This is a genomic window from Delftia sp. DT-2 (genome assembly GCF_028401915.1).
Taxonomy (GTDB): domain Bacteria; phylum Pseudomonadota; class Gammaproteobacteria; order Burkholderiales; family Burkholderiaceae_C; genus Comamonas; species Comamonas tsuruhatensis.
The window spans coordinates 260,085-484,926 of record NZ_JAQOTI010000003.1 but is presented as its reverse complement, the minus strand read 5'-3'; the positions used below and the strand labels follow the sequence as shown (position 1 = coordinate 484,926).

Here is a 224,842-nt window from a genome sequence, read left to right as displayed (position 1 = left end):
CCAGGTTGTCGGGGCTGGCCGCATGCAGGTTGGTGTTCAGGGCCAGCTGCGGCTTGACGCCGAACAATGTGGGACCGCTGCCCGCCTCATGGCAGACCGCGCAGGCGTTCTGGTAGATGCGCTCGCCATTGGCGTGGCGGTCCAGGGCCCTGGCAGGTGGCGCCGCAGGCGCCGCCGCCTGCACGGCGGCCGGCGCCGGTGCCGGCATGGCCGGGGCGGCCTGGGTGGCCTGTGGTGCCTGTGGGGCCTGGCCCGGCAGTTCCATCAGGTAGGTGGCCATGGCGCGCACATCGGCTTCGGGCAACTGGGCCAGGCCGTGGATGACGGGCGCCATGGGGCCGGCCGCCACGCCATGGCGGGCCGAGAAGCCGGTGCGCAGGTATTGGTACAGCTCTTCGCGGCTCCAGGGCAGCTTGCCGCCGGCCAGTTGATTGAGCGCGGGCGCCGTCCAGCCTTCGGCCTCGCCGCCGCCCAGGTAGTGGATGCCGGTCTTTTCGGCACCCAGCGCATTGCGCGGCGAGTGGCAGGCCGCGCAGTGGCCCGCGCCTTCGACCAGGTAGGCGCCCCGGTTCCATTCGGCGCTGCGCGCGGGGTCGGCCTTGAACGGCGTGGCGTCGTGGAACAGCAGGTTCCAGCCCGCCATGGCCGGGCGCAGGTTGTAGGGGAAGGCCAGCTGCGTCTCGGGCGCCTTGGCCTTCACGGCGGGCTGGGACATCAGGTAGCCGTAGAGGGCCTGCAGGTCGCCATCGCTGAGCTTGGCGAAGGCCGTGTACGGGAAGGCCGGGTACAGCTGGCGCCCATCCTGGTGGATGCCGTGGCGCATGGCCCGCTCGAAGGCCGCGTAGGACCAGCGGCCGATGCCGGTTTCGTTGTCGGGCGTGATGTTGGTGGAGTAGATGGTGCCGAACGGCGTCTCCAGCCCGAAGCCGCCGGCATTGGCCGCGCCGCCCGGGGCCGTGTGGCAGACCACGCAGTCGCCCGCAGCCGCCACCAGGCGGCCGCGCTCCAGGGCCTGCGGCGAGTACAGGGACACATCGGGCCCGTCGGTCAGCGGCAGGGCCGGCTTCAGCGGCCAGGCCATGGCCGCCATGCCGGCAAGGCCTGCGGCGCCTGCGGCCAGCCAGCCCCAGCCACGGCCGGGCCGCGCCGCACCGGGCTTGCCGACACCCTCGCCCGCCAGGGCCAGGCGCAGCTGCTCGGGCTGGAAGGGCACTTCGCGCAGGCGCACGCCTGTCGCATGGTGAATGGCGTTGGCAATGGCGGCGGCGGCGGGCAGCGTGGCCACGCCATCCAGCGCCAGATTGCCCTGGCGGACGACCGCGATATCGCCGGGCGCACGCTGCGCCAGGTCGGAGCCGGGCTTGGCGATCACATCGAAAGAAGCAGCGGAAGCTGTGGACCCTGCCCAGTCGTCAAAAGCGGGGGCCGCGCCCAGCAGCCGGCGCGCGTCGGCCAGCAGTTGCGGGTCCTGCTGGACGATCTCGGGCCGCGTGCTGGCGGCCTGCGCCGCCTGCATGCTGCGGTTGTCATGGCCGGCCACGACGCGGGTCACTTCGATCTCGCCCGTTTGCGGGTGCACGGCCACCTCGGCCACCCAGGCGCTCCAGGCATGGAGGTCGGCGCCCTGCGCATCCAGGGTCTGCAGCTGGGCGGTGGCAAAGCCCCGGCCCAGCAGGCGGCCGTCGGCCCCCTGGTGGGATGGCGCCTGCTGCGATGCCTGCGCACGCTCGGCCACCTGCCGGGCCAGATCGCGCACCGGGCCTTCGGGCAGGTGCTGCAGCCGCCATTGCAGCGGGTCACGGCCCTGGTCCAGCGCCTGCTCATGCCAGTGGCTTTCGCGGGCAAAGACCTGGGCGGCATTCAGATCATCGACGCCGGCATGCCGCAGGCTGGCGGCCAGCCTGCGTTCATGCACTTCGCCGGCATCGAGCACGGTGGCCAGGGCCGCGGCGCGCGCCAGCTCGGGCTGGCTCAACAGGCGCGCCATGCTGGGGCGCACGGCCCAGGGCGTGTCGGACAGCAGCAGGTCTGGCTGCGGCGATGCATTGCCCGGCTGAGGCTGCACCACCGTGTCGGCTTCAAGCCCTTGCGAAGGCCGCGCATGCACGCTCAGCACCAGCTCCCGGCTGTCTGCGCTGCCCGCAGCAGTCCAGGCCTCGCAGGCCACGCTGACAGGCCGGCCCACGGCCTGGGACAGCAGGGCCGCATCGGCCGCTGCGTCCATGAGATCCAGCACATGCGGGGTGCCGGCCGCCGTGGCCGGCAGGCTGAACAGCCGCAGCGCGGACTCGGGGCATTGCAGCAATGCGGCCAGTTCGCGGCCGATCATCTGCCGCACGCCGGCGTCGCAGGGCGGCAGCCAGACGCTGGCATGGCCGTCCAGGCACCACACGGCTGCGCGTGCGGCACCCTCGCAAGACACGGGCGCCGCCATGCGCCAGACATAGCGGCCGGCATCGGGCAGGTCGGCCTTGCCAGCCTTGTCGGCTCTGTCGGCTCTGTCGGCAGCACGGGGCGCGCTGGCGGCCCTGGCTTCCTGCCGGTCGTCCCAGGCAGGGGCCAGGCTGGCAGCGGCCTGCCGGGCATGGACAGGCGCCACGGCCACCACGCCCAGAAAATGCCCGCGCTGCACCGCGGCCACCACGCCAGCCATGGCCTGGGCGTCCTGCAACCGTGCATGCAGGGGCACGCTGCCCCGGTAGCGCAGACCGTCCCAGGCCGCGACGGGCGGGCGCAGCGCCAGGCCGTGCAGCAGGTCGGAAGGCAGGGCGGGAGTGTTGCCGGCCGGGCTCATGGCTGGACCTCGCCCGCGCTGGAAGATGGAAAACCGGAGGGTGCCTGCAGCGCGGCGCGTTGCGCACGCAGCTGCACGGCGCGCAGGGCGGCCTGCATGATTTCCACATGCGTGCCGCAGCGGCACAGGTTGTGGTGCAGCTCGTTGCGCAGCTCCTGCTCGGTGGGATTGGGGTTGCGGCGCAGCAGGGCCTCCACGGTCATGATCATGCCGTTGAGGCAGTAGCCGCACTGGGCCGCCTGGCAGTCGATGAAGGCCTGCTGCGTGGGGCCGGGGCACTGGCGCGAGCCCAGGCCTTCCAGCGTGGTGACCTCGCGGCCCACGGCCGCCCGCACGGGGATCACGCAGGAACGCGCGGCCACGCCATCGATCAGCACCGTGCAGGCGCCGCATTCGCCCAGGCCGCAGCCGTACTTGGGCCCGTTCAGCTCCAGGTCATTGCGCAGCACATGCAGCAGCGCCGTCCCGGGCGCTGCCGGCACCTCGCATGCGCGTGCATTGACCTGCAGGCGGATGGGGTGGGGGGTACTGCTTGGATGGACTGGGGTTCCCATGGGACGAGGCTCTTGCAACTTGGCTGCGGTTCAGGATGTCGGCGTTCTGCGGCCGGACAGGAGTGGGGGGATTCCCTCCCCTCCCCTCGTCCGGCAAGGCAGCGAGTATCAGGCCGCTGCCTTGACCTTGGGCTCGACCAGGGGCACGTTGAACACGTCGTAGCCGAAGCACCAGGACGGATCTTCGTTGGTGCGCAGCCAGGTGTTGTCGTGCGAGATGCGCTGCACCTTGCTGGCGCGCTCGGCACGGTTGGCTTCGTACAGGGCGAAGGCCAGCTCATGGTTGTGCGCGCCGACTTCCTTGAGGCAGCGCGCCAGCATGGCGCCGTCCTCGATGGCCATGGCGGCGCCCTGGGCCATGTGGGGCTTCATGGGGTGGCAGGCATCGCCCAGCAGCACCAGGCGGCCACGGCTCCACAGCGGCAGCGGATCGCGCTCGAGCAGCGACCACTTGGTCACTTCCACGGTGGCGTCGATCAGTGCCTGCACGGTGGGATGCCAGCCCGAGAAGGCCTCGCGCATCTCTTCCTTGCTGCTGGGCAGCCAGCGGTCGTTGAGGTCCCACTTCTCGACGGGCACGCCGGTCACGTAGTACAGCTCGTCGGCCTTGCCGGTGACGAAGTAGGTCATCATGTGGCGGTCATCGCTCCACCACTTCACGCAGGCGTCGAAGGGCAGCATGCCGGCCTTGACTTCGGGCGTGGGAAACACGGCGCGGTGGGCCAGGTAGCCCGCGTACTTGGGCAGCTCGGGGCCCAGCAGTTCCTCGCGGATGCGGGAGTTCACGCCATCGGCGCCGATGACGATGTCCGCCTCCTCGGTCGTGCCGTCGGCAAAGTGCATGACGACCACATTGCCGCGATCCTCCACCTTGGTCAGGAACTTGCCGTAGGCCATCACGCTGTCGGGCAGGGCCTCGACCAGCAGCGCATGGAAGTCGCCACGGTGCACGGTCAGGTAGCTGGCGCCGTATTCCTTGACGGCGTAGTCGCCCAGCGGAATCTGGGCCAGCACGTCGCCCGTCTGCCAGTGGCGGCTGTACCAGTAGTCGGGATGCGAGCCCTGCTCGTTGAGCGCGTCCTCGATGCCGATGCGGCGCAGGATCTTCATCACATTGGGCCCGACATGGATGCCGGCTCCCAGGCGCGAGAAGCTGGGCGCCTGCTCATAGACGCGGACATTGAAGCCTTCCTGGAGCAGCAGCTTGGCAGCTGCAGCCCCGCCGAGACCGGCGCCGACAACGGCGATTCGAGGGGATTGAGACACAGTTTTCTCCTTGCAGGAATGTTGAAAGCCAGACGGGGCAACCGTTGCTTCGGCGCGTCCTTGCAGGGTGTACAGCAGGAAGCGTGCCAGGCAACAAAACACTTAATTCAGGTGTATGCGCTTGAATTTTTCAAATCGATGCATGCACCATAGGGCGGCAGAATAAATTGAAGTTCGCCATTTTTGGTGCAATTTCTGCACCAAATCAGTACAAACCCCGAGAAAATTCTCATTTGCAAGGCGGCACGTCTTTTGCAAGAATAAAGCGTACACACTCAGTTGATTCTGATCAGAAACCCTCGAAACTTCGCAAAGGCAAGTCCATGACCAAAACGTTCCGCATCGGCCAGATCGTCCCCAGCTCCAACACCACCATGGAGACCGAGGTGCCGGCCATGCTGCAGGCCCACTCCACGCTGCGCCCGCAGGACCGCTTCACCTTCCACTCCAGCCGCATGCGCATGAAGAAGGTCCAGAAGGAGGAACTGGCCGCCATGGACGCCGAAAGCGACCGCTGCGCGCTGGAGCTGAGCGACGCGCGCGTGGACGTGCTGGGCTATGCCTGCCTGGTGGCCATCATGGCCATGGGCAAGGGCTACCACCGCGTCTCGCAGCAGCGCCTGACCGAGCGCACGGCCAGCAATGGCGCCACCGCCCCGGTGATCACCAGCGCCGGCGCGCTGGTGGAAGCGCTCAAGGTCATGGGCGCCAAGAAGATCGCCCTGGTGGCGCCCTACATGATTCCGCTGACCCAGCTGGTCATGGACTACGTGGCCGCCGAAGGCTTCGAGATCGTGGACTGGCGCGCGCTGGAGATCCCCGACAACCTGGACGTGGGCCGCCACGACCCCGCCAAGCTGCCCGGCATCGTGGCCGGCATGAACTACGCCGACGCCGACGTGATCGTGCTGTCGGCCTGCGTGCAGATGCCCTCGCTGCCGGCCGTGGCCCAGGTCGAGGCCCAGACCGGCAAGCCCGTGCTGACCGCCTCCATCGCCACCACCTATGCCATCCTCAAGGAACTGGGGCTGGACCCCGTGGTGCCGGGCGCGGGTGCGCTGCTGTCGGGCGCCTACCCCTACGACACCGGCACCAGCGCAGCCAAGGCCTGAGGAACACACGCATGACCAGCCATTCCAGCTCCCCCACCCCCAGCACATTCCGCTACGGCGGCAACGTCCACGCCAACGGCATCCGCCAGCACTACCTGCGCTACGGCGGCGCCGAGGGCGAACGCGCGCAGCGCGACGCCGTCATCCTGATCCCCGGCATCACCAGCCCGGCCGTGACCTGGGGCTTCGTGGCCGAGCACCTGGGCCGCCAGTTCGACACCTATGTGCTGGACGTGCGCGGGCGCGGCCTGTCGTCCTCCGGCCCGGGCCTGGACTACAGCCTCGATGCACAGGCCGCCGACGTGGCCGCCTTCGCCCAGGCCCTGGGCCTGCAGCGCTGGGCGCTGGTCGGCCACTCCATGGGCGGGCGCATCGCCGTGCGCGCCGCGCGCAGCCAGCCGGTGGGGCTCACGCGCCTGGTCATCGTCGATCCGCCGGTCTCCGGCCCCGGCCGCCGCGCCTACCCGGCCGCCCTGCCCTGGTATGTGGACTCCATCCGCCAGGCCACGCTGGGCATGGATGCCGAGGCCATGCGCGCCTTCTGCCCCACCTGGACCGAAGAGCAGCGCCAGCTGCGCGCCCAGTGGCTGCACACCTGCCACGAGCCGGCCATCGTGCAGAGCTTCGAGGACTTCGGCCGTGACGACATCCATGCCGACCTGCCCCGCATCCAGCACCCGCTGCTGCTGGTCACGGCCGAGCGCGGCGACGTGGTGCGCAGCGAGGACGTGGCCGAGTGGCAAGGCCTGGCACCCCAGACCGAGCATGTGCGCGTGCCCAATGCCGGCCACATGATTCCCTGGGACAACGAGGCCGGGTTCTACGTGGCCTTGGGCGATTTCCTCGGCGCGCGGGTGGACTGAATGTCCAACCGCAGCCCACTCCCATCCATCGCGACACCAAGGAGCCGACCATGTCCGTCAGCGATATCGATCTGATCCACGCCTGGAAGCAGGTGCTCACGCTGTCCCGGCTCGAAGCCGGCCAGACCGTCACCGTGCTCACGGGCGCCGACACGCACCCGCAGACGCTGCGCTGCGCCATTGCCGCCTCCAGCGAAATGGGGGCGCGCGTCAACCGCCTGGACCTGCCGCCCGTCAACGCCGAAAAATCACTGAGCCGCGACTCGCTGGCCTACCTGGGCACGACGCCGCTGACCGGCAACCCCGCCGCCATCGCCGCGCTCAAGGCCAGCGACCTGGTGCTGGACCTGATGACGCTGCTGTTCTCGCCCGAGCAGCACGAGATCCTGCAGACCGGCACCAAGATCCTGCTGGCCGTGGAGCCGCCCGAGGTGCTGTGCCGCCTGGTGCCCACCGAGGGCGACCGCGCACGCGTGCAGGCCGCATCCAAGCTGATCGAGGCGGCCGGGCAGATGCACATCACCTCGGCCGCGGGCACCGACCTGCGCTGCCGCCTGGGCAGCTTCCCGGCCATCTGCGAATACGGCTTCGTGGACCAGCCCGGCCGCTGGGACCACTGGCCCAGCGGCTTCGTGCTGACCTGGCCCGACGAGGGCGAGAGCAACGGCCGCGTGGTGCTGGACCGGGGCGACATCCTGCTGCCCATGAAGGACTACGTGACCGAGCCCATCGAACTCGTCATCGAAAAGGGCTACGTCACGCGCATCAGCGGCGGCCTGCAGGCCGACATCCTCAAGGAGTACATGGCCTCCTACGAGGACCCCGAGGCCTATGCCGTCTCCCACATCGGCTGGGGGCTGCAGCCGCGCGCCCACTGGTCCATGCTGGCCCACTACAACAAGGAAACCCACATCGGCATGGACGCCCGCGCCTTCGAGGGCAACTTCCTGTGGTCCATGGGCCCCAACAACGAGGCCGGGGGCAGCCGCACCACGGCCTGCCACATCGACATCCCCATGCGCCACTGCTCGGTGGCGCTGGATGGCAAGCCCACGGTCATCGACGGCGTGGTGCAGGACGAGGAAGGACTGGCGCGCGCCGCCAAAAGGTCCAAGCAAGGAAAGGACATCGCATGACAACCGCCACCACCAGCACGCAGAGCGTTCCCACCGAGGGCGTGCAGGGCGACATCTCTGCCTACGCACGCCAGGGCTTCGGCACACCGCTGCCGCTCAAGGCCCCGTTCGGCCTGCTCATCATCGACTTCGTCAACGGCTTTGCCGACCCGGCCGTCTTCGGCGGCGGCAACATCCCCGAAGCCATCGCGCAGACGCAGCACCTGCTGGCCCATGCGCGCGAGCGCGGCTGGCCCGTGGCGCACAGCCGCATCGTGTTCTCGGACGACGATGCCGACCACAACATCTTCTGCCTGAAGGTGCCCGGCATGCTGACCCTGAAGGAAGACAGCCCCCACAGCGCCATCGTGCCCCAGCTGGCCCCGGCCGCTGGCGAATACGTGGTGCGCAAGAGCACGCCCTCGGCCTTCTTCGGCACCATGCTCGCACCCTGGCTGGCCCAGCGCGGCGTGCAGACCCTGCTGGTGGCCGGCTGCGTGACCAGCGGCTGCGTGCGCGCCAGCGTGGTCGATGCCATGCAGTCGGGCTTTCGCCCGCTGGTCGTGGCCGACTGCTGCGGCGACCGCGCCCTGGGCCCGCACGAGGCCAACCTGTTCGACATGGCCCAGAAGTACGCGGCCGTGATGCCGCTGGGCCAGGCCATCGCCGACACCGACGCCCTCGCCGCAGGTTGATCCCACCGCGCCAACGCGCCTATGGGGCCGGCCCTGCGCAGCCGGCCCCGGAGTGCATAACATGCACAGGGCACGCCTGAAGGCGTGCCCGCGAAGAACACCGCCCCATGAACCTGCCCCAGCCCCAAGCCCTGCACGCACAGCTGCTCACGCGCGCCGACACCCTGCTCGTGGTGCGCCAGCCCGTGGCGCCGCCGCGCCCTGCGCCCGGCCAGCCCGGCACGGCCTCCGACTATGTGCAATCCACGCCCGAGGTCTTCGTGGCCGTGCTGGCCGACGAAGCCGCGCCCCAGGGTTGGCGCGCCCTGGCCTTCAACGGCCATGTGGACCTGGGCACGGGCATACGCACGGCCCTGGCGCAGATCGTGGCGGAAGAACTCGAAGTGCCTCTGGAGCGCCTGGACATGGTGCTGGGCCACACGGCCGCCGCACCCAACCAGGGCCCGACCATTGCCAGCGCCAGCATCCAGATCTCGGCCGTGCCGCTGCGCCGCGCCGCCGCCCAGGCGCGCGAGCAGCTGCTGGCGCTGGCCGCGCAGCAATGGAGCGTGGCAGCGGACCGGCTCCAGGCGCGCGAAGGCCTGGTGCGCTTTGCCGATGGCAGCGATGCCCGCGAACTCGGCTATGGCGATCTGCTGCGCGGCCAGCAGCTGCAGCTGACGCTGGCCCCGCCCGATCAGGAGGTGAAGCTCAAGCCCGCCAGCGAATACCGGCTCGTCGGCCGTGGCGCGGCGCGCGTGGACATCCCCGCCAAGGCCACGGGCGAGCTGAGCTTTGTCCATGATGTGCGCGTGCCCGGCATGCGCCATGGCCGCGTCATCCGCCCTCCGCACCCGGGCCGCGACGGCGGCAGCTTCATCGGCCGCTGCCTGGTGGCGGTGGGGCGCGACTCCGTGGCCCACCTGCCCGGCAACGTGCAGGTGGTCACCGAAGGCGACTTCGTCGGCGTGGTCGCCGACCGCGAGGAACAGGCCATTGCCGCCATGCGCGCACTGCGCGTGCAATGGCAGGCCGTGCCGCCGGCGCCTGACTTATCCGATCTGGCTGCGGCGATACGCGCCAATCCCGCCCAGCACCGCTCGCTGGTGGACCAGGGCACTGTGGACGATGCCTTCGCGGGCGTCGGCTCGGGTGCGGCCACCGAACTGCGCCGCAGCTACGTCTGGCCCTACCAGATGCATGCCTCCATCGGCCCGTCCTGCGCCGTGGCCGATTTCAGCGAGGGCCGTCTCAAGCTCTGGGCCGGCACGCAGAACCCCCACATGCTGCGCACCGACCTGGACCGCCTGCTGCAACTGGGCGAGGACCGCATCGAGATCGTGCGCCTGGAGGCGGCCGGCTGCTACGGCCGCAACTGCGCCGACGATGTCTGCGCCGACGCCGCCCTGCTGTCCATGGCCGTGGGCGCGCCCGTGCGCGTACAGCTCACGCGCGAGCAGGAACACCAGTGGGAGCCCAAGGGCACGGCCCAGCTCATGGACGTGAGCGCGGCCATCGATGCGCGGGGCGAACTGCTGGCCTACGACTTTGCCGTGCGCTACCCCTCCAACGACGCGCCGCTGCTGGCCCTGCTGCTCACGGGCCGCATCCCGGGCGAGCCGCGCACGCTGGAGATGGGCGACCGCACCGCCGTGCCGCCCTACCGCTATGCCAGCCAGCGCATCACCTGCCATGACATGGCGCCCATCGTTCGCTCATCCTGGCTGCGCGGCGTCTCGGCCCTGCCCAATTCCTTTGCCCACGATTGCATGATCGACGAGCTGGCCCATGCGGCCGGCGCCGACCCCGTGGACTACCGTGTTCGTCACCTTGATGACCCGCGCGCCGTCGAGCTGATCAAGGCCACGGCCCGCCACGCAGGCTGGCAGCAAAGCCAGCCGGGAAGCCGGGGCCGCCCCGGCGCCGACGGCCTGCTGCACGGGCGCGGCGTGGCCTATGCGCGCTACATCCACAGCCGCTTTCCCGGCTTCGGCGCGGCCTGGGCCGCCTGGGTCATCGACATCGACGTAGACCCCGCCAGCGGCCGCATCGCCGTGCGGCGCCTGGTCGTGGGCCAGGACACGGGAATGATGGTCAACCCCGACGGCGTGCGCCATCAGATCCACGGCAACGTCATCCAGACCCTGAGCCGCAGCCTGATGGAGAAGGTCGCCTTCAATGCGCAAGGCGTGGCCAGCCGCGAGTGGGGCAGCTACCCCATCATCGGCTTCCGCGACCTGCCTCCCATCGAAGTGGTGCTGATGCCGCGCCAGGACGAGCCCCCCATGGGCGCTGGCGAATCGGCCTCGGTCCCCGGCCCGGCCGCGCTGGCAAATGCGCTGTTCGACGCCACCGGCCGGCGCTTCTACGCCGCGCCCTTCACGCCCGACGTGGTGCGCGCCGCACTGAATGCCGCGCTGAACGCCACGCCAGAGACTGCACAGCCCGCCTAGTCTTTCAGCGCCCCCGCATGCCGCAGGCACTGCGCACGCCAACCGGCGTCGTCCTGCAGTTGCAGCGCCGCCTGCAGCGCGCGCGTGGGCGCCACGCCCTGCTGGGCCATGAAGCCTATGGGCGTGACCAGCTCGGGCGAGCGCAGTGGCCGGGCCACCAGGCCCGGCATGTGGCGCACCGTGGCCACCATGGCGCCGGGCAGCACGGTGGTCATGCCATCCGTTCCTTGCGCCACGGCCATCACCAGGGTCAGCACGGAGTTGGTTTCCATGGCGGGCTGCACGGCCATGTCCACGGTGGCGAAGGCCTCGTCGATCACCGTGCGGTTGTGCATGTCGGGCGTGAGAAGGCACAGCGGCATGCCGGCCACGTCGCGCCAGGCGATGTCGGCGCCAAAGGCAAAGGGCCGGCCCTCGCCCTGCCCATCGCGGCACTCGGGGCACTCGCGGCACAGCAGGTAGTAGTGCTCCTCGTACTGGGGCCAGGACTGCAGGCGCGGTCCGCGCGGCGGCATGCGCGCGCTGTAGCCCAGGGCCAGGTCCAGGGACAGGTCTTCGAGCCCGCTCTCGATCTCGGCCGAGCTCATGGACAGCACCACGGGCGTGATGCCCGGATGGTGCTCGCGCAGCAGGGCCGCAAAGCGCGTGAGCATGGGCATGGCCGTGGGCACGGCCGCCATGCGCAGCTGCCCGCGCAGCGCGCCGGCGGCGGCGCTCAGTTCCTGGCGCAGGCCTTCCTCGGCCCGCAGCATGGCCAGGGCCGTGGCCAGCACCTGATCGCCCTCGGGCGTGAAGCCCGCGAACGAGCGGCCCCGGCGCACGATGACCGTGCCGAACTCCTCCTCCAGCGCGCGCAGCGCATTGGACAGCGCCGGCTGGGTGATGTGGCATGCCAGCGCCGCGCGGCCGAAATGGCGGTGCTCGTTGAGCGCCGCCAGATACCGCATCGAGGTCAGCAGGTTCATGCGCAATAACCTGAGTCGATTACCATGCCACCGATTTCGGCACAAATCAGATCGACATGGACAGTGCGAGAAAAACTGGCGTAATCCAACCCAGGGACGCCGAGGAAGGGCCGCCCCGCCCCGAGGGCGTCGTCCCCCTCCCGCGCAGCGAGAGAGGGGGAAGCGGCGCAGCCGCTCAGGGGGCGCAGCATTTCAGGTTCCCTGGCTCACCGTGATGGTGGGGAACTTGCTCGTGAAATCGCGCGCCTTGAGCGCCACCTTCACGGCCAGGTCGCGCGCCACCTTCTTGTAGATCTGCGCGGCCTCGCTGTCGGGCTCGGCCACCACGGTGGGCTTGCCGCTGTCGGCCTGCAGGCGGATCTGCAGCGACAGGGGCAGGGCGCCCAGGTAGTCGATGCCGTACTCGGCCGCCATCTGCTTGCCGCCCTCGGCGCCGAAGATGTGCTCCACATGGCCGCAGTTGGTGCAGACGTGGGCCGCCATGTTCTCCACCAGGCCCAGGATGGGCACGCCCACCTTCTCGAACATCTTCACGCCCTTCTTGGCGTCGATCAGGGCGATGTCCTGGGGCGTGGTGACGACCACGGCGCCCGTCATGGGCACGCGCTGGGCCAGCGTCAGCTGGATGTCGCCGGTGCCGGGCGGCATGTCCACCAGCAGGTAGTCCAGATCCTTCCAGTTGGTCTGGCGCAGCATCTGCTCCAGCGCCTGCGTGGCCATGGGGCCGCGCCAGATCATGGCCTGGTCGTTGTTGACCAGGAAGCCGATGGACATGACCTGCACGCCGTGGCTTTCCATGGGCTCCATGGTCTTGCCGTCGGGGCTTTCGGGGCGGCCCGAGATGCCCATCATCATGGGCTGGCTGGGGCCGTAGATGTCGGCGTCCAGGATGCCCACGCGCGCGCCCTCGGCGGCCAGCGCCAGCGCCAGGTTGGCCGTGGTCGTGCTCTTGCCCACGCCGCCCTTGCCGGACGAGATGGCGATGATGTTCTTGACGCCCGGCAGCAACTGCACGCCGCGCTGCACCGCATGCGCGGCGACCTTGGACGTGATGTTGACCGAGACATTGCCCACGCCCTCGACGGTCTTGGCCGCCGCGACGAACTGGCCGCGCAGCGCCGGCACCAGGCTTTGCGCCGGATAGCCCATCTCCACGTCGAAGGCCACGTCGGCCCCAGTGACCTGCAGGTTGCGCAGGGCGCGGGTGCTCACATAGTCCTTGCCGGTGTGGGGGTCGAGCACGCTGGAGAGCGCGGCCAAGAGCGCTTGTTCTGTGACTGCCATTGCTTTGATTACTCCTAGAGCCGGATAGTCTATCCAAGGCACCATCCCCTCGCTCACGCGAGACAATGCGGGCCTTGCTGCCTTTGCGGCCCCTGTTCCCGCCTTTTTCCGCGAAAGATCCGCCCCGTGAAATTCAAGATGGCCCACAACTCCCTGTTCGCGATCCTGCTGCGCTCGCGCTGGTGGATCAGCATCGCGCTGGCCGCGCTGGTGACCCTGGTGTCCACGGCGCTGCTGCCCAAGGACATCGCGCCGTTCGCCGCCATCACCGCCCTGCCCTTCTTCGGCATAGGCTGCGTTGCCGCCTGGCGCCAGCTGCGCGCGCCCAGCCCCGCCAAGGTGGAGCAGGCCCTGGAGATCGCCGCCCAGCAAAGCTGGCGCGAGTTCGCCGATCGGCTCGATCGCGCCTGGCAGGCCGAGGGCTACACCGTCACCCGCCTGTCCGACAAGGACGGCGCCGACTTCGTGCTGGAACGCGAAGGCCGCACCACCGTGGCCAGCGCCAGGCGCTGGAAGGCCGGCGTGCACGGCATGGAGCCGCTGCGCGCCCTGCTGGCCGCAGGCCAGGCGCGCGATGCGGCCACGGTCTGCTACCTGTCGCTGCAGCCGCCGGCCGAGAATGCAGCCGCCTGGGCCAAGCAGCAGGGCATCGCCCTGATCTCCGGCAAGGACCTGGGCTCCCTGCTGGCCAAGGCCTGATCCCTTCGGGGTCATCCCCTGATCTGATGACGGCCGGCGCGCGGCACACTCCAGGCATGCCCGATGCCGCGCCCTCACCCGACTCCAGCCTCCCTCCCCCCAGCACCGGACTGCTGCTCAGCGGCGGCGGCGCCCGCGCCGCCTACCAGGCCGGCGTGCTGGAGGCCATTGCCGAGATACGCCGCGCCTGCGGCCAGCAGCATGGCCCCAATCCCTTCCCCATCCTGGTCGGCACTTCGGCCGGCGCCATCAACGCGGCCGCCCTGGCCTGCGGCAGCGACCATTTCGACCGGGCCGTGCGCCGCATGTCGCGCATCTGGCGCAACTTGCGGCCCGAGGACATCTACCTGTCCGACTCGCTGAGCGTGCTGCGCAGCGGCGCGCGCTGGCTGACCCTGCTGTCCCTGGGCTGGGCCCTGGCGCGCTGGGGCCGCATGCGCCCGCGCTCGCTGCTGGACAACCAGCCGCTGGGCCGCCTGCTGTCGTGTGGCCTGGTTCCGCTGGAACGCCTGCCGCAATTGATCGCGGACGGCCACCTGCGCGCGCTGGCGGTCTCGGCCTCCAGCTACACCACCAGCGAGCACGTGACCTTCTGCCAGGCGCAGGACCAGCTCCAGCCCTGGGTGCGCAACCAGCGCAAGGCCGCCGCCGCCCAGATCACGCACGCGCACCTGCTGGCCTCCTCGGCCATTCCCTTCATCTTTCCGGCCACGCCGCTGCCGCTGGACGGCGCCACCGAATACTTCGGCGACGGCTCCATGCGCCAGACCGCGCCGCTGGCGCCCGCCATCCACCTGGGCGCAGAGCGCATCCTCGTCGTGGGCGCGGGCCGGCGCACCGAGCCGCCGGCCAGGCCGCCGCCAGAAGGCGCAAGCTACCCGTCGCTGGCCCACATCGCGGGCCACACGCTGTCGAGCATCTTCCTGGACGCCCTGTCCCTGGATGTGGAGCGCGCCGAGCGCATCAACCAGACCCTGGCCCTGATCCCGCCCGCCGACCGCGAACGCAGCCGGCTGCGCCCGCTGCAGTTGCTGGTCATCTCGCCGTCCGAACGCATAGACGCCATCGCCGCGCGCCATGTGGGCCAGCTGCCGCTGCCCATGCGCACCCTGCTGGGCGCCCTGGGCGTGCGCCAGGACGCCAGCGACCCGCGCGGCGCCGCCCTGGCCAGCTACCTGCTGTTCGAGCGCAGCTTCACCCGCGAACTCATGGCCCTGGGCCGGCGCGACGCGCTGGCGCGGCGCAGCGACATAGAGCAGTTCCTGGGCTGGCAGCGCGTGCCGGCTGCGGACTGACACATCCAACCCAACCTGCACCCAGCTCTCTGCGCCGCCGACGGTATGGCCATACCCGTCGATGACCTGCGACCGTCCAGAGACGTGGCAGGAAGGTTTCGACGACCGCCTGCAGGAAGTCATCAAAATTTCAATCGAAAAATTTAGTCAATAGGTTTTTCAGCAATTTGATCCATCAACAGACGGATCAAAAATCGACTCCATGGTTTTCATGCGACTCATTGATTCACATATGAATCAATGCGATGAATCGCGTGGACCTCTTGCCGATGCGCTGACCATCGGGTGCTCTGGAGGAGTTGTATGGCCCATATTCCCTCTCAACAATCCCCGCAACTGTCCAGTGCGCCATGGCGCTGGACTGCGGTGGAAATGGCGGCTGCAGTGCGCAGGCGGGAGATCTCAGCCAAAGAGCTGGTGCAAAGCTGCCTGGACCGGATAGAGCAGGTCAACCCCTTGGTCAATGCACTGTCTGGCGTGTCCGCTGCCGATGCCTTGGAGGCAGCGGCCCAGGCGGACCAGCAGATGGCCCGGGGCGCAGACATCGGGCCGCTGCACGGGGTGCCAGTTCCCATCAAGATCAATACCGACCAGAAAGGCCAGGCCACCAGCAGCGGAATCGTTGCCTTCAAGGACATGGTCGCCACCGAGGATGCGCCGCCGGTCGCCAATCTGCGCAAGGCCGGCGCGATTTTCGTGGGCCGCAGCAACAGTCCGCCGTTCGCTTTGCGCTGGGCCACGACCAACGATCTCCACGGCCGCACGCTCAATCCGTGGGACGCCGGCAAGACGCCTGGCGGCTCCAGTGGAGGAGCGGCAGCGGCAATCGCCACGGGCATGGTGGCGCTCGCACATGGCAACGACATAGGCGGCTCCATACGCCAGCCGGCCTTTTGCTGCGGCGTCGTCGGCCTGCGGCCGACAGTCGGCCGCATCCCGAGCTGGACTGCGCCCCCCAACGGCCACCAACCCCTGTCCGTCCAGAATTTCATGACCCAGGGCCCGCTGGCCCGCTGCGTCGCGGACCTGAGGCTGGCCCTGAGCGTCATGAGCGCACCGGATCCACGCGATTGCCTGCAGGCGCCGGCCCCCCTCTCGGGACCGGCGCTGAACGGCCTGCCACGTGTCGGCCTGCTGCGGGACGTGGGCATTGCCCAGCCCAGCCCCGCCGTCAATGCGGCGCTGGACGAAGCCGCCGCCATGCTGCGGGAGGCGGGCCATGTGGTGGAAGAAGTGGAGCTTCCCTTGATGGAGCAAGCCTACCGGCTGTGGTGGCTGCTGGCCATGGGCGAATTCAGGAACGTGATGCCTCTGCTTGAACAGACGGGTGACGATGGCATCCGCCGCGCCGCCGCCTGCTACTACGAGGTGATCCAGCAATGGTGCGGCCCGCATCTCACGCTGGAGGCCTACATCGACGGCTATGCCCGTCGCGGCACCTTGATCGCCCAGCTGCAGCAGTTCATGGAGCGATGGCCGCTGATCTTGCTGCCGACCTGTACCGAGCAGGCCTTCGAGCAGGAATTCGATATCCGCAGCGTGGACACCATGCGCGGCATCATGGCCTCCAACTGGTCAATGATGGCGATTTCTCTTCTGGGCTTTCCCGCACTCGCCGTGCCCACCGGCATTGCCGATGGATTGCCGGTCGGCGTTCAGATAGTGGGACCCCGTTTCCGCGAGGACCTGGTTCTCGATGCAGCCCAGGAAATCGAAAGAAGGGCGGGACGCTTCTCGCCCATCACCCCCCTCTGACCCTCTATTCACCCCATGGAATCTGCCTGCCCGCAGGCAGACAGGCATTGCTCGTCCCAAAACTACGCCCCAGGGAGACATCATGAAGAAATTCCGCCTGCACACGCAATGCGTGATCGCTGCAGTCTGCGCTCAGTTTTTCGGGCATGCCATGGCCACCGAAGGCGGAGGGCTCGCAATCCTTCCAGATGGGCTGGAGAATTTCATGGTTTCGGCGCTTCCGCCTCCTGGCCTGTACTTCATGCTTTACGGTGGCAACGCAAACTACGACACATTGCGCAACCGGTCCGGCGACCGCTTGCCGGTCCCGGGCTTCAAAGTGGATGTCAACGCGATCACCCCCCGTGTGGTCTGGGTCACCGAGCAAAAAGTCCTGGGCGGACAACTGCTGTTCCATGCCGTAGCACCTTTGGTGGATGTGAAATTCCGGGCCGCCGGCGCACACTTCCAAAACCGGGGGCTGGCGGACATCTCCTTCGGAGCGGGCGTGGGCTTTCGCTCCGGGGACAAGCTCTACTACGGAGCCGGGGTCGATCTGTATGTGCCGACAGGCAAATATGACAAGAACGACCCCTCCAGCCTGGGCAAAAACTACTGGGCAATCCAGCCAGTCTTCGTCATGAGCTATGTGCAGCACTGGGGCATCAACGCCGACATCAAGCTCATGTACGACTTCAACGGACGCAACTCCGATACGCAGACCCGCTCGGGGCAGGCGATTCATGCGGACTACTCGGCAGGATGGGGTATCGGCAATGGATGGGTATTGGGGGTTGGAGGGTATATCTTCCAGCAGACGACGTCGGACAAAGGCCCCAACAGCGCCGACGGCAAGGCACGCGCAATCGGCTTCGGTCCTTCGGTCCGGTTCGCAGACGGCAAGGGCTGGCTTTTCACGGCCAAATTGCAAAAGGAGTTCGACGTGAGAAGCCGGCCCCAGGGAACCCAGTTCTATGTAAAGGCAACGCTGCCATTCTGAATCAGGCACCCGCCGTCATGTACCACGACACGGCGGCGTCATGACTCAGCCAGTCCTGCGCGACCATGCCTGCAACGCGGCGGCGCGCCACGCCGCAAGCTCAGAGAGCCTGGCCAGTGCATTCCAAAGCCCGTCCTTGCACCACGACCGTCCCGGGCTTCTAGAATGTCAGGCTCCCCCGAGAAAGCCGCCATCCATGACCGCACGCAAACTCTTCGTCACCACCGCCCTGCCGTACGCCAACGGCAACTTCCACATCGGCCACATCATGGAATACATCCAGGCCGACACCTGGGTGCGTGCGCAGCGAATGCAGGGCAACGCGGTCAACTTCGTGGGTGCCGATGACGCCCACGGCGCGCCCATCATGATTGCGGCCGAGAAGGCCGGCAAGACGCCCCAGCAGTTCGTGGCCGACATCGCCGCAGGCCGCAAGCAGTACCTGGACGGCTTCCACATCGCCTTCGACAACTGGCACAACACCGACGCGCCCGAGAACCACGCGCTGGCCCAGCAGATCTACAGGGACCTGAAGGCTGCCGGCTTCATCGAGACGCGCACCATCGAGCAGTTCTTCGACCCCGAGAAGAACATGTTCCTGCCCGACCGCTTCATCAAGGGCGAATGCCCGCGCTGCCACGCCAAGGACCAGTACGGCGACAACTGCGAGGTCTGCAGCGCCGTTTACGCGCCCACCGACCTGATCAACCCCTACTCGGCGCTGTCCGGCGCCAAGCCTGTGCTCAAGAGCTCGGAGCATTTCTTCTTCAAGCTGTCGGACCCGCGCTGCGTGGAATTCCTGACCGAATGGACCCAGGACGGCCAGCACGTGCAGCCCGAGGTGGCCAACAAGATCAAGGAATGGTTCAGCGTGCGCACCAACCCGGACGGCACGACCAGCGAGGGCCTGGGCGACTGGGACATCTCGCGCGACGCGCCCTACTTCGGCATCGAGATCCCCGATGCGCCGGGCAAGTACTTCTACGTCTGGCTGGACGCGCCCGTGGGCTACCTGGCCTCGCTCAAGAACCTGCTGGACCGCCGTGGCGAGGACTACGAGGCCTACATGGCCGACCCCGCGCTGGAGCAGTACCACTTCATCGGCAAGGACATCATCACCTTCCACACGCTGTTCTGGCCCGCCATGCTCAAGTTCAGCGGCCGCAAGACGCCCACCAAGATCTGCGTGCACGGCTTCATGACCGTGAACAACGGCGAGAAGATGAGCAAGAGCCGCGGCACCGGCCTGGACCCGCTCAAGTACCTGGGCCTGCAGATGAACCCCGAGTGGCTGCGCTACTACCTGGGCGCCAAGCTCAACGGCAAGAATGAAGACATCGACTTCAACCCCGATGACTTCATGGCCCGCGTCAACTCCGACCTGATCGGCAAGTACGTGAACATCGCCTCGCGCGCGGCCGGCTTCATCGCCAAACGCTTCGACGGCAAGCTGGGCACGGTCAGCGAAGACGGCCAGGCCCTGCTGGCCCAGCTGCGCGGCCAGAGCGAGGCCGTCGTCCAGGCCTTCGAGAACCGCGACACGGCCCGCGCCGTGCGCGAGATCATGCAGCTGTGCGACCGCGTCAACGAATACGTGGACGCCAACAAGCCCTGGGAGCTGGCCAAGCAGGAAGGCATGGACGCCCGCCTGCAGGACGTGTGCACCACCTGCATCGAGGCCTTCCGCCTGCTGACCATCTACCTGAAGCCCATCCTGCCGGCCGTGGCCGAACAGGTGGAAGGCTTCCTGAACGTGGCGCCGCTGCAGTTCGCCGACGCACAGAACCTGCTGGGCGCCGGCCATGCCATCGGCCTGTACAAGCACCTGATGCAGCGCGTGGACGTCAAGCAGCTGGAGGCCCTGTTCGAGGCCCCCGAGCCCGTGGTCGAGAAGGTCCTGCCCGGCGGCGAGGAAATTGCCGAAACCATCAGCATCGACGACTTCGCCAAGGTGGACCTGCGCATCGCCAAGATCGTGGAATGCAAGCCCGTGGAAGGCTCGACCAAGCTGCTGCAGCTCACGCTGGACGTGGGCGAAGGCAAGACACGCAACGTGTTCTCCGGCATCTCCAGCATGTACCAGCCCGAGCAGCTGCAGGGCAAGCTCACCGTGATGGTGGCCAACCTGGCGCCGCGCAAGATGAAGTTCGGCATCTCCGAAGGCATGGTGCTGGCCGCCAGCCACGCCGATGAGAAGGCCAACCCCGGCATCTACGTGCTGGAGCCCTTCCCCGGTGCCACACCTGGCATGCGTATACATTGAAATGCCCCCTGAGTCGCTTCGCGCCTTCCCCCTGAAGGGGGGCATACGGGCACCCGGCGACACCCTCGGTGCGGGGCGGCCCTTCCTCGGCGTCCCTGACTTGGGCTCTGCCGGTTTCAAAGATTGCGCACAGTGTGTTGGACGACAATCATGAAGTCTGCAAAGTCCCGCAAGCCCTCACGGTCCCCGGCCCTGGGGGCTTTTCTTTGCCTGTGCGCCGCGGCCCTGCTGTCCGGCTGCACCGTGGTGGCCGTGACGGCCACGGCGGTCAGCGTCACGGCCTCGGCCGTGGGGCTGGCCGCGGATGCGGCCGTGGGCACGGCAAAAATCGTCGGCAAGGGAGTGGGCAAGGCCGTCGATGCGATGAGCGATGACGGGGCAGCCGCAGACAACAGCGGCATCACGGTCCGCTACCGCACGCCCGATGGGCAGCCCCTGACGCCCTGAGGCTACTGCCCGGCGTAGCGCCCGGGCCGGTGGCTCACGGCCAGGAACACGCCCATGATCACGGCCGCCAGCACCGACCAGGCCACGCGCTCGAGGGGCACCACCCACAGCGCCAGCAGCACCACGCAGCAGTCGATGGCCATCTGCACTTTGCCGGCGCGGATGCCGTAGCGGTCCTGCAGGTAGAGCGAGGCGATGGTGGCGCCGCCCAGGCTGGAGCGGTGGCGCGCCAGGAACAGCAGGCCCGAGCCCATGAGCAGGCCGCCCGCAATGGCGGCAAAGGCCGGGTGCAGGTAGTCGATGTGGATGAGGCGCGGCCCCATTTCGGTGATCAGCGACAGCGCGCCCACGCAGATGAAGGTCTTGACCGTGAAGGTGCGGCCCACGCGCGTCCAGGCAAACCAGTAGAACGGGATGTTGATCGCGAAGAAGATGAGGCCGAACGGCCAGCCCGTGGCGTAGTGCAGCACGAAGGCCAGGCCCGCCGTGCTGCCCGTCAAAAGCCCCGCCTGGGCGAACATCATCATGGCGATGCCCACGAACAGGGTTCCGGTGAAGAGGGCCTGGACATCCTCGAAGAGGCCATGGCGCAGCGAAGCGGTGGCCGAAACAGGCGCAGCGGGCGCGGCAGCGGGTAGGGAGGGCGTGGACATTGTCGGGGTGATGACAGATCTATCGTCGCAAAGGCCCCGGTTCGGGGCCTTAACCGTACCCATGGGGTGTCATAGGTACAAACCCGGATTCTAGAGACTGTTGCCCCGGCGCGCTGTGGCGTGCAGGGTACAGCGCGCCGCAGGGGCTTGCAGGGACCTGTTGTCAGGCTCCGCCGTGCAGTTTCTCGCGGCCGGCGCTGCGCAGCACGCGGCCGTCGGGGCCGAAGGTCACGGTGAACTCCATGTCGCGCGTGGGGGGATCGATGTAGTTCCAGTCCCAGTCGGTTTCCTGCTTGAGCTGGTAGGTGGTGACCTTGGCAGGCTTGCCCAGCATGCGGCGCACCTGCTCCTCGTCCATGCCGGGGCGGATTTTCTCGAAGTTGTGCGGCGCCAGCACCTGGCGCAGCGCGCTCATGCGGCCATCGGTGCCGATGGTGATCATGTAGTTGCGGCTGCCGGCGGGCTGGCGATTGTACTCGAAGGTACGCGAGCCGTCGGGCTCGGTCCAGATGCGTTCGGGCTCGCCAAAGCGGGCGCGGACGTCGGCCTCGGTGGACAGGCCTTCTTCGAGTTCCTTGATGTTTTGGGGATCGCAGCCGGGCAGCCCAAGCATGCCCATCACGGCCACGGCAACGCCCAGAAGACGGGAGACTAGGTTCATCGGCGGTGTCCCGGTAAAATCACGCGATTCAAGAGGTTATCAGTCTATGTCATTCTTTCGCCGCCCCGATTACCGTTCCGACGCCACGAACTTCATCAACGAGCTGAAGAAGCAAAAGCCCGAGCTGCCCAGCCAGCAGTTGGCCGGCCGCTCGCTGCTGTGGGACAAGGACGTGAACCACGAAGTCTGGGAAGACCTGCGCGCCGGCCGCGTGGACCAGAAACCCTACGTCTACCAGACGAACTCCTGATTTCGGCTGCAATGACACATCAGCCTGTTTCGCTGTGGCACCGTGCGCATGCAGCTGATGCCTGCGCAGCAAGGCATGGCCGAGGCTGAGTCCGCACTGGCGCCTGCGGGCGCCGGCGCCGCATCCCCCGCTCCTGGCGACGATTCACCGGTCGTGATCGACCAGGTGGCTTTGGCGCGCCTGTACGGCGAGCCGCTGTTCGCCCTGCCGCAGGACCTGTACATCCCGCCCGATGCGCTGGAGGTCTTCCTCGAAGCCTTCGAAGGGCCGCTGGACCTGTTGCTGTACCTGATCCGCAAGCAGAACTTCAACATCCTCGACATTCCCATGCTGGACGTGACGCGCCAGTACATGCGCTATGTCGACGAAATCCGCAGCCGCAACCTCGAGCTGGCGGCCGAGTACCTGCTGATGGCGGCCATGCTCATCGAGATCAAGTCGCGCATGCTGCTGCCGCCCAAGAAGCAGGACGATGGCGAGGAAGCCGAGGACCCGCGCGCCGAACTGGTGCGCCGCCTGCTGGAATACGAGCAGATCAAGCTGGCCGCCCAACAGCTGGGCCAGGTGCCGCACTACGGGCGCGACTTCCTCCGGGCCCAGGTCCATATCGAGCAGAACCTGCAGCCGCGTTTCCCCGATGTGGACGTGGCCGAGCTGCAATCGGCCTGGCGCGACATTCTCAAGCGTGCCAAGCTTGTGCAAAGCCACAAGATCACGCGCGAGGAACTCTCGGTGCGCGAATACATGAGTCAGGTGCTCAAGGCCCTGCAGGGCCGGCGCTTCGTCGAGTTCGAGACCCTGTTCCAGCCAGAGAAGGGATCGACCGTGCTGGTCGTGACCTTCATCGCCCTGCTGGAGCTGGCCAAGGAAACGCTGATCGAGATCACCCAGGCCGAAGCCTTTGCGCCCATCTACGTGCGCCTGGCCTATACGCCCGTCTAGCGGGCACGGATACAGGCACGCGCACACCGACAGGCCGGCACCACCGGCCTCCATGCACCATGACTTACAGCGTCAAAGAAATCTTCTACACCCTGCAGGGCGAGGGCGGCCAGGCCGGCACGCCGGCCGTGTTCTGCCGCTTTGCAGGCTGCAACCTCTGGACCGGCCGCGAGCAGGACCGCGCCAGCGCCATCTGCCAGTTCTGCGACACCGACTTCGTGGGCACCGACGGCACGCTGGGCGGCAAGTTCGCCACGGCCGACGCCCTGGCAGAACGCATCCTGTCCCAGTGGCCGGCCGGCGACAGCCGGCACCGCATGGTGGTGCTGACCGGGGGGGAGCCCCTGCTGCAGGTGGACGAGCCCCTGATCGCGGCCCTGCATGCGCGCGGCTTTCGCATTTCCGTGGAAAGCAATGGCACCGTGGCCGCGCCCGAGGGCATCGACTGGCTGTGCATCAGCCCCAAGGCGGGCGCCGACTGGGTGCAGCGCAGCGGCCAGGAGCTCAAGCTGGTCTGGCCGCAGCCCGGCTTCGATCTGCAGGCCATCGAGGCCGGCACCCGTTTCGACCACTATTTCCTGCAGCCCATGGACAACGTCCTGCAGGCCGACAACACGGCCGCCTGCATAGCGCAATGCCTGCAGCACCCGGCCTGGCGCCTGAGCCTGCAGACCCACAAGCTCACCGGCATCCGCTGATTTTTGCCATGCAGTTCACCGTTCACCAGCGCTTTTTCTTCGACGCCGCCCACACGCTGGAGCGCGCCATCGAGACCGAGAGCAGCCGCCGCATCCACGGCCACACCTACTATGCCGAAGTCAGCGTCACCGGCCCGCGCAATCCGGACAACGGCATGGTGATCGACCTGGGCTACCTGCGCTCGCGCCTGAAGACCCTGGGCGACGCGCTGGACCACCGCTTCCTCGACGAAATCCCCGGCCTGGGCAAGCCCACGCTGGAAAACCTGTGCCTGTTCATTGCCGATTCCCTGGCCGACCTGCAGCCCGCTCCCAGCCGCATCCGCGTATGGCGCGACAGCATCGGCGATGGCTGCGTGCTGGATCTGGGCTGACCTCAAGCCAGGCCTGCCAGAGAGCCGCCCCCGAAGAGCAACTCCACGGCCATCATGGGTTTGGCGGTTCGCAGATAGACTTGATGGCTTTTTTTGCCAGTCCCCGCCACCGTCAAGATCGCGCCCAAGCGCCCCCTCGAGAGACAAAACATGTTCCGCACCCTGCTCAAATCCAAGATCCACCGCGTCAAGACCACGCAATGCGAGCTGCACTATGAAGGCTCCTGCGCGATCGACGAGGACCTGCTGGACGCCGCCAACATCGTCGAGAACGAGCAGGTGCACATCTGGAACATCGACAACGGCGAGCGCTTCGTCACCTATGCCATCAAGGGCCAGCGCGGCAGCGGCATGATCTCGGTCAACGGCTCGGCCGCGCGCCGTGCTGCCGTGGGTGATCTGCTGATCATTGCGTCCTTTGCCCAGGTGCATGAGACCGACGTGGCCGAGCACCGGCCCCAGCTGGTTTTCGTGGACGATGCCAACCGCCAGGTCGAGCTGCGCCACCACGTGCCCACGCAGCAGCTGTGAGCTGCGCTGCGGTGTGACAATCGCGCGATGACTCAATCGCTTGCCGCCCGCAGCCTTGCGGCTGTGTGGCACCCCTGCACCCAGATGAAGCGGCACGAGGCCGCGCCCCCCATCGCCATCGCGCGTGCCCAGGGCCCCTGGCTCCACGACACCGAAGGACGCCGCTACCTGGATGGCGTCAGCTCCTGGTGGGTCAACCTCTTCGGCCACAGCCATCCGCACATCCAGGCCGCGCTCACCGACCAGCTCGCCCGGCTGGACCATGTGATGCTGGCCGGCTTCACGCACGCGCCCGTGGTGGAGCTGTCCGAACGGCTGGCCACGCTCACCGGCCTGGGCCATGCCTTCTACGGCAGCGACGGCGCATCGGCCACCGAGATCGCCCTCAAGATGAGCGCGCACTACTGGCGCAACCTTGGCCGCCCCGCCAAGAGCCGTTTTGCCGGCCTGGCCGGCGGCTACCACGGCGAAACCGTCGGCGCGCTGGCCGTGACCGACATCCCCCTCTTCCGCGAAGCCTATGCCCCCCTGGTGCGCCTGGCCGACACCGTGCCCAGCCCCGATGCACGCGGCGCGCAAGGCGGCGAAAGCCCGGTCGATGTGGCACGGCGCGCCGCCGAAGGCCTGCGCCAGTGGCTGGAGCAGCACCACGAGACCACGGCCGCACTCATCGTCGAGCCGCTGGTGCAGTGCGCGGCCGGCATGGCCATGCACGACCCCGAATACCTGCGCCTGGCGCGCGCCCTGTGCGACCGCTACGAGGTGCACCTGGTGGTGGACGAGATCGCCGTGGGCTTCGGCCGCACGGGCAGCATGTTCGCCCACCAGCAGGCCGGCATACGGCCGGACTTCATCTGCCTGTCCAAGGGCCTGACGGGCGGCACGCTGGCCCTGTCGGCCGTGCTGACCACCGAGGCCGTCTACGCCGCCTTCTACGACGATTCCGTGGCGCGCGGCTTCCTGCACTCGCACTCGTACACCGGCAACCCGCTGGCCTGCCGCGCGGCCCTGGCCACGCTGGAGCTGTTCGAGCAGACCGATGCCATCAACGCCAACCTCGCGCTGGCGCAAACGCTGGACGGCGCCTTCGCCCCTTTGAACCAGCACGCCCGCGTGCGCCACGCACGGCGCCAGGGAATGATCTGGGCCTGGGATGTGCAGACCTCGCTGCCCGACTTCTCGCGCCGCTACAGCGCAGCCGCGCTGGAGCGCGGGCTGCTGCTGCGCCCTATCAGCAACACCCTCTACGCCATGCCTCCCTATTTGCTGGACGAAGAAGCCGTGCAGCACCTGGCGGCCAGCGCGCTGGCCGCCCTTGAAGACACCCTGGCCCAGGAGAACCATTCGTGAACGCCCACCGCACCATTGGCTGCTTTGTCACCGGCACCGACACGGGCGTGGGCAAGACCCTGGCCTCCTGCGGGCTGCTGCATGCGCTGGCCCGCCACCATGCCCGCGTGGTGGGCATGAAGGCCGTGGCCGCAGGCGCCGAGCCCGACGGCCAGGGCGGCTGGGCCAACGAGGACACGCTGGCGCTGCGCGCCGCCTCCACCCTGGCCGTACCGCCCGAACTCGACAACCCCGTGCTGCTGCCCGATCCCATGTCGCCGCACATCGCCGCGCAGCGCGCGGGCCGCTCCATAGAGATCGCACACATCGTGGACAGCTACCGGCGCCTGGCCGAACAGGCCGACGCCGTGGTGGTGGAAGGCGCGGGCGGCTTTCTCGTGCCGCTGTCCGACCAGCTCTCGGGCGCCGACCTGGCCTGCGCGCTGGACCTGCCCGTGGTCATGGTCGTGGGCCTTCGGCTGGGCTGCCTGAACCACGCCGCCCTCACGGCCGAGGCCATCCGCGCGCGCGGCCTGCGCCTGGCCGGCTGGATTGCCAGCCGCGTGGACCCCGCCATGCTGGTGCCCGAGGAAAACATGGCCTGGCTGCGCCAGCACCTGGACCGGCAACTGCAGGCGCCGCTGCTGGCCGACATCCCCTTCCAGCAGTACCCCGACCCGCGCGCCACCACCTATACCCTGCCGGAGCAATGGCAATGAGCGGCTCCTGGCTGGACGACATCCCCGCGCGCATCGCCGAGCTCGACGCGGCCCACCTGCGCCGCCGCCGCCGCGCCACGGCGCCGCTGCAGGGCGCTGCCAGCGGCGCCCACATGGAGGTGGACGGCCACCCCATGCTGGCCTTTTGCAGCAACGACTACCTGGGCCTGGCCGGCCACCCCACCCTGGTGCGCGCCGCCTGCGCGGGCGCCCAGGCCTTTGGCGTGGGCTCGGGCGGCTCGCCCCTGGTCAGCGGGCACAGCACGGCCAACGCCGCGCTGGAGGAACAGCTGGCGCACTTCGTGCAGCTGCCGCGCGCGCTCTACTTCTATGCGGGCTACGCCACCAATGCCGGCATCGTGCCGGCCCTGGTGGGCGCGGGCGATGCCCTGTTCTCCGATGCGCTCAACCACGCCTGCCTGATCGACGGCGCACGCCTGTCGCGCGCCCAGGTCCACCGCTATGCCCATGCCGACCTGGGCGACCTGGCCGCGCAACTGGCCGCCAGCACGGCCCGGCGCAAGCTGGTCATCAGCGATGCCGTGTTCAGCATGGATGGCAATGTGGCCGACATCCGCGGCCTGCTGGCGCTGTGCGAGCAGTACGACGCGCTGCTGCTGCTTGACGACGCGCATGGCTTCGGCGTGCTCGGCCCACAAGGCCGGGGCAGCCTGGCCGAGGCGGGACTGACGGGCGCAAACGCCTCGCCGCGCGTGCTCTACATGGCCACCCTGGGCAAGGCCGCTGGCGTGGCCGGCGCCTTTGTCGCGGGCAGCGACATGCTGGTCGAGTGGCTGCTGCAAAAGACGCGCAGCTACATCTTCGCCACGGCCGCGCCGCCCATGCTGGCCAGCGCGCTGCAGGCCAGCGTGGCCCTGATCGAGGCCGAGGACGAGCGCCGCGAGGCCCTGGCCGAACGCATTGCCGAGCTGCGCGCCGGCCTCACGCCGCTGCTGGCGCGCACGGGCTGGCAGTTGCTGCCTTCGCGCACCGCCGTGCAGGCCCTGGTCATAGGCTCCAACGCCACGGCCCTGGCCGTGATGGAAGGCCTGCGCGAGCGCGGCCTGTGGGTGCCCGCCATCCGCCCGCCCACCGTGCCCGAAGGCACGGCGCGGCTGCGCATCGCGCTGTCGGCCTCCCACACGCGCATCGACGTGCAGCTGCTGCTGACGGCGCTGGACGAGGTCTCGCGCCTGGCCCCACCCCTGCCCTGAATCCCTCTTCACCACCGGAACGGAGACATCCATGCCCCATCTCTACGTCGAATACACCGACAACCTCGCCGGTCTGCCCGGCCAGCAACTGCTGACCGAACTCAACGCCTTCGTCTGCGGCCACCCCAGCATCCTGGACGAGGCTGACGTCAAGGCCCGCCTGCTGCCGGTCAGCCAGTTCGAGATCGGCTCGGCACCAGCCAATCGCGGCTTCGTCCATGTGCAGCTGCGCCTGCTGGCGGGCCGTACCGACACGGCCAAGAAAGAACTGTCCGAAGGCATTGCCGCGGTGCTGCGCCGCCTCACGCCCCAGCCGGCCGGCATGATGGTCCAGCTCAGCGTGGAAATCGCCGACATGGACAAGCCCAGCTACTACAAGGGTCGCCTGTAAGGCAGGCGCCGGGCCTTGTCCGCCGTGAGCACCCGCGCACGCTGCGCGCAATGCCTGCGCCCTGAGCGCACCTGCCTGTGCCCCCTGGTGCAGCCGGTGCCGCATGCGGTGCAGTTGCTGGTGCTCCAGCATCCCGAGGAGGAACTGCAGGCCAAGGGCACGGGCCGGCTGCTGCACCTGTGCCTGCCCGCCAGCCGCCTGGCGGTGGGCGAGGCCTTCGAGCCAGCGCAGTTGCAGGCACTGCTGCACGCGCCCTGGCAGTCGGGCGACGCCCCGCGACAGGCCGTACTGCTCTATCCGGAAACACCGCACGGCGACCAGCTGGGCCTGGCCAGGCAAGCGCCCTGGCCGCAGCCCGCGCCATGCCCGGAGGACCTGCGCCTGGTGGTGCTGGACGCCACCTGGCGCAAGAGCCGCAAGATGCTCTACCTCAACCCCGGTCTGCAGTGCCTGCCGCGCCTGGCACTGCAGGGCGACCTGCCCGCCTCGCGCTACGGCGCCCTGCGCAAGGCCCATGCGCCGGGCCAGCTGTCCACGCTGGAGGCAGCGGCCTGCGCGCTGCAACGGCTGGCGCCTGCCGGCCCGTCTCTGCAGCCGCTGCGCGATGCGCTCGAGGGGCTGCTGGCCCTGCATGCCCGGCACAGGCCCGAATGAAAAAACGCCTCGGGGAACGAGGCGTTTTTCATGGCAGCAGGCCGTGCTTCAGTTTTCCGGCGTGATCCTGGCGAACTTGACCAGTTCGGCGTACTTGCCCATGTCGGTACGGATGATCTGGGCCAGGTTTTCGTCGCCCGTGGGGGCAATGATGCCCGCTCCTTCCAGGCGCGCGCGCATCGCCGGATCGGCCAGGCCCGCCTTCAAGGCCTTCTGCAGGCTGGCCACCACATCGGCAGGCAGGTCCTTGGGACCCGCCAGCCCGAACCAGCCGCTCAGCGCGTAGCCCTTGAGCGCCGCGTTCTCGCCCAGTGCGGGCACGTCCTTCATCATGGCGATGCGGTGGGCCGTGGTCACGCCCAGGGCCTTGATCTTGCCGCTCTGGATGAAAGGAGCCGCCACCGAGGGAGAGACGATGGCGAAGTCCAGGTTGCCGCCCGCCAGGTCGCTGGTCATCGCGGCCGAGCCCTTGTAGGGCACATGGACGATGTCCACCCCGGCCATCTTCTTGATCAGCTCGCCCGAGAAATGCGGCGTGGACCCGATGCCCGGGCTGCCGTAGCTGTACTTGCCGGGATGGGCCTTGGCCAGGGCGATGAACTCGTCGATGGTCTTGGCCGGCATCTTGGTGCCGGCCACCCACAGGTTGGGCAGCACGCCGGTCAGCGCGATGCCGGTCAGGTCCGTGGCCGGGTCGTACTTCTGCGCGGCGTTGACGAACTTCGTGCCCGCCAATTCGTTGCTGGAGCCTGCGAGCAGGGTATAGCCATCGGCCTTGGCACCGACCACGCGCTGCGCGGCCACCACGCCGGCGGCACCGGGCACGTTGTCGACCACGACGGTCGCATTGAGGTGCTTGGCCAGGATGTCACCCACCACGCGCCCCACCAGGTCGACCGAGCCGCCTGCCGCGTAGCCGACGACGACGCGAATGGGCTTGTTGGGATAGGTGGTCTGGGCGCACAGCGGACCCGCCGCCAGGACAGCCGCGGCGCTGATCAGCGCGCGGCGGGAAAAACGGAATTCATGCATGGATCGATCTCAGGGGAGACAGGCATCAGCCGACAATCAAAATGATATTGCTCAACAATATTCACCGATTGTCTGACATTGCCTTGTGGAATCCATCCCTGAAAACCATGAGTTCCACCCGTCGCCCTAGCCTGCTATTCAGCGCAGAACCGCCGGCAGCCAGCCGCGCAGGCTGTTGACGAAGGCCCAGGCCTGCACGCGCGGCAGGTCGTCCAGCCGTACCGGGTGCTCCACCACGCGGCCCTCGTCCAGCGCCACCGCGCGGCCCACGCCGGGCAGCAGGCCGCTGGACAGCGGCGGAGTCACCCAGCGGCCCGCCAGCAGCACGGCGATGTTGCCGCGCGTGCCCTCGGTGATCTCGCCGTCCTCGTTGTGGAGCACGGTGTCGAACACCGAGGCATCGGTGGGCTGCAGGCTGTCGTAGTGCGCGCGGCGCGAGGTCTTGAAACGCACCCAGTCGCCACGCGCCACCGCATTGGCGATGGGCCGGTCGGCCAGCGCCAGCCGAACAGGCGTGGCGGAAGGTGGCAGCGGCGCCGCCTGGGTCTGTATCCGCCCCGTGGCATCCAGCGCCAGGCGCACGCGCCAGTGGCCGCTGGCGTGCGCCTGGCGCAGTTGCTGCAATGCCTGCTCCAGCACGGCATCCGTGCAGGGCCGGCCGAAATGCCGCGCCGCGTCCTGCATGCGCGTCACATGGCGCTGCAGGTGGATGAAACCGCCATCCCGCAGGGCCAGGGTTTCCAGAATGTCGAAATCGAAGTCCGTATCCGCCATGGCTGCACGCCCTTTCACACCTTGTCCAGAAAAGCCCTCTTGTGGCGCCATTCCTGCCATTCGGCAGGCGCCTCGGCGCCCGAAGTGATGCCGCTGCCGATGCCGCAGCGCAGTTCCGTGCCACGCGCCACCACCGTGCGTATGGGCACATTGAAGGTGGCGTGCACGCGCCCTGCAGTGGTGCCGGGCCGCACCACGCCCACGGCGCCGCAGTAGACGCCGCGCGGACCCGATTCCAGTTCGTGGATGAGCCGCATGGCCTGGCGCTTGGGCGCGCCCGTGATGGAGCCGCAGGGAAACAGCGCCGCAAACACGTCCGCCAGGCCGGTGCCGGGCCGCGTGCGCGCCTGCACGTCGGACGTCATCTGCCACACGGTGGGCAGGGGTTCGGCATGGAACAGGCGCGGCACCTGGACGCTGAAAGGCTCGGCAATGCGCGAGACATCGTTGCGCAGCAGGTCCACGATCATCACGTTCTCGGCCCGCTCCTTGGGCGAGGACCGCATGGCCTGGACATTCGCCTCGTCCTGTGCAGGCGTGGCGCCACGCGGCGCCGTGCCCTTCATGGGGCGCGTGAGGATGCGCTCGCCATCCCAGTCGAAGAACAGCTCGGGCGAGACGGACAGCACCTGCTCGTCGCCGCTGTCCATGCAGGCCACGTAGCCGCCGGGCTGGGCACGTCGCAGCGCGGCGAACAGCGATGGGATGTCGCCCAGCAGCCGGCCCATGAACTGGGCCGTGTAATTGATCTGATAGCAGTCACCGGCCGCAATCGCCTCGTGGATGCGCGCAATGGCGGCATCGAAATCCGCGCGCTCCAGGCCGGGCTGCCATTGCGCCTGAGATTGCACCTGAGATTGCACCTGAGGGCCGGTCTCGACCGCGTCCGCGTCTTCAGGCCAGGGCCGGGGGCCGTCGAAGACGGCAAACCAGGCCAGCGGCTCGCCTGGCGGCGTGGCATGCAGGGCGCCGGCGTAGGCCGCGTCAAACGCCGCCGCCGCCTCGTAGCGCACCCAGCCCAGGCACCACAGGCCGGCCTGGGCAGCCTGCTGCACGGCGTCAAGCACACCGCGCACCTGCTCGGGCGCATGGGCTGCCAGGCTGCGCAGCGGCGGCCCGAAGCCATGGCGCAGCCGGGCGGCCGAGCCGTCATGAGGGTTGGGAAAATCGATCAGAAACTTCACAAAACGGCCGTCAACGCATGCTGTACTTGCATCAGCAGCTTCGCTATCGATAGCAGCCACTGACACGGGGCCGCCCAGTGTAGAGCGCGGGGAACAAAAAAGCGCCCCGAAGGGCGCCAAACCAAGCGTCCCGAAAGGACGCTTTCCACCAACAGGCCCGGCACCATGCCGGACCCATATCCATTCACATCACTTCTGCGTGACGGTGTGCTGGCCTTCCAGGCGGGCCACGGCCTCGCGGTAGGCAGGGCCGCTGCGCAGTTGCTGGTAGCGGGCCAGGCCGCGCTGGTATTCGGCCGAGTTGTAGCCGATTTCGCGGTCAGCCGAGGGCGAGGGCAGGTAGGTCATGCCTGCCTGGTGCCACATCTCGAGGTCGGCCAGCACTTCGGCGCGGCTCAGGCCTGCGGTGGCGGAGGACGAGGGGGAAACGGCTTCTTGGGCCATTGCAGTGCCGGCGAGGCCCAGGGTCAGGGCGGCCAGTGCAGCGGAGAGGGTACGCATGTCAGATCCTTTCAAAAGGCCGCTCGGCATTCATTTCCTCACGGCATGGACGTACTATGCGGCGCTGCAGCATTCTTCGTCTGGGCGTTTTCTCACGTGTTTTGGCATCCGGCCCGGGCGGCCCGCTGCCTTTTCACCCGTGCTCCCCTCGACAGAAGGCCGATTCACGCGTTCTAGAAACAGTGTTTTTCGCGGCTTGAAACAGCCGCGGCAGACAAGGCTCAGCGCGCTTCCTCGAGCAGCACGCGCAGGCCTTCGACATGGCAGATGCGCAGGTTGCGGCCTTCGCGCCGCAGCAGGCCCAGGCGCACCAGGCGCGACATCTCGCGCGCCACTTCCTCGCGGCTGGAGCCCAGCAGCAGCGCCAGATCGGTCTGCCGGGGTGCGGGCGCCAGCAGGGCCTGCCCCTGGTCGATGCCCGCGCGCTCGGCACGTTCCAGCAACTGGGTATGCAGGCGGCTGCGCACCGACAGCGTTCCCAGATCCACCATGCGGCGCGCCAGCGCCACGGCCAGGTCGCTGAGCCGGCCGATGAAGGCGCGCAGGACCTGGGGCTCGTTCATGAGCAGGGCTTCCACATCCTCATGGGCCAGCGAGGCAATCAGGCTGGGGACGCCTGCCTCGACCACCAGGGGCATGGCCGTGCAGCCCGCCTGCTGCTGCGGCAGACCGCCGAAGAACACGCCCTGTGCAATCTCGCCCAGCGTGAGCCCGCGCCCGTTGGGGGCATAGCTGCTGACGCGCAAGCCGCCCTGCACGAGCATGTAGAGACGCTGATCGGTGTATGCGCCCTCCAGCGTCTGGTGCAGCGCCAGATGCTGCCAGCGGCATTGCGCGGCCAGTTCGGCCAGGCGCTCGTCGGACAGGCTTTGCAGCACATGGACCTGGCGCAGGCCCTGCCAGGCCACGGCGGGAAGAAGCGGAGATGTCTGTAAGGAACCGGACATGGTGCAACACCGTTGAAGCGCATCCGCAGGGCCTGTGCGGGCCCTGTCGTCCGTCGCGGGAATCACAGCATAGCGGGATCGCATAGACTCGTCGCGCGCCGGGAATCGCACTGTCCGGCTCCCCGGATGGCCGCACCGCGCAGCACAGAAAAAAGGGAGGGCTTCATGGAATCGAGCATCGAATCGGCACGACCACCCGCGCGCCCGCAGGCCACCGTGGCGGCCTGGGCGCAATCCGTGGAACAGGCGATCGCCAGCCAGCAATGGCATGGGGCCTGGCGTGCACTCATAGACGCCGCCCTGCCCGCCGAAACCGCCGTGCAGCAGAGCCTGCTGACTGCGCTGGATGCCTGGGATGGCCTTGCTGCCGATTCCGGCGCAGAGCCCCGCCGCGCGCTGGTGCAGCAGGTTTTCGACGCCCTGCATGCCGCCCATGCCCCGGGCCAGGCGCTGCAGGCCGATTCCGCACCTTCCCGTGCGCACCGTGCATACCGTGCGCACTGCATACTGGGACGGCAACTGGTCAAGCGCTACCGGCGCGGCGGCTTTGCGCTGGGGCCGGTGGATGTGGCCGTGGAGCCCGGCACCATCCTCGGACTGGTGGGCGAGAACGGCAACGGCAAGACCACCTTGCTGCGCCTGCTGGCCGCCGATCTGGCGCCCGACGCGGGGCAGCTGGACTGGGGCGTTCCCGCCGCCGATGCCTACCTGCTGCGCACCCAGCTCGCCTATATCCCCCAGCGCCCGGCCGTCTGGAGCGGGCGCCTGATGGACCATCTGCAATTCGCCGCGCGCAGCCATGGCGCCGTGGGCCCACGCAACATCTGCCTGGTACAGCTGGTCATCGCGCAGCTGGGGCTGCGCGCCTTCCGGGGCCACCAGTGGAAACAGCTGTCCTCGGGCTACAAGATGCGCTTCGAGCTGGCGCGCGCCCTGCTCTGCCGGCCGCGCGTGCTGCTGCTGGACGAGCCGCTGGCCAACCTGGACATCAACGCCCAGCAGACCCTGCTGACCGATCTGCAGTCGCTGGCGCGCTCGCCCTGGCAACCCATGGCCCTGGTGCTGAGTTCACAGCAGCTGTACGAGGTGGAAAAGGTGGCCGACCAGGTGCTGTTCCTGGAGCAAGGCCAGCCGCGCAGCGTTCAGCAGAGCTTTGCCGCCATGCAAGGCTGCGCCATCGAGTTCGAGACCGGCTGGGCCATGGCGCAACTGAAACCCTGGCTGGACCGGCTGCCATCCCATACGCACCAGCTCAGCGGCCAGACCCACATCGTGAGCTTTCATGTGCCGTTCACGGCAGCGCAGTTCCTGGCGCAGGCCGTGCAGGCACAGATGCCCGTGCGCTATTTCCGCGACATCACCGCATCCACCCGCCGCCTGTTCGTGAGGGACTGAGCCATGCCACGTTTTTCCGATATGACGAACCGCTGGGACCAATGGGTGCTGATGCGCTGCCCCCTGCTGTGGCAGCTGCGGCTGCACTGGTATCTGCCGCTGGCGCTGCTGTGGTGCGTGCTGGTGCTGGGCATCTGGATGCAATGGATGGCCGAACCGGCGCGCTGGATGGGCTCCCTGCCCGGCGTTGCGTCCACAGCCCAGCAAACGCCCGAGCAATTGGCACTGGACATCGGCTCCGTCGTGGCCTGCATCGTGGCGATCGGCCTGGCGCTGTGGTGGTTGCTGCGCGTGCGCATCCACAACCGCTGGCGCGAACACGCCCCCGTGGGCCGCTGGGGCCTGTGCTGGGAGTACCTGTGGGGAGCCTTGTTCCTATCGCTATTGTTCGCGCCTGCGATCGCCTTTTCGCCCATCTATGAAATGCGGATGCAGCGCCAATGGTCGGACACGGATGTCAGTGCACAGATCCAGACTGTCGAGCAAGTCGCCGCCCTGGAGGCGCTTGTCGCGCCACGCCAGGCGGCCATGCTCGTGGAATGGATACGTGTGCTGCGCGAGGAAGAGGTCGATCCGGCGAAGTACCCGGGCATCCAGGCCCTGGTCTGGTTGATGCGCGGAGACCAGGCCGCGATTGCCGCGACGCTGGAGCGCTACGGCCAGCCATTGCAGGCCAGAGGCTATGTGCGCCAGTCTGCCAGCTCCGCCCAGGACCAGGCGGAGCACCTGCTGGCCAGCTACCGCAGCGCGCTGCAATCCCCCCTGGCCCAGGAATGGCGCGCCTACCTGGCCGCGAACCCGCAACCAGGGAATGGCGAGAAGGCATCCAGGGCACAGGATTCCAACTGCAAACCAACCCTGGGTCGCAGCAGGCCTTCGGATCTGGAGCCGGATCCGCGCAAATGCTTTGATGTCTATCTGGCCCAGAACAACCGCAAGTGGCTCATCCCGCTGGAGAGGTTCGACATCCGGCGGAGCCCGCTGCAGCATGTGCAATGGAAGCACGCGCGCTACGGCCTCGCCCTGCATGCCTACCAGGAAAGCCATCTGCAGCGCGCTGAAAGATCCAGCGACGAAGGCTGGCAAAGGATGGCCCAGTTGCTGGCAACCGCCAGCGCTGGCTTTTTCCTTGCCTTGGCCCTGGTGCTGGTGCGCCTGATGCCTGTCATGCAGCTGGTGGCCTGGGGCGCATGCCTGGTCCTGACCTTGCTTGGCAGCGTGCTGGCCGGGATGCTGGGAATCACCAACCTCTATGTGCTGGGGCTGTTTCCAGCCGCGCTGATATCGGTCGCCTGGCTGCGCATCCGTGTGCTCAAGCGCCCCTGGGCCGGCGCGGTGCTGCTGGCCCTGGGCATGTCGCTGGCCCTGATATGGCTCGCCGCCGCCTGGTCTGAGTGGTCCAGACTGCTGTTGCCACACCCCACCGGCAGCGCAGGCCCCTGGACGGATACCCAGCACTGGCTGGACCTGCTGATGGGCGCGCCTGCCGTGGCAGCCAGCACGGCCATGCTCGTGGCCCTGCTGTCTCCGCTGTGGCGCCGATGGCGTGGCCTGCCCGAAAGGTGACGGAACAGCAAAGGACAGCTCAGGGACAGGTGCCCCCGGCGCGCATCGCATAGACTCGCGGCAATTCCATCCCCCTCCGAGCGCCCCATGACCCAAGCCCCCGTCACCGCCGGCACGCCCTACGGCACCATCCCGCCCGCCTCGCCGCTGCCCCAGCGCCGCCCCGTGAGCCTTCCGCGCCTGGCGCAGATGCGCGAGGCCGGCGAGAAGATCACCATGGTCACCGCCTATGACGCCACCTTCGCGGCCGTGGCCGATGCGGCCGGCGTGGAGTGCATCCTGGTCGGCGATTCGCTGGGCATGGTCTGCCAGGGCCTGCACAGCACCGTGGGCGTGTCGCTGCAGGACATGTGCTACCACACGGCCAGCGTGGCGCGCGGGCTGCACCGCGTGCAGGGCACGGCCTGGCTGATCGCCGACATGCCCTATGGCAGCTATGCCGAAAGCCGCGAGCAGGCCATGCGCAGCGCCTGCGAGCTGATGCAGGCCGGCGCCCACATGGTCAAGCTCGAAGGCGGCGGCTGGACCGCGCCCACCGTGCAGTTCCTGGTCGAGCGCGGCGTGCCCGTCTGCGCCCACCTGGGCCTGACGCCGCAGACCGTGCATGCGCTGGGCGGCTACCGCGTCCAGGGCAAGAGCGACGAGGGCGCGGCCACGCTGCGCCGCCATGCGCTGGAACTGCAGGATGCAGGCGCCTCCATGCTGGTGCTGGAGATGGTGCCGGCACAGCTGTCGCGCGAACTCACGGCCGAGCTGCCGCACTGCCACACCATCGGCATCGGCGCGGGCAGCGGCACGGCCGGACAGGTCCTGGTGCTGCACGACATGCTGGGCGTGAACCTGGGCAAGATGGCCCGCTTCGTGCACAACTTCATGGCCGATGCGGGCAGCGTCAAGGGCGCCTTCGAGGCCTATGTGCATGCCGTGAAGAACGGCAGCTTCCCCGACGACAGCAAGCACGCCTGGTAGTCCGGCAGGCTGCACGGTCCGTTTTTCCGCTTCCCGCTTCCCGTTCCCCCGCTTCCCCGCTTTCCCATGCAAATCGTCCACTCCATCGCCGACCTGCGCGCCATCCTGGCCAGCAAGGGCCGCCCTGCCTTCGTGCCCACCATGGGCAACCTGCACGATGGCCACCTGTCCCTGGTGCGCGCCGCGCGCCAGCACGGCGACATCGTCGTGGCCAGCATCTTCGTGAACCGCCTGCAGTTCCTGCCGCACGAGGATTTCGACAGCTATCCGCGCACCTGGGCGCAGGACTGCGCCAAGCTGGAGAGCGAAGGCTGCGACCTGCTGTTCGCCCCGCGCGAAGCCGATCTCTACCCCGAGCCGCAGACCTTCAAGATCCAGCCCGACGCGCAGCTGGCCGACATCCTCGAAGGCCATTTCCGCCCCGGCTTCTTCACGGGCGTGTGCACCGTGGTGATGAAGCTGTTCTCGGCCGTGTTCTTCGCCAGCGGCGGCGGCACGGCCGTGTTCGGCAAGAAGGACTACCAGCAGCTGCTGGTGATCCGCCGCATGGTCGAGCAGTTCGCCCTGCCCGTGAACATCGTGGCCGGCGACACGGCGCGCGCCGACGACGGCCTGGCGCTGAGTTCGCGCAACGGCTACCTGAGCCCCGATGAACGCCAGCAGGCCATGGCGCTGTCGCAGGCACTCAAGCAACTGGCCGACGCCACGCGCGCAGGCCAGGCGCCGCTGGCCGAACTGGAGGCATGGGCCATGCAGTCCCTGGCCGCACAGGGCTGGGAGCCCGATTACCTGACCGTGCGCCTGCGCCGTGACCTGCAGCCGCCGGCCGAGGGCGCGCAACTGGCCGGTGCACCACTGGTGGCCCTGGGCGCCGCGCGCCTGGGCAAGACGCGCCTGATCGACAACCTGGAGTTCTGATCCAGCGCAAGGCGCCTGCGGCCATGGCGGTCCAAGCTGGATGCCATGGCCAGGAAATTCCCCATCCACCCCGCCCATCCCGAGCGCACCTGCTGGGGTTGCGACCGCTACTGCGCCCGCGACGAGCTGGCCTGCGGCAACGGATCGGACCGCACACAGCACCCGGTGGAGGTCTTTGGCGACGACTGGATGGAGTGGGGCCTGCCGCCCGAGCCGGCGGCAGACAACGCAGCCAGCCTGAAGGACGCGGCGCGCTGAAGTCGCCCACCCCACTTCAAGCGACCGCGGCCACCTCGGCGGCGAGCGCGTCCACCAGCCACTGCACCTCGGCCACGGCCGGCCGGTGCAGCGGCAGCAGCGCATGGACCTGGAAGGGAATGGAAAACGCCAGCGGCCGCACCACCAGCTGCGGCCCGGCGCAGACTCGCGCCGTCAGCGGATTGACGATGGCCACGCCCAGGCCATGCTGGACCATGGCACAGACCGCCACAGCGCTGTGGGTCTCCAGGTGCAGCTGGCGCTGCACGCCGGCCTGCTCGAACACGGCATCGATCTGCTGGCGATAGGGATCGTCGCGCGCCAGGCTGACAAAGCTTTCCCCGGCAAAGTCAGCCACCTCCAGCACCGGCCTTACGGCCAGCGCATGGCCTGCGGGCAGCACGGCCACCTCGTCCATGGCGGGCAGCGCAAGGGCGCGCGTGCCCGGAGGCGCCTCGGCCAGCTCGGCCAGGCCCAGGTCGTAGCGCTGGGCGGCCATCCACTCCTGCAGCAGCGGCGCCTCCTGCGTGGCCACGCTGACGGCCACGGGGCCGTGCTCCGCATGCAGGCGCGCCAGCGCTGCTGGCAGCAGCGCATGGCTGAGGGCGGGCAGGCACAGCACGTTGATGCGCGCCTGGTGCGGCCGGCCCAGGGCCAGCGCATGTTCCACCACCCGGTCCAGCCCCTGCCAGCTGCGCTGCACCTCGGCCCACAGCGACAGGGCGCGTGCCGTGGGCCGCAGCCGGCCTTGGGCGCGCTCGAACAGCGCATAGCCCAGCAGGCTTTCCAGGCGCGCCAGTTCGCGGCTGACGGTGGGCTGGGAGCTGTACAGCATCTGCGCCGCCGCCGTGGCGCTGCCGCTGAGCATGAGCGCGCGAAACACCTCCAGGTGGCGATGGGAGATGCGGGGCTCGGGGGACGTGTGCGGCAGCTCGGGGTCTTGCATGGCAAGAGCATATCCAAATCAAATAGACACCATAAGAACAAGCATTGGACTGAATGCCCTCCATCCGCCATCATGCGCGGCAGTTCCCCTGAAAGAGACACCATGTCCAATCCCTTCTCGTCCGCCCAGCTCTGGGCCCTGGCCGACCAGCACGGCACGCCGCTGTGGGTCTATGACGCCGCCACCATCCGCGCGCGCATCGCCCAGCTCAAGGCCTTCGACACCATCCGCTTTGCGCAGAAGGCCTGCTCCAACATCCACATCCTGCGGCTGATGCGCGAGCAGGGCGTGAAGGTGGACGCCGTCTCGCGCGGCGAAATCCTGCGCGCGCTGGCCGCCGGCTACGCGGCCGGCCATGGCGACGACCTGCACAGCGACATCGTGTTCACCGCCGACGTGATGGACGAGGCCACGCTGGCCTGCGTGGCCGAGCACAAGGTGCCCGTGAACGCCGGCTCCATCGACATGCTGCACCAGCTGGCCCAGGCCTCGCCCGGCCATCCCGTGTGGCTGCGCATCAACCCCGGCTTCGGCCACGGCCACAGCAACAAGACCAACACGGGCGGCGAGCACAGCAAGCACGGCATCTGGCACAGCGACCTGCTGGCGGCGCTGCAGGCCATCCGCGACGGCGGCCTGAAGCTGGCCGGCCTGCACATGCACATCGGCTCGGGCGTGGACTACGGCCACCTGCAGCAGGTCTGCGGCGCCATGGTCGAGCTGGTGCGCGCCACCCGCCAGGCAGGCCATGACCTGCAGGCCATCTCGGCCGGCGGCGGCCTGTCCATTCCCTACCGCGATGGCGACGCCACCATCGACACCGCCCACTACCACGGCCTGTGGGATGCGGCACGCAAGGACGCCGAGGCCATCGTGGGCCATGCGCTGGGCCTGGAGATCGAGCCGGGCCGCTTCCTGGTGGCCGAGTCGGGCGTGCTGCTGGGCCAGGTGCGCGCCACCAAGAACGCGGGCAGCAACCATTTCGTGCTGGTCGATACGGGCTTCAACGAACTGATGCGCCCCTCCATGTACGGCAGCTGGCACGGCATGGAAGTGCTGCGCCGCGACGGCCAGGCCATGCCCCTGCGCGATGCCGTGGTCGCCGGCCCGCTGTGCGAATCGGGCGACGTGTTCACCCAGGGCGACGGCGGCGTGGTGCTGCCGCGCGCGCTGGCAGGCGCCTCGGTGGGCGACCTGCTGGTCATCCATGACACGGGCGCCTATGGCAGCTCCATGTCCAGCAACTACAACACGCGCCCGCTGGCCGCCGAAGTGCTGGTCGATGGCGACAGCACCCGCCTCATCCGCCGCCGCCAGACGGTGGAGGAACTGCTGGGTCTGGAGCTGGGCCTGTAACTGGGCATGTAGCGCGCCAGGCGCCAGGATTTCTGACGCAAAAAAGCCCCGGGGCCTTCCAGCTCCGGGGCTTTTTCATCGCCGGGCCGCCCCAAGATGAAAAGCGGCCCCCTCGGGGGGCAGTGGACCTTGCGCAGCAAGGGGAGCGTGCGGGCCATTTTTCATGGACACCGAAGAATCACTCGCCGCGTGGATCGCGCGCCATCAGGTGCTGCACGGCTTCGGCCGCCTGCAGCCGGCCGTCCAGCAGCTCGACCACGGTTTCGGTGATCGGCATCTCCACATTCAACAGCCGCGCGCGCGCCAGCACGGTGCGTGCGCTGTACACGCCCTCGGCCACATGGCCCAGCGAGGCCACGGCCTGTTCCAGCGTGCGGCCCTGGGCCAGCAGCAGGCCCACCTTGCGATTGCGCGACAGATCGCCCGTGGCCGTCAGCACCAGATCGCCCAGGCCGGACAGGCCCATGAAGGTCTCCACCCGTGCGCCCAGGGCCAGGCCCAGTCGCGTCATCTCGGCCAGGCCGCGCGTGATCAGCGCGGCGCGGGCGTTCAGGCCCAGCTGCAGGCCGTCGCACAGGCCGGTGGCAATGGCCAGCACGTTCTTCACGGCGCCGCCCACTTCCACGCCCACGATGTCGGCGTTGGCGTAGACGCGCATGGCATCGCCATGGAAGGCCGCGACCAGGGCGTCATTGACCTCGGCATGCCGGCTGGCCGCCACCAGGGCCGTGGGCTGGTGGCGCGCCACCTCGGCCGCAAAGCTGGGGCCGCTGAGCACGCCGCACAGCAGATCGGGCGCCACCTCGGCGCAGACCTCGTGCGCCATCAGTCCATGGGCGGCGGCCGACGCGCCTGCGGGCACGGCCTCGAAGCCCTTGCACAGCCACACCACGGGCGCCCGCACATTGCGCAGGCGGCCCAGCCATTCGCGCAAGGCCGCCATGGGCGTGCCGATCACGATCAGGTCTGCCGCAGCCAGATGGCCGTCGATCTCGCCATGCACCACCTGCAGCGCGGCAGGCAGCGCCACGCCCGGCAGGTAGCGCGCGTTCTCGCCGCTGTCCCGCATGGCCTGCGCCTGGGCAGCGTCGCGCGCCCACAGCGTCACGACACGTCCGTCATCGCGCGAGGCCGCGCTCATTGCCAGCGCCGTGCCCCAGGCGCCTGCACCAATCACCACAATGTTCATATCTGCCCGACGTTGAAGAAGCGACGTTGATGAAAAAAAGAGGCCCTCGGGCCTCTTTTCTTGTACCACAGCGATGCGACGCGCCTGGGCGCAAATCTCATCGGCCGGGATGGGACCGGCTTACTGCGGCAGCGAGTTGCCGTCCGCCTGGGCGGCTGCCTGCTGCTGCTCGTACATGGCCTGGAAGTTGATTTCGGCCAGGTGCACGGGCGGGAAGCCGGCGCGTGTGACCACGTCGGCCACGTTGCCGCGCAGGTAGGGATAGATGATCTGGGGGCAGGCAATGCCGATCACGCCACCCATCTGGTCTTCGGGCACGTTGCGGATCTCGAAGATGCCGGCCTGCTTGGCCTCGACCAGGAACACGGTCTTGTCCTGGATCTTGGTCTGCACGGTGGCCGTCACGGCCACTTCGTAGATGCCTTCGGCCACGGGAGTCGCCTCGACGCCGAGCTGGATGTCCACGCTGGGCTGCTCCTGCTCCAGCAGGATGGCGGGCGAATTGGGCTGCTCCAGCGACAGGTCCTTGAGGTAGACGCGCTGGATCTGGAAGACGGGAGTGTCCTGTTCGGCCATGGAATCAGTCTTTCTGGGCAAAAAACCCTGGCACGGCGGCCAGGGCATCAAAAAAATCACCAACAAAATGCCCGCTGCCAATAGGTTGCGCAGCGGGCACCTGGGCCTGCATTATGCAGTGCCCGTGTTTCAGCTTTGCAGCATGGGCACCAGGCCACCGTCGGCGTCCAGCGCCATCAGGTCGTCGCAGCCGCCCACATGGTGGTCGCCGATGAAGATCTGGGGCACCGTACGGCGGCCCGTGCTCTGCATCATCACGTCACGCGCGGCAGGGTCGGTATCGATGCGGATCTCTTCGATCTGCTCCACGCCCTTGGACTTGAGGATCTGCTTGGCCCGGATGCAATAGGGGCAGACAGCGGTGGTGTACATCTTCACGGCTTGCATATGCGACTTTCTTCGAGTGGGCGGCTTGCCGGCTGCAGGCGCCGGGGACGCGGCGCAGCGGCTTCCATCGTGATCAACTGGAGGCGCTTCAGGCCTTTTCAACCGGCATGCCGGCATCGCGCCAAGCCTTCAGGCCACCGGCCAGGGCCTGGGCCTTTTCGTAGCCCAGCTTCTTCGCAATGCCTTCGGCACGCGAGGCGCGGTTGCCCTTGGTGCAGATCAGCACCAGCGGCAGGGCCTTGTTCTTCACGGTGGCAGGCAGCTTTTCCTCGAACTGGCCCAGCGGCACATTCTTGGCGCCATTGGCATGGGCGGCCGCGTACTCCTCGGGCTCGGAGACATCGATGACCACGGCCTTTTGGCGGTTGATCAGTTGCACGGCCTGCGCCGCCGTCAGCGAGCCGCCGCCTGCGCCGCGCACCAGGGGCAGCAGCAACATCACGCCGGAAGCCAGCGCGATCAGGATCAAATACCAGTTATCGATGATGAATTTCACGTCATTCCTTGGGTTGGCAAACCTGTCAATTCTAGAATGCTGGCTTTTGCCCCCGCGACAGCCCAGCTTTGTCGCATCGAGAGACTTAGAAAGCCGCCATGTACAAGCTCGTGCTGATCCGCCACGGTGAATCCACCTGGAACCTCGAAAACCGCTTCACCGGCTGGACCGATGTGGACCTGACCGCCACCGGCGTAGAACAGGCCAAGAACGCCGGCCGCCTGCTCAAGGCCGAAGGCTACGACTTCGACCTGGCATTCACCAGCGTGCTCAAGCGCGCCACGCGCACGCTGTGGCACACGCTGGACGAAATGGACCGCACCTGGCTGCCCGTGCAGCACAGCTGGCGCCTGAACGAGCGCCACTACGGCGGCCTGCAGGGCCTGAACAAGGCCGACATGGCCAAGCAGTACGGCGACGCCCAGGTGCTGGTCTGGCGCCGCAGCTACGACACGCCCCCGCCGGCCCTGGAGCCCCAGGACCCGCGCAGCGAGCGCAGCGACGTACGCTATGCCCAGCTGGACCCCAGCCAGGTGCCGCTGACCGAATGCCTGAAGGACACGGTCGCCCGCGTGCTGCCGTTCTGGAACGAGTCCATCGCGCCCGCCATCCTGTCCGGCAAGCGCGTCGTGGTTGCCGCGCATGGCAACTCCATCCGCGCGCTGATCAAGTACCTGGACGGCATCTCGGATGACGCCATCGTCGGCGTCAACGTGCCCAACGGCATTCCGCTCGTCTATGAGCTGGATGCCGATCTCAAGCCCATTCGCCACTACTACCTAGGCGATGCCGAGGCTGCCGCCAAGGCGGCAGCCGCCGTGGCTGCACAGGGCAAGGCTTGAGCCTGACCCGCCTGAGGTGAGCGCCTGCTACGGAAATTGCGCTTGCTGCGCCGTTTTTAGGGAACCACGCGGGCGCTTGCCTTTCCAAGCGGGTGTATATTGACGCGGTTAAAGGGGTGATATGGGCCAGAAAATCAAAATTGCCGGCTGGGTTTCCGTAGGCGTAATCGCCGGAGCACTGACCACGGTTTCCTTGCAGACCGTGGCCCGCGGTGCCATGACCCCGCTGCCGCTGGAGGAAATCCAGCAGCTGTCCGCCGTCTTCGGCCTGATCAAGACCGATTATGTCGAGTCGGTCGATGACAAGAAGCTGATCACCGATGCCATCTCCGGCATGGTGTCCAGCCTCGATCCGCATTCGCAGTACTTCGACAAGAAGTCCTACAAGGAATTCCGCGAGGGCACCTCGGGCCGTTTCGTCGGCGTAGGCATCGAGATCACGCAGGAAGACGGCCTGATCAAGGTTGTCTCGCCCATCGAAGGCTCCCCCGCCTTCCGCGCGGGCCTGAAGACCGGCGACCTGATCACCAAGATCGACGACACGGCCGTCAAGGGGCTGTCGCTCAACGACGCCGTCAAGCGCATGCGCGGCGAGCCCAACACCAAGGTGCAGCTGACCATCCTGCGCAAGGATGAAAGCCGCAGCTTCCCCGTGACCATCACGCGTGAGGAAATCAAGACGCAATCCGTCAAGGGCAAGGTCATCGAGCCCGGCTACGGCTGGATCCGTCTGAGCCAGTTCCAGGAACGCACGGTGGACGACTTCGTGCGCAAGGTCGAAGAGCTGTACAAGCAGGAACCCAACATGAAGGGCCTGGTTCTGGACCTGCGCAACGACCCGGGCGGCCTGCTGGACGCGGCCGTCGCCATCTCGGCAGCCTTCCTGCCGCCCGATGTGACCGTGGTGTCCACCAACGGCCAGCTGGCCGAGAGCAAGGAAACCTACAAGGCCTCGCCCAGCTTCTATGCCCGCCGCGGCATGGGAGACCCGCTGCAGCGCCTGCCCGCCTCGCTCAAGAAGCTGCCGCTGGTGGTTCTGGTCAACGAAGGCTCGGCCTCGGCCAGCGAAATCGTGGCCGGCGCCCTGCAGGACCACAAGCGTGCGGTCATCATGGGCAGCCAGACCTTCGGCAAGGGCTCGGTGCAGACCGTTCGCCCGCTGGGTCCTGACACGGGCCTGAAGCTGACCACGGCCCGCTACTACACGCCCAGCGGCAAATCCATCCAGGCCAAGGGCATCGTTCCTGACGTGATGGTGGACGAGACCCCTGAAGGCGATCTGTTCGCTGCCCTGCGCATGCGCGAGGCCGACCTGGAAAAGCACCTGTCCAGCGGACAGGGCGCCGAAGTCAAGGACGAAGTGCGCGAGAAGGCCCGCGAGGAAGCCCGCAAGCGCCTGGAGGAAGAGGCCAAGAAGCCCCTGGCCGAGCGCCGCCTGCCCGAATTCGGCACCGAAAAGGACTTCCAGCTGCAGCAGGCGCTCAACCGCCTCAAGGGCCAGCCCGTCATGGTCAGCAAGACCCTGACCGAGCGCGAGCCCGAAAAGAAGGAAAACTGAAGAGCGCGGACCGTGTCCGCGCTCCCACCAAGCCGGGCCCGCGCCCGGCTTTTTCACGTCTGGAGACGCGAATGAACGACGATCAACTGCTGCGCTACTCGCGCCACATCCTGCTGGACGAGATCGGCATCGAAGGCCAGGAGCGCATCCTGGCAGCGCATGTGCTCATCATCGGCGCAGGCGGCCTGGGCGCGCCTGCCTCGCTGTACCTGGGCTCGGCCGGCATCGGCCGCATCACCCTGGTGGACGACGATGCCGTGGAAATGACCAACCTGCAGCGCCAGATTGCCCACACCACCGATCGCGTGGGCCAGCCCAAGGTGCAATCCATACGCACGGCCGTGCATGCCATCAACCCCGGCATCCGCATTGATTGCCGCCAGCAGCGCGCAGACGATGCCCTGCTCGACGAGCTCGTGCCCCAAGCCACGGTGGTGCTGGACTGCACGGACAACTACCGCACGCGCCACATGATCAACGCAGCCTGCGTGCGACACAAGGTGCCCCTGGTGGCGGGGGCGGCCATCCGCCTGGATGGCCAGCTCATGGTGATGGACCCACGCGACGAGAACTGCGCCTGCTATGCCTGCGTATTCCCGCCGGAGGCGCAGTTCGAGGAAGTGCAGTGCTCGACCATGGGCGTCTTCGCCCCCGTGGTCGGCGTCATGGGCACGCTGCAGGCGGCCGAAGCCCTCAAGCTGATCGCGGGTTTTGGCACGCCTGCAACAAACCGCCTGACCATGTTCGACAGCCGCAGCCTCGATTGGAGTAGCATGCAAACCACCCGTGTGCCGGACTGTCCCGTTTGCGGCAACAAGGCGTAGGAATCGGCTGACTTCCAGGCCGATCCCCCACTGGCACAATCGCCCGCTGTCGCGCAGGACAATGAAGGCCGGGTTCCGCCGGACTCCGATTGCCATCCGCGTCCCTATTGGATACAGCCGTGAAATTGCGCACCTATCTTGTTGAAGACAACCCTACGATCCGCGAGAACCTGATCGCCACGCTCGAGGAACTCGCCGATGTCGAGGCCGTGGGCATCGCCGAGACGGAAAGCGCGGGGACGGACTGGCTTCAGCAGAACCCCGACGCATGGGATCTGGCCATCGTCGATCTGTTCCTGCGCCAGGGCAGCGGCCTGGGTGTGCTCACCGCCTGCCGCGAGCGCCAGCCGCACCAGAAGATCGTGGTGCTCAGCAACTACGCCACCCCTGACATCCGCAGCCGCTGCGCCCAGCTCGGCGTGGATGCGGTCTTCGACAAGTCCAATGAGATCGATGCACTCATGGACTATTGCATGAATATCGACGCCGCATCGCTCAATCAACTCAAAACAGCCTGAACCCAAAACACGGCATTTTTACTCTTCATCAAAGAAAAAGGCTGCACGACTTGATAATCGTGCAGCCCGTATTTTCTATTGACTGGAAATCAGTCGATCAGCCGGTTTTTCAGCGCGTAATACGTGAGATCGCTGTTGGATGACAATCCCATTTTCTCCATAAGCCGCGTGCGATAGGTACTGACCGTCTTCACGCTCAGCGAGAGCGATTTCGCAATATCACCTGCCGTTTCGCCGCGCGCCAGTTTGAGGAAGACCTGGAACTCACGCTCGGACAGCTGTTCATGCGCTGGCGCGTCATCCTTGCGGTTGAGCTGCTGGGCCAGCAGGTCGGCCACGGCCGGCGTCAGGTAGCGGCGGCCCAGGGCCACGGTGCGGATCGCTTCGGCAATCTCCTGGGGATCGCATTCCTTGTTCAGGTAGCCGCTGGCGCCTTGGCGGATCAGGTTGATCGCGTAGTGCTCCTCGGGATATCCGCTCAGGATCAGGATGCCCATGTCCGGGGCCTTGGCCCGCAGCATGGCCAGCGCATCGATGCCGCTTTGCCCGGGCATGGACAGGTCCATCAGCAGCACGTCGATCTCGTGGGCTCGGACCAGGTCGATGGCCTCACGGCCATTGGCGGCCTCACCGACTACACGCAGGTCCACATGTTCCGAGAGAAACTGACGCAGACCCGAGCGCACAATTGCATGGTCGTCCACAATGCCGATTCTGATCATGAATACCTCTTTTTCGGGGGACCAGCAGGAACGCCGGTCGTGCAAACAATATATGGTAACGGCCGGGGCAGGAACTGCTCCGGCTGCCGATAACACGAATTATGCAGAATATCGGCGAAGATCTTGTAGGTGAGAGGATGCTTATGCGTTGGATAAATTTCCGAAGAATTGCGATCAGCCTGGCATTTGCCATCGTTGCGGCCGTGCTGCTTGTCAGCATTAACGAGGCCAGCTACAAGCGCTCGACCAAGGCGCTGGAGGCCATGACCCAGACCCAGGCGACCCGCTCGGAAATCAGCCAACTGCTGCGGTTGATGCTCGATGCCGAGACCGGCCTGCGCGGCTACCTGCTCACGGGGGAGGAACGCTACCTGGAGCCCTACAGCAAGGCGATCACGGCCATCAACTACAACATGGACGAGTTGCGCCAGATCTTCATCTACGACCCCCAGGAACTGGCCATCTTCACGCCGCTGGCCCGCCAGGTCGAGCGCAAGATGAGCGAGATGGAGTTGAGCCTGCGCCTGTACCGCCAGGGCAACGAGGAAGCCTGGCGCTTCGTCATGTTCACGGACGTGGGCATGGAGAACATGGATGCCATCCGGGACTACACAGGCAAGCTGCTGTCAGGCATAGACGAGCGCTCGGCCAAGAACCTGCAGGATATCGAGCACACGCTGTCGCTGTCGCGCATAGGCATTGCCACGGTGACCGCGCTGGGCGTGCTGGGCTTTTTCATGTACCTGCGCCAGGCCCACGCGCTGCAGCAGGCCCATCAGCGCGAGCAGGAAATCCAGCGTGACGAGCGCAACCGCCTTGAAGCCCTGGTGCGCGAACGCACGGCCACGCTGACGGAGCTGGCCAACCACTTGCAGCAGGTGCGCGAGGATGAGCGCGGCCACCTGGCGCGCGAGCTGCACGATGAACTGGGCTCGCTGCTGACGGCGGCCAAGCTCGATGTGGCCCGGCTCAAATCCAAGATCGACCTCAGCGCCCCCGACGTGGGAGAGCGCGTCAGCCATCTGGTGGAGACGCTCAACAGCGGCATTGCCCTCAAGCGCCGCATCATCGAGGACCTGCGTCCTTCGTCACTGTCCAACCTGGGCTTGACCACGGCGCTGGAAATCCTGGCACGCGAATTCGGCGAACGCAGCGGCATCGAGGTCACAGCGAACCTGGAGCAGGTGGAGCTGCCGGAATCGACCCAGCTCACGGTCTACCGCATCGTGCAGGAGTCGCTGACCAATATCGGCAAATACGCCAAGGCCAGCCACGTACTGGTCTCCGTGCACAACTACCCGACCTATGTGACGGTGCAGATCCAGGACGATGGCGAGGGCTTCGAGACCTCGGCCATGCGCCCCAACTCCCACGGGCTGGCCGGCATGCGCCATCGCGTGGAGGCGGCAGGCGGGCGGCTGACCGTCTCCTCCGAGCTGGGCAAGGGCACGGCCATCTCCGCCGTCATTCCGCTGAGCCCGGCATCCGCCTGACCACGACGCCTTGCCTGCACGCACAACCCCTGCCCGGCACCGCCCTGGCAGGGGTTTTTCTTGATGGGCACTGCGGGCCGGCGCTTTTCCTACACCCACCCCCTGCCTAACCCTGACGCCATGCCACGCCGGGCACCGTCAATCCGGCCTCGGGCGGCTCGGTACAGTCAATCGCATGGGAACAGCACTCGGCTCCTGACAGCCAGATGCCGTTTCTTGGCAACGAACAACCAAGGAGTTCTACATGCTGCACTACGCCATCGTGTTTTTCGTGATCGCTCTCGTCGCCGCCATCTTCGGCTTTGGCGGAATTGCGGCAGGTGCTGTAGGCATCGCCAAGATCCTGTTCTATATTTTCGTGATCATGGCTGTAGTCACCTTTGTGATGAGCCTGATCAAGAAGTAGCGGCGGCGCCGCCTTCAGCCACCTGCCAGCCCAAGCCCGCCTCCGGCGGGCAGCCAGCCCGGCAGCCCGACCGCCTTTCCCATTCATGCAAGTTTTGAGGAGATAGAACCAATGAGCCAAGCCGAGAAAGCCGTGAACAAAGCCGCCGATACCGCCAAGGACGTTGCCCAGGACGTAGCAGACACTGCCAAGGAAGCCGTCAACACCACGCGCCGCACTGCAGCAAATGCTCTGGACAAGGCCGAGGAAGGCGTGAAGTCCATCGAGCGTGAACTGAATCCCGTCATCGACGACCTCGCGGCACGTGCCCAGGAACTGGCCACGCGCGGAATCAACTTCTGCGCCGACAGCTCCGACCGCGCCCGCCGCCAGCTGCAATCTGCCACGGAAGCCACTACGCGCTACGTCATCGAGCAGCCTGGCCGCTCCATGCTGCTGGCAGCAGCCACGGGCGCAGCCCTGGCCACCGCGTTCTTCATGAGTTCCCGCTCGCGCAAGTGAGCTGCAGCCCAGCCCCCGAGTTCCCTCGACTACCGTTTCCCTCAATTTCTTGTCCAAGAAAGAACTGACCATGCAAAAGTACACCCGTGCCATCGCTTTCGCTCTCGTCGCCGGCGCCACCGTGCTCGGCACCACCGCCTGCTCCGTGGCCCGCGACCAGCAGACCGTGGGTTCGTATGTGGATGACGCCGGCATCACCACTGCCGTGAAGGCCAAGATGGCAGAGGACAAGAGCGTCTCGGCCACTTCCATCAGCGTCGAGACCCTGAACGGCACGGTGCAGCTGTCGGGCTTTGCCAAGTCCGAATCGGAAAAGGCTCGCGCCGCCGAGATCGCACGCACCACCAAGAACGTGCGCGAAGTGCGCAACAGCATCGTGGTTCGCCCCTGATGCAGGCCCCCATGGGGCCATCGAAAGGCCGGTGTCATCCGGCCTTTTTTCATTGCAGGGCCACCCCGTTGAAAACCACCCTTGGGGGAATCTGACCTTGCAGCGCCAGGGCGACATGGGAATCATTTTTCATGGCGCCAGGGCATACGGCGTAAAGTGACCGACATGCGAGTTTTCAACTGCGATGCCTGCGGCCACCCGGTTTTCTTCGACAGCGTTCAATGCGTGCACTGCGGCGCCACCCTGGCCTTCCTGCCAGAGCGACTGCATGTGGCCTGCCTGCGACCGGTTTCCGGCGCGCGGGACAGCGCGCTGTGGGAGAGCCTGTCCTCCCTGGGCGCAGGCAAGCCGCCAGGCCGCCTCTACAAGATGTGCAGCCACCGGGGACCTGTGGGCCAGTGCAACTTCGCCCTGCCCGCCGACGACCCCCACGCGCTGTGCGAATCCTGCCGCCAGACACGCTGGCTGCCCGATCTGTCAGACCCGGCCAATGCCTTGCGCTGGACCAAGATCGAGGCGGCCAAGCGCCAGCTGTTCTATACGCTGGCCCGCCTGGGCCTGGGCCCCAGGCCTGGAGAGGACGGGCCGCGCTTCGAACTGCTGGCCGACCTGCCCGGGCAGGCGCCGGTGATGACCGGCCATGCCAACGGCACCATCACGCTGAACGTGGTGGAGGCCGACGATGCCGAGCGTGCCCGGCGCCGCCAGGCGCTGCACGAGCCCTACCGGACGCTGGTGGGCCATCTGCGCCATGAGTCCGGCCACTTCTTCTGGGACAGGCTGGTGGTGGGCGCGGGCCGTCTCGAGGAATTCCGCCGCCTGTTCGGCGACGAGCGCCAGGACTATGCCCAGGCCCTGCAGAACTACTACGCACGCAGCCCGCTGGATGGGCAGTGGCGCGACAACTTCGTCAGCGCCTATGCCACCTCCCACCCGTGGGAAGACTGGGCCGAAAGCTGGGCCCACTACCTGCACATGGTGGATCTGCTGGAGACTGCGGCCAGCTATGGCACCTGCATCACCTTGCCAGGAGGCGCAGGCACGGCGGCGGGCATGGGAACGCCGGCCGCGCTGTGCGTGCAGGACCCGTTCGCGGTCCCTGCCCGGCCGGACTTCGGCACCATGCTGGACCAGTGGGTGCCGCTGACGCTGCTGACCAACAGCCTCAACCGCAGCCTGGGCCACGGGGATGCCTATCCGTTCGCTCTTTCAATGGGCGCGCGGCGCAAGCTGGAATTCGTGCATGCGGCCGTGAATGCAAGTGCCGCCACGCAGAGCGCCTGATATCGTGAACTCGTCATGGGGGCGGGCCAAGGCGCCTGGCCGGCCTCCCTCTCTCAAGGAGCGCGATTGGCCTGCACCTTCTCAAGCAGTCGCGTGCGCACGTTGGGCGAGACGAACTTGTCGATCTCGCCATCCAGCGTGGCGATCTCGCGCACGAAGGTGCTGCTGATGAACTGGTAGCGGTCGCTGGGCGTGAGGAAGACGGTCTCCACCTCGGGCATCAGCGTGCGGTTCATGCCGGCAAGCTGAAACTCGTAGTCGAAGTCGGTGACCGCGCGCAGGCCGCGCACCATGGCCTTGCCGCCGCGCTCTACCACGAAGTCGCGCAGCAGGCCATGAAAGCTCTCGACCTGGACATGGGGATAGATGGACACGGCCTCGCGCACCATCTCCATGCGTTCCTCGAGATTGAACATGGTCTTCTTGTGGTGGCCGGCCGCCACGGCCACGATGACGTGGCTGAACAGCTGGGTCGCACGGCGCACCACGTCTTCGTGGCCCAGCGTGATTGGATCGAAGGTTCCGGGGTAGACGGCAATCACGTCGTGGCTCATGGCGTTCACTTTCCTTGGCTGCGCGTGCCCTGGTCCGGCACGGATGGCGCATTATGCATTGCACTGCAGCATGGCCCGTCGGCTGCGCGACAGCCGCATTCCTGCGCTGGAACACGGCTGCGGCGCCAGCCTACTCGTCCTGCGCGGCCTTGCGCAGCAGATGGGCGTGGACGGCACCCGCCTTGAGATGGCGGAACAGCTGCAGGCCGCCAGCCTCGGCCAGTTGCTCCTCGGTCCAGGCCTGGGGCGCCTCCAGATAGACATAGCCCTGGGCGGAGACGGCCAGCGCAGCGGCCTTCAGCGCAGGCTCGAACAGCTCGGCATGGTCGAAGGGCGGATCGATCAGCACCAGGTCCAGCGTGCCCGGCGCCACCTGGCGCAGGCAGCCCAGGCCATCGCCGCGCAGCACGCGCACGGACTGGGCGTCCAGGCGCTCGCGCAGGCGCTGCAGCTGCAGCACCAGGGCGGCGTCCTGCTCGTTCATCAGCACGCTGGTCGCGCCGCGCGATGCGGCCTCGAAGCCCAGCGCACCCGTGCCCGCGAAGGCGTCCAGGCAGTGCCAGCCCGTCAGGTCCTGGCCCAGCCAGTTGAACAGGGTCTCGCGCACGCGGTCCGGCGTGGGGCGCAGGCCCGGGCGCTGCGCCACGGGCAGACGCGTGCGGCGCCACTGGCCGCCGATGATGCGGACCTCGCCCGCACCCGAGGGTGCCGGCTTGCCCGCCTTTGCCTTTGCGGCCGGTGCTGCGGCAGGCGCCTTGGGCGCCGCGGCCTCGGCCGTGGCCTTTTCCAGCCAGCGCTTTCCGGCAGGGGTATGCAGTTTGATGCTGTTGCGGCTCATTGCTTTCCTCCCACGACGACGGTCACCATGCGATCGGGCTGCAGCATGCGCTGCATGGCCTCGCGCACATCACGCACGGTCAGCGCCTGCACGCGCTCGGTCCAGTGCTCCAGATAGTCCAGCGGCAGGCCGTTCCAGGCGATGTTGGCCACATTGCCCAGCAGCTTGCGGTTGCTGTCGATGCGCAGCGCAAAGCCGCCGATCAGATTGTCCTTGGCGGCCTTGAGCTCCTTCTCGGTCGGGCCTTCGGCCACGAAGCGGCGCAGCGTGTCCTGCGACACCTTCAGGGCCTCGGCTGCCTGGTCGGGGCGCGTCTGCAGGGCGATCGTGAAGGCGCCTGCGTCCAGGCCTGGCGAGAAGTCGCTGTAGACGCTGTAGCTCAGGCCGCGCTTTTCGCGCACTTCCTCGGTCAGCCGCGAGGTGAAGCCGCCGCCGCCCAGGATGTGGTTGCCCACGAGCACGGCCATGAAGTCCGGGCTGTTGCGTGCAATGCCGGGCTGGGCGATCAGCACCTGCGCCTGGGCCGAGGCGAAGGGGATGTTCTCGTTGACCGGCGCCTTGAGCGCCTGCACCTTGGGCACGTCGGGCAGCGGAGCGCAGGCACTGGCGTCCTGGCCCTGGGCCGCCTGCAGCGGAGCCAGCAATTGCTGCACCAGCTGGTCGGCCTGCTCGCGGCTGACGGCGCCGACGATGCTGACCTTGGCACGGCAGGCGGCGATCAGCCGGCGGTGGAAGGACTGCATGTCCGACAGGTCGATGCGCGACAGGCTCTCGGCCGTGGCACGCGCACCGTAGGGGTGGGTGCCGAACACGCCCTGGCTCAGGGCCTTGCCGGCCACCGTTCCGGGGCGCGTGTCCGATTCCTTGATGGCCGCAGTCCAGCGCTCGCGCTCGCGCAGCCACACGTCCTGCGGCCAGCTGGGGCTGGCGATCTGGCGCGCGGCCAGGGCCACGGCGCGCTGCAGCAGCGCGGGCTCGGTCAGGGAGCGCAGCCCGTAGCTGAAGCTGTCGCGGCCCGCCTGGGCGCCAAAGCTGGCCCCCAGATCGGCCCAGGCCTGGCCCAGGCCGTTTTCATCGAGAGCAGGCGCGCTGCCCTGGGCCGTGACGCCCTTGGACGCCATCAGCGCCACGGCGCTGGCCAGGCCGACCTGATTGGCGGGATCGCGCCGGCTGCCGGCGTCGAAATCCATCTGCACATCGACCATGGGAATGCCCGGGCTGTCCACCAGCCAGACCTGCGCCCCGCTGGGCTGGGTCCAGTGCTGGATGGGCAGCAAGGCCCATGCGGACGTGGCGCCAAAGCCCAGGCCCACGCTTGCCAGCACGGAGCTGGCCACCATCTTTTTCATGTTCTTCATCTTCACTCCAGCGTGCTTCGGGGGCATCAATGCAGGGGTCCGCCAATGCCGGCACCCGCGTCGGTGCGGCGGGGCTTGCCGCCTTCAGGCAGGGGCTGCGGCACCAGGGTGCCCACCGTGAGCTGGTCATCGCCAAAGTACTTGGCCGCCACGCGCTTGACGTCATCGGGCGTGATGGTGCGAAGCTGGGCCAGCAACTGGTCTTCCGCATCCAGCGGCATGCCCTGTATCCAGTAATTGCCCAGGCTCTGGGCCTGGCCCATGACCGAATCGCGCTCATAGACATTGGAGGCCATCCATTGCGTCTTCACGCGCTCCAGCTCGGCGGGCTCCACACCATCCCTGGCGACCTTGGCCACTTCGGCGCGCAGCGCGGCCTCGACCTCGGCCGCAGTCTTGCCGGTGGCGGGCACGCCCGTCAGCATGAACAGGCCGGGGCCGCGGCTCATGAGCGACATGGAGCTGCCCGCGCCGTCGGCCACGCGGCCTTCGCCCTGGACCAGGGCCCGCTCCAGGCGGGCGCCGTCATAGCCGTCGAGCACGGCCGAGAGCACCAGCAGCGCCAGCGCATCGCGGTCATCGGCCTGCAGATCGCTGACACGCGTCAGCGAGGGCGCACGGAAGGCCAGGGCCACCAGGGCCTGCTCGGCCGGCTGCTTGACCTCGATGCGGCGGATGCCGATCTGCGCAGGCTCGGTGCGCGGCTTGCGCACCGGCACGGCGCGTGCGGGAATGCTGCCGTAGTACTTCTCGGCCCAGGCGCGGACCTTGGCAACGTCCACATCACCGGCAATGACGACGGTGGCATTGCCGGGCACATACCAGCGGCTGTGGAAATCGCGCACGTCGCCGGGCGTCAGGGCGTCCAGATCGCTCATCCAGCCGATCACGGGCCGGTGGTAGGGCGAGGCCATGAAGGTCGCCGCCATCAGTTGCTCCATGAGCACGGCGCGCGGCTGGTCCTCGGTGCGCATGCGGCGCTCTTCCTTGATGACCTCGATCTCCTTCTTGAACTCGCTGTCGGGCCAGTGGTTGTTGGCGAAGCGGTCGGATTCGAGCTTCATCACTTCCTCCAGCCGGCTGGACGGGATCTGCTGGTAGTAGCCCGTGTAGTCGCGGCTGGTGAAGGCGTTCTCCTGCCCGCCCAGCGCGGCCACGCGGCGCGAGAACTCGCCGGGAGCCACCTTGCGCGAGCCCTTGAACATCATGTGCTCGAGCGCGTGGGCCACGCCCGAGGTGCCGTCCACCTCGTCGATGGCGCCCACGCGCACCCAGACCATGTGCACGGCCGTGGGCGCGCGCCGGTCGGGCTGCACGATGAGCTGCATGCCGTTCTTCAGGGTGAATTGCTGCGCTGCTGTGGCGGACCGCTGGCCGCCTGCGGCCTGGCTGGCCACCGTCTGCAGCAGTGACGAAGGGGAGGAAGAGGATGCATCCGGGGCTGCCAAAGCAGCCCCGGTGCCCATGCAGGCCATTAAGCCCAGGAGGGTGAGTGCATGTTTCATAGAATGCTGTGATTCTAAGAACCTGCCGATGTTCAGTTTTTTCAAGAAAAAGCCCACCCCCTCCTCCGCCGAGATTTCCCCGGCGGACAGCAGCGCCGCGCCTGAAGAGGCCGGCATTCCCGCAACCCCGCCGCAGGACCGCGCCCCAGACCTGCCCCCTGGCACGCCTGCCCCACCGGCCGCAGCCGACACCGGCAGCGCCTGGTGGCGCAAGCCCTTCGGCGGCGGCAAGGGCGATGCCGCCCCGCCTGCCGCACCCACTGCACCCACTGCTGCTGCTTCCACGCTCGCGCCTGCCGACTTCATTGCCGCACCCGAGCCCATGGCCAAGCCCGAAGCCGAAGGCGCCAGCCGCCAGAACTGGATGCAGCGCCTCAAGGCCGGACTGCGCAAGACCGGCAGCAGCATCGCCACGGTCTTCACCGGCACGCAGATCAACGATGCGCTGTACGAAGAGCTGGAAGACGCCCTGCTGATGGCCGACACCGGCGTCAAGGCCACCGAGCACCTGCTCACCGACCTGCGCCGCCGCGTCAAGGAAGCCAAGGCCACCGACCCCGCCGCCGTCAAGGCGTTGCTGGCCGATGCACTGGCCGACCTGCTGCGCCCGCTGGAAAAGCCGCTGATCATCGGCGAGCACCAGCCTACCGTGGTCATGGTCGCTGGCGTCAACGGCGCAGGCAAGACCACCTCCATCGGCAAGCTGACCAAGCATCTGGCCGACGAAGGTCAGAGCGTGCTGCTGGCTGCCGCCGACACCTTCCGCGCCGCCGCGCGCGAGCAGCTCGGCGTCTGGGCCAACCGCAACACGGTGGAGATCGTCAGCCAGGAAGGCGGTGATCCTGCAGCCGTGAGCTTTGATGCCGTCACCGCCGGCCGCGCCCGCAAGAAGGATGTGGTGCTGGTGGACACGGCGGGCCGCCTGCCCACCCAGCTGCACCTGATGGAAGAGCTGCGCAAGATCCGCCGCGTGGTCACCAAGGCCGATGCCACGGCACCGCACGAGGTGCTGCTGGTCATCGACGGCAACACCGGCCAGAACGCGCTGGCCCAGGTGCGCGCCTTTGACGATGCACTGCAGCTCACGGGCCTGATCGTCACCAAGCTCGACGGCACGGCCAAGGGCGGCGTGCTGGCCGCCATTGCCCAGGAACGGCCGATCCCCGTGTACTTCATCGGCGTGGGCGAAAAGGTCGAGGACCTGGAGACCTTCAACGCCAGGGAATTCGCGCAGGCGCTGCTGTCCTGAGGCCACCCGGCACACCACCACCCAAAGGAGCGCGCTGCGCTCCTTTTTTCATGGGTATGCGAGCGCAGCGAAGGCCCAGGCATGCAGGCAAGGGTTTTCCCTTGATTCGAATCAAGCCGCAGGTTTTATGCTTTGCATTGATTTATAAGAAGAACGTTGTTTTATACAAGAAACAATCGATAGCCCTCAGGCATTTCTTTTGCTTGTACCTGCCTTGCCTTGTTTCCCGGAGTTCCCCATGAAAGCCCCCACCTTGCTCGGCGCTGCCGCCCTGCTGGCAGCATCCGCATGCCAGAGCGCCCTGGCCCAGGATGCCGCCGCGCAGCAGCAACTGGCCGCCAAGCCTTTCACCATCGTCGCGCCCTTCCCGCCCGGTGGCCCGGTCGATGCGCTGGCCCGCCTGCTGTCCACGGGATTGGCCGAGCGCTACAGGCAGACTTCGGTGGTGGAGAACAAGCCCGGGGCCAACGGCAATATCGGCATCGACATGGTCAAGCGTGCCGCGGCGGACGGCCATACGCTGCTGGTCGTGCCCCAGGGCAACCTGACCATCAATCCCACGCTGCTGGCCAGGCCCGGCTACAGCGTGGAGACGGACTTCGCGCCCGTGGCCTCGCTGGCCAAGGCGGCCAATGTGATCGCCGTGCACCCTGGCGTGCCCGCCAAAACGGTGCAGGAGCTGGTGGCCCTGTCCAAGGCCAGGCCGGCCACCATCAGCTATGCCTCGCCCGGCGTGGGCTCCAGCCTGCATCTGGCCGGTGAGCTGTTCAAGCAGCAGACCGGCGCCGACATCCTGCACGTGGCCTACAAGGGCACGGCGCCCGGCCTCAACGATGTGCTGGGCGGCACGGTGCCGATGATCGTGGGCAATGTGCCCGCGCTGCTGCCGCATGTGCAGTCGGGCAAGCTGCGTGCGCTGGCCGTGACCGACCCGGCCCGCAGCAAGTACCTGCCTGATGTGCCCACGCTGGCCCAGGCGGGCGTGCCGGGCATTGCCATCTCGTCCTGGTACGGCGTGATGGCGCCAAAGAAGACACCGCCGGCCGTGCTCAGGCAGCTGGAAAAGGATATTCAGGAGCTCTTCAACACGCCGGCCGTGGTCAGGCAGCTGGATCTGCAGGGGATCGAGCCCTGGGTGGTCACGGGCAGCGCCTTCGGCGAGCTGATCCGCAAGGAGACAGCGACCTGGGTGCCCGTGATCAAGGCCGCCAACGTCACGCCGCAGTGATGCGGGGCGCGGCGGCCCTTTCTGCAGTGTCCACCACGTCCCGGGTCGAGACCTGGGAGCGCAGCCACTGCGCATAGTCGGCCATGCAGCGCTCGGTGCGCATGGTGATCTGCGGCACGCTGTAGCTGTGCTCGGCGCGCAGCAGCCGGGCCAGGCGCTCCAGCACGTCGGGCAGGGTCTTGCAGACCAGCCGCCACTCGGGCGTGGCGTGCATCTCGCCGTCCCACACGTAGTGCGAGGTGATGGGCTCCACCTGCACGCAGGCCGCGGCCTGCTGCTGCACCAGGCTGCGCGCCAGATGGGCGGCCTCCTCGGCGCTGGGGACGGTGGTGGCCACCACGCACAGCGTGGACCAGGGCGAGGCGGGGTTCTTGGCGGAAGTCATGGAGGCGTAGTCTACGGTTGCGTGCTGCAGGCCGGTACTGGCCCTTGCGGCGTCAGGCCATCAGCCCCTTTTGCCGCGCCTGCAGCCGCGCCAAGCCCAGCAGCGCATCGGTGAACGGGGTGTCCACGCCGCACAGCTGGCCCATTTCGCGCACCGCGCCCACCAGGGCGTCGAGTTCCACGGGCTTGCCCGCTTCCACGTCCTGCAGCATGGAGGTCTTGAAGGCGCCCAGCTTGAGCGTGACCGCATGGCGGTCTTCGGGCGATTCGTTGATGGGCAGGCCGATGCGCGCGCCGATCTCCTTGGCCTCCAGCATCACGCGCGTGATCAGGCCGCGCACCAGGTCGTCGCCCAGGATGCGGTCCGAGGTGGCACCCGTCAGCGCGCTGACGGGGTTGACGGTCATGTTGCCCCAGAGCTTGTACCAGGCGTCGCGCTGGATGTTGTCGGAGACCTTGGCCTCGATGCCGCCGCGCTGCAGCAGTTGGGCCAGTGCCGCCAGGCGCGGCGTGGGCGGCTGGCCGGGCCCTGTGGCCAGGGGCTCGCCCAGGATGAGGCTGTTGCCGAAGTGGCGGCGCACCACGCCGGGCGCATCGTTGGAGCAGCTGGCATGGACCACCGAGCCCAGCACCTGACCCAGCGGGATGGCTTGCGCAATGCGGCCTTCAGGGTCCACGGCTTTCAGCTGCTTGCCGCGCACGCTGGCATCGACACCGCCGTGCAGGAACCACCAGGGCACGCCGTTCATGGCCGTGAGCACCACGGTCTGCGGGCCGATCAGCGGGGCGATGCGCTCGGCCACATCGGGCATGCCCGGCGCCTTGACGGAGATGATGACCAGGTCCTGCACGCCCAGGGCGGCCGGGTCCTGTTCGGCACGCAGCGCGAAGTGCTCGCGCTGCTCGCCGTGCACCAGGGTCAGGCCCTGGGTGCGCAGGGCCTGCAGCGCGGCGCCGCGCGCCACGGCGCTGAGCTGGCAACCGGCGCGGGCCAGGGCCGCGCCCATCCAGCCGCCGATGGCACCGGCGCCGAAGATGCAGGCCTTGTCGAATGAAATGCTTGTCTGTTCCATGGTCATGCGCGGGAAGCTCCGGGTTCAAAGATCGAGATAGCTGCTGTCGCGCCGGTTCACACGGCGCACCAGGTGGTCGAACACATCGCGGGCACCGCCGTGGCTGGCGTTGAAGGTCAGCGAGTCCTCATTGCAGCGCTGGGCCATGGCGTCGGAGACCATGCGCGGCGCACCCATGGACAGGGTGGCCATCTGCACGTCGCAGGCGCGCTGCAGCGTCCACAGCACCACAAAGGCCTGGGGCAGATCGCTGCCCCAGCTGAGCAGGCCATGGTTGCGCAGGATCACGGCCTTGCGGTGGCCGATGCTGGCCAGCAGGCGCGGCCCTTCGTCGGCATGGATGGTGATGCCCTCGAAGTCATGGTAGGCCACCATGCCGTGCAGTTGGGCGCTGTAGAAGTTGCTTTGCGACAGGCCCTGCTCCAGGCAGGCCACGCCCATGCCCGAGGTGGTGTGCGTGTGCATCACGCAGTGCGCGCCCGGCAGTCCGTCGTGGATGGCCGCATGCACCACGAAGCCGGCCGGATTCACCGGATGCCGCGAGCCGTCCAGCACCTCGCCGCGCACATTGATGCGTACCAGGTTGCTGGCCGTGACCTCTTCGTAATGCAGGCCGAAGGGATTGATCAGGAACTGCTTTTCACCGCCCGTCACGCTGTTGGGCAGGCGCACCGTGATGTGGTTGTAGATCAGCTCGTCCCAGCCCAGCATGGCAAAGACGCGGTAGCAGGCGGCCAGTTCGATGCGGGCGGCGCGTTCATCAGGGTGCATGGAGCAATTCATGGTGTGGCTCGTGGGGTGGGTTCTGAGGTGGGTCTTGAGGTGAGTTGTGCAGTGGCTTGTGGGGAAATCAGGCATCCAGCCCCTGGTCGAGCGCCTGGGAGGCACGGCCCAGCTTGTCCAGGATGCGGTCCAGCATGGCGCGCTCATCGGCCGTCAGGGCATTTAGCAGGGCCGCCTGGTAGGGGCGTGCGCGGGACAGCACCTCGTCGAAGAGCGCCTGCCCTGCTTCGCTCAGCTGCAGCAGGTGGCGCCGCGCGTGCTGCGGGTCGGCGCGGCGCAGCACCCAGCCCCGGTCGATCAGCGGCTGCAGCGCGCGGCTGATCTGGGCCTTGTCCATCAGGCTCAGGCGCGACAGCGCGCTGGCATGCAGCTCGCCATGGCGCTGGATCTGGCCCATGAGCCGCCACTCGGTCAGCCCCACGGGCGATGCCGGCGCGATGTAGTGGCGCGTCACCTGGGTCTGCAGCGCATTGGACAGCGCGCCCAGGCGGAAGGTGATGAAGTCCTCCAGTGCCAGCGTCTGGCTGCAGACCTGCGTGTCCGGTGCAGGGCCGGTGGCGGCATCGGCGGCAGGGATCGTGGATGTGCGTGGGCAGGGCATTGGGCGGAGGGAACCGGGCGGCGACGGCGATTGCGATGGCCGCATGATCCACCAATGTTGACATATCAACATTGGTGGCAACCCTGAGAGCCCTGGCGGCCTGCAGGCCGCCATCGGGCGCAGGGTGAAACCCGTGCGCCCGCGCCGCGCTCAGCGCTTGAGCAGTTCGTTGGAAGGCAGTGTCTCGTCCATCAGCTTGCGGGCCGTCTCCACGCCCGCCACGGGCAGCAGCGCCGGGTCCAGCAGGCCCACCTGCACCAGCACGCTGGCCTGGTCCCAGTAGATGTGCTCGTGGTAGAGCTTGTCGCCCCGGAACTTGACCACGGCCAGCAGCGGGATCTCCACGCGCCGCCCCGTGGGCCGCACGCCGGGCAGCATCCACGGGATCTCGGTGGTGTGCGTGAAGCAGAACAGCATCTCGTCCACCACCTGCGAGGCCCCCACGGTGCGTGAAATCGGGGTCAGCGATGTATCGGGCGGATTGCTGTTGACGAAGTGGTTCGTATAGAAGGCGTGCAGGTTGCTGAAGCCCACGCCGCCGGTCATGGTGGGGATGTGGTTCACATAGGGCTCGGCCACCATGGTGGCCATGGTGTCGTCCACGTTGCGCGTGGCGAACTCGTACTCGCAGTGCTTGTCCCACAGCGCGGCCAGGTCGAAATGCGGGCCGATGGCGGACTTGAGCGTCGCAATGCTGCGTTCATGCGCCATCAGGGCCGAGGCGCGGTGGAAATGGTCGCCGCCCTTGCGCGCAAAGGCATGGTCCACGCCGGGATAGACATGCACGGCCACGCCGGGACGCCCGCCCAGCGCCTGGACGATGCGCTGGCGCGCCTCGGGCGGGCAGAAGGCGTCGAGCTCGGCCACATGCAGGGTGAGCGGGCAGCGGATGCGCTCGGCCTCGTCCAGCGCCGCCTCGATGCCCACGCCGTAGTAGCCGACCACCGCATCGGCATCGGTGCGGCAGGCGGCCAGGTAGGCCAGCTTGCCGCCCAGGCAAAAGCCCAGCACGCCGGCCTTGCCGTCCGTGACCTCGGGGCGCTGGCGCAGGGCGTTCAGGCAGGCCTGGATGTCCTGCACGCCCAGGGCCTCGTCGAATCCCTTGTAGAGGCCGAAGGCGCGCTCCCAGTCCGCCGGCGTGTAGCCCAGTTCCACATCGGGCTGCTGGCGCCAGAACAGGTCGGGCACCAGCACCACGTAGCCTTCTTCGGCGTAGTAGTCGGCCACCTCGCGCATGGTGGCGTTGACGCCGAAGATCTCCTGCGCCAGCACCAGGCCGGGGCCGCTGCCCGAGGCCGGCACGGCCAGGTAGGCGTTGAAGCTGCCGCTGCCGTCCAGCGCGTTGATGCGCACATGGCGGCTGGCCGGGGGTTCTTTCTGCTGCATGGGGTTGTCTCCGTTGCAAAGGGTGGGGAAAGCTGCGGTGCCGCTTTTTTCATGACCCGTCATACGCATTCGGGGTGCCGCACCGTCACCTGATAGTAGCCCGCGTGAAAGGCCAGGGGCTCGCCGTCGAAGCGTTCGCAGCGCTCGACCTGGCCGATGAAGATGAGGTGGTCGCCGCCATCGTATTGCCGGACGTTGCGGCAGACGAAGCGGGCCAGCACGCCATCGATCAGGGGCACGCCGGCCGGGCCTTCCGCGCAGTCCAGGCCGACGAACTTGTCTTGCTGCGGCGTGGAAAAGCGCCGCGACAGAAGGTGCTGGCCCGCAGCCAGCACGTGGATGGCGAAGTGGCTGGCGCCCTGGAAATCGCAGACGCTGGGCGCCTGGCGCGCTAGGCTCCACAGCACCAGCGGCGGGTCCAGCGAGACCGAGGAGAACGAGTTGGCCGTCATGCCCACGCGCCGCCCGTCCGGCGCGCGCGTGGTGATGACGGTCACGCCCGTGGTGAACTGGCCGAAGGCCTTGCGCAGCTCGCGCGGATCGAAGGAGCAGGCCGTGGCGGGGGCCGGGGTGTCGCATGTGCTCATGGCGGCCTCTGCGGCTAGGCGGGGACGGCTGCCATGGCGGCGATGGCCGCGCAGCTGTCGATGTAGTGGTCTGCCTCGCCCGCGTCCGCGAACCAGGGGAAGAAGGTGCGCGGGTCGTCGAAGCCGTTGGCAAAGGCGCTGGCCAGCGGTGCCAGCGTGCCCGCGCTGGCCAGCAGCTTGAGCACATGGGGCGGCGGTGGCGCCAGCAGCATGTTGGTCCACTGCGTGACCCATTGCGCATAGCCGAACCAGTAGCGGTCGAAGGTCTGCTGCATCCAGGCGGCGTCGAAGGCGCCATATCCGTCACCATTACTGTCGCCATTGCCGCGCGCCAGGATGCTGCGCAGATAGGTGTCGGCGCACTTGGCCGCGTTGTTGGAGCCCTGGCCCGTAATGGGGTCGTTGAGCACCACCACGTCGCCCATGCCCAGCACCTTGCGCCCCGACGGCAGCGTGGCCACGGGCTTGCGCACCGTGGGGGCGAAGCAGCCCGCGAGGATGCCGTTGTCATCGGTCAGCGCAATGTCGCGGCAGCGTTCGGCCTCCCAGGGCACGAAGGTGTCGAGGATCCAGCGGCTGCGCTCCAGGTGCTGCTCCGGTGTCTTCACATCGCCCCAGCAGTCCATGGGGCCGCCGGGCACGCCTTCGAACACCATGATCTCGCAGGGGCCCGTGGTCGTCAGCGCCGGGAACACGAAATACTCGCCCACGCCCGGCAGCAGGTTGAAGGACACGGCGGAGAACGGCTCGCGCGGCTTCATGCCCGTCACATAGGTCAGCGCCAGCGCACGCTGGGGCTGGTCGAAGCGCGAGCGGTGGGCATCGCGCTCGAACAGCCTCGATATCTCGCCCTTGCCGCTGGCGACCAGGGTCAGGTCATGGCTGCGCGTGCATTCCTCCAGCTCGGCGATGCCCGCGTCCTTGAGCACCAGCTCGCCGCCCTGGCGGCGGAAGTCGTCCATCCATGCGGGGATCTTCAGGCGCTGGTCCACGGACTGCGCGCCCGCGTTCAGACGCGCGGCCCAGTCGATGGCCTTGCCGGCCGCTTTCCCGCCGTGCTGCCCAGGGTGCGGCACGCACAGGCCGATGCCCTCGACCACCGGGCATTCGCGCGACCAGTGATCCAGGCCCAGGCCGCGCTCTATCTGCAGCGCGCTGTCGAACATGCACTGGCTGGACATGACCCGGCCCTGGGCGATGTCCTGCGCCGTGCGGTTGCTCAGTATCGTGACCTGATGGCCTGCAGCCAGCAGGCCCAGGCCGAGTTGCAGGCCCGACTGGCCGGCTCCGACGATGGCGATTTTCTTCATGGCTGTCTCCTTGCGGCTCCGTGTCCGTACTGCGTACTAGTCCATCAATTGGGGAATGGCGGCCACGGCGCGCTCGGGCCCCATGGCGCCGTAGCCGCCGTCCACCGCGTAGTCGGCGCCGGTCACGAAGCTGGCATGGTCCGAGCACAGGAACAGCACCACCTGGGCCACCTCATGCGGATCGCCCACGCGGCCCAGCAGGTGAAAGGGTGCGGCCACGCGGTCGGTCTTGGCGCGGTCGCCGCCACTGAGCCGGTCCATCACCGCCGACCAGGTCCAGCCCGGGCATACGCTGTTGACGCGGATGCCATCGGCCGCCAGGTCCATGGCCATGCTGCGCGTGAGCTGCTTCATGGCCGCCTTGCTGGCCGGGTAGAGCCAGCGCCCCGTCTGCGCCGCTTCCGAAGAGATGCTGGTGAAATTCACCACGGCCCCGCCACCGGCGGCCACCATGCGCGGGTGCACGGCCTGCAGCATGGCCACGGCGCTGGCCACGTTCACGTTGAACGAGGCCAGCCAGTCAGCGCGCGGCGACTGCAGGCCCTCATCCACATAGGAGCAGGCCAGGTTGACCAGGATGTGCACGCCGCCGTGCCGGCTGCATGCCTGCTGAACGCAGGCAGCGACCTGGGCGTCGTCGGTGATGTCGGTGCGCACGAAAAGCGCGCCCTCGCCCAGCGCATCGGCCAGCACCTGGCCGTTGTCGGCATCGATGTCGGCAATGACCACCTTCACGCCGGCCGCGTGCAGCGCACGCACCACGCCGGCGCCTATCAGGGTGGAGCCGCCGGTGACGATGGCGCTTTTGCCTTCGAGTCCCTTGAACATGACGCTTGTTCTCCCGTGTGGATGCCAGGCCGGGCTGGCCTGTGCAGCACACGTTACGGGGGGCCGGGCCGCGCAGGCATCCGGCAAGCGCAGGCGCTGTCCCTGGCGCGCAGAAATTGGCTCCCGGGGAATGGTCCGAATTGTGGGAGCGGGTGGTTTTTGCTACGTTCTGCCCAGCCTATGGAACACGCCATGCACACACCGCTGCCGCTGCAGCGCTACCGGCTTTTCGAGAGCCACGACATGGACGAGGCCCGCGAAAGCGTGGCGCGCGTCTTCTGTCCGCATGGCCTGGGCATGCTGCGCCCGCGCGCCGAGCTGGACGCCTGCCACCACAGCGCGCCGCTTTCCCGCAACGTCAGCCTGAACTATGTGCAATACGGCCCCGGCGTGCACATCGAGCCCGGCTATCTGCGGGACTTCTTCCTGCTGCAGATTCCCCTGCGCGGCAGTGCCGAGATCCGCTGCGGCGCGCAGCAGGTGGATGCCACGCCGCGCCTGGCCTCCCTGCCCTCGCCGACCGAGCCGTTGTCCATGCGCTGGGCCGACGACAGCCCGCACCTGATCGTGCGCATGGCCCGCCCGGCCCTGGTAGCGCGGCTGGAGGCGCTGCTGCAGGCGCCCGCAGGCCGGCCCCTGGTGTTCGATCTGGGCGTGCCGCTGGACCAGCCGGCGCTGGCACCGCTGGTGCATTTCATCGACTGCCTGCGGCACACGCTGGATGCGGGCAACGCCCTGCAGGCCACGCAGGCGCTGGCCCGGCATGCGGAGGAATACCTGCTGACCAGCCTGCTGATGTCGGCCACGCACAGCCACAGCCGCGCACTGGCCGGGGACAGCCGGCGCAGTCTGCTGCCGCGCGGCGTGCGCAAGGCCCAGGAGTACATGCAGGCCCATGCCGACCAGCCCCTGTCGCTGGCCGATGTCTGCCGCGAGGCCGGCTGCAGCGCGCGCACGCTGCAGGCCGCCTTCCGCCAGCACGCAGGCATGGGGCCCATGGATTTCCTGCGCCAGCTGCGGCTGGACCGGGTGCGCGCCGAACTCCAGGCAGCCAAGGGCCCGGGCGCCGCAGCCGGCTCCGGCGTGCGCGACGTGGCGCAGAAATACGGCTTCCTGCACCTGGGCCACTTCGCGGCCCAGTACCGCAGCCGCTTCGGCGAGCTCCCGTCCGAGACGGCGAGCCGCCGCGTGCAGGCCTGAGGGCCTGCCTTTGCCGTTTCAGCCCCGGCCCACGAAGGGCATCTTGGTGGCCATCACCGTGTGGAACAGCACATTGGCCTCCAGCGGCAGGCTGGCCATGTAGAGCACGGACTGGCCCACCACATCCGCGTCGATCAGCGGCTCCACCGCGATCTCGCCATTGGCCTGGGGCACGCCCTTGGCCATGCGCGATGCCAGCTCGGTCATGGCATTGCCGATGTCGATCTGGCCCACGGCGATGTCGTAGGCACGGCCGTCCAGCGCAGCCGTCTTGGTCAGGCCCATGACGGCATGCTTGGTGGCCGTGTAGGCGCTGGAATTGGGGCGCGGCGCATGCGCGGAGATGGAGCCGTTGTTGATGATGCGGCCGCCGCGCGGCGACTGGTCGCGCATGGTGCGAAACGCCTGCTGCAGGCAATAGAACATGCCGTTGAGGTTGACATCGACCACCTCGCGCCACTGCTCGGGCGTCCAGTCCAGGAAGGAGCCGGGCGGATTGCCCCGGCCGGCGTTGTTGAACAGCAGGTCCACGCGCCCGAAGCGCTGCACCGTGCGCGCGAACAGCTGCTCCACGGCAGCCGGGTCGCTGACATCGGTGGCAATGCCCAGCATGCGCTCGCCTGCGCCGTACTTTGCCTGGGCCTCGGCGCAGGTCTCATCCAGCGGCGCCTGGCGGCGGCCCGCCACCACCACCTGGTAGCCCGCGCCCGCCAGGGCCAGCGCCACGGCCTTGCCCACGCCGGTTCCTCCGCCCGTGACCACGGCCGTCTTTGCGTTCTTCATCTCCATTGCTTGTCCATCCTGTAGTGCATGTATTGCAGCCGCCGCCCGCGCACCGGTGGCGGGCGGCGCCGCTGCATTGTCCCCCACGGCGATGGCGCAGTCCGTGCGTGGACTGTCGCCCACGGCGATTGCTGCACCGCCGCGCAACCGGCAGCGATCCATAGCTCTTGCGGCAATAAGCTCAAGCGCAGGCGGCAGGGAAAGTCTTGCAAAACAAGGCCTTGCAGCGCTTTACCGTCGCTATAAGGAAATGTGAATTCCGTCGTGGTGCGCGCCGGGGCCGGGTGTTGCAATGCCTTCAGAGGCCATGCCGGCAGGCGCCATGTGGGCGCCGGCGCCGGGCCTGGCCGAGCTGGAGGAACCACGCCTTGCCCACGCGCAGAAACACATTGCTCTGGTCGCTCGCCGCCACGCTGGCGCTGCCCGGCCTTGCGGCGGCCGCCGCGCTGAAGATAGGCGTCACGCCCGGCTCGCTGGCCGACTCCGTGGAGGTCGCCGCCAAGGAGGCGCGCGCCCAGGGGCTGGACGTGCAGGTCATCGAGTTCACCGACTGGACCACGCCCAACACGGCGCTGGCGGCCGGCGACATCGACCTCAACTACTTCCAGCACCAGGCCTTCCTGGACAACGCCATCCGCGAGCGCGGCTATACCTTCACCAGCGTGGCCACGGGCCTGCTGCCCAACATCGGCCTGTACTCGCTCAAGACCCAGCGCTTTGCCGACCTGAAGGAGGGAGCGCGCGTCGGCGTGGCCAACGACCCCGTCAACCAGGGGCGCGGCCTGCTGCTGCTGGAGAAGGCCGGCCTGATCCAGCTGCGCGAAGGCAAGGGCCCGCGCGCGGGGCTGGACGACATCGTGTCCAACCCGCGCAGGCTGCGCTTTGTCGAGATCGAGGGGCCGCAGCTGGTGCGCGCGCTGGACGATGTGGACCTGGCCCAGGGCTACCCGGCCCACTTCGTCAACGCCGGGCGGCCGCAGGTGGCCGGCAATGCGCTGCTGTATTCGGGCATTGACGACCTGTACTACGCCATCCGCTTCGTCTCGCGCCAGGACAACGCCCGGGACCCGCGCATTGCGCAGTTCGTGCGCATCTACCAGACCTCGGGCGCCGTGCAGGCGCAGATCCACAAGTCATTCGCTGCCAACGGCAGGTTGTACAGCCTGCCGTGGCGCAAGCCGTGACGCAGCCCCTTCCTGCCTTTTTCGAACCCTTTTTTCCGGAGATCCCGATGAAGCTTTCCCGTGCCCTGATCGCCCCGCTGGCCGCCCTGGCCCTGTTCTCCGCCCATGCTGCCGACAAGCTGCGCATCGGCGTGGTGCCCGGCGCCTACGCCGACTCGGTGGCCGTGGCCGCCAGGGAGGCCAAGGCCCAGGGCATCGATGTGCAGGTGGTGGAGTTCACCGACTGGACCACGCCCAACGTGGCCGTGGACTCGGGCGACCTGGACATCAACTACTTCCAGCACCAGCCCTTCCTGGACAACGCCATCCAGAAGAACGGCTACAAGCTGGCCAGCGCGGGCACGGGCATCCTGGCCAACGTGGGCCTGTACTCGCTCAAGCACAAGGCCATCGCCCAGGTGCCGCAGGGCGGCAAGGTGGGCATTGCCAACGACCCCGTGAACCAGGGGCGCGGCCTGCTCTTGCTGCAGAAGGTGGGGCTGATCAAGCTCAAGCCCGGCGTGGGCTACCTGGGCAGCCTGGACGACATCGTCGAGAACCCCAAGAAGCTCAGCTTCGTCGAGGTCGAGGGGCCGCAGCTGGTGCGCATCACGGGCGACGTGGATATTGCCCAGGGCTACCCGCACTTCATCGTGGCGGCCAAGGCCTTCGATCCGTCCAGCGGGCTTGCGTATTCGGGCATCGAGGATGCGCGCTTTTCCATCCAGTTCGTGGTCAAGGCCAACCGCACGCAGGACCCCGTGGTGCAGAAGTTCATCCGCATCTACCAGAACTCCGATGCGGTGAAGGCCGAGGCCCAGCGCGCCTTCTCCAACGACAAGCGCCTGTACAACCTGGCCTGGGTCAAGCCCTGAGCGGCACGGGGAGGACTTCAGCCATGTCAACCAGCATTGCAGCCAGGCAGCCCCTGGCGGACAGGCCGGCCCACGAGGCGGACAGGCCGGCCCATGAGGCGGGCAGGCGCTCATCGGCAGCGGCCGGCAGCACGCGGGAATCCATCCGCGGACCCGGCGCCGTGGCCTTCAGCGGCGTGGCCAAGACCTACCAGTCTTCGGCCGGGCCCGTACAGGCGCTGGACGCGATCAGCCTGGAGATCGCGCCGGGCAGCATCTTCGGCATCATCGGGCGCAGCGGCGCGGGCAAGTCCAGCCTGCTGCGCACCATCAACCGGCTGGAGCAGCCCAGCAGCGGCCAGGTGCGGGTCGACGGCGTGGACATCGGCACGCTGGACGAATCGCAGCTGGTGCAGCTGCGCCGGCGCATCGGCATGATCTTCCAGCACTTCAACCTGCTGTCGGCCAAGACGGTGCATGACAACGTGGCCCTGCCCCTGCAGGTGGCGGGCCTTCCGCGCGCACGCATCAATGCGCGGGTCAATGAGCTGCTGGCCCTGGTGGGCCTGCAGGAGAAGGCAGACACCTATCCGAGCCGGCTGTCGGGCGGGCAAAAGCAGCGCGTGGGTATTGCCCGCGCCCTGGCCACCGACCCCGAGATCCTGCTGTGCGACGAGGCCACCTCGGCCCTGGACCCCGAGACCACGCAGTCCATCCTGGAGCTGCTGCGCACCATCAACCGCAAGCTGGGCATCACCATCGTCCTGATCACGCATGAGATGAGCGTGATCCGCGAGATCGCCGACCGCGTGCTGGTGCTGGAGCAGGGCCGCATCGCCGAGCTGGGCGAAGTCTGGAAGGTCTTCGGCAACCCGCAGCACCCGGCCACGCGCGCCCTGCTGGCACCGCTGCAGCACGGCCTGCCCGACGACCTGCGCCAGCGCCTGCTGAGCACCGCGCCCGCAGGCCGCCACGAACGCATCCTGCAGCTGGCCTACCGCGGCGAGGACGGGCTGGAGCCCGACTTCCCGCGCATCGCCCAGGCCCTGGGCGGCCGGGTGCGCCTGCTGCATGGCGGCGTGGACCGCATCCAGGGCCATGCCCAGGGGCAGCTGCTGATCGCGCTGGGCGGCGGCACGGCCGCGCATGACTGGCACACATTGACGCAGGGCCCGGCGGCCATTGCGCATGACATCAAGGATCTCGGATATGTCGCTGAATCTGTCCATTCCCATTGAGCGCTACGGCAACGCGCTGGCCGACACGCTGATGATGGTCGGCGTCTCGGGCGGCATCGCGCTGGCGGCGGGCATTCCGCTGGCGGTGCTGCTCATCGTCACCGCGCCCGGCGGCTTCCTGGCCTCGCCGCGCACGCACCGCGCGCTGGGCAGCGTGATCAACGGCTTCCGTGCCACGCCCTTCATCGTGCTGCTGGTGGCGCTGATCCCGTTCACGCGGCTGGTGACGGGCACCACCATCGGCGTGTGGGCGGCCATCGTGCCGCTGGCCATCAGCGCCACGCCGTTCTTCGCGCGCATCGTCGAGGTCAGCCTGCGCGAGGTCGATCCCGGCCTCATCGAAGCCGCCCAGGCCATGGGCTGCCGCAAGTGGGACATCGTGCGCCACGTCTACCTGCCCGAGGCCCTGCCCGGCATCGTGGGCGGCTTCACCATCACCCTGGTGGCGCTGATCAGCTCCTCGGCCATGGCCGGCGCCGTGGGCGCGGGCGGCCTGGGCGACCTGGCCATCCGCTACGGCTACCAGCGCTTCGACACCCAGGTGATGCTGCTGGTGATTGCCGTGCTGATCGCGCTGGTCACCGTGGTCCAGGTGCTGGGCGACCGCTACGTGCGCCGGCTGCGCAGCCGCTGACGCTGAAAACAGGCACCAAGCCTTTCCCTCCGGGGCCGCCGCCTGGCGGCCCTCTCCCCACCGACTCAGCAACGAGGCACGGAATGACCACACCGGATGCCCTGGGCGCAGCCTTGCCCGGCAACACACACCACACCCCGGGCGGGGCGCTGCGGCGCCTGCCCCTGCCGCCCTCCACTCCGCACCGCATCGCCAGCGAGGCCGAGGCCCTGCAGGCCGCCCAGGCCCTGGCCGATGAATGGCGCGTGGACGCAGCCGCCCGCGACCATGAGCGGCGCCTGCCCTGGCAGGAAATCGAGCGCTACACGGCCAGCGGGCTGGGCGCCATCACCGTGCCCCGCGCCTACGGCGGCCTGGGCGCTTCCTACGAGACGCTGGCCCAGGTCTTCGTCACGCTGTGCGCGGCCGACCCTTCGCTGGGCCAGATTCCGCAGAACCATTTCGCCGTGCTGCAGAACCTGCGGGACATGGGCAGCGAGCCCCAGAAGCGCCGCTGGTTCGCCGACGTGCTGGCCGGCCACCGCCTGGGCAATGCCGGGCCGGAGCGCAAGGGGCGCGCGGCCCATGTGCTGGAGGCCACGGCGCGCCTGTCGCGCGATGCGGCAGGCGGCCTGCGCGTCAGCGGCACGCGCTTTTACTCCACGGGCTCGGCCTTCGCGCACTGGGTGCCCTTCCGTGCCCAGGACGAGGAGGGCCGCATCGTGCAGGTCTGGGTGCGGCGCGATGCGCCGGGCGTGACCGTGTTCGACGACTGGGATTCCTTCGGCCAGCGCACCACGGCCAGCGGCAGCGTGCAGCTGGACCAGGTGCAGGTACATCCCGAGGACGTGGTGCCTGCCTGGCAGTTCGAGGCCACGCCCTCGCTGTCCGGCCCGGTGTCGCAGCTGATCCAGGCCTCCATCGACGCGGGCATTGCCCAGGGCGCGCTGCGCGACGCGGTGGACTTCGTGCGCGACAAGAGCCGGCCCTGGATGGACTCGGGCGTGGCGCGCGCCAGCGACGATCCCCACCTCATCCACGAGGTCGGCCAGCTGCAGATCGAGGTGGATGCGGCCCATGCCGTGCTGCTGGAGGCCGCGCGCACGCTGGATGCGCTTGCTGCAGCGGCGGGTGGCGCGGCGGACGAGCAGGCCAGCGCCCAGGCCTCGGTGGCCGTGGCCGAGGCCAAGATCCTCACCACCGAGGCCGCGCTGCAGGCCGGCGAGCACCTGTTCGCGCTGGCCGGCTCCTCGGCCAGCCGCGCTGCCCACCGCCTGGACCGCCACTGGCGCAACGCCCGCGTGCACACGCTGCACGACCCCGTGCGCTGGAAATACCACCTGCTGGGCAACTACCTGCTCAACGGCGCCCTGCCGCGCCGCCACCAGTGGAACTGACGGCCATGACACAGACATCGACCCAAGAGCTGCAGGCCCTGGCCTCCACACCGGGCAGCCAGCCCGCTCCCGCAGCGCCTCCGGCCCGGCCCGCCCACATCATCGGCAGCGAGGCCGAGGCGCTGGAAGCGGCCCGCAGTTTTGCCGCCCTCATCGCCCCCGGCGCACTGGCACGCGACCGCGACCGCCTGCTGCCCTGGCAGGAGGTGGAGCAGTTCAGCCAGAGCGGCCTGTGGGGCATCACCATTCCCCAGGAGTACGGCGGCGCGGGCGTGTCCACGGCCACGCTGACGCGGGCCATTGCCCTGATTGCGGCGGCCGATGGCAACTTCGGCCACATTCCGCAGAACCACTACTACTCGCTGGAAGTGCTGCGCGTGGGCGGATCGCCCGCGCAAAAGGCCTTCTTCTATGACTGTGTGCTGCGCGGCGAGCGCCTGGGCAATGCACTGGCCGAGATCGGCCACCGCGACTTCCAGCGCCGCACCCGGCTGCTGCGCGAGAGCGGCAGCTGGTTCGTGCAGGGGCGCAAGTTCTATTGCACGGGCGCCCTGTTCGCGCACTGGATTCCCACCCTGGTCAGCGCGCAGGAAGAGGCGCCGGGGCAAGGCGAGCGCATGTATCTGGTCTTCATCCCGCGCGATGCGGCCGGCGTCACCGTCACCGACGACTGGGATGGCTTCGGCCAGCGCGTGACGGGCAGCGGCTCCGTGCAGTTCGACCGCGTGCGCGTGGAGCCCGAATGGGTGGTGCCCTTCACCAGTTCCTTCGAGCGGCCCACCACCATCGGCCCCTTTGCCCAGATCATCCATGCCGCCCTGGACGCGGGCATTGGCCACGGCGCGCTGCAGGCCGCCCTGCCCTTCATCCGCGAGCATGCGCGGCCCTGGGTGGACGCGGGCGTGGCCAGCGCCACGCAGGACCCGCTGCTGCTGCAGCAACTGGGCAATGTCCACGTGCGCCTGCGCGCCGCCGATGCCCTGGTGGCCCGCGCGGCCCTGGCCGTGGACGCCGCCCAGCGTGCGCCCACGGACGACAGCGTGGCCGCCGCCTCGGTGGCCGTGGCCCAGGCCAAGGCGCTGAGCACCAGCGCCAGCCTGCTGGCCGGCAGCAAGCTGTTCGAGCTGGCAGGCACGGCCTCCACCCTGGCGGGACAGGGCCTGGACCGCTTCTGGCGCAACGCGCGCACCCACACCCTGCACGACCCCGTGCGCTGGAAATACCACGCCGTGGGCAACTACGTGCTCAACGGCATACGCCCGCCGCGCCATGGCGCGCTCTGACCTTTACCAACGACACAGGAATGCAATGATGACAACGACCTCCCCCACCCTCTGGCCCCGGCTGGCCGCCTTCCTGGGCGCTGCCCTGCTCGCAGGCAGCGCCCTGGCCGCGCCCCTGAAGATCGGCGTGGTGCCGGGCATCTTCGCGGACTCGGTGGAAGCCGCCGCCAAGGAGGCCAAGAAGCAGGGCCTGGACGTGCAGGTGGTGGAATTCACCGACTGGGCCACGCCCAACGTGGCGCTGGACGCGGGCGATATCGACCTCAACTACTACCAGAACAGCAACTACCTGGCCCATGCCGCGCGCAGCAAGGGCTTCAAGTTCACCAGCGTGCAGGCGGGCATCCTGTCCTATCTGGGCCTGTACTCCACGCGCCACAAATCCCTGGCCGACCTGCCCACGGGCGCCAAGGTGGCCATTGCCAGCGACCCCGTCAACGTGGGCCGCGGCCTGCGCCTGCTGCAGCACGCGGGCCTGATCACGCTGCGCCCCGACACCGGGCTGCTGGGCACCCAGGCGGACATCGTCTCCAACCCCAGGAAGCTGCAGTTCGTGGAGATCGAGGGCCCGCAGCTGGCCCGCACCACGCCCGACGTGGACCTGGCCCAGGGATTTCCGTACTTCATCATCGCCTCCAAGGCCTTCGATGCCAGCAAGGGCCTGGCCTACACCAGCTACGAGGACGACTCCTGGGCCATCCAGTTCGTGGCCCGCAGCGACCGCGCGGCCGACCCGCGCATCGCCCGCTTCCTTGACATCTACAAAAACTCCGACGTGGTGCGCAAGACCATCCACGCCTTCTACCTGAACGACCAGAAGCTCTACCGCCTGGCCTGGTTGAAGAACTGACGCAACGGACTGCAGGACCCGCCCCATGACGCAAGCCAAGCGCCACATCCACGTCAACGCCTTCAACATGAACTGCGTGGGCCACATACACCACGGCCTGTGGACCCATCCGCGCGACCGCTCCACCGAGTACGGCACGCTGGCCTACTGGACCCACATCGCCAGGGTGCTGGAGGAAGGACTGTTCGACGGCATCTTCATCGCCGACGTGGTCGGCTACTACGACGTCTACCAGGGCGGCGTGGACCTGACCCTGCGCGAAGGCATACAGCTGCCCGTCAACAACCCCTGGCTGCTGGTCTCGGCCATGGCGGCGGTGACGCGGCACATCGGCTTCGGCCTCACGGCCACCGTGGGCGCGCACCAGCCCTATACCTTTGCGCGCGACGTGACCACGCTGGACCAGCTGACCAACGGCCGCATCGGCTGGAACATCGTCACCGGCTATGTGGACAGCGGCGCGCGCGGACTGGGCCAGAACGGCCTGGCCGAGCACGACAGCCGCTACGACCGCGCCGACGACTTCCTGGAGCTTTCCTACAAGCTCTGGGAAGGCAGCTGGGAAGAGGGTGCCGTGATCGCCGACAAGGCGCGGCGCATCCACGCCCTGCCCGGCAAGGTGCACCCGGTGGTGCATGAGGGGCCGTTCTACCGCGCCAACGCCATCCACATGAGCGCGCCCTCGCCCCAGCGCACGCCCGTGCTGTTCCAGGCCGGCACCTCGCCGCGCGGGCTGCGCTTTGCAGGCCGGCATGCCGAGGGCATCTTCATCGGCGCGCGCACGCCCGAGGCCGCGCGCGAGGCCTCTCGCCAGCTGCGCCAGGCCGCCGTGGACGCGGGCCGGCGCCCCGAGGACATCAAGATCTACGCCGGCGTGGCCGTGGTGCCCGGCCGCACCGAGGCCGAGGCCCGTGAGAAATACGCCGACTACCTGGCCCACGCCAGCGCGGAAAGCGGGCTGGCCCACTTTGCCGCCAGCACCGGCGTGGACTTTGCGCAGTACGGGCTGGACGACCCCATCTCCTTCGGCAACACCAACGCCATCCAGTCGGCGGCCCAGGCCGCCCAAAAGCAGGGCTGGACCACGCGGCGCAAGCTGCTGGAGCAGTTCACGCTGGGCAGCCGCTACGCCACCATCGTGGGTGACCCGTCCCAGGTGGCCGACGAGCTGGAGCGCTGGATCGACGTGGGCGAGATCGACGGCTTCAACCTGACGCGCATCGTCGCGCCCGAGACCTGGGAAGACTTCGCCCGCCTGGTCGTGCCCGAGCTGCAGAACCGGGGCCGCTACCGCACCAGCTACGGCGACGACGCCACGCTGCGCCAGCGCCTGTTCGGCCAGGGCGACCGCCTGCCCGCCAGCCACGCCGCCGCGCGCTGGCGGCGTTGAAGGCACCGCGCAGGCCGCGCTGCGCAGGGACGGGCGCAGCGGCCGTGCCCATATCGCCAGAACGCATTAGCACATGCCATGCGCCACAAAATCCCCTTCAGAAACAAGCACTTGCCAAGGCACCCAAACCGATAAGCAAATGCGTTAAGTTTCTTTCGCCATACCGGCGTTCGGCCCTGTAATGAAGGCATCCATCCCACCTCATCCGGGCTGGCAGTCTTCGCAAACCGCATGCCGCGCTGCCTCCTGGAACCCACGCCAAGGAGTTTCCATGAGCCGATCGCTGAAGACTGTCATCGTCAATGGCAGCCTGAGCCGCCCCTCCCGCACCCGTGTCCTGCTGGACGCCCTGCATGCCCGCCTGGGCCAGGAGCTGCCGCTGCAGGCACAGGTCATCGACCTGCTGGACCTGCAGCCCCATCTGGGCGCGGCCCTGTCCAAGAACGACCTGCCGCCGGCCACGCTGCAGGCCATCGAAGCCATCGAGCAGGCCGACTTCCTGATCGTCGGCGCGCCGGTCTTCCGCGCCAGCCTGCCGGGCCTGCTCAAGCACCTGTTCGACCTCATCGACCTGGACGCGCTGCAGGGCACGCCCGTGCTGCTGGCCGCCACCGGCGGCAGCCCGCGCCACGCCCTCATCCTGGACCACCAGCTGCGCCCGCTGTTCGGCTTTTTCTCGGCCCTCACCCTGCCCATTGGCGTGTACTCCACGCCCGAGGACATCCAGGACGGCCAGGTCCACAGCGAATCGCTGCGCCAGCGCATCGAGCTGACCGTGCAGCTGTCGGCCCCGGTGCTGCGGGGTGCGCTGCAGCAGTTGGTGCAGGCCCAGGCCGAGGTACAGCAGCCCGTTCCCGAAGCCGCCGACCTGGCCCTGGCCGGGCAGCCCGCGTGAGCCAGTCAGAGGCCGTCCCTGCGGACCCGATAGCCACTGCGCAGGATCTGGCGCAGCGCCTTGCCGCCACGGCGGCCCTGCGCGATGCCGCAGGCGGCACGCCCAAGGCCGAGCGCGATGCGCTGCGCGCCAGCGGCCTGCTGGCACTGAGCATTCCGCGCGCGCTGGGCGGCCTGGGCGCGGACTGGGTGCAGACGCTGGAGACGGTGCGCATCCTGGCCACGGCAGACGGCTCGCTGGCCCATGTCTACGGCTTCCAGCACCTGCACCTGGCCACCGTGCAGCTGTTCGGCCAGCCCGCCCAGTGGCGGCCCTGGCTGCTGCAGACGGCACGCCACCGCTGGTTCTGGGGCAATACGCTGAACCCTCTGGACCGCCGCACCACGGCCACGCGCCAGCCCGGCCACTGGGAGTTCTCGGGCAAGAAGAGCTTTACCTCGGGCGCGTTGGACTCGCAGATGCTGGTGGCCTCGGCCATCGATGCCGACAGCGGCCAGCTGCTGATCGGCGTGGTGCCCACCGAGCGCACGGGCATCACCTTGCTGCGCGACTGGGACAACATGGGCCAGCGCCAGACCGACAGCGGCTCAGCCCTGTTCGAGCGCGTGCGCGTGGAGGAGGCCGAGCTGCTGCTGAACCCCGGCCCGCTGTCCACGCCGCATGCCGCGCTGCGCCCGCTGCTGGCCCAGCTCATCCTGGCCCATCTGTTCCTGGGCATTGCCCAGGGCGCGCTGGAGCAGGCGCGCGGCTACACGCTGAACGAGGCGCGGCCCTGGTTCAAGTCCCCGGCCGATGCAGCCGGCGCAGACCCCCACATCCAGGCGCTGTATGGCGAGCTGTGGGCCGCGCTGGAAGGCGCGCGCCTGCTGACCCTGCAGGCCGCGCAGCGCTTTGACGCCGCCTGGCGCCGAGGCCCGGCGCTGACCGCCCACGAGCGCGGCGAAGTCGCCGTGGCCGTGACGGCCGCCAAGATTGCCACCACGCGCTCGGGGCTGGACCTGTCCAGCCGCATCTTCGAGGCCACGGGCGCGCGCGCCACGCACGCGGCGCTGCGCTTTGACCGCTTCTGGCGCAACCTGCGCACGCAGACGCTGCACGACCCGCTGCACTACAAGCTGCAGGAGCTGGGCGACTGGGTGCTCAACGGAACCCATCCGCAGCCCAGCTTCTATTCGTGACGCCGCGCCATGAACACCCGTCTGCCCACCTGGCCGCCCGGCAAGTCCTCGGCAACACCTGCGCCCGTACCTGCAACCGTGCATGCGCACGATGACGGCGCCGCGCCCGCGCCGTGGATACTGCAAGACCCGGCCTCGCAGGCCCTGCTCAAGACCATGGGACAGGTGGCCGCCAGCGAGGCCGGCGTCCTCATCCTGGGCGACAGCGGCGCCGACAAGGAAATGGTGGCCCGCCACATCCACCGCCTGAGCCCGCGCCGCCACGGCCCCTTTGTCGCCGTCAACTGCGGCGCGCTGTCCGAGGCCCTGATCAACGCCGAGCTCTTCGGCCATGAAAGCGGTGCGCTGACGGGTGCCTTCGGCAACCTGCCCGGCCGCTTCGAGGACGCCCACGGCGGCACCCTGCTGCTGGACGAGATCGACGACCTGCCCCTGCACATCCAGAGCAAGCTGGTGCGCGTGCTGCAGGACAAGGCGGTCACCCGCATCGGCGCCAGCCAGCGCACGCCGGCCGATGTGCGCGTGCTCGCGGCCAGCACCGCGCCGCTGCACACCAAGGTGGCGGCGCGGCGCTTTCGCGAAGACCTGTACTACCTGCTTGATGTCGTCACCCTCAACGTGCTGCCGCTGCGCCAGCGCCCGGCCGACATCCTGCCGCTGGCGCGCCACTTCATCGCAAGCTACTGCCAGCGCATGCGCTACGCGCCCATGGCACTCAGCCAGGACGCGCAGCGCAAGCTGCTGGAGCACGACTGGCCCGGCAACAGCCGCGAGCTGGAGAACGTCATCCACCGCAGCCTGCTGCTGACCCAGGGCATGCACATCGGCGCGGGCGACCTGCACATCGCCAGCAGCCAGGGCGAGCCCGATCCCGTCCCCACACGCGAGGCCGAACACGGCGCCCAGGCCGCCGCCGCCGAACTGGCCCTGGGTGAAGCGCTGGACAGCCTGTGCGACGTGCATGCCGAAGGCCTGGAGCAGCACGTGCTGGGCGCCCTGCTGCTCAAGGCCTGGCAGCGCAACCGCGGCAACCAGGTGCAGACCGCGCGCCAGCTGGGCATCAGCCGCAGCGTGGTGCGCGCGCGGCTGCAGCGCCTGGGCCAGGTGCCGGGCGAGGCCGCGCCACCGTCTTTTCCATCGTCCCCGGAGATCCCATGAGCCAAGACCCCCACGCATCGCCAGACATCTTCTGGTTCCTGCCCACCTCGGGCGACACGCGCTACCTCGGCACCTCCGACTTCGGCCGCGCCCCCACCAACGCCTACATGCGCCAGATCGCCGTCACGGCCGAGGAGCTGGGCTACGACGGCCTGCTGATCCCCACCGGCAGCTCCTGCCTGGACCCCTGGGTGGTTGCCTCCAGCCTGGTGCCCGTCACGCAGCGCATCAAGCTGCTGGTGGCCCTGCGCACCTCGCTGGGAGCGCCGGTCTCCAGCGCGCGCCAGGCCGCCACGCTGGACCAGGCCCTGGGCGGGCGCCTGCTGCTCAACGTGGTGCCCGGGGGCGATGCCACCGAGCTGGAGGCCGACGGCATCTTCCTGGCCCACGACGAACGCTATGCCTATGCCGATGAATTCCTGACCATCTGGCGCCGCCTGCTGGCCGGCGAGGCCGTGGATTTCGACGGCAAATACTTCAAGGTCAAGCAGGGCCGCAACTTCTTTCCCCCGGTGCAAAAGCCGCATCCGCCGCTGTACTTCGGCGGCTCCTCGGACGCCGCCCATGACCTGGCCGCGCGCCAGGTGGACGCCTACCTCACCTGGGGCGAGCCCCCCGCCGCAGTGGCCGAAAAGTTCGCCGACATCCGCCGCCGCGCCGCGCAGCAGGGCCGCCAGGTCCGCCTGGGCGTGCGGCTGCACGTCATCGTGCGCGAGACCAACGAAGAGGCCTGGGCCGATGCCGAGCGCCTGATCAGCAAGCTCACCGACGAGGACATCGCCCGCGCCCAGGCCGGCTATGCGCGCATGGACTCCGTGGGCCAGTCGCGCATGGCCGCGCTGCACGGCGGGCGGCGCGACCGGCTGGAGGTGGCGCCCAACCTCTGGGCCGGCGTGGGCCTGGTGCGCGGCGGCGCGGGCACGGCCCTGGTCGGCGATGCCGCCACCGTGGCCGAGCGCCTGCGCGAGTACGCCGCGCTGGGTGCGGACAGCTTCGTGCTTTCGGGCTACCCGCACCTGGAGGAGTCCATCCGCTTTGCCGAACTGGTCTTCCCCCTGCTCGGCAAGCGGGCCGTCACCACCAGCGACCAGGCGCAGACCGGCGGCGCCTTCGACATCCGCAGCATCCAGCGCCGGCAGTCTGCATCGTGAGCCGCCCCCGGGCTTGCGCCTTGTCAGACCGCAAGACCCCGCAGGCAGCTCGCCCGCTCAAGCCCCCAGATGTTTGACAGCAGCTGCCGGGCACGTCCCGCGCCGGCGACGGGAGCGGCAAGCTCCATGAACTTGTCCTCCAGCTCCCCATCCGACAACGGCAGTTCGGGATCGCCCTTGCGATCGGGCTGCAACCAGACATGGCGGCGTCCATCCCTGGCAACGATTTCCAGGCGCGCCGATCTCTTTCCCGGGAAGGCCCTATCGATTTGCGGGTCCACCGAGACCTGGACGCGCTCGAGCATCGCGCGCAAGGCGGGATCGGCCAGGCGCTCGGGGGTGTACGCGGACATTCGCACGCTGCCATGGACCAAGGCCGTCGCCACCACGAACCGGAGACTGAAGCGCGCTTCGTTTTCGGTCACGGGATCGGTGTAGCAGGCGATATCCAGGGCCGGGCCATAGGTGGCCACGGCCACGCTGCAGATGTCGTCCGCCCGCAGGGCATGCTGGCTGCGCAGAGCCAGCGCGGCGTCGATGGCCGCAAAGGTATGGCCGCAGCCGACATGGTTCTTGAAGGTGAGCCGGGTGATGTGGAAGTCCCTGCCCAGCGTGTCCCCGATGCCTGACCAGTCCGGTCCGTCGCTGACAGCGCGGCCCAGGCCCGACTCCCCCTCCAGCACATCCAGCGATCCCGTCACCCCCCTGTGCGCGAGTTGCGCAGCCAGCAGGCCGGCCTCCGCTGCGCGCCCGGCATGCAGGGGCTTGGACATCGAATCCATGCGGAATGCCTGCTGCAGACCCGCAGAGAAGGTGGCCGCCGTGGCCAGTGCATGGGCGAATGGCCCTGCATCCAGCCGCAGCGCATACCCTGCGGCTGCCGCTGCCCCGAAGACACCCACGGTGCCGGTGTTGTGCCAGAAGCGGTAGTGGGCCCGGCCCAGGGTCACGCCGATGCGGGTGGAGACCTCATAGCCCAGCACCACGGCACGCAGGAAGTACAGGCCACTGGCCCCTGCCTGCTGGCTTGCCGCCAACGCCGCTGCAATGGTTGCGGCCCCGGGGTGGTACATGGCATCGCGGAAGCTGTCGTCCACCTCGGCGGCATGGGCCGCCGAGCCGTTGAAAAGTGCCGCCGCCCGCGCCGTGGCCATGCGGCCGTTTCCAAGCCGGCAGGACCCGCGATCCAGATCCTCGGCAAGCACCTGTTCCAACTGTGCAAGAGGGGCGCAGCCCAGGCCCGGAAACAGGGAGGCATACCAGTCGATCACGGCCCGCTTGGCGTGGTGGATGACGGTGTCGGGAAGCTCGGTGCGTTGGTATCGAGAGGCAAATTGTCCGAACACTTCGGTCGCATGCATGCGTGGTCTCCTGGATGAACACTGGCGGGGGCAGTCTCACTTTTTTTGGCACAAATGTGCAGTGGCCGGCCCCTCAGGCCAGAACCAGCACACCATCCGCAGCGCACACGCCCTGGCCCTGCGGCAGCACGAACACCGGGTTGATCTCCGCCTCGATCACGCGGTCGCCCAGTTGGGCGGCCATCGCAGAGAACGCGACGATGGCATCGGCCAGGGCATCGACATCCGCCTTGGGGCGGCCGCGAAATCCGTCCAGCAGCGGCCAGGTCTTGAGCTCCCTGGCCATGTCCAGCGCTTCTGAGCGGCTCAGCACACCCAGTTGTGTCCCATCGTCGGGCAGCAGGCGCAGCGTGGTGTCCTGGAACAATTCGGCCGCAACGCCCCCCATGCCCAGCATCACGGCGGTGCCCAGCGCATCCTTGTGCAGGCCCAGGATCAGCTCGGTGCCACCGGTCACCATCTGCTGCACCAGGAACCGGTCCGGACGCACACCCGCCCTGGCCTGCACGTCGGCCACCATCGCTGCCAGCCGCGCACCGATGGTCTGCGCCGTCAGGCCGACGGCGACACCGCCCACATCGCTCTTGTGCGTGATCCGGGACGAAAGGATCTTGAGCACCACCCGGCCGCCCAGTTCGCGCGCGGCGGCTTCGGCCTCTTCGGCGGTGCGCACCACGCGCTCGGCCGCGCATGGCACGCCGAAACGGCGGAAAACGGCCTTGGCCTGCGCTTCATCGAGGCAGCCGACGGGCAGGTCCAGTTCCTGCAGGGTGTGCTTGCCGACGACCAGCTCGGAAGGCGCACCCTGGAAGCCGTTGACTCGCAGCATGCCCGCCAGCGCGGCCGTGCAGCTTTCCGCCGCAGCGAAGGCCGGCACGCCGCGTTGCGTGAGCAGCGCGCCGATTTCCGGTGCATGCGGGCTGACGTAGGCCAGCACCGGCTTGTCGGAGTGGGGCAGGCACTCCTGGATGGCGCCGGCCAGCAGCTCGGGCATGGCCAGGCTGGAGGAGCCGACGATGATCACCAGCGCGTCGTAGCTGGGGCTGGCCAGCAGGGCATTGATGGCGCCGCGCAGCAGGTCGGGACGCAGGCCCGCCAGGGTCACGTCGATGGGGTTGCGGTCCAGCACGGCCTCGCTGCCGGTCTGCAGCGCGCGCAGTGCATCGGCCGTCGCCTCGTCCGGCGCAGGCGTGTCGAATCCGGCCACGCCCAGATCGTCCGACACCAGGGTGCCCGCACCGCCGGTGGAAGTCAGGATGGCGATGCGCCTGCCGCGCAGCCTGCGGCCCGTGGCCAGCGCAGCGGGCACGTCCAGCAGGTCGGCAAAGCTGTGCGCACGGATCACGCCGACCTGGCGGAACAGCGCGTCGTACATGCGATCCGCACCGGCCATGGCGCCCGTGTGCGATACAGCGGCCTTGGCGCCGGCCTCGGAGCGGCCGATCTTGAAGGCCACCACGGGCTTGCCGGCACGCGCGGCCTTCAGGCAGGCGGCACGGAACCTGGCGGGATGGCGCACCGTTTCCACATACAGCGCGATCACCTTGGTGGCCGGGTCATCGGCCAGGTGGTCTATGAAGTCGGCCAGTTCCAGATCCACTTCATTGCTGGTGGAAATGAGCTTGGACAGCCCGATGCCACGCGCGGCGGCGCGCGACAGCAGCGAGCCCAGGATGCCGCCGCTTTGCGAGACGACGCCAATGCCGCCCGCGGGGAACTCATCCATCTCCAGCGCCCCAGAAGGCGACAGCACGATCCGGTCGGTCAGGTTGACCAGCCCGATGGTGTTGGGTCCCAGCAGGCGCATGCTGCCGGCCGCCTCGATCAGCTGCCGCTGGCGGTGCGCCCCGTCCTCGCCCGTTTCCGTATAGCCGCTGGCCAGCACGATGGCTGCCGCGCAGCCCAGCGCCGACAGTTCCCTGACGGCCTGGTGCGCACGCTCGGCGCCCAGCAGCACCACCGCCACATCGGGCACTTCAGGCAACGAGGCCACATCGGGATAGCAGGCCAGATCGCCGATGCGCTCCACGCGCGGATTGACGGGAAGAATGCGGCCGGCAAACCCGTGCTTTTGCAGGTAGGCCACCGGGCGGCCCGTGGTCTTTTTCAGGTCGGCAGAGGCGCCTATGACGGCGACGCTGCGCGGCGACAGCAGCTTGGCAATGGCTTCGCTCATGGCATCACTCCTTGGCGGCCGTCTTGGCCAGGAAGGCCTCCACCGATGCGCGGTGTTCACTGCTGGTGTAGCAGATGCCCTGGGCCTGGCTTCCCTGTGCGAAGACATCGTGCGAAGACAGCTCGAAGCTCTGGTTCAGGATGGTCTTGGTCAACGCCAGCGCGGTGGAAGAAGCCGAGGACAGCTCGCGCGCCCAGGCCTGGGCGTCTGCCACCAAGGTCTCGGCGCTGGCCTGGCGGTCCACGATGCCCAGCGCCAGGGCTTCCGGCAGCTTGACCTGGCGGCCCGTGAAGATCAGCTCCTTGGCCTTGGCCAGGCCCACGCGGCGCGGCAGGAAGTACATGCCGCCGCCGTCGGGGATGATGCCGCGCAGCACATAGCTCCACGCGAAGCTGGCCCATTCGCTGGCGATGACGAAATCACAGGCCAGCGCCGTGTCCGCGCCCAGGCCCGACGCTGCGCCGTTGACGGCGGCGATCACGGGCTTGGGCATGGTGTGCAACAGGGCCTGGACGTGGTGCACGCGCTGCTGGCGCTGCCAGCCGTTGAAGCCCACCTCGCCCGCAGGCGCGTTCATGCGCCTTTGCATTCCGGCAATGTCCCCGCCTGCGCAAAAGCCCTTGCCCGCGCCCGTCAGCACCAGGGCCTTGATGGCCTTGTCCACCGCCACGCGCTCCAGGGCATCGATGAACTCGGTGCGCATGTCATCGCTCATGGCGTTGCGCTTGTCGGGGCGGTTCAGGGTCACGGTCGCCACCGCATCGGCGACATTCAGTTGGATCAGTTCGTAGTTCATGGCGTGCTCTCAAGGCGATCGCGGGCAATGCGATCAATCGGGATGGATGTTGTTTTGCCTGACGATCTGGGCCCAGCGCTTTTCCTCGGCCTGCACATAGATGTCCAGTTCCGCCGCCGGCCCGGCATTGACCACCAGGCCTTCGTGTTCCAGCTTGCGAACAAAGTCCGGCGAACGGGCCGCCTTGCGGGCCGCAGTGTTCAGGCGCTCGATCACGGCAGCGGGCGTGGCGGCCGGCACGTACAGGCCGTACCAGCTCTCGACGCGGTAGCCCGGGACGGTGACGGCGATGGGCGGCGCATCCTTGAAGGCCGCAGACGGCTCGGCCGTGGTCACACCCAGCACGCGCAGCTTGCCGTTGTCGATGAAGGTGGATACCGCCGCCGCGGTGGCAAACATCATGTCCACCTGGCCACCCATCAGATCGGTGAGTGCCGGGCCTGCGCCACGGTAGGGCACATGGGTGATCCTGACCTTGGCCAGGTTGGCAAACAGCTCCCCGGCCAGATGCGCCGACGTCCCGGCGCCCTGCGAGGCATAGGTCAGCTTGTCGGGACTGGCCTTGGCGGCGGCCATCACGTCCGCCACCGTCTTGTACGGGCTGGCGGCGGGCACCACCAGCACGTTGGGGCCGCGGCCGATCAGGATCACCGGCGCGAAGGCCTTGTTGCTCCCGTACGGCAGCTTGGCCTGCAGCGCCGGATTGACGGCGTGCGCGAAGGAAGCCACGACCACGGAGTAGCCGTCCGGCGCGCTCTTGGCAACGTTGTCGGTGCCGATGATCGTGCCGGCACCGGGCTTGTTGTCCACGATGACGGGCTGGCCCAGGTCCTTGGCCATCTCGGCCCCCAGCGTGCGTGCGATCAGGTCGGTTCCGCCACCGGGCGCGAAGGGCACGACGAGGCGCACGGGCTTTTCCGGGAAGGCTGCAAAGACTGCGTTGCAGGCAGTCGCGAGCACGGCAATGAGCGCAATGGCCCTGGCGCAACGGCGGGCGGCGAAACGAAGCATGGTGTGTCTCCTGGTTCTATGGGCAGAGGTCCGTTCCATGCGCAAGCGTTGCGATGACGCTGGCGACGGATTGGTGAAAGCTTAGGGAAACGCACCGCAGTTGTGATCCCCCATGTTCCAACCAATGAAACCGCACAGCGAGCGCGCCAGGACTTGCGTTTTCATCTGCCATCCTTTCGGTGGAATACTCCACGCCATCAGGCGCCCGCGCCTGTGCAGCAAGAACCAGGCTTTCAACCGAGGATGAACCGGTCCTCCCGCAGGCGGCAGCAACATGACCCACAGGCGATCCCCCATACTCCATGACAAGCCCGGTCAGTCCCCGAGCAACCGCTCCCTGGAAAGAGGCATCGAAATACTCCGTGCGTTCAGGCCCGGGTCGGAACTGCTGGGCAACGGCGACCTGGTGGAACGCACCGGACTGTCCAAGGCCACCGTGAGCCGGCTGACGCAGACCCTGGTGGGCTGCGGCATGCTGCAGGCCGAACACCAAAGCCGCGCCTTTCGCCTGGCTCCCGCTGTCCTGAGCCTGGCGCACGCCATGCGTACCGGATCGACGGTGCTGTCGATGGCGGCCCCCCTGATGCGCACCCTCGCCGAGACACGCAGGATCAACGTGGGCCTGGCCTGTCCCGACAGGGACGAGATGGTCTATCTGGAATCGATCCGCTACAACCGCCGGATTGTGCTCAGGCATGTGGTGTCGGGTCAGCGCGTGCCCATGGAGCTGACGTCGCTGGGCCGTGCCTACCTTGCCGTGGCGCCGCCTGCCAGGCGCAAGGCACTGTTCGACAGCTTCAGGCTCAAGAGAGGCGCCCAATGGCGCGACCTGGAAAAACAGATCCAGGCGGCCATCAGGTCCGTGAAAAGCCAAGGCTTCTGCGCTGCATCGTGGCAGCCGGAAGTGGTTGCACTGGCCACGCCACTGGTGACACCCGATGCCATCTATGTCCTGAACTGCAGCGTGTCCACGACGGAGCCTGTGCCAGCCATCGTGCAGGAGCTGAACCCGGCGTTGCTGCAGCTGGGCCGCCAGATTCAGAGCCTGCTGGAGAAACGGTGAGGTTTGGCCGCCGTTCCGCGCACCTGCGGGCGGCCCGCTTTGCATAGGGAAAAAACATAGCTGATATAGGCTGCATTGCCTTATCGCAATGGCGCCCGAAACCCAGACTGGCGGCATGACAAACACCCATCTGGAGACAACCGGCGTCACTCGCCGGCTCGTGCGCTACCGCCCGCAGGCTGCGAAGGACGAGATTCAAATCGAGTATGCGGACCAGGGCGCAGGGCCGGTCGTCTGCATGCTGCCATCGCTGGCCCGTTCCGGCCGGGACTACGACGTCGTTGCCCGCCATCTGCAGGCGCAAGGGCTGCGGGTACTGCGCCCCGAGCCTCGGGGCATAGGCCAAAGCCGTGGCCCCATGCAGGGGCTGACGCTGCATGACTTCGCAGCCGACGTCGCGGCCGTCATCGACCACGAAGCCACCGGCCCTGTCGTGGTCGTGGGTCATGCCTGGGGCAGCCAGCCGGCGCGCATGCTGGCGGCCGACAGGCCGGACCTGGTGCGCGGCGTCGTCATGGCCGCCGCCTCGGCAGGCAAGCTGCCGCCGGGATCGGACGAAATGCCGTATGGCCGCCTGCGGGACGCAATCGACGGCGCGGGCGATGCACGGCTGTCCAGGGAGCAGCGCCTGGACTGCCTGCGCCGCGCCTTCTTTGCCCCGGGACATGACCCCAGCGCCTGGCTGGACGGGTGGAACGCCCAGGCCCATGAAGCGCAAGGCCATGCACGGCGCGTCACGCCCGTCGATGACTACTTCAGCGCAGGAACGACCGTTCCCATACTGGACCTTCGGGCCGAGCATGACGCGGTCGTGATCCCCCATGTGATGAAGTCCTGCCTGGGCGAGCGGGTGACGGAACAGGTGATTGCCGACGCGGGCCACGCCCTGGCGCCCGAGCAGCCCCTTGCCATGGCAGACGCCATTGCGGCATTCACGCGCCGCGTGTACGCCGCCTAGGCCAGCCCTTGCCCGCAAGACACCCGCCCCCTTCGGGGATGCGCCGGACAGAAACAGTGCTCAGGAGACAAAGATGACCATCCACACGCCCGCAGCTGCCATCAGGAAAACCTGGAAGATCGCCATGACCTGTGCGGCCTGGGCCACCTGCACCCTGGTGGGCGCGCAAGACTATCCGGGCAAGCCGATCCGCATGGTGATTCCGTACACGCCGGGTGGATCGATCGACACCGTGGGCCGCCTGGTGGCCGACCAACTGCAAAGGCAGCTGGGCCAGGCCATCGTGATCGAGAACGTTCCGGGGGCTTCCGGCCTGTTGGGAACCCTGCAGGTCAAGAAGGCCAAGCCTGACGGATACACGCTCATCTTCAATGCCTCCAGCCATGCCTACCTGCCGCTGGTCAGTTCCAAGAAAACCTATGACGCCGAGCGTGACTTCACGCCCGTGGGGCAAATCGGGTACGTGCCGCTGATCGTGGCGGTCACCAACGAGTTGCCCGTCAGGACCGTGGCAGAGTTCGTGCAACTGGCCAGGGCCCATCCAGGCAAGTACACCTGGGCGACTTCCGGCCTGGGTACCACCAGCCACCTGAGCGAAGAGATGCTGAACCGGGCCCTTGGCCTGCAGATGGACATCGTCGCCTACAAGGGCGCCGTTCCCCAATTGACGGACGTGATCGGCGGCCATGTCTCCGCGGCCATCTCGCCCATGCCGGGTGTCATGCCCTTCGTGCAGGCCGGCCGTCTGCGGCCCCTTGCCGTCACCAGCAAGACCCGCGTCCCGTCGCTGCCCGATGTGCCGACGCTGGCGGAGGGCACCATTGCCGGGTTCGAGCTCCTGTCCTGGTACGGAATCTGGGGCCCGGCCGGCCTGCCCGCAGACATCACCCACAGGTTGAACACCGAAATTTCAAAGGCCGTGGAGGCGCCGTCGCTGAAATCCAGGTTCGCCGAACTGTCCTTTGTCCCCGCGAAGTCCAGTCCTGCGCAGTTCCGGAAATTGATCGCTGACGACCTGAACAAGATCGGCAAGGCCGTCAGGGAAGCGGGCATCCGCATCGACTGACCTGCCGCTTCCGATCCGTGAGGCATGCCCTACACGGCGCGGGCGCCCTTGCGAAAGTCAAGCTCGCGCAGCAACCTGGCGGTTTCCGCTATCAGCCGGTTCGCGGGACGCGCCCTGGGCATGGCCAGCACGAGCTGGTTGCGTATGGCCGGCGGGCCGATGGGCGCAGACTGTATGCCAGTGCGGGCACCGGCCAGATTCAACGCACTGTCCGGAAGAATGGAGCAAGCCAGTCCCTCCTCCACCACGGACAGCGCCGTGTGCACGGCCCCCACCTCGGCCACCACGTTCAGCCGGATCTTGCGCGGCAGCAGGACGGCGTCCACGAGGCTGCGTATCGGGTTATGGGTGCCCGGCAGCACCAGCGGAAAGTCCGCCAGGGCCGAAAGGCCGATGCGCGAAGGCAACCGGTAGCCCTTGGGAGCCACCAGCAGCATGGACTCGCGCATCAGGGGTTCGTAGGACAGCAGGGGCGTCGGAGCGGGGTCGAACATCAGACCCAGGTCGATGCGGCCCGCAATCATTCCCTCACGCAAGGACAGGCTCAGCCCCTCCACCACCGAAAGCAGTGCATGCGGCAGCCGGCGCCGGAACTCCCGTATCAACGGCACGGCCAGGCTTGCCGCCACCCGGTGGGGCAGGCCCACGACCACGCTGCCGACGGGCTCGGCATGCATTTCCTTGAGATCGGACAGCGCCTGGCTGGCCGAGTTGAGCATCGTGCGTGCATGCGACAGCAGTGTCTCCCCGGCCGCGGTTGCTGCCACGCCGCGCCCTGTCCTGTCCAGCAGCCGCTGCCCCAGCTCCTCTTCCAGCAGTGCGATCTGGCGGCTCACGCTCGGCTGCGCCAAATTCAGCGCCACGGCCGCGCGGCTGATGCTGCCGTGCTCCACCACGGCGACGAAGTACTCCAGTTGGCGCAGATCCATAGGTATTCAACATAGCTGGTATAGGCGCCATCCAGTTTAACTTTGCCGGCATCGATCGCAAACTGGCCTGCATCGCCGCTTGCCACAGCGGCTCCACCGTGTCACATGAGGAAAGCCAATGAGCAGGTTCAAGTCCAAGATAGCCATCGTTACGGGGGCCGGATGCGTGGCAGCAGGCTGGGGCAACGGCAGGGCCATGGCCGTGCGCCTGGCGGAGGAAGGCGCGAAGGTGCTGGCGGTGGACCGTGACCAGGCGCGGCTTGACGAAACGCTGTCCCTGGCCGGCGAGGCGGCAGCGTCCATCACGACCTGCATCTGCGATGTCACCGACTCGTCCAGCGTCAAGGCCATGGTCCAGGCCTGCCTGCAGGCCTGGGGCGTCCCGGACATCCTGATCAACAACGTGGGCGGCTCCGCAGCCGGCGGCCCCATTGAGCTGAGCGAGCAGGACTGGGACAGCCAGATCGACATCAACCTCAAGAGCGTCTTTCTGACCTGCAAGCATGTGCTCCCGCACATGGTCGAACGCGGCAGCGGCGCCATCGTCAACGTGGCGTCCACCTCGGGCCTGCGCTGGACCGGCAGCGCGCAGGTCGCCTATGCGGCCAGCAAGGCCGGCGTGATCCACCTGTCCCGCGTGGTGGCCGTGCAGCATGCGCCTGACGGCATTCGCGTGAACACGGTGGTGCCGGGCCAGCTGCACACCCCCATGGTGCAAGCGCGGCTGGCCAGGCAGCGCACAGGCGGCGATGTGGAGACGCTGCTGGCCTCGCGGGTCAGGCGCATCCCGCTGGGCTTCATGGGCGATGGCCGCGATACCGCCAGTGCCGCCCTGTACCTGGCCAGCGACGAGGCCCGCTTCGTGACGGGAACCGAGCTTGTCGTGGACGGCGGCATGACCGCACGCTGCGACTGAACTTGCACTGCGACTGACCTGGCGCTGAGACCGACGGGCCGATCGCCGCGGCCAGCCGCCATGGACATCGCATGGGCCCTGGGGCGAAGGCCGTGCTATGTCCCGCGCCAATGGGCATGCCGCACGCCCAGCTGCAGTTGCTGGATGCGCCGGTGGATGGTGGAGCGGCTGACGCCGAGCTGGCGCGCCGCCTCGGAGACATTGCCCTGGCATTGCGCAAGCAGCTGTTCCAGCGCCTGTGCGGCGGGCTCGCCGGCATTGCCAGCCAAGGCGGTGCGCGCTGGTGCGCGGTGCAGCGCATCGTGCAGGTGGTCAGGCAGGTGGTCGGGCTCGATGGTGCCGTCGCCATCGTGGCCGCACAGGGCTGCGGCGTAGCGCAGCGCGTTGTGCAGCTCGCGCAGGTTGCCGGGCCAGGCGTGCGCGGCCAGCACGGCGCGGGCTGCGTCGCCCAGGTGCAGGTGGCTGCCCAGGGTGGCCAGCATCTGGTCGGCAATGGTCTGCAGGTCGCTGCGCTGGCGCAGCGCAGGCAGGCGAAGCTCGGCCGCGTTGAGGCGGTACAGCAGGTCTTCCCGGAAGTTGCCACGCCGCACCAGCTCGGCCAGCGGCTGGTGCGAGGCCGAGATGAAGCGCACCGCCACCGCCCGTGGCACGCGCGCCCCCAAGGGAGTGATTTCGGATTCGGACAGCACCCGCAGCAGCTTGGCCTGCAGGGCCAGGGGCATGTCGCCGATCTCGTCAAGGAACAGCGTGCCCTCGTGTGCCGCAGCAATCAGCCCTTCGCGGCCCTTGCTGGCGCCGCCGGTCCAGGTGCCGGGCAGGTAGCCGAACAGCTCGCTCTCCAACAGTGCCTCGGGAATGGCTGCGCAGTTGATGGCAATGAAGGAGCCGCTGCGGCCGCTGGATGCATGCAGCGCGCGGGCCAGGTATTCCTTGCCTGCGCCGGTCTCTCCCTGCACCAGCACGGGCAGCTCTTGCGGTGCGAGCCGCGCGGCCTTGCGCAGCAGCGTCTGCAGTGCGGCATCACCCGTGTCCAGCGCCTGCAGCGCAGCAGGCAGCGGGGGCTGCGCCGGCCTTGCCTGCGCTTGCAGGCGGCGTGTCCGGCGCTGCGGCTCCATGGCATGGGCGAAGAGGATGCTGCCGTCGCGGGCGCGGATGATGCGCTCCTGCGCCGGGCGATTGCGGCGCAGCTCGGACAGGTGGCGCAGGTCCACGTCGAAGAAACGCTCCAGCGGCTGGCCGATGAGGCTCTTGCGCTGGCGCCAGTCCAGTTGCGCGGCCGCTGCCAACAACCGCGCGCCCGCGTGGGTCATGGCGCGGATGCGGCCACGTGCATCGACGCTGATGGAGGCGTCGGGATCGACGTCGAGGAAATCGGGCGACTGGGCCAGGCGCACCACCCAGTCCTGGCCGGACTGCGCCATCAGGTTGGCCTGCTCCACGCGCCGCGCCGCGGCCATGACGAGGTTGAGCGCCAGGTTCTGGCTGGCCCGCTCGGCAGGTGAGCGCAGCAGCGACAGGTCCAGCACCGCCGCGAGTTCGCCGCGCATGTCGTAGATGGGCGCGGCCGTGCAGGACAGGCCGGTGTGGGTGAAGTCGAAATGGTCGCTCTGGTGCACCGTCAGCGCCTCGCCCGTCTCAAGGCAGGCACCCACGGCCGAGGTGCCCGAGTGGTCCTCGCGCCATTGCGCGCCCAGATACAGGCCCGCGCGGCGCAGGTCGCCCTTGTCGGCCTCATGCCCCAGAAAGTCCACGGCCACGCCGTGCCGGTCCGCCAGCAGCAGCACGTAGTCCAGTCCCTTGAGCTGCTGGTACAGCCGCTCCAGCGCATGGCGGGCGATGTGGATCAGCGGCTCGGACTCCTCGCGGTGCGCGCGCAGCTGGCCTTCGGTGACGATGTGGGCTTCGCTGGTATGCGCCGGGTCGAGCCGGTGGGAGTCGATGCAGCGGCGCCAGCTGCGCAGCACGGCGCGGTCGCGCTCCTGCCCGCGGTGGGAGTAGCCCAGGCCGAAGGCTTCGATTTCCTGGATGTGCGAGGCGTAGGACTGCAGGGGCATGGCGTGGAGTCGATGCGGGCTTTGAACGTGCCGCAGACAATTCTGTGCCCTGTGCGGCGCAGCGCCAATCAAGACTTACCCACTGCCCCTGCTGCGCTGCAGCACGCCTGGTGCGACAGGTGTCGCAGGGCTGCCCCACCTGTCGCGGGCGGCAACGCCGGGCAGCGGGGTGCAAGGCGCAGGGTTTGTACCGGAGGCGCGCAGGCAACCCCTTGATTTGCCTGGCGCATCCTGCCGCCGGGCCTGCCTGGCATGGTGATTGCGTAAGAGCGCCTGCCCGAAGAAAAACCAGCGGGCATGACCGCATCAAGGAGACAACCATGACCGATACGACGCCCAACGCCCGCGCCAAGGCGATGCTTGACCAACTCAACCATGCCCTGGGAGACCGCGACTTCGCGGCCGCCAGCCGCCTGTTCGCCGACGAATGCTACTGGCGCGACCTGGTGCTGCTGACCTGGAACATCAAGACCATGGAAGGGCGCAGCCAGATCGCCGACATGCTGGCCGCGCAGCTGGACGCCGCGGCGCCCGTGCGCTTTTCGCTGGACGAGCGCGAGACGGTGGAGGAGGCCGATGGCGTGGTATCCGCCTGGATCGTGATCGACACGCGCCATGCGCGCGGCGGCGGCCATGTCCGCATCAGGGACGGGCGCATCTGGACGCTGCTGACGGCCGCCCAGGAGCTCAAGGGGCATGAGGAACCCATGGGCACGCGCCGCCCGATGGGGGCCGAGCACGGCATCCGGCGTGGCCGCCAGACCTGGCTGGAGCGCCGCCAGCAGGAGGCCCAGGAACTGGGCCGCGACAGGCAGCCTTTCGTGCTCGTCATCGGCGGCGGCCAGGGCGGCATTGCGCTGGGCGCGCGGCTGCGCCAGCTGGGGGTATCGCACATCGTCATCGACCGCCAGGCGCGCCCTGGCGACCAGTGGCGCAACCGCTATAAATCGCTGTGCCTGCACGACCCGGTCTGGTACGACCACCTGCCGTACATGCCTTTCCCGGACAACTGGCCCGTGTTCGCGCCCAAGGACAAGATCGGCGACTGGCTGGAGATGTACACCAAGGTGATGGAGGTCAACTACTGGCCGTCCACCAACTGCCTGAACGCCCGCTTCGATGAGGGCCGGCAGGAATGGGAAGTCACCGTGGAGCGCAATGGCGAGACGCAGGTGCTGCGCCCCAGGCATGTGGTGTTCGCCACCGGCATGTCGGGCAAGGCGAATGTGCCCAAGATCAAGGGCCAGGACATCTTCAAGGGCGAGCAGCAGCACTCGTCCCAGCACCATGGCCCGGACGCCTACGCGGGCAAGAAGGTGGTGGTGATCGGCGCCAATAATTCCGCCCACGACATCTGCGCGGCCCTGTGGGAGCACGGCGCCGATGTGACCATGGTGCAGCGCTCGTCCACGCACATCGTGCGCTCCGATTCGCTGATGGACATCGGCCTGGGCGACCTGTACTCGGAGCGCGCCGTGGCCAGCGGCGTGACGACCAGGAAGGCGGACCTGATCTTTGCCTCGCTGCCCTACCGCATCATGGCCGACTTCCAGGTGCCGGTGTACAACCGCATCCGCGAGCGCGACGCTCAGTTCTACCGCCAGCTGGAGGCGACCGGCTTCATGCTGGACTTCGGGGATGACGACTCGGGCCTTTTCATGAAGTACCTGCGCCGCGCCTCGGGCTACTACATCGACGTGGGGGCCTGCGATCTGGTGATCGACGGCAGCATCAAGCTGCAGGCGGGCAAGCAGATCAGCCACCTGTCGGAAAACGCGGTGGTGCTGGCCGATGGCACCGAGCTGCCGGCGGACCTGGTGGTCTACGCGACCGGCTATGGCTCCATGAACGGCTGGGTGGCCGACCTGATCAGCCAGGAGGTGGCGGACAAGGTAGGCAAGGTCTGGGGCCTGGGCTCGGACACCACCAAGGACCCGGGACCGTGGGAAGGCGAGCAGCGCAACATGTGGAAGCCCACGCAGCAAGAGGCGCTGTGGTTCCACGGCGGCAACCTGCACCAGTCGCGCCACTACTCGCTGTACCTGGCGCTGCAGCTCAAGGCGCGGCAGGAAGGCCTGCCGGTGCGTGTCTATGACCTGCAGCAAGTTCATCACCTGCGGTAAGGCCGAATAATCGCCATGGGGCGGCTGTGCCGCCCGCCAACCCAGCCTTGCAAAACAGAAAGTTCAATCATGAAAGCAGCACGTTTCCACGACCGGGGCGACATCCGCATCGAGGACATCCCCGAACCCGTGGTGGAGCCCGGCACCGTGGGCATCGAAGTGGCCTGGTGCGGCATCTGCGGCACGGATCTGCATGAGTTCATGGAAGGGCCGATCTTCATCCCGCCCTGCGGCCACCCGCATCCCATCTCGGGCGAGTCCGCACCCATCACCATGGGGCATGAGTTCTCGGGCGTGGTGTACGCCGTGGGCGCAGGGGTGGACGATATCCAGGTCGGCCAGCATGTGGTGGTGGAGCCCTACATCGTGGCCGACGATGTGCCCACGGGGCCGGGCGACAACTACCACCTGTCCAAGGACATGAACTTCATCGGCCTGGGCGGGCGCGGTGGCGGGCTGTCCGAGCGGATTGCCGTCAAGCGCCGCTGGGTGCATCCCATCTCCGATGCCATTCCACTGGACCAGGCCGCGCTGATCGAGCCGCTGTCCGTGGGCCACCATGCCTACACCCGCAGCGGAGCGAAGGCCGGCGATGTGGCACTGGTGGGCGGCGCCGGCCCCATCGGCCTGCTGCTGTCGGCCATCCTCAAGGCCAAGGGCCTGACCGTCGTCATCACCGAGCTCAGTGCCAAGCGCAAGCAAAAGGCGCGTGAATCGGGCGTGGCCGATCACATCCTGGACCCCTCCGAGGTGGACGTGGTGGCCGAGGTGATGAAGCTCACCGGCGGCAAGGGCGTGGATGTGTCGTTCGAATGCACCAGCGTGAACAAGGTGCTGGACACGCTGGTGGCCGCGACGAAGGCCACGGGCGTGGTGGTGATCGTGTCCATCTGGAGCCATCCGGCCACCATCAACGTGCACAGCGTGGTCATGAAGGAGCTGGACGTGCGCGGCACCATCGCCTACTGCAACGACCACCAGGAAACCATCAAGCTGGTCGAGGAGGGCTCGATCAACCTCGAGCCCTTCATCACCCAGCGCATCCAGCTCGATGACCTGGTGGCCCAGGGCTTTGACACGCTGATCCACAACAACGAGTCGGCGGTGAAGATCATCGTGCAGCCACGGTTCAAATAGCCGCTGGGCACCGCGACTGCACGAACCTGCATCTTTCGTGCCGGTCGCCGGCGGAGCCGGGCGCAAAGGGGTCAAAACCCGGCGGGGGCCGACACATGCCTCCCGCTGGCAAGCAGGTGTCGAGTCTCTTCGAGGCTTGAACCTTGAATCAAGGTAGATCAACCACTTGGCTTACCTCGAGCAGCATAGTTTTGAACTCCCGGATCGCTCAGTTTTGAACTTCACCAGAAGTTTTTCACTAAGTTTTGAATTCTTCCTTCACCGAATACTGACGTCAGTCTTTTCGTTCTCGTCGATAGCGCTTGGCTTTACCTGGTAGTGGTGCGGCAGCTCTACGCTCGCAAGTCATGGCGCAGAGCGCAGCCGGCGGCATGTATGTATGCGAGCCCGAAGACATAGAAACGTTGCCATTGACATTGCAGCAATGTTGCAGGATGATTTCCAAACAATTTCGGAGGGCATCCATGACACGCGACATCGCCGTTGGAAAATACATCGCCACCCTGCGCGAGCAGGCGAGACTGAAGCAAGCCGAACTCGCACGCAAGCTCACCTGGAGCCCCGCCGTACTGTCCCGCGTCGAGAGCGGTGAGCGCACGCTCGGCGGCGACGAGCTGGCTACGATCCTCAACGGCATCGGCACTCCCGAAGCTCTCAAACTACAGGAAATGCTCGCCCGTGAATGGAAGATCCTTTCTGAACCTCCGCTCGGCGACCCGGATGCCGACCTCCTATGGAGCGCTGAGCAGACGGCCCAACAGGTTCATGACCTGGCCGAGCGGCCGGACGTCAAGCAGTTCTTCGAGCGCCGCCTGGTACGTTATCAGGACGAGCTGAAAACAGCCGCCGCGCGCGTGGCCGACAAACGCTTCCGCGCCGCCTTCATCGGCACCATCGCCGTCGGCAAGTCGACAGCAATCTGCAGTGCGCAGGGCCTCGAGATTTCGACGGGAAAGGGCTTGCCAAAAGCGGTGCTTGAGACCGGCACCGGGCGCATCACGCTTTGCGAGGTTCACGTCCGGCAGGGTCCAGGCTACGGCCTGATGGTCGAGCCCTGCAGCGATGACGAAATCCGCCGCCACGTTTCTGACTTTGCGAGTTTCCTGCTCCGACCGACGCAACCGGTGCCGCAGGATGACGACGAAAGTGAATCCGCTTCACCTGGCGTGTCCGGCGAGATTGAGCGCGCCATCCGCAATATGGCAGGCCTGCGCCGCCGCCGAGCGGAGCGGAAGCAGGACGGCACGGTCGTGCCCGCCAGCGACGAAGCCCGGGCGCTGGCAGCAACGCTGACAGACTCGAAGGCGCTCGCGGTCGAAATCCTCTCGCGCATGGAGCTGCACCGGCGCGCAGAGCGCGATATGTGGCACAGCGCCGACAGCGGCACAAACCCGCTGGAGTGGCTACAGGACGCGTTCGAGCGCATCAACAACGGCCGCCACTCGGATTTCACGCTGCCCCGGCGCATTGAACTATTCGTACCGCAGACCATCCTGCAGGAGAGTGAGGTCGATCTCACTCTGATCGACACGCGCGGCATCGATGAGTTGGCGGAGCGTCGCGACCTTGAGCAGCACTTTGACGACCCGCATACAGTCGTCGTGCTGTGCAGCCGGTTCGATGAAACCCCAGCTCTGCCGGTCCGGCAGCTGCTGACGCGCGCTAGGGAGGCCGGGGTACGCACCCTGGAGAGCCACGCAGCGATCCTGGCGCTGCCGCGGCCGGGCGAGGCGACGATGGTCAAGGAAAACGGCGTCTTGGTCCAGGACGCGGCGGAAGGTCGCGAGGTCAAGGGCTTCGAGGCTGCAGATCGTCTCCAGCAACTCGGCGTTGGCACAATACCGATCGAGTTCTTCAACGCATCGGAGGATGACCCGGAGGATCTACGCAGCTTCGTCTGCAGGCGTATCCGCGTAGTCCGGCAGTGGCAGCGCGACGCCTTGGAGGAGATCATTTCGGGAGCGCAGGCGCTGCTAGAAAACCATGAACGGGCCCAGGCCCGCGAGGCGATGCAGGCCGCAGCGCGCAGACTGCAAACTTGGCTCGAAAACAATGCCGCGCTGCCCAAGAGCACAACGCGGCACGTGCATGACAGCCTCGTCAAGGCGGTCGAGGCCGCCCATCCGCGGACGGTCTACGCTGCCATCGTGCGCGACGGGGATTGGTTGAACCTGCACTACGGGCATCAATTGAGTCACGGCGCACGCCGGCTCGCCGCAATTCTCACAGAGCCGAAGCTAAACGAGTTTCGGGCGATTGCGAACAACCTGCTCCAGGACGATCAGTTCGCCGACGCACACGGCCTCGTGCATCAGACCATCAGGTCCGTGGAGGCCGGCTTTGACGCAGTGATCCGCAAGGCCCAACTGGTCGGCGAAAGTGTGCACGCCGACGAGATGCGAGGGGACTCCGACTTCTGGCGCGATTGCAGCAGCCAGTGGGGTCTGGGGAAAGGCTATCGGGAGCGAATCAATGTGCGCAATCATGACTGGTTTTGCGTCAAGCACGATGGCGAGGCGGATGCGCGAGTGCTGGCCGCGGTTACAGAGGCCTGGGACGACGCGATGGCATCGGTGCGCCATCTGCTGATCCAAGGCTGAACCCGGGCGGCCGTTGCCGTTCGCCTAGTTGGCAGCAGTCCCTCGCGCCAAACAAATCTTCAGTCCGCACTGTAATCCGCAGCAGTCGTTGAAGCCTTAGGCTGAGTGTCCGAAATCAGTTCTGGGGCCGCCGGTAGCGGCTTTGGGGCGAAAGACTGCTGACGGCGGTGGATTCAACCGGTCAACGCAACACACTCATCAAACATTTCAGCAGGTGTGCTGAACCCCAGTGTCTTCCTGGGACGTTGGTTCAATTGCCTTGCAATCGCATCCAGTCCTTCCTGCGAGTAGCCTGACAGATCAAGCCCTTTGGGGAGGTACTGCCTGAGCAACCCGTTCGTGTTCTCGTTGGTACCCCGCTGCCATGGATGGTGCGGGTCACAGAAGTAGACCTGGATGTCGGTCGCCAACGTGAAGCGCTTGTGCCCTGCCATTTCCGAGCCGCGATCCCAAGTCAAGGAGCGGTAGAGCTCATGCGGCAGGCTCCTGGCATGCCTGGCCAGGGCCGCAGCCACGGTGTACGAGTCTTTGTCCACCAGCTTGATCAGCATCACATAACGCGTGTGTCGCTCCACCAAGGTCGCGATCTGGCTATGGGCATCGCCGAACAGCAAGTCTCCCTCCCAATGCCCCGGCACGGCTCGGTCCTCAATGCAGGCTGGGCGTTCAGCGATGGGAACGGCATCGACGATTCGGCCATGAATGCTGGTCTTCTGCGTGTAGTGCCGTGAACGACGCATGCCTCTGGTGCGCCGCAGATGCTCGAGAAGTTCCTTCTTCAAGGCACCCCGCGTCTGGACAAAGAGCGTGCGATAGATGGCTTCATGCGACAGCTGCAAGTCCCTTTCCCCCGGGTAAGTCTGTTTAAGCCATCCTGCGATCTGTTCCGGCGACCATTGATGCTGCAGTTTGCCCGCTACGATCTGTGCCAGGGCTGGATTGCTCGCCAGCTTGCAAGGCTTGTGGCGGTGTGCACGCTCCCAGGCAGCTTCGTCGGCCCGAGCAGCCCTGTAGCAAGTCTTGCCACCGTTGCGGTGAAGCTCACGGCTGACGGTGGATGCGGCTCGACCCAAGCGTGCAGCCACGCAGTGAATGGATTCGCCCACTGCCAGAGCTCGCGAGATCTCCTCGCGCTGAGTGAGGGTCAGTGCCAATCGGGACCGATGGCGCGCTGGCGAGCGGATTCCGCCGGTTGCGGCCAGGATGTTCTGAATGGAGGTATGTGGTCGATCGAACAGCTTGCCGATCTGGTGCAGGGTATCGCCCTTGCTCCAGCGATCCCACATCATCGCTTTCTGTACTTCGGTGTAGTAGATCCGAGGTCTTTGCTGCATGGCCAGCACTCCTTGCGCCAGGTGCAGTCATTGTGTTGCATCGACCGGTTGAATTCGCAGCCAGGAGCGGCCGATTGATTCCACCGCTAACTGGTCATCCAGGCGGCGGCTTCACGACGGGAAGCGGACACTGAGGGGCTAATGCACGCCTGGACGGTACCTGTGGTCATCATGCATAGCCACGCGTCGATCCGGACGTTATGATCGATCATGCGATATTGCGCCTGCGTTCGCAGCATGGGCATCATTCATTAAAATTGCTGTACAACGATATAACAAATATGGGCCATCTAGACGCAGTTTCGGCAGACAAAACCTCACTCGGCTTTGAATTCCAGGATCTAGTGTTTATCGAAAAACTCCTGGAACTCAAGCCTGGCGAATCACTGGGGCTCGAAGTCTTAGATGACATCCACCTCGAGACGATATCCAGCAAGTTCCTCCTGTATCAGGTCAAGCATAGCCTGTCCGGAGGCAACATCACTGATCGTGACTGCGACCTGTGGAAAACGCTCGCCAACTGGCTTAAAGCGTTACCCGAACTGCCGCAGCACGGCGAGGTCGGTTTTCGAATATATACGAATAAGGCGTTGAACAGCCAGACACTTATCAGTCTGCTCAAGGCACCCAAAAAAGACATCGAAGCGATCATCACGCATATTCGTGAGACACACCATGACATCGCTGCTACAGACGCGCAGAAAGCCCCCGAGGCATCTCCCAATCCAATCGCGGGCTACGCCAGGGCACTGGCGCAAGCATCCGATGTCGACCTGTGCTTTCTTTTCGAACGCTTCGAGTTCCATGCGGACAACAGCGGGATCCTCGCACGAATCGACTCGCTCCTGACCTACCTCTCAGTGCCGGATAGCCGGCTCCTAGCGACCCGCCAAGCCTTGATCGGGGCTTTCAAGGAGTACAAGTTCAAGACCATCTGTGCCAACGAGAAGGTTAGCATTTCCTTCGATGATTTCCGAAAACGGATGGGATTCAGGCTGATTCTGACGGCCGCGAGGACTGACGAAGCAAATTTTGAGGAGTTTGTGGATCGCCATTATTCTTATCGCCGTCCGCAAGAACTGTCCTTCTTGAACAGTAAGTTCCAGGCGCAGCTTGCCGCGCTCAATATCGCATCCGAAGAAATCATCGATCGCGGCATTGAGATGAAGGTCGCCGAAGACTTCATCGAGGAACTGTGCGACCGCGGACTTTTTGGGCAAGTTGAAAATCTTCGGCTGGAAAACAGCGCGCACGGTATCTGGACAGAGATCCATCGGGATACTCACCGCGATGCGCATGCCGACGAGGCAGCACACCGCCAAGCGGCTTATGCCTGCTACAAGCAAACCATCAAGGAGTCGCTGACTGCCAATAAAAATTCGCTGCCGATCGCCATGAGCCGTGGCAAGTTCATTAGCCTGTCGGATCAGCCGAGAATCGGCTGGACGAAGGACTGGGAGGCGAAATTCAAATCATGAGTACCCTGTCCACCAACGAATTGCTCGGTGCAGTTGCACTGCAGACAGCTCTGCAGTACGCACCAGACAGGCGACTCCCGCTCTCCAAAGCGTTCCTCGTCTTGCCTCTCCTGTTCGACCGCAGCATTCGCAAAATACTCAAGGATCAGCGCAGCGCCATCGTGAGTTGCAAGGATCTAATCCTGTCGCACCCCGAAGCTTTCACCACCGTCAGCGCACGCTTCAGCGATCTGTCTCTGACCTCACTCAACACTATATTGCTTGCCTGCGAGATGGGCATGACCCAGCTGGTTAACAGTGAAATTGTGCTTGAGAAAGTCTTTTTCGACGATAACAAGCCGGCACGCGTCGGCAAGACTGCCAGTGACATCATGGGCGCCGGTCCGCACCTGGCCACACTATTGCGGGAGCCAGCCGTTGATCTGTATCAAACCTTTCGGATAGCGCTGTGAGCAACATTCAGATATCGAACATTCTCCTTTGGCAGAAAGACCAGCAGTTCAGAAATCTGGAATTTCGACACAACCACGTCAACGTAATTACCGGTGATGCGGGCAAGGGAAAATCGTCCATCCTGTTCATCATCGATTATTGCCTGCTGGCCAGTGAAACCAAGGGTATATCCAAGACCAATATCGATTCCAAGGTCGACTGGTATGGCATCAGGCTTACCATCGACGGCAAGGAACTGGTCATCGCCCGCCCTTCGGAGGCGCAACAGGACAGAGATCGCGCCTACTTCAGTGAGGATGGAATCATCCCAGAGCGGCCGACACCGAATATCCGTATCGATAACCTCAAGCGGGTCCTCAACAAGGCTTTCGGGATCGATCCCGAGTTGAAGGTTCCTTACGGCGGCAAGTTCATACAGGCTGGTCAGAAGGTCTCGTTTCGCAACTTCCTGGCGCATTGTTATCAGGATCAGACGACCATCATCGCCCCAGATTATCTGTACATTCGTCCAAGTGATGGCCGATACCAGGAAGGGATCGAACGGACTTTTCGCATGGCCATCGGTGCAGAGAACGTCAAGACAGCGCTCGCGCGCAGTCAACTGGCTGACCTCGAACGCAAGAAGGCCGCGCAAGCGAGAAAGCAGGGGATTTATGACAAGGCGGTCCACGCGTTCTCCGACGAGCTTGAGCAGCTCGGCCGCGAAGCCATGTCTTTTGGCCTAGTCGACAACTTCCCGGATACGCCTACGGAACAGATCAATGCACTCCGGCTAGCGCTCGACATGGCCGATATCTTGCCAGCACAACTCTATGAAGAAGATCGAATTGAGGCCGAGATTTTTGAGCTACGCACGAAGAACCGCCGGTTGGTGGCTTTCGTCGAAAACGGAGACCACCATAAAGGTGCGCTCCGGAACATGGCCGATGCGCTTAAACCGGCCAGCATATTCGACGCCGATTTAGAGCAGGTGTTTCCGTCGTTCCTGGCCCATCAGGTGGTTTCGCGCCTTCAGAGGGAACTGAACGATATTCAGCGAACTATCCGCAGCCGCGACACCTTCCCCTTTCTCAAGGAGGTGCAAACGCTGATCGATGATAACGAAAGGCGCATCGTCGATCTACGTGCTAGACAGGCGGAATTACAGCAAAGTCAGGCGATGCGCCGGAGTCCGCAGACCTACCATCGGTATCTTGGCCGGCTCGAGTCGAAGCTTGAGCTCTACGCCAGACGCGACGACTTGCGCCAACCAGTTATCAACGACGACCTCGATGCGCCGATCCGAGAACTGCAGGAAGCAGTCGACGCTAACCTGCAGAAGACTGCCCACACCAAGGAAGAACTCAACCGACGCATCAACGCACGTTTGACGCGGCTGAAACTCAAGGGTTACGAGGGCTTTTTCGCGCATCTTGCCGAGCGGGAACGCCTGATCACCCTGTACTCCCCGGATCTCTCGCAGACAGAGAAAATGCCGGACATTGGCAGTGCGTCGAACTACCTCTACCTACATGTCGCCTATTTTCTTGCACTGCACGAGATCGCCAAGCTTCAGCGCGTACCCTGGATGCCATCGTTCTTGGTGCTGGACCAACCCAGTACGCCGTATTGGACCGACGGAAAGCCGACCGACGATATCGTCAGCCTTGACGTCGTGCTAAGCGAACTCAACGGCTTCGTCAAGGAAATGGACGCGCATGGAGGCTTTCAAATCATCGTGCTGGAACATATCGAAGAGACTCATTGGACAGGCCTGGGGTTGGAACGATTCCACCTAGTTGATCGTGAACTGCGCGAGGATTATGGATTGATCCTACGCAGACCCGCCTCTCCAGCGAAGGAATAGTTGTCTTGGTCAAGCCGGTGAGCGGCACCAAACCGCTCACTACGAATACGACCGACCTCTTCGTGGCGCAACATCCCGAAGCGAGCTGAACATGGTTAGTCGCGCGCTCAACTAAGAGTGGCTAACACCACTGCCCCAGAGGGTCCGTCAGAGTGGTTATGCTCAATGCCCTCATAGCACGACGACCGGTAAGCAAAGAACTGAACCGCCCCGGTTTTCGCAGATGCTCAACACTCTGAGAGGATTGAGCCACGAGCAAATCGAACAAGTTCTCGCCCGAGGTCCGTGAGCGTCCGGGGAGGATGGTTCGGGAGCACCGTGGGGAATACCCGTCGCTGTGAGCGACCATCGAGTCCATCGCTCTCAAGATTGGCTGCGTGCCGCAGACCCTGAACGAATGGGTCAAGCGCGCCGAGGTCGATGCCGGCGCGCGTGAAGGCATCACGACCGGCGAGACGCAGCGGATGAGGGAACTGGAGCGTGAGAACAAGGAACTACGCGGGGCCAACGAGATATTGAACGTTTTTCGCCCAGGCGGAGCTCGACTGGCAAGCCCCCTACGCCGACTGAAGTCGTAAAGGCTTTCATCGACCAGCACCGCCACGCCTTCGGGGTCAAGCCGCTCTGCAAGGTTCTGCAGGTTGCTCCGTCGGCATATCGGCGGCATGCCGCGCTGCTGCGCGAGCCCCACAGGCGCTGTGCCCGAGCCAAACGCGAAGAACTACTGCTGATGCCGCAAATTCAGCGCGTCTGGCGGGCCAACATGCAGGTCTAAGGTGCCGATAAGGTGTGGCGACAGATGGCACGCGAAGGCGTCGTCGTGGCCCGCTGCACAGTCGAGCGGTTGATGCGCAGCATGGGACTGCGCGGCGTGACGCGCGGCAAGGTCGTGCGTACCACCATCGGCGATGCCAAGGCCCCATGCCCACTGGGCCGGATGAACCGGCAGTTTCTTGTCGAGCGGCCCAACCAGCTATGGGTCAGCGACTTCACGTACGTCTCTACTTGGCAGGGCTGGTTGTCCACGAAGCACTGCTGAAATTGGCGGCAGCGATCATCTGCACACGCTTCGTGGATCGGTGGTGTTAGCCAGTCTTAATGGAAGGACAAGGTGCCCGTGCCACGCCGCTCAATGTGCCCCGCCTACTTCTTTTGAATTGCACGTTGTGTCAGTGCCGAACCCGCAGCAGTCTTTGTCGACTTGCTTGATCCCGCGCTACGCAACGCGGCAGATGCGGCAGTCGCTGCCTTTGTGGATGTGACCTTTGGTGGTGCTTTGTGCTGAGACAAGGCAGATCCGGCAGCGGATTTCGCAGATTTACTTGAATCGCTGCTTCGTAGCACTTTGGAAGCGGCCGTAGCGGCACGCTTGCCGGTGACTTCGGGCCTAATTGCCATGTTCCACTCCTACGGAAGATTGATTTGACTTCTTCACCATTTCGACTGGAGATGTGTCATTGAACACCAGGAATGCGACCACGGTGAGGATGGCTGCAAACAATAGTGCGCTAGTAAGACCGCCCGCCACGTTTACTCCGAACTGCGGCCAGAACTGCTTCAGCTCTTTGATCTCGCCGACCACGATTCCGTTTTCGATTTCTTTCCGATACTCCGCATCTAACTCGGCGGAAACCTGTTCTGAGTATGCAAGCAAGGCATTCTCTGCAGTACCCTTTGCACGCAACAGGGCGCCCGGTGGTTGCTGCTCGTACCAGCCATGAACCTGATCCGCAGTCGGCAGAGCGCCGTGGCTCTTCTCGTAGTGTCGCATCCATTCAACGCGCTGCTCTTCAACGACAGCAAAAGCTACGAGACCCAAAAGCCAACTCTCATTTGATTCTTCGACGAGTTCGCGATAAGTGTCTTGCGCGCCTGCATATTTGGTCATCTTGCATCCACCTCCTGTTTGCGGTGTCGCCGATCTGATCTCGAGTACCTAACGCTTGAGTGAAGCCGCTTCAACGACGAGCCTCAAGATTTGCCCTCAAGGCATCAAGCGCAGCCACCTGGTGGGCTGGCATTGCTGCGCTGTTATACAACAAATTCGTATCTAGGTAACCCACTACATTCTCGACCTGGTCATCCGGAATGCCTGATGAGCAAACTTCCGAGAGGGCTGAATCGATGATCCTTGCATCGTCTGCCGTGATTGAGCCGCCATCTTTTGAGGCGAAGAGAATGCTTAGGCCAGTCATGAATTTATCCTGCGGCATAACGGATTATGGATCGCAAAAAACGCAGATCATATCTGATGCTTGCGATCTAAATCGGCACTTAAAAGAAGCAGCAAGGGGCTTGTAGCCTGGCCTTGTTGCAGGTGTGCTGAATGAAAATACAGTACCAAACGCAGCCATAAAACCCACCGCATCTCCTATGTTACGCACCACGTAGTTGTTGAATAAGATCTGCGAGCGAATTCGTAACAAGCACTATAGCCTACGCACGGAGCAGGTCTATGGTAACAGCGCGGCAATCCCATGTTGACCGTCGCAGGCAACACAGGCATTGATCAGGCGGCGCCCTCAGCCTGCCAGCGATACAGCAGCAATTCTTCGGTCCGGCTGGCACGTGTGTGGGCAGGCGCGTGAGCACGTCCTTCAGGTAGAGGCATAGGGGCCATGCCCGTTCAACCCCGCTCCCGCTCCGCAGAAGAACGCCTTCGTAGCGGCAGAGTCTAGGGGCTGGGTTTGGTGTGCATCGCTCCATCGGCAACCAAGCTCGAGAGCTCGCCGTCCTGATGAAGCTCCCGCAACACAGCAATGAGGTCTTCGGCTTGGCGATGGGGCGCCCCTGTCCCGGTCGCGCCGCCTTTAAGCGGGAGCTCTGCACCAGCTTGATGCTCTTCGGACTTGACCAATGTACTGTATTTATATACAGTTACCTCTATGGAAGCATCACCCATACCAAAACCCTCTCCGGGATCTGTATGCGTGACAGGCCGCCAGCGCGGTCTCAATCAGGCGTTGGAGGTACCCACATGCAAGCATAAGGTGAGAGCTTCTAAAGGCAAGCGCATCTATCGCCTCCCGACTTTGATTCATTGCAGCTTAGCGCCCCTTGCTCTACTGGCGGCTTTCATACGTAACAGCTTTGATACAGTCCTGCCCATCGACTTAAAAAGGTGGAGCGTTGACTGCATGGAAACCCAAAAGCTCACGATCGACTTACTTTCGAAACGCCAAGATGTCCTGCCATATGTTGCTCAGGTGGTTGAGGCCGCTGAAACTGTCCGTGATGCGTTGGGTTGGTTCCCGTTCAAGGTCTACAACGAAGCTGCAACCGGTGAACGGCTTATCGTGGCGGTTGCTCGCCAAGCTAATGAGGCACGTTATGCGGGGCACCTTCTGTTTGCTACGCGGTTTCCGCGGGGCTACGTCATGCAGATCCATGTCGATTCGAGGTGCCGCCGCCACAACGTCGCAAAGACAATGCTCGACTCGCTCAAGGCACATTTGAGCGCGTTGAACTACATCGCCATTGATGCTCGGGTCGCTGAAGACCTTCGCTCCTCCCAGGAGTTTTGGCAAAGCCAGGAGTTCTATGCATATCGCACCACGCCAGGAGGGAAGACAAGGGGCCGGACGCTGGTGGTGCGCAGCCACGAACTACCGACCCAGCAGCTTTTTGCGCCCAGTGGACTGAACCATCGAGATCCTCTGGGCCTTGCTGTCGAGCCCTCTGCAGCCACCAAACTCTATCTGCTGGACCTTAACGTCATGTTCGACCTGGGTCCGCGCAGAGCACGGCATCAGGATGTTGTCGACCTGTTTGCGCTAGAGCGCTTGGGCGTGTGCCGCCTCGCATTGAGCACCGAGTTTGATACAGAGCTCAAGCGGTCGGCAACAAGCGGAAAGACCGACCCCATGCAGGGTCTAGGACAAGTTTTCCCGAAGTTCGCAGTGCCCCCTGGCGATGTCATGACGCAGCTCACCAACGAACTTGCTCCCGTTATTTTTGCGGAGCGTTTCGCAGCAGGTGCCCTGACAGCAAACGACCTCTCTGACCTGCGGCACCTTGGCACAGTGATACATCACAAGTTAGCAGGGTTGGTGACCAGCGATGGTTCCATTCGCGATGCATCGGCCATGCTTCGCCTGCGGTATGGAATCGAAGTGCTCTCCCCATCTGCGTTTCAGATTTTGGGGGAGATTGACCCGGAGCTTGGCGCCATCACAGCCAGCACACGTGACACGCTGGAGCTGAAGGAGCTCACCTGTGGCAACGAGGTTGCGGTCCGCGAACTCCTTGCGCGCCTGGGCGTAGCTCTGGTTGATCAGTCCACTGCCTGGGCTGCAGATGATGGCAACAGCCGGGCCCGCCATCGCTACATCGTTGTGCAAGAGGATCAAACTATTGGGTATCTGATGTGGCCCAGTGGTCTCAGAGGAGGCACTTGCGATGCCTACCTCGCGGTCGATGAACGGGTTACGTGCGCACATGACGCAGCACGCCTGATGCTCGTTCACTTGATGGGAAGGGCTGAAAAAGAGGTTCAACGCATTCGGCTGAACCTCGCTCCCCAGCAGGCGTCTGTCAGGGAGGTTGCACTTGAGATCGGCTTCACCGGCACGAACAAGGCGCAGGAGCTGCACAAGGTATCGCTCTACAGCGTGGTCCTTGCCCAGAACTGGTCTACACACCGCTCGAAACTTCAAAGCGCGAGCGAAATCGGCCTGCCAACGTCGATGCCGATTTTCCGAGATCCAGACCAATACATCGAACTCACTCGGCCCGATGGTCAACGCACCCAGCTGACAGCTTTCGCTTTGGAAACTTTGCTCTCGCCAGCGCTGATTTGCATGCCTGGCCGACCTGGGGTGCTCGTGCCTATCCTGCGAGACTATGCAGAACATTTGCTGGATCACCTAGATCAGATGCAGCTGCTGCCGAGCGCCAAAGCTCTGCTCTACCAGCAACGCCACTATTTGAGTTCGCCGCAGACCCTAAAGGCGTTCCGACGTGGGAGCTTGATGTTCTTCTACGAATCTGGGCGCCACAAAGGACTCAAAGCCGTGGTGGCTGTTGCACGGGTGACAAACGCTTACCTGAGTGCTGAGGGGATGGTCGACAAAGGGGACTTGGACCGATCGGCGCTTGAGGAAGTCGATCTATCAACCATCGGCAAGTCAAAAATCAAGGCCGTCGTGGCCTTCAGCAACCTTAGAAAACTGCCAAACCCTGTGCCGCTGGCGCGCCTTAAGAGGCTCGGTTGTGGCGAGCCTACCCAACTGCTGACAAGTCGATCGCTCACATCCGAGCAGATCGAAAACATTCTCCTCGAAGGATTTCCGCATGAACGCCCCGCATAACTTCCTGATCTCTCTTGAAGAACGGCATGCGAACAGGATTCTGCAGGGCACCAAAACCGTTGAGCTCCGTCGTCGGCCTATGCACGTAGCCCTTGGATCAACGGTCTGGTTCTACGTAAAGATGCCGGTCGGCAGCATCGTCGGCTGCGCCACTGTCACAGGCCTGCACACGCTCGCCCCCAGCACACTGTGGAGGCGATTTGGCACCGTATCGGGCCTCAAGCGCCAAGAATTTTTCGAATACTTTTCAGGTATTTCGAAAGCCTTTGCATTGGGCCTGAGTGAGCCTACTGAGCTCACGTCCCCCATCCCGCTGAGCAAGCTGCGCGACGTGTCGGGAGGCTTTCACCCACCACAGTTCTTCGCCAATGTCGCAAATGATGGACCTTTACTGCACGTGATGAGCCAAGCTCTTCACGGCAGGCCCGCGACGTCGCAAAATCTGCAGACTGAGCTGGAACTGGCCTGAGGCGCCCCATGGAAACAAACGCCTCAAACACCCTCAGGCTCTGCTACGGCCTGAGCGAGCTTGCGTTTGCAGTATGGAACCATCTGCGCGATGAGATCTTTACAAACCTCGAAAGCATTCAACACCTCAGAGGGTGAGGTGCCGGGTGTATAGAACTTCCCGCCTTCCTCGATCAGGCCTAGCTTGGGGCGAGCACCGGCAACTGCGGAAGTCATCTCGCTGATGGGAAATTCTGGCGGTATGCCTGGATAGTTGGCTCGCTCAATGGTCTTGTCCGCTCCTTGCAAGACTCCCCTAGAAACGCATCTGGCACAGAAGTGCAAAAAAACTGATTTCGGGCTGTGGACTTCTGCCCCGATGCGCCCAGCTTACTTGGCTTTGAATCGGACCGTGATGACCTTGCCTTCAGCCGTGGTCACCGTCGCAACGACGCGAGCACCAGACACCAACTTCGTCGTAGCCTCGAGCTTGTTGCCCCCGACCGGTTTGAGTTCGACCTCGCTCTTCTCGGTGCCATTCAGAATGGCCAGCTTGCCACTCATTTTGCTGGCGTCTGCAGGCGCATCGTGGTCCACGATGTACAGCGCAGCCTTATCGCCTTCGTTCGCAAGCTCAAACGACAGGTCGCTAGCGGTCTGAACCACGCCTCCATATTGGGCCTTGCTAGGGCCATGGGCGGAAGCATTGAAGGCCAACGCAGACAAGCCGAGCATGACGGCCAGGGCAGTTTTACGATTCATCATTTCCATCTCCAAGTTTCAAGTTGACCGCAAGTTGAGGCTGCGGTGTCGCCTATCTGAGTGCACGCGTCAGTACGCGTGTTGAACGTCGTGAGATTCTTCCGGTTGGTCGGTGATGAGACGCTCTGTCGCCTTGCGACCGAACCGCAGGTACATCAGCGGTGTCATCAATGTGTCGAGTAGCGTTGAACTCACCAAACCGCCGAAGATGACGACAGCCACTGGGTGCAGAATTTCCTTGCCGGGTGCGTCGGCAGACAGCAGCAAAGGAGTCAGAGCAAACGCGGCAACGAGCGCAGTCATCAGGACTGGAGTCAATCGTTCCAGTGAGCCGCGTACAACCATGGCCTGGTCAAACGTCTCCCCCTCGAACTTGCAGAGGTTGATGTAATGGCTGACCTTGAGGATGCCGTTGCGCGTCGCGATGCCGGCCAGCGTGATGAAGCCCACCATTGAGGCAACAGAGAGGCTGATGTCTCCAATCCACATGGCGACCACACTGCCTATCAAGGCGAGGGGGATGTTCGCCATGATGATGGCCGCCAGCGTGACAGACTTGTACCGGGAGTACAGGACCAGGAACACCAGCAACAGGGACAGCACGGATAGACTGGCAATCAGTTGCGCGGCCTGCTCCTGAGCTTGGAACTGTCCCTCAAGGCTGATGAACGCGCCAGCCGGCAGCGTCACCCCGCCAATCACGCTCCGGATATTGCTCACGATGGAGCTCATATCGTTGCCATCCGTGTTCGCGTAGACAACAATGCGGCGCCTCCCGTTCTCCCTGCCAATCTGGTTTGGGCCGTCGTTCTGCTCGACCGTCGCGATGGAAGACACAGGGATACGTCCCGACGGAGTATCGATGAGGGTACGCTCCAGGTCCTGGGGCGTTCGAGCCCCATCTGGCAAACGCAGCACCAACTCGTACCGCTTTACGCCATCGACAATTTGCGCGCTGTGTGCTCCATCTGTCAGGGCTTGGAGGATACGGACGGCTTCCCCGGGAGAGATGCCTGCCTGCGCTGCCTTGCGCTGGTCGATGCGCACCGTGATTTGGGGAATAAGCACCTGTTTCTCAACAGACAAGTCCACCACGCCAGGAATGGTCGACATCCCCAGGCGTAGTTGCTCCGCCAAACCACGTAGGGTGTCAGTGTCGTCACCGAAAACTTTGACTGCAATCTGCGCGCGAACGCCCGACAAGAGATGGTCCAACCGGTGTGAGATGGGCTGGCCAACGGCAACTTGCGCGGGCAAGACGGAAAGCTTGCCGCGGATGTCAGCCATGATGGCTTCTCGGTCCCGCTGACTACGGCGAAGGTCGACATCGATTTCTGCAGAGTGCACACCCTCCGCATGCTCGTCCAGCTCCGCACGTCCGGTACGACGCCCCACCTGCGTTACCTCTGGAACCTCCTTGATGAGTGTTTCAGCCAGTGAGCCCATCCGGTTAGCCTCTGCCAGTGATGTCCCGGGGTTGAAGACCATTCCGAGAACCAGGGAGCCTTCGTTGAAAGCCGGCAGAAACGCCCTCGGGAAGAATGGCACGCTCGCTGCTGCACCGGCAACGGCCAAAGCTGCCGCGCAAAGCAGTATCTTGGTGCGCGGAAAGGACCAGCTCAGCAGCGCCTCATCCCAGCGCTTCAAATGCGTGACCAATGTGCTGTCACCATGGTCAATACGGCGCATCTTTGGCAGCAGGTAGGAGCTCATCACCGGCGTGACGGTCATGGACACCAGCATCGATGCCAGGATGGAGACGATGTAGGCAATGCCCAGCGGTGTGAAGAGCCGCCCTTCGATGCCGGGAAGAGCGAACAGAGGAACGAACACCAGACACACGATGATGGTGGCGTAAACGATGCCTGAGCGCACTTCGATACTGGCGTGGCGTACCACCTCCATGGTCGACAGTGGCCTGGGCAACTGGCGGTTCTGCTTCAGCCGTCGCAGGATGTTTTCCACGTCCACGACAGCATCGTCGACCAGCTCGCCAATGGCGATGGCCAGGCCTCCCAATGTCATCACATTGATGGACTGTCCGAGCAGCTTGAAGACTACCGCCGTCACCGCCAGCGAGAGCGGGATGGCGACGAGGGAGATAAGTGTGGTCCGCGCTGATAGCAGGAACGCAAAGAGCACGATGGCTACCATGATGGCGCCGTCACGGAGCGCTTCACTGACGTTCCCCACGGACGCCTTGATGAAATCCGCCTGCTTGAACAACACACGCGGCTCTTGCAGGCCAGCTGGGCGGCCTTGCTTGAGCTCTTCCAAAGCCGACTCGATGGCTTGCGTCAGAACGACTGTGTCGCCCGCAGGTTGCTTTTGCACACTGACGACCACAGCAGGCGCGCCGTTGTAGCCGCCATCACCACGTTTCATACCAGCGGCAAAGGAGACCTGTGCAACCTGCTCCAAGAGAATGGAGCGACCGTTTCTCCATGCAACAGCAATGCCCTGCAAGTCTTCAACACGGTTCGTTCGTCCTACATGCCGAATGAGGAACTCACGACTGTTCAGGTCGATAAAGCCGCCCCCCGCATTGGACGAGAACCCGCGCAAGGCGTCCTCGACCTCCGTGAGCGACACTCCAAACTGCGCCATCCTTGCGGTGTCGGGCTCGACCCGGAGCTGACGTACATCGCCCCCGATGGGGATCACCTGTGAGATGCCAGGAATCGACAACAGCCGTGGTCGCAGCACAAAGTCGGCGTACTCCCGTGCCTCCATCGGCGTGGCCGTTCCTCCCTCAGTGCCCTGCAGCGGAAGCGCGAGCAGCATGATTTCGCCCATGATGGATGAGACTGGCCCCATCATCGGATTGACGTCGGCAGGGAGTCGCTCGCGAGCGAGTGAAAGTCTCTCCGATACCAACTGTCGGTTGCGGTATACGTCGGTGCCCCAGTCGAACTCTGCGTAGACGATGGACAGACCCACTCCGGACATGGAGCGAACCCGTGTCACGCCGGGCATCCCGTTGAGCGCCGTCTCCAACGGAAAGGTGACGAGTTGCTCCACTTCTTCAGGGGCCATGCCGCCGGCCTCGGTGAGGACGGTGACAAGCGGCTTATTGAGGTCCGGGAACACATCCACCGGCGTGCGCCAAGCGGTAATGGCTCCATAGACCAGCAAAATGGCCGCAAAGACCAGTACGAACAGCCGGTTGTGGAGGCTATTTCTAACGACCCAGTTGAACATGAGTGTGTCTCCTGGGCTCAGCGGATTTGTGCAATCAGCGGTGCACCCTGGACCACGACCCGGTTGTCGCTGCCCAGACCTTGCGTGACCACCACGCGCTGGGCATCCAAGGGGCGAAACTGCACTGGCTGCGGTATGTACCGCTCGGCTCCGGACTTAATCCAAACGACGGGCTCATTCGCAGCGTTCCGGGTAACAGCTTGCGCCGGCAGGACATAGCCCTTGGTCGTGTCTTTGCGGGTGGCCAGCACTGTGACCGGCTGACCCACAGCCACGGCAAGCGCCTGCTTGGAGCTCAATCGGAACGTGAGTGGCAACACGCCATCGCGCAAGGCGCGCGCGGCTCCAATGAGTTGGAGTTCGGCATCTGGAATGCCTGACAAGGAGGCGGAGGACAGCTTGCCCGCCAGCGCTGCATCGGCTGTCGATGCCTCCACCAGTACACGGCCCGGGTCAACAATCTCATACACCACATCGCGTGGCTCAATGAACTGTCCTGCCACGGCATCCGCGCGGGAGATCACTCCGGTTATCGGAGCCACCAACCTCTCCCGTGTGCTCAGGCTGGCCCCCACTGCGGATGACCGAGCTTCCAGACCTGAGCGTTCCGCTCGAGCTGCGTCAATGTCTTTGCGAGGTACAGACCCTTCGAGGCCTTCAAGCCGTTTGACTCGTTGGCGAGCCAATTCCAGGCCGCTGCGGAGCTCTGCCAAGGCTGCATGCTGGTTCGCCAGTGCGATGGGGTCTGGCTGGTGCGCGACAACGGCGAGGACATCTCCTTTGCGTACCGCTTGCCCCGCGACAGGCAACCCTCTGGGACCTGCCTCAATGCGGCCGCCCAGCGCCGTCTGCACTCGACCACCTGCATTGGGGTCCATGACAATGCGAGCAGGCAGTTGCACCGTCACGCCGGCATCCTGCTCGGTGATGAACGTGGTCCGAATCGCCAATCGTCGTTGGGCGAGCATCGGTACGTTGACGCTACCGTCAGGCAATCGGCTCAGGCTATTGGACGTTGTGGGGACGGAGGGGCCGTCAAGGTGCTCGCCATTGGGGCCATGCGCACCAGGAGCGGCGTGAACGGAGGCGCACAGTGCGACCATGAGAGCTGAAAGGAAGTACTTCATTGGGAAACTCCAGCCTTCTTGGCGGTAGCTTTCCGACGCATGACTGCCCAGCCAATCAAGAACAAAAGTGCCAGGCCTGCAACGATGGCAGCCTTGATGGCGTTTGACATGTGGTGACCGTGGCCGTGTTCGGCACTTTCTGACAGAACAACCAGCGTTCCGTCGAGCAGGTCTGCCTCATTGCCTGCCGTGACCATGATGACCATCGCGTGCTCACCAGGGGCGGCAAGCGCTTTGAGGAAGGCCTCGTCAGCGACTGCATAGTCCCCTTGGTCTGCATGGAATGGCGCGGTGGCCTTGAGGTTGCCCAGCTCCAGTTCCACCTGCGCATTCAGCACGGGCTCGTTGGTCTCATACCGATTGATGAACATAGAGAATTCGCTAACGCTGAGACGCCCAACCATTTCGAACGACTCGGAGCGTGTCTCCAGGCGCGGAGCGCTGCTGCCCTGGACCTGAGTAGCGGGCCCGTCAAGATGCTCGCCATTGGGACCATGGGCACCAGGGGCCGCGAGACTGACATCGGCGAATGCAAACAGGGCTGCAGCAACGTACCCCATGCAGTGTTTTTTGAAATTCATGGGGTAACTCCTAGCGCTTGCAATACCTTGGCACGGGCAAGACCAACCGCCGCCTCCTGGCGCTTGGCTGCTGCGGCAGCGTCCTGCGCTGCGGACAGGGCCCTCAGCGTCTCAGGCAGCGCGCCTTCACCAGCCGCGAATGCCCGCTCCATCAGTTGGGCCCGCTCAGACAACAGGGCCGCCCGCTTGCGGTCGTCTTTCAGTTGTCGTTGTGCGTTGGCCTCGGTCAACCTTGCCGTTGTCAGTGCCGCCTGTTGCCGGTCCTTGAACTGGCGCTCGGCCGCCTCAGCGACATTGAGCGCTGTCATTGCCGCTTCGACCAATGGCGCGTTGCGTTTGGATGCTCCGAGGGGAATGCGCACGGCCAGTCCAAACGAATGGCTGCTGGCCTCGGCTCGGCCGGAGGTGTCTTGACGGACTCGGGCAATGAGCTCCGGTGATGCCGTCGACGACGCAGACACTGCCTTCAGGCGGCGTTGCGCCGCTTCGACATGCAACCGGGCGAAGCGCAAGGCTGGATGCTCTTCCGGACCGATGACATCAGGCTCAAGCGTCGGTTCCGGTATTGCGGTCAAGCCTGTTAGCACTGACCACTCCTGGGTTGCAGCCTGGAGTTGCTGCTCTGCGGCCAGAACAGCAGCTTGCGCTCCTAGCATCTCTGCTCGCGCCGCCAAGCCATCGGCCCGAGCCAACTCTCCTGCGTCGACTCTTCTCCCAACGTCCGCACTGAGGGACCGCAAGGCTGACTGCCGTGCCTTGGATACCTCTAGCTCGGCTCGCTGGATTGCGATGTTCCATGCTGCCTCGCGTACGGCGCCTGCCGTACGCAATCGGCCCGCTGCTATGGATGCTTCTGCGGCATCTCGGTCTGCCTGCGCTGCGTCCAGGCGGGCGCCGCGCTGTCCAGGCCTCCACAACGGAAGCGCTATGCCGAGTTCGGTCTCCTTCGCTCCGCGGTTCGATTGCAGCCGGTCGTCTCGGTGGCCAATCTCAAGTGTGGGAGCGGCTGACCAGAAGGACCTGGCGACCTCCAGCTCAGCACCTGCACGACGGACCTGGCCAGATGACTCCTGTGAGTCGGTGGTGCGCTGCCAAGCCGCATCAACAGCTTGCGACAACGTCACATATTGGGCGTTGGCAAAGGGCATGCCAGCGCCCAGGCCGATGGCGATGCCAAAGGCCAATAAAACGGATTTCAAGGTACACCTCGTGACTTAAAGCAGTGACGAGCACGCGTTCAAACGCGCACGCCACGGGCTCGGCAAGCCATCAGGCATGCCGACCAATAAGTTCAGAGGAGGAGACGGGGAGGTCTTCGCAATCGGTGCGGAGACGGGCTGGGGAACGCAGCGTCGTGCAGCGTCAGCACCTGCCCAGCATCTGCAGGAGGAAGACTGAGAGACATGGAGGGCAGCAGGGCCGAGAGGCTCAACACTGCGTCCAGAGCGACGTGCTGGCTGGCGTCGTCCGAATCAGCTTCGTGGAAGGACCCATCATCGTGATGATGGTGTCCTGCCTCAGACCAGTGCATGAGCGTGTGCTCGAAATCCTCTCCATAGACAGCCGAGCCTGCTATGGCAAGACTTTGCCAGAGCATCCCGAAGAGCACTGCTACGAGGATGAGTGATTTACGCACGGGGAGGGAGTCTACCTGTTCGTGTGCAAAAAGCTGTATGCCAATGACTCGCTAGGGCCATTTTGGCAAACGGGGTATGCCGAACATCGGGCAGGCCCTTCGGTGGGGGACCCTTAGGATTGAGAGCAATCAGCTCCAAAGTTCATCCCATGTCCGTCCGCTCAGCATCTCCTGCCCTGGCTGCGGCCCTCCTTTTCGGTGCCAGCACACCTTTCGCTAAGCTCCTCGTTGGAGATGTGCCGCCATTGTTGTTGGCGGGACTGCTGTACCTCGGAAGCGGCATCGGTCTTGGTGCATTGCTCGCCATCCGGCAACTTTGGGACAGGCCCGACCAAGCGCCGGCGGTTGGTATCTCGAAGAAGGACATCCCATGGCTCCTTGGCGCAGTACTGTTCGGCGGGATGCTGGGCCCGGCGCTTCTGATGTGGGGCCTTACCGAGACATCGGGTGCGACAGCATCTTTGCTTCTTAATGTCGAAGGGGTGCTTACCGCCGTGATTGCATGGGTCGTTTTCAAGGAAAACGCTGACCGGCACATCGTGCTCGGCATGGTCGCCATCGTCGTGGGTGGTGTGCTCCTTTCCTGGCAACCCGGTGGCGCTTCACTTTCGCCCCATGCATTGCTCGTCGTGGCTGCTTGCCTTTGCTGGGGCATCGACAACAACCTCACGCGCCAAGTGTCTTCGAATGATGCAATGGTCATTGCGTGCTGCAAAGGTCTGTTGGCCGGAGTCTGCAACACTGCGTTGGCTGTCTACATGGGAGCTCAGCAACCCGAGCCCGCAGCTGTCATATCAAGCATGGCTGTGGGGTTCCTGGGCTATGGACTCAGCTTGACTCTCTTCGTTGTCGGACTCCGAACCCTTGGCACCGCTCGTACCGGCGCGTACTTCTCCGTCGCACCGCTGTTCGGTGTGGCACTGTCGTTCGCCATTTTGCAAGAAGCGCCCTCCACGCTGTTCTGGGCGGCGGCAGTGTTCATGGGCATCGGCGTTTGGCTTCACCTGCGAGAGCGTCATGAGCATGAGCACTCGCATGAGCCGATCGTGCATACGCACAGCCACCGACATGATGAGCACCATCAACATGGCCATGGCGCTGAATGGGGCGGCAAAGAACCTCATGTCCATGCCCATACGCACGAGGTGCTGACTCACAGGCATCCGCACTACCCGGACATTCATCATCGGCATGTGCATTGAGCAATGCCTGCTCGACGTTGCGCAAGATTCTCGCATCGTGATTGCAGCCTCCTGTCCCGCAGGGGTAGAGGGTGTCACGCTCCAGCGCTGGAGATGCTCAATGGAGTTTCCAGCGCGCTCAAACGGTTGCTTTAGCCGCAAGCCGACGCTATGCCCGCGCCGGCTGTTCTTGGGTTAATTGGAAACTGGGATCCAGCATTCATGCGGCCTTCGTACGTCCGCGACGATCGATGGGCCTAGCTAATGTCGGAAACACAGGCAGACATCCGCCGCACGCAGCATCACCTGCTGTGCCGAGAGCAAATCGCACAGAGGATGGATGATTTAAAAAACGCAACCATCGGCGAAGCTCCCCGCCACTGCTACCTCTGACCGGCGCTAGATCTGAGACGCTTGAACGCGCCTCGGCTTGAGGCTGGGGTTTGTCTACTAGACCGGGACCACTCCATATGGCAGCGCTGCAGCTGTTCTTTGAGCTCCCGCTGAACGTCGGTATCGGACAGACCCGCCGTTCCGTCGCAGGCGATCGGGTGGTGCCGATACACCGCAGGCCAGTCTCCCCTATCAGGGACAGTCCAAACTGTTAGCCTATGGCTTGAGGCAAGTCTGCAGGAAGTCTGTGTGTGCAATCAGCGCTCGGTAGAGCGAGATGCGCCAGTTCAACGGTCCCAAAGTCTGCTCCCAATTCTTGACAAATTCTCCCAAAAACCGACGCAGCACCACTACAGTCTTCGCCTCTCTGGAAAGCGCAGCATTTCGAATGGCAAGGAACTCAGTGTGCGCCTGGTCCTTGTACCTTGCGAGCAAACCCAGCTTCTGGAAGTGATTCGAGACGAGCTGGAACTCAGCTGCTCCAAACCCAGCTGGACAGACTAACTGAAATATCGACACCGGGACGAGCTTGCCGTTCTTCACTGACCATTGAACCGTGACGTCGAGCATCGGCACTGCAGGCAAAGAGTCGAGATAAAAATTGATGAATGTCCGGGTGTTGTTGGGCTGCAGCCAGATATCGGCCTTCTTGCCATTGCAGACGCCACAGCACGGCACCAAGTTGTACGAGTGGACGCTGTACTCGGGGAACTTCTCTTTTGGCAAATAGTGGTCAAACTGCCTGGGGCCACCGATGCCGCAGTAAGGGCAAACCTCTCGAATGCCTTCCGGCTGGCTGTCTAAAATCAGCGTCTTCAGTTGCTGCAGAGCCTTGGCCGTGGTCTCATAGCAGTGCAGCAGGTCTTCACGTTCAGTCTTCGTCCAAGTGCCCTGAGCCACACCACTGATGTCCGCCACTGTATAGGCAGCCTCAAAGACTCCATAGTGAGCTTGGACTACCGGTAGCATGTCCGTCAATCGGGCGCCTCGGTCACCGCTTTTCCCATCGACGATACCGGAAAAATGCTCTCTCGGGAGACCGGCTGCAAGGGTAAGCTTATGCATCCCCGTCCTCGTACAGCGAGGCAAGGTACGCCGTTGCGTGCAGGCTTAGCTGTTCGTCGAACATCTTGGCGACCGTGTCGAAATCGTGTTTCTTGGCCAGCGCCTGTAATGTCTTCTTATAGAAATTTGGAATCTCGACAGTCTCAAACACCAGGCGGGTCAGCTCGGCGATATTCTCCCCAAATGACTCATGGCCGAGGGGACTGCCAGTGGTGATGTTGCCTTCACGCTCAAACCGAATGACCCGCTTGCGGGGAACCTCCTGGATCACCACCGGTGAATGGGTCGCGATGATTGCGTACGAGTCGAACTCCTTCAGCAGTGCCTGCAAGGTCTGCATCAGCAGCGCAACTGCATTGGGATGCAGGTGAATTTCGGGCTCGTCGAAGATGACCAGCGACCCTTCCTTGAGGTAAGCCAGTGCAGCCGAAATGAAGTAGGCCAGGATGGACTGCCCGGAGCTCATGGTGGGCGGCAGGCTCTTCTCAAGCTCCTCGATGTGCTCCGTAATGGAGATAATTTTCTTCGGAACGCCCATTACGTTCGCAACGTGCTGCTCCCAATGGTCCTCACGGTCTTGTTCAACGATGCGCTTTAGGTACTCAAGGTGCTTCGCTTCAAGTGCTCGCCTAGAAATTCCGCCGCTGTCATCACGCACCCCGCAGTAGATATAGCTGAAGTACTTCTCCGGCTCGGGGCGCTGGAACTTGTCGAATGCGCTGAAGGACAACGCGATGACTCGTGAGAAAAGAGGTCTGGCAGGCTCAAAAGCAGACTCTACTTGGCTGGCTGTCTCTATCGACACCCGCTTTGTCGTCGCAAGGTCTCGTGCAAGCTGGGCTAAAAATTGAGTCTTCCCCACTCCGTTGCGACCAATGATCGCGAGGATTCGGCCTGGCACAGGGTCATCTGGCTGAAGGTCCACGTCTATGGACACTCCCTCTTCAGCGCCTGGAATCTTGCCCGAGTACATGAACCTATAGCCCTTCTCCAAGGGCCGCTCCTCAAGCGTTGCCAGTCCGTCGCGCAAAGCTAGCTTAGCATCATTGAATCGAATCAGCGAATTGCGGAAGCCACTCGACGTTTCGATTTCATCGAGCAACTGCGGCTTCACGACGACGTCGTTCAAAGCATCCAATACCTTGCGATGGGTTTTCGGGAGATGCTTGCGCATGTTCTCGTAGTACTCCAAGTCCTGACCAAGGCTAAAGAACTCAGGACCAAGAGAAGGGAACGAATCGGGGATCTTGGTGTTCCGACTGTTGGTCTGGAGAATCTTCACATCCCCAAGAACTTCTTTGCCCCCGCTCTTTTTGAACAGACAGAGGTGGTACAACGTCTCGAAGTTGTAGTCGTCCCAGTTGTCTACGATGTAAACGACACACGGGAGTTCTGCTCCCTGCGGCAGGACGTAGTCGCGGTTTTTAGTACTCTTGTAGAAATTCATCTCTCCTCCCTAAATTTTATTATATCTGGGCTTAAGACTGGCGAACACCACCGATCCACGAAGCGCGCGCAGATGACCGCTGCCGCCAATTTCAGCAGCGCTTCGTGGATATCCAGCCGTCGTTCAAAGCGGATTCGCAGCTTGCCAAAGCCTGCAAACCAGCTGTGCATCCACTCCACCACCCACTGGTGTTTGCCCAGGCGCTCGCTGCTCTCAATGCCTCGTCTGGCAATGCGGCCAATGATGCCCCGCTGCCTCAGGTGGGCTCGGCATCGCTTGAAGTCGTAGCCTTTGTCGGCGTGCAGCTTTGCCGGTCTTCTACGGGGACGTCCTGGCAGGCCAGCAATCGCAGGAGTCGCGTCCACGCACTTCTCGAATATCGTGGAGTCGTGCCGGTTCGCGCCGCTGACCAAGATCACCAGCGGGATGCCTCTGGCATCTACGACGATATGCCGCTTGGAGCCGAGCTTGCCTCTGTCAGTGGGGTTTGGGCCCGTTTCCTGCCCCTGGGGCTTGGTACCGAGGAGTCATCAATGCTGGCCCGGCTCCAATCGATTTGGTCATGTTCACGCAAGCAAGTCTGCATGGCTTAGTGCAGCGGCTCCCAGACACCAGCGGCGTTCCAGTCGCGCAAGCGCCCCCAGCAAGTCATGCCGCTGCCGTAGCCCAGCGATTGGGGAAGGTCTTCCCATGGAATGCCTGTTTGCGGCACGAACAAGATGCCGTTGAGGACGGCTTCATCGCTGACTGCGAGTTTGCGCGCATCGCCTTTGGCAGAAGGCACGAAGGCTGGGATCAGGGGTTGTAGCTGTAGCCACAGTTCTTTGCTTACGGGTCGTCATGCCATGAGGGCAGCGAGCGTAACTGCTCTGCGGGGGCCTGTGACGAAGTGGTGTTAGCCACTCTTTAGCATGTTTACGACTTTAATAAATCAAAACACCGGCCATCTCGCGGCGCGTACTGCACAGCATCCATGCTTTTTCCTATAATGCAGCGCAAAGAGATGGCGTGCCTCTAAAACCGCCGCACTAGTGCGGCTGATGACGCCTACAGAACCTGGCTTGTTCAGGGCTGTAGGCGCTCGCGCATGCAACTCGTCGTTGGTCAGGCCGATTAATTCGAGCTACCTGACCAATGCGCAAATTCCCCCATTTCGAACAGCTTGAACTGCTTCCCTATCTGGGCAAGTGGTTCATCTTCGCCACCCTCGTGGCGGCCCTGGCCGGCACCGCTTCCGCGTTCTTCTTGCTGTCCCTGGACCTGGCGACGGCCTGGCGTGAGGCCCATCCCTGGATCATCTGGCTGCTGCCCTTCGCAGGCATGGCAGTGGGCCTCGTTTACTTCCTGTTGGGCAAGCGGGTGGACGGCGGCAACAACCTGTTGATCGAAGAGATTCACGACCCCAAGCAGGTGGTGCCGTTACGCATGGTGCCGCTGGTACTGGGCGGCACCGTCATATCCCATCTGTTCGGCGCATCAGTCGGGCGCGAGGGCACCGCCGTGCAGATGGGGGGCGCTCTGGCCGACCAGCTGACGCATGTTTTCCGACTCCACCAAGACGATCGCCGCGTGCTGCTGATGAGCGGAATCAGCGCCGGCTTCGCTTCGGTCTTCGGCACGCCGCTGGCCGGGGCAGTCTTCGGTCTGGAGGTGCTGGCCATCGGCCGTATGCGCTACGACGCGCTGTTTCCCTGCATCGTGGCAGCCTTCGTAGCCGATCAGGTCTGCACCGCCTGGGGAGTCCACCACACCCACTACGCCATGAGCGCCGTGAACAATATCGATGCTTGGAGTGTGGTCGCCGTCATCATCGCCGGCATTCTCTTTGGCCTGGTCGGAATGCTCTTTGCCACCGCCGTGCACAAGATCGGCGCGCTGGTCAAACACCTGATCGCATACCCGCCACTGCGGCCTTTCTTCGGCGGCCTCGTCATCGCCACGGCGGTTTGGGCGCTCGACGCCTACCGCTACATCGGCCTGGGTATTCCGGACATCGCTCGCTCCTTCCAAGAGCCCATGCTGCCATGGGACTTCTTGGGCAAGCTGGTGTTCACGGTCGCCTCGCTGGGGACGGGCTTCAAGGGCGGCGAGGTGACACCGCTGTTTTACATCGGTGCGACCATGGGCAACGTCCTGGCGCCTTTGCTGCATATGCCGTTCGCGCTCATGGCCGCCATCGGCTTTGTTGCAGTATTCGCGGGGGCGGCGAACACGCCCATTGCTACTACCTTGATGGCGATGGAGCTGTTCGGCGCTGGCATCGGACCACTGGCGGCTATCGGCTGCGTCACCGCCTACCTGTTCTCCGGGCATGCAGGCATCTACCACGCCCAGCGCATTGGCCACAGCAAGCACCACAGGCGCAGCCTGACCGGGGCCGAAGTTCCACGCCGCGATGTGGAGGCAACCAAGACCAAGGATCCAGCATGATGAGCACCAAACCGGCCACGCTGGCAGCTCTGCGTCTGTACTTCCCGGGCGCTAGCACGGCCAAGGCCACGCGCTTCTGGCACCGCCTGAGCGCGCCTGCGCTGGCTCATCACCTGCTGGTTGCAGCAAAGAACGCGCACATCCGCCAGGCCATGCTGCATCGGGTCAGCTCGGGCTACCTGCCGGGCGAACGTCTCTCGCACAGCCATGCCGAAGTGCTCGACATGCGACATCCTCAATGCCTGGAACTGCTGGACTCTGAGCAGCGCTTGCGCGCCTTTATGCATGAGCACGCAGGCGAGCTGAACAAGGTGCACGCGGTCTTGCTTCTGGCCGAGCTTCCGCTTGGGCCGTTCCGGTTTCCGGGGGAGGCGCGCCGGGGTACCAAGCCGCCGCCGGATGAACAATGACGGCGAGGTGAGCGGCAATTGTTCGTTGTGAACCTGTTGTTGGTGCACAGATTCTGAGCGGCTGCAGCGGCTCGCATGCAGACCTTCACGAGCCCTTGACGGCCGCGGCGCATCAGCCCAGAGCCCCGTGCTTTCGCCGATCGCTCACTCCTCCCCCGTTCGGGAGGGGGCACAAACTAAAGTGCAGTGGCGCACCGAGTGCTCAGAGCCATTACGCACGTGCGCTTTCGGGTGAAGATTGGCTTCATCAGCGTTGGAGGTCCTGCTGGCCAGATTTCCACATGCAGGAGGAACTGGTGGGCTGCCGCCGCTGGATTTCCAAGAAGCGGTTCCTGCATGCGCTGAACTACAGCATGTTGCTGACCGGTCCGGACGCGCACCAGCTGGAGATCTACATCGGTTGGCTGTTGCACCGCACCTGGGGCGTAATCTTGGCGGGCGCGCATTGGAAACATCGAGTCTCTACAGTTGCGAAATAAGAGCTGGGCTAGTTCTGTTGGCGAGGTTTGATTTAAGCGAGTGTGTGGGATCTGCGTCGATTTAATTGACTCAACTCTCTGCGAGGCAGCACAGTTACACCCAATATACGAAACGGCGCACCACTTTTTCGTTCAAGGCGCTTGTGTCTCTGAATCTCGAGTGGATGATTCCGGCTCCAATTCTTTGGCTGCGGGGACTTCTAAAATATATCCCACACCCCTTCGAGTATGGAGTAGCTTCAACTCATGATTGTCGTCTAGCTTCTTTCGTAGTCTGCGTACTGCAACATCAACCATATTTTTCGTAAATTCGCCTTCTTTCTTCCAAACATGTACCGCCAGATACTCTCGGGATAAAACCCGTCCTGATCGACGCATGAATTCCAATAGCAACGAAAACTCACCTTTGGTTAGGTCAAGTCTCTTACCACCACGTTCTGCTCTTTGTTTCGACAAATCAAGCACGAGATCTTCTAAATTATAAAACTCTCTGTTTCTCAAGTCGCGCAGCAAGCCGGCTTTGATTTTTTCAACAATTTTTATGATCTCTTCGTTGTTTTTGATACGCGACATTGATAATGTCTTTTTATCTCTTAAAAATAGCTGGTGGCCAGTGTTATGTGTGATTTTTGTGATGGCCGAAACTGGGAGATATTTATCAGGGCCTTGCCTGCAGAATAACTCTACCTTCTCCAAATATGACTGTTTCTCATAAACCAGTATGATGGCAATATTATTGCTTATGGCGAACTTCATACCTGAGTCATAGTCGATAAATTCTTCTATTGTGAGCTCGAAATTATGCAAAGTCTCTCTGAGATATTGTGGAAAATCTTCATAAGATCTAATTACAACTATTCGCATTTATACATTTGCACCTAGAAGGATTCTTTTAGGATTTCTTTTTGCACCTTTGCCCATTTAGCCCCCACTCTGGTGCTTTCTCTTTCTTGGGAAGACGCTGAAGAAAAGAAAATTTTCTCCTGTACATGCAACTTCTGGAGCAACCTCCTCAGTTGCAGCGATCTCGCTCTAAGCGATCCTTCAAATATCGTGCTCTCCAACGAATTAGATGTAAAAAGAGCTGATGCGATATCAAGGCAGTTCATCGCATAAGTGCTAGTTGCAGGAATAACTCTTGGTTCGGAGAGCTTTCCCTTCGCAACGAGGGTGTTCTTTTCTAAAACCAAACCCCATGGCCGAATGGTGGTTGTAATATTCATGGACAGGGCTTCGAGCTTTGTCAGTCCAAAAGCTCTTGCCAGTCGCAGTCGCATCGCCAGCATGGGAGTAACGCTTTGGATTTCTAATATTGCTGCTTCGGCATCTTCTTCTAAGCCAGAAACAGGAAGTACGAAGGAGCAAAGCAAAGTCTTAGCCAGTGAATCCCCTTTGTGGGCAGAAGAATGAAGTAACTTCATTCCGGTTGCCATTGAATCTATATCCAAGGATTCTCTGAGAATAATTATTCCGAGGCAGCGTTCTGCTTCTACAATTCCATGTTTTGCCGCCTTTTCGAGGCAAAATTTTGCCATTGTTGGATTTGCTACAGAGCTGCGGTAATCGGAGCAAATTCTAAATAGATGCAGCCAAGCGATAGACATGCCAGCATCGGCGCATCGCAAGAGGAGTGCAACGGATTTCCTGAGATTTTGTGAGCGCACAAGTCGATCCGCCGGTAAATGACCGCATGGATATCCGGCTAGTGATCTTCCCAAAATATGGCACGCATTGAGATCGCCATTTGCAGAGCATCGCTCTAAGCTCTGCTCGATCATACTCTTGGATAGACAACCCAAATCGCGCCTAAATTTCTCTGCATACGCAACAATGTCGCATATCAGCTGATGAAAAACTGGGTCAAGCGCAACAGATCGGCAGCTCATTGAGAGCATTGATATCATCTGTATGCTCTTGTCGAGGCGATTTTCATCTAGTGCGGATCGAGCCTCGCTTTCGATGACATAAGAGACATCTTTCGGATTAATAACACGTAGTGCATATAAGGATTCCAATATCTTGGAAACAGATGGAATTTGACTATCGATAGCATTGCTCTCAATAAGTCTGGTCTGGCATCGGCGTAGCCAGGAAATTCCCATATCTGGCTCGCAACGAAGAAAGTGCCAGGCTGACAACTTTAATCTAGCGATCTCATCCACTTCAGCAGCTTGCCTAAGAGCGAAAGCCAGGTCCTCGCTGATGAGCTCTCGGAGCGATAGATTTTTTGCTAAGCAGGAAGCAACTCTTTGTTCGGCTTTTGGGATCGCCAATCTGAGATAAGAAATCCCGATGGAAGTATTTTTGGCTATCCCAGGTGAGCCTGTTAAATATGCTTCACCAAGCTTTAAGCATGCCTCTGTATCCCCAGTCTTCGCAAGCTGCCTGAGCTGTAAATCCTCTCTCCGCATCACATCTCCCGGAATCACTATAAGTTGAGCAAAAAATCCGAATCCTAGTTTTTCAAAGACACTAACAAATTTGTGATGGCATATTCCACTCAAAAAAATGACATATTTGCAATTTTCATGAAACGCTATGCCTCGGAACTATCAGAAATCAGATCTGCAGCTTGAGATGTTGGAAAGAGGGTTCATGAACGATGGAAATGCGCAGTTTTGGCTTGCGCAAACATGCTCATTCCTTTTCACTGAGCGATATTTTTTTGTGTGACGTTTAGGATTCCGTTTGATGGCCTAAGCAGGCATCAACCTACCGCTTTCTTAAGGAAACTGATCATGAACCTCAAACATATAGTTGCGTTGTCGCTGGCAGGCATTGCTGCAAGTGCAAGTGCTCAATCCTCCGTCACCCTGTTTGGTATCGTTGACGTGAACACGCGTTACGTGAACAACAGCAATCTTCCAAGCAACCTGACGATGAACAACAGCGGTCTGTCGTCCGGCCGCTTCGGTTTTCGTGGCGTAGAAGATCTTGGCGGAGGCCTGAAAGCTGGTTTCTGGCTTGAGTCTGACGTTAATGCCGATACCGGCACCTTCAGCTCGACGGGAAAATTCTTCCAGCGTCGCTCGACGATCAGCCTGATGGGCAATTTTGGTGAAGTTCGCCTGGGTCGCGATTTCTCGCCTGCTTCCATCAATGCAACCAAGTTCGATCCCTTCAATGTGATCGGCCTGGCCGGCTCCAACGTCACCAGCCGCTTGCCTGGCACAATCGCGTCGTACTATCGTTACGACAATGCCATTCAGTACTTCTCTCCGAAGTTCGCGGGTTTCCAAGCGGAAGCAATGTACGCTATGGACGAAGATCCGCTGACCAAAGTTGGTCGACACATGGCTGGGCGTTTGGCCTATGACAACGGTCCTCTGAGCCTCTCGCTTTCGTACGGTGCAACCGATGTCACGACTGCTGGTGCCAAGCTCAAGCAATATGGTGCAGCAGCGTCGTACAACTTCGGTGTAGCGACTCTGATGGGTTATTTCCAGCGTGACGATCTGCCCTTTGGAACTTATGGCTCTCGTGCTGCGGGCTCAGAAGATCGCTGGCAAGTTGGTGTGACGGTGCCTGTGGGCAAGGACTACATCCGAGCTTCTTATGTGCGCACCGATTCGCGTAAGGGCCCCGTTGGGTACAACCAGAGCGATGCTAACAAGTACGCAATCGGCTACGTCCACAACATGTCGACTCGTACGGCTGTCTACGGCACTATCGCCCGTATCACGAACAAGGGTGGTGCGAACTTCAGCTTGGTCGGCGGGGCGTCTGGTCTGGCTGGAGGCGGTAGTTCTACTGGCGCAGAAGTCGGTATTCGTCATTCCTTCTAAAGAGCCAGGTTTTCAGTCTGCAATGTGACAGGAAAGTAACTGTCCAGCTTGCAAATTTAAATGTTGGCTCGGTTACAGTGAATGCCATGGAGTTAGCGCTCCATGGCATTTTTTTATAGGAAAGGAGTCTCCAATGAAGTCCACTCTGTCGCTTGCCGCTGTTGCCATGATGCTCGTTACGAGCCAAGCATGGGCGGATACTTTCCCTACCGGAAAGTCTTACTACGGCTCTGAGGTTCAGTCTCCGAATTTTCGAACGATAGACCTTTCTCAGAAAAAACCAATAAACATAAATTGTGGAGAAATTATTCAGTTTTCGAGCAACGGAAAGACGTTCATCTGGAAGGCTGATTCAATTTACCATTCTGAAGTACCGATTGCAAAATTTGCTCCCAAGGGTTTTGATGCCCAAGGCAGGTCGATGTTTGTTGCCCCCAATGAATATGAGTATGGTGGGTAATCTGTCTGCCATCTAAAAAATAGCCCACCGTAGGTGGGCTATTTTTAATTGAAAAGTCGGATGTTGTTGTATATGGTAGCCGTCCATAGCGCCAAGCATAGCAGTATGCCCATCAGCACTGCCGCACTACCTAGGTCCTTTGCTCTTCTAGAGAGTTCGTGCTCTTCGGAGCCTACCCTGTCTATTGCAGATTCGATAGCAGAATTGAGAACTTCTATTAACATCAAGACCCAGATGCTTGCGATAAGTAGAAACTTCTCCAGCCAACCGTTTCCAATCAACAATGCCAAAGGTGTGGATATGACAAATATCTTGCACTCTAGCCTGAATGCTTTTTCATGCCAAGCATCTAGGATGCCTCGCCAGGAGTAACGCGTTGCGTGAATTAGTCGGTTTAGTCCTTTTCGGCTCTTCTGCTGATTGACGAAAATATTAGGCTTGGTAGAGTTGTTTTTCACAATAGTGGCTGCGGGGGTGAGATTCAAATTTTGAGAAGAAGGTGTACATCAGTGCTGATATGTACCAGCAGATTGCTAAAGACCAGAGGTCATGGGATGCAAAATGAGCGCCTCGAAACTGCTGCGTCAGGCCAAAGATCAATCCGGACAATATTCCAATGGCGAGGCCCAGCCATCGGTACGATGGTTTAACCATTAGGTAGAAAAAATAGAGACTAATCCATGCATATCCAGCACTAGCATGCCCGGCAGGAAAGCATTTTCCTCGCCCGAGGCCTGAGGGCCTGGTCTCAAATAGCCCTACAAATGGGCGATCCCCTCCGTAGTCCACCAGGCTCCAAGGGCAGTCCATGTTAGTTAGTGATTTTAATAAGCTTATTGCTACCACACTCGCTATTATGGTAAGCAGCAAATAGCACAATGGCGTTCTCCACAACCGAATGTATGGCGCACATTTAAGAAAAGATATAGTGTAGAGGCAGAAAACTGTTATTGCTGCAAGGATGCTTGCAATCTTTCCACCTCGATGAAGTATTGTTGACGCGAGCCAGTTATCGACAAACCTCCATTCATGGCCTTGCATTCCGTATATAGAATCAGCAAGCCATTGATCACCTCCTCCTGCCATGAGCACATATGACATAGCAATTATTGGGAGGAATGGTGTGAAGATATGGGTGATCAGAAACTGGTGTCGCTGGGAATCTATATAATTTCCCAATTGTTCTTGAAACATATTTTTTATTCTGAGGCCGCACTGCAGGGCCGATGCCCCAATTAGAACTGGCCCGTATCGAAGGGCCAGTTTTTCAGACTATGTGGTCAGCACCGATCAAACCTGCTGCTTCTTGTAGGCTAGCAAACGTAGTGCATTGAAAACCACTAATAGGGTTGATCCTTCATGGACCGCAACCGCAGCACCAATACTGAGTCCCATAATAGTAGCCGGAACTAGAACCGCGACTATGCCTAAGCTCACGAAGACATTCTGTCGTATGACTGATCTGGTGTGTCGACTCAGGCCTACCGCAAAAGGCAAGTGCTTTAGATCATCTGCCATTAATGCGACATCTGCTGTTTCTAGAGCCACGTCGGAACCGGCAGCTCCCATTGCAATTCCTACAGTGGAGTTCGCCATGGCGGGGGCATCGTTAACACCATCTCCAACCATGGCGACTTTAGTATTTTTCTTTAGATCCCGTATTGCCTTAACTTTGTCTTCTGGCATGAGGTCACCCCAAGCCTCGTCTAGGCCCACCTCTTTAGCAATCGCATCCGCAACCTTTTGATGGTCACCAGAGATCATTATCATTCTGGAAATACCTAGACGACGCAGTTCTTGCAGTGCTTCCTTCGCTCCAGGCCTCGGAGTATCTAGTAGACCGATAGCTCCTAGCTCTTTATCATCAAACCGAACAAACATTGTTGTTCGGCCATCTTCTCGGAGTTTGTCTATTATGAATTTTGACTGACTGCTTAGACTGGGAATTCCCTCAGTGCCGAACATCTCGGCCTTACCGATCCAAACCGGTTTGGAGTCGATGGTCGCCTTCACTCCACGGCCAATCAAATTGTTGAGATCGACGGCATTCAGGCGGACCGGCACGGTGATGCGGGCGCCTGCATCTTTCACAATTGCTACAGCAAGAGGGTGATCGCTGAGAGACTCAACTGCTATGGCCACTTCTAGCAGTTCTTCCTGCGTAACTCCTTCCAGCGGTACTACATCGGTAATCCTTGGCTGACCTTCGGTCAATGTTCCGGTTTTATCAAAGGCAATTGCGTTCAGCGATCCAAGTTCTTCTAGAGGAGCTCCACCTTTGATCAGTACGCCTCCTCGAGCTGCGCGGGCTATACCGGACAGCACAGCGCTTGGTGTGGCTATTGCGAGCGCACATGGGCTGGCGGCGACCAGTACAGCCATCGATCTGTAGAAGCTCTCTCGGAATGACTCGTCAACAACAACCCACGCAAAAAGCAGTAAAAATGCGAGCAGCAGAACCGCTGGGACAAATACCTTCTCGAATTTCTCGGTGAAGCGCTGAGTCGGTGACTTCAAGGTCTCGGCTTCGCTAACCATTTTCACGACTCTGGCCAGTGCTGAGTCTGAGGATTTTTTGGTTACCTCAATTTCGATACCACTAGCTCCATTAATCGTTCCGGCAAAAACCTTTGATTCCGATCCGACAATATCGGGCTTTGCTCTGGCTCTATCAATATCAGCAACAGCTCGTTTGTCAACTGGAATGCTTTCGCCGGTAACTGGAGCTTGGTTGATGGCAGAGTTGCCGCGTACGATGAAGCCATCGGCCGCAATGCGCTCATTTGGCTTAATGAGGACAGTGTCGCCTACGACCAGTTCTTCGACAGGAATTTCGCGGGCCTCGCCGTCTCTCCGAACTGTTGCTTTATCAGGTGCTAGCTCTGCGAGTGCTTCAATTGCACGCTTGGCGCGGCCCATCGCGTAGTGTTCGAGGGCATGACCAATGCTGAAAAGAAAAAGTAATAATGCACCTTCTGCCCAAGAGCCCAGAGCAGCAGCGCCCGCTGCAGCTACAAGCATGAGGGTATCTATTTCAAACCTCTTAAGTTTGAGGTTCTCTATTGCTTCTCTTAAGGTGAAGAATCCACCAAAAAAGTATGCTAATACGAAGCAGCTAATTGGTAGCCAAGATGGTGCATTGGCTACAAATTTTTCAATGACCACCCCCAATCCTAGTAGCGCGCCGCAGGTGATCGCGAAAATCATCTCGGCATTTTCTCCCAAAATGCCATTCCCATGATCATGCTTATGATCCGATTCGGATTTTGAATGCTCGTGACCCTTTGGGGCAGAAGGATTAGCAGCCTTCGACCGAACTGGCGTAACGTTCAACTCTTTTAGTGCCTCCAAAATATCAGCTTCTTTTATTTTTGACTTGTCGAAGTCGATATGAACTTGTCCAGTTGCGCTTACTTGCACTTCCAGAACACCACTCAATTCGCTGAGTTTGGCCTCAACGGTTTGGGCCTTGCGCGCGTGCTTGATTCCATCTAACTCGAGCAGAAAATGGCCCCATCGGTCGGTGATCCTGGAGCCAGCTGCTTGAACTAGTTCGCGTATCCGAACTAATGACAGCTTATCTGAATCATAGTGTATGCAAAGCTTAGGCCATTCACCATCCTGTCCAGGCTCAAGATGTACTTTCTCAACCCCATCCCTTCCTTCAATATCATTTAACAATCTTCTTACTAGAAGATCCTCGCTCGAGGAAATCGATGGCAGCACTACTGGTATGTCTAGACGCAGTTTTTTTGTCATGATGTTTAGGCGAAGACAGGAAGAAATCGATACTTGCTTCGCAGCGTACTAGTTGGCGCAGGCAACGTCAACTTAGGAAGCCGCGCGTCCGCATTGAGGGCAAAATTTTGCGCCAGGCGTGATAGTTGCATCGCAACCTTGGCAAACTAATGAAAGTCCGCATTGTCGGCAGAAGCGGCTCGTCGCTGAATTGATCGTTCTACAGGTTGGACATGCATATCCGACTTCTCCATAACTCCCCCTTTGTGCGGGCTGATTGTATTGATTGTGATGACCGCCATTTTTTTGGTGATGGCCACCATTATTGTTATGTTGAATTTTTCCAAATAGCCATTTACTGATACCCATGATTCAATTTCCTTGAAGCGAGATTTAATTATTTAATCATTTTGGCTAGCATATCGCCAATTTCAGAATACTCTTCTACCGCTTGTTTCATTGCAAGCTCTGTCCGAATTGCATTGTCAATAAAGCTGGCTCTTTCTTGGTCTAAGTCGACAGTATTTCTGTCGAGAGAATTTTGTGATGCCGGACGGAAGGCGACTTGTGTGTCATAAATAGATTTCATCTCAGAGCTGGGAATGTGACCCTTGCTGGTGCTACTAACGGACAGCATTGTTGCGTTGCTCCGTTCAAGTGCTTCTTTGAAATCAAGGTCCTTTGCCTGGTACCCAGGTGTATCTGCGTTGGCTATATTACTTGCAATAATCGCAAGTCTTTGAGTTCTTATCTTTAGAGCTATATCTTCAAAACGAACTTCACTCATTTCATGCCTCCAGTAAAATCCTCTTTCGAGGTGATTGCCATTTCATCGTTGACGGTCAAAGACTGGTTAAATATGATAGTGGACTGGCTAATTTGATTGGGTTACATATTTGTTATGTTGGCGACCGACTCTTTCTTCATGCATGGTGCAGTGATGTCTAGAGATTTCTCATAAACATCTGTTTGAACGTTCATTAATCCAAGTACAGTATGAAAGTAGTTATCATGACTAATGGCTCTGTCGTTGTTTTTCTCTGCAATGCAGGATAGGTTTTTTTGTCTGGATGCCATCATGGATTCGGAGAGCCAAACTATCCACGGTATATTTTTCTGTACGTTGGGCGCTATTGAGTATGGGAGGCCGTGAAGATATATGTTATTTTCACCCAGTGATTCTCCATGGTCAGAGACGTAAATCAATGCAGTGGGGGTTGATGGGAATTTGTTTTTCAGCCACTCGATAGAGCTATTTATGAAGTGATCCGTTTCGACAATACTGTTGTCGTAGGCGTTTATAACCTCTTGCTGTGTACATTGCTGCAGAGATGCTGATTTGCATTCGGGCTGGAAAGGCTTTCTCTGCATGCTTGATCTCTTGTAATAGGCGGGTCCATGGCTACCCATCTGGTGAAGCACGATCACCTTGCCTTTATCTCCTGTATTTGTTGGAGGCCATTTAATACGCTCTTCAAGAGAGTCCAGCATGGCTGCATCTTGGCAAACACCTTCTTTGTCACATAGAGGGTTGTTTGGTTGATGCTTGAATTGTTCGTTTGCGACCCTTGCGCAAATGCCCTTGCACCCGGACTGGTTGTCGAGCCAGAAGACGGATAGCCCGGCGCGACTCAAGACATCGAGCATGTTTTCGTAATTTTGCTTTCTGGAGAAATATTTTTCTCTACTCATGTGAGAGAACATGCAGGGAAGCGACTCAGCTGTACTCGTCCCGCAAGACCAAGCATTTTTCGATGAGAAGATATCTGTACGTTGGGACAACTGCGGAGTTGTATTCCTTTCGTACCCGTTTAATCCAAAGCTTTCTGATCGTGCAGTTTCACCGACTACTAGTAGTAGGATGGGCGCGGCTGTAGTTTCTGCAGGGGGTGTAATTATTTTGGCGTCTTGGCCTATTTTAGAAAGCTCAGCATTTGTCCGTTCTAATGGATTTGTGGCAACCTTAATTGTTGAGTAAAAGGTATTTAGTGGGTTTATCAGATATCTCATCTTTGTATGATTTCTCATCGTCGAGGAGAATGGCTGATAAATTAAAAATATGCACAAAATTGAAAATACTAAGCCCGTTGCTGACAAAGCAATGGAGGTGGCTAACGACCCAACTGCAGTAGTCTTCTTTACATTCGCAAGACATATGAACGCGATCGGTACTGCAGAAAGCATAACTACGGTAAGCAGCATTTGTACGCTTACGAGATCGCTCGCCTCAGCCACATCCGTTTGTATTGTGTTCCTCACCATGCCGGGATCAATGACTATCCCGTAGTTCAGCATGAAGTAGCTTGTGATAGACGCTGTAAGTATCGAAAAAATCAACACTGGCTTTAGCAGCCGTCCCCAGGCGAAGATTGCGATGAGTGATATATTTAATGCAGCGACTGCCGTTAGAAACCCTGTAAAGAACTTGGCATCGACACCTTCAGGCAGTTGGCTCAGAGCTTTCCACAATGGAATATTTCCAATGGTCGCGATCCACAGTCCTGTCGCAATGATTAAAAGAGCTGGGCCAACTGTCAGGTGCGCTGATATTTTCTGTAGAAAGCTTTGATTATTATTTTTCATGACTAGCTCTTTTGCTTGAGCCAAACGCAGAAAGCCTTCCTCAAGAGAACGTTGTTCTAAAGAGGAAGGCATAATCTGCTTTTCTATGCGCGACTATTTTGTCATTGCTGATGACAGATAGCCACGTCTTTTTTGATGGTATACGGCTGTCGTGTTAAGCGATTTCGTGCTTAACCGCCCATCGAACGCTGACGGGCGTCGCGCTCAGCAGGAGTTTCCCTCAGCAGCTCGTTAATTACTTCTTCGCGTGTCTTGCCTGTAGTAGGTTGCTTCGAGGCCGCCGGGTAAACTCCCGTATTAAAACGATTGGTACCACCCTCACGGACAGCCGCTGCAGCTTCAGCTTGAACTTGTTCACGGGTTTTTTCGCCCTTGAAATGCTCCGGGTAAGTCTTCACCCCCGCTTCGTTGTTGGCAGGGTGCTGGTAGCTTTCTGCCGAGGCGGTACCAGGGAGAACGAACGCCGCCGAAGCGACCAATGCTGCAATAAAAGATGCAGAGTAAAAACGACGGTGCTTCATTGGATTTCCTTTCAACAGAGTTTTGATTCTCTTCTCGAGATTTGGATCTATCTCAAGTCGATGGCTCTACTGTAGAAAAATGCCCCCCACAGGACGCACACATTGCAGTGACAAAGCTGTAATCTTGTTGACACAAAAAAAGGCCATGGCATTAAGCCATGACCTGTAAAAGGCGATCGCTGTCCCAGTTACACGATCGCCACCTCGCCAGAGGACGATGCTCCACTCTCGGGGTTCCCTTGACCTTCACTTTCTGAAGGGTCGTTCCTGTGTATGAGTCGGTACAGCAAAGGCAGCACTAAGAGCGTGAGGATCGTTGAGGACAGAATCCCTCCGATCACCACGGTGGCCAGGGGACGCTGCACTTCAGCTCCAGTACCCGTGGCGATGGCCATGGGGACGAACCCAAGTGAGGCGACCAGGGCGGTCATCAAGACCGGCCGCAGCCGGGTCAGGGCTCCCTCAGTCACGGCGTCAGCTACGTTTCGACCCTCTTCACGCAATGTACGGAAGTAGGAGATCATCACCAGGCCGTTGAGCACTGCCACACCGGATAGCGCGATAAAACCCACAGCTGCCGTAATCGACAACGGGATGTCGCGCAGCCATAGCGCCAAGATGCCTCCCGTTAGCGCAAACGGAATACCCGTGAAGACGATGAGGCCGTCACGAACGTTGCCGAACATTGCGAAGAGCAGCACGAACACCATCAAAAGTGCAACGGGTACGACGATCAGAAGTCTCTGTCGAGCGGACTCCAGGTTCTCAAACGTACCTCCCCAACGGGTCCAGTAGCCAGCCGGCAGTTGCAAGCTCTCCAGGCGCTGCTCTGCTTCGCCCACAAAGGACCCGATGTCACGTCCGCGCACGTTTGCGCTGACGACGATGCGTCGTTTCCCATCCTCTCGGCTGACTTGGTTGGGACCAGGCGCCGTCTCAAAGGTCGCAACGGAAGACAAAGGGACGAAGCCAACTCGGCCATCTGCTCCCTTTGGCAAGGCGATGGGAAGGCGGCTCAGCGCTTCCACGTCATTGCGGATGTTCTCCGGCAGGCGCACTTGAATGTCGAAGCGCTTATCGCCTTCGAACACGATCCCCGCTTCTCCTCCGCCCAACGCAACGCTGATGGTGTCCTGTACGTCACCCATGTTCAGCCCATAGCGTGAAGCCTTCTCACGGTCAATTTGAACGGTGAGCATGGGCAGGCCTGTCGTCTGTTCAACCTTAACCTCAGAGGCGCCTTGGATCTGCTGAAGCATCCCTGCCACTGTTTGGGCGTTCTTCTCCAGGACGGCCATGTCGTCACCAAAGATCTTGACGGCGACGTCGCTGCGCACGCCCGAGATCAGTTCGTTGAAGCGAAGCTGAATCGGCTGCGAAAACTCATAGTTGTTGCCTGGCACTCCGTCAGCAGTCTTCTGGATGGCAGCGAGCAGGTCATCGCGTGAACGAGATGGATCTGGCCACTGGTCCTTGGGCTTGAGCATGATGTAGCCGTCGGAGATGTTGGGAGGCATCGGATCCGAAGCGATCTCGGCAGTACCTGTACGAGCGAACACTCGATCGATCTCGGGGAACTCCTTTTTCAGAGTATTTTCGATCTGGATCTGCATCTCCAAGGACTGCGTGAGGCTGGTGCCTGGTATGCGCAGCGCCTGTATGGCGAAATCACCCTCGTTGAGATTAGGAGCGAACTCGCTACCAAGGCGCGTCGCAAGCAGAAGGCTGAGCGCGACCGCCACGCCTGCTGCTGTCAACACCACTGCTGGAGCCGCCATAACGCGGGCAAGCACAGGCGAGTACGCCTGCCGAGCCCAGCCCATGATGCGGTTTTCCTTTTCGGCCACTTTGTCGCCCATGAACAGGGCCACAGCCGCAGGAATGAACGTGATGGACAGCAGCATGGCGCCGGCCAAGGCAATGACCACAGTCAACGCCATGGGATGGAACATCTTGCCTTCCACCCCTGTGAGGGCAAAGATGGGCAGATAGACCACCATGATGATGAGCTGGCCGAAGAGCAACGGACGCCGAGCTTCCTTGGCGGCAGCAAACACTTCATGAAACCGCTCACTGCGAGTCAAGGGGCGGCCGCGCGCTTCTTGCGCATGGGCCAAACGGCGTACACAGTTTTCCACGATCACCACGGCGCCATCGATGATGATGCCGAAGTCGAGAGCTCCCAAGCTCATGAGGTTGGCACTGACTTTGTAGTACACCATTCCGGTGAAGGTGAACAACATGGACAGTGGGATGATCAACGCTGTGATCAGCGCCGCGCGCAGGTTACCCAGGAACAGGAAGAGGATGACCACCACCAGGGCGGCGCCTTCGAGCAAGTTCTTTTTGACGGTGGCAATGGCCTTGTCCACCAGGTTCGTACGGTCGTAGACCGTTACGGCTTTGACGCCTTCGGGCAAGTTGCGGTTAATTTCCCGCATACGAATATCGACGGCCTGGGAAACCTTTCGGCTGTTCTCTCCAATCAGCATGAACACCGTTCCCAGCACTACCTCGCGACCGTTGTCGGTGGCTGCGCCAGTGCGCAGCTCGCGGCCGAGGCCCACTTCTGCCAAGTCACGGATGCGAATAGGCTGACCCTGTGCAGAGCCAACGATGACCTCACGGATGTCTGCGATGCCCTTAACTTGACCAGGCGCACGGATCAAATATTGCTCGCCTTGGCGCTCGATGTAGCCAGCGCCGACGTTTGCATTGTTGCGCTGCAGCGCCGCCACGATGTCGGCCAGTGTGAAGCCGTAGGCAGAGAGCTTCTCAGGAGAGGGCGCGACGAGGTACTCCTTCGCGTAGCCACCAATTGAGTTGATCTCAGTAACGCCTGGCACGTTGCGCAGCTGAGGTTTGATCACCCAATCCTGGATCTCCCGCAAGTCCATAGGAGTGTAGGGAGACCCATCGGGCTTTTTGGCGTTTTCCTCCGCCTCAACGGTCCAGAGATAGATCTCTCCTAGGCCAGTCGATATCGGCCCTAAGGTGGGAGACACGCCGTCTGGCAGGCTCTCTCGGGCCTGTTGCATGCGTTCGCCCACGAGCTGGCGCGCGAAGTAGATGTCCGTGCCGTCCTTGAACACTACGGTAACCTGAGACAGGCCGTAGCGCGACAGCGAGCGCGTCTGCTCCAGGTTCGGCAGTCCAGCCATCACCGTTTCTATCGGGTAGGTGACGCGCTGCTCAGTCTCCAGCGGAGAGTAGCCGGGAGCCTGGGTGTTGATCTGCACCTGGACATTGGTGATGTCGGGCACAGCGTCGATGGCCAGGCGCTGGTAGCTAAAGATGCCCAGTGCTGCCATGCCGAAAACGGCGAGCAGCACAAGCCAGCGCTGCTCAATGGCAAAGCGGATGATGCGTTCAAACATGTAGTTCTCCGGTCCCCGCCTCAATGAGCATGTTCAGCCGTGGCTTTGCCGAGCTCCGCCTTCAGGAGGAAACTCCCTTCGGCCACGTACGCTTGGCCAGGCTTGAGGCCTTCCAAGATTTCCGTATTTTTGGAGTCCGTACGTCCGATTCGAACCGGCTGTGCCCGGAAGCCGCCTTGCACTGGAACGAACACCACTGTCTTTTGGTTTTCGATGCGCTGAATTGCGGTGGACACAACGGTGAGCGCGGCTTCCTGCGAGGATGCTGTGACCTCCACATTCACAAACAGACCTGGGCGCCAGGCACCGTCTGGGTTCGGCAAGGTGATACGGGCTGGGGCAGTTCGCGTGTCCTGTCCGATGAGCGCGCCGACATAGGAGACTTCGCCCGTCGCTGCAGATTCAAATGCTGTCGCGCGAACCGTTGCCTTTTCGCCAACACGCACTGAGGGCAGATCGGGGGCGGAGACTCTCATCTCGGCCCACACAGAACGAAGGTCGGAGATCGTGAAGACTTGCGTGGTGTCCTGAACGGCCTCACCGATAGACAGGTGCTTCTCCACGATCACACCGTCAAATGGTGCCCGTAGTTCGAAGCGATTGAGCCCTGCGCCCGCGCCAGCGCCTGCACCAGTAGCTGCCAACTTTTGCTGAGCGTTGGAGACCGCGATCTCAGCTTCGCGTAGTACCTGTTGGGCCTGCAGATAGTCCTGCTCCGCCGAAACCTTTTCCTCCCAAAGCTGCTTTTCACGCTGATAGGTGGTTCGGGCGAGTGCCAAACGCTTTTGCGCGCCCAACAGTTCGCTGCGCTGCTCCGACACTGCAACGCTGCTCAGAACAGCCAGCAGCTGGCCCTTCTTAACGTTTTGACCTAAGTTGGCTGGCACGCTTTCCGCGACGCCGGCAACGCGGGGTACCACGTGAGCGGTGCGGTCTTCGTTAAAGCGAATCTCTCCAGGCAGTTGCAGCACGCTACGGATAACCGATGGTCCAGCTTGAGCGGCCTTGAGGCCGGCAACCTGGATGCGTTGGGCATCCATCGGGATCAATCCTTCATCTTCGTCATGACCAGCTTCGGCGCCGGGCTTGGCGGAAGCTTCTGGCTTGGCCTTGTTGCCATCGCCCTCTTCATGATGCTCACCATCAGCATGGCCCTTGTCATCGCTGTGGGACTTGGCAGCCTTCTCCCCATGATGTTCTTGATCAGCATGGCCTGCGGCCTCACCATGACCATGCTCCTGGGACTGGGGGGTCTTTCCGCTGGATTCGGGGGAGTTGGAGTTGCCTGATCGCAAAATCAGAGTCGCTGCGAGAACCCCTACAGACAGGATGCTCACAATCGCTATGACGGTTGGCGTACGGCTAGAACTTGAAGAAGAGTTCGTTTTCATTTGGCGGCTCAATGGTTTACTGATCAGCTTGCGATCCGAGCAGACGTTCGAGGTCCGCGACGGCGCTATGGGTGGACAGCAGCTGGCTTAGATACTGGCTACGCGCGTCGAACCATGTGCGCTGTGCGTCCAGAACGTCGAGGTAGCTAAACTTTCCAAGTGAAAAGCCCTTCACGGCTGCTTCATAAGCAGTTTGTGCTGTGGGCAGTACTTGGGTTGATAGCTGTTGTGCAAGGCGACGGCTGGTTTCCAACTGCTCACGGGCTTGAAACACATCTGTCTGCATCTGGACGCGCAGCGCTTGAAGCTTCTCTTCAGCTTGATCGGCAAGGCGCAGTGCTTGGATCTGGTTACCGCGGTTGGTGTCCAGCACCGGAAGTGGTATCGAAATTCCAAAAACAAGTTGGTTACGCCCCACCTCCTGCGCGCGCTTCACACCCAAGCTCAAGGTCGGATCAGGCAAGCGCTTTGCTCGCTCTAGATCTGCTGATGCGCGGCTTTGCTCCAGCGTAGAGCGCGCCTGCCTGATGGATGGGGAGTCCTCCAACTGGGCCAACAATTCCGATGCAGCAGGTGCTTCAGGAGCGATCTCGAAGGTCCCGAGCGCTGGTCCAAAGGAGAAGTCTTGTCCTCCTAGAAGTGCCTGCATCTGCTGCCGAGCAACACGAAGGTCCGACTCCGCTTTACCCTGCTCGAGTTCAGCCCCAGACTCAGCAACCTTTGCCCTGCTTTCTTCAAGCGGAGCTACTTTGCCGGCCGCAACGCGTTTTGCTGCCGCTTCGCGGGCACTCCTAACTATCTCCACTGTTTGCTTGGCAACAGTCACCCGCTCCTGGGCCGCTAAAAGACTGTAGAAAGTTGCGCGCACGTCGGCACGGATGTTTGCACGGGTGGCGGCCACCCCGGCTTGAGCGACGTCACGCCCGCGTTCCGCGATGCGCATGCGTGCGTCTCGCTTGCCTCCGACTTCAACCAACTGATTCCACTGAACGGTTGATGTTTTGGTACGGCTGCGTGTATCTTCTTGAGCGTAGGAGAGCTCGGGGTTGGGGCGAGACTTGCTTTGAAGGACTGCGCCGTCGCTGGCCTCAAGTCCGAACTGAGCCGCACGCAAGCTCGGATGAGTTGCTAAGGCTTGAGCGACCGCGACAGACAATGTCAAGGGCGCCGCCGGTGCTTCGCTTGAGGCCGTTGTGAGGCTGCTTGAGCTCGTGGGTGCGGCGTGGACTAGGCCTGCCCCTACCAACATGCTGACAAGCAAGGTTTGGCAGAAGCTCGTGCGAAGCCTCTCCTTGCCACGTGTGGTTACCAAGATCATGTATGAAACTCCTGCCCGGACAGAATCCATGTTCCTGTCGGTCGCTGTAGTGCCCTGAAATATTTATGCGCAAGCGCAAGGTATGGGCGAAGGGCACTATAGAGGAGCGTTCCCGGCGGCTTCCTGATAATCAGATGACAAATTTATCATCCAAGTGCCAGGGCCCTGGGATCACAATCCGCCCCATGAGAATCCTAATAATTGAGGATGATGAAAAGTTGGTAGACCAGCTTGTCAGAGGGTTGGACGACGAAGGGTTTACTGTAGATTTTGCACTTGATGGGATCTCAGGACTAAATAAGGCGGCTACCCAGGATTTCGATGTAATTATTCTTGATGGCATGCTTCCTGGAATAGATGGCCTTGCTGTTTTAGCGGCTTTGAGACAGTCAAAGCAAACAGCTGTTTTGATGCTCACTGCAAGAGATTCAGTTGAAGACAGAGTGACCGGCTTGAAAAGCGGTGCTGATGACTATATGGTCAAGCCGTTTGCATTTTCCGAATTGGTCGCAAGAATAAAGGTATTGCTCCGCAGGAATCCTTCATTGAGCAGTGCGGTGAATGTTGCGACAATATTGAGAATGCACGACTTGGAAATAGATCTTGCAAGGCAGCGTGCCTTTCGTGCGGGGAAAAAACTCGATCTAAGTGCGAAAGAGTATAGCTTGCTGATATTGTTGATACGTAGACAAGGAGAGGTGATTTCTCGAGCTGAGCTAGCCTCTCAGGTCTGGTCAATAAATTTTGAGTCAGAGTCAAATGTCGTTGAGGTGGCCATTAGAAGGCTAAGAATGAAAATCGATGAGCCGTTCGATAAGCCATTGCTGCACACCATTCGCGGAATGGGCTACATTTTGGAATCAAGATGATTAAACAAGGAAGAGCAAAAAAAGCGACGCGCCCTTTGTCGGCGCGTTTGTCTATTTCTCTGGCTCTGCAAACTATTTTTGGACTAGGAATAGTGTGCGTGGCTGTTTATCTGGTCATATCGCAAACGCTCTATTTGAAGCAAACCGATGCTCTTGATCATAAACAAGTAGCGTTGGAGCGCCTGCTCAATGAGAGTAAGCTACACATAAATACCGAATCGTTGCAGAGTTCACTGTTGGATTTTTTGAGCGGGCACGACGATTTGTCATTGGTGGTGCGAAAATATGGCGTGAATGGGGAGGTTCTTTTTGAACTGCTGCGTCACAGAGAAAATACCATTGAACGCGAGTTCTCTGTGAAAGTTTCAAGTCAAGATTCTAGCCCTCAAGAAATAGCTGTAACACTCATATTGGATCGTGGTCCGGATAATATGATTTTGCGTCATTTGGCATGGACGCTTGGCATCGCAGCTATCGCTAGCACTTTGATTGTTTCTATTTCAAGTATCTGGTTGGTGAAGAAGGGGCTGTCGCCAATTAACCTTTTGATCACACAGACGCGACAGGTATCTGCTCAAAATTTGATAAAGAGATTGGACGATAGCCAGCAGCCTCAAGAGTTGATGCCCTTGATACGGCAAATTAATGACCTCTTGGATAGGTTATCTGTTGCTTACAGGCAGATGGAATCTTTTAACGCGGACGTGGCACATGAGCTGAATACACCTTTGTCAACTTTGATAAGTAGCGCGGAGCTGGCACTACGAAAGCGGAGAACATCGGATGAACTGGTTGATGTCCTATCTTCCAATTTGGAGGATTTGCATAGAATGGCCAGCATCATTGCCGATATGCTTTTCCTCTCAAACGCAGATAGAGGGAATGGTGCTCAGCGAATGGCGGTAAGCAGTCTCGCTGAGCTCGCTCGCGAGGTTATTGAATTCCACGAAGCGTCTCTTCTGGACGCTGGTTTAGAGGTAGCCATACAGGGCGAAGCAAAAGGCATCTTGGATGCGAGCTTATTACGTCGTGCACTTTCGAATCTTTTGGGGAATGCTACGCGCTATGCCTCAAAAGGTAGCAAGATAATTGTTGATATCCGAATGGTTGCTTCTGATCGAAACCCATTCACCATGAATGCACAGCATATCCAATTGACAGTCACTAACGAAGGCCAGACCATAGATCCCTCTCATCTTCCGAGACTATTTGATCGATTTTACAGAGCAGACTCCTCTAGGACGCAGGCTAGAAGTAACCACGGACTAGGACTGGCAATTGTTGCCGCAATTGCCAGGCTGCATCAGGGTAATGTATTCGCAAGATCTGAAGCGGGAGTGACTAGTATTGGGTTGATATTCCCGCAGATCAGTGATGACGCATAATCAATTTTCGTCAGAATATGATGCCCTGAGCGTGAGATGATCGAGATGGTGAAGAATTTTGGGGATAGAGTGTGGCGCGCAATTAAGAAACCGGAACTTGTATTTGCAATAATACTTCTTTCAGTTTTTTCTGCATTAAGTATTGGTCATGAAGGACTGAGGTTGGTAAAGCTACTGGTTTTGTACCTGCCATATTGCTTTCTGATTTTTCTTTTTGCAAAAAATGGAAATCCGTCTTGGATCGGCAAGACCTTCGTTTGGCTTGTGACCTTGGCATTTTATGTGGATGGAATCGCTCGATATTATCTGAGAGAGGCCTATGACGCCGCGCCTGATAGCGCACTTGTTTTAAATGCAGTAGCGAATACCAATCTCCGAGAGGGCATTGAATATGCATTTGCAAATTCAGTGTTGTTGATATGCTTGGGGTTGCTGTTGTTTTTTCTGGCGACCCTTTCTTTGGTTCTCTTGATCTCGGTTGATTCAGCGCCAAGGAGCTACTCGAGGGCTATTTGGTGCATCGTCGTCTTGCTGATGACGTTTAGTTTGGTTGCCCATGTCAATAAGCCCTGGAGGAAGTTGCATCCAATAGTTTTCTGGAAAAACTGGCAGGAGTCTATTTCACTTGTTCAGGCAGAATGGGCAAACCAAGTTGCCATCCGTGAAGAGCAGTTCACGAGAGCGAAGACACTGGCGCCAAAAGTTGAGCGCAAAGGGAGCTCCACAATTGTTCTCGTAATTGCGGATAGTATTAATAGAGATAATTTGGGGATATATGGCTACCCAAGAAATACCACGCCGATGCTCTCGCTAAAGCGGAGGGATGCGGGTAGAAATATGGTGATATTCCGTAATTCTTGGTCATTGGATGCAAGCACAATACCTGCGTTTGAACGGATGTTTTCATTGCAGGCCGCTTCTACTGATAATTCATTGCACCTTTTGGCCATGGCTCGAGCCGCGGGTTATAAGACGTGGTGGGTAAGCAATCATGATGATGTTGCAATTGAATCGCGGCATGCAAGCTATGCAGACATAGTCGAGTTGATCAACCGCACGCCTGGTCGCTCATCATCCTCATTGGATGGCGAGACTCTGAATCTTTTGGAAGAAGCTCTAAAGGATGGGGCGGAGAATAAATTTATTGTTGTGCATTTGCTTGGTGCACATCCTCATTACAGTCTTCGCTACCCGAAAAATGAGAACCCTTTTGATGATACAACTGATGATGTAGATCGGGAGATGGAGGCTAAGCATAGATCATTTTGGGTGCGTGGTTTCAGAGAGCAGTATGACGCCGCACTCTTGTATCATGATTCGGTAATTGCCAAAACACTGGATCTGATGAAAACTTCAGAAAGTAGTTCAGATTATCAGGCCTGGATGTACCTATCTGATCATGGCCAAGAGGTTGGACATCTACTAAATAAGGTTGGTCACAGCCCTTCAACTGAGTCTGGCTATCGTATTCCGACCATAATTTGGCGCAATAAAATTGAGAGTAATAGTCCGGATAACCTTGGTGATAGAGGATTTAGGTCTGACTGGGCCTCTTGGACAATTGCGGATTTACTCTCGCTGCAATGGGAGGGAAAAAGTAGTAAGTTAAATATCCTGGCTGAAGACTATCAATGGATTGCTCCGAAGCTTCCATTTCCGTTGACGGAGGCCACGCCCAGCATGCGACCATGAGCGAACATGAGCGAACATGGTCGTTAGCATGACATTTTTGTCCTGCTCAGATTGGGTGTATGACTCTCGTGTGTGTGAGGTGTGCTTGAGTATGAGGCGGGCGCAGCAAAATTTCGCTCTCTAGCCCCGCTGAAATGAAAGCATCCTTGGCTAGAAACCCTTAAAATTAGCAATTTGCTAGCATGCAAATTTAAGGAACACCATGACATCCGATTACAAGACACTTCTTCAGCAGAAGGCTGAACTTGAAGCCAAGATTGCCCACGCTCTGGCCACAGAAAAGTCTGGCGTGGTCGCCCGCGTGCGCAGCCTGATCGAGGAATTCCACCTGACTCCAGACGATGTGTTCGGAGGCTCCAAACGCAAAGCTTCGGCTGGCGCGGCCAAGTACCGCGATCCTGGTACCGGCGCTACGTGGACGGGGCGTGGCAAGCCGCCCAACTGGATCAAGGATGCTGCGGATCGGACCTCTTTCGAGATCTGACGGGCGGCCAGGAGCACGCGAGCTTGAACGCGTAAACGCCGTGATCGATGGGGTTTGTGCCTTTGGTCGAAATGCCTTCCTGGCCAAGATGGATCGCGAGGTGTGTCGTTCGAGTTCCAGACATTTCGATGAATGGCTCTTTGCTCGATCTCGACATCGCGGTCAGCCTTGATGTCCAGCACTAATCCTGTAGCGAAGGCCAGTGTAATGTGCGCATCAAGACTTAGTCAGCGATGTTGGGTGCCAGTGGCCTAAGCCTGCACAAAGCCCTTGAGCTTGGGATAGAGCGAGTTCGTCGCGGATAGCACGTTCGTCGAAGTGAGTGATCAGATCAAGCATCACCATGCAACGATCCTCCTGGCAATTGAAAGGGTGCTCGAATGATTTCACACCGAACAGCCCATGAGCTCGCCGTCGCCATCCAACAACCCCTCACGCTTGCAGGCCTCGCGAAACGTTTGCCGATTGAAGTCCAGTCTGCCCTGCGCAAGCCACTGAAAGGCAACTTCGTCATACACGAAGCTGCTCTCGCTCACGGGGATTCGGCGTAGATCACGGCTCTCGAGCAGCAAGGCCAGATTTTCCCGATGGCCTTCCAATGACGTGGAGTCCGTATCCAGTGACAAAGTCCGTGGCAGCAGCAGGAGTTCCTGATCATCAATGCTCAGGTGTGCCCCCCAGAGCTCCCTGACCTTGCGGGCGTGTGAATTCAACTGGTCGATACAACACGATGACCGCCTGAAGCTGTCGCTCGGAAGTCTGCCAGTGCCGACCGCTCTTAGCCGAGAACTGCTGCGGCGCGAGACTCGCTCGCAAATGGCCGATCAATCGCCGGGCGGCGATACACCGAACTTCGCACGTAATGCCGCCTCCACCACGACTCGCTCGGCCTTGATGTCGATGTCTTTCGGCACCTGGATGTTCAGGTCCTGCAGCTTTTTTAGTGCGGCCCAGGCTTCGTAGTCGTGGAAAGGGTTCAATCCCATTACGTTCCCGAGCTGCTGGTCTGCAGTACCCACCGCCGGTGAGATCTTGGCGAAATCTGCGATCGCCTTGCTGATATCCCAGTCTCGTCCGAACAGCAGCAATGCTGACAAGGCGAGCACACTGCCCGTGCTCGAACTAGTGTCTTTGACCGCATTCAATGGGGGGTGCGTATGAGCGATGAATTCCGACAAGGCCAGGGTCTTCCTATATTCGGAGGCCAGCACCGTAGGGTTGAAAACTGGCCTGCCGGCGTAGCGCCTGGCCAAGCTCTCCGACCGCTTTCCGCTCGCGCCGAACAGGCCAATGTGCTGGTCTATCAAAGCGCGCATGTTCGCCTGGTGCTGGGGATAGCGGGCTTGAACTAGGCGAGCTGCCTGGGCCCTCCAGTTAAAGTTGGGCAGTTCGGCGATCTCTGGCGTGATCTCTACATCCGTCGGCAAGGCGCCGCGAGCGTGAAATGCGTTCTCCCGCAGTGCATCGATCCACGGATACGTTCGCGGGTCTAGGGAGACCACAAACATCGACTCGACCTTCTTGTTGAAAAACCAATCCCGCATGGAACGAATGGAACCTTGGCTGAAGCTGCCTACCTCGATCCCGGTGCACACAAGATCCCTCACCGCTCGCGTCAGATTCGACCGTGACTCACTGAAAGCTACTAGGGTTTCGGGTACGGCATTCGTCGCATCTGGGTTGGCGTAGTCGCAAAAGGGGTGGTGACCTGGTGTCGTGAATCTGAAGAATGACTGCCTTTTGGGCTTACCGGACTTGCCCGCGACGACGGAACGAACAACCTCGGCCCCTGTCACCGAGCAGTCTGGGCACTTGAGATCAGCGCGAAGATGGGCTCGCCACTCATCAGGAATTCTCTCAACGGACATGTAGGCATGGCCTGTTTCTGCACTAAGTTTTTCCAGAATTTGGTCGACGTCGAACTCGCCGGTGCGAGTAATTGAGAAGGCTGTTAGCGTCATTGCTCTCCCTTCGCGGAAATATTAGCTCAACGAAAAATAGACGATCGCCACTTGAGTCGATAGCGAGCCTGCGGGCGGCACTCGGTGAACCCCCTTTCTTGGCTGATTCCAACTGACTCCCTTCCAGCCACTACGGGGCACCGAAGGATAGAACGGTAACATGGTTGACGCTGGATCCAACGTGCAGCAACAGACCAGCTTACACAGTACCGATAAATGAGAGCCCGAGCACGATTTTTGCCAGATATACCTCAGCGACAAGCGAAAGGGAATTCTCTCATAATCTTCCAGCCTCTTTCCAGTGACGCGGTAACCACCACCATGTCGTAAGAATCAAAACAGCGATCAACGCCGCAGCTATGCTGCCCACGAAATGACCAAATATGGTTGAAAGAACAAGTTGTGTGCCTGATATCAGCGCGATAGCAAGCGTTACCGCGCCCGCCAGAATCTGACGAGATGCAAATGTTTTGAAGCGAGGTCTGTCAATCAGCGGTCGAATTAGTCGATGCTGGACGGCGGTTGCACTTAGTAGTATCAAGCTCATCACTGCCAAGAGGAATGTCGCCAAGAATACCCATTTTTCCGTGTAAGCGATTGCATCGAATCTTGGCATGAAAGGTACTGTTATCAAAAATGCGGACAGTAGCTGTGAGCTAGGAAGTAGAATGCGGAGTTCTCCAAGTAGATCTGTCAAATCTCCATCGTTGTTTATTTCAGACATTTCTTTGTCTGCATGTGTTTGATTGTGTTCAGATTTCATTAAAAATACATCCTATTTTGCAACTGATAATTTTTCTTGGGTACGTTTTTTGGTTTTATAAGGTGATCATCAAACCCACTATTTCTTGCATTTTCGTCACGCCAGTGTCATTTTCTCGTAATTTAGGGTAAAGCCTCTGTTGTATTTTTTGAAAATGGTGGTCAACTTGGGTCTCCCTTCAGTGCCACTTCAATGTGGCCGAAGATCCCCATCATTTCTGTAGGGTACTGAGTTCTGTTGATTTGAAATTTATTATTTCGCGAATCGCCTCGCGAACGTGAAATTTCACAATTTATTTCATGATTACATATTTGTAGTCATTGCACAAATTCGCTCTTCGTAAGGTCGCCGATACCCGGGTAACCGAGCCACTTGCATGCAAAGCAACGCGAGAAACCGATCTGCAGGAGGGTGAATTGGTCCATGACCATCAGCCGCTTACCCTTGGCGAGGGGATTTCTCCGCTGACTGATCACGTCCTCCGTGTTCAGGCGCAGAGTAGGATGCAAATCCAGCACATGAAAGCTGTTCGCAACTGCCTCCTACAGCTCTAGCTGTACTGTTCAGAACCGGTGCTGCTTGAGCTGGTACCGGTTTCGATGACACCTTGTTATTGCACATGAAACCGGCAGCAGCCCAGTATCATCCAGGCCGTTGATGGGTTGTCTGATCAAGTCGGACGCAAGCGCGCGATGCTGCCAATCAAGAATTCATCATCGCTTTCTGCCCGCGTGACTTTCGTCGGCTTGGCGCTGGCGGGGCGGCCATCCCGCAGACTTTGAAGACGCACAGTCTTAATGTCGGAAATGTTATAGGCGCGGATGAGACGGGGCATCTCCACACGATTCGCCGCCGCTTGCTCCGACAAGGCCAACTTCCCCGCATCTGGTCGGCACAACGTAGGCTTTATGTGGTCGCGATACCGGGCCTGGGCTCCCGTCGCATCGTGGGCTGGTCGATGCTGGTGAGTTGTCCTCATCACTGAAATTTCAACGGCCGACAGTACGACCGCGCATTTCAGGATCCACTGCTCAAGCGCTTGCAGACCGCAAGGCTGCTCAGCTTGAGCGCCCGCCTACCAGCAGGCCCATGGAACATGGGGAACGGGTGAAATAGCCAAATACTTAGCCGCAATGAGTTCCTTGGTTTTGCATAAAATCTCATAAAAATCATGGGCTTACACTGTTTTAGTGATCCGCAAATTTAGGCGCAATCTTTCACGCTCAGAGGCCTTTCATGCTGTCGCACTTTGCCTTAATTGCTGCCGTAGTTGATGTCGCACTTCCGGGTCGGAAAGCCCGGTGGTGCCGTCACAAGCTACCAAGTTGCTGATAGCGAGCGGAGGCCAGTCCTCAATGTCATCGTCCAGGGCGATCCAGTGGCGCGGTTTTCTCCGCTGCACGTCTGCCAAGATCTGCATGCCTCGCGGGGTGCTCTGGAACGACGCTAGGTTCCAAGGATCAGCCCCATGGACACGCTTGTGGTATGTGCCGCCGATGAATCGCGCGCGCAGTCGCTCAGGCAGCCGCTGAAGCGTCTTGGCGTAACCTGGGCGAATGCACCAGGTGCTGCTCAGCACCAAGGCCACAGAGGGATATGGCGCCAGTTCCTCTTCCAGAATGGGAAGCCACTCAAACAGCGCATGGCCAGGAGCTTGGTATGGGCTCATGTAGATGCCCTTGCGGGGATGCCAGAGTACCTTCTCATGGTGGACTACGCCATCAAGGTCCAAGTACAGGATCACATCCGCGCTGCGAGGCGTGGATGCCGGTACATAGGGCGCGTTGTGACCAGAAGTCATCGCATGTGCGTCACGCATAAGGGTAGCTGTTAGGCGGAGTCTGTAGCGGATGGTTGCGCGCTAGACCCATGCTACCAAGATCCTTCATAACATCCAGGGGCAGCCGGCAGCCGGCAGCCGAATACCGGGACGGCGTTCACGAGTCAGTCGCTCAGCCAAGCACTCTTATCAAAGCCCTGCAGATTTCCAGGCTCTTGGGCCGTGTGCTGGATGATCGCGGTGAGGGCCATGATGCCGTTCTCTGAACGTCAGATGGAAAGAAAGCAATCACTATCGCTATTCGCTTCCCGAATGCCTTTCTTGACGTGCTCGAGAAGCGCGTTCAGAGCATCGATCAGTTTGGCCAGGACGCAGTAAGCGGCGCTTTCTGGATCGCATGGCGATGCGCCAAGTCACCTCTCACTTAGTTTCAGGCCGTTTGACAACACTTTGATAGTCGGCATCAGCATAGACCTCCCGGTCGCTTCAACTAAAATCGCTGAGAAAATCTCCTCTCCAACAAAGAGCTAGGAATTTCAAAATATTCGTGAGGAAGAACTCCAAATTTTCTCATTGTCTCCAAGTAAGCAAGTGGTCGTCTTTTATCCGACTGATCCGAGTACACTGAGCGGTGAAGCAGAGCGGCCAACACCGCACGGCCATTCATTAAGAAAACCCGCTCTGCAGAGGTAAGGAGATCGTCGGCTACCGGATGGAAGATTTTTCCTAGCCCTGAAGATAGCGGATTAGCACACTGCAAACAGTATTGCAAAGTAGCGACGCCTTGCTTATCCGGCCCCGCGTTAATCATTGTATCTGGGAGAGTGACAGGTGCGCTGCAGTGAGCGCAGACGTCCTCTAGCAAGCAGTCGTGAACAGGACACCATCGCCACGCTTTAAAACGCCAATGCAGCGGGAAAAATTTACAACCAGGCTCTTCCAGACAAAGTGGACAGTATCTGTAGCGGGCTTTACGGCATTCAGTCCACAGTAGAAAATTATGCCCTAATGGATCAAGACTTCGCAGCCCAGCAAAGATGTGCTCCGCGAGCGCAAAGGATGACGCGGGCAACCCAGAGACTCTAGAAATCTTACAAATCGCGCCTCCAAAAACTGTTATGTCTGGGTCGCATCTAGTTGGAACTCCAAGATGTGACTTCAAGCTCGGTAAATTTACAGCCTGACTTAGCGCGGCGCGTGTAAGCCAGGATGCCGGGCTTTCGCCACAGCAAGTATCGGGCACACCAACCAATTTCATAGAGTTTCCTCGAACAGGCTCTTCTGCCCGAGTGCCGCGTGCCGGGATTTCAGCTGTTCAAGCTCACGTCGGCCGAAGATGGAGCCGTACATACCCAGTGCTATGCTTCTGTCCTGCGGTGTGACAGGATGGACAATGACTTTGATGAATGCGGCAGCCGCGACTACCGGAGCAAGTTTTTCACCGGCGTATGGATACTCGTTGGACCAAGCTTGAAGGCGCACCAAGCCTCGTGCAGCGATGGCTTTTGCATAGCCAGGTGATAGGCACTTGGCGAGCGCTCCTGCGCTTGTGGCAGCCCATGGACCATGGAGCAAGCCAAAAGCATACAGTGTGTGTATCAGACCATCCATGGATAACAAACCTATGCAAGGATGCAAGCTAAATTCCGCGAGTACTTGCGACAGTTGTTGCCTGTAGAAAACCCCATCAAGCAACCGCTGCACCTGCAGCTGTTTTCCATCTGCGACAGAGGTACCGGTTCGGCCAAGATGATGTCCACAGTGACCCCATTCCACTGATCTGCGGTCCCATCGAACTGCAGATCCGCAGCGAAGGCACTTGTCAGTGAAACCAAGCCCATGCTTAACACAGCAACTCGACAGGCCAATGTCCCAATGCGCTTTGAGATAGCCACTTTCCTGTATGCATAGAGCGCATAGCTGAGGACGGCTCATCCTCAGCAGCCCAGCAACTCTGAAAACATGCCCGTAGCATCGTCTAGGCACTCCAGGTGCAACGGTAGCAGCAATGGGAAGCCTGTAAGCAAGCCTTGAAGCATCCACACCAAGCAATGGGGCCAGTTTTTGTGCATGGACCGCATTGAACCTTACAGAGCGCCCTATACCCAACATCTTTCGTAGCAAGTGCAACTTGCCTCCATTGGTAGTCACGACACGCAGGCAGAAACCAAGACCAGATTCATCATCGAATAACTCTTGGCAAAATGGAAAGGGAAGATCAAACAAACGGATTACCTCGCACTGCCCCCGCACCAAAAACACCTTGAAAACCACGCTGGAGCGCTTTTCTATCCACTTGCCGATCATTGGAGTCGTAAGCAATGAGGACTGCCTCGGTAACTAAGCGCTTGAAAGCGCGTAGATTTCCCTCGCTGGCCATGTGCAAACGCATAGCCATCTGCACATCATTCATACAGGTCAGATCGAAAGATTGACATTGTTTAACGAATCCCCGAACAAATCCCACCCAATTCGCATCAGCGATGAAGTTATCCATACTCTCACGGCCACTAACGCGTGATGAAAGGTGGGGCGCCACCTCAGGCAAGTTGTCGAGTTCAGAAGTGCCAGCTAGAACCAGACTCAATTTACATTCGTCCACCAGCTCTCTAAGAAACTCGGTAGCATCGTTCTCCCATTCGTTGCTCATCTCGGAGCGCCGCTGATACAGCAGGTGCTGAGCCTCATCGAGCCAGATCAGCCTCGTTTTGTAGTTCTTGAGAGCGTCGAACAGGAGAGATCTACGCATGTACAGCTGCCGTGCTGAGCCCGAATTAAATGGGTAGCGGATCGCGTTGAGGATGGCTTGGACAAGGTGAGATGTCCTTGGCTTATTCTGCACCCGAACACTAATAGCAGCCATACCTTGCGCAAAAAGAGCTGAATTCGGCAATGATGCACGAAAATACTCAAAAGATGCCGTTTTTCCGACACCCGAAGGACCGACCAGTCGCATTCCCTGTGGCATATTAAACTCAGTGCCTAGCTGAAATAGCCTGTCGAGCGACGTGAGTGCTTGAACTGCAGCAGGAAATAGCACAAATGTCCGATCAACAGATTTTGCCACACGCAATGCATTAACCGAATATGTAGCCAACCTGCGTGCCTCAAGAAGTTCATCATCAGAAGCAATCGCATCGAATTGCATCGACTGATCAAAGTATTTATTTTTACCGCTATTTTCCATAGTCAAAATGAAAATGTTTCAAATTGCGGAATGTCTTTCTCAGACAACTTGTATTCCGACTCTGACAGCAACTGAGTTGCGCTCGTCTCCTTCGAGACGGATTGTGCGGAGCTTGGAGACATCACTTTGTGTGAAGTCAGGTCGGCATACCGTCCCGCCGTCAACGCGTCAACTCGGCCTCGCCGACTCGTTGCATCGAGCCAGTGGTCGTGCAAACGCTGCCGGGCGCGTGCAAGTGAGTCCATACGATCGACGGACTGAAGGTCTTCTTTAGCGAACTTTCTAATCAAGCGATGTTGATTGAAACTAAGGCCACTAGCATATTGCGGCCAACGACACTGCGCTTCATGCCATGTCACACCATCTGGATCTAAAAAATGCAATGTGGAAATATCATCAGGATCCCATTTGCACAAGAGCTTCAATTTACTTCCATGCCTCTTGAAAACGTCTTTAAACGCATAGCTACCGTAGGGCAATCCAGTGAATTCAATTCCGCCCTGATTCACAGTCAGCATCCTGGACATACCTGCTGCTAGCCGTAGCTGATCTAACGTCCCAGGATAGCGTGCTGGTGGCACACGTTCAATTCCTTCTTGAAACAAAGTAAAAGGAGTCGCCATCTTTCGCCAATTTGGCTGATGCGGATATACATCGACAACAAACATCAGCAGACCGTTAATCAAATCTGTGAAGGTGATCGCAGCATCTTTGTAGGGGTCTATCCTTAGTATGCTGCCTACAGACTTTGTCACGCGACCCTTGGTCAAAGTCAATGTATTTAGCGTGCTAAAAAACCGCTCTACGTGAGGTTTCAGCCAAGGCGTACGAACACGGCAAAACATCAAGTCTACGCCGAGACTCATTGCCATCGTTTTGAAGCCAAATGAATGAAATTCAAGACCGTTATCTATTACCCATTCGTCACCCAACCCGCAAGATAGCCATTCATTCTCCAACTTCAACGATTTAATCATGTCTGCTTTAGGTTGCAATGCATTGCGAACCACTCCGCAAACTGATGTTAGCCCCGGCCCATAAAAGGAGATGTAAAATCCAAGAATATAGCCAGAGAAAGCATCAATCATCACTGTTAGCGTGGGCCTCCCTAGGGGGAGGCCTGTTCTGTCACAGATCACAACCCAATTGAGTGGCGTATGGTCGATTTCCACTTTCTGATAGGGATAGGTAGCCACTCCCTCAGGGAACGCGCTGCGACACTGCATTCGCGCTTGCGTGGGGCCCTGTCGCGAGGCGATCCTGTGATAAAAATCTACGTCTTTGATACGGCGTGCCACTGTTTGGTAACTCACCGCCGCTTCGTCTGACTGCAGAATTCCCTGCTGATAAGCACGCTTGAGTGCGATTTCCAGCTGCCTGTGAGCATGCTTGATTGATTGCTGTTTCGTCGTGAAGTACTCGCGCTTGAGCACTTGCCAAACGATCTTTTCAGCCTCGTTCCTCAGTCGCTTGACCCTCTTTCCCACCCTGTGCTTATCAACAATAGCCAGCGGGTTGTTGCCGCTCCTTTCATAGTTTCGCACCCACATCATTACTGCAGATGCAGAGGGTGCTTTCTCCCCTCTAAATTCGGCAAATTTTTTTATGGCCAGCGCCACCTTTGCACGTTGTCCCTTCGAAATGCGTAAACGCCTCAATTGCTTGATGTACGCAAGACGCTGCTCTAACCCTTTGCGTTCGTGCTCTGTCAGTGAAGCCAAGTCAACGAGCGCTGGCCACAGATCGGGCCCGCGGGGTACCGGTTCTGAGCTATGTTTAATGAGCTGATATTTGCCATCGTGAAACCCGCTCACCAGTTGAGCCGCTGTGGCCGTAAAGGATCTACGAGTGATGACATCCTCAATCAGGTACTCGCTTTTGTCGAGTTCACGGACCAGCTCAAGCGTTCGTTGACCCTGCCTAAATGTCAAGCCAGCGACCAAACTGAAGTGCATGGCACGCTCCTTCCTCACCAACATTCGGCAAGTACACCAAGTCCTTAGATTCATAGCGCAGATCAGCGCCAAGCATCAGTTGCCTATGGGCTACCAGATACAAAATCACTTCAAGGGGCACGCCAGCCTCTCGGAGCGACATGATGCTCACGGTACCGCCAGCCTCTGCAACCATGGTTTTAGCCAACTGCTGGTCAGCAAGTCGGCAGACACCTTTCGCGTAGCGCCTGATGATCAATGCTCTCTCCATCAAGCCGCCATGCCGAAGCCTCGTGTCTCGAACAACGAAGAACAGCATTCCACGCTCCGCGAGCTGGCGTCGTGCGTGAGCGAACAACTCCTGGTAGGAGTCCACGAATTTTTCGGGCTTGACCTCGACGACAGCACAGGACCCATCTGCAAACTTCACCGCAAAGTCTGGGGTGTAGCTTGATGCTTTCAGGCTGAGCTTGAAAGGCTGCGCTTTGATAGCCCTGGTCAAGGTGAACAAAGCCGCACAATGCACAAAGTCGCGCTCGACAGACGAATCCGCCTCGATGGCTTCGTCTTGCAGGTGAGGAAGGTTTAGCAAGCGCACGGTGTGCGCGGGCGAGCGATGCACCACCTTGCGGGTAGCAGGTTGCATGTTTTCTCCAGACAACAGAATATCCTCCAACCTCATGCTTGAGGTCGGATTTTCTTGACAACCGGAGAGTGCTGGGTAGACTTAAGTTTGCGGCTGATATTTTTATCAGCACTCTGGCCGGTCAATTTCTTCGGGGATTGATCGGTTTTTTTTATGTCATGGGACGCTCCTGTAGCAGTTTTTGTTGGCGCCGATGAAGGTGAACATCGTTCACAAAGGCAGGGATGACCTCGACCTTGGGATGCTCAAGCATGCCCAAGGCGATGGCGATTTCGTAACTTTTCCCGCGCGACGCCTTACTTTTGCCTGCCAGAACGGCGTACACCAGTGCCACAGAGAATCCGCGTGCGAGCGCCCACTCTCTGACGGAGACACCGTGCAAAAGGAACTGTTCTCTGATCACTGACGATGCTTGTTTCACTTTTTCTCCAACTTCCTTCAATTCTATGCAAATTTTTCAAAACTTATAGAAGATCATGAAGTCGAAGATATCAAACATAAGAGATGGGGTAGCTACAAGACTGCGTGAAGCACGAGAACTTTTAGGCCTCAAACAAGCGGAGCTCGCAACCCTGACGGCCATCAGCCGCTCAACGCAGATTGCCTACGAAAAAGGCACTACAGAGCCCACAACTGGATACTTACAAGCAGCGCAGCGGGCTGGACTCGACATCGACGCAGTTCTGTTTGGACCGAGGGAAGAGATTGATCATGCGGCTCCTCCCCCAGCGCGCGGACAACCTGACTGGGTACTCATCCAAGAGTGCTGCGACACAGTGGACTTCTTCTGTCTACGCTTTGCGCCGACCTGTCCGGCCAGCTATCGCTGGAAGCTGATCAGGCAGCTGTATGAGGCGCTTTCTGCTGCACTCTTGCAGGAGCCAGAAGCACCACAACCACCGTCTTTAGAGGTACTTAGCAAGCTGTGGGCCGACTATGGAAAGTGATGTGCACCTGAGCGTAGAGGCGCAGAAGTTGTGGAACGCGACCCTGAAGTCTTTGAAACAGATGCGTGATCCGCGCAAGTCCATGCAGGACGTGATGAGCTTTCACGCGGCCTCCGTGGCGTTCTATGTGCCTAGCGCCAAGCTCTCTTCCAAGCAGTGGATCCGTCGTCCTCTTGCATGCTGGCGACTTAAAAAGCTGCAACATGACCTGAAGGTCGCTCCAACACCACTGCTACTTGCCAAGGCCGATGACCTGCTGAGCAGCATCGAATTTAATTCGCGACGCCTAGTCCCGTCGCAACGGCACCGGATTCGGCAGGCCTGCGTTCGCAAATCCATGGCGCCGCGCACCATGCACCTTGCGTTCACTGCAGCAGGAATTTTCCAGACAGCAAACAAAGTTCACATGTACAGCCTCCCAAATTGGCTGCATGTCTGCGCAGGCGCGCTTCGCAATGTCGTAGGTGCTCTGATACCGATACTGCTACTGGGGACAGCGTGGTCCATCGTTGCCAACGGACAGCTCGTACGAGAGACTTTTGTCCTGGGATTTTTGACCATCTACACAGGTTGGATGACATGGGCGCTGAACGTGATCGGCCCTCAATGGCAACACGCCCAGAACATCCGTATGCAACTGGGCCTGCAGCAGATCTGCAACACCTGAGAGATGCTGCGTACGGCGTGCGAGGACATAGATCATCCATGAAAGCCACTTTGCTCGCATAAATTGGGCTGATCCCAACCAACCTCATCGTATGAAGAAAGCAGCCCGAGGGCTGCTAAGCATCAGACACGGGTCCCCCATCAACTGGCCTGCATACATCTCCACCGACACTGCCTGCCAAGCCGCCAAGCTCCAGCGATAGAGAACATCTCAGATCACTGTGCGGCACCTGCTGGGGAAGGGCCATGCTTGCCTTTTCGGTGGCTTGCGTGTAGATTGTTAAGTAAATTCTACAAACAATTTACTTAACATTTTTATGACCACACCTTCATTGATCCAGCTCACTCTTGACACCTTGCGTTGCACCCAACGAGACCTGGCAGCCAAGCTGGGCGTTTCACCAGCACAGGTTAGCAAATGGAAGAAGGGTGAGTACATGTCAATCGAGATGAGCCAACGTTTGCGTGCTCTAACAGGGATCGGCGATATCGATCCTGACTTCATCTTGCTCGCTGGCACGATGGAAGACGCAAAAAAATGGCAACTACTGATTCGCCACTTGGCTGACACCGCTGTCCATTCAGCCGAAACTGGCTACGAAACGGTCCCCCTCACAGAGGATATTCAAGAAGACTCGTGCCCTATTTTTTTTGACACTCTTAAGGCTCTACAGGATATGGGCATAGAGATTCCTAGCCAGTACCCTGAAGAACTGGACATTAATTTCCAGAATGATGAGCAAGAAGAATTAATTTACAAGAACAATATTGTATTTATAATTAACGAGATATTCAACTCACTTAACAATGTCTATGGATTCTATTCCGCATTCGTTTCAGGAATCATCTACGACGAAGATCTAGATCTGATAGATACCCCAGTATGGGAACTGGAAAACGACATGCTAAGGCTAGCAGCCTCAAAAATAGAAATAGACAAAGACCTGACTCCAGAATTCATCAGATTCAAATGGACTATCGAGACGGAAGTTGCAAAAAAACTAAGTCTTCTTAAGGAGTATGCGTTTAAATCATGTATTCCACTGAAAGCAGAGTTACTTGATCTAGCATATGCTTCACACGATGAGCTTGGTCGAGAGGCAGATGCTCATAGTCTAGGCTTCACAAGAAATAAGATTCATCCAGATATTTACCTAAATGAGCTACTGACGGGCATGCGTGTAATACACCAAGTCCTACCAGTAATAATGAAAAAACTCGACATCTATGAAGACTTTAAAATAGACACATCAGAGTTGAGTGCAGAGCGATAAGTAATGCACAACATATCAGCCAAAGCATACTATGGATTCTCTCGGAATTTTTTGGCTGATTTTTTACACAGGTGATCGTGGGATTGCAGCGCTCGCCAAACTCCGGCCATTTCGGGAATCCGAGTCTTGTGACTACGAGCAATCAAAGCTGACTCGTTGAAGAGCGAATAACTCTCTAGAATGGGTCTACAGAATCCCTTTCTTTACCCACCAATCACTTACAACTTGTTGATTTAATTGATGTAATTTTTCATAAACAAGGATTCACCAAAGAGCACTAGGGATCACTATCAATGGCAAAACCATAATAATTCTCATGCGTCTGGAAGGTCTTGATGAATTCTTGAAGTTGCACGCAGCCATACGCGACTCTGAATAATCCCGCAGCATGTCTCATGAATTTTCGCTTAATCTGGCACCTTACCAAAATCCACGCTTCTCCAAATTTTCGAACAGATCTGATAAAACGTTGAAAGAATCTGATTCAGTTAAAAGCTGCTGAACCTCAACTGGAGTTTTTTCGCGCCTGCCAGAGAACCCATTTGCACGTCGCAGAACCTGCTCGACCAGCCTGGTACGTGGCACAAGCACGTAATGCACCTCACAATCCATTCCTTCAGCAAGTCGCGCCAAGGTATTGAGTGTAATTGTTCCGTTGGCTTCAGCTTGCTCTAACTTACGCACACCTTGAGCGGATATAGCAAGGCGGCGCCCCAAAGCACCCGAGCTCATACCCAAGGCAAGCCTTATGGTCTTTGCCCATCCACATCTTGGCGTCGCACTTCGCTGCATTTTTGCAAACTCGCCAAACTGGCGATCTAGTTCAGCAAGGCGAATAAGATCTATTCTATTTTTCAACAAATTCAAAACCCCTCTGCATTGGGCAACAGATTGGTTGCCTGCATCATTCGGTCAGGCAACTCACGGCTTCCTGTTACTTGATGCGCGAGCGCGCAAGACGCAACCGCTCGCCGTACTGCGCTATCTTCGCATGCATCACTTGTGCACGAGACCAAATAGTCTCATACGAACGGATGAACGATCATGCTTACAGTTGAGAAAAGTCTTCTTGGGAAATTTGATGAACACGAGCTTGCCAAGTGCATCAGCGCCCATGGCTGGCAAGCAGCCCTGCCTGATGCCTTGAAGGACCACCAGTTGCTCCTGCTTTCAGACCAGCTCCGAGACCTGCTGGCGGGCAAGGGATGGAACTCAAAGCATGGCGATGGTAGTGCCGCCCTGTCTTTGGGCCTTCTGCTCTTGTCCAAGGCAGGTGCTTCCCTGCCGGAGGATCTTTCCAGAGAAGCGGATATGGCCAGTTTGCACGAGGTCTTGACGCTGCTGAGCATCTCCGTAGACCATGAAATAGTCAGCAGACTACTTCGTCGAGAAGATGGGACATCGGGGGCAGGATTCATGCAAAGCCTGCGCGAGCTTGTTCAGCTGAACTCACTCACAGAGCCATTCTCCATGTGATCCTGCACCATGCGTTGAAGATCAAGCTGTACTGTATCTGTGATCAGCTTGATCGACGCCTCGTCCAAGTTAACGCAGTATGCAGCTGCGATGAGCGTCAATGGATGAATTTGCAAGCTTTCGGCCAATGCCTCAATAACGCGAACGCTCGGTATCTGATGGCCTTGCTCAACTCTGCTCATGTGACGCCTGCTGGTTGCCATCAGCATGTCCTCTTGCGTCAAACCGCGCAGGGCACGCAGCTGTCGAAGCGCGTGGCCAAAGTCGGCTCGAGTGGGAACATGTTTGCGAGGCTGCATCGCCTCGATTTCCGCCCAGTGAGACCAAAAAGACCACGACCAACTAGTCTCATCTAAGGTTTTGCTATGTCCCTGCCATCAATCGCAGCCCCCATAGTTTTCCTTGACTTCGATGGGGTGCTGCACCCTGAGTTCTGTCACGAGTCAAAGCACTTCTGCTGCCTGCCGTTGATGGAAGATCTCCTGCGTCAAGCGTCGACATGTTTGGTGGTGATTTCAAGTACCTGGCGCTTGCAAGCGCCAGTTGAGAAGCTTCGAAAGCACTTCTCACCAGACATCGCGGACAGAATTTTGGGCGTCACCCCCCACTATCCCGAGCTGCGTGATGTTCCAAACACTTTGCTGGGCTACCACCGTCAAGCTGAATGCCGGGCTTGGCTGTGGGCTAACAATTCAGCCCACCTGCCTTGGCTGGCAGTGGACGACCGTCCTTGGCTGTTCATGCCATTTTGCGGCTCCCTGTTCGTGACCAACGGCCTCGAAGGCGTTACTGAAGGCGTCGCACCACAGCTTGCTGCTCGCCTTCATCGGCTCACCAGCTGATGACATCCACACTGAAATGTGGCCGCATAGCGCCTGCACTCAGACACCGTGATCTGCTGAAAATTTAATCACAACCTGCGGATAGTTCAACACTCAGTGAGAAGCGGCGGGAAGAGTTCAAAATTCAGAGGGTTTCCAGCCGAGGAGTTCAAAACTGAGAGGCAAAAAGCGTTGTCGAGATAAGGACCTGCGTTCGCCCCGCTGAGCGTGTGAACCTTTCGATATCCCTCAGGGATCTGCCATAGAAGGTGCAAAAAATGCAGCCGCACCGAGGTGATCCAGTGTCGATGTTCACCGAGGGTTGTCTCTGCACATGAGGCAGATCAGGGACTTACATGTACCTGGACCGCCCAGTCTGGACCCGCTGTGACTCTCATAGCGAGTTGAACTTTTCGCAACTCCTGACCTGTCGGAGCCTGGGAGGGCGTCTTACCGACTGATTCGATGCTCCCACAGAGATCCGCTGCTGCGCAGGGCGCAGGGCGCAGGGCGCAGGGCGCAGGGCGCAGGGCGCAGGGCGCAGGGCGCAGGGCGCAGGGCGCAGGGCGCAGGGCGAAGGGCGAAGGGCGAAGGGCGAAGGGCGAAGGGCGAAGGGCGAAGGGCGAAGGGCGAAGGGCGAAGGGCGAAGGGCGAAGGGCGAAGGGCGAAGGGCGAAGGGCGAAGGGCGAAGGGCGAAGGGCGAAGGGCGAAGGGCGAAGGGCGAAGGGCGAAGGGCGAAGGGCGCAGGGCGCAGGGCGCAGGGCGCAGGGCTCGCGAATGTAAGCCATGGGATAGGCACCTCAAAACTTGGCATTTCTCGGCCCTGATCACTCGCCAGGCAAGTTCAGAGTGCAAAAATATTCATTTAAATCAATGACTTACGAAGCGAATCGACAAGAAATTAGTTCAAAACTGAGTGAGAAAAGTTCAAAACTCGGTGGGAATCGACAGCAGGGTTTCCAAAAATCGCTCAGACTAGCCAGAAGCGACTTTTGCAGTGCCGAAGATTTCTGCAACCGACTGAAAAACCCGCGGAACTTCGGCTTTAGCACTCAATCCTAACGAGTGCTAATATGAAGGAATGGAAGAAAGGAACTCTGCAATGACAAACGCCTCCGGCTCCATTGCGACCACCTTGGCGCCCGCTAACCCCTGGGCCCTGGTGCCGCCTCTGGGCAATCTGGATGCCTACATTTCCGCGGTCAACCGCCTGCCCATGCTCACCCTCGAGGAAGAGCAGGACTACGCCCGCAAGCTCAAGGAACACAGTGACCTGGACGCCGCAGGGCGTCTGGTGATGTCCCACCTGCGCCTGGTGGTGTCCATCTCGCGCCAGTACCTGGGTTACGGCCTGCCCCATGGCGACCTGATCCAGGAAGGCAATGTCGGCCTGATGAAGGCCGTCAAGCGCTTCGATCCCGATCAGAACGTGCGCCTGGTGAGCTACGCCATGCACTGGATCAAGGCCGAGATCCACGAGTACATCCTCAAGAACTGGCGCATGGTCAAGGTCGCCACGACCAAGGCCCAGCGCAAGCTGTTCTTCAACCTGCGCTCCATGAAGCAGGGCCTGAAGTCCGACGCCGCCATGGCCGAGGACGGCGCCATGCTGCGCGACACGCTGACCTCCGGCGAGATCGACGCCATGGCCGAGAAGCTCAACGTCAAGCGCGAAGAAGTCATGGAGATGGAAACGCGCCTGGCCGGTGGCGACGTGCTGCTGGACCCCTCGCCCAGCGATGATGGCGAGCAGGCCTTCGGTCCCATCGCCTATCTGGCCGACGGCGCACATGAGCCCACGGCCATGATCGAGTCGCGCCAGCGTGACCACCTGGCCACCGACGGCATTGCCATGGCGCTGGATTCGCTGGACGACCGCAGCCGCCGCATCGTCGAGGAGCGCTGGCTCAAGGTCAACGATGACGGCTCGGGCGGCATGACGCTGCATGAGCTGGCCGCCGTGTATGGCGTGAGCGCCGAGCGCATTCGCCAGATCGAGGTGGCTGCCATGAAGAAGATGAAGAAGGCCCTGGCAGAGTTCGCCTGATGGCCTGACGGCCTGGGCTGACAGGCCGCTTCAAGACAAACCCGGATAATCTCCGGGTTTTTTATTGCCCGCAGCCTTTGCGGCCCCCACGCCCCCATGCCCGCCAGCGCCATCTCGCCACTACGCCGCCTCTTCGCCAATGCCTTGGCCACCGCCCTGGCTTCGGCCCTGCTGCCTTGCGCCGCCTTGGCGGGCGACCAGTGGCCCAGCAGCCCCCTGCATCTGATCGTGGGCTTTCCCGCGGGCTCCTCGCCCGACCTCACGGCGCGCGCCCTGGCCGAGCCGCTGGAAAAGCGCCTGGGCCAGCCCGTCATCGTCGAGAACAAGGTGGGAGCAGGCGGCAACATTGCAGGCGAGCAGGTGGCCCGTGCGCGCGACGGCCATACCTTCAGCGTGATGATCAACGGCAACCTGACGATTGCCCGCCTGCTCAACCCCGCTGTGCGCTACGACCCTGTGAAGGACCTGCAGCCCGTCAGCCTGATCGGCGTGGCGCCCCTGGTGCTGGTGGCACCGGCCGGCGCGCCCGAGGGTCGGGCCTTCCTGGAGGCCGCTGCCCAGGCCGGCAGCCGCTGGAGCTACGGCTCGCCCGGCGTGGGCACCGTGGGCCACCTGGGCATGGAGCTGCTCAAGAGCCGCTCCGCGCTCAGGCCCGAGCACATTCCCTATCCCGGCTACCCGCAGGTGTTCAACGCCATCCAGGGCGGCGACCTGCAGTTGTCCATGCTGCCGCCCGCGCTGGCCATGGCCCAGGTCCAGGCCGGCAAGCTGCGCGGCGTGGCCGTGACCTCGGCCACGCGCAGCCCGCTGGCGCCGGGCCTGCCCAGCCTCAAGGAGCTGGGCGTGGGCGATTTCGACCTGGAGATCTGGAACGCCGTGGCCGCGCCCAAGGCCATGCCCGCCGCCCATGTGCACAAGCTGGCCGAGGCCGTGAGCGAGATCGTGCGCTCGCCCGAGATGCGCGCGCGCCTGGCCGCCCAGGGCTGGCAGGCCGTGGGCAGCTCGCCCGAAGGCCTGGCCCTGCGCATGCGCCAGGACGTGGCGACGCTGGGCCGCATCATCCGCGAACAGGGCATACGCGCACAATGATGCGCCCAGTGACGTGCTCTCTTTGACACCCCCATGACCGCAGCCCAAGCCTTTACCGAACTCAATGCCTGGCAGGTCATGGCCTGGGGTCTGGCCTTCTTTGGCGTGCTCTACCTGGCCGGCGGCTGGGGCATGTCGGCGCTCACGCGCTGGCTGCAGCGGCGCGGCGTGGGCCGCGTGCTGGACACGCGCCCGCTCAAGCCCGACCAGTTGCAGCGCGAATGGCGCCAGTCGCTGCATTCGGTGCTGATCTTCGGCATCGGCATGATCGTGCCCTGGGGCCTTCTGCAATTGGGGTGGGCGCGGCTGGAGCCCGATGCAGGCCCCTGGCGCATTGCCATCGAAGTCGTGGTGCTGCTGATCTGGAACGATGTGCATTTCTGGATCAACCACCGCCTGCTGCACACGCGGCTGCTGGGGCGCTTTCATGGCGACCACCACCGCTCCATCGTCACCACGCCGTGGTCCACCTACAGCTTCCATCCCATCGAGGCGCTGATGCTGGGCAACGTCATCCTGCTGCCCATGGTGGTGCACGACTTCAGTTTCTGGTCGCTGGCCTCGGTGCCCGTGCTCAGCCTGCTGCTGAACGTCATAGGCCACTCCAACTACGACTTCTTTCCCGGGGTGTCCGACACGCATGCGCTGGCCGCCAGCCGGCGCCACCATCTGCACCATGCCCGGCCCAATGGCAACTACGGCTTTGCGCTGGCCTTCATGGACCGGCTGATGCGCACGCGCGTGGCACTGCCCGCCACGGCCCGGCCCAGGACGGAATGAGCCGACCGCCTGCTCGCCACGTCCAGCCACGGCTGCCCCGGCTGCGCCACGGGCGCGACCTGCAGTCGCTGGCCTATCTGGTGGCGCTGCCGCTGATCGTGTGGTGGCAGTGGCAGCATGGCTGGAACCTGTGGCTCTACGGGATCGAGCTGTTCCTCACGCTGGGCGTGGGCGTCATCCACCACAACCACACGCATTTGCGCATGTGGCGCGGGCGCTGGGCCAACCGCTTCACCGACTACTGGCTCACCCTGCTGCAAGGCCACCCGACCTTCGTGTTCTGGCCCGCCCATGTGGCCAACCACCACCGCTTCCGCCACGGCCCGCGCGACATGGCACGCACCTACCGCTTCGGCGGCGACCACAACCATCTGCTGGGCTACCTGCTCCACCCGCTGCAGGCCGGCTGGGTGCTGTACCCGCTGTTCCTGCGCTGGCTGGGCCAGCTGCGGCGGCATTGGCCCGGCGCCTTTCGCTACTGCATGGGCCAGTACCTGCTGTGGCTGGGCAGCTGGGCGCTGCTGCTGTCGCTGGATTGGCAAAAGGCCTTGCTGCTGGTGATCGTTCCCCAGTTGCATGGCCTGCACTGGCTGCTGGCCACCAACTACCTGCAGCACGCCCATGCCGATGGCCGGCCACTGACGCGCGGCCAGCGGATGGACAGCGCCACGCCACTGAACTACGCGCGCAATTTCGAGGGCTGGGTCAATCCGCTGCTGTTCAACATCGGCCTGCACACGGCCCACCACGAGCGGCCCCAGGCCCACTGGTCCGAGCTCACGCGCCTGCACAGCGAACACTACCGCCAGCGCGTGGCCCCTGCGCTCAACGAAGGCGGACTGCTACCCTACATGGCCCGCGTCTTCGTGCTCGGCACGGTCTGGCCGCCGGCGCGCACGCGTGCGCAAATGCCTCCCGGAACATACGACTGATACGACCCTGAACCCATGCCCGTCGCCTATTCCAACGTCTATCTGCATGCCGCAGGCATGTTCCTGCCCGGTGAACCCGTGGACAACGCAGGCATGGATGCCTACGTGGCGCCGCTCAACCGCCTGTCCGAGCGCCTCAAGCGCCGCATCCTGGCCGAGAACGGCATTGTCCAGCGCCACTACGCCATCGACGCCGAAGGCCGCACCGTCCACAGCAACACGGCCATGGCCGCCCAGGCCATCCAGGACTGCCTGGCACAGGCCGGGCGCGCGCTGGGCGATGTCGGCTTCCTGGCCAGCGGCTCGTCGGGCGGCGATGCGCTCATGCCCGGCTTTGCCAGCATGATCCAGGGCGAGATGGCCGCGCCGCCCATGGAGACCCTGTCCGTGCACGGCGTCTGCGCCGCCAGCGTGGGCGCGCTGCAGGCAGCGGCCCAGGCCGTGGACCGCGCGCCCGACTCGCTGGCCCTGGCCGTGGCCAGCGAAATGCCCTCACGCCTGTTCAAGCGCTCGCGCTTCGCGGCCCAGGGATACAACACGGACTTCGATGCCCACTTCCTGCGCTGGATGCTGTCCGATGGCGCAGGCGCCGCGCTGCTGGGCGGCCCTCAGGCCCTGCCCCAGGCGCCGGGCCTGCGCCTGAAGCTGCGCTGGACGCACCTGCGCAGCTTTGCGGGCGACTACCCGGTCTGCATGCAGCTGGGCCTGACGCCCGACCGCGCCACCAGCCACCTGGACTTTGCCGCCTGGGGCGAGGCCGAGGCCGCAGGCGCGCTGTCGCTGCGCCAGGACATCCGCCTGCTGCCGCACCTGTTCGATGTCTGCATCCACGAATACGCCCACCTGGCGCACACGGGCTGGGTGCCCGAGCGCGGCATCGACCATTTCCTGTGCCACTACTCGTCGGAGCGCTTCATCCCCGTGGTCGATGAGCTGCTGGGCAAGGCCCAGCTCGGCATCCCGCGCGAGCGCTGGTGGAGCAATCTGGCCTGGCGTGGCAACACGGGCGCGGCCTCCATCTTCGTGATGCTGTCCGAGTTCCTGCGCACGGAATCGGCACGCCTGAAGCACGGCGACACCGTGCTGTGCTTCATTCCCGAATCGGGCCGCTTCACGGCCGGCTACATGCTGCTGGAAGTGGAGGATGCGGCCCAGGCTCCCGCCGCCACCCCGGCCAAGGCCGCAGCACGCAGTGCCACCGCCGAAGCTCCCGCTGCCCCGGACCTGCTGCCCGATGTCTCCACCATCGCCCCGCCCCACGACCCGAACCAGGCCCCGGCCACGCTGGCGCCGCTGCTGACCGAACTGGCCAGCCTCTGGCAGGACTACCGCTCGCGCGTGTGGCGCACGCCGCTGCTGCAGCGCATACGCACAGGCAGGCTGCAGACGGCGGACTACGTGCGCTGGATGAGCCACTGGGTTCCCCAGGTGCGCGAGGGCAGCCTGTGGATGCGCGAGGGCGCGGCCTCGCTGACCGGCGAGCACGCGGCGCTGGCTGCGCTGATCGACGTGCATGCGGGCGAGGAGCAGAACGACTTCCGCATCCTGCACGAGGACTACCTCAAGGCCGGCGGCACCGAGACCGACCTCACCCGCCTGCGCCGCAACCCCGGCGGCGAGGCGCTCAACGCCTATCTGCACGGCCTGGCCGCCACGCCCAATCCGGTCGGCCTGCTGGGCGCCATCTACATCATCGAAGGCACGGGCCAGCGCATCGTGCCCAGCCTGCTGCCGCTGCTGCGCGCCAGCCTGCCGCTGCCGCCCGATGCCTTCCGCTTCCTGGAATACCACGGCGCCAACGACGAACACCACCTGGAGCGCTGGCTCATGGCCGTGCAGATGGTGATGGCGCTGGACGGCACAGACGGCAGCGGGGGCACGGCGGCGCAGGCCATCGTGCGCACCGCGCGCCACACGGCGGCGCTGTACCTGATGCAGTTCGAGCATGTCCTGCCCGAGGAGCACTGATGCAACCACCAGACTTCATCGAACCGCCCCACGACGAGCGCGACCCCAGCCCCTGGCGCGCGCTGTACCTGGACCAGAGCACGCCGCTGCCCGACGACGTCAAGGCCGCCTGGCTGCGTGACTGCAGCAGCGGCTCGCGCCAGTACCTGCTGCCCTTCCTGCGGCCGCTGGCACGCACCAGCATCGTGCTCATCCAGATCCTCAAGGTGCTGCTGCCGCGCAACTGGGCGCACTCCAGGCTGCTGCACCGGCTGCTGGCCTTCAGCATGAACCGCTTCGTCTCGCCCGAGGCCAACTGGCTCATCCTGCGCCATTTCCACCTGGGCTCGCAGATCCTGGCCTTTGTCGCGGCCAATGCGCCCACGCCCGTGTCCACCACACCGCTGGAGCCAGGCAGCATCGACGACATCAGGGACGACCTGTTCCTCAGGCACGACCTGAACCTGTTCAACTTCGTCATCCGCCTGAACAACGCGCTGCGCGCCGCAGGCCAGGAACTGCAGCCCGTGGCCGAGCCCGACTTCTCCATGCTGCGCAACCCGCCCCTGCGCCTGGAGGACATGCCGCGCGGGCGCCTGAACCTGCTGGACCTGCAAAGCGCCATCGAGGTCTACACGCCCGTCTACCAGCTGCTGCTGACCGACAACGACTTCTGGCGCGCCAGCAACTCGCTGCAGCTGGACGAGACCGTGGCCATCTATGCGGCCAAGATCCTCGCCTCGCCCGAGCACCTGGTCATGCTCAACAACAAGCACCCGCTGGTGCCCCTGTCCACCCTGCGCGCCGGCCACCGCCTGGTGCTGCACGGCCTGTCCACCGAAATGCTGCACTGCCTGCTGATGAAGGTCGCCAGCGGCGACATCCCCCTGCCCGCACGCGAGCTGGCACGCATGCGCGAAGCCGCCCGCGCCCACGGCAGCGAAACGGCCAGCGGTGCCGACCATGCCAGCAGCGCCAGCAGCACGGCAGCCGTCTGACCCAGGTCAAGGAACAGCGGCGGATTGACGCCATCTGGCGCGAAAACGGTTACATCACGTTGCATTCAGCCGCAGGGCCCGCTAGCCTGCACGGCTTCGCCCTGGCCGCACGCCCGGGTCCCTGCCAGCGCCAGGGCGCCTCCTGCCCTGGCTTGCGGCGCCTTCGAACCGTCCGTGCCATGCCATCGTCGTCCTTTGCGCCTTCAGCCGTACGCTGCAGCGAATGCATGCGTTCGTCGCACTGCCTGCTGGGGCAACTGCCCGAACCCGCCTTCCTGCAATGGCTGCCGCACATCCGCGAACGCGGCCTGGCCAAGGGCCAGAAGCTCCAGGCGCAAGGCTGCGTTGCCCATGAATTCCAGGTGATCAAGCTCGGTTTCGTCCTGGCCATCCGCCGTGGCGGCGACGGCGTGCAGCGGCCCGTGGCACTGTTCGGCAACGGCCACGCGCTGGGCAGCCCGGGCTGGCTGCAGCAGCCCTCGGCCATGCACTTCGAGGCACTGGGCCCAGGGCGCATCTGCTGCGTGGACATCGCCACCATCACGCGCCGCGGCCTGGTCGATGCCGCCTTCGTGCGCGCGCTGGCCACCAGCTACACCTGCAACAACGCCCTGCTGGCGGAATGGGCCCACATCGTCCGCATCCCCGGCGTGCTGCGCCAGCTGGCCGCCACCCTGATGCAACTGGCCGCGCTGCAGTCAAGCATGCTCGTGCGCCTGCCCAGCCAGGGCGCACTGGCCGCCCTGCTGGCCACCACGCGCGAAACCATTGCGCGCAGCCTTGTGCGCCTGGTGCAACTGGGCGCGCTGGAGCGGCCCGACCGATGGCACTGCGTGCTGCAGCCTGCGGTGTTGTTGAGGATCAGTGGGGCGGGTGTGCAGGATGGAGGCGGCGAAGGGCAGACGGCCAGCAAAAAAGACTAGTCTTTTCCAACGTTCTTATGGCCTCCCAACGCCTGCTCCAACCGCTCGATACGGTGAAGAAGTTCTCCGTACCTGGTCTCTGTCTGCGCCTCGAACTCAAGCACCATCCGGCGAAACAGCTGCTCTGGCGCCAGTCCGGTTCTGGCAAGGATTTCCCCCCATCGCCTTGCCGTATCCGCGGTGGCTCGCAAGACCAGATTTGACGCAGGCTCGCCCCCACTGGGCGCTTTTTCATTCTCCGGCGACTCTGTTCCGCTGAGCAACCACTCCAGATCCACAGCGAGCGCGGCAGCCAGGCGCTTGGCAACGTCCGGGCGCGGCTTGGCCCTCCTGGTCTCGTAACGGCTGATCTGTGTGGCTGCAATATCGCTGGCCACGGCCAGTTCGACCTGGGTCAGGTGCAGACGGCTTCGAGCGTCTGCCAGACGGTTCGCGAAATCGGGATTTCCCATGAAGGATTGAAAAAGGCTATCAAAGACTAGTCTTTTGATGTACTATGCATTCACACTCGACAGCAGCCACTGTGCGAGCCCGCTTGCAAGATCCGTATTGCTCAAACACACGGATCTGCTGATTCGCGCCCTTTCAGAAGGAACGAAACCATGTCGGATGATGGCATATCGGCGCCTGCCCGCCAGGCGTGTGCAAGCCCGCCCCCGCAGCCTGTGTTCAACGCCGAGGACCTGGCGTCCGATGCGCTGTGCCATATGGAAGCGGCGCTGGCCGTGCTGGAAGTGCACGCGCAGCAGTGCCAGTACCCGGACGTGCATGGCGCGCGCGATTTGCTGCGCAGCTACTACGACACGGCCTATGGCCACATGAACAACGAGCCCCTGCCAGACATGGAGGCTGTGGTACTGCCCAGAATGTCTTCGGACCTGGACCGTGCCGTGGGAATCCTCCAGCGCGTGAACGGCGACGACAGGGATGACCTCATGCTGCACGCCGTCAATCATCTGTTGCGCGCTGCGCGCAGGCATCTCCAAAGGCAGGCCTGAACCAGGTTCTGTTCACACCCTAAGCCACCCCCGCCTGCTGCGCCAGCAGCGTCGCCACGGGCCTGTGGATCAGCGCAGGAATCTGCTCTGCCGGCATCGCACGGGCGAAGAGCCAGCCCTGGTAGGCGTCGCAGTCCAGGATGCGCAGCAGGCGCAGTTGCTCGGCGGTTTCCACGCCTTCGGCCACCACCTGCAGGCCCAGGGTGCGGGCCAGCGCGATCACGGCCTTGACGATCTTGGCGTCGGCCGGGCTGTCGAGCATGGGGCCGATGAAGGTGCGGTCTATCTTCACGCGCGAGACGGGCAGATCGCGCAGGTGGGCCAGCGAGGAGTAGCCGGTGCCGAAATCGTCCAGCACCACGCAGACGCCGGCCGCCAGCAGGCTGCCCAGCAGCTCGCGCGCCTGCAGCGGGTCGGTCATGGCGGCGGACTCGGTGACCTCCAGCTCCAACAGGTGCGGCGGCACGCCATGCCGGGCCAGGCTGGCCATGAGGCGCTGCTGCAGGTCGGCCTGGCGCAGTTGCTGGGCCGAGAGGTTGACCGCCACGCGCAGCGGCATGCCTGCGCGCAGCCAGTCGCCGGCCTGGCGGCAGGCCGCATCGATCACCCATTCGCCCAGAGCGAGGATCAGGCCCGTGGACTCGGCCACGGGCACGAAGCGCTCCGGCGAGACCCAGCCCATCTGCTCGTCGTTCCAGCGCAGCAGGGCCTCCACGCCCTGGACCTGGCCGCCCAGCACCTGCACCTGGGGCTGGAAATGCAGGCTCAGCAGACCCCGGTCCAGGGCGCGCTTGAGGCGTTCGTGCAGCAGCACTTTCTCGGCCATGGCCTCGCCCATGGCGCTTGCATAGCAGGCGTAGGAGGCACGGCCGCGCTGCTTGGCGTCGTACATGGCCATGTCGGCATAGCGCATGAGGGTGGCCGCATCGCCCGCGTCCTGCGGGTAGAAGGCCACGCCCACGCTGGCGCCGAAGTTCAGCGCGTAGTGGCCGATGGCGCAGGGCCGGCACAGCTCGCCCAGCAGCGCGTCGACGCGCCGGCGCAGGTCCGGCCCGTTGCAGGGATGCAGCACGGCGGTGAATTCGTCACCGCCCATGCGCGCCAGCGTGGCCGAAGTGCCCAGCGCGGCCTGCAGGCGGCGCGCCACTTCCTTGAGCACCTGGTCGCCCACGTCGTGGCCATAGCCGTCGTTGATGGCCTTGAAGTTGTCGAGGTCGAGCAGCAGCAGCGCAAAGGACGCGGGCCCGGTGCCCGAGCCCGAGCCCGAACCCACTTGCGCCTGCGCTTGCGAGATCGCCTGCTCCAGCTGCAACCCGAACTGCCAGCGGTTGAGCAGGCCGGTGAGCGTGTCGTGCGTGGCGTGGTAGTGCATGCAGGCCTCCATCTGGCGCAGCTGCGACAGGTCGCGCACAAAGGCCACGGCCACGCCCCCGCCGTGCGGGGAATGGCCCAGGGCGATGTCCACGGACAGGCGCTTGCCGTCCTTGCGCAGCAGCCACAGGTCACGCCCCTGCCCCATGGGCCGGCGCGCGGGCTGGGCGAAGTAGGACTGCAGCTGCGGCCCATGGGCCGCATGCGCCTCGGGCGGCAGCAGCATCTGCAGCGGACGGCCCAGCAGCTCGGAGGCGCCATAGCCGCTCATGGCCTGCATGGCGGGATTGGCCAGCAGGATGCGGCCCTTGCGATCCACGAGCACGATGCCGTCGGGCGCGGCCTCCATGGCCACGCGCTTGAGCTCCTCATCCAGCGCCTCGCACGGCCCGATCAGATGGCCGGCTTGCGCGCTCCAGGCCGACGCCATCATGCGGACGGCCCCTTGCCGTGGAAGACCGATGCCGCAGCCTCCAGCGCCTGAGCCTGCCCGGCCAGCTGCTGCGCGTGCCCGATGGTGTCGCGCGCCAGCGTGGCGTTGTGCTGGGTCATCTGTTCGAGCTGCTGCACGGCGGCCTGCACCTGTTGCACGCCACCGGCCTGGGCCTGGCTGGCGGCCTGCATGCCTTCGGCCAGCAGCAGCTGCTCGCGCATGTCGGCCTGCACGGCGAGCATGGCCTCGCCCATTTCGCGCGCCATGGCGCAGCTTTGCGCCACCTGCTGCTGCGATGCCTCGATCAATGCCTTGATCTGGCGCGCAGCGTGGGCGCTGCGCTGGGACAGGCCGCGCACCTCGTCGGCCACCACGGCAAAGCCCTTGCCGTGCTCGCCGGCGCGCGCGGCCTCCACGGCGGCGTTGAGCGCCAGCAGATTGGTCTGAAAGGCAATGCCGTCGATGAGCGAGCTGATCTCCCCGACCTGGTCGCTGGTCCGGGCCACGCCGCGCATGCCCTGGTCCAGTTGCGCGACCATGCGGCTGCTCTGCCCGGCCATGTCCACGCCATGCCGCGCGCGGCGGGCGGCCTCGCCGGCCTGGGCGCTGCTGCGCTCTATGGCGCAGGCCAGGGCCTGCATGGCCTGGGCCGATTGCTCCAGGCTGGCAGCGGCAGCCTCGGTGCGGTCGCTCAGTTCGGTGCTGCCCTGCTGCACGGCCAGCGCGCAGCGGCGCACCTGGTCGCTCTTGCCCTGGATGTCGTCCACCAGGGAGACCAGGTTGAGTCCGGTCTGCCGCACGGCGCCGCCGATGGCGCCGATCTCGTCCGTGCGCTGCGTGAACAGTTCCCCCGTCTGCTGCCCGCTGGCCACGGCCTGGGCCTGTCCGCGCAGGGCAGCCAGGGGCATGAGCAGCCTGGTGCGCAGCCACTGCCCGGCCGCCACGCAAGCCAGGCTCCAGATCAGCCAGGCGGGCCAGATCTCGGCCAGCGTCAGGGACAGGGGCAAAGCCGAGGCCCAGGCCTGCAGCGACGGCAACCACAGCCCGGCCGATCCCAACAGCCACAGTCCCGCCACCATGGCCTGCGCCCGCCAGGCCAGCGGCCTGAAGCGCCACCAGCGCTGCAGCGCGCCCGCGGCGCCGCGCCCCACCGGAAAGCCCCGGTGCAGGCCCAGCGAGCGCACGCCGGCATTGATCTGTTCATAGAGCGCCGCATGCTGCTGCACCTCGCACGGCTGCGGCCGGGTGCGCACGGACAGGTAGCCGACCACGGTGCCCGCATGGCGTATGGGACTGGCGTTGGCGCGCACCCAGTAGTGGTCGCCGTTCTTGCGCCGGTTCTTGACCAGGGCGCTCCAGGGCAGCCCTCGCTGGATGGTGGACCACATGTCGGCGAAGGCGGCGGCCGGCATGTCCGGATGGCGCACGATGCTGTGGGCCTTGCCGTAGAGCTCGGCGGCCTCGAAGCCGCTGACGCGGATGAAGGCATCGTTGGCATAGACGATGCGCCCCTTCAGGTCGGTGACGGAAAGAAGCGTCTCTCCTTCGTTCAAAGGGTACTCACGCTGGGTGACGTACACGTTTCGCCGCATGGATCAGGTCTCTTGGAGATGGGCGGGGCGTCGGCATGACGCTCCAGGCGGGGCCCACTCTAAGCAGTCCTGCGGCGATGCACATCAGGGATGGTGTGCCGCATCGCGCCTAAACGCAGCCAATGTGACGGCGGTCACACTGGCTGCGGCGCGCGCAGGATCAGGAACGCTTTTCCTGCAGCAGGGCCTTGACGTCGGCGCCCAGCACCTGCGGGCCGCCGCCGTAGCGCTCATACACGCGCAGGCGGCCGGCCGTGTCATAGACATAGCTGCCGGCCGAATGGTCCAGCGTGTAGGTGCCTTCGGTCTTGCCGGGCACCTTCTTGTAGAAGAGCTTGAAATCCTTGGCCACGGCCGCCGTCTCGTCCGGCGTGCCGTGCAGGCCGACGAAGCCGGGGTCGAAGTTGCCCAGGTAGGCCTTGAGCACCTCGGGCGTGTCGCGCTCGGGGTCCAGGGTGACGAAGACGCCCTGCAGCCTGTCGCCATCGGCGCCCAGCTGCTGCTTGACCTCGACCAGCTCCTGCAGCGTGGTGGGGCAGACGTCGGGGCATTGCGTGTAGCCGAAGAAGACCACGACGACCTTGCCCGCAAAGTCCTTGATGCTGCGCTGCTTGCCGTCCACATCGCGCAGGGGAATGTCCTTGGCGTATTCGGCGCCCGTGACATCGACGCCCTGGAAACTGGTCTTGGCCTCGCGCGAGCATCCGCTCAGCGCCAGGGCGCCCCATGCCATGGCGGTCACGCCCAGAAAGCGCAGCGCTGTCCGTTTGTTCATGCTTCCTCAACAAGGTAGTTGCCGCAGGCTGCGTGGCCGCAAAGCCTGCGCGCCGCCCGGGCTGGAAAGGGAAAAGGCGAAAGCGTCTGCTGAAGGCGCTTTCGCACAGCCGCAAACCATAACCCATAACCGCAAGACCCCGGCGCTGCGGGGCCTGCCTGCCTCCATGAGACGGCCTGGCTGCCGGCTCGGTTCCTTGGCGCAGGCCTCAGTCGCCGTCGCCGGGGCGTCCCGCCGTGTCCCACGAGGCCGATGCACGCAGCAGCCGGTCCAGGTCGCGCTTGGCCTTGCCGGCGTCGGCCATGCCCAGCCCGGCGGGCATGCGCATCATCCAGTGACCCTGCGGGTCCACCACGTACAGGTGGTCCTGCAGCGCATGGCCGGGCGCGGGCTGCAGCCAGCCGCGCAGCACGGCCTCGGGCACGCGCAGCACCGTGGCCTGGGCCAGCGCGGGGCGCAGGTGGGCGGGCACGGGTGCGTCGTCGGAGATGAGCCAGACCCGGTCCAGCCGGTCCTTTTCGCGGCCCAGGGTTTCGCGCAGCTGGCGCTGCAGATAGAGATGGCTTTCGCAGGCGCTGCCGCAGGCCCCGCCCGCCACGCTCAGCAGCAGCCATTGGCCCTTGAGCGACTGCAGCGGTACAGGGGCGCCGTCCAGCGTGGTGGCCGTGGCCGGTGGCAAGGCTGGCTGGTCCGCGATCAGCTCGCCAAAGCTGCGCTGCTGGCCAGGCCGCAGCACGTAGTAGGTGAAATAGGAGGCCACCACGGGCGCGGCGCAGACCGCGAACACGGCCAGCATCTTCCAGCGGCCGCTGCGCGTGCGTTGCGCGCCGGCAAGGCCCGGCTGCAAGGGTGGCAGGCCATGGACAGTCATCTCCAGGGGAGTCTCAGGAGCGGGCATGGCGCGGGCGGACAAAGCGTCGGACGATTTGGAACCAGACATACAAAAGCGTGATCAGGGCCGCAAGTCCAAACCATTGGAACGCATAGCCATGGTGTTTCTCGACACCGGCCGTCACAACGGGCCAGTCGCGCCGCAGGCCTTCGCTGGCTTCGCCGGTCTGCAGCAGGCTCCATTCGCGCAGCGGCAGCCCGGAGGCCACGGCCCATTCGGCAATGTCCACATTCTGTCGGATGCGCGACTTTTGCCCATCAGGGTCTGCCCCTGCACGGCCGAATTCGTAGAGCCGGGACGGCGTGGCCTCCATGCGCCCCTGGACGGTCACCAGCCCTTCGGGCGTCTGCACCTCGGGCAGGGCCGTGCGGTCCAGGAAGTTGCGCGGCACCCAGCCGCGCTGCACGGCGATCACCACGTCCTCATGCGGCGAAGCCAGCCGCAGCGGCGTGAGCACGAAGAAGCCCGGCTGGCCCTGCATCTGGCGGTTGTCCAGGTACAGCGTCTGCCCCGCAATCCAGTGGCCCTGCAATTGCACGGGACGGTGCAGCCAGGGCGCGGCTTCGGGGTTCGGCACCGCATCGGGCTGCACGGCTGCCAGCTGGGCGTTGCTCCACGGCGGCAGGCCCTGCTGGCGCTGCACGGCGTCGAACAGTTCCTGCTTGTAGGCCGCGCGCTGCAGCTGCCAGCGGCCCAGGGACAGCGTGACGGCCACGCCGATCAGCGCGGCCAAGGTGATCAGTACAAACCGCCAGCGCTCTGGCATCCTGGAAACACGCACCGGATAATCCACCCATGAAATTCGTGATCGTTCTCGCCCTGCTGGCCATTGTCGCCAGCCTGGGCAGCGCCCTGTTCTTCATGATGCGCCGCAATCCCGAAGACCAGCAGGGTGCGGGCGACGACAAACGCCGCAGCCGCGCCATGTTCCGTGCACTGGCGCTGCGCGTGGGCCTGTCCATCGCGCTGTTCCTGTGCGTGCTGCTGGCGGCCAAGCTGGGCTACATCCATCCCACCGGCTGGACCGCCGGGCAATAGACAAGCCCCCCTGCCCCCACAAACAAAAAGAAGCGCCCTGGCGCTTCTTTTTGCATGGGGCCGGATACAGACTACATCCAGTAGACCAGCACGTAGAGGAACAGCCACACCACGTCCACGAAGTGCCAGTACCATGCCGCGCCCTCGAAGCCGAAATGCCGCTCGGCCGTGAAGTGCCCGGCATGCAGGCGCATGGTGATGAAGAACAGCATCAGCATGCCCACGAAGACGTGGAAGCCGTGGAATCCAGTGAGCAGGAAGAAGGTCGAGCCGAACACGCCCGAGGACAGCTTGAGGTTCAGATCCGTGTACAGGTGGTAGTACTCGTAGCCCTGCACGCACAGGAAGACGAAGCCCAGGATCACCGTCATCCACATGAAGGCGATGGTGCGGGCGCGGTGGCCGGCCTGCAGCGCATGGTGGGCAATGGTCAGCGTCACGCCCGAAGTCAGCAGCAGCGCCGTGTTGATGGTGGGCAGCCAGAACGGGCCCACGGTCTGGAAGGGCTCGACACTGTTGGCCGGCGAGGCCGTGGCACCCGCTGCCATGCTGGGCCAGACGGCCTTGAAGTCGGGCCACAGCAAGGCGTTGTCCAGGCTGCCCAGCGCGGGCACCGAGTGCGAGCGCGCCCACCACAGGGCGGTGAAGAAGGCGCCGAAGAACATCACCTCGGAGAAGATGAACCAGCTCATGCTCCAGCGGAAGGACAGGTCGATCTTGCGACCGTACTTGCCCGACTCGCTTTCATGCGCGGCCTCCCGGAACCAGAAAAAGAGCACGGCCAGCCACCAGACCAGGCCCAGGCCCAGGCTGTACATGCCCCATTCATGGCCGTTGATCCAGTTGCCCGCGCCCAGGATCACGAAGAACAGCCCCGCCGCCGCCATGACGGGATGGCTGGACTCTGCCGGCACGTAGTAGTAAGGCGTTTTGCCGTGGGTGGTTGCACTCATTGCTCAGCTCCTGACATTCTTGGTTCTGTGTTTCCCGTCGATCACTCTCTGTCCCCGATGGCCGCGCCGCTCAGACCACGAGCTTGACCAGCGCGATCAATCCCAGCACCAGCAGGAAGATGGCCGCCAGCCCCACTGCAATCACATGCAGCGGCGTGATGCGCTCCCCGTCCTGCTGGTACTCGCTTGCCCTGCGCACGCCGAACAGGGACCAGGCCACGGCGCGCACCGTGCGCCACACGCTGGGCGGGCGGCGCTTGTCCCCGGGTTGCGGCGCATTCATGAGGCCGGCTCCTGCTTCGGCCCTGCGGCCACCGGCGCATCGCCCGTGGGCGCGGCCGGCGTCCTGCCGCCCACCTCGAAGAAGGTATAGGACAGCGTGATCGTGGTCACGTCCTTGGAGATGCGCGGATCGATCACGAAGGCCACCGGCCACTCGCGCTTTTCCCCTGGCTCCAGCGTGTACTGCGAAAAGCAGAAGCACTCGAGCTTGTTGAAATGCGCAGCCGCCTGGCGTGGCGCATAGCTCGGTATCGCCTGGGCCGCCATGCGGCGGTTCTGCACATTCTGGAATTCGTACATGACCGTGGCCAGCTCGCCCGGATGGACCTGCATGGAGCGCTGCGCCGGCTTGAAGTCCCAGGGCCCGCGCGCATTGGCGTCGAACTCCACGGTGATGGTGCGGCTCTTGTCCACCTGCGAGTTGGCCGGCAGCTTCACATCGCGCCCGGCCGTGCCGTTGCCCGGCACCTGCCGCTCGGACAGCGACAGGATGTTGATGCCCGTGAGCTCGCAGATGTGCTTGTAGATGGGGATCAGCACGTAGCCGAAGGCAAACATGCCCAGCGCCACCACGGCCAGCTTGCCCACCATCTTCGCGTTTTCACTGCGCACGCTCACGGATTGCCCTCCTGTTGCCTTCAAGCGCTCAATGGAGCACGGTGATCTTGATCACGAAGCCGGCCAGAAAGACCAGCGCCACCGATACCAGGATCAGCGCCAGCCGCACGTTGGCTTTTCGTTGCTGTGCATCCATTTTTCTGATCTCCATGACTACTGGCAATCTCTGAGACTGTCGCGCCCCACCCCAGGGGCACCGAGGAAGGGGGAAGGCGCGAAGCGACCCAGGCGGTGGTTCATTTCAGCCTATGACGCGGGTCGCCGTCGCATCCAGCTTGGGCGGCGTCTCGAAGGTATGGAACGGCGCCGGCGAGGGCACTTCCCACTCCAGGCCTTCGGCAGCCTCCCAGGGCTTTTGCGGCGCCTTCTCGCCCTTGCCGCGCATGGCGGGCACGACGACGAAGAGGAAGAAATACACCTGCATCAGGCCAAATCCCAGCGCGCCCAGCGAGGCCACCATGTTGAAGTCGGCGAACTGCATGGGGTAGTCGGCATAGCGGCGCGGCATGCCCGCCAGGCCCAGGAAGTGCATGGGGAAGAAGGTGATGTTGAAGAAGATCAGCGAGCCCCAGAAGTGGATCTGGCCGCGCGTCTCCGAATACATCACGCCCGTCCACTTGGGGGCCCAGTAGTAGTAGGCCGCGAACATGGAGAACAGCGATCCGGCCACCAGCACGTAGTGGAAGTGGGCCACCACGTAGTAGGTGTCCTGCAGCTGGATGTCGATGGGCGCCATCGACAGGATCAGGCCCGTGAAGCCGCCCATGGTGAACACGAAGATGAAGCCCACCGAGAACAGCATGGGCGTCTCGAAGGTCATGGAGCCACGCCACATGGTGGCCACCCAGTTGAAGATCTTCACGGCCGTGGGCACCGAGATCAGCATGGTGGCGTACATGAAGAACAGCTGGCCCGTGACGGGCATGCCGGTCGTGAACATGTGGTGCGCCCACACGATGAAGGACAGGATGGCGATGGACGAGGTCGCATACACCATGGACGCATAGCCGAACAGCTTCTTGCGGCTGAAGGCCGGCACGATCTGGCTGATGATGCCGAAGGCCGGCAGGATCATGATGTAGACCTCGGGGTGGCCGAAGAACCAGAAGATGTGCTGGTACATCACCGGATCGCCGCCGCCTGCGGGATTGAAGAAGCTGGTGCCGAAATGGCGGTCCGTCAGCGTCATGGTGATGGCGCCGGCCAGCACGGGCATGACGGCGATCAGCAGGTAGGCCGTGATCAGCCAGGTCCAGGCGAACATGGGCATCTTCATCAGCGTCATGCCGGGCGCGCGCATGTTGAGCACGGTGACGATGATGTTGATGGCGCCCATGATGGAACTGGCGCCCATGATGTGCATGGCCAGGATGGAGGTGTCCATGGACGGCCCCATCTGCAGCGTCAGCGGCGCATACAGCGTCCAGCCTGCGGCGGGTGCGCCGCCGGGCATGAAGAACGAGCCCACCAGCATCAGGCCGGCCGGGATCAGCAGCCAGAAGCTGAAGTTGTTCATGCGCGCGAAGGCCATGTCGGAGGCGCCGATCTGCAGCGGCAGCATCCAGTTCGCAAAGCCCACGAAGGCCGGCATGATGGCGCCGAACACCATGATCAGGCCGTGCATGGTGGTCAGCTGGTTGAACAGCTCGGGGTTGACGATCTGCAGCCCGGGCTGGAACAGCTCGGCGCGGATCAGCAGCGCCAGCACCCCGCCCACCATCAGCATGGTGAACGAGAACAGCAGGTACAGCGTGCCGATGTCCTTGTGGTTGGTGGCGAACATCCAGCGCCGCCAGCCCGTGGGCGTGGCGTGGTGGTGATGGTCGTCATGCCCGTGTCCATGCTCGTGCTCATGCGCATGTTCGTGGCCCTCGCCCGCAGGGCTGTGGATGGGGGGAAGTACGGCGCTCATGCTGTTATCTCCAATCGCTCATCTGTCTTGCGTGCTCACTGCGCAGGGAACTTGCCGGTGCGGGCGGCCACGAACTCGGCCGGCTGCACCAGCTGGCCGGTCTTGTTGGACCAGTGGTTCTTGGCAAAGGTGACCACGGCGGCCAGCTCGGTATCGCTCAGCTGCTTCCAGGCGGGCATGGCGCCGTTGGCACGGCCTTCCAGCACCACATGCATCATCTCGGCCGTGGGACCCAGGACCACGGGGCTGCCGTCCAGCGCCTTGATGGGACCGGCGCCCTTGCCGTTGGCCTGGTGGCAGGCCGCGCAGTTGGCCGCATAGACCTTCTCGCCGCGTGCGATCAGGTCTTGCAGGGACCAGACCTTGCTGGGGTCGTCCTTCTTGGCGGCGGCGATCTTCTTTTGCTCGTCCACCCAGGCCTTGTAGCCGTCATTGGACAGCACCTTCACGTGGATGGGCATGTAGGCATGCTCCTTGCCGCACAGCTCGGCGCACTGGCCGTAGTAGTCGCCGGTCTTCTCGGCGCGGAACCAGGTGTCGCGCACGAAGCCCGGAATCGCATCCTGCTTGATGCCGAAGGACGGCACCATGAAGGAGTGGATCACGTCGTTGGCCGTGGTGATGATGCGCACCTTGCGGTCCACGGGCACGACCAGCGGGTTGTCCACCTTGAGCAGGTAGTCGTTGGGTGCCTTGGACACATCGCCGCTGTCGGACAGCACGCGGTGGCTGCTGTCCAGCGTGGAGATGAAGCTCAGGCCCTCGCCTTCGCCGTTGATGTAGTCGTAGCCCCATTTCCACTGGTAGCCCGTGGCCTTGATCGTGACATCGGCGTTGGTGGTGTCCTTCTGCGCCACCAGCACCTTGGTGGCCGGCAGCGCCATGAGCACGACGATGATGAAGGGCACGACGGTCCAGACCACCTCGACCGTGGCCGATTCGTGGAAGTTCGCGGCCTTGGCGCCGCGCGATTTGCGGTGCTTCCAGATCGAATAGAACATCACGGCGAACACGCCGATGAAGATCACCGTGCAGATGATCAGCATCATCCAGTGCAGGTAATGCTGCTCGTGCGCGATGCGCGTGACCGCCGGATGAAGGTTGAGCTGATTGACGGCCGGGCCGCCTGGCAGATCTGTCGCCGCATGTGCAAGGGAGCCTGCCCCTGCCACACTCATCAAGCCCCAGAGAACCAGCCTGGTGGAAATGCTTTTCATAGTTTTCACTTACATCTAAGCCTCGGGTTATCCACTCGCTCCGCTGCGCCGGCGTGGGGGCCGCGCAGCCAGACCGTTCAACGCCTGCCCAAAGGGCAACTCCCGGCCTCAACTGTCCGAGCATGCATGAAAGCGCAGCAGATGTGCCTGCGCGCAATCACCAATAGCGTGCCAGCCGGCATCAACGGCAGCTCGGACGTGGGACCAGGATGGGGGCGGGCCGCCATCCCCGCCTGCGCCTGCAGGCGCATGAACTCGGGGGACAGCAGCAAAGTGGATGGGAGGATGCGCGCGCGCCGGCCCTTCAGGGCATGTGTGCCGTGTGTGCCGTGCGGGCCGGGAGCGGATGGAAAGAGGCAGCGCATGCGGCCCAGCAGTGCGGGCAGCAGGGAACACAGGGACAGAAAGACCAGTGCCCGCTCCCAGAGGAGCAGGCACTGCTGCAGCCGGTGATGATCAAACTTGCGGGCGGGCCACTCTTGAATGCGCCGGCCCGTTCTCGTTCCCGTGGCAAAGCGAAACACCAAATCGTCTCCCCTTTCGGCCTGCGGACCGCTGGTCTTTTCCCGGCCCGGGAGAGCGAGCCCAGGGAAAAGCTGTTGTCTCTGTCAGCTCGGGAAAAGTGTAGACGTTTTTGTTTTCGATCAATGACTGGAAAGCGACATTCAGGCTATCGCAAACCCGTGTTGCGCGGCTGGCGCAGCATGCTGCGCATGTCCTCCAGCGACACGGCGCTGCTGGACTCCAGGCGCACGCGCGGCTGCGGCTTGTAGGCATGGCCGTAGACGATCTCGAAGGTCAGCGCCAGCTGTCCGTCGGGGCCGGCCAACCGTTCGCGCAAGGCGTCGTGCAGGCGCTGCTGCCAGCGGCGGCCGCGCAGCGCGGCAAAGCGTTGCGGATGGAAGTTGCGGCCCAGCTCGCGCAGCTCCTGCAGCAGCCGCTCGGGCGTGGCAAAGGTCAGCGTGATGTGCTCCATGTCCATCACCGGCTCGCTGAAGCCTGCGTGCACCAGCATGTCGCCCCAGTCATGCATGTCGGTGAAGGCCTGCCCGGCGGGCGGCCAGCCGAGCTGGGCGTAGAGGGCATGCAGTTCGCGCAGCGTATCGGGCCCCAGGCAGGAGAACATCACATAGCCGTCCACGGACAGCGCCTGGTGCCAGCGCGCGATCAGCGCCTGCGGGTCGGCCTGCTGGTGCAGGGCCATGTTGGCCCACAGCATGTCCACGCCGGCGGGCTCGGGCTCGCCGAAGCGCGTGGCGCCCCCGGTCCAGCGCGCGGGCTGCCACCAGCGCGCGCCCAGCTGCTCGCGGGCGGCGGCCTCATGCAGCGGCGAGGCTTCATAGACCAGGCATTCGGACTGCGCATAGCGCTGGCGCAGCAGCGCATGGGCCTGCAGGCCGCCGCGCACGGGCTGCCAGTGGCACCAGCGCTGGGGCGGCTTGACGATCCAGTCCAGCCGCTCCTGCATGCGGCGCGCCACCTCCTCATGCAGCCACGGCGAGGCCGCAGGCGCGCCCTGCTGCCAGCGCAATGCGGCGGCCGGATCGATGGTGGGAGGCAATTCGTGGGACATGGCTGGGCGGGGAATCGGTGCTCCTCAAAAGACAGGCGCCCGGCCCCGGAGCAAAGGGGTGGCGGACGCGGCGCGAGTATATTGACTCCATGCCCAACCTGCCTGCGTCATGGCTTTCGCGCTGGCATGCCGGCCTGCCCGGCCTGCTGCCCAGCCAGTGCGCCGTCTGCCACCGCTGGCCTGCGCGGCGCCTGTGCCAGGACTGCCGCGCACGCTGGGCCGGACCCATGGCGCGATGCGGGCGCTGCGCCATGCCGCTGCCGGCCCGCACCGGCGCCGATGGTCCCCGCACCTGCGGCGCCTGCCTGGTCAAGCCGCCGCCGCTGACACACTGCCTGGCCGCGCTGGACTATGCCTACCCGTGGCACACGGTGATCGGCGACTTCAAGTTCCGGGGAGACACCGGCCTGGCACGCAGCCTGGCCGATCTGCTGCTGGAGTTGCCTCAGGCGCGCGAGCAACTGCAGCAATGCGACCTGCTGCTGCCCATGCCGCTGTCGCCGCAGCGCCTGCGAGAGCGCGGCTTTCACCAGACCCTGGTGCTGGCCCGCGCGCTCTGCAACGCATCCACCCGGGGCAAGCTGCGGCACCAGGCTGTGCAGCGCGCCCACACGGCACAGGCCCAGCATGACCTGCCGCGCGCCCTGCGCCTGCGCCAGCTGCGCACGGTCTTTGCCGTGCCACCTGCGCAGCTGGCCCACGTGCGCGGCCGCAAGATCCTGTTGATCGACGATGTGATGACCACGGGCGCCAGCCTGCATGCGCTGGCCACCTGCCTGCGCCGCGCAGGCGCGGCCGAGGTCAGCGCCCTGGTGCTGGCGCGCACGCCCTGACCGCAGGGGACCGGGGCCCGGGGGCATCTGCCACCGCGAGACAATACGGGCCATGTTCCATATCGTTCTCGTCGCGCCGGAGATCCCGCCCAATACCGGCAATGTGATCCGTCTGGCCGCCAACACAGGCTGCAGCCTGCACCTGATCGAGCCGCTGGGCTTTTCCATGGAAGACCGCCTGATGCGCCGCGCCGGCCTCGACTACCACGAGTACGCTCCCGTGCGCCGCCATGCCGACTGGCAGGCCTTCCTGCAGGACTGCCGGCCGGACCGCCAGCGCATGTTCGCCATGACCACGCACAGCAGCAGCCCCGCCCACGCCATCGGCTTCCAGCCCGGCGACTGGCTGGTGTTCGGCTCCGAAAGCAAGGGCCTGCCCGCCGAGCTGCGCGAGCAGTTCCCGCCGCAGCAGCGCCTGCGCCTGCCCATGCTGCCGCAGCAGCGCAGCCTGAACCTGTCCAACGCCGTGGCCGTGACGGTGTTTGAAGCCTGGCGCCAGCAGCAGTTTGCCGGCGCCGCACTGGCCGAGGGCGCGACGGGCGCGGCCTGAGCGACCGGCCTGGGTCGGCGGAAAGTTCCCCGCCGATTGTTTCAACCGCTGAAAAAGCGCATTGCCAATCCAAGGGTTTATCCCGATTCCACACCATCCTACATTTGAGTCATGGGCTCTACGTTACCAAGCGATTTCCGCAAGGAACGCCCTGTCCCAGAAACAAAACAAAGGACTTGAATCATGAAGAACACCCGCCGTTTTGCCGTCCTGGCCGCCCTCACCGTTTCCGCCTTCGCCGCCCAGGCCGCCGGCTTCGACTACGCCGACAACAGCAGCTACCCGCCCGAAGTGAAGACCCAAAGCACGCTGACACGTGCCCAGGTCATGGCCGACCTGAAGGCCGCCCAGGCCAATGGCACCATGCCCTCCGTCGCCGAAGGCTACCTGCCCATCCAGAACACCGCCACCGCTGGCGTGAGCCGCGAGGAAGTGCGCCGCGAGGCCGCCGCTGCCGAGCGTTCGGGCCAGCTGAACTTCGGCGCCTGAGCCCCAGACCCCGCAACCGCTGCCACCACGCAGCCAGCCCGCAGGTACCCCCTGCGGGCTTTTTTCATCGCCGGGCCGCCCCAAGATGAAAAGCGCCCCCTTGGGGGGGCAGCGGGCCTTGCGCAGCAAGGGTAGCGTGGGGGTCAGTTTTCATTCAGGCCTTGGCACCGTAGTTGCGGGCCACGGACTCGGCCACGCAGGCGGGCTTGTCGGCGCCTTCGCGCTCCACGGTCACCAGCCAGGTCATCTGCAGGCCGCCGGGCTCGATGGGCTCGGCGGCCTGCAGCGTCAGGCGCGCGCGCAGGCGGCTGCCCACGGGCACGGGCGAGGTGAAGCGCACGCGGTTGAGGCCGTAGTTCACGCCCATTTGCGCGCCTTCGATGTGAAAGCAGCTCTGGAAAAACTGGGGGATCAGCGACAGCGTCAGAAAGCCATGCGCGATCGGCGCGCCGAAGGGGCCCTTGGACGCGCGCTCGGGGTCCACATGGATCCACTGCTGGTCGCCCGTGGCATCGGCGAACAGCTGCACCTGCTGCTGGGTGATGGTGATCCAGTCGCTGACGGCGACTTCCTGCCCCACGCAGGCACGCACTTCGGAATAGGAATGGAAGGTTTTCATGCCCCAAATGGTAGGGGCCGGTGCCGCGCGCTCCATGTCGGGCGCGCGACAGCCTAGGGTTAGCGCGAGGCGCGCTGCACGAAGAACAGCCCCGTGCCCACGGCCATCAGCAGCGCGCCGAAGACCCGGTTCTGGCTGCGCACGGCACGCGCGCTGCGCATGAAGCCGCGCAGCGCGCTGGCGCTGGCCGCATAGCCGTGCATGACCATGGTGTCCACGGCCAGCATGGTGGCGGCCAGGATCAGCAACTGCAGCCACAGCGGGCGGCTGGTGGTCATGAACTGGGGCAGCACGGCCACCATGAAGATGATGCCCTTGGGGTTGGTGGCGTTGGTCAGGAAGCCCGTGAGCACGCGGCGGCGCACGCTGAGCTCGGGCATGGATTCCTGGGTGGCCAGGGGTGCGGCACCCGAGCGCCATTGGCTGATGCCCAGGTAGATCAGGTAGCAGGCGCCGACGATCTTCACGGCGTTGAACGCCCATTCGGAGGCCAGCAGCAGCGAGCCCACGCCCGCGCCGGCGATCAGCAAGATGGTCAGCAGCCCCAGCTGCAGCCCGAAGATGGTGGCGCTGCTCTTGCGCACGCCATACGACAGGCCATGGCTCATGGACAGCACGGCGCCCGAGCCCGGGGAGACCGCAATGATCCAGCAGGCCACAAAGTAGGCGATCCAAGTGTGCCAATCCATGCCAAACACCTTAAAAATACGGAGCAGGCCGGCATCTTAAAACCGTGCAGCCGATCTGGCGCACTGCCGCGGCAAAGCCGGATGGGGCAGTGAAGCATTCGGTGGCGTTTTTCATTTCACACTGACTTCAGTACCGTAATTCGCTGGACTACGCCGAAGCCAGATACAGCAGGTTTATCAATAACTTAGGCGCGTTCATCATATGCCGGTGCTTTCTGAAACCTGATCCGGCTTCCTGCCTCGTGGCTCCCATGTGGCCCCTGGAAACCGGGTCTTTCCGAGGAGTCATCGTGGCAAAAATCAAGCTCACCAAGTCCGCAGTGGATGCGGCACAACCCCAGGCGCAGGCCGTCGAACTGCGGGACACGCTGGTGCCCGGCTTCCTGTGCAAGATTACACCAGCGGGCCGCAAGGTGTTCATGCTCCAGTACCGCACGAACGCCGGCGAGCGCCGCAAACCCGCTTTGGGCCTGTATGGCGAACTGACCGTCGAGCAGGCCCGCTCGCTGGCCCAGGAATGGCTGGCCCAGGTACGCCGGGGCGGCGACCCGGCCGCCGACAAGGCGGCGGCGCGCAAGGCGCCCACGGTCACGGAACTGTGCGTGAAGTTCATGGAGGATCACTCCAAGCAACGCAACAAGCCCAGCACCCGCCGGGGCTACCAGGGCGTCATCGACCGCTGCATCGTCCCCTTCCTGGGCCGCATCAAGGTTCAGGACGTGAAGCGCCCGGACGTGGCCGGGGCGATGAAGAAGATGGCGCACAAGCCCGCCGAGGCGAACCGCGCTTTCAGCGTCATGCGCAAGATGTTCAACCTGGCCGAGGTCTGGGGTTATCGGCCGGACGGCACCAACCCATGCCGCCACGTCCCGGTGTACCCCGACGGCAAGGCCACCCACCTCATCAGCGACGAGGACATGGGCAAGCTGTTCCGGCACCTTGACGGTATCGAGGCCGAAGGGCTGGAGAACTACGTCATCCCGCTGGCGATCCGCCTGCAATTCGAGTTTGCCGGGCGGCGCTCCGAGATCATCTCGCTGGAATGGGCATGGGTGGATCTGGACAACCGCCGCGTGGTCTGGCCCGATAGCAAGACAGGTGGCATGTCCAAGCCCTTGAGCGAGGAAGCCTACCGGCTGCTGTCCACCGCGCCGCGCCGGGACGGCTGCCCCTACGTGCTGCCGTCGCCGAACGACCCGGCCAAGCATCTCACCGAGGGCGAGTATTACGGTGCCTGGTGCCGCATCCTGAAGGCGGCGGGCGCTACGCACGTGGGCACGCATGGCATCCGCCACCGTTCGGCCACTGACATCGCCAACTCGGGGATTCCGGTGAAGGTGGGCATGGCGCTGACGGCGCACAAGACCGTGGCGATGTTCATGCGGTACGTCCACACGGAGGACGATCCGGTGCGGCAGGCCGCCGAGCTGGTGGCGAACCGGCGCAAGACGATCACCGGGGCGCAACGCACCGAGCAGGCGTCCGCATGAACGGCAAGATGCCGTCGGCTGCGGCAGGCGCGGCGTTGCCAGCCTTTCGTGTCGGAAATCAGGCCCGCCGAATTGTCGCGACGCTGTCGCGACAATTCGAGCGTGGGTCACCAAGCCTTGCAGCAAGGTTGTCACTTGACAACCTTGCGCATCATCCCCATACTGGAGGTCGCTGATGGCCCGTTCCTCTCACCCGAAGAAAGAGGTCGAGGATGCGCTGCGACACGCCGAAGGGCAAGGCTGGCGTGTCGAAGTCGGCGGTAGCCATGCCTGGGGGCGGATGTACTGCCCGTACAACGATGAGGAATGCCGTTGCGGCGAGTTCTGCATTACCAGTGTATGGAGCACGCCGAAGAACCCCGGCAACCATGCCCGCGCCTTACGGCGCGCCGTGGACAACTGCACCATGGACCGCCAGCAGCGCGAGGCGGATGACGATGGCACCCAGGAATAGCGCGATGGAATACACCTTTACCCTCAAATACCAGCTCACCGATGACGACCGCGATTCGCAGACACTGGTCGAGCGCCTGGGTGAAGCCGGCTGCGACGATGCCCTGGTCGGCATCGGGCAGCCGGGGCGGCTGGCGCTGGAATTTACCCGCGAGGCGGTGGATGCAGATGAGGCAGTGCGCAGCGCGCTGGCCGATGTGCGCCGTGCCGCACCCTCGGCCCGGCTGATCGAAGTGGCGCCTGATCTGGTTGGGCTGACCGATGTGGCCGACATCGTGGGCGTGTCGCGGCAGAATATGCGCAAGCTGATGCTGGCCCATCCGGGTAGCTTCCCGGCGCCGGTGCATGAGGGCAGCGCGTCGATCTGGCATCTGGCGGATGTGCTGGGCTGGATGCAGGCCAAGGGCGGTTATGCCCTGGCGCGGGAGGTGCTGGACGTGGCGCGGGCCGCCCTGCAGGTCAACGTGGCCAAGGAAGGCCGGCGCTTGCCGCGCCTGGCGTTCGAGGAACTGGAAGCGCTGGTGGGCTGATGAAAAGCAGACCCCATGACGAAGCGATGGCCGAGCTGTACCGCAGCGACCCGGCGCTCGCGCTCGAAGTCATCAACGGTGTTCTGGAGGACGGCGACCAGGCCGAACTGCCGACTGTGCTGCGCCAGATGGCGCGGACGTTCGGTGCTGACGCTCGATCTTCCGCAGCCGATGAATTCTCGTATCGCTGATACGAGAATTTCGGCTCGGAGGTGCCACCAGCTTCCCATCAGAAAAGGTCGTCCTCGCACGCTTGCGGCGCTGTCGGACGATCCATTGATGGCTTCTTGACCATGGCCTCCAGTGCGTCAAGGGCCGCTTCGCGGAGCTTTCGGACGCGGGGCAGCAAATCGAACAGGGACAGCCCGAGCTGTGGCGACAGCAGTTCGACGATCAGCCGGTAATGCTCGTCCTCCCGCAAAACTTTCGTCTGGAACAACAGCCAAAAGCAGGACTCGCCCAGTTCCTGCCTGGAGGGCAAGTCCTCTATGGACCGCGACTCAGCGGCCTCGATGTAGGTGTCCACGATGGCTTCTGCCTCAAGCCACAATTCCGAAGCCGTCTCGTCATCGACGGGTTCCTTTTCTGCGAGCTCCCTGATATGCGCAAACGCAGCGGCCTCATCGGCCTGCTTGTAGACCTTGCTGCTGGAAATTCCCATTCTGTTCTCCGATCCGTTTCTGTCGCTGCGATGGCGCATCAGATTAGCGTCACGACGGATTGGTGAGTGAAGTGCTTGTTTTTTAGGGGGAGTGTTCAGATAGCCGTCTGCTGGACGCGCCGGCTCAGTGCTTCCGCACTTTCCTTGCGCTCGCTGTAGCGGTCCACGAGGTACGGCGCCGCATCGCGCGTGAGCAGGGTGAACTTCATCAGCTCCTCCATCACGTCCGCGATGCGGTCATAGTAGGCCGAGGGCTTCATGCGCCCGGCCTCGTCGAACTCCTGGTACGCCTTGGCGACCGAGGACTGGTTGGGGATGGTCAGCATCCGCATCCAGCGGCCCAGCACGCGCATCTGGTTGACGGCGTTGAAGGACTGCGAGCCGCCCGAGACCTGCATCACCGCCAGCGTCTTGCCCTGCGTCGGGCGCACTGCGCCGGCCGACAGCGGAATCCAGTCGATCTGCGTCTTCATCAACCCCGTCATGGCCCCATGGCGCTCGGGCGAACTCCACACCATGCCTTCGGCCCACTGGGCCAGCTCGTGCAGTTCCTTGACCTTGGGATGGTCGGCGGGTGCATCGTCCACCAGTGGCAGGCCCGAGGGATTGAACATGCGCGTCTCACCGCCGAGCGCGCGCAGGATGCGAGCCGCTTCCTCAGCGGCCAAGCGACTGAACGAGCGCTCGCGTAGCGAGCCATAGAGCAATAGGAAGCGCGGCGCGTGCGTGGCGCGCTCGGGTGTCAGCAGCCGTTGGGTATCGGGCAGTTGGAATAGCGCGGTGTCGATATTGGGTAGGTCGATTCTGGATTCAGACACGGCGGCCTTCCGCGTCCACGACCGCTTCGCCGTCTTCCTTGTTGAACGCGCCGCGCTGTGATTGCGGCAGGATGTCCAGCACGGCCTCCGAAGGCCGGCACAGCCGCGTGCCCAGCGGCGTCACCACGATAGGGCGGTTGATCAGAATGGGATGCTGGAGCATGCAGTCGATCAACTGCGCATCGCTCCACTTCGGGTCATCGAGGCCGAGTTCCGCGTAGGGCGTGCCCTTCTCGCGCAATACCGCGCGCACCGGCACGCCCATGTCCGTGATCAGGCGTTGCAGGGTTTCGCGGTCGGGCGGTGTCTTCAGGTATTCGATGACCGTGGGTTCCTCGCCGCTGTTGCGGATCAGGGCCAGCACGTTGCGCGACGTGCCGCAGACGGGGTTGTGATATATCGTGATACTGCTCATGGGAAATGCCTTGCTTATCTGCGGGCAGGGTTCGGGCCGCACTCATACCAGCCCTTGCTTTGGTTGACGATCCGAACGACCAGCAGCATCACCGGCACCTCGATCAGCACGCCGACCACGGTGGCCAGCGCCGCGCCGGACTGGAAGCCGAACAGGCTGATGGCGGCCGCTACAGCCAGCTCGAAGAAGTTGGAGGCGCCGATCAACGCCGAGGGGCAAGCGATGCTGTGCTGCTCGCCGGCCTTGCGGCTGAGCCAATAGGCCAGGCCGGAGTTGAAGAACACCTGAATCAGGATCGGCACCGCCAGCATGGCGATGACCAGCGGCTGGCGGATGATGGCCTCGCCCTGGAAGGCGAACAGCAGCACCAGCGTGAGCAGCAGCGCCGCGATCGACAGCGGGCCGATGCGCTCCAGCGCCCGGTCGAAGGCGGCTTGGCCCTTGTTCAGCAGAGCACGGCGCCAGAGCTGGGCCAGGATGACCGGAATCACGATGTACAGGCCGACCGATACCAGCAGCGTGGCCCACGGCACCGTGATGGACGACAGGCCCAGCAGCAGGCCGACAATGGGCGCGAAGGCAAACACCATGATGGTGTCGTTCAGCGCCACCTGCGACAGCGTGAATACCGGATCGCCCCCGGTCAGCCGGCTCCAGACGAACACCATCGCCGTGCAGGGCGCGGCGGCCAGCAGGATGAGGCCGGCAACGTAGCTGTCGAGCTGGTCGGCCGGCAGCCACTGAGCGAAGACCTGGCGGACGAAGATCCAGGCCAGCAGCGCCATCGAGAACGGTTTGACCGCCCAGTTGACGAACAGCGTCACGCCGATGCCGCGCCAGTGCTGCTTGACCTGGCCCAGCGCACCGAAGTCCACCTTCAGCAGCATCGGCACGATCATGATCCAGATCAGCAGACCGACCGGCAGATTAACCTGGGCGATCTCCATGCGGCCAATGGCCTGAAATACGTTGGGTGCGAACTGGCCCAGCGCGATGCCGGCGACGATGCACAGCAGCACCCACACGCTCAGGTAGCGCTCGAAGACGCTCATGGTGGAGGTGGCCGGCACGCGGCCGGCCGTTTGGGTTCCAACACTCATCGCGCAGACCTCACTTCGTACCAATGCTGCGCAGCTCGTGCTGCAGCGACATGGCATCGAGCCGCTGCAATGGCAGCGACAGGAACAGCTCAATGCGCCGGCGCAAGGTCAGCGCCGCATCCGTGAACGCCTTGCGCTTCTGCTCGTCGGTGCCTTCAACGGCTGCAGGATCAGGCACACCCCAATGCGCTGACATCGGGCGCCCAGGCCATACGGGGCAGACCTCGCCGGCGGCGTTGTCGCACACCGTGAAGATGAAATCCAGCTCCGGTGCACCGGGCGCCGCGAACTCGTCCCAGTTCTTGCTGCGGTAGCCGACGATCGGCATATGCAGCCGTTCCAGCGTGGCAAGCGCCAGCGGGTGGACTTCGCCCTTGGGGTGGCTGCCCGCCGAGTAGGCGCGAAAGCGCCCCTGGCCCAATTCATTGAGGATGCCTTCGGCCAGGATGGAGCGGGCCGAGTTACCCGTGCAGATGAACAGGGCGTTGTAGGTCTTGTTGGTGGTCATGGATGTCTCACATCAGCAGCAGGACGAAGCCGGCTTCACCGCAACGCCCACCGGCTTGCCGCGCGCCGGGGCGCAGCAGGCTGCGGCAGAACCCGTTGCAGGCGCCGCTTCGTTGAAGACCGGGATGCTGCCCAGCGTATGAAAGTGTTCCCAGGCCACGCCCTGCGGATCGGTGATCCAGTGCTTCTCGCTGCGCGCGTAGCAGCAGGTGGTGGTGCCTTCGTCGAGCAGCGCCATGTCGGCCGCCTCGGCGCGTGCCTTCAGCACGGCCAATTCCTCCGCATCGTCGGTCTGGATGCCCAGATGGTCGATGCCTGGTTTGTTGCCCCGTGTGGAGATAGCGAAGTTGACCGGCGGGTCTTCGAGCATCCACTTGGCGTAGTCGCCCTCGACACGCGCGGGCTGCGCGGCGAACAGTTGGGAATAGAAGCCGATGCTGCGGTTCAGGTCATCGACGTGCAGGTGAACGTGAAAGCGCTTCATGGGGAGATCCTTTCAGCAGGAAGTACAGGCAGAGGAGGAATCACTGACCTCGCATGTGCTGCCTTGGCAGCAGTGCTCGGTCAGGTAGCCGAGCAGTCCGTTCATCTGGGTGAAGTCGGCGCGGTAGATCAGGTTGCGGCCCTGCTGCTCGATGGTGACCAGGCCGGCATGGGCCAGCTCCTTCAGGTGGAAGGACAGGGAATTGCGGGCCACGTCGAGCTGGTCGGCGAGGGCGCTGGGTGTCAGCCCTTCGGGGCCGGCGACCACCAGGGCGCGGAAAACCCGCAGGCGCTGGGTGTGGGCCAGGGCGCCGAGGGCGGAAACGGCTTGGGTCTCTTTCATATTTCGATAATACAACATTTATTGAATTAATGTGCAAAAGGGCACTATCGCGCCGAATTGTGGCCATCCGGTCTTGATCCCATCGCGCCTCCGGCTCAATACCTTAAATCTGGTTCGCGCGCCGCGCTTGCCTGTCCGCCCCTTCGCCGCGAGGTGAACGGCCGAACTTCTCCGCTCAACAGCAGTGCAATGCCGCGATCAGCGGGCAGGACACATTGCCATGGTGCGCGTCGCATTCACCCACCAATTTCGACAATGCCGCCTCAATCCGTGTGAGGTCCACCAGGCGGGCGCGCACATCGGCCAGCCGCAGCGAGGCCAGCTCCGCCGCCTCATTGCAATGGGTGCCGTCCTCAAGTTTCAGAAGCTGGCCGATTTCATCCAGGCTGAACCCCAGGCGCTGGGCTGACTTCACGAACTTCACCCGCGCCACATCTGCCGGCCCGTAGCGGCGGATGCGGCCGTAGGCCCGCTCCGGCTGGGGCAACAAGCCCTTGAGCTGATAGAACCGGATCGTCTCCACATTGACTGTGGCCGCCTTGGCAAAGGCGCCGATGGTCAGATTGTCCGAGGCGCTTTCCATGACGCTTGACTCCGTAGTTGACTACGGAAGTAACCTTACAGCATCAAGCGAAGTCCCGGAAGGAAAACCATATGTCGGAACCCAAGAGCGGGCGTGGCGCCCTGGCCGCTGGCGGCCTCGCCGCCATTCTTGCGTTGGCCTGTTGCCTCGGCCCCCTCATCTTGGTCTTGCTCGGTTTCTCGGGCGCCTGGATCGCCAACCTGGCCGTGTTGGAACCCTACCGGCCGATTTTCATCGGCGCGGCCCTGATGGCGCTGTTTTTCGCCTGGCGCAGCATCTTCCGGCCGGTTCACGCCTGCAAGCCGGATGAGGTCTGCGCCGTGCCCCGCGTGCGGACGGCCTACAAGATCATTTTCTGGATCGTGGTCGCGCTGGTCTTGATTGCCCTCGCTTTTCCGTACGTCCTGCCGTTGTTCTATTGAGAGGAATCCACCGTGAAGAAACTTGCCACCGCTATTGCCCTGGCCGTTACCCTGGGCGCTCCGGCGTGGGCCGCCACCAAGACCGTCACACTGTCGGTGCCCGATATGACCTGCGCGTCGTGTCCGATCACGGTCAAGATGGCCCTGTTCAAGGTGGCCGGGGTCCAGAAGACCGAGGTCAGCTATGAAAAGCGGGAAGCCGTCGTGACCTTCGACGATGCCAAGACCAACGCCGGGGCCTTGGCCAAGGCCACCGCAAACGCGGGCTACCCCGCCACCGTCAAGCAGTGAGGTTGCCCGCCATGGCCGAAGCGATCGCCTTGCACATCGACGGCATGACCTGCGCGTCGTGCGCCGAGCACGTCAGAGAGGCGCTGGAGAAGGTGCCCGGGGTGCGCTCGGCCTCGGTGTCCTATCCGCGGCGACGGGCCGAGGTCGAGGCGGATGCGGACATGAACCATGGTCCGCTGGTCGCGGCGATGGCCGCGCTCGGTTACCGCGCACGGGTGTCCGACACGCCGAACAAGGCTGCGGGCTTGTTGGGCAAGGCGCTGGGCTGGCTGGGCAGCGAACCGAGTCACGGTGGTGGCGAGCGGGCGCTGCATGTGGCCGTGATCGGCAGTGGCGGCGCGGCGATGGCGGCGGCACTCAAGGCGGTCGAGCGAGGCGCGCGCGTGACGCTAATCGAGCGGAGCACCATCGGCGGCACCTGCGTCAATGTCGGCTGCGTGCCGTCCAAAATCATGATCCGCGCCGCGCACATTGCGCATCTGCGCCGGGAAAGCCCGTTCGATGCCGGCCTGCCGCCCACGCCGCCGTCCATTCTGCGCGAGCGGCTGCTGGCCCAGCAACAAGGCCGCGTCGATGCGCTGCGCCATGCCAAGTACGAAGGCATCCTGCAGAGCACCCCGGCTATCACCGTGCTGCATGGCGAGGCCCGTTTCATGAATGAAAACTGCCTGACCGTGCAACTGGCGGAAGGCGGTGAGCGCACGGTGGCCTTCGACCGCTGTCTCATCGCCACTGGTGCGAGCCCCGCGCTCCCGCCGATTCCTGGCTTGAAGGGCACTCCCTACTGGACCTCCACCGAGGCGCTGGCGAGCGATGCCATTCCCTCGCGGCTGGCCGTGATCGGTTCGTCGGTGGTGGCAGTCGAATTGGCGCAAGCCTTTGCCCGGCTGGGCAGCCAGGTCACGATCCTCGCGCGCAGCACACTGCTCTTTCGCGAAGACCCCGCCGTCGCCGAAGCCGTCACGGCCGCGTTCCGTGCCGAGGGCATCGAGGTGCTGGAGCATGTCCAGGCCAGTCGAGTCGCCCATGCAGAGGAAGAGTTCATCTTGACGACGGATCGCGGCGAGCTGCGCGCCGACAAGCTGCTCATTGCCACGGGGCGCGCGCCGAACACCCGCACGCTGAACCTCGAAGCGGCGGGCATCGAGGTCAATCCCCAGGGGGCCATCCTCGTCAGCCACACCATGCGTACCAGCGCGCCGCACATCTACGCGGCCGGCGACTGCACCGACCAGCCGCAATTCGTCTACGTCGCGGCGGCGGCCGGCACGCGCGCCGCCATCAACATGACCGGCGGCGACGCGACGCTGGACCTGACGGCGATGCCGGCCGTGGTGTTCACCGATCCGCAGGTGGCGACGGTGGGCTACAGCGAGGCGCAAGCGCGCCACGACGGCGTCGAGACCGACAGCCGCACGCTCACGCTCGACAACGTGCCGAGGGCGCTGGCCAACTTCGACACGCGCGGCTTCATCAAGCTGGTTGCCGAGGCCGGCACCGGACGGCTGATCGGCGTGCAGGCGGTCGCGCAGGAAGCGGGCGAACTGATCCAGACGGCGGCGCTGGCGATCCGCAACCGGATGACCGTGCAGGAGCTGGCCGATCAGCTATTCCCCTACCTGACGATGGTCGAGGGCCTGAAGCTCGCGGCGCAGACCTTCAGCAAGGACGTGAAGCAGCTGTCCTGCTGTGCCGGATAGCGTCATCTCTTGCTGAGCGCGATTTTTTCCAGGAGTCACGCTCGGCAGTGACGCCGGCTTGTTTCACGCGGGCCGGGGATTTCGCGCCTTCACGGCGTTCATGGCAAAGCCTGCCAGAGCAACGGCAAGCACCACGGCTTGCGCAATGGCGGTTTCCGCTGACGGATAGATGCCAAGCACTTCGATGCGCGGCCAATGGATCGGGCTGGCGCTCAACCGGCCGGCCTCCTGGAGGCCGGCAACCCCCTTGCCGGCGAGCACGACCGCGAGCACCGCTACCAGGATCGAGCTGAGACTGAAGAATTTGCCGATCGGCATGCGGGCGCTGGTGCGCAGCATGAACCATGCGAGGACGGCCAGAACGGCCACTCCGCCCACCAATCCACCGAGCAGGGCTCCATTGTTGCCGTCGCCGGCCAGGGCCGAATAGAAAAGCACCGTCTCGAAAACTTCGCGGTAGACCGCAATGAACGACAAGGCGAACAATGCCCATGCCGAACGCCGCGTCATGGCTGCGGAGAGTTTTTCCTTCAGGTAGGCCTGCCACTTGCCCGCCGTGCTTTTCTGGTGCATCCAGAGCCCGACGCTCAGCAGCACAACGGCCGCAAACAGGGATGAAACCCCCTCGGTCACCTCACGGCTTGCGCCGCTGATGCTCACGAAGTAGGTGGCCACCGCCCAGGTCAGGCCACCGCAAGCCAGTGCGGCCATCCAGCCGCCATGCACATAGCCCAGCACATCGCGCCGTTCTGCCTTCTTCAGGAAGGCCAGCATGCCCACGACGATCAACAGCGCTTCAACCCCTTCGCGCAGCAGGATGGTGAGGGAGGCGATGAACGTGGTCAGCGGGTCTGCCTTGTCCGCGCCGAGTTCGGCGTCCACCTGGGCAAAGAGATAGTCCAGCTTCTGCGCCGTGGCATCGGCTTGTTCCAGTTTCCCGCCGGCGAGCGCGCCGCGATAGGCCAGCATGGCGTTTTCGACTTCCGTGAGAAGTGTCTGGTTGCGTGCGCGCAATGCCGGCTCCAGAGGCTCAAATCCATCCAGGTAGGCCGACAGGCCCAGGCGCGTTGCGCTGGCCCGGTCGCCCGCGCGCGCCGCGGCAAGGCTCTCCTGAAGGCGTGTGCGGGCCAAGGCCAGTCCGCCCGAGCCGCTCGCGGCAGCGGTGACTTCCGGGTGGCGGCGAACATAGGCGGTGAGGTCGCGGGCTGCGTCCGGGGGCATCCGCTCGGACAAGGCGGCTTCGGTCAAGGTGGCGGCAGCAGCCAGGTCGGGAAAGACAGCCTTGGCGCTGGCGTCTCGCCCCCAGGACTGTTCGCCGCGTGCGCGCATGGCATCGTCATGCGACAGTGTGCCGGCGAAAAATGCCAATGCCCACCGATCCTCGTCGGAGAGCGTGGCGAAGCTGGGCATCGACGTGCTGGTCACGCCTTGAGAAATGACCTGGTACAGCGCGAGCACGCTGCGCGAACGGGCACGATCACGATCGGTGAAGGCGATCGGCGGCGGTTCGAGCTTGGCGCCGAGCGGGCCGTCGCCTGCACCGGTTGCCCCGTGGCATGCCGCGCAGTTGGCTTCAAACAGCACCTTGGCGCGTGCGAGATCCGGCGGCTGGGTCGGCGAGAGCGGAAACGGATAGGCTTTGACCAGCGCTGCGGCCAGCGAATGGGCGCTGTCGGCCACGGCCTTGGCGTCCGCCTTTGCGGCGATGAGGTCTCCGAGCGCTTTGGCCTGCCGCTGCAACTCGGGCAGCGCCGCAGTGCTCGGCAGTGCGGCAAGCTGCTGTGCGGCGGTTGCCGCGAACTCCTTCATCTCCTCGTACTCGCTGGCACTTTGAATCTGGCCGTTGCTCACCGCGCCGCCGTAGTCAACCGCGAGGTAGTCCAGCAATTGCCAGGTCTGCTTGGCCTGGTCGCTGGCGGCAGGGGCGGCAGCCCAGGCGGGAGAAGCCGACCAGAGTGCGAACAACGCGGCTATTGCCAGGAATCGCCTGGCGCAAAGAGAAAGCATTTTCATGATGTATAAATGTTATTGATTCTCATTTTATCGATGACTCGGACCACTGGGCGTTGCACGATGCAGTGCGAGCGAAGGTTCTAAAACGAAGATTTGCCTGTTGCCGGCGAAAAATGATGGGGCTAACTACGCCGCGCACCTTTCGCTGCACGTATGGCCCTGCGCCACGGCCTGTTGTGCAGAAGGCCTTCAACAGCGTCCACATGGGTCGTCGTCATCGCCAGTGAAAGGTTACGTGGCGACCGCTACCAAGATTAGCGTTCCCAGTGCAATGCGATACCACGCAAAAACTCCAAATCCATGTCCGGTCAAATAACGCATCAGAAGGCGTATCGCAAGCAGCGCAAATGCGAAAGAAGCAATGAAACCCATTGCAAAAACGCCGATGTCGTCGCTCGACAATGCGCCCCAGTGCTTGAAGAGGTTGTATACCGAGGCGGCCCCCAAGATTGGAATGCCGAGGAAAAACGAAAACTCCGTCGCAGCCTGCCGCGAAGCCCCGAACCATAGCCCGCCGATAATCGTCGCGCCTGAGCGCGAAGTACCCGGCCAGAGCGCAAGGCACTGCACGAAACCAATCTTCAGTGCGTCGATTCGGCTGATCTGTTCGGCACGCTCAGCCTTCACTTGCACGGGGCGTCGCTCAGCCCACAGGATCGCGATGCCACCGACAACGAGTGCGACGGCCACCGGCCCCGGACTGAAAAGCAGCCTCTGCACATGAGATCCAATCAGCAGTCCGAGCACTGCCGCGGGCATAAATGCAATGGCAAGGTTCACTAAAAACCGGCGGGATCCTTGGTCGGCATGCGCTGAGACAACAACGCTTGCCAGACGAGCCCTATATTCCCAGATGACCGCGAGCATCGCGCCGAACTGGATGAACACTTCAAAGACGTCGCGCTTCTCTTTCGCAAGGAATGAGAGCGCATTGCCCGCTAGGATCAAATGCCCCGTCGAGGAGACTGGCAAGAATTCCGTGATGCCTTCGACGACGCCCATCATTAGCGTCTTGAGAACGAGTTCAGCGTGCATTTGCAGGCGGCAGTGGTAGCGCCGAGTGGGACATCGGTTTCTCCGAAGCCGTGCTCACGGCTCCGCATGTGTCAATGAAAATCTGGATCATCGTGCTGGCGAATGGGAATCTGCGCCGTTTCGGCCGCGGCCGCGAAACGCGGCGATCAGCAGAAGCCCCGCTCCCAGGGTGATGCCAACGTCGGCTGCATTGAACGCAGGCCAGTGCCAATCGCCCCAATGAAAATCGAGCCAGTCCACCACGGCCCCATGCCGCACTCGATCAAGAACATTGCCGAGCGCGCCGCCGAGAATTGCTGCATAGCCCACGGCCTCAGGTGTTGCAGTCTTCTCGCGGGCAATGAGCCAGGTGAGAAAGGCAGAAGCAGCGACGCCAATAACAATAAAAAAGCCGCGTTGCCACCCACCCGCCTGCGCCAAGAAGCTGAAGGCCGCGCCTGGATTCAGCCAATGCCCGATGTTGAACCATGGCGTGATTTCATGGGAGCCATACAAGGGAATCCACGCGACGATGGCCGCCTTGGTCGCTACGTCGGCGGCAAGCACCGTCACGGCCAACAGGTACATCCGCAAGACAGCCCTATCAATGGCCATGTGGCTTGATGTCCTCAGACGACCGCAGCAAGCGCATCCCATTGAAAACGACCGCCAGACTGGCACCCATGTCGGCCAGAATCGCCAGCCACAGACTTGCATGTCCAGTAAAGGCCAAGGCCATGAACACCGCCTTTGTTCCAAGCGCAAAGACGATGTTGGCCGTCAGGATGCCGGCTACGCGCTGTGACAGCCGGATGAACTCTGGAAGCTTGCGCAGGTTGTCCTGCATCAATGCGACGTCGGCCGTTTCGATTGCCGTGTCGGTGCCAGCTGCGCCCATTGCGAAGCCTATGCTCGACTTGGCCAATGCCGGTGCGTCGTTGACGCCGTCGCCCACCATGCCGACTGGCCCGCGTGAGAGCAGTTCTTCGATTGCCTGCAGCTTGTCCTGCGGCAGCAACTCGCCCTTGGCGCTGGTGATGCCGACCTGGGCAGCCACGGCTTGCGCGGTTTTCGCGTTATCGCCAGTCAACATGACTGGTTCGATTCCCAGCGACTTGAGTTCGGCGATCGCTTGCCGGCTGGTGTCGCGCACTGTGTCGGCCACGGCCAGCAGGGCGAGTACTTGCTGGTCCGTGGCGAGGAGCACAACGGTCTTGGCCTGGTACTCCAACGCATCGAGCTGAGTCTCGACCTCAAGTGTTGAAAGTCCCAGCTCTTTGATCAGCCGGTGGTTGCCGACGTAATAGACATCTCCATCGACGTTGCCTTTGACGCCGCGTCCAGGGATCGCCTCGAACTTGTCCACCTGGGCATGCGGTTGGTTGTAGCCCGCCACGATGGCGGTGGCCACAGGATGCTCCGACAGAGCATCGATGCTCGCTGCAATGCGCAGAACTTCTTCCTTCGGCAGGCCGCGCAGCGATATGACATCGGTCAGTGCGGGGCGCCCATGGGTCAGGGTCCCGGTCTTGTCCAGGGCCACCGATTTCAGGTGCCGCCCTTGTTCGAGGTAAAGACCGCCCTTGACCAGGATGCCTCGGCGTGCGGCAGCTGCCAGGCCGCTGACCACGGTAACCGGCGTGGAGATCACCAATGCGCAGGGGCAGGCAATGACCAGCATCACCAGCGCCTTGTAGACCCATTCGAACCAGGGCTGCCCGAAAGCGAGCGGAGGAATGACCGCCACGGCAAGGGCAAGCGCAAACACCGCGGGTGTATAGATGCCGGCGAACTTGTCCACGAAGCGTTGCGTGGGCGCGCGTTGTCCCTGCGCTTCCTGGACCGATCGTGCAATGCGGTCGAGGGTGGTTTCGCCCTTGCGCGAGGTAACGCGGAACTCCAGCGTGCCGCGCTCGTTGATGGTGCCGGCGAAGACCGTGGCACCGGCGGTCTTCTCCACCGGCATGCTTTCGCCGGTGATCGGCGCCTGGTTCACCGACGACTGTCCCGCGACGACTTCGCCATCCAGTGCGATGCGTTCGCCCGGACGCACCCGCACAACACTTCCGAGTGGCACGGTATCCGCCTTGACCTCGCGCCATTGACCGTCGGGCTGGCGCACCAATGCGTTCTCTGGCGCCAGGTCCATCAGCTTGCGGATGGCATTGCGGGCCCGATCCAGGCTCAAGGCCTCGATCATCTCGGCGATGCCGAAGAGCCAGATGACCACCGCCGCCTCGGGCCACTGGCCGATCAGCGCCGCGCCGATGACGGCGACCGTCATCAACAGGTTCATGTTCAGCGAACGCGTCTTCAGCGCGATCCAGCCCTTCTTGAGGGTCTCGACCCCACCCAGGCCGATGGCCGCGAGGCAAGCAAGAATGATGGGCCAGGAGGCCTCGGGAGCACCCGCGAAGACCATGGCCTCCGCGCCGAGCGCCAGCACGCCGGAGACCGCCATCCGAATCCATTGCCCGCGCGAGATGCCGGTGCCGAACTCACGGGGAGCGGATGGCGCCGGGTCGGAGGCGCTTTGGAGCACTGGAGCCATGCCGAGCCGCTCGATCGCGCTGGTCACCGGAGCCAGATCGACAAGCTCGTGGCTCACGGTCAGCGTGCGGCCCATCAGGTTGAAATCCAGGGCCTTCACCCCAGGCATGCCTTCGAGCGCCTTGCGCAGCAGGCCCTCCTCGGTCGGGCAGTCCATTTTTTCGATCAGGTACACGGCCTGGCCCTGCGGCCCGGTGTCGTCAGCGTGCTCAATGCTGGCCTTCATGCCTACATCGTTCAGGGCCTTGAGGATCGGCGCGGGGTCGGGCAGACGGTGCTGGACATCGAGCCGTCGCCCCATCAGGTCGAAATCCAGCCGTTCGATGCCATCGACCGCACCAAGGCGCTTGCGGATCGTTGCCTCTTCGGTAGGGCAATCCATGTTCGGAATAAGGAAGCGTGTACCGTTCCCTGTCGCCGGTGCCGGGGTTTGCGACGCCGCCGTGCTGGGGATGAGGGCTTCGACAGCGATTGGCATGCTGCCCGCCGTCTTTTCCACCGGCTTCATTCCCAGGCCTTCGATGGTCCTGGCAATCGGGGCTGTATCGGTCAGCGAATGGGTCACCGTCAGCGTGTGGGCCTTCAGATCGAAGTCCACCGCCTGCACGCCCGCCAGTGGCTCCAGCATCGAGCGCAACTGGCGCTCTTCGCTGGGACAGTCCATCTCCTTGATGAAGTAGATGACCTGCTGCGGCGCGGGTTCCACGACCGCCCGCATGCCGATGTCGTGCAGCGCGCGCAGGATGGCGTTCTGTCCAGCTGGTTCGTGTGTGACCTCAAGGCGGCGACGGGTCAAGTCGAAAGCCATATCCCGGACGCCATCGACCTGCGCCAAGCGCTTGCGAATCTGAGCCTCCTCGCTGGGGCAATCCATGTTGGCTATCCCGAAGTGGGTCACGAGTGGCTCAACGGTCGCCGCTGCGCTCATGGCGCTCGCTGAACAGCACGCCGTGGTGCAGGAGGTTTCGGTGTCTGCTTTCATGGATCGATCCGTTCTTCTTCAAGAGTCAGGTGGTGAGACGGGCCAGCTTTGCCAGTCTCCGCGCAGGAGAGCCAAAGCGCAGACGCCGACAGCGTTGCGACAGGTGCCGTTCCCCTTGTGCTTTCATTTACAAGGGCTATTTCACACCTTGGAGTAGCTCCAAGGTCAAGCGGCTACGATGCATGTCCTGACAACATGTGAGTGTTCTGCGATGAAAATTGGCGAGTTGAGCCACGCCACCGGCGTGGACACCGACACGATCCGGTTCTACGAGAGGACGGGGGTGTTGCCGCCGCCAGCTCGGCAGACCAATGGATACCGGGTATACGGGACGGAACACATCGATGGACTGTCCTTTGTCCGCCACTGCCGGGCCTTGGACATTCCTCTGGCCGATGTCAGGCGGCTCCTGAACTTCACATCCCGTCCGGATGAGGATTGCGCGGACATCAACCGGCTGGTCGACGAGCAGATTGCGAGGGTGCGTGCCCGCCTGACCAGCTTGAAAGCACTGGAAAGGCAACTGACGACGCTGCGCGCCCGCTGCTCCGCAGGACATCAAGCGAAAGAGTGCGGCATCCTTGGCGAGCTGGTCTCTGCAGCGCAGCGGGAAGCGTAGTCAAACAGATCTATCGATGGCGCAGGGCAAGACGCCTGTGCGCAAGCACTGGCAGCAGGCGAAGGCTGTGTTGACATGCGCCGGCAAGACCGCCTAAACTACGTACCAAACAACAGACATAGAGTCTTTTCGTCGTTCGATCGCCTGAGCCATTCTTTTCCCCATGCCGACCCATGCATTCACCATACGCAAACTCGCCGACGCGGCAGGCGTTGGCGTGGAGGCGGTGCGCTATTACCAGCGCGGTGGATTGCTGGCTGCGCCGGATCGCGTGGACGGCGGCTTCCGGCAGTATTCGGAGGACGATGTCCGTCGTCTGCGCTTCATCAAGCGGGCTCAGGCATTGGGGTACTCGCTGGAGGACATCGCCGAACTGATGTCCTTGAGTACCAAGCGTGATCGGCTGCGCGTGCGGGAAATCACCCGCGAACGCATCGCGGAGATCCGGGAGCGCGTGGCCGACCTGCAGTCGATGGCCTCGGCGCTGGAAAATCTGGCCGATTGCTGCGCCAAAGCGCCAGAAGGTTCGGCCTGTTCGATCATCGCCGCGCTGACCGGGGAGCAGGACTTAGATCCGGCCATCGCCGATCCGAGCCTCGTTGCGCAGGCAAGCGTTGCCGGCCGACGCAGATCCGTGCGGCCGGGCGCTGAAGCCTATCACCGCACTGATGGGGTGGCCGCATGACGATGACGCGCATGTTCAGGCGATTCGTCTGCCGGCTGATGCTCGGTGTGCTGGTCTTCGGCCAGTTGGCCATCGCTGCCTACGCCTGCCCCGCACTGTCGGGCATGCCGCAGTCGCTTCCGACGATGGCCCTGAATGCGTCGGCCGCGGCGATGCCCGGTGATGAGGCCGGTGCTGCGATGGCCGTGTCGCCCGACATGGTCGCAACGTCAGACATGGCCGCCATGGCGAGCTGCGACCAAATCGACGACAACGCCGCCAACTTGTGCGTAGAGCACTGCCGTTTCGGCCAGCAAAGCGCCGACCATGCGTCGGCCCCGACCGTACCCGCGGCGCTGCTGACGACCCTCTACACCCTTCCGGTGCAACCCGAGCCTCTCGGGCATGGCTGGCCTTCGGCCGACGTGATATTCCGGCGCGTCGCGGCGTCTCCGCCGCACGCCATCCTGCACTGCTGTTTTCGCATTTGATCTCCTGACGCTGGTGCGGCCGGCCTGAGCCGGCTGAACCAGACCGATCGGTCGCGCTTGCGCGTGTCCGCGAGTTTCCGCTCGCCCCCGCCAAGCTCCATTCGACCTGATGGCATTCGTCAACTGGAGATCCCATGTTCATCGACTCTTTTTCTTTCCGCACGCCGGGCGGCGCTGTGCCATGGCGCAGGCTTGCTGCCGGCATCGTTGCGGCATTCGCCATGGGCGCCGGTGCAGCCCATGCCGCCGACGGCCTGACGCTGGATCAGGCGCTGCGCCTGGCACAAACCCGTTCTCGCGCGCTCGTGGCCCAGGATGCGACGGCATCGGCCGCACGGGACATGGCGGTCGCCGCCGGACAGCGGCCAGACCCCACCCTCAAGCTCGGCATCAACAACCTGCCCGTCAACGGCGCGGATCGGTTCAGCCCGACGCGCGACTTCATGACCATGCGCTCCATCGGCGTGATGCAGGAGTTCACACGCGAAGACAAACTCAAGGCCCGTGCCGGGCGCTACGAGCGCGAGGCCGAAGTCGCCGAGGCCGGGCGCAGCCTGGCGCTCGCCAACCTGCAGCGCGACACCGCCTTGGCCTGGCTGGACCGTCTCTTCCAGGAGCGTGTGCGCGACATGCTGGTGACCCAGCGCGACGAAGCGCGCCTGCAGATCGACGCCGCTGATGCCGCCTACCGGGGCGGGCGCGGCACGCAAGCCGATGTGTTCGCCGCCCGTTCGGCGGTCGCCCAGATCGACGACCGCATCGAGCAGGCCGAGCGCCAGGTCGCCACGGCCCGCACGCAACTGGCGCGCTGGATTGGCTCCGTCGCAAGCGATCCCCTGGGCTCGGTTCCGGCATTGGATACGGTTCGCCTGAGCCCGCAGGATTTGGAAGCCCAGTTGGCCCACCACCCTGAAATCGCCGTGATGCAAAAGCAGGAAGAGGTCGCGCAGGCCGAAGCCGACATCGCGCAAGCCAACAAGAAGACCGATGTGAGCGTCGAGCTGATGTACAGCCAGCGCGGCCCGGCCTACTCGAACATGGTCTCGCTCAATGTTTCGATCCCGCTGCAGTGGGACCAGAAAAACCGCCAGGACCGCGAGCTGGCCGCCAAGCTCGCCAGTGTCGAGCAAAAGCGCGCCGAGCGCGAGGAAGCCACGCGCGCCCATGTGGCCGAGGCACTGGCGATGCTGCAGGAATGGCGCAGCGACCGAGAGCGCCTGGCGCGCTACGACAGCTCGCTGCTGCCACTGGCCACCGAGCGCACGCGCGCCTCGATCGCCGCCTACCGCGGCAACGCGGGCACCTTGACCGCGGTGCTAGAGGCACGCCGCGCCGAGATTGACACGCGCGTCGAACGCTTGCGCCTGGAAATGGGCGCGGCGCGCCTGTGGGCACAACTGAACTACCTGGTGCCGGCTGGTCACGACACGGCCGCACCCCGCCCCTGAGCACAACCGAGAGACCTCCCATGAAAACCAAAAACCTCGTGATGGCCCTCGTCGCCGCCGGCGTGCTGGGCGCCGCCGGCTACGGCCTCTACACCCTCGGCATGCGCCACGGAGCCGACATGCCGGCCACGCCTTCGAATCCCAGTGGCATGGCATCGCCGCAAGCGGCGACTCCCGCTGTTGCTGCGCCTGCCAATGAGTCGGGCGAGGACGCCACGCGGCGGCATATCGCGGCCGGCCTCAAGGCCGGCGACGTCGATCCCGCCAATGGCAAGAAGATCCTGTACTACAACGATCCCATGGTACCGGCGAACAAGTTCGACAAGCCGGGCAAGTCACCCTTCATGGACATGATGATGTCGCCGGTCTATGCCGACGGGGATGCAGATAAGGGAAACGTCACTGTCAGCTCGCGCATCCAGCAGAACCTCGGCGTTCGCACCGCCGAAGTGACCGAAGGCACGCTGTCGCCGCAGGTGTCGGCGGTGGGCAGCATCGCCTTCAACGAGCGTGACCAGGCGATCGTGCAAGCGCGTGCCACCGGGTACGTCGAGCACCTGTACGTGCGTGCCACGCTGGACCCGGTCGCCAAGGGGCAACCGCTGGTCAGCCTCTATGTCCCGGACTGGGTTGCTGCGCAGGAAGAGTTCCTGTCAGTACGGCGCATGAAAGGCACGGACCTGGGTGGGCTGGTCGACGGTGCGCGCCAGCGCATGCGCCAGGTCGGCATGGACGATGCCCAGATCGCGCTGGTCGAGCGCAGCGGCAAGACCCAGCCACGCATCACGCTGAGCGCGCCCATCGGCGGCGTGGTGGTCGAATTGCTGGCGCGTGAAGGCATGACGGTGATGCCGGGCGCGACGCTGTTCCGCATCAACGGCTTGTCCACCGTGTGGGCCAACGCCGAGGTGCCCGAGAGCCAGGCCGCGCTGCTGCGCCCGGGCGCCAAGGTGCAGGCCCGTAGCCCGGCCGCGCCCGGCAGCAGCTTCGATGGCAAGGTGCAGGCGATCCTGCCCGAGGTGAATCCGAGCACGCGCACACTGAAGGCTCGCCTGGAGCTCGCCAATCCTGGCAGCCGGCTGGTACCGGGGATGTTCGTCACGATGAACTTCGTGGACATGCGGCCCGACAAGACGCTGCTCGTGCCCACCGAGGCGGTGATCCAGACCGGCAAACGCACGGTGGTGATCGTGGCCGAAGACAACGGGCGCTTCCGTCCGGTCGATGTCGAGGCGGGCCTGGAGAACAGTGGCCAGACCGAGATCAAGCGCGGCCTGTCGGCGGGGCAGCGCGTCGTCGTGTCCTCGCAGTTCCTGATCGACTCGGAGGCCAGCCTCAAGGGTGTCGAGGCCCGCTTGAACAGCGAGCCGGCCGTGGTTGCCCCAGCTTCGCCTTCGGCCCCGGTGGCCGCCAGCGCGCCACGGCATGTCGGTGAGGCCAAGGTCGTCAGCGTCGGCAAGGACGCGTTGACCCTGTCGCACGGCGCCATTCCCACAATGAAGTGGGGCCCGATGACGATGGACTTCAAACTGCCGCCCGACGGCGCGGCGCGCAACGTGCAGGTCGGTGATCGCGTGCGCTTCGAGTTCTTCATGGGCGCGGACGACCTGCCGCAGCTCACGCACGTCACGCCGATGGCGGCCGGAGGCAAGCCATGATCGCCAAGCTGATCCGCTGGTCCATCGCCAACCGCTTCCTCGTGCTGCTGGCCACCTTGGCACTCAGCGCCTGGGGCATCTATGCGGTACAGCGAACGCCGCTGGACGCGCTGCCCGACCTGTCGGACGTGCAGGTCATCATCCGCACCACCTATCCGGGCCAGGCGCCGCGCATCGTCGAGAACCAGGTCACGTACCCGTTGACGACGACGATGCTCTCGGTGCCGGGCGCAAAGGCGGTGCGCGGCTACTCGTTCTTTGGCGACTCCTTCGTCTACGTGCTGTTCGAGGACGGGACCGACCAATATTGGGCGCGCTCCCGCGTCCTCGAATACCTCAACCAGGTGCAGTCGAGGTTGCCGGCCCAGGCTAAGGCCTCGCTCGGTCCGGACGCTTCCGGCGTGGGCTGGATCTACGAGTACGCACTGGTCGACCGCAGCGGCAAGATGGACATCTCGCAACTGCGCGCCCTGCAGGACTGGTTCCTCAAGTACGAGCTCAAGACCGTGCCCGACGTGGCCGAGGTTGCCTCGGTAGGCGGCATGGTGCGCCAGTACCAGATCGTGCTTGATCCGGACAAGCTCGCGGCCTACGGCATCCCGCACACCAAGGTCGTGGAGGCGATCCAGCGCGCGAACCAGGAGACCGGCGGCTCGGTGCTCGAACTCGGCGAGGCCGAATACATGGTGCGCGCCTCGGGCTACCTGGGGAGTCTTGAGGATTTTAGGAAGGTGCCGCTGATGACGACAGCCGCCGGCGTATCAGTGCGCCTGGGCGACGTGGCCCGGGTGCAGATCGGTCCGGAGATGCGCCGCGGTATCGGCGAACTCAATGGCGAGGGCGAAGCCGTCGGCGGCGTGATCGTCATGCGCTCAGGCAAGAACGCGCTGCAGACCATTGCCGCGGTCAAGGACAAGCTCAAGGGCCTGGCGTCCAGCTTGCCGCGGGGCGTGGAGATCGTGCCGGTGTACGACCGCTCCGGGCTGATCGAACGCGCGGTCGACAACCTCACGCACAAGCTGATCGAGGAGTTCATCGTCGTCGCGGTGGTCTGCTTCATCTTCCTGTTCCACCTGCGCTCGGCGCTGGTCGCGATCATCTCTCTGCCCCTGGGCATCCTGGCGGCGTTCATCGTGATGCACTACCAGGGCGTCAACGCCAACATCATGTCGCTGGGGGGTATCGCGATCGCCATCGGTGCGATGGTCGACGCGGCGGTGGTGATGATCGAGAACGCCCACAAGCATCTGGAGCACTGGAGCCATGAGCACCCCGGCGAGGTGCTCGAAGGGCCGGCCCGGTGGCGGGTCATCGGTGACTCGGCGGCGGAGGTGGGGCCGGCGTTGTTTTTCTCGCTGCTGATCATCACGCTGTCCTTCGTGCCTGTGTTCACGCTGGAAGCGCAGGAGGGACGCCTGTTCTCGCCGCTGGCGTTCACCAAGACCTACGCCATGGCGGCTGCGGCCGGCCTGTCGGTGACCTTGATTCCGGTGCTCATGGGCTACCTGATCCGTGGCCGCATCCCCGATGAGAAAAACAATCCACTCAATCGCCTGTTGATCGCGGTCTACCGGCCGCTGCTCGACAGGGTGCTGCGCGCCCCAAAGCTCACGCTCGTGGTGGCGGTCGTGGTGCTGGCCACCAGCCTGTGGCCGCTGCAGCACATCGGCGGCGAGTTCATGCCGCGGCTGGACGAAGGTGACCTGCTGTACATGCCTTCGGCGCTGCCGGGACTGTCGGCAGGAAAGGCGGGAGAGCTGCTGCAGCAGACCGACCGCCTGATCAAGACGGTGCCGGAGGTCGCGAGCGTCTACGGCAAGGCCGGCCGCGCGGAGAGCGCCACCGACCCCGCTCCGCTGGAGATGTTCGAGACGACGATCCAGTTCAAGCCGCGCGACCAGTGGCGCGCCGGCATGACGACCGACAAGCTGGTCGAGGAACTTGACCGCATCGTCAAGGTGCCGGGCCTGTCCAACATCTGGGTGCCGCCGATCCGCAACCGCATTGACATGCTGGCCACGGGCATCAAGAGCCCTGTGGGGGTTAAGGTCGCGGGCACCGACCTAGCAACCATCGATCGCATCACCGCAGAGATCGAACGCACGCTCAAGGACGTGCCCGGCGTCAGCAGCGCTTTGGCCGAGCGGCTCACGGGTGGGCGCTATGTGGATGTGAACATCCGGCGCGACGATGCGGCCCGCTACGGCCTGAACATCGCCGACGTGCAGTCGGTGGTCTCGTCCGCCGTGGGCGGCGAGAACATCGGCGAGACGGTGGAAGGCCTGCAGCGCTTCCCGATCAACCTGCGCTACCCGCGCGAGATGCGCGATTCGCTGGAAAAACTGCGCTCCCTGCCCGTCGTGACCGAGCGCGGCCAGCGCCTGGTGCTGTCCGACGTGGCCGACATCCGCATTGCCGACGGGCCGCCGATGCTGCGCAGCGAGAACGCGCGCCTGTCGGGCTGGGTGTACGTCGACATCCGGGACCGCGACCTGCGCTCCGCGGTGCAGGACATGCAGCAGGCCGTGGCCAAGCAGGTAAAGCTGCCGCCGGGCTACTCAATCTCCTGGTCGGGACAGTTCGAGTTCCTGGAGCGGGCCACCGCCAAGCTCAAGGTAGTGGTGCCCTTCACGCTGCTCATCATCTTCGTGTTGCTGTACCTGACCTTCGGCGCGTTCGGTGAAGCGCTTCTGATCATGGCTGCGCTCCCATTCGCGCTGGTGGGCGGCATCTGGCTGCTGTACCTGCTGGGCTACAACCTGTCGATCGCGGGTGCGGTGGGCTTCATCGCACTGGCTGGCGTGTCCGCCGAATTCGGCGTGATCATGCTGCTGTACCTCAAGAACGCCTGGCAGGAGCGAGTCGGCCGCGGCACGACCAGCGAGGCCGATCTGCTGAATGCCATTCGCGAGGGCGCCGTGCTGCGCGTGCGGCCCAAAGCGATGACGGTGGCCGTCATCCTGGCCGGCCTGCTGCCGATCATGTGGGGCACGGGCACCGGCTCCGAGGTGATGCAGCGCATCGCCGCGCCGATGGTGGGAGGGATGGTCACGGCCCCGTTGCTGTCGATGTTCGTCATTCCCGCGGCCTACCTGTTGATGCGGCGGCCGCGCGAGCGCAAGGCATCGCGGCGGATGTTCTGGAGGCGTCGTCATGCGGCCACTTGAACGCTCCGGTGGCGGCCGCGCATGGGGTGCGGCGGTGCTTTGCCTGTCGCTGCTGCTGGGCACAGCGACACGCGCTGCCGTTTCCGCCCAGGAGATTCAGCACGCCGGCCCGGTGATGACGGCAATGGTGGCCTCGCGCCCGTTGCCCAGCAGCGCCGACGATTGCCAGGTATGCCCGGCTTGTGCCATCGCACCGGCACCAGCGGCTCACGCATTCACCGGCGAATGCGAAGCGCGAGAGCAGGCTCCGGTGGCCTGGCTCGCGCTTGCGACGGTGGCGCCGGCGCCGACCTGGTTCTTTGATGCGGGAGGCGGTCGACTGCGATGGCCTGTACGCCTAGCGTTCTGCCGGTGGCTGGATTGATCCGATGAGGCTCCTCTCGGACTTTTTGGATCAACCAACCTTGGAAAACCATCATGAAAAAATCACTGCTCCCCCTCATCGCCGCCCTGGCGCTGGGCGCTTCTCTGCCTGCACTGGCCGGCCCCGACTTCCAGGCCATCGAGAAGGCACGCGCAGCCAAACAGGCGGCAGCAGCATCGCAAACGGCCAGTACCACCCGAGTCGACGGCACCACAGGTCAGCGGGTGAACTGCCCGACCGACCCGCTGGTGCTGCCGCTGGATCACGGCCCGCGTGCCCAAACGACGCCTGGAGAAAACCGGATGCGCAAGGCGCGTTACGAGGCCCAGGTCAAGGCATGCACGAACCCCGGGTCGTGAGCACCAGCCCATGACTCTCCAACGCTGGCCATTCCCAGTGGCCGCGTTCCATCCGGGGCCTGCCAGAAGGCCGGCCCCATTTTTAAAGCTCAGAAAAGGAAATCCATCATGAAACTCGTCTCAACCGCAACGCTGATCGCCGCCTTGGCGTTTTCTGCTGCCACCTTCGCCCAATCCGGCGACATGGGCAGCATGAAGATGGAGGGTAAGGGCATGCAGGAGTGCATGGACATGAAGGGGATGAAGGGCATGGACATGAAGGACATGGATGCCAAGAAGTGCCAGGACATGATGAAAGGCATGGACGCCAAAGGCACCGCCAAGTCCGCGGCCCATGAGGCCGATGCCGTGGTGAAGGAATTTGACGCGGTCCAGGGCAAGGTCACCCTTGCGCATGGCCCCGTCAAGAGCCTGGGGTGGCCCGCGATGACCATGGCGTTTGGCGTCAAGGACAAGGCCCTGTACGACAAACTCGCCGTGGGCGCGAAAGTCCACGTCGGGTTCAAGAAAGAGGGTGACGGCTACGTCGTGACCTCGGTCAAATAACGCGCCGCAGACGATGTGAGCCTGCGACTACGGTGAACGCGCACGCGTTTCGTAGTCGCATCCTTCCTGCAAATTGATCAAGGTGATCAGCATCGTCACCCAAGGCGTTTTTCTGTTTCACCGCAGATGCAGGGCGATCCCGGCCACTGGAGCATGGCCGGCCACGCTGTCGTGCTGCGCATTGAACCCCTGCGGGTTTCGCCCCATGCGGGCTCTCATCGCTGACACCTCCGGCCCAACTTGCTGACCAGGGCCTGCGCGCTGCGCTTGCCAAGACCGGGTGTAGCTGGATGGTGGGGTGTGGCGGCTTGCTGTCTCCCCATGGTGCCACGGCGTTCGCGCCGTAAAGGGCGGCGCGCCATGGGCGCTTGCGGCCTGCGGCCGTCGTGCCCCTTGACGGCTTGCGCTGCGCCGTGACCCGCAGGGGCTGGGCAATTCCGCCCGGCATCCTTTCAGGAGTTCAGCATGAACTACGCATTCATCACCGACGAGCAGCGTGCGCTGCTGCTGGCCAACGGCCGCGCATCCTTGGAGAACCCGGACTTCGATCCGGCGCCCGTAGTCAAGCTGTTCACGCCCGATGCGGGCGCGACCTGGCTGCTGACCGAGATTGATCCCGACGACCACGACCACGTCTTTGGTCTTTGCGACCTAGGCCTGGGGATGCCGGAAATCGGCTGGGTCAGCCTGGGCGAGCTGGCAGCGGTGCGCGGGCGGCTGGGGTTGCCGATCGAGCGTGACCTGTCTTTCCGCGCCGAGAAGCGGTTGAGCGCCTATGCGCGCGATGCGCGCTTGGCCGGGCGGATCGCTGTCTGACCTGGCCTTGGGAGCGCCGCAAGGCGCTCCTTGTGCTTTCTCGACCATCGAAGGAGATCAATGCCATGAGCAGCCATCACGACTACATCATCGAAATCACGGCGCAGCACGATGCGCTCAAGCCGTTCGCGCCGGAGAACGGCCAGCCCTTGCGCTTCAAGATCGGCGACGCGGTGATCTACACCAACGAGTACGGCGCACAGTTCCGGCGCCGCGTCACCGGGTTCTACCAGCCCACCGGGCTGTCGGGTCTGTACGCGCGCGGTGCGCGATACCTGCTGGACTCGTCATCGCCGTGGATGCCGGTTGCGGAATCCAGCCTGCGTCCTGACGACTCGGCATGATGCCTACGCGCCCCTGACGGGGCGCTGCGCGCTTCGCTTGCCTCCAGGGGAAAGCCCTGCGGGCTATCCCCGCCGCGCGATGCTTGGCACCCCTCAAAGACCGCCGAACCGGCTGCGCCGGATCGGCCAGACAACATCAGCCGCAGATCGACGATGCCTCGCGTTTGCTCATCCTGATCCAGTTGTTCATTCCACTTTGAAGGCTGGGCGTCCCCGGCCACCTGGGAGATAGCCGGTCGCGCTGTCGTGCGCGTGGCGCATCGAGCCGCCTGCGGCGTCTCGCCCCTTCGGGCTTCCATCGTTCCCTCGCTCCGCTCGGCTGACGCCTCCGGCCCGGCTTCCAGCTTCGGGCCTGCGCGCTTCGCTTGCCGTGCGGTCGGTGTGTAGGGACGGCCGTTGCCATGTCCAGCCGTCTTCCCTGACTTCATCACCTTCACCGCGACTGTAGCCCGCGGCTGTGTGCCGTCAAGGCGCGCAGGGCCGTGTCCTCGGCTGCGCCTGCGGGCCGCACCAACCCTGCGCTTGTCTCCTTGACGGCCCCCGTCCGCGCGCTCCTGACCGTCGCGGGCGATGAACTCAGGAAGGACGGTGGCAACAGGGCCAACCGGGTTCCTCGTGCCGACCGCACCGAACAGCCGAAAGGCTGGGCTCCGAATCTAGGAATCCGGTGTGCGGTTTTCTTCAACAGCCTTTTTGTTCAGGAGAACGACATGCTTGCAACCCGTTTCGCTTCCCACTCCCCGGCGCTGCGCAGCGGCTACCCGCTGTCCGATGACCAGATTCGCAGGGTGGCCCCGTCCATCTTCGCGGATGCACCGCATGAGAGCCGTTCCGAGCGGTACGCCTATATCCCCACCGCCGCCGTGCTGACCGAACTGCGCAAAGAGGGGTTTCAACCCTTCATGGTGACGCAGACCCGCGTGCGCGATGAAGGCAAGCGCGAGCACACGAAACACATGCTGCGCCTGCGCCATGCCAGCCAGATCAACGGCGCGGAAGCTAACGAAATCGTGCTGCTGAACTCCCATGACGGCACGAGCAGCTACCAGATGCTGGCCGGAATGTTCCGCTTCGTGTGCAGCAATGGGCTGGTGTGCGGTGACACCGTGGCCGATGTGCGCGTACCCCACAAAGGCAACGTGGCCGGGCACGTCATCGAAGGCGCTTATGAGGTGTTGAGCGGCTTCGAGCGGGTGAAGGAATCGCGCGACCTGATGCGCGGCATCACCTTGGACGATGGCGAATCGGAGGTGTTCGCCCGTGCTGCGCTGGCGTTGAAGTACGACGACCCGGACAAGCCAGCGCCTGTCACCGAATCGCAAATTCTGATGCCGCGCCGCTTCGACGACCGCCGCCCGGACTTGTGGAGCGTGTTCAACCGCACTCAAGAAAACCTCACCAAAGGCGGCCTGTCCGGGCGCAGCACCAACGGACGCAGGCAGCAGACCCGCCCCGTGCAGGGCATTGATTCCGACATTCGGCTGAACCGTGCCCTGTGGCTGCTGGCCGATGGTATGCGCCAGCTTAAGGCTTGAACCGTTCCCCCGCCGGAGGGGCGGTTCCCCTCCATTTCCTTGTTTCACTTATTGGAGATTCACCATGAACGCCGTTACCACTACCGAAGCCCGCGCCGTCCACACCGCAGCCAGCAGCGCAGCGAACGTGCTGCAAGCCGCCGACCCGAGCAAGCACATGATTCTGGTTCCGCTGTCGCGGCTGGTGCTGCGCCCCACGGGCCGCAATGTGCGCAAGACCCCGCGCATGTCCATCCCCGAACTGGCCGCGAGCATCCAGCGCGTTGGCCTGCTGCAAAACCTGATCGTGATTCCCGCCGCTGATGGCGAGCATTACGAGGTGGTGGCCGGTGGCCGACGCCTTGCAGCCCTCAAGCTGCTGGCGAAGAAACACCGCATCGCCAAGGATTGGGAGGTGCCTTGCCTGCAGGTGGCCGATGGCACGGCCCGCACGGCCAGCCTCACCGAAAACGTGCAGCGCGAAGCCATGCACCCCGCAGATCAGTTTGAAGCGTTTGCGGCATTGGTGGCCGAGGGCCGGCCCATCGAGGACATTGCGGCGGATTTCTCCGTCACGCCGCTGGTGGTGCAGCGCCGCTTGAAGCTGGCGAATGTCTCGCCCCGCCTGATGGCCGACTATCGCGCCGATGCCGTGACGCTGGATCAGTTGATGGCGCTGTCCATCACCGACGACCACGCCGCGCAGGAGGCCGCGTTCTATGATGCGCCACAGTGGCAGCGCAACCCGTCCAACTTGCGCGAGCGGCTGACCGAGCGCGAGATTGGGGCATCGCATCCGCTGGTGCGCTTTGTCGGGTTGGACACCTACGAGCAGGCAGGCGGAGGCATCCGCCGCGACCTGTTCGCGGAAGGCGATGCGGGCGTGTACCTCAACGATGCCGCTCTGCTGGAAACGCTGGTGCGCCAGAAGCTGGCGAGCATTGCCGACACAATCCGCACCGAGGGCTGGGCATGGGTGGATGCCACGCCGGGCGTGACCCATGCCGACCTGCACGCCTTTCAGCGTGCGCCGAGGGAGCGCCGCGCACCGGGCAAGCGCGACGCACAGCGCATCGAGAAGTTGCAGGCCAAGATGCAGGAAGTGGCCGAAGCCATTGATGCCGCGATGGACGCCGACGACGAGGACAAGGCCGAAGCCTTGCAGGAAGAAGGCGAGCGCCTGGGCGAGCAGTTGCAGGCATTGGAGGATGGCTTGCTGGACTATGCCGCGAGCGTGAAGGCCGCAGCCGGTGCCATCGTCACCATCGACCGCAACGGCGAAGCCGTCATTCATCGCGGGTTGCTGCGCGAAGCCGAGGCCAAGGCGCTGCGCACGCTGGAGAAGCTGCGCCAAGGTTTTAGCGGCGCGGAAATCGAAGGCGACGACGACGGCGAAGATGCCGACGAAGCACCCAAGGCCGCAGCCATGTCCGACCGGCTGGCCCAACGCTTGAGCGCCCACCGCACCGCCGCGCTGCAAACCGAAGTCGCCCGGCATCCGCAGGTGGCGCTGGCGGCGCTGGTGCATGGCATGGTGCAAACCATCTTGCAGGGCAGTCACTACGGCCACGATCTGCCGCTGGGGGTTCGCCTCACGGTGCAGGACAGGCTGGAAGGCATGGCCCCGGACTGGCCGGAATCGCCTGCTGCTGTGGCTCTGCACGAGGCGCAGCAGGCATGGGGCGAGAAGCTGCCCGAGGACAGCGCCGAACTGTTCGCTGCGCTGCTGGCGATGGAGCAAGGCGAACTGGTCAAGCTGCTGGCCGTGTGCGTGGCTTCGACGGTGGACGTGGTGACGCCGCGTGCCACGGTGCAGCAGCCGGGCGCGGAACTAGCGCAGGCCGTGGGGCTGGACATGGCCGCGTGGTGGCAGCCGACTGCCGAGGGGTATTTCCGGCATGTTCCAAAGGCCGTGATTCTGCGAGCCGTGGGCGAGTACGCGCCCGAGCACGTCACCCGGTTGGCAAAGCTGAAGAAAGCCGACATTGCCAGCGAAGCCGAACGACTGGCCGATGGTACGGGCTGGATGCCCGCCATCTTCAAGGCCATAGGCTCGCAGGGAGCTGCGCAGGAGGAAGGCCCGGAACAGGACGCCCCGGAGGATGCCGAGGTAATGGCGGATGAACCCGCCGAGGCGCTGGCTGCTTGACCCGCGCCAATGGCAATCGCCCCGGCCTTGACCGGGGCGCTTCGCTGGAAGGAGAACCGCCCCATGACCCGCACCACGACCAGCCGCCCGCGCATGGCGGCGATCTACGCGCCCGGCACGGTGCGCGCCCGCCGCTGGCGCGGCGATGGCGACGTGTGCGGCTACCTCCCGCCCTCGGGCTGGACGACGCGCGCCGACCTCGCCGACATTCACCCCATCACGGGACGCGCCTTGCCGCGCGCCGTGTGGTGGCTCATCAAAACGAAGGAATAACCGCGATCAGCACCGCGCCCAGGCCGTTCCGTCCTGGGCGCGGTAAAAGCCCAATCCGGGCGCGGCGGTGGCCGCGCCCGGTGTTGAAGGCCCAACAGCTCCATCAGAACGCCGCCGCCTTCGCTGGCACTCAGGCGGCGGCGTTGAAATTGCCGGGCGTCACGCCCGGCAACGCGCTGTCGGGTTTTCCGGCTGCGCCTCATGCCGTCTTTGCTGTTGTTATAATATAGCCCCCTAGACTATATTAATTGTCGGCTGTCATGTCCCATACCTCTCGCCAGAAAGACAAGCTGGTCGCCCGTGTTCGCCGCATCAAAGGGCAGTTGGAAGGCATCGAGCGCGCTTTGGAATCAGACGCGGCGTGCGTGGAAGTGCTACGCCAGATCGCGTCAGTGCGCGGCGCGGTCAATGGCCTGACCGCCGAGGTGATGGAAGACCATTTGCGCGAGCACGTCCTGGAAGTTGAAACGGACAAGGAGCGCCGCCAGGGCGGCGAGGAAATGGTCGAGGTCATCCGAGCCTACATGAAATAAACCCGCCGCCCGCCGGCGACCTTTTCCAGATGACAGGGACTCCCCGATGACAATGACCTATACCCCCTCGGCCTCAGGCCACGACCATTTCTTTCTCGGCAGCGACCACCAGCGCAATGAGCGCAAGGTGTGGCTGGTGATCGCTCTCACGGCCAGCATGATGCTGGTGGAAATCGTGGCCGGTTCGATCTACGGCTCCATGGCGCTGGTGGCCGATGGATGGCATATGTCCACCCATGCGGGCGCGATGCTGATTACCGCGCTGGCCTACCGCTTTGCGCGCCAGCATGTGGGCAATCCGCGCTTTACCTTCGGCACGGGCAAGCTCGGCGATCTGGCCGGCTTCGCCAGCGCGATCGTCCTGGCCTTGATTGCCCTGCTGATCGCTTGGGAAAGTCTGGTACGGCTCACCCAACCCATCCATATCGACTTTAACCAGGCGATCGCCGTGGCTGTCGTGGGCCTGGGCGTCAACCTGGTCTGCGCTTGGCTGCTGAAGGACGACCATGCGCATCACGGTCACAATCATGGACATCACCACCACGATCACGACCATCATGTGCCAGGCAAGAGCCGCGACAACAATCTGCGCGCCGCGTACATCCATGTGTTGGCCGATGCGCTGACATCCGTATTCGCCATCGTCGCGCTGCTGCTCGGCCGCAGCTACGGCTGGCTGTGGGCTGATCCGGTCATGGGTGTGGTGGGCGCGCTGGTGATTGCCCGCTGGTCATGGGGGCTGATCCGGGACTCCGGCAGCGTGTTGCTCGATGCGGCAGTCGAGGGCGAGGAAGTGCGGCAGGAGATTCGGGAGGCCGTGGAGCCGACGGGAAGCGAGGTTACAGATCTGCATGTCTGGCAGGTGGGGCCAGGGCATTTCGCGGCCATCGTCTCACTGGTGGCTCGGGAGCCCCAGGAGCCCGCGCACTACAAGGCACTGCTCGCGCATATTCACGAACTGTCGCATGTCACGATCGAAGTGCAGCGCGGGGCCGCATGAGCATCGGCGTCACCTTGAAGGCTTGGGCCAGGCGGATCAAGCGTGATGGCGTGACGCTGTGGTTTGCCGGCAAGCATCCCGGCACGCCTTGGTATGCCAAGGCGCTGGGGCTGTTCGTGGTGGCCTATGCGCTCAGTCCCATTGACCTGATTCCAGACTTCATTCCGGTGCTGGGTTATGTGGACGATGTGATCTTGTTGCCCGTGCTGATCTGGTTGACTGTGAAGCTGCTGCCATCCGATGTGCTGGCGCAATGCCGTATTCAGGCCGATGAATGGATGCTGGCGGAAGGCGCCAAGCCGCGGAGCCGGTTCGGGGCAGTGATGATCGTGGCGCTGTGGCTGGTGATGGGGGTGGCATTGTGGTTCTGGCTCATGCCGCATCTTTAGTTTTTCCTGAGGGCATATTGAATGGCATGGGCGTGTCGGCGCGAAGCGCCGCCGGGCTTTCGAGCTGCGTCCCGTGCTTCGTGCCGAATTACGGCCATTCGGCTTCAATCCCTCACGCCTTCGCGCCTGCGCTTGCCTCCTGAGGATCGGCGCAAGGCTCATCCCTGCCGCGCGGTGCTTGACGCCCGTCGAATACCGCCGAACCGGCAACGCCGGATCGGCCAAGCCGGCGCCCCCGCCGCGATGGGCGGGGAACTGGCGAATACGCTGGAGCTTGCTGCGGCAGGTTGTACGGATGCGTGCCGTCCCCGACGCTGACGGTTCCTGCCCATCACGTTACGAAGGACGGTTCACGGGCATCCCGCCCGGCATCGCTATGGAGCTTCCATGCCACGCCTCAAGACTGGCGCCGCAAGGTGTGACCGGGGCGTTCTCGCCCGTCATTGGGGTGTTGACCTGGCCCGCGTCTGGGAGCGAGCCAGTGCAGCGTTCGTGCGGGGATGCCGAGTCAGCCCTGTCTCCTTTCGAAGCGGTTCGGCCCAAGGCGTCCTTGTCTTGTTGTGAATCCTGGCGGTGGCACGGCTGCGCCTCGGGCTTTATGGCTGCAACCGTCCGGCGAAAACAATTTCCCCCTGCGCTGCGCGCATTCCTCGCGGGACAAATTCTTTTCGCCTCCCGGTTCTCCACTGCGTTGCGACCGCAAGCGGTGCAGCCAGCCCGTCTCCCGCCGGTCGGATCACAACAAGGACGCGATGGGCGCGAACCTTGTTCAATCGTAAGGAGATTCATCATGGCAACCATCGGCACCTTCACCGCGGACAAAGACGGCTTCACCGGCACGCTGCGCACCCTGACCCTCAACGTCAAGGCCAAGCTGGTTCCCAACGACAAGGGGGACAACGAACACGCCCCCGACTTCCGCGTGCAGGCGGCGGGCTTCGACATCGGCGCGGCGTGGAAGAAAGTCAGCAAGGCCGAACGGCCCTACGTGTCCGTGACCCTCGACGATCCTTCGTTCCCAGCAACGGTCTATGCCCGGCTGATCGAGGAAGAGGACGGCACGCACACGCTGATCTGGTCGCGCAGCAAGCCCCAGGCGGCCTGATGGCCGCCAGCGCCCCGCCCACGCGGCGGGGCGCCGTGCCGCTTTCGCAGAGCTGCATGGAAGCCTGGTCATTGCAGGAGCGTGGCCCATGTTGGGCCGCTTCTGTTGAGGCATGGGGCGAGTCTGCGGCTGCAAGAACGGCCGGGCGTGTCGGTGCCTTGCACCGCCGGGCTTAGCTGGCTGCGCCCCGTGCCGTCTTTGTCGTCACGGCCATTCGGCGCCAATCCCTCACGCCTTCGCGCCTGCGGCGCTGCGCGCGTCGCTTGCTCCAGGGGATCGGCGCAAGGCCCATCCCCGCCGCGCTGCACTTGGCGCCCCTTGAACACCGCCGAACCGGCTTGCGCCGGATCGGCCGGGCCAGCGCCTACGGCGGGGCCGCCGCTGCGAGCTGGCTTTCAGCCTCGCTCATTAGCACTGCCGTGCTGCATTCGAGCGCGCCAGCGATCTTGAAAATGATCGCCAGCGTGGGCATGTGCTCGCCGCGCTCGATCTTCCCCATGTGGGAACGCTCGATGCCGGCCTGGTGTGCCAGCGATTCCTGCGCGATGCCGCGCTCCATCCGCAGAGCACGCACCGCCGCGCCGAAGGCGTGGGCCAGCTCGGCGTCATGGGTGGTGGAGCCGGCCGGTCGGCCGCGCTGGACGGTTCGCTTCTGCATAGACAGAAGCGTCAATTCGCAGCACAATTAAAACCACGTTATCTTTAACTCATTCATTCCGAATCAATCCTTTTTCGTGCTTCTACGTCTTTACAGAAATACGCATTTGCGGTTTTTCACGGAAGCACAAAACCGAATCCGTGCATTTCCTCAAATCCGCCGATACGGCTTTACGCTTTCACGCTTCGGTGGATTTGTTCCAAGAAAGGGCTGCCCATGAACCGACTCATCACCGAGGACGAGCGCAGGCAGTTGCTGGCCCACGGCCAGAATCGCGCCGCTGGCGGCTCCATCGACCCGTTGCCCGTGGTGCGGTTGTTCACGCCGGACGCGCATCTCACTTGGCTGCTGGCCGCGCTCGATCCGGCCGATGGCGATACGGCCTTTGGCCTGATCGACCTGGGGCTGGGAATGCCCGAGCTGGGCACCGTGAAGCTGTCCGATCTGGAATCCATCGTCGGGCCACGCAAGCAGCCCGTGATGCGGGATCGGTATTTTCAGGCGGCACGCCCGCTGTCGGAATATCTGCGGCTGGCCCAGGAGAATGGTTCCATCCTCGATTGAACCGTTCGCACTGCGGCCAAGCGGGGCGTATTGGGACTATTTCAGTCTTATTCCAGACCTGTCCGGTCTGAATCCGCACTCTTGCATTCAACCCGTGCTGGTGTGACCCAATCAGTCACGATCTTTTATGCGGGTACGGGCACGGTGTTTTGTGCCGCATGACGTTGTCGGGTCGGGCGGTCGTCGCATTCGGACGGGATTCGCAATACACCGGAGCCAATCAGTCTTGACACCGCATGTTACATGCTTGAATTGATGCAGATGATGGTTTTGATCTGGATGCGATAGCTTCGTTTTGATCGGCCCGTGGCGACGTTCCTGCTGTTCGACAGGAGCTTTCGTCATGGTCAGCCCTCACCATTTCCCGCACTGGTATCCCACCGCCGCCTACCTCTACGTTCTGCGGCTCGATGCACTCGCACTGGCCTGGGAGTACCTGCGGCGCCATCCCGACTACCGGCTCGACTGGCTGCACCGTCATCGCCGGCCGCAGGCGGCACAGCACGCGGCGCATCGCTGGGGCTTACGCCTGCTGGAAGACCCAGCCTTGGATGCGCGCGACGCGCATCCGGCCTGGCTCCCCGGCCATGCCGGCGTGGTGCAGCTCTACCCCGATGCCGACCCACCGCAGAATGCCACCGCCTTCGCGTTCTGGCGCATCCCTGGTCACAAGCAATTGATCCACGATGGCAAGCGGCTGGTGCTGATCGCGCGCAGCCCTGGCCATTGCCTGCGCTTCGCGCTGGCACCCGGCCTGGAGGACGGCATGGCTGTCGCCTATGCCCATCACGGCGGTGCTGCCGCACCTGCACGCGGCCATGCGCCCGGTGCGGCGCTGGCCAATGCTCGGCCCCGGCCATCGCATTCGGCCTTGCTGGAACTGCACACCTTGCAGGCGCTCGACGCAACCCTGGCGGGTGCGTCCTTGCGCGATGTGGCCGAAGGCTTGTTCGGCGTGGATGCCGCAGCCGGTTGGTACAGCGACGGCGGCCTGCGCTCCAAGGTGCGCCGCCTGACGCGGCGCGGCGATGCGCTGATGCGCGGCGGCTATCGCCGCCTAGCACAGCTTGCGCCGCTTGAGAAGGGTCGTTTTGAAGGCCACGCAAAACGACCCTGAGCAAGAGAGCTTCATTTTCTGAGACTGCCTCCATCCGGTTGCGCTGTGTGGCCGGAGCCCTGCAACCGATGGAGGTTCTCACCATGCGTCCTGCTCCCTTGCGGCCTGCCGCCGCTCCCGCAACCACCTCGGCCGCTGTCGCGCAACCGCAGCGTTATCTCACCAACGACGAAGCCGCCGACTACCTGCGACTGTCACCGCGCACGCTGGAAAAGCAGCGCGTGCTGGGCGGCGGCCCCAAGTTCCGCAAATTCGGCCGCCGCGTCATGTACGCCGTGGCCGATCTCGATGCCTGGGCTTCCGAGCGCAGCTTCGAGAGCACATCCGATCCCGAGTACGCCGAGCAGCATTCGGCGGACAGCCGTGCGCGCTGACCGCTGGCGCGCGGGTGGCTTTCGCCATGTCCAGCCCTGCGCTGCCGTCCCGGCAGCGGCTCGTGCCAGAGCGCGAACAGCTCGACCTGTTCCGTGCCCTGCCGGGCGACATGGCGCCGCGCGACAGCCAGGATTTGATGGCCTTTCCGTTCTTCTCGCTGGCGAAGTCGCGGCGCGTGGCGCCGATCGACTTCCGCGCCAGCGGCATCACGATCCGCGTGGAGGGAACGCAGGAGCATGGCATCGCCACGATTTGGGATGCAGATGTGCTCATTTGGGCGGCTTCGCAGATTGTGGAGGCGCGCGACGCGGGCTTGCGTCCATCGCGGCTCATGCAGGCCACGCCCTACGAGATCCAGCGATTCATTGGGCGCGGTACGTCGCTGCGCGACTACCAGCGCCTCAAGGCGGCCTTGGATCGCCTGCAATCCACGACGGTGGCCACGTCCATTCGGGAGACCACGGGAAGACGGCTGCACCGCTTCTCGTGGATCAACGAATGGAAGGAACTGGCCGATACCAAGGGCACGCCCTTAGGGCTGGAGCTGATCCTGCCGGACTGGTTTTACGCGGGCGTCATGGATGCCGCGCTGGTGCTGACCATCGACCCAGCGTATTTCCGGCTCACGGGCGGCATCGAGCGATGGCTGTACCGGCTGGTGCGCAAACACGGCGGGCGACAGCCGGGTGGTTGGCAATTCGATTTCCGACACCTGTATCGGAAATCGGGCAGTGCCACGCGCTTCTCAGACTTCGCCTACGACCTGCGCGCACTGGTCGCGCGGCAGTCGCTGCCCGGCTACGTCCTAGGCATCGAGCGGATGCCGGACAACAGCGCCGAGCTGCTGACCTTCCGGCCCGTGCCGTTCGCGGCACGGGGATAAACGGTGCGCAGCTTGTGGACGGGCTCGTGCTATCAGGAGTACGAGGTATCGTGCTATCGGGAGTACGACTCTCGTGCTATCAGGAGTACGGATCGGCCGCAAAGCCAATAACGGCGCGGGTTTCGGCCTCCCCTAACTTCCCTAACTTAAAACATCTAACTGGTAGTAGAAGCGCCGCACCTCGGTGGAAAACCGCCACGCGGCGCGAAGCACAGCGGCAACAACCGGGCTTTCCAACAGGGAGGGCCAGGCCATGATCGTCGCGCTGCT

At 63.4% G+C, this 224,842-nt stretch carries 215 protein-coding genes, 5 pseudogenes, 1 riboswitch and 1 other annotated feature (1 of these 222 running past the window's edge); of the genes and pseudogenes, 119 read left to right on the top strand and 101 right to left on the bottom strand.

Annotation, left to right across the window (positions count from 1 at the left end):
• The 3 genes from PO605_RS07185 to PO605_RS07175 all read right to left on the bottom strand — a co-directional run.
• A protein-coding gene (locus PO605_RS07185) for a c-type cytochrome (RefSeq protein ID WP_272206200.1) crosses the window boundary here: on the bottom strand, positions 1-2,794 show its 5' portion. The gene continues 206 nt to the left of window position 1, outside the view; the window shows 2,794 of its 3,000 coding nt (coding positions 1-2,794); it begins with the start codon at positions 2,792-2,794; its stop codon lies off the left edge, out of view.
• On the bottom strand, positions 2,791-3,348 hold the full coding sequence (locus PO605_RS07180; protein WP_047474625.1) for a (2Fe-2S)-binding protein: 558 nt from the start codon (positions 3,346-3,348) through the stop codon (positions 2,791-2,793). Before PO605_RS07180 ends, PO605_RS07185 begins: the two co-directional genes overlap by 4 nt.
• A gap of 108 nt (positions 3,349-3,456) precedes the next feature.
• Positions 3,457-4,614, bottom strand: coding sequence for an FAD-dependent monooxygenase (locus PO605_RS07175; RefSeq protein ID WP_016449030.1), 1,158 nt, complete (start codon positions 4,612-4,614; stop codon positions 3,457-3,459).
• Positions 4,615-4,937: 323 nt separating this feature from the next.
• On the opposite strand from PO605_RS07175, the gene PO605_RS07170 reads away from it, so the two are divergent.
• From PO605_RS07170 to PO605_RS07150, 5 genes are all read left to right on the top strand, one after another.
• Entirely contained in the window at positions 4,938-5,726 is a 789-nt protein-coding gene (locus tag PO605_RS07170) for a maleate cis-trans isomerase family protein (protein WP_012203777.1), read from the top strand.
• 11 nt (positions 5,727-5,737) lie between these two features.
• A complete protein-coding gene (locus PO605_RS07165; protein WP_047474627.1) occupies positions 5,738-6,589 on the top strand; it encodes an alpha/beta fold hydrolase in 852 nt (283 codons plus the stop codon).
• Positions 6,590-6,639: 50 nt separating this feature from the next.
• The gene (locus PO605_RS07160) at positions 6,640-7,725 is read left to right on the top strand and encodes a hypothetical protein (RefSeq protein ID WP_012203775.1); all 1,086 of its coding nucleotides are present in this window, start codon (positions 6,640-6,642) and stop codon (positions 7,723-7,725) included.
• Positions 7,722-8,399, top strand: coding sequence for an N-carbamoylsarcosine amidohydrolase (locus PO605_RS07155; protein ID WP_047474629.1), 678 nt, complete (start codon positions 7,722-7,724; stop codon positions 8,397-8,399). The genes PO605_RS07160 and PO605_RS07155 overlap by 4 nt, the downstream gene beginning before the upstream one ends.
• A 107-nt stretch (positions 8,400-8,506) precedes the next feature.
• Complete coding sequence (locus PO605_RS07150; protein ID WP_272206199.1) at positions 8,507-10,831, top strand: xanthine dehydrogenase family protein molybdopterin-binding subunit; 2,325 nt, start codon at positions 8,507-8,509, stop codon at positions 10,829-10,831.
• On the opposite strand, the gene PO605_RS07145 is transcribed toward PO605_RS07150, so the two are convergent.
• Both PO605_RS07145 and apbC read right to left on the bottom strand, forming a co-directional pair.
• Positions 10,828-11,796 (bottom strand): LysR family transcriptional regulator, encoded by a 969-nt coding sequence (locus tag PO605_RS07145; protein ID WP_047469462.1) that lies wholly within the window; start codon positions 11,794-11,796, stop codon positions 10,828-10,830. The genes PO605_RS07150 and PO605_RS07145 overlap by 4 nt on opposite strands.
• Before the next feature lie 192 nt (positions 11,797-11,988).
• Positions 11,989-13,080 (bottom strand): iron-sulfur cluster carrier protein ApbC, encoded by a 1,092-nt coding sequence (apbC, locus tag PO605_RS07140; RefSeq protein ID WP_012203771.1) that lies wholly within the window; start codon positions 13,078-13,080, stop codon positions 11,989-11,991.
• A gap of 138 nt (positions 13,081-13,218) precedes the next feature.
• On the opposite strand from apbC, the gene PO605_RS07135 reads away from it, so the two are divergent.
• The 6 genes from PO605_RS07135 (at position 13,219) to PO605_RS07110 (ending at position 20,518) form a co-directional block, all read left to right on the top strand.
• A complete protein-coding gene (locus PO605_RS07135) occupies positions 13,219-13,779 on the top strand; it encodes a restriction endonuclease (RefSeq protein WP_016449037.1) in 561 nt (186 codons plus the stop codon).
• 56 nt (positions 13,780-13,835) lie between these two features.
• On the top strand, positions 13,836-15,074 hold the full coding sequence (locus PO605_RS07130; protein ID WP_047469484.1) for a patatin-like phospholipase family protein: 1,239 nt from the start codon (positions 13,836-13,838) through the stop codon (positions 15,072-15,074).
• 303 nt (positions 15,075-15,377) lie between these two features.
• Positions 15,378-16,829, top strand: coding sequence for an amidase (locus PO605_RS07125; RefSeq protein WP_047469467.1), 1,452 nt, complete (start codon positions 15,378-15,380; stop codon positions 16,827-16,829).
• Between the two features lie 82 nt (positions 16,830-16,911).
• A complete protein-coding gene (locus PO605_RS07120) occupies positions 16,912-17,808 on the top strand; it encodes a SphA family protein (RefSeq protein ID WP_156135984.1) in 897 nt (298 codons plus the stop codon).
• 196 nt (positions 17,809-18,004) lie between these two features.
• Positions 18,005-20,071, top strand: a complete 2,067-nt coding sequence (gene metG, locus PO605_RS07115) for a methionine--tRNA ligase (RefSeq protein ID WP_046238958.1) — start codon at positions 18,005-18,007, stop codon at positions 20,069-20,071.
• Between the two features lie 150 nt (positions 20,072-20,221).
• Positions 20,222-20,518, top strand: a complete 297-nt coding sequence (locus PO605_RS07110) for a hypothetical protein (RefSeq protein ID WP_047469473.1) — start codon at positions 20,222-20,224, stop codon at positions 20,516-20,518.
• Positions 20,519-20,520: 2 nt separating this feature from the next.
• On the opposite strand, the gene PO605_RS07105 is transcribed toward PO605_RS07110, so the two are convergent.
• Together PO605_RS07105 and bamE are read right to left on the bottom strand one after the other, a co-directional pair.
• Entirely contained in the window at positions 20,521-21,171 is a 651-nt protein-coding gene (locus PO605_RS07105) for a YitT family protein (RefSeq protein ID WP_047469476.1), read from the bottom strand.
• 163 nt (positions 21,172-21,334) lie between these two features.
• Entirely contained in the window at positions 21,335-21,832 is a 498-nt protein-coding gene (gene bamE / locus PO605_RS07100) for an outer membrane protein assembly factor BamE domain-containing protein (RefSeq protein WP_016449042.1), read from the bottom strand.
• A 46-nt stretch (positions 21,833-21,878) separates the two neighbouring features.
• Here bamE and PO605_RS07095 point away from each other — a divergent pair, with 46 nt between their 5' ends.
• From PO605_RS07095 to PO605_RS07050, 10 genes are all read left to right on the top strand, one after another.
• Complete coding sequence (locus PO605_RS07095) at positions 21,879-22,082, top strand: DUF3460 family protein (protein WP_016449043.1); 204 nt, start codon at positions 21,879-21,881, stop codon at positions 22,080-22,082.
• Between the two features lie 75 nt (positions 22,083-22,157).
• The gene (locus PO605_RS07090) at positions 22,158-23,024 is read left to right on the top strand and encodes a segregation and condensation protein A (RefSeq protein WP_026062089.1); all 867 of its coding nucleotides are present in this window, start codon (positions 22,158-22,160) and stop codon (positions 23,022-23,024) included.
• 59 nt (positions 23,025-23,083) lie between these two features.
• Positions 23,084-23,722 (top strand): 7-carboxy-7-deazaguanine synthase, encoded by a 639-nt coding sequence (gene queE / locus PO605_RS07085; protein WP_016449045.1) that lies wholly within the window; start codon positions 23,084-23,086, stop codon positions 23,720-23,722.
• Positions 23,723-23,730: 8 nt separating this feature from the next.
• Entirely contained in the window at positions 23,731-24,096 is a 366-nt protein-coding gene (locus PO605_RS07080) for a 6-pyruvoyl trahydropterin synthase family protein (RefSeq protein ID WP_016449046.1), read from the top strand.
• A 150-nt stretch (positions 24,097-24,246) separates the two neighbouring features.
• Positions 24,247-24,627, top strand: a complete 381-nt coding sequence (gene panD / locus PO605_RS07075) for an aspartate 1-decarboxylase (RefSeq protein WP_016449047.1) — start codon at positions 24,247-24,249, stop codon at positions 24,625-24,627.
• 27 nt (positions 24,628-24,654) lie between these two features.
• Entirely contained in the window at positions 24,655-25,977 is a 1,323-nt protein-coding gene (gene bioA / locus PO605_RS07070; RefSeq protein WP_047469479.1) for an adenosylmethionine--8-amino-7-oxononanoate transaminase, read from the top strand.
• Complete coding sequence (gene bioD / locus PO605_RS07065) at positions 25,974-26,675, top strand: dethiobiotin synthase (protein WP_047469481.1); 702 nt, start codon at positions 25,974-25,976, stop codon at positions 26,673-26,675. The genes bioA and bioD overlap by 4 nt, the downstream gene beginning before the upstream one ends.
• Positions 26,672-27,889 (top strand): 8-amino-7-oxononanoate synthase, encoded by a 1,218-nt coding sequence (gene bioF, locus PO605_RS07060; protein WP_043824586.1) that lies wholly within the window; start codon positions 26,672-26,674, stop codon positions 27,887-27,889. Before bioD ends, bioF begins: the two co-directional genes overlap by 4 nt.
• 31 nt (positions 27,890-27,920) lie before the next feature.
• Positions 27,921-28,280 carry a 5-carboxymethyl-2-hydroxymuconate Delta-isomerase gene (locus tag PO605_RS07055; RefSeq protein WP_012203756.1) on the top strand — a complete coding sequence of 120 codons (360 nt, stop codon included), beginning with the start codon at positions 27,921-27,923 and terminating at the stop codon, positions 28,278-28,280.
• Between the two features lie 15 nt (positions 28,281-28,295).
• Positions 28,296-28,934, top strand: coding sequence for a tRNA-uridine aminocarboxypropyltransferase (locus PO605_RS07050; RefSeq protein ID WP_272206198.1), 639 nt, complete (start codon positions 28,296-28,298; stop codon positions 28,932-28,934).
• A 48-nt stretch (positions 28,935-28,982) separates the two neighbouring features.
• Here the strand turns inward: PO605_RS07050 and PO605_RS07045 are convergent, their stop codons facing one another.
• The 5 genes from PO605_RS07045 to PO605_RS07025 form a co-directional block, all read right to left on the bottom strand.
• A complete protein-coding gene (locus PO605_RS07045; RefSeq protein ID WP_272206197.1) occupies positions 28,983-29,966 on the bottom strand; it encodes a Bug family tripartite tricarboxylate transporter substrate binding protein in 984 nt (327 codons plus the stop codon).
• Between the two features lie 138 nt (positions 29,967-30,104).
• Positions 30,105-30,740, bottom strand: coding sequence for an aminotransferase class IV (locus PO605_RS07040; protein WP_046984874.1), 636 nt, complete (start codon positions 30,738-30,740; stop codon positions 30,105-30,107).
• A gap of 14 nt (positions 30,741-30,754) precedes the next feature.
• Entirely contained in the window at positions 30,755-31,924 is a 1,170-nt protein-coding gene (pabB, locus tag PO605_RS07035; protein WP_047472399.1) for an aminodeoxychorismate synthase component I, read from the bottom strand.
• A gap of 189 nt (positions 31,925-32,113) precedes the next feature.
• Complete coding sequence (locus PO605_RS07030) at positions 32,114-32,425, bottom strand: DUF4148 domain-containing protein (RefSeq protein ID WP_016449055.1); 312 nt, start codon at positions 32,423-32,425, stop codon at positions 32,114-32,116.
• 221 nt (positions 32,426-32,646) lie between these two features.
• A complete protein-coding gene (locus PO605_RS07025) occupies positions 32,647-33,372 on the bottom strand; it encodes a Crp/Fnr family transcriptional regulator (protein ID WP_047326023.1) in 726 nt (241 codons plus the stop codon).
• Between the two features lie 165 nt (positions 33,373-33,537).
• On the opposite strand from PO605_RS07025, the gene PO605_RS07020 reads away from it, so the two are divergent.
• The 5 genes from PO605_RS07020 (at position 33,538) to PO605_RS07000 (ending at position 38,478) form a co-directional block, all read left to right on the top strand.
• Positions 33,538-34,767, top strand: coding sequence for an ATP-binding cassette domain-containing protein (locus PO605_RS07020; protein ID WP_047472401.1), 1,230 nt, complete (start codon positions 33,538-33,540; stop codon positions 34,765-34,767).
• A 3-nt stretch (positions 34,768-34,770) separates the two neighbouring features.
• On the top strand, positions 34,771-36,333 hold the full coding sequence (locus PO605_RS07015) for a hypothetical protein (protein ID WP_272206196.1): 1,563 nt from the start codon (positions 34,771-34,773) through the stop codon (positions 36,331-36,333).
• An 87-nt stretch (positions 36,334-36,420) separates the two neighbouring features.
• The gene (gene panB / locus PO605_RS07010) at positions 36,421-37,302 is read left to right on the top strand and encodes a 3-methyl-2-oxobutanoate hydroxymethyltransferase (RefSeq protein WP_012203749.1); all 882 of its coding nucleotides are present in this window, start codon (positions 36,421-36,423) and stop codon (positions 37,300-37,302) included.
• Positions 37,303-37,368: 66 nt separating this feature from the next.
• Positions 37,369-38,220 (top strand): pantoate--beta-alanine ligase, encoded by an 852-nt coding sequence (gene panC, locus PO605_RS07005; protein ID WP_016449059.1) that lies wholly within the window; start codon positions 37,369-37,371, stop codon positions 38,218-38,220.
• Positions 38,221-38,265: 45 nt separating this feature from the next.
• Positions 38,266-38,478: a DUF3079 domain-containing protein gene (locus PO605_RS07000; protein ID WP_017404237.1), complete on the top strand. Its 213-nt coding sequence runs from the start codon at positions 38,266-38,268 to the stop codon at positions 38,476-38,478.
• 16 nt (positions 38,479-38,494) lie between these two features.
• Here PO605_RS07000 and PO605_RS06995 read toward each other — a convergent pair whose 3' ends face one another.
• Complete coding sequence (locus PO605_RS06995; RefSeq protein WP_047472397.1) at positions 38,495-39,424, bottom strand: LysR family transcriptional regulator; 930 nt, start codon at positions 39,422-39,424, stop codon at positions 38,495-38,497.
• Positions 39,425-39,526: 102 nt separating this feature from the next.
• On the opposite strand from PO605_RS06995, the gene lysA reads away from it, so the two are divergent.
• Entirely contained in the window at positions 39,527-40,780 is a 1,254-nt protein-coding gene (gene lysA, locus PO605_RS06990) for a diaminopimelate decarboxylase (RefSeq protein ID WP_047472396.1), read from the top strand.
• A 178-nt stretch (positions 40,781-40,958) separates the two neighbouring features.
• Here lysA and PO605_RS06985 read toward each other — a convergent pair whose 3' ends face one another.
• From PO605_RS06985 to PO605_RS06970, 4 genes are all read right to left on the bottom strand, one after another.
• On the bottom strand, positions 40,959-41,969 hold the full coding sequence (locus PO605_RS06985; protein WP_016454153.1) for an NAD(P)H-dependent glycerol-3-phosphate dehydrogenase: 1,011 nt from the start codon (positions 41,967-41,969) through the stop codon (positions 40,959-40,961).
• A 120-nt stretch (positions 41,970-42,089) separates the two neighbouring features.
• Entirely contained in the window at positions 42,090-42,545 is a 456-nt protein-coding gene (gene secB / locus PO605_RS06980; RefSeq protein ID WP_013803924.1) for a protein-export chaperone SecB, read from the bottom strand.
• A 129-nt stretch (positions 42,546-42,674) separates the two neighbouring features.
• Positions 42,675-42,932, bottom strand: a complete 258-nt coding sequence (grxC, locus tag PO605_RS06975; RefSeq protein ID WP_016449064.1) for a glutaredoxin 3 — start codon at positions 42,930-42,932, stop codon at positions 42,675-42,677.
• Between the two features lie 88 nt (positions 42,933-43,020).
• Positions 43,021-43,428: a rhodanese-like domain-containing protein gene (locus PO605_RS06970; protein WP_016449065.1), complete on the bottom strand. Its 408-nt coding sequence runs from the start codon at positions 43,426-43,428 to the stop codon at positions 43,021-43,023.
• A 98-nt stretch (positions 43,429-43,526) separates the two neighbouring features.
• On the opposite strand from PO605_RS06970, the gene gpmA reads away from it, so the two are divergent.
• The 4 genes from gpmA to PO605_RS06950 all read left to right on the top strand — a co-directional run bounded on the left by gpmA (position 43,527) and on the right by PO605_RS06950 (position 47,170).
• Positions 43,527-44,270 (top strand): 2,3-diphosphoglycerate-dependent phosphoglycerate mutase, encoded by a 744-nt coding sequence (gpmA, locus tag PO605_RS06965; RefSeq protein WP_016449066.1) that lies wholly within the window; start codon positions 43,527-43,529, stop codon positions 44,268-44,270.
• A 121-nt stretch (positions 44,271-44,391) separates the two neighbouring features.
• Positions 44,392-45,828 (top strand): S41 family peptidase, encoded by a 1,437-nt coding sequence (locus PO605_RS06960; RefSeq protein WP_016449067.1) that lies wholly within the window; start codon positions 44,392-44,394, stop codon positions 45,826-45,828.
• 71 nt (positions 45,829-45,899) lie between these two features.
• Positions 45,900-46,652, top strand: coding sequence for a HesA/MoeB/ThiF family protein (locus PO605_RS06955; RefSeq protein WP_047472395.1), 753 nt, complete (start codon positions 45,900-45,902; stop codon positions 46,650-46,652).
• Positions 46,653-46,771: 119 nt separating this feature from the next.
• On the top strand, positions 46,772-47,170 hold the full coding sequence (locus PO605_RS06950; protein WP_013803928.1) for a response regulator: 399 nt from the start codon (positions 46,772-46,774) through the stop codon (positions 47,168-47,170).
• 89 nt (positions 47,171-47,259) lie between these two features.
• Here the strand turns inward: PO605_RS06950 and PO605_RS06945 are convergent, their stop codons facing one another.
• Positions 47,260-47,892: a response regulator gene (locus PO605_RS06945; protein ID WP_012203736.1), complete on the bottom strand. Its 633-nt coding sequence runs from the start codon at positions 47,890-47,892 to the stop codon at positions 47,260-47,262.
• A gap of 143 nt (positions 47,893-48,035) precedes the next feature.
• On the opposite strand from PO605_RS06945, the gene PO605_RS06940 reads away from it, so the two are divergent.
• From PO605_RS06940 to PO605_RS06920, 5 genes are all read left to right on the top strand, one after another.
• Positions 48,036-49,385, top strand: coding sequence for a sensor histidine kinase (locus tag PO605_RS06940; protein ID WP_016449069.1), 1,350 nt, complete (start codon positions 48,036-48,038; stop codon positions 49,383-49,385).
• A gap of 244 nt (positions 49,386-49,629) precedes the next feature.
• Positions 49,630-49,791, top strand: coding sequence for a DUF1328 domain-containing protein (locus tag PO605_RS06935; RefSeq protein ID WP_013803930.1), 162 nt, complete (start codon positions 49,630-49,632; stop codon positions 49,789-49,791).
• 111 nt (positions 49,792-49,902) lie between these two features.
• Entirely contained in the window at positions 49,903-50,292 is a 390-nt protein-coding gene (locus tag PO605_RS06930; RefSeq protein ID WP_016449070.1) for a hypothetical protein, read from the top strand.
• Between the two features lie 70 nt (positions 50,293-50,362).
• Positions 50,363-50,683, top strand: a complete 321-nt coding sequence (locus PO605_RS06925) for a BON domain-containing protein (RefSeq protein ID WP_012203732.1) — start codon at positions 50,363-50,365, stop codon at positions 50,681-50,683.
• A gap of 165 nt (positions 50,684-50,848) precedes the next feature.
• The gene (locus tag PO605_RS06920; RefSeq protein ID WP_047217964.1) at positions 50,849-51,967 is read left to right on the top strand and encodes a zinc-binding metallopeptidase family protein; all 1,119 of its coding nucleotides are present in this window, start codon (positions 50,849-50,851) and stop codon (positions 51,965-51,967) included.
• A gap of 53 nt (positions 51,968-52,020) precedes the next feature.
• Here PO605_RS06920 and coaD read toward each other — a convergent pair whose 3' ends face one another.
• The 4 genes from coaD to PO605_RS06900 all read right to left on the bottom strand — a co-directional run bounded on the left by coaD (position 52,021) and on the right by PO605_RS06900 (position 56,222).
• Positions 52,021-52,521, bottom strand: a complete 501-nt coding sequence (gene coaD / locus PO605_RS06915) for a pantetheine-phosphate adenylyltransferase (RefSeq protein WP_016449072.1) — start codon at positions 52,519-52,521, stop codon at positions 52,021-52,023.
• 130 nt (positions 52,522-52,651) lie between these two features.
• Positions 52,652-53,359, bottom strand: a complete 708-nt coding sequence (gene rsmD, locus PO605_RS06910; RefSeq protein WP_070080628.1) for a 16S rRNA (guanine(966)-N(2))-methyltransferase RsmD — start codon at positions 53,357-53,359, stop codon at positions 52,652-52,654.
• Entirely contained in the window at positions 53,356-54,717 is a 1,362-nt protein-coding gene (locus PO605_RS06905) for a M16 family metallopeptidase (RefSeq protein ID WP_047474482.1), read from the bottom strand. The genes rsmD and PO605_RS06905 overlap by 4 nt, the downstream gene beginning before the upstream one ends.
• Positions 54,718-54,743: 26 nt before the next feature.
• Positions 54,744-56,222 (bottom strand): M16 family metallopeptidase, encoded by a 1,479-nt coding sequence (locus PO605_RS06900; RefSeq protein ID WP_016449075.1) that lies wholly within the window; start codon positions 56,220-56,222, stop codon positions 54,744-54,746.
• Positions 56,223-56,250: 28 nt separating this feature from the next.
• Here PO605_RS06900 and ftsY point away from each other — a divergent pair, with 28 nt between their 5' ends.
• Positions 56,251-57,471 (top strand): signal recognition particle-docking protein FtsY, encoded by a 1,221-nt coding sequence (ftsY, locus tag PO605_RS06895; RefSeq protein WP_272206195.1) that lies wholly within the window; start codon positions 56,251-56,253, stop codon positions 57,469-57,471.
• 238 nt (positions 57,472-57,709) lie between these two features.
• Positions 57,710-58,699 carry a Bug family tripartite tricarboxylate transporter substrate binding protein gene (locus PO605_RS06890; protein ID WP_047474484.1) on the top strand — a complete coding sequence of 330 codons (990 nt, stop codon included), beginning with the start codon at positions 57,710-57,712 and terminating at the stop codon, positions 58,697-58,699.
• Here PO605_RS06890 and cutA read toward each other — a convergent pair.
• The 8 genes from cutA to PO605_RS06850 form a co-directional block, all read right to left on the bottom strand.
• A complete protein-coding gene (gene cutA, locus PO605_RS06885) occupies positions 58,686-59,084 on the bottom strand; it encodes a divalent-cation tolerance protein CutA (RefSeq protein WP_047474485.1) in 399 nt (132 codons plus the stop codon). The genes PO605_RS06890 and cutA overlap by 14 nt on opposite strands.
• A 52-nt stretch (positions 59,085-59,136) precedes the next feature.
• Positions 59,137-60,162, bottom strand: a complete 1,026-nt coding sequence (locus PO605_RS06880; RefSeq protein WP_017404218.1) for a 2-dehydropantoate 2-reductase — start codon at positions 60,160-60,162, stop codon at positions 59,137-59,139.
• 18 nt (positions 60,163-60,180) lie between these two features.
• A complete protein-coding gene (locus PO605_RS06875; RefSeq protein ID WP_269431528.1) occupies positions 60,181-61,014 on the bottom strand; it encodes a class II aldolase/adducin family protein in 834 nt (277 codons plus the stop codon).
• Entirely contained in the window at positions 61,007-61,540 is a 534-nt protein-coding gene (locus PO605_RS06870) for a MarR family winged helix-turn-helix transcriptional regulator (RefSeq protein WP_047472690.1), read from the bottom strand. The genes PO605_RS06875 and PO605_RS06870 overlap by 8 nt, the downstream gene beginning before the upstream one ends.
• Before the next feature lie 150 nt (positions 61,541-61,690).
• Entirely contained in the window at positions 61,691-62,926 is a 1,236-nt protein-coding gene (locus tag PO605_RS06865) for a dienelactone hydrolase family protein (RefSeq protein WP_047472691.1), read from the bottom strand.
• Between the two features lie 59 nt (positions 62,927-62,985).
• Positions 62,986-63,513, bottom strand: coding sequence for a flavin reductase family protein (locus tag PO605_RS06860; protein WP_047472692.1), 528 nt, complete (start codon positions 63,511-63,513; stop codon positions 62,986-62,988).
• Positions 63,514-63,527: 14 nt separating this feature from the next.
• Positions 63,528-64,823, bottom strand: a complete 1,296-nt coding sequence (locus PO605_RS06855) for a styrene monooxygenase/indole monooxygenase family protein (RefSeq protein ID WP_047472693.1) — start codon at positions 64,821-64,823, stop codon at positions 63,528-63,530.
• Positions 64,824-64,859: 36 nt separating this feature from the next.
• Positions 64,860-65,651: an SDR family oxidoreductase gene (locus PO605_RS06850; protein ID WP_047472694.1), complete on the bottom strand. Its 792-nt coding sequence runs from the start codon at positions 65,649-65,651 to the stop codon at positions 64,860-64,862.
• A gap of 192 nt (positions 65,652-65,843) precedes the next feature.
• Here PO605_RS06850 and PO605_RS06845 point away from each other — a divergent pair, with 192 nt between their 5' ends.
• The gene (locus tag PO605_RS06845) at positions 65,844-66,851 is read left to right on the top strand and encodes an AraC family transcriptional regulator (RefSeq protein ID WP_016449087.1); all 1,008 of its coding nucleotides are present in this window, start codon (positions 65,844-65,846) and stop codon (positions 66,849-66,851) included.
• A gap of 18 nt (positions 66,852-66,869) precedes the next feature.
• On the opposite strand, the gene PO605_RS06840 is transcribed toward PO605_RS06845, so the two are convergent.
• Positions 66,870-67,640 (bottom strand): SDR family oxidoreductase, encoded by a 771-nt coding sequence (locus PO605_RS06840; RefSeq protein WP_013803947.1) that lies wholly within the window; start codon positions 67,638-67,640, stop codon positions 66,870-66,872.
• 362 nt (positions 67,641-68,002) lie between these two features.
• Between PO605_RS06840 and PO605_RS06835 the strand changes: the two genes are divergently transcribed.
• The 12 genes from PO605_RS06835 (at position 68,003) to ssuD (ending at position 80,804) form a co-directional block, all read left to right on the top strand.
• Positions 68,003-68,818, top strand: coding sequence for a MetQ/NlpA family ABC transporter substrate-binding protein (locus PO605_RS06835; RefSeq protein WP_047472695.1), 816 nt, complete (start codon positions 68,003-68,005; stop codon positions 68,816-68,818).
• A 47-nt stretch (positions 68,819-68,865) separates the two neighbouring features.
• Positions 68,866-69,672, top strand: a complete 807-nt coding sequence (locus PO605_RS06830; RefSeq protein ID WP_016449092.1) for a MetQ/NlpA family ABC transporter substrate-binding protein — start codon at positions 68,866-68,868, stop codon at positions 69,670-69,672.
• A gap of 23 nt (positions 69,673-69,695) precedes the next feature.
• A complete protein-coding gene (locus PO605_RS06825; protein WP_047472696.1) occupies positions 69,696-70,889 on the top strand; it encodes a methionine ABC transporter ATP-binding protein in 1,194 nt (397 codons plus the stop codon).
• The gene (locus PO605_RS06820; protein WP_012203707.1) at positions 70,861-71,523 is read left to right on the top strand and encodes a methionine ABC transporter permease; all 663 of its coding nucleotides are present in this window, start codon (positions 70,861-70,863) and stop codon (positions 71,521-71,523) included. The genes PO605_RS06825 and PO605_RS06820 overlap by 29 nt, the downstream gene beginning before the upstream one ends.
• Before the next feature lie 83 nt (positions 71,524-71,606).
• Complete coding sequence (locus PO605_RS06815; RefSeq protein ID WP_047472697.1) at positions 71,607-72,899, top strand: SfnB family sulfur acquisition oxidoreductase; 1,293 nt, start codon at positions 71,607-71,609, stop codon at positions 72,897-72,899.
• 5 nt (positions 72,900-72,904) lie between these two features.
• Positions 72,905-74,182, top strand: coding sequence for an SfnB family sulfur acquisition oxidoreductase (locus PO605_RS06810; protein WP_272206194.1), 1,278 nt, complete (start codon positions 72,905-72,907; stop codon positions 74,180-74,182).
• A 25-nt stretch (positions 74,183-74,207) separates the two neighbouring features.
• Positions 74,208-75,032: a MetQ/NlpA family ABC transporter substrate-binding protein gene (locus PO605_RS06805; protein WP_082001657.1), complete on the top strand. Its 825-nt coding sequence runs from the start codon at positions 74,208-74,210 to the stop codon at positions 75,030-75,032.
• A 25-nt stretch (positions 75,033-75,057) separates the two neighbouring features.
• Entirely contained in the window at positions 75,058-76,422 is a 1,365-nt protein-coding gene (locus PO605_RS06800; protein WP_126312507.1) for an LLM class flavin-dependent oxidoreductase, read from the top strand.
• 271 nt (positions 76,423-76,693) lie between these two features.
• A complete protein-coding gene (msuE, locus tag PO605_RS06795) occupies positions 76,694-77,317 on the top strand; it encodes an FMN reductase (RefSeq protein WP_016450173.1) in 624 nt (207 codons plus the stop codon).
• Positions 77,314-78,495: an acyl-CoA dehydrogenase family protein gene (locus PO605_RS06790; RefSeq protein ID WP_272206193.1), complete on the top strand. Its 1,182-nt coding sequence runs from the start codon at positions 77,314-77,316 to the stop codon at positions 78,493-78,495. Before msuE ends, PO605_RS06790 begins: the two co-directional genes overlap by 4 nt.
• Before the next feature lie 9 nt (positions 78,496-78,504).
• Complete coding sequence (locus PO605_RS06785) at positions 78,505-79,653, top strand: sigma 54-interacting transcriptional regulator (RefSeq protein WP_047470783.1); 1,149 nt, start codon at positions 78,505-78,507, stop codon at positions 79,651-79,653.
• Positions 79,650-80,804 (top strand): FMNH2-dependent alkanesulfonate monooxygenase, encoded by a 1,155-nt coding sequence (ssuD, locus tag PO605_RS06780; protein WP_016453780.1) that lies wholly within the window; start codon positions 79,650-79,652, stop codon positions 80,802-80,804. The genes PO605_RS06785 and ssuD overlap by 4 nt, the downstream gene beginning before the upstream one ends.
• A gap of 23 nt (positions 80,805-80,827) precedes the next feature.
• Here ssuD and PO605_RS06775 read toward each other — a convergent pair whose 3' ends face one another.
• From PO605_RS06775 to PO605_RS06760, 4 genes are all read right to left on the bottom strand, one after another.
• On the bottom strand, positions 80,828-82,165 hold the full coding sequence (locus PO605_RS06775) for an MmgE/PrpD family protein (protein ID WP_047474592.1): 1,338 nt from the start codon (positions 82,163-82,165) through the stop codon (positions 80,828-80,830).
• A gap of 73 nt (positions 82,166-82,238) precedes the next feature.
• A complete protein-coding gene (locus PO605_RS06770) occupies positions 82,239-84,341 on the bottom strand; it encodes an acetate--CoA ligase family protein (RefSeq protein WP_047474594.1) in 2,103 nt (700 codons plus the stop codon).
• Positions 84,342-84,345: 4 nt separating this feature from the next.
• Entirely contained in the window at positions 84,346-85,137 is a 792-nt protein-coding gene (locus tag PO605_RS06765) for an enoyl-CoA hydratase/isomerase family protein (protein ID WP_047474596.1), read from the bottom strand.
• Between the two features lie 33 nt (positions 85,138-85,170).
• A complete protein-coding gene (locus PO605_RS06760) occupies positions 85,171-86,148 on the bottom strand; it encodes a tripartite tricarboxylate transporter substrate binding protein (protein ID WP_047474599.1) in 978 nt (325 codons plus the stop codon).
• Positions 86,149-86,422: 274 nt separating this feature from the next.
• Between PO605_RS06760 and PO605_RS06755 the strand changes: the two genes are divergently transcribed.
• The 3 genes from PO605_RS06755 to PO605_RS06745 all read left to right on the top strand — a co-directional run bounded on the left by PO605_RS06755 (position 86,423) and on the right by PO605_RS06745 (position 89,235).
• Complete coding sequence (locus PO605_RS06755) at positions 86,423-87,211, top strand: IclR family transcriptional regulator (RefSeq protein WP_047474600.1); 789 nt, start codon at positions 86,423-86,425, stop codon at positions 87,209-87,211.
• A gap of 115 nt (positions 87,212-87,326) precedes the next feature.
• Positions 87,327-88,169 (top strand): alpha/beta fold hydrolase, encoded by an 843-nt coding sequence (locus PO605_RS06750; protein WP_189354077.1) that lies wholly within the window; start codon positions 87,327-87,329, stop codon positions 88,167-88,169.
• Between the two features lie 73 nt (positions 88,170-88,242).
• On the top strand, positions 88,243-89,235 hold the full coding sequence (locus PO605_RS06745) for a Bug family tripartite tricarboxylate transporter substrate binding protein (RefSeq protein WP_017406504.1): 993 nt from the start codon (positions 88,243-88,245) through the stop codon (positions 89,233-89,235).
• Positions 89,236-89,264: 29 nt separating this feature from the next.
• On the opposite strand, the gene PO605_RS06740 is transcribed toward PO605_RS06745, so the two are convergent.
• Positions 89,265-90,164, bottom strand: coding sequence for a LysR family transcriptional regulator (locus tag PO605_RS06740; RefSeq protein WP_047474602.1), 900 nt, complete (start codon positions 90,162-90,164; stop codon positions 89,265-89,267).
• Positions 90,165-90,282: 118 nt separating this feature from the next.
• On the opposite strand from PO605_RS06740, the gene PO605_RS06735 reads away from it, so the two are divergent.
• The gene (locus PO605_RS06735; protein WP_047474604.1) at positions 90,283-91,080 is read left to right on the top strand and encodes an SDR family NAD(P)-dependent oxidoreductase; all 798 of its coding nucleotides are present in this window, start codon (positions 90,283-90,285) and stop codon (positions 91,078-91,080) included.
• A gap of 95 nt (positions 91,081-91,175) precedes the next feature.
• Here the strand turns inward: PO605_RS06735 and PO605_RS06730 are convergent, their stop codons facing one another.
• Positions 91,176-93,134: a sigma-54-dependent Fis family transcriptional regulator gene (locus PO605_RS06730; protein WP_272206192.1), complete on the bottom strand. Its 1,959-nt coding sequence runs from the start codon at positions 93,132-93,134 to the stop codon at positions 91,176-91,178.
• A 320-nt stretch (positions 93,135-93,454) separates the two neighbouring features.
• On the opposite strand from PO605_RS06730, the gene PO605_RS06725 reads away from it, so the two are divergent.
• The 3 genes from PO605_RS06725 to PO605_RS06715 all read left to right on the top strand — a co-directional run bounded on the left by PO605_RS06725 (position 93,455) and on the right by PO605_RS06715 (position 98,994).
• A complete protein-coding gene (locus tag PO605_RS06725) occupies positions 93,455-95,257 on the top strand; it encodes an NAD(P)/FAD-dependent oxidoreductase (RefSeq protein WP_017406502.1) in 1,803 nt (600 codons plus the stop codon).
• 69 nt (positions 95,258-95,326) lie between these two features.
• Entirely contained in the window at positions 95,327-96,394 is a 1,068-nt protein-coding gene (locus PO605_RS06720; protein WP_272206191.1) for a 2,3-butanediol dehydrogenase, read from the top strand.
• Positions 96,395-96,858: 464 nt separating this feature from the next.
• On the top strand, positions 96,859-98,994 hold the full coding sequence (locus PO605_RS06715) for a helix-turn-helix domain-containing protein (RefSeq protein ID WP_012203682.1): 2,136 nt from the start codon (positions 96,859-96,861) through the stop codon (positions 98,992-98,994).
• 173 nt (positions 98,995-99,167) lie between these two features.
• Here the strand turns inward: PO605_RS06715 and PO605_RS06710 are convergent, their stop codons facing one another.
• A complete protein-coding gene (locus PO605_RS06710; RefSeq protein ID WP_012203681.1) occupies positions 99,168-100,328 on the bottom strand; it encodes an IS30 family transposase in 1,161 nt (386 codons plus the stop codon).
• Positions 100,329-100,528: 200 nt separating this feature from the next.
• On the opposite strand from PO605_RS06710, the gene PO605_RS06705 reads away from it, so the two are divergent.
• The 4 genes and pseudogenes from PO605_RS06705 to PO605_RS06690 form a co-directional block, all read left to right on the top strand.
• A complete protein-coding gene (locus PO605_RS06705; RefSeq protein WP_012203680.1) occupies positions 100,529-101,806 on the top strand; it encodes a hypothetical protein in 1,278 nt (425 codons plus the stop codon).
• On the top strand, positions 101,803-102,258 hold the full coding sequence (locus PO605_RS06700; protein WP_012203679.1) for a three component ABC system middle component: 456 nt from the start codon (positions 101,803-101,805) through the stop codon (positions 102,256-102,258). The genes PO605_RS06705 and PO605_RS06700 overlap by 4 nt, the downstream gene beginning before the upstream one ends.
• Positions 102,255-104,105: a DUF3732 domain-containing protein gene (locus PO605_RS06695; RefSeq protein WP_012203678.1), complete on the top strand. Its 1,851-nt coding sequence runs from the start codon at positions 102,255-102,257 to the stop codon at positions 104,103-104,105. Before PO605_RS06700 ends, PO605_RS06695 begins: the two co-directional genes overlap by 4 nt.
• 302 nt (positions 104,106-104,407) lie before the next feature.
• Positions 104,408-105,126 (top strand): annotated as a pseudogene (locus PO605_RS06690) (IS3 family transposase); the annotation flags it as partial.
• Positions 104,624-104,754: a sequence feature (AL1L pseudoknot), on the top strand. Its footprint overlaps the pseudogene before it by 131 nt.
• Positions 105,127-105,492: 366 nt before the next feature.
• Here PO605_RS06690 and PO605_RS06680 read toward each other — a convergent pair.
• Positions 105,493-105,993, bottom strand: coding sequence for a hypothetical protein (locus tag PO605_RS06680; RefSeq protein ID WP_012203675.1), 501 nt, complete (start codon positions 105,991-105,993; stop codon positions 105,493-105,495).
• Between the two features lie 70 nt (positions 105,994-106,063).
• Positions 106,064-106,300 carry a hypothetical protein gene (locus tag PO605_RS06675; RefSeq protein WP_012203674.1) on the bottom strand — a complete coding sequence of 79 codons (237 nt, stop codon included), beginning with the start codon at positions 106,298-106,300 and terminating at the stop codon, positions 106,064-106,066.
• 942 nt (positions 106,301-107,242) lie between these two features.
• Between PO605_RS06675 and PO605_RS06670 the strand changes: the two genes are divergently transcribed.
• Together PO605_RS06670 and PO605_RS06665 are read left to right on the top strand one after the other, a co-directional pair.
• Positions 107,243-109,414: a GNAT family N-acetyltransferase gene (locus PO605_RS06670; protein WP_012203673.1), complete on the top strand. Its 2,172-nt coding sequence runs from the start codon at positions 107,243-107,245 to the stop codon at positions 109,412-109,414.
• Positions 109,398-109,883, top strand: a complete 486-nt coding sequence (locus tag PO605_RS06665; protein WP_012203672.1) for an ASCH domain-containing protein — start codon at positions 109,398-109,400, stop codon at positions 109,881-109,883. Before PO605_RS06670 ends, PO605_RS06665 begins: the two co-directional genes overlap by 17 nt.
• Before the next feature lie 368 nt (positions 109,884-110,251).
• Here PO605_RS06665 and PO605_RS06660 read toward each other — a convergent pair whose 3' ends face one another.
• From PO605_RS06660 to PO605_RS06640, 5 genes are all read right to left on the bottom strand, one after another.
• A complete protein-coding gene (locus PO605_RS06660; protein WP_012203671.1) occupies positions 110,252-110,626 on the bottom strand; it encodes a hypothetical protein in 375 nt (124 codons plus the stop codon).
• Positions 110,627-110,692: 66 nt separating this feature from the next.
• A complete protein-coding gene (locus PO605_RS06655; protein ID WP_012203670.1) occupies positions 110,693-113,824 on the bottom strand; it encodes an efflux RND transporter permease subunit in 3,132 nt (1,043 codons plus the stop codon).
• Between the two features lie 17 nt (positions 113,825-113,841).
• On the bottom strand, positions 113,842-114,951 hold the full coding sequence (locus PO605_RS06650; protein WP_012203669.1) for an efflux RND transporter periplasmic adaptor subunit: 1,110 nt from the start codon (positions 114,949-114,951) through the stop codon (positions 113,842-113,844).
• A complete protein-coding gene (locus PO605_RS06645) occupies positions 114,948-115,532 on the bottom strand; it encodes a hypothetical protein (protein ID WP_012203668.1) in 585 nt (194 codons plus the stop codon). The genes PO605_RS06650 and PO605_RS06645 overlap by 4 nt, the downstream gene beginning before the upstream one ends.
• Positions 115,529-116,731: a TolC family protein gene (locus PO605_RS06640; RefSeq protein WP_012203667.1), complete on the bottom strand. Its 1,203-nt coding sequence runs from the start codon at positions 116,729-116,731 to the stop codon at positions 115,529-115,531. Before PO605_RS06640 ends, PO605_RS06645 begins: the two co-directional genes overlap by 4 nt.
• Positions 116,732-117,317: 586 nt before the next feature.
• Here PO605_RS06640 and PO605_RS06635 point away from each other — a divergent pair.
• A complete protein-coding gene (locus PO605_RS06635) occupies positions 117,318-118,370 on the top strand; it encodes a DMT family transporter (protein ID WP_012203665.1) in 1,053 nt (350 codons plus the stop codon).
• A 588-nt stretch (positions 118,371-118,958) separates the two neighbouring features.
• Here PO605_RS06635 and PO605_RS06630 read toward each other — a convergent pair.
• From PO605_RS06630 to PO605_RS06620, 3 genes and pseudogenes are all read right to left on the bottom strand, one after another.
• Positions 118,959-119,807: an HNH endonuclease gene (locus PO605_RS06630; protein WP_016453766.1), complete on the bottom strand. Its 849-nt coding sequence runs from the start codon at positions 119,805-119,807 to the stop codon at positions 118,959-118,961.
• On the bottom strand, positions 119,800-121,254 hold the full coding sequence (locus tag PO605_RS06625) for an ATP-dependent nuclease (protein ID WP_012203663.1): 1,455 nt from the start codon (positions 121,252-121,254) through the stop codon (positions 119,800-119,802). The genes PO605_RS06630 and PO605_RS06625 overlap by 8 nt, the downstream gene beginning before the upstream one ends.
• Positions 121,251-122,074, bottom strand: a pseudogene (locus tag PO605_RS06620) (IS5 family transposase). The gene PO605_RS06625 and the pseudogene PO605_RS06620 overlap by 4 nt, the downstream one beginning before the upstream one ends.
• A 170-nt stretch (positions 122,075-122,244) precedes the next feature.
• Positions 122,245-122,311, top strand: a riboswitch (Fluoride riboswitch).
• A 77-nt stretch (positions 122,312-122,388) separates the two neighbouring features.
• Between PO605_RS06620 and PO605_RS06615 the strand changes: the two are divergent.
• From PO605_RS06615 to PO605_RS06605, 3 genes and pseudogenes are all read left to right on the top strand, one after another.
• Positions 122,389-123,684: a voltage-gated chloride channel family protein gene (locus PO605_RS06615; protein WP_012203660.1), complete on the top strand. Its 1,296-nt coding sequence runs from the start codon at positions 122,389-122,391 to the stop codon at positions 123,682-123,684.
• On the top strand, positions 123,684-124,094 hold the full coding sequence (locus tag PO605_RS06610) for a DUF190 domain-containing protein (protein ID WP_017405063.1): 411 nt from the start codon (positions 123,684-123,686) through the stop codon (positions 124,092-124,094). Before PO605_RS06615 ends, PO605_RS06610 begins: the two co-directional genes overlap by 1 nt.
• Before the next feature lie 186 nt (positions 124,095-124,280).
• A pseudogene (locus PO605_RS06605) lies at positions 124,281-124,534 on the top strand (chromate transporter); the annotation flags it as partial.
• Positions 124,535-124,705: 171 nt separating this feature from the next.
• Here the strand turns inward: PO605_RS06605 and PO605_RS06600 are convergent.
• Both PO605_RS06600 and PO605_RS06595 read right to left on the bottom strand, forming a co-directional pair.
• Positions 124,706-125,329, bottom strand: a complete 624-nt coding sequence (locus PO605_RS06600) for a winged helix-turn-helix domain-containing protein (protein ID WP_225971062.1) — start codon at positions 125,327-125,329, stop codon at positions 124,706-124,708.
• A 122-nt stretch (positions 125,330-125,451) separates the two neighbouring features.
• The gene (locus PO605_RS06595; RefSeq protein WP_016453764.1) at positions 125,452-126,984 is read right to left on the bottom strand and encodes a hypothetical protein; all 1,533 of its coding nucleotides are present in this window, start codon (positions 126,982-126,984) and stop codon (positions 125,452-125,454) included.
• A 327-nt stretch (positions 126,985-127,311) separates the two neighbouring features.
• Between PO605_RS06595 and PO605_RS06590 the strand changes: the two genes are divergently transcribed.
• On the top strand, positions 127,312-128,358 hold the full coding sequence (locus PO605_RS06590; protein ID WP_012203653.1) for a porin: 1,047 nt from the start codon (positions 127,312-127,314) through the stop codon (positions 128,356-128,358).
• A gap of 133 nt (positions 128,359-128,491) precedes the next feature.
• Entirely contained in the window at positions 128,492-128,818 is a 327-nt protein-coding gene (locus PO605_RS06585; protein WP_012203652.1) for a CzcE family metal-binding protein, read from the top strand.
• A gap of 44 nt (positions 128,819-128,862) precedes the next feature.
• Here PO605_RS06585 and PO605_RS06580 read toward each other — a convergent pair whose 3' ends face one another.
• The 10 genes from PO605_RS06580 to PO605_RS06540 form a co-directional block, all read right to left on the bottom strand.
• Entirely contained in the window at positions 128,863-129,276 is a 414-nt protein-coding gene (locus tag PO605_RS06580; RefSeq protein ID WP_012203651.1) for a diacylglycerol kinase, read from the bottom strand.
• Positions 129,251-129,859, bottom strand: coding sequence for a phosphatase PAP2 family protein (locus tag PO605_RS06575; protein WP_225971096.1), 609 nt, complete (start codon positions 129,857-129,859; stop codon positions 129,251-129,253). The genes PO605_RS06580 and PO605_RS06575 overlap by 26 nt, the downstream gene beginning before the upstream one ends.
• Positions 129,860-130,108: 249 nt before the next feature.
• The gene (locus PO605_RS06570; RefSeq protein ID WP_012203649.1) at positions 130,109-132,577 is read right to left on the bottom strand and encodes a heavy metal translocating P-type ATPase; all 2,469 of its coding nucleotides are present in this window, start codon (positions 132,575-132,577) and stop codon (positions 130,109-130,111) included.
• 72 nt (positions 132,578-132,649) lie between these two features.
• Positions 132,650-132,925, bottom strand: a complete 276-nt coding sequence (locus PO605_RS30975) for a double zinc ribbon domain-containing protein (RefSeq protein ID WP_012203648.1) — start codon at positions 132,923-132,925, stop codon at positions 132,650-132,652.
• A gap of 28 nt (positions 132,926-132,953) precedes the next feature.
• Positions 132,954-133,343, bottom strand: coding sequence for a flagellar basal body rod protein FlgB (gene flgB / locus PO605_RS06565; protein WP_012203647.1), 390 nt, complete (start codon positions 133,341-133,343; stop codon positions 132,954-132,956).
• 101 nt (positions 133,344-133,444) lie between these two features.
• A complete protein-coding gene (locus tag PO605_RS06560) occupies positions 133,445-135,139 on the bottom strand; it encodes a phosphoethanolamine transferase (RefSeq protein WP_016453762.1) in 1,695 nt (564 codons plus the stop codon).
• 170 nt (positions 135,140-135,309) lie between these two features.
• On the bottom strand, positions 135,310-135,660 hold the full coding sequence (locus tag PO605_RS06555; RefSeq protein ID WP_012203645.1) for a DUF4148 domain-containing protein: 351 nt from the start codon (positions 135,658-135,660) through the stop codon (positions 135,310-135,312).
• A gap of 188 nt (positions 135,661-135,848) precedes the next feature.
• Positions 135,849-139,037: an efflux RND transporter permease subunit gene (locus PO605_RS06550; protein WP_012203644.1), complete on the bottom strand. Its 3,189-nt coding sequence runs from the start codon at positions 139,035-139,037 to the stop codon at positions 135,849-135,851.
• A gap of 20 nt (positions 139,038-139,057) precedes the next feature.
• The gene (locus PO605_RS06545) at positions 139,058-140,428 is read right to left on the bottom strand and encodes an efflux RND transporter periplasmic adaptor subunit (protein ID WP_012203643.1); all 1,371 of its coding nucleotides are present in this window, start codon (positions 140,426-140,428) and stop codon (positions 139,058-139,060) included.
• A gap of 16 nt (positions 140,429-140,444) precedes the next feature.
• Entirely contained in the window at positions 140,445-141,746 is a 1,302-nt protein-coding gene (locus PO605_RS06540) for a TolC family protein (protein WP_016453760.1), read from the bottom strand.
• A gap of 185 nt (positions 141,747-141,931) precedes the next feature.
• Between PO605_RS06540 and PO605_RS06535 the strand changes: the two genes are divergently transcribed.
• The 4 genes from PO605_RS06535 (at position 141,932) to PO605_RS06520 (ending at position 146,176) form a co-directional block, all read left to right on the top strand.
• Positions 141,932-142,615, top strand: coding sequence for a response regulator (locus PO605_RS06535; RefSeq protein WP_012203641.1), 684 nt, complete (start codon positions 141,932-141,934; stop codon positions 142,613-142,615).
• Positions 142,612-144,000 carry a heavy metal sensor histidine kinase gene (locus PO605_RS06530; protein ID WP_012203640.1) on the top strand — a complete coding sequence of 463 codons (1,389 nt, stop codon included), beginning with the start codon at positions 142,612-142,614 and terminating at the stop codon, positions 143,998-144,000. The genes PO605_RS06535 and PO605_RS06530 overlap by 4 nt, the downstream gene beginning before the upstream one ends.
• Positions 144,001-144,036: 36 nt before the next feature.
• Positions 144,037-145,692, top strand: coding sequence for a sulfatase-like hydrolase/transferase (locus PO605_RS06525; protein ID WP_012203639.1), 1,656 nt, complete (start codon positions 144,037-144,039; stop codon positions 145,690-145,692).
• Positions 145,693-145,894: 202 nt separating this feature from the next.
• Entirely contained in the window at positions 145,895-146,176 is a 282-nt protein-coding gene (locus PO605_RS06520) for an H-NS histone family protein (protein WP_012203638.1), read from the top strand.
• 386 nt (positions 146,177-146,562) lie between these two features.
• Here PO605_RS06520 and PO605_RS06510 read toward each other — a convergent pair whose 3' ends face one another.
• The 11 genes and pseudogenes from PO605_RS06510 to PO605_RS06470 all read right to left on the bottom strand — a co-directional run bounded on the left by PO605_RS06510 (position 146,563) and on the right by PO605_RS06470 (position 156,868).
• Positions 146,563-146,889, bottom strand: coding sequence for a hypothetical protein (locus tag PO605_RS06510; RefSeq protein ID WP_012203637.1), 327 nt, complete (start codon positions 146,887-146,889; stop codon positions 146,563-146,565).
• A 111-nt stretch (positions 146,890-147,000) separates the two neighbouring features.
• Positions 147,001-148,137, bottom strand: a complete 1,137-nt coding sequence (locus tag PO605_RS06505; protein ID WP_012203636.1) for a hypothetical protein — start codon at positions 148,135-148,137, stop codon at positions 147,001-147,003.
• A 277-nt stretch (positions 148,138-148,414) separates the two neighbouring features.
• Positions 148,415-148,900 carry a DUF6328 family protein gene (locus tag PO605_RS06500; protein ID WP_012203635.1) on the bottom strand — a complete coding sequence of 162 codons (486 nt, stop codon included), beginning with the start codon at positions 148,898-148,900 and terminating at the stop codon, positions 148,415-148,417.
• A 1,234-nt stretch (positions 148,901-150,134) separates the two neighbouring features.
• Positions 150,135-150,719 carry an HAD domain-containing protein gene (locus tag PO605_RS06495; protein ID WP_012203634.1) on the bottom strand — a complete coding sequence of 195 codons (585 nt, stop codon included), beginning with the start codon at positions 150,717-150,719 and terminating at the stop codon, positions 150,135-150,137.
• Between the two features lie 451 nt (positions 150,720-151,170).
• Positions 151,171-151,938 (bottom strand): TniQ family protein, encoded by a 768-nt coding sequence (locus PO605_RS30970; protein ID WP_016453758.1) that lies wholly within the window; start codon positions 151,936-151,938, stop codon positions 151,171-151,173.
• Positions 151,935-152,291: a hypothetical protein gene (locus tag PO605_RS06490; protein ID WP_012203632.1), complete on the bottom strand. Its 357-nt coding sequence runs from the start codon at positions 152,289-152,291 to the stop codon at positions 151,935-151,937. The genes PO605_RS30970 and PO605_RS06490 overlap by 4 nt, the downstream gene beginning before the upstream one ends.
• Before the next feature lie 234 nt (positions 152,292-152,525).
• Positions 152,526-152,987 (bottom strand): annotated as a pseudogene (locus PO605_RS30965) (TniQ family protein); the annotation flags it as partial.
• Positions 152,899-153,867 carry a TniB family NTP-binding protein gene (locus PO605_RS06485; protein ID WP_012203631.1) on the bottom strand — a complete coding sequence of 323 codons (969 nt, stop codon included), beginning with the start codon at positions 153,865-153,867 and terminating at the stop codon, positions 152,899-152,901. The pseudogene PO605_RS30965 and the gene PO605_RS06485, both read right to left, overlap by 89 nt.
• Before the next feature lie 2 nt (positions 153,868-153,869).
• Positions 153,870-155,822 (bottom strand): integrase catalytic domain-containing protein, encoded by a 1,953-nt coding sequence (locus PO605_RS06480; RefSeq protein ID WP_012203630.1) that lies wholly within the window; start codon positions 155,820-155,822, stop codon positions 153,870-153,872.
• Entirely contained in the window at positions 155,788-156,447 is a 660-nt protein-coding gene (locus PO605_RS06475) for a TnsA endonuclease N-terminal domain-containing protein (protein WP_016453756.1), read from the bottom strand. Before PO605_RS06475 ends, PO605_RS06480 begins: the two co-directional genes overlap by 35 nt.
• A gap of 151 nt (positions 156,448-156,598) precedes the next feature.
• The gene (locus PO605_RS06470; RefSeq protein WP_126313170.1) at positions 156,599-156,868 is read right to left on the bottom strand and encodes a DNA-binding protein; all 270 of its coding nucleotides are present in this window, start codon (positions 156,866-156,868) and stop codon (positions 156,599-156,601) included.
• A gap of 55 nt (positions 156,869-156,923) precedes the next feature.
• Between PO605_RS06470 and PO605_RS06465 the strand changes: the two genes are divergently transcribed.
• The 3 genes from PO605_RS06465 (at position 156,924) to PO605_RS06455 (ending at position 159,334) form a co-directional block, all read left to right on the top strand.
• Complete coding sequence (locus tag PO605_RS06465) at positions 156,924-157,394, top strand: helix-turn-helix domain-containing protein (protein WP_012203628.1); 471 nt, start codon at positions 156,924-156,926, stop codon at positions 157,392-157,394.
• 1 nt (position 157,395) lies between these two features.
• Positions 157,396-158,061 (top strand): hypothetical protein, encoded by a 666-nt coding sequence (locus PO605_RS06460; RefSeq protein ID WP_225971061.1) that lies wholly within the window; start codon positions 157,396-157,398, stop codon positions 158,059-158,061.
• Positions 158,062-158,377: 316 nt separating this feature from the next.
• Entirely contained in the window at positions 158,378-159,334 is a 957-nt protein-coding gene (locus PO605_RS06455) for a helix-turn-helix domain-containing protein (protein ID WP_012203626.1), read from the top strand.
• Between the two features lie 420 nt (positions 159,335-159,754).
• On the opposite strand, the gene PO605_RS06450 is transcribed toward PO605_RS06455, so the two are convergent.
• Positions 159,755-160,201 carry a DNA-binding protein gene (locus tag PO605_RS06450; RefSeq protein WP_225971060.1) on the bottom strand — a complete coding sequence of 149 codons (447 nt, stop codon included), beginning with the start codon at positions 160,199-160,201 and terminating at the stop codon, positions 159,755-159,757.
• Positions 160,202-160,378: 177 nt separating this feature from the next.
• Between PO605_RS06450 and PO605_RS06445 the strand changes: the two genes are divergently transcribed.
• Positions 160,379-160,810, top strand: a complete 432-nt coding sequence (locus PO605_RS06445; protein ID WP_012203624.1) for a hypothetical protein — start codon at positions 160,379-160,381, stop codon at positions 160,808-160,810.
• On the opposite strand, the gene PO605_RS06440 is transcribed toward PO605_RS06445, so the two are convergent.
• Complete coding sequence (locus PO605_RS06440; RefSeq protein WP_080649860.1) at positions 160,774-161,109, bottom strand: helix-turn-helix domain-containing protein; 336 nt, start codon at positions 161,107-161,109, stop codon at positions 160,774-160,776. The genes PO605_RS06445 and PO605_RS06440 overlap by 37 nt on opposite strands.
• Before the next feature lie 66 nt (positions 161,110-161,175).
• On the opposite strand from PO605_RS06440, the gene PO605_RS06435 reads away from it, so the two are divergent.
• The 8 genes from PO605_RS06435 (at position 161,176) to PO605_RS06400 (ending at position 170,347) form a co-directional block, all read left to right on the top strand.
• Positions 161,176-161,652, top strand: a complete 477-nt coding sequence (locus PO605_RS06435; RefSeq protein WP_012203623.1) for an HAD domain-containing protein — start codon at positions 161,176-161,178, stop codon at positions 161,650-161,652.
• Between the two features lie 1,081 nt (positions 161,653-162,733).
• The gene (gene rpoH / locus PO605_RS06430) at positions 162,734-163,678 is read left to right on the top strand and encodes an RNA polymerase sigma factor RpoH (protein ID WP_016450157.1); all 945 of its coding nucleotides are present in this window, start codon (positions 162,734-162,736) and stop codon (positions 163,676-163,678) included.
• Positions 163,679-163,774: 96 nt separating this feature from the next.
• Positions 163,775-164,767 carry a Bug family tripartite tricarboxylate transporter substrate binding protein gene (locus PO605_RS06425; RefSeq protein ID WP_047470422.1) on the top strand — a complete coding sequence of 331 codons (993 nt, stop codon included), beginning with the start codon at positions 163,775-163,777 and terminating at the stop codon, positions 164,765-164,767.
• Between the two features lie 33 nt (positions 164,768-164,800).
• Positions 164,801-165,547, top strand: a complete 747-nt coding sequence (locus PO605_RS06420) for a sterol desaturase family protein (RefSeq protein ID WP_016453752.1) — start codon at positions 164,801-164,803, stop codon at positions 165,545-165,547.
• Positions 165,544-166,479 carry a fatty acid desaturase gene (locus tag PO605_RS06415; protein WP_047326051.1) on the top strand — a complete coding sequence of 312 codons (936 nt, stop codon included), beginning with the start codon at positions 165,544-165,546 and terminating at the stop codon, positions 166,477-166,479. Before PO605_RS06420 ends, PO605_RS06415 begins: the two co-directional genes overlap by 4 nt.
• 15 nt (positions 166,480-166,494) lie before the next feature.
• Complete coding sequence (locus PO605_RS06410) at positions 166,495-168,447, top strand: iron-containing redox enzyme family protein (RefSeq protein WP_272206190.1); 1,953 nt, start codon at positions 166,495-166,497, stop codon at positions 168,445-168,447.
• Complete coding sequence (locus PO605_RS06405; RefSeq protein ID WP_047469703.1) at positions 168,447-169,424, top strand: DUF6999 family protein; 978 nt, start codon at positions 168,447-168,449, stop codon at positions 169,422-169,424. The genes PO605_RS06410 and PO605_RS06405 overlap by 1 nt, the downstream gene beginning before the upstream one ends.
• 227 nt (positions 169,425-169,651) lie before the next feature.
• Positions 169,652-170,347, top strand: a complete 696-nt coding sequence (locus PO605_RS06400) for a Crp/Fnr family transcriptional regulator (protein WP_047469706.1) — start codon at positions 169,652-169,654, stop codon at positions 170,345-170,347.
• Here PO605_RS06400 and PO605_RS06395 read toward each other — a convergent pair.
• Positions 170,344-170,799 (bottom strand): helix-turn-helix domain-containing protein, encoded by a 456-nt coding sequence (locus PO605_RS06395; RefSeq protein ID WP_034390675.1) that lies wholly within the window; start codon positions 170,797-170,799, stop codon positions 170,344-170,346. The genes PO605_RS06400 and PO605_RS06395 overlap by 4 nt on opposite strands.
• A 150-nt stretch (positions 170,800-170,949) precedes the next feature.
• On the opposite strand from PO605_RS06395, the gene PO605_RS06390 reads away from it, so the two are divergent.
• Positions 170,950-171,345: a hypothetical protein gene (locus tag PO605_RS06390; protein ID WP_051940538.1), complete on the top strand. Its 396-nt coding sequence runs from the start codon at positions 170,950-170,952 to the stop codon at positions 171,343-171,345.
• A gap of 19 nt (positions 171,346-171,364) precedes the next feature.
• Here PO605_RS06390 and PO605_RS06385 read toward each other — a convergent pair whose 3' ends face one another.
• The 5 genes from PO605_RS06385 to PO605_RS06365 form a co-directional block, all read right to left on the bottom strand.
• Positions 171,365-173,149, bottom strand: coding sequence for a putative bifunctional diguanylate cyclase/phosphodiesterase (locus PO605_RS06385; RefSeq protein WP_047469711.1), 1,785 nt, complete (start codon positions 173,147-173,149; stop codon positions 171,365-171,367).
• Positions 173,146-174,741 (bottom strand): methyl-accepting chemotaxis protein, encoded by a 1,596-nt coding sequence (locus tag PO605_RS06380; protein WP_272206189.1) that lies wholly within the window; start codon positions 174,739-174,741, stop codon positions 173,146-173,148. The genes PO605_RS06385 and PO605_RS06380 overlap by 4 nt, the downstream gene beginning before the upstream one ends.
• A 160-nt stretch (positions 174,742-174,901) precedes the next feature.
• On the bottom strand, positions 174,902-175,516 hold the full coding sequence (locus PO605_RS06375) for an SCO family protein (RefSeq protein ID WP_016450148.1): 615 nt from the start codon (positions 175,514-175,516) through the stop codon (positions 174,902-174,904).
• 208 nt (positions 175,517-175,724) lie between these two features.
• Positions 175,725-176,414 (bottom strand): SCO family protein, encoded by a 690-nt coding sequence (locus tag PO605_RS06370; protein ID WP_047326130.1) that lies wholly within the window; start codon positions 176,412-176,414, stop codon positions 175,725-175,727.
• Positions 176,401-177,174, bottom strand: coding sequence for an SURF1 family protein (locus PO605_RS06365; RefSeq protein WP_047473767.1), 774 nt, complete (start codon positions 177,172-177,174; stop codon positions 176,401-176,403). The genes PO605_RS06370 and PO605_RS06365 overlap by 14 nt, the downstream gene beginning before the upstream one ends.
• 29 nt (positions 177,175-177,203) lie before the next feature.
• Between PO605_RS06365 and PO605_RS06360 the strand changes: the two genes are divergently transcribed.
• Positions 177,204-177,446: a twin transmembrane helix small protein gene (locus PO605_RS06360; RefSeq protein ID WP_047473766.1), complete on the top strand. Its 243-nt coding sequence runs from the start codon at positions 177,204-177,206 to the stop codon at positions 177,444-177,446.
• Between the two features lie 71 nt (positions 177,447-177,517).
• Here PO605_RS06360 and PO605_RS06355 read toward each other — a convergent pair whose 3' ends face one another.
• From PO605_RS06355 to PO605_RS06325, 7 genes are all read right to left on the bottom strand, one after another.
• On the bottom strand, positions 177,518-178,399 hold the full coding sequence (locus PO605_RS06355) for a cytochrome c oxidase subunit 3 (protein ID WP_016450144.1): 882 nt from the start codon (positions 178,397-178,399) through the stop codon (positions 177,518-177,520).
• Positions 178,400-178,469: 70 nt separating this feature from the next.
• Positions 178,470-178,682, bottom strand: coding sequence for a DUF2970 domain-containing protein (locus PO605_RS06350; RefSeq protein WP_016450143.1), 213 nt, complete (start codon positions 178,680-178,682; stop codon positions 178,470-178,472).
• Positions 178,679-179,299: a cytochrome c oxidase assembly protein gene (locus PO605_RS06345; protein WP_016453742.1), complete on the bottom strand. Its 621-nt coding sequence runs from the start codon at positions 179,297-179,299 to the stop codon at positions 178,679-178,681. The genes PO605_RS06350 and PO605_RS06345 overlap by 4 nt, the downstream gene beginning before the upstream one ends.
• 28 nt (positions 179,300-179,327) lie before the next feature.
• Positions 179,328-179,435, bottom strand: coding sequence for a cytochrome oxidase small assembly protein (locus tag PO605_RS06340; protein WP_016450141.1), 108 nt, complete (start codon positions 179,433-179,435; stop codon positions 179,328-179,330).
• 105 nt (positions 179,436-179,540) lie between these two features.
• Positions 179,541-181,211, bottom strand: coding sequence for a cytochrome c oxidase subunit I (gene ctaD / locus PO605_RS06335; protein WP_016450140.1), 1,671 nt, complete (start codon positions 181,209-181,211; stop codon positions 179,541-179,543).
• A gap of 35 nt (positions 181,212-181,246) precedes the next feature.
• Positions 181,247-182,428, bottom strand: coding sequence for a cytochrome c oxidase subunit II (gene coxB, locus PO605_RS06330; RefSeq protein WP_016450139.1), 1,182 nt, complete (start codon positions 182,426-182,428; stop codon positions 181,247-181,249).
• Between the two features lie 670 nt (positions 182,429-183,098).
• Positions 183,099-184,001 (bottom strand): class I SAM-dependent methyltransferase, encoded by a 903-nt coding sequence (locus tag PO605_RS06325; RefSeq protein WP_017406701.1) that lies wholly within the window; start codon positions 183,999-184,001, stop codon positions 183,099-183,101.
• A gap of 89 nt (positions 184,002-184,090) precedes the next feature.
• On the opposite strand from PO605_RS06325, the gene PO605_RS06320 reads away from it, so the two are divergent.
• The 3 genes from PO605_RS06320 to PO605_RS06310 all read left to right on the top strand — a co-directional run bounded on the left by PO605_RS06320 (position 184,091) and on the right by PO605_RS06310 (position 185,873).
• Positions 184,091-184,834, top strand: a complete 744-nt coding sequence (locus PO605_RS06320; protein ID WP_272206188.1) for a ComF family protein — start codon at positions 184,091-184,093, stop codon at positions 184,832-184,834.
• Positions 184,835-184,886: 52 nt separating this feature from the next.
• Positions 184,887-185,384, top strand: coding sequence for a tRNA (uridine(34)/cytosine(34)/5-carboxymethylaminomethyluridine(34)-2'-O)-methyltransferase TrmL (gene trmL, locus PO605_RS06315; protein ID WP_047474123.1), 498 nt, complete (start codon positions 184,887-184,889; stop codon positions 185,382-185,384).
• A 183-nt stretch (positions 185,385-185,567) separates the two neighbouring features.
• Positions 185,568-185,873, top strand: coding sequence for a DUF4148 domain-containing protein (locus PO605_RS06310; RefSeq protein WP_016453737.1), 306 nt, complete (start codon positions 185,568-185,570; stop codon positions 185,871-185,873).
• A gap of 154 nt (positions 185,874-186,027) precedes the next feature.
• On the opposite strand, the gene PO605_RS06305 is transcribed toward PO605_RS06310, so the two are convergent.
• Together PO605_RS06305 and PO605_RS06300 are read right to left on the bottom strand one after the other, a co-directional pair.
• Entirely contained in the window at positions 186,028-186,492 is a 465-nt protein-coding gene (locus tag PO605_RS06305; protein ID WP_017406698.1) for a MaoC family dehydratase, read from the bottom strand.
• Between the two features lie 59 nt (positions 186,493-186,551).
• Positions 186,552-187,181, bottom strand: a complete 630-nt coding sequence (locus PO605_RS06300; protein WP_012203595.1) for a LysE family transporter — start codon at positions 187,179-187,181, stop codon at positions 186,552-186,554.
• 290 nt (positions 187,182-187,471) lie between these two features.
• On the opposite strand from PO605_RS06300, the gene PO605_RS06295 reads away from it, so the two are divergent.
• From PO605_RS06295 to PO605_RS06280, 4 genes and pseudogenes are all read left to right on the top strand, one after another.
• The gene (locus PO605_RS06295) at positions 187,472-188,671 is read left to right on the top strand and encodes a tyrosine-type recombinase/integrase (protein ID WP_016451583.1); all 1,200 of its coding nucleotides are present in this window, start codon (positions 187,472-187,474) and stop codon (positions 188,669-188,671) included.
• Positions 188,672-188,846: 175 nt separating this feature from the next.
• Positions 188,847-189,125 carry a hypothetical protein gene (locus PO605_RS06290; protein WP_012202428.1) on the top strand — a complete coding sequence of 93 codons (279 nt, stop codon included), beginning with the start codon at positions 188,847-188,849 and terminating at the stop codon, positions 189,123-189,125.
• A 4-nt stretch (positions 189,126-189,129) separates the two neighbouring features.
• Complete coding sequence (locus PO605_RS06285; RefSeq protein WP_012202427.1) at positions 189,130-189,654, top strand: helix-turn-helix transcriptional regulator; 525 nt, start codon at positions 189,130-189,132, stop codon at positions 189,652-189,654.
• Positions 189,654-189,800: pseudogene (locus PO605_RS06280) on the top strand (addiction module antidote protein); the annotation flags it as partial. The gene PO605_RS06285 and the pseudogene PO605_RS06280, both read left to right, overlap by 1 nt.
• An 83-nt stretch (positions 189,801-189,883) precedes the next feature.
• On the opposite strand, the gene PO605_RS06275 reads toward PO605_RS06280, so the two are convergent.
• The 8 genes from PO605_RS06275 to merR form a co-directional block, all read right to left on the bottom strand.
• A complete protein-coding gene (locus PO605_RS06275; RefSeq protein ID WP_012202425.1) occupies positions 189,884-190,315 on the bottom strand; it encodes a hypothetical protein in 432 nt (143 codons plus the stop codon).
• A 95-nt stretch (positions 190,316-190,410) separates the two neighbouring features.
• Complete coding sequence (arsH, locus tag PO605_RS06270; protein ID WP_012202424.1) at positions 190,411-191,133, bottom strand: arsenical resistance protein ArsH; 723 nt, start codon at positions 191,131-191,133, stop codon at positions 190,411-190,413.
• A complete protein-coding gene (gene arsC, locus PO605_RS06265) occupies positions 191,126-191,548 on the bottom strand; it encodes an arsenate reductase (glutaredoxin) (protein WP_012202423.1) in 423 nt (140 codons plus the stop codon). Before arsC ends, arsH begins: the two co-directional genes overlap by 8 nt.
• Before the next feature lie 14 nt (positions 191,549-191,562).
• Entirely contained in the window at positions 191,563-192,648 is a 1,086-nt protein-coding gene (arsB, locus tag PO605_RS06260) for an ACR3 family arsenite efflux transporter (protein ID WP_012202422.1), read from the bottom strand.
• 10 nt (positions 192,649-192,658) lie between these two features.
• A complete protein-coding gene (locus PO605_RS06255) occupies positions 192,659-193,156 on the bottom strand; it encodes an arsenate reductase ArsC (protein ID WP_012202421.1) in 498 nt (165 codons plus the stop codon).
• Positions 193,157-193,168: 12 nt separating this feature from the next.
• Entirely contained in the window at positions 193,169-193,639 is a 471-nt protein-coding gene (locus PO605_RS06250; protein WP_012202420.1) for an ArsI/CadI family heavy metal resistance metalloenzyme, read from the bottom strand.
• A gap of 12 nt (positions 193,640-193,651) precedes the next feature.
• Positions 193,652-193,981, bottom strand: a complete 330-nt coding sequence (locus PO605_RS06245) for an ArsR/SmtB family transcription factor (protein WP_016451582.1) — start codon at positions 193,979-193,981, stop codon at positions 193,652-193,654.
• Positions 193,982-194,156: 175 nt separating this feature from the next.
• Entirely contained in the window at positions 194,157-194,564 is a 408-nt protein-coding gene (gene merR, locus PO605_RS06240) for an Hg(II)-responsive transcriptional regulator (RefSeq protein WP_012202418.1), read from the bottom strand.
• A gap of 71 nt (positions 194,565-194,635) precedes the next feature.
• On the opposite strand from merR, the gene merT reads away from it, so the two are divergent.
• From merT to merA, 3 genes are read left to right on the top strand one after another with little or no spacing between them, the layout of a single operon-like run.
• Complete coding sequence (merT, locus tag PO605_RS06235; RefSeq protein WP_046239654.1) at positions 194,636-194,986, top strand: mercuric ion transporter MerT; 351 nt, start codon at positions 194,636-194,638, stop codon at positions 194,984-194,986.
• Between the two features lie 12 nt (positions 194,987-194,998).
• Positions 194,999-195,277, top strand: coding sequence for a mercury resistance system periplasmic binding protein MerP (gene merP / locus PO605_RS06230; RefSeq protein WP_012202416.1), 279 nt, complete (start codon positions 194,999-195,001; stop codon positions 195,275-195,277).
• Positions 195,278-195,288: 11 nt separating this feature from the next.
• Positions 195,289-196,977, top strand: coding sequence for a mercury(II) reductase (gene merA, locus PO605_RS06225; RefSeq protein ID WP_047219395.1), 1,689 nt, complete (start codon positions 195,289-195,291; stop codon positions 196,975-196,977).
• Positions 196,978-197,040: 63 nt separating this feature from the next.
• Here the strand turns inward: merA and PO605_RS06220 are convergent, their stop codons facing one another.
• The 4 genes from PO605_RS06220 to PO605_RS06205 form a co-directional block, all read right to left on the bottom strand.
• Complete coding sequence (locus PO605_RS06220) at positions 197,041-198,990, bottom strand: cytochrome c/FTR1 family iron permease (RefSeq protein ID WP_012202414.1); 1,950 nt, start codon at positions 198,988-198,990, stop codon at positions 197,041-197,043.
• A 231-nt stretch (positions 198,991-199,221) separates the two neighbouring features.
• Positions 199,222-200,025: an undecaprenyl-diphosphate phosphatase gene (locus PO605_RS06215; protein ID WP_012202413.1), complete on the bottom strand. Its 804-nt coding sequence runs from the start codon at positions 200,023-200,025 to the stop codon at positions 199,222-199,224.
• 87 nt (positions 200,026-200,112) lie between these two features.
• Positions 200,113-200,619 (bottom strand): signal peptidase II, encoded by a 507-nt coding sequence (lspA, locus tag PO605_RS06210; RefSeq protein ID WP_016451581.1) that lies wholly within the window; start codon positions 200,617-200,619, stop codon positions 200,113-200,115.
• Entirely contained in the window at positions 200,609-203,482 is a 2,874-nt protein-coding gene (locus tag PO605_RS06205; protein WP_174484806.1) for a heavy metal translocating P-type ATPase, read from the bottom strand. Before PO605_RS06205 ends, lspA begins: the two co-directional genes overlap by 11 nt.
• A 232-nt stretch (positions 203,483-203,714) precedes the next feature.
• Here PO605_RS06205 and cadR point away from each other — a divergent pair, with 232 nt between their 5' ends.
• The 17 genes from cadR (at position 203,715) to PO605_RS06120 (ending at position 220,975) form a co-directional block, all read left to right on the top strand.
• Positions 203,715-204,155, top strand: a complete 441-nt coding sequence (cadR, locus tag PO605_RS06200; protein WP_012202410.1) for a Cd(II)/Pb(II)-responsive transcriptional regulator — start codon at positions 203,715-203,717, stop codon at positions 204,153-204,155.
• A gap of 163 nt (positions 204,156-204,318) precedes the next feature.
• Entirely contained in the window at positions 204,319-204,840 is a 522-nt protein-coding gene (locus tag PO605_RS06195; RefSeq protein ID WP_012202409.1) for a MerR family transcriptional regulator, read from the top strand.
• On the top strand, positions 204,837-205,310 hold the full coding sequence (locus PO605_RS06190; protein WP_012202408.1) for a hypothetical protein: 474 nt from the start codon (positions 204,837-204,839) through the stop codon (positions 205,308-205,310). The genes PO605_RS06195 and PO605_RS06190 overlap by 4 nt, the downstream gene beginning before the upstream one ends.
• Before the next feature lie 134 nt (positions 205,311-205,444).
• Positions 205,445-206,758: a TolC family protein gene (locus PO605_RS06185; protein WP_016451578.1), complete on the top strand. Its 1,314-nt coding sequence runs from the start codon at positions 205,445-205,447 to the stop codon at positions 206,756-206,758.
• A 20-nt stretch (positions 206,759-206,778) separates the two neighbouring features.
• On the top strand, positions 206,779-208,416 hold the full coding sequence (locus PO605_RS06180) for an efflux RND transporter periplasmic adaptor subunit (protein WP_016451577.1): 1,638 nt from the start codon (positions 206,779-206,781) through the stop codon (positions 208,414-208,416).
• Entirely contained in the window at positions 208,413-211,583 is a 3,171-nt protein-coding gene (locus PO605_RS06175; RefSeq protein WP_016451576.1) for an efflux RND transporter permease subunit, read from the top strand. Before PO605_RS06180 ends, PO605_RS06175 begins: the two co-directional genes overlap by 4 nt.
• A gap of 417 nt (positions 211,584-212,000) precedes the next feature.
• Positions 212,001-212,306, top strand: coding sequence for a hypothetical protein (locus PO605_RS06170; RefSeq protein WP_016451575.1), 306 nt, complete (start codon positions 212,001-212,003; stop codon positions 212,304-212,306).
• Between the two features lie 108 nt (positions 212,307-212,414).
• Entirely contained in the window at positions 212,415-212,852 is a 438-nt protein-coding gene (locus PO605_RS06165) for a copper-binding protein (protein ID WP_016451574.1), read from the top strand.
• 465 nt (positions 212,853-213,317) lie between these two features.
• Positions 213,318-213,668, top strand: a complete 351-nt coding sequence (locus PO605_RS06160) for a DUF2958 domain-containing protein (RefSeq protein ID WP_012202402.1) — start codon at positions 213,318-213,320, stop codon at positions 213,666-213,668.
• A gap of 65 nt (positions 213,669-213,733) precedes the next feature.
• Positions 213,734-214,012 carry a hypothetical protein gene (locus PO605_RS06155; RefSeq protein ID WP_012202401.1) on the top strand — a complete coding sequence of 93 codons (279 nt, stop codon included), beginning with the start codon at positions 213,734-213,736 and terminating at the stop codon, positions 214,010-214,012.
• A gap of 710 nt (positions 214,013-214,722) precedes the next feature.
• On the top strand, positions 214,723-215,547 hold the full coding sequence (locus PO605_RS06150) for a DUF932 domain-containing protein (protein ID WP_012202400.1): 825 nt from the start codon (positions 214,723-214,725) through the stop codon (positions 215,545-215,547).
• A 64-nt stretch (positions 215,548-215,611) separates the two neighbouring features.
• Complete coding sequence (locus PO605_RS06145; RefSeq protein WP_016451573.1) at positions 215,612-217,675, top strand: ParB/RepB/Spo0J family partition protein; 2,064 nt, start codon at positions 215,612-215,614, stop codon at positions 217,673-217,675.
• A gap of 63 nt (positions 217,676-217,738) precedes the next feature.
• On the top strand, positions 217,739-217,948 hold the full coding sequence (locus PO605_RS06140) for a hypothetical protein (RefSeq protein WP_012202398.1): 210 nt from the start codon (positions 217,739-217,741) through the stop codon (positions 217,946-217,948).
• Positions 217,949-218,208: 260 nt separating this feature from the next.
• Positions 218,209-218,481, top strand: a complete 273-nt coding sequence (locus PO605_RS06135; protein WP_012202397.1) for a metal/formaldehyde-sensitive transcriptional repressor — start codon at positions 218,209-218,211, stop codon at positions 218,479-218,481.
• Positions 218,482-218,533: 52 nt separating this feature from the next.
• Positions 218,534-219,481 carry a CDF family Co(II)/Ni(II) efflux transporter DmeF gene (gene dmeF / locus PO605_RS06130; protein WP_017405395.1) on the top strand — a complete coding sequence of 316 codons (948 nt, stop codon included), beginning with the start codon at positions 218,534-218,536 and terminating at the stop codon, positions 219,479-219,481.
• Positions 219,478-219,870: a YkvA family protein gene (locus tag PO605_RS06125; RefSeq protein ID WP_012202395.1), complete on the top strand. Its 393-nt coding sequence runs from the start codon at positions 219,478-219,480 to the stop codon at positions 219,868-219,870. The genes dmeF and PO605_RS06125 overlap by 4 nt, the downstream gene beginning before the upstream one ends.
• A gap of 790 nt (positions 219,871-220,660) precedes the next feature.
• Positions 220,661-220,975, top strand: a complete 315-nt coding sequence (locus PO605_RS06120) for a DUF736 domain-containing protein (RefSeq protein ID WP_016451571.1) — start codon at positions 220,661-220,663, stop codon at positions 220,973-220,975.
• Positions 220,976-221,339: 364 nt separating this feature from the next.
• On the opposite strand, the gene PO605_RS06115 is transcribed toward PO605_RS06120, so the two are convergent.
• Positions 221,340-221,633, bottom strand: a complete 294-nt coding sequence (locus PO605_RS06115) for a helix-turn-helix domain-containing protein (RefSeq protein ID WP_012202393.1) — start codon at positions 221,631-221,633, stop codon at positions 221,340-221,342.
• 216 nt (positions 221,634-221,849) lie between these two features.
• Between PO605_RS06115 and PO605_RS06110 the strand changes: the two genes are divergently transcribed.
• The 4 genes from PO605_RS06110 to PO605_RS06095 all read left to right on the top strand — a co-directional run bounded on the left by PO605_RS06110 (position 221,850) and on the right by PO605_RS06095 (position 224,572).
• Positions 221,850-222,197 carry a DUF2958 domain-containing protein gene (locus PO605_RS06110; protein WP_012202392.1) on the top strand — a complete coding sequence of 116 codons (348 nt, stop codon included), beginning with the start codon at positions 221,850-221,852 and terminating at the stop codon, positions 222,195-222,197.
• A gap of 343 nt (positions 222,198-222,540) precedes the next feature.
• Positions 222,541-223,314 (top strand): DUF2285 domain-containing protein, encoded by a 774-nt coding sequence (locus tag PO605_RS06105; RefSeq protein WP_016451570.1) that lies wholly within the window; start codon positions 222,541-222,543, stop codon positions 223,312-223,314.
• A gap of 83 nt (positions 223,315-223,397) precedes the next feature.
• Positions 223,398-223,688, top strand: coding sequence for a helix-turn-helix transcriptional regulator (locus PO605_RS06100; RefSeq protein ID WP_016451569.1), 291 nt, complete (start codon positions 223,398-223,400; stop codon positions 223,686-223,688).
• A gap of 26 nt (positions 223,689-223,714) precedes the next feature.
• Positions 223,715-224,572, top strand: coding sequence for a replication initiator protein A (locus PO605_RS06095; protein WP_012202390.1), 858 nt, complete (start codon positions 223,715-223,717; stop codon positions 224,570-224,572).
• Positions 224,573-224,842: the final 270 nt, after the last annotated feature.

Bases quoted from the DNA above. Each gene is read 5' to 3' on its own strand.
- PO605_RS07180 (WP_047474625.1), bottom strand. From the start codon at position 3,348: ATGGGAACCCCAGTCCATCCAAGCAGTACCCCCCACCCCATCCGCCTG.
- PO605_RS07170 (WP_012203777.1), top strand. From the start codon at position 4,938: ATGACCAAAACGTTCCGCATCGGCCAGATCGTCCCCAGCTCCAACACC.
- PO605_RS07165 (WP_047474627.1), top strand. From the start codon at position 5,738: ATGACCAGCCATTCCAGCTCCCCCACCCCCAGCACATTCCGCTACGGC.
- PO605_RS07160 (WP_012203775.1), top strand. From the start codon at position 6,640: ATGTCCGTCAGCGATATCGATCTGATCCACGCCTGGAAGCAGGTGCTC.
- PO605_RS07155 (WP_047474629.1), top strand. From the start codon at position 7,722: ATGACAACCGCCACCACCAGCACGCAGAGCGTTCCCACCGAGGGCGTG.
- PO605_RS07150 (WP_272206199.1), top strand. From the start codon at position 8,507: ATGAACCTGCCCCAGCCCCAAGCCCTGCACGCACAGCTGCTCACGCGC.
- PO605_RS07145 (WP_047469462.1), bottom strand. From the start codon at position 11,796: ATGAACCTGCTGACCTCGATGCGGTATCTGGCGGCGCTCAACGAGCAC.
- apbC (WP_012203771.1), bottom strand. From the start codon at position 13,080: ATGGCAGTCACAGAACAAGCGCTCTTGGCCGCGCTCTCCAGCGTGCTC.
- PO605_RS07135 (WP_016449037.1), top strand. From the start codon at position 13,219: ATGGCCCACAACTCCCTGTTCGCGATCCTGCTGCGCTCGCGCTGGTGG.
- PO605_RS07130 (WP_047469484.1), top strand. From the start codon at position 13,836: ATGCCCGATGCCGCGCCCTCACCCGACTCCAGCCTCCCTCCCCCCAGC.
- PO605_RS07125 (WP_047469467.1), top strand. From the start codon at position 15,378: ATGGCCCATATTCCCTCTCAACAATCCCCGCAACTGTCCAGTGCGCCA.
- PO605_RS07120 (WP_156135984.1), top strand. From the start codon at position 16,912: ATGAAGAAATTCCGCCTGCACACGCAATGCGTGATCGCTGCAGTCTGC.
- metG (WP_046238958.1), top strand. From the start codon at position 18,005: ATGACCGCACGCAAACTCTTCGTCACCACCGCCCTGCCGTACGCCAAC.
- PO605_RS07110 (WP_047469473.1), top strand. From the start codon at position 20,222: ATGAAGTCTGCAAAGTCCCGCAAGCCCTCACGGTCCCCGGCCCTGGGG.
- PO605_RS07105 (WP_047469476.1), bottom strand. From the start codon at position 21,171: ATGTCCACGCCCTCCCTACCCGCTGCCGCGCCCGCTGCGCCTGTTTCG.
- bamE (WP_016449042.1), bottom strand. From the start codon at position 21,832: ATGAACCTAGTCTCCCGTCTTCTGGGCGTTGCCGTGGCCGTGATGGGC.
- PO605_RS07095 (WP_016449043.1), top strand. From the start codon at position 21,879: ATGTCATTCTTTCGCCGCCCCGATTACCGTTCCGACGCCACGAACTTC.
- PO605_RS07090 (WP_026062089.1), top strand. From the start codon at position 22,158: ATGGCCGAGGCTGAGTCCGCACTGGCGCCTGCGGGCGCCGGCGCCGCA.
- queE (WP_016449045.1), top strand. From the start codon at position 23,084: ATGACTTACAGCGTCAAAGAAATCTTCTACACCCTGCAGGGCGAGGGC.
- PO605_RS07080 (WP_016449046.1), top strand. From the start codon at position 23,731: ATGCAGTTCACCGTTCACCAGCGCTTTTTCTTCGACGCCGCCCACACG.
- panD (WP_016449047.1), top strand. From the start codon at position 24,247: ATGTTCCGCACCCTGCTCAAATCCAAGATCCACCGCGTCAAGACCACG.
- bioA (WP_047469479.1), top strand. From the start codon at position 24,655: ATGACTCAATCGCTTGCCGCCCGCAGCCTTGCGGCTGTGTGGCACCCC.
- bioF (WP_043824586.1), top strand. From the start codon at position 26,672: ATGAGCGGCTCCTGGCTGGACGACATCCCCGCGCGCATCGCCGAGCTC.
- PO605_RS07055 (WP_012203756.1), top strand. From the start codon at position 27,921: ATGCCCCATCTCTACGTCGAATACACCGACAACCTCGCCGGTCTGCCC.
- PO605_RS07045 (WP_272206197.1), bottom strand. From the start codon at position 29,966: ATGCATGAATTCCGTTTTTCCCGCCGCGCGCTGATCAGCGCCGCGGCT.
- PO605_RS07040 (WP_046984874.1), bottom strand. From the start codon at position 30,740: ATGGCGGATACGGACTTCGATTTCGACATTCTGGAAACCCTGGCCCTG.
- PO605_RS07030 (WP_016449055.1), bottom strand. From the start codon at position 32,425: ATGCGTACCCTCTCCGCTGCACTGGCCGCCCTGACCCTGGGCCTCGCC.
- PO605_RS07025 (WP_047326023.1), bottom strand. From the start codon at position 33,372: ATGTCCGGTTCCTTACAGACATCTCCGCTTCTTCCCGCCGTGGCCTGG.
- PO605_RS07020 (WP_047472401.1), top strand. From the start codon at position 33,538: ATGGAATCGAGCATCGAATCGGCACGACCACCCGCGCGCCCGCAGGCC.
- PO605_RS07015 (WP_272206196.1), top strand. From the start codon at position 34,771: ATGCCACGTTTTTCCGATATGACGAACCGCTGGGACCAATGGGTGCTG.
- panB (WP_012203749.1), top strand. From the start codon at position 36,421: ATGACCCAAGCCCCCGTCACCGCCGGCACGCCCTACGGCACCATCCCG.
- panC (WP_016449059.1), top strand. From the start codon at position 37,369: ATGCAAATCGTCCACTCCATCGCCGACCTGCGCGCCATCCTGGCCAGC.
- PO605_RS07000 (WP_017404237.1), top strand. From the start codon at position 38,266: ATGGCCAGGAAATTCCCCATCCACCCCGCCCATCCCGAGCGCACCTGC.
- PO605_RS06995 (WP_047472397.1), bottom strand. From the start codon at position 39,424: ATGCAAGACCCCGAGCTGCCGCACACGTCCCCCGAGCCCCGCATCTCC.
- lysA (WP_047472396.1), top strand. From the start codon at position 39,527: ATGTCCAATCCCTTCTCGTCCGCCCAGCTCTGGGCCCTGGCCGACCAG.
- PO605_RS06985 (WP_016454153.1), bottom strand. From the start codon at position 41,969: ATGAACATTGTGGTGATTGGTGCAGGCGCCTGGGGCACGGCGCTGGCA.
- secB (WP_013803924.1), bottom strand. From the start codon at position 42,545: ATGGCCGAACAGGACACTCCCGTCTTCCAGATCCAGCGCGTCTACCTC.
- grxC (WP_016449064.1), bottom strand. From the start codon at position 42,932: ATGCAAGCCGTGAAGATGTACACCACCGCTGTCTGCCCCTATTGCATC.
- gpmA (WP_016449066.1), top strand. From the start codon at position 43,527: ATGTACAAGCTCGTGCTGATCCGCCACGGTGAATCCACCTGGAACCTC.
- PO605_RS06960 (WP_016449067.1), top strand. From the start codon at position 44,392: ATGGGCCAGAAAATCAAAATTGCCGGCTGGGTTTCCGTAGGCGTAATC.
- PO605_RS06955 (WP_047472395.1), top strand. From the start codon at position 45,900: ATGAACGACGATCAACTGCTGCGCTACTCGCGCCACATCCTGCTGGAC.
- PO605_RS06945 (WP_012203736.1), bottom strand. From the start codon at position 47,892: ATGATCAGAATCGGCATTGTGGACGACCATGCAATTGTGCGCTCGGGT.
- PO605_RS06940 (WP_016449069.1), top strand. From the start codon at position 48,036: ATGCGTTGGATAAATTTCCGAAGAATTGCGATCAGCCTGGCATTTGCC.
- PO605_RS06935 (WP_013803930.1), top strand. From the start codon at position 49,630: ATGCTGCACTACGCCATCGTGTTTTTCGTGATCGCTCTCGTCGCCGCC.
- PO605_RS06930 (WP_016449070.1), top strand. From the start codon at position 49,903: ATGAGCCAAGCCGAGAAAGCCGTGAACAAAGCCGCCGATACCGCCAAG.
- PO605_RS06925 (WP_012203732.1), top strand. From the start codon at position 50,363: ATGCAAAAGTACACCCGTGCCATCGCTTTCGCTCTCGTCGCCGGCGCC.
- PO605_RS06920 (WP_047217964.1), top strand. From the start codon at position 50,849: ATGCGAGTTTTCAACTGCGATGCCTGCGGCCACCCGGTTTTCTTCGAC.
- coaD (WP_016449072.1), bottom strand. From the start codon at position 52,521: ATGAGCCACGACGTGATTGCCGTCTACCCCGGAACCTTCGATCCAATC.
- rsmD (WP_070080628.1), bottom strand. From the start codon at position 53,359: ATGAGCCGCAACAGCATCAAACTGCATACCCCTGCCGGAAAGCGCTGG.
- PO605_RS06905 (WP_047474482.1), bottom strand. From the start codon at position 54,717: ATGAAGAACATGAAAAAGATGGTGGCCAGCTCCGTGCTGGCAAGCGTG.
- PO605_RS06900 (WP_016449075.1), bottom strand. From the start codon at position 56,222: ATGAAACATGCACTCACCCTCCTGGGCTTAATGGCCTGCATGGGCACC.
- ftsY (WP_272206195.1), top strand. From the start codon at position 56,251: ATGTTCAGTTTTTTCAAGAAAAAGCCCACCCCCTCCTCCGCCGAGATT.
- PO605_RS06890 (WP_047474484.1), top strand. From the start codon at position 57,710: ATGAAAGCCCCCACCTTGCTCGGCGCTGCCGCCCTGCTGGCAGCATCC.
- cutA (WP_047474485.1), bottom strand. From the start codon at position 59,084: ATGACTTCCGCCAAGAACCCCGCCTCGCCCTGGTCCACGCTGTGCGTG.
- PO605_RS06880 (WP_017404218.1), bottom strand. From the start codon at position 60,162: ATGACCATGGAACAGACAAGCATTTCATTCGACAAGGCCTGCATCTTC.
- PO605_RS06875 (WP_269431528.1), bottom strand. From the start codon at position 61,014: ATGCCTGATTTCCCCACAAGCCACTGCACAACTCACCTCAAGACCCAC.
- PO605_RS06870 (WP_047472690.1), bottom strand. From the start codon at position 61,540: ATGCCCTGCCCACGCACATCCACGATCCCTGCCGCCGATGCCGCCACC.
- PO605_RS06865 (WP_047472691.1), bottom strand. From the start codon at position 62,926: ATGCAGCAGAAAGAACCCCCGGCCAGCCGCCATGTGCGCATCAACGCG.
- PO605_RS06860 (WP_047472692.1), bottom strand. From the start codon at position 63,513: ATGAGCACATGCGACACCCCGGCCCCCGCCACGGCCTGCTCCTTCGAT.
- PO605_RS06855 (WP_047472693.1), bottom strand. From the start codon at position 64,823: ATGAAGAAAATCGCCATCGTCGGAGCCGGCCAGTCGGGCCTGCAACTC.
- PO605_RS06850 (WP_047472694.1), bottom strand. From the start codon at position 65,651: ATGTTCAAGGGACTCGAAGGCAAAAGCGCCATCGTCACCGGCGGCTCC.
- PO605_RS06845 (WP_016449087.1), top strand. From the start codon at position 65,844: ATGCACACACCGCTGCCGCTGCAGCGCTACCGGCTTTTCGAGAGCCAC.
- PO605_RS06840 (WP_013803947.1), bottom strand. From the start codon at position 67,640: ATGGAGATGAAGAACGCAAAGACGGCCGTGGTCACGGGCGGAGGAACC.
- PO605_RS06830 (WP_016449092.1), top strand. From the start codon at position 68,866: ATGAAGCTTTCCCGTGCCCTGATCGCCCCGCTGGCCGCCCTGGCCCTG.
- PO605_RS06825 (WP_047472696.1), top strand. From the start codon at position 69,696: ATGTCAACCAGCATTGCAGCCAGGCAGCCCCTGGCGGACAGGCCGGCC.
- PO605_RS06820 (WP_012203707.1), top strand. From the start codon at position 70,861: ATGTCGCTGAATCTGTCCATTCCCATTGAGCGCTACGGCAACGCGCTG.
- PO605_RS06815 (WP_047472697.1), top strand. From the start codon at position 71,607: ATGACCACACCGGATGCCCTGGGCGCAGCCTTGCCCGGCAACACACAC.
- PO605_RS06810 (WP_272206194.1), top strand. From the start codon at position 72,905: ATGACACAGACATCGACCCAAGAGCTGCAGGCCCTGGCCTCCACACCG.
- PO605_RS06805 (WP_082001657.1), top strand. From the start codon at position 74,208: ATGATGACAACGACCTCCCCCACCCTCTGGCCCCGGCTGGCCGCCTTC.
- PO605_RS06800 (WP_126312507.1), top strand. From the start codon at position 75,058: ATGACGCAAGCCAAGCGCCACATCCACGTCAACGCCTTCAACATGAAC.
- msuE (WP_016450173.1), top strand. From the start codon at position 76,694: ATGAGCCGATCGCTGAAGACTGTCATCGTCAATGGCAGCCTGAGCCGC.
- PO605_RS06785 (WP_047470783.1), top strand. From the start codon at position 78,505: ATGAACACCCGTCTGCCCACCTGGCCGCCCGGCAAGTCCTCGGCAACA.
- ssuD (WP_016453780.1), top strand. From the start codon at position 79,650: ATGAGCCAAGACCCCCACGCATCGCCAGACATCTTCTGGTTCCTGCCC.
- PO605_RS06775 (WP_047474592.1), bottom strand. From the start codon at position 82,165: ATGCATGCGACCGAAGTGTTCGGACAATTTGCCTCTCGATACCAACGC.
- PO605_RS06770 (WP_047474594.1), bottom strand. From the start codon at position 84,341: ATGAGCGAAGCCATTGCCAAGCTGCTGTCGCCGCGCAGCGTCGCCGTC.
- PO605_RS06765 (WP_047474596.1), bottom strand. From the start codon at position 85,137: ATGAACTACGAACTGATCCAACTGAATGTCGCCGATGCGGTGGCGACC.
- PO605_RS06760 (WP_047474599.1), bottom strand. From the start codon at position 86,148: ATGCTTCGTTTCGCCGCCCGCCGTTGCGCCAGGGCCATTGCGCTCATT.
- PO605_RS06755 (WP_047474600.1), top strand. From the start codon at position 86,423: ATGACCCACAGGCGATCCCCCATACTCCATGACAAGCCCGGTCAGTCC.
- PO605_RS06750 (WP_189354077.1), top strand. From the start codon at position 87,327: ATGACAAACACCCATCTGGAGACAACCGGCGTCACTCGCCGGCTCGTG.
- PO605_RS06745 (WP_017406504.1), top strand. From the start codon at position 88,243: ATGACCATCCACACGCCCGCAGCTGCCATCAGGAAAACCTGGAAGATC.
- PO605_RS06740 (WP_047474602.1), bottom strand. From the start codon at position 90,164: ATGGATCTGCGCCAACTGGAGTACTTCGTCGCCGTGGTGGAGCACGGC.
- PO605_RS06735 (WP_047474604.1), top strand. From the start codon at position 90,283: ATGAGCAGGTTCAAGTCCAAGATAGCCATCGTTACGGGGGCCGGATGC.
- PO605_RS06730 (WP_272206192.1), bottom strand. From the start codon at position 93,134: ATGCCCCTGCAGTCCTACGCCTCGCACATCCAGGAAATCGAAGCCTTC.
- PO605_RS06725 (WP_017406502.1), top strand. From the start codon at position 93,455: ATGACCGATACGACGCCCAACGCCCGCGCCAAGGCGATGCTTGACCAA.
- PO605_RS06720 (WP_272206191.1), top strand. From the start codon at position 95,327: ATGAAAGCAGCACGTTTCCACGACCGGGGCGACATCCGCATCGAGGAC.
- PO605_RS06715 (WP_012203682.1), top strand. From the start codon at position 96,859: ATGACACGCGACATCGCCGTTGGAAAATACATCGCCACCCTGCGCGAG.
- PO605_RS06710 (WP_012203681.1), bottom strand. From the start codon at position 100,328: ATGCAGCAAAGACCTCGGATCTACTACACCGAAGTACAGAAAGCGATG.
- PO605_RS06705 (WP_012203680.1), top strand. From the start codon at position 100,529: ATGATCGATCATGCGATATTGCGCCTGCGTTCGCAGCATGGGCATCAT.
- PO605_RS06700 (WP_012203679.1), top strand. From the start codon at position 101,803: ATGAGTACCCTGTCCACCAACGAATTGCTCGGTGCAGTTGCACTGCAG.
- PO605_RS06680 (WP_012203675.1), bottom strand. From the start codon at position 105,993: ATGACCAAATATGCAGGCGCGCAAGACACTTATCGCGAACTCGTCGAA.
- PO605_RS06675 (WP_012203674.1), bottom strand. From the start codon at position 106,300: ATGACTGGCCTAAGCATTCTCTTCGCCTCAAAAGATGGCGGCTCAATC.
- PO605_RS06670 (WP_012203673.1), top strand. From the start codon at position 107,243: ATGGAAACCCAAAAGCTCACGATCGACTTACTTTCGAAACGCCAAGAT.
- PO605_RS06665 (WP_012203672.1), top strand. From the start codon at position 109,398: ATGAACGCCCCGCATAACTTCCTGATCTCTCTTGAAGAACGGCATGCG.
- PO605_RS06660 (WP_012203671.1), bottom strand. From the start codon at position 110,626: ATGATGAATCGTAAAACTGCCCTGGCCGTCATGCTCGGCTTGTCTGCG.
- PO605_RS06655 (WP_012203670.1), bottom strand. From the start codon at position 113,824: ATGTTCAACTGGGTCGTTAGAAATAGCCTCCACAACCGGCTGTTCGTA.
- PO605_RS06650 (WP_012203669.1), bottom strand. From the start codon at position 114,951: ATGAAGTACTTCCTTTCAGCTCTCATGGTCGCACTGTGCGCCTCCGTT.
- PO605_RS06645 (WP_012203668.1), bottom strand. From the start codon at position 115,532: ATGAATTTCAAAAAACACTGCATGGGGTACGTTGCTGCAGCCCTGTTT.
- PO605_RS06635 (WP_012203665.1), top strand. From the start codon at position 117,318: ATGTCCGTCCGCTCAGCATCTCCTGCCCTGGCTGCGGCCCTCCTTTTC.
- PO605_RS06630 (WP_016453766.1), bottom strand. From the start codon at position 119,807: ATGCATAAGCTTACCCTTGCAGCCGGTCTCCCGAGAGAGCATTTTTCC.
- PO605_RS06625 (WP_012203663.1), bottom strand. From the start codon at position 121,254: ATGAATTTCTACAAGAGTACTAAAAACCGCGACTACGTCCTGCCGCAG.
- PO605_RS06615 (WP_012203660.1), top strand. From the start codon at position 122,389: ATGCGCAAATTCCCCCATTTCGAACAGCTTGAACTGCTTCCCTATCTG.
- PO605_RS06610 (WP_017405063.1), top strand. From the start codon at position 123,684: ATGAGCACCAAACCGGCCACGCTGGCAGCTCTGCGTCTGTACTTCCCG.
- PO605_RS06600 (WP_225971062.1), bottom strand. From the start codon at position 125,329: ATGAAGTTCGCCATAAGCAATAATATTGCCATCATACTGGTTTATGAG.
- PO605_RS06595 (WP_016453764.1), bottom strand. From the start codon at position 126,984: ATGCGGAGAGAGGATTTACAGCTCAGGCAGCTTGCGAAGACTGGGGAT.
- PO605_RS06590 (WP_012203653.1), top strand. From the start codon at position 127,312: ATGAACCTCAAACATATAGTTGCGTTGTCGCTGGCAGGCATTGCTGCA.
- PO605_RS06585 (WP_012203652.1), top strand. From the start codon at position 128,492: ATGAAGTCCACTCTGTCGCTTGCCGCTGTTGCCATGATGCTCGTTACG.
- PO605_RS06575 (WP_225971096.1), bottom strand. From the start codon at position 129,859: ATGCAAGGCCATGAATGGAGGTTTGTCGATAACTGGCTCGCGTCAACA.
- PO605_RS06570 (WP_012203649.1), bottom strand. From the start codon at position 132,577: ATGACAAAAAAACTGCGTCTAGACATACCAGTAGTGCTGCCATCGATT.
- PO605_RS30975 (WP_012203648.1), bottom strand. From the start codon at position 132,925: ATGGGTATCAGTAAATGGCTATTTGGAAAAATTCAACATAACAATAAT.
- flgB (WP_012203647.1), bottom strand. From the start codon at position 133,343: ATGAGTGAAGTTCGTTTTGAAGATATAGCTCTAAAGATAAGAACTCAA.
- PO605_RS06560 (WP_016453762.1), bottom strand. From the start codon at position 135,139: ATGAAAAATAATAATCAAAGCTTTCTACAGAAAATATCAGCGCACCTG.
- PO605_RS06555 (WP_012203645.1), bottom strand. From the start codon at position 135,660: ATGAAGCACCGTCGTTTTTACTCTGCATCTTTTATTGCAGCATTGGTC.
- PO605_RS06550 (WP_012203644.1), bottom strand. From the start codon at position 139,037: ATGTTTGAACGCATCATCCGCTTTGCCATTGAGCAGCGCTGGCTTGTG.
- PO605_RS06545 (WP_012203643.1), bottom strand. From the start codon at position 140,428: ATGAAAACGAACTCTTCTTCAAGTTCTAGCCGTACGCCAACCGTCATA.
- PO605_RS06540 (WP_016453760.1), bottom strand. From the start codon at position 141,746: ATGATCTTGGTAACCACACGTGGCAAGGAGAGGCTTCGCACGAGCTTC.
- PO605_RS06535 (WP_012203641.1), top strand. From the start codon at position 141,932: ATGAGAATCCTAATAATTGAGGATGATGAAAAGTTGGTAGACCAGCTT.
- PO605_RS06530 (WP_012203640.1), top strand. From the start codon at position 142,612: ATGATTAAACAAGGAAGAGCAAAAAAAGCGACGCGCCCTTTGTCGGCG.
- PO605_RS06525 (WP_012203639.1), top strand. From the start codon at position 144,037: ATGATCGAGATGGTGAAGAATTTTGGGGATAGAGTGTGGCGCGCAATT.
- PO605_RS06520 (WP_012203638.1), top strand. From the start codon at position 145,895: ATGACATCCGATTACAAGACACTTCTTCAGCAGAAGGCTGAACTTGAA.
- PO605_RS06505 (WP_012203636.1), bottom strand. From the start codon at position 148,137: ATGACGCTAACAGCCTTCTCAATTACTCGCACCGGCGAGTTCGACGTC.
- PO605_RS06500 (WP_012203635.1), bottom strand. From the start codon at position 148,900: ATGAAATCTGAACACAATCAAACACATGCAGACAAAGAAATGTCTGAA.
- PO605_RS06495 (WP_012203634.1), bottom strand. From the start codon at position 150,719: ATGCGTGACGCACATGCGATGACTTCTGGTCACAACGCGCCCTATGTA.
- PO605_RS30970 (WP_016453758.1), bottom strand. From the start codon at position 151,938: ATGAAATTGGTTGGTGTGCCCGATACTTGCTGTGGCGAAAGCCCGGCA.
- PO605_RS06490 (WP_012203632.1), bottom strand. From the start codon at position 152,291: ATGGATGGTCTGATACACACACTGTATGCTTTTGGCTTGCTCCATGGT.
- PO605_RS06485 (WP_012203631.1), bottom strand. From the start codon at position 153,867: ATGGAAAATAGCGGTAAAAATAAATACTTTGATCAGTCGATGCAATTC.
- PO605_RS06480 (WP_012203630.1), bottom strand. From the start codon at position 155,822: ATGCACTTCAGTTTGGTCGCTGGCTTGACATTTAGGCAGGGTCAACGA.
- PO605_RS06475 (WP_016453756.1), bottom strand. From the start codon at position 156,447: ATGCAACCTGCTACCCGCAAGGTGGTGCATCGCTCGCCCGCGCACACC.
- PO605_RS06465 (WP_012203628.1), top strand. From the start codon at position 156,924: ATGAAGTCGAAGATATCAAACATAAGAGATGGGGTAGCTACAAGACTG.
- PO605_RS06455 (WP_012203626.1), top strand. From the start codon at position 158,378: ATGACCACACCTTCATTGATCCAGCTCACTCTTGACACCTTGCGTTGC.
- PO605_RS06445 (WP_012203624.1), top strand. From the start codon at position 160,379: ATGCTTACAGTTGAGAAAAGTCTTCTTGGGAAATTTGATGAACACGAG.
- PO605_RS06440 (WP_080649860.1), bottom strand. From the start codon at position 161,109: ATGCAGCCTCGCAAACATGTTCCCACTCGAGCCGACTTTGGCCACGCG.
- PO605_RS06435 (WP_012203623.1), top strand. From the start codon at position 161,176: ATGTCCCTGCCATCAATCGCAGCCCCCATAGTTTTCCTTGACTTCGAT.
- rpoH (WP_016450157.1), top strand. From the start codon at position 162,734: ATGACAAACGCCTCCGGCTCCATTGCGACCACCTTGGCGCCCGCTAAC.
- PO605_RS06425 (WP_047470422.1), top strand. From the start codon at position 163,775: ATGCCCGCCAGCGCCATCTCGCCACTACGCCGCCTCTTCGCCAATGCC.
- PO605_RS06420 (WP_016453752.1), top strand. From the start codon at position 164,801: ATGACCGCAGCCCAAGCCTTTACCGAACTCAATGCCTGGCAGGTCATG.
- PO605_RS06415 (WP_047326051.1), top strand. From the start codon at position 165,544: ATGAGCCGACCGCCTGCTCGCCACGTCCAGCCACGGCTGCCCCGGCTG.
- PO605_RS06410 (WP_272206190.1), top strand. From the start codon at position 166,495: ATGCCCGTCGCCTATTCCAACGTCTATCTGCATGCCGCAGGCATGTTC.
- PO605_RS06405 (WP_047469703.1), top strand. From the start codon at position 168,447: ATGCAACCACCAGACTTCATCGAACCGCCCCACGACGAGCGCGACCCC.
- PO605_RS06400 (WP_047469706.1), top strand. From the start codon at position 169,652: ATGCGTTCGTCGCACTGCCTGCTGGGGCAACTGCCCGAACCCGCCTTC.
- PO605_RS06395 (WP_034390675.1), bottom strand. From the start codon at position 170,799: ATGGGAAATCCCGATTTCGCGAACCGTCTGGCAGACGCTCGAAGCCGT.
- PO605_RS06390 (WP_051940538.1), top strand. From the start codon at position 170,950: ATGTCGGATGATGGCATATCGGCGCCTGCCCGCCAGGCGTGTGCAAGC.
- PO605_RS06385 (WP_047469711.1), bottom strand. From the start codon at position 173,149: ATGATGGCGTCGGCCTGGAGCGCGCAAGCCGGCCATCTGATCGGGCCG.
- PO605_RS06380 (WP_272206189.1), bottom strand. From the start codon at position 174,741: ATGCGGCGAAACGTGTACGTCACCCAGCGTGAGTACCCTTTGAACGAA.
- PO605_RS06375 (WP_016450148.1), bottom strand. From the start codon at position 175,516: ATGAACAAACGGACAGCGCTGCGCTTTCTGGGCGTGACCGCCATGGCA.
- PO605_RS06370 (WP_047326130.1), bottom strand. From the start codon at position 176,414: ATGCCCGCTCCTGAGACTCCCCTGGAGATGACTGTCCATGGCCTGCCA.
- PO605_RS06365 (WP_047473767.1), bottom strand. From the start codon at position 177,174: ATGCCAGAGCGCTGGCGGTTTGTACTGATCACCTTGGCCGCGCTGATC.
- PO605_RS06360 (WP_047473766.1), top strand. From the start codon at position 177,204: ATGAAATTCGTGATCGTTCTCGCCCTGCTGGCCATTGTCGCCAGCCTG.
- PO605_RS06355 (WP_016450144.1), bottom strand. From the start codon at position 178,399: ATGAGTGCAACCACCCACGGCAAAACGCCTTACTACTACGTGCCGGCA.
- PO605_RS06350 (WP_016450143.1), bottom strand. From the start codon at position 178,682: ATGAATGCGCCGCAACCCGGGGACAAGCGCCGCCCGCCCAGCGTGTGG.
- PO605_RS06340 (WP_016450141.1), bottom strand. From the start codon at position 179,435: ATGGATGCACAGCAACGAAAAGCCAACGTGCGGCTGGCGCTGATCCTG.
- ctaD (WP_016450140.1), bottom strand. From the start codon at position 181,211: ATGAGCGCCGTACTTCCCCCCATCCACAGCCCTGCGGGCGAGGGCCAC.
- coxB (WP_016450139.1), bottom strand. From the start codon at position 182,428: ATGAAAAGCATTTCCACCAGGCTGGTTCTCTGGGGCTTGATGAGTGTG.
- PO605_RS06325 (WP_017406701.1), bottom strand. From the start codon at position 184,001: ATGTCCCACGAATTGCCTCCCACCATCGATCCGGCCGCCGCATTGCGC.
- PO605_RS06320 (WP_272206188.1), top strand. From the start codon at position 184,091: ATGCCCAACCTGCCTGCGTCATGGCTTTCGCGCTGGCATGCCGGCCTG.
- trmL (WP_047474123.1), top strand. From the start codon at position 184,887: ATGTTCCATATCGTTCTCGTCGCGCCGGAGATCCCGCCCAATACCGGC.
- PO605_RS06310 (WP_016453737.1), top strand. From the start codon at position 185,568: ATGAAGAACACCCGCCGTTTTGCCGTCCTGGCCGCCCTCACCGTTTCC.
- PO605_RS06305 (WP_017406698.1), bottom strand. From the start codon at position 186,492: ATGAAAACCTTCCATTCCTATTCCGAAGTGCGTGCCTGCGTGGGGCAG.
- PO605_RS06300 (WP_012203595.1), bottom strand. From the start codon at position 187,181: ATGGATTGGCACACTTGGATCGCCTACTTTGTGGCCTGCTGGATCATT.
- PO605_RS06290 (WP_012202428.1), top strand. From the start codon at position 188,847: ATGGCCCGTTCCTCTCACCCGAAGAAAGAGGTCGAGGATGCGCTGCGA.
- PO605_RS06285 (WP_012202427.1), top strand. From the start codon at position 189,130: ATGGAATACACCTTTACCCTCAAATACCAGCTCACCGATGACGACCGC.
- PO605_RS06275 (WP_012202425.1), bottom strand. From the start codon at position 190,315: ATGGGAATTTCCAGCAGCAAGGTCTACAAGCAGGCCGATGAGGCCGCT.
- arsC (WP_012202423.1), bottom strand. From the start codon at position 191,548: ATGAGCAGTATCACGATATATCACAACCCCGTCTGCGGCACGTCGCGC.
- arsB (WP_012202422.1), bottom strand. From the start codon at position 192,648: ATGAGTGTTGGAACCCAAACGGCCGGCCGCGTGCCGGCCACCTCCACC.
- PO605_RS06255 (WP_012202421.1), bottom strand. From the start codon at position 193,156: ATGACCACCAACAAGACCTACAACGCCCTGTTCATCTGCACGGGTAAC.
- PO605_RS06250 (WP_012202420.1), bottom strand. From the start codon at position 193,639: ATGAAGCGCTTTCACGTTCACCTGCACGTCGATGACCTGAACCGCAGC.
- PO605_RS06245 (WP_016451582.1), bottom strand. From the start codon at position 193,981: ATGAAAGAGACCCAAGCCGTTTCCGCCCTCGGCGCCCTGGCCCACACC.
- merR (WP_012202418.1), bottom strand. From the start codon at position 194,564: ATGGAAAGCGCCTCGGACAATCTGACCATCGGCGCCTTTGCCAAGGCG.
- merT (WP_046239654.1), top strand. From the start codon at position 194,636: ATGTCGGAACCCAAGAGCGGGCGTGGCGCCCTGGCCGCTGGCGGCCTC.
- merA (WP_047219395.1), top strand. From the start codon at position 195,289: ATGGCCGAAGCGATCGCCTTGCACATCGACGGCATGACCTGCGCGTCG.
- PO605_RS06220 (WP_012202414.1), bottom strand. From the start codon at position 198,990: ATGAAAATGCTTTCTCTTTGCGCCAGGCGATTCCTGGCAATAGCCGCG.
- PO605_RS06215 (WP_012202413.1), bottom strand. From the start codon at position 200,025: ATGCACGCTGAACTCGTTCTCAAGACGCTAATGATGGGCGTCGTCGAA.
- lspA (WP_016451581.1), bottom strand. From the start codon at position 200,619: ATGGCCATTGATAGGGCTGTCTTGCGGATGTACCTGTTGGCCGTGACG.
- PO605_RS06205 (WP_174484806.1), bottom strand. From the start codon at position 203,482: ATGAGCGCAGCGGCGACCGTTGAGCCACTCGTGACCCACTTCGGGATA.
- cadR (WP_012202410.1), top strand. From the start codon at position 203,715: ATGCATGTCCTGACAACATGTGAGTGTTCTGCGATGAAAATTGGCGAG.
- PO605_RS06195 (WP_012202409.1), top strand. From the start codon at position 204,319: ATGCCGACCCATGCATTCACCATACGCAAACTCGCCGACGCGGCAGGC.
- PO605_RS06190 (WP_012202408.1), top strand. From the start codon at position 204,837: ATGACGATGACGCGCATGTTCAGGCGATTCGTCTGCCGGCTGATGCTC.
- PO605_RS06185 (WP_016451578.1), top strand. From the start codon at position 205,445: ATGTTCATCGACTCTTTTTCTTTCCGCACGCCGGGCGGCGCTGTGCCA.
- PO605_RS06180 (WP_016451577.1), top strand. From the start codon at position 206,779: ATGAAAACCAAAAACCTCGTGATGGCCCTCGTCGCCGCCGGCGTGCTG.
- PO605_RS06175 (WP_016451576.1), top strand. From the start codon at position 208,413: ATGATCGCCAAGCTGATCCGCTGGTCCATCGCCAACCGCTTCCTCGTG.
- PO605_RS06170 (WP_016451575.1), top strand. From the start codon at position 212,001: ATGAAAAAATCACTGCTCCCCCTCATCGCCGCCCTGGCGCTGGGCGCT.
- PO605_RS06165 (WP_016451574.1), top strand. From the start codon at position 212,415: ATGAAACTCGTCTCAACCGCAACGCTGATCGCCGCCTTGGCGTTTTCT.
- PO605_RS06160 (WP_012202402.1), top strand. From the start codon at position 213,318: ATGAACTACGCATTCATCACCGACGAGCAGCGTGCGCTGCTGCTGGCC.
- PO605_RS06155 (WP_012202401.1), top strand. From the start codon at position 213,734: ATGAGCAGCCATCACGACTACATCATCGAAATCACGGCGCAGCACGAT.
- PO605_RS06150 (WP_012202400.1), top strand. From the start codon at position 214,723: ATGCTTGCAACCCGTTTCGCTTCCCACTCCCCGGCGCTGCGCAGCGGC.
- PO605_RS06145 (WP_016451573.1), top strand. From the start codon at position 215,612: ATGAACGCCGTTACCACTACCGAAGCCCGCGCCGTCCACACCGCAGCC.
- PO605_RS06140 (WP_012202398.1), top strand. From the start codon at position 217,739: ATGACCCGCACCACGACCAGCCGCCCGCGCATGGCGGCGATCTACGCG.
- PO605_RS06135 (WP_012202397.1), top strand. From the start codon at position 218,209: ATGTCCCATACCTCTCGCCAGAAAGACAAGCTGGTCGCCCGTGTTCGC.
- dmeF (WP_017405395.1), top strand. From the start codon at position 218,534: ATGACCTATACCCCCTCGGCCTCAGGCCACGACCATTTCTTTCTCGGC.
- PO605_RS06125 (WP_012202395.1), top strand. From the start codon at position 219,478: ATGAGCATCGGCGTCACCTTGAAGGCTTGGGCCAGGCGGATCAAGCGT.
- PO605_RS06120 (WP_016451571.1), top strand. From the start codon at position 220,661: ATGGCAACCATCGGCACCTTCACCGCGGACAAAGACGGCTTCACCGGC.
- PO605_RS06115 (WP_012202393.1), bottom strand. From the start codon at position 221,633: ATGCAGAAGCGAACCGTCCAGCGCGGCCGACCGGCCGGCTCCACCACC.
- PO605_RS06110 (WP_012202392.1), top strand. From the start codon at position 221,850: ATGAACCGACTCATCACCGAGGACGAGCGCAGGCAGTTGCTGGCCCAC.
- PO605_RS06105 (WP_016451570.1), top strand. From the start codon at position 222,541: ATGGTCAGCCCTCACCATTTCCCGCACTGGTATCCCACCGCCGCCTAC.
- PO605_RS06100 (WP_016451569.1), top strand. From the start codon at position 223,398: ATGCGTCCTGCTCCCTTGCGGCCTGCCGCCGCTCCCGCAACCACCTCG.
- PO605_RS06095 (WP_012202390.1), top strand. From the start codon at position 223,715: ATGTCCAGCCCTGCGCTGCCGTCCCGGCAGCGGCTCGTGCCAGAGCGC.